Origin of the sequence: Shewanella sp. Choline-02u-19, from assembly GCF_002836205.1 — a bacterium.
Lineage (GTDB): Bacteria > Pseudomonadota > Gammaproteobacteria > Enterobacterales > Shewanellaceae > Shewanella.
In genome coordinates this window covers 115,343-346,028 of record NZ_PJBE01000013.1, presented here as the reverse complement: position 1 = coordinate 346,028, position 230,686 = coordinate 115,343, and the positions used below count along the sequence as shown (strand labels likewise).

Genomic DNA, 230,686 nt, shown 5'->3' with positions numbered 1-230,686 from the left:
TTTTAACGAATGTCGAAATGGGTAGGTGACATCACTTCAACAAGTGATAAAATGGCGCCCATTCAACTCAATTTCGGACACTCGGTAATGCGCGTAAGCAAGTACCTGCTATCAACTCAAAAAGAAACACCGGCTAATGCAGAAGTAGTTAGTCACCAGTTAATGTTACGTGCGGGCATGGTCCGTCGTAATGCATCAGGCTTATACAGCTGGTTGCCGACAGGTTTACGTGTACTGCGTAAAATTGAAGCTATCGTTCGCGAAGAGATGAACAAGGCCGGTTCGGTTGAGATCCTTATGCCTATGGTTCAACCTGCGGATCTTTGGGTTGAATCTGGTCGCTTAGAAAAGTTTGGCCCCGAGCTACTGCGCTTCCAAGACCGTCATAACCGTGACTTCGTTTTGGGCCCAACTCACGAAGAAGTGATCACTGATATCGTGCGTAAAGAGGTTAACTCTTACAAGCAACTGCCCCTGAACTTGTTCCAAATTCAGACTAAATTCCGTGACGAAGTTCGTCCACGCTTTGGTGTGATGCGTTCACGCGAATTCTTGATGAAAGACGCTTATTCTTTCCATTTAGATCAAGAAACCATGGACGAGACTTATGAGTCTATGTTCCAAGCGTATAGCAACATATTGACCCGCTTAGGCTTAGCTTTCCGCCCTGTAATGGCTGACACTGGCGCCATCGGTGGCAGCACATCACATGAGTTCCATGTTTTGGCTAATAGTGGTGAAGACTTAATCGCATACTCAACTGAGAGCGATTACGCAGCCAACGTTGAAAAATGTGAAACACCAATGCCAACAGACACTCGTCAAGTAGCCACCAATGAGATGACGCTTGTAGACACTCCGAATGCTAAAACCATTACCGAGCTCGTTGAACAACACGGTATTGCGATTGAGAAAACAGTTAAAACACTTATCGTTAAAGGCGCAACAGAAGAAGCGCCGTTAGTGGCGGTTGTTGTTCGTGGCGATCATGATTTAAACGAAGTCAAAGCTGAAAAGATTGATGCGGTACTGGCTCCATTTGAATTTGCCGATGAAGCTGATATCCGTAAAGCGATTGGCGCAGGTCCTGGTTCTATTGGGCCTGTAGGTCTTAATATTCCAGTATTTATCGACCACAGCGTCGCAGTAATGAGTGACTTTGGCGCCGGTGCTAACCAAGATAATAAGCATTACTTTGGTATCAACTGGGAACGTGATCTACCAGAGGCACCAGCATTTGATCTGCGTAATATCATCGAAGGTGAACCTAGCCCATGTGGTAAAGGCACTATTGCCCTGCTTCGTGGTATCGAAGTCGGCCATATCTTCCAGTTGGGCAACAACTACTCTGAAGCGATGCACGCTAACGTACTCGACCACAATGGTAAGTCTAAGACCTTACTAATGGGTTGTTACGGTGTTGGCGTGAGCCGCATGGTTGCAGCAGCTATTGAGCAAAACCACGATGATCGCGGTATTATTTGGCCAGAAGCTATTGCACCGTTCTCCGTCGGTATTTTACCAATGAACATGCACAAATCTCACCGTGTTAAAGATAGCGCTGAAAAGCTTTATCAAGACTTAACCGACGCAGGTATAGAAGTCTTGTTTGATGACCGTAAAGAGCGTGCGGGTGTGATGTTTGCTGATATGGAACTGATTGGCTTGCCAAATGTGGTTGTTATCGGCGACCGTAACATTGATAACGGTGTATTCGAGTATAAAAATCGTCGTACTGGTGAGAAGCAAGAAGTGCCATTCGAGCAAATTGTTGAGTTCTTAAAAGCGCAACAAGCTTAAGCTTTCTCTCATTAAGTTAGGGTCATTTAGCTTATGTTCATTTAGCTACCTCAATTTGAAATAGCTAAACTAGCGACAGTAGAACGCCGATGATGATTCATCGGCGTTTTTGTTTCTGCAGTGCCTTCAAACCATTAACGTTGATCTTCAATCACAATACCGTCGTCCAGCATACTGCCTATAGCGACTAAGCTAACGTCGCTAGAGAGTTGTGTCACCGCGCGAATCGATTGTTGAATCGCCACAATGTCAATGTTAAGCCGTACATTATCATCCACTTCGCACAGCAGGCACATCTTGTCATTGTCATTTTCACTGCAGACCACCAGTCTCACACGCTGGATGGCACTATGATAAAGCCGGACTCGTTCAACCTGCTCAGGATGTATAAACAAGCCTTTGACTTTAGTGGTTTGGTCGGCGCGCCCAAGCCAGCCCTTGATCCGCATATTGGTGCGACCACAGTCACTTGGGCTGTCTAACTGCGCACTTAGATCGCCAGTCGCAAAACGAATTAATGGATAGTTTGGGTTAAAACTGGTTATCACCACCTCTCCCACTTCACCTCGTTTGACTGGCGCTAAACTGCCCGGCCTGACAATTTCCAAAATAATATCTTCAGCCACGACTAAACCCGCATCAGCAACACTCTCAAAGGCAATTAAGCCAATATCTGCGGTGGCATACGCCTGTTTAACCTCAATATCAGCCTCGTCAAAAACGGCTTTAAGCGCGGGAGTCAGCGCCTCCCCAGTCACTAACGCTTTACTAAAAGGCAATGGTCCTTGCTGCTGAAGCTTAGCTTTATCTAGCAATATTTTAAGAAATGAAGGCGTGCCGCAGTAACTGTTAGGTTGTAAATTATGAATGATATCGAGCTGCATTTCGGTCTGCCCAGGGCCTGCGGGGATCACACTACAACCGCAGGCTTTAGCACCAGAGTCCATAATAAACCCACCGGGTGTAAGATGATAAGACAAACAGTTTTGTACCAAATCACCCGCCCTAAACCCTGCAGCAAAAAATGCTTGCCCCATGCGCCACCAATCGTGGCCATCGGCTTCCGGCTCATAGATTGGCCCTGGCGACTGAAAGACCCTCCCCACGCCACTCATATTCGGTACCATACCCGCAAACGGCATATTTGCCGCTTGAAGCTTAATCAAATCTGACTTTCGAGTGATCGGCAGCGCAGCCAGTGCTGAGCGAGAGTTGATTTGGCTTAGGTCGATATTAGCTAACACGCGGTGGTAATAATCAGATGACTCCTGAGCAAAACATAAAAAATCGCTCAAGCGAGACATTAACGTCGCTTCTCTTAGCGTCGCAGCTTGTTGTTCTTGTGCACTAAAAAATGACATGGGTATCGCTCCTTATTACAACCAGCGTTTACGGCGCTTATAAGATTTCAAGTTTTTAAAACTCTTACGCTTTTCTTTGCCGCCACCAAGATAAAACTCTTTCACATCTTCATTATTCAATAGCTGCTCATTGGATCCATCTAGCACTATTTTTCCTGACTCCATGATGTAGCCATAATTTGCCGCCTTTAGCGCATAGTTAGCATTTTGCTCCACCAGCAACATGGTGATCCCTTGGTCACGGTTAATCTTCTCAATAATGCCAAATACCTCTTTAACCAGTAGCGGTGACAACCCCATAGACGGTTCGTCTAAACAGATCATCTTAGGTCGTGCCATTAATGCGCGCCCAATCGCTAACATTTGCTGTTCACCGCCAGACAAATATCCCGCTAACCCAGTGCGCTCTTTAAGACGAGGGAAATAGTTATACACCATGTCTATATCTTGATTCACCTGACCATCGTTTCGGGTATATGCGCCAAGCTTTAGATTTTCAATAACACTCATGTCCTCGATGATCCGGCGCCCTTCCATCACTTGGAAAAGTCCGGAACGTACAACATCCTCAGCATTTTTGACATCAATACGCTCACCCATAAAATGGATATCACCGCGTGACACTTCACCATTTTCGGTCTTGAGTAGGCCAGAAATCGCTTTCAAGGTTGTCGATTTCCCCGCACCATTAGGCCCTAATAGGGTCACAATCTCGCCTTGAGGAACATCGATGCTAACGCCACGTAGTACTTGAATAACATCGTCATAAACCACTTCAATGTTATTAATCGATAAAAGAGGACTTTCAGGCTTTAACTGCACAGCTTGTGTCATAACAACTCCAACTTTCAATGTTATTGCCTAGCAAGAAAATACTGACTTACTAGGCAGATAAACGGACTTCAACGAGCAAGTAAGGCTTAGTAACCTAACCAGTCAACACGACGCTCTAGCGTTATCTGATCCACTTTATCAACTCGTACATCACCACCATTAAAGTTACCTTTGTAGATGTTAACTTGGTTAACACCGCGGTGATCCTCCGGGGTCCATGTTGCCGCTAAGCACACACCTTCGAGCCCTTTCGGTACCCAATTATTACGCACATACATGCCCTTTTTAACATTCTCACCAGTGACACCACCGTTGGCTTTAGCCCACTCCATAGACTCTTTCATAAAATAAACTGAACAGACTCCGCGGATATAGTGATGTAGTCGCTCTTTATTCCCTTCACTGTCGGACATCTTTGAGATCTCACGTACCAGTTTCATCCCCGGGACATCATCAGTCCAAAATGGCGTCATGGTGGGGAATATATAGTTTTTAACGCCCTCACCAGCCGCCTTAAAGACCAATTTGTCGCCGCCCCAGATATTCGACATAAACTGAATATCGGTGCCAACGGTGTTACACGACTTAATCAGTGATTGCACTGAACCGCCTAAGTTACCGATATAGCCGTAGTTTGTTTTCGAGCTTTTAAGACTTAAACACTGAGCCTTAAAGTCACCCGGTTTCATTGAAATAACCACCGAAGGCAGAACATCAAAACCTAGCTCTGCTGCATATTCAGCGCAGGCCGCTTTGGGGGCGTTAGGAAATGGATGGTTAGCCCCAATATGGGTGAACTTGGGTTTACCTTCGCCACCTTTTGTTTTCCAGTCATCGGCAGCCCACTGTACTAGTCCACGACAAGAATCTGAGTAAGATGCACCATAGAAAAAGTTATAAGGTGCCGGCTTTTTAGTGTTGGGGTTCTTGCCCTGAGGATCAGTTAAGTGACCAGAATAGGATGCTGAAAAAATAGGGGTTTTATCTTTCGCCGCAAAAGAGATCAGCGCCTCGGTATCTGCCGTGCCCCAGCCTTGCATGGCCACCATATTTTTACGTGACTGCCACTTTTTATAAGAGGCTATCGCTTGAGGCACTTTGTAGCCGTAATCAATGGTTTCATACTCAAGCTTGGTGCCATCAATACCGCCATGGGCATTAATATAAGCAAGTGAATCTCGCACACCGTCGGCATAGGGCTTACCCACAAACGCGGTAGGACCTGACATATCAGCTAGGTGGCCAACAAAAATAGCCTCTTCTGCGTGAGCTAAACCACTGGCTGTTGTGGCTAAACAAGCAAGGCTTGAGCCCAGCGCCCACTTTAAGTATTTCACTTTATTCAAACCGTTATTATTAGTATGGTTATACATAGTTATGATCCTTCAAATGTTCAGTCAAAGTTGAAAGCTGTATACCGCTGCTGTTACAGCTCGAAAAAAATCAGTAAGCAAACGGGTAAAATTTCCAATAGTTCTTAATCTGCGCCCAGCGATGAGCAAGCCCCTCTGGTTCGAAAATCAAAAACAGAATGATGACCAATCCAATCGCCATCTCTTTGATATACGCTAAGCCGTCGGTCACCATGGGAATATTGCCCCAGTCGGTGTACTTCATCAGACTGACCATGGTTTCAAGCACTTCAGGCAGTAACACCATAAATACCACGCCCATTAAGGTGCCCTTTATCGAGCCCAGCCCACCAATAATCACCATGGCTAGAAACTGAATCGACATTAAGATAGTGAAGCCCTCTGCAGACACATAGCCCAAGTAGTGCCCGTATAATGCGCCGCCAATACCGGCATAAAACGAGGAAATACCAAAAGATAACAAGCGATACTTGTTGAGCTTAACCCCCATTATTTCGGCTGAAAGGTAGTGATCACGTACCGCAACAAAAGCGCGCCCGTCTCGGCTACGCATCAGATTGCAGCCCCAGGTGTACATAAACACCAAGGCAAATAGTGCGATGTAGAAAAAGCTCTGATCGGTATCAAACTCAAACCCAAACAGATTGACCGGTGCAGCCATCGAGCCTGAAGAACCGCCAGAGAACCAATCTGCTCGAGCAAAAAAGTCTTCAATGATAAACTGAGCCGCTAAGGTGGCTATCGCCAAATACAGCCCCTTAATCCGCGCAGCTGGCATACCAAACATCATGCCAACGGCCATGGTCAGAAAGCCCGCTAAAGGGATACAAAGCACCACTGGGATTTGAAAACTGGTATTTAACCAGGCTGAGGCAAATGCACCAAAGCCAAAAAATGCGCCATGGCCCAGTGAGATCTGCCCAGTAAAACCGACCAGTATATTGAGCCCTAACGCCGCAATACCAAGATAAGATATTTGGATAAACAGGGTTAAAAAGTAACCATCAAGCACCAAGGGGGCACCACAGGCAATGGCGATGACTGCAATCATCAGCAGCCGAACGGTTTTGGTTTCAAATATTGTATTGTCGGCTTTATAGCTTGTGCGGAAATCACCACACGGTCGCATCGCTAAGCTAGACATAAAAACTCCTTAAAAAATCTGATAAACATAACTTAGTGAATAATCTAAATGCGCTCGATATTACGGGTACCAAACAGGCCGTAGGGTTTAAACCAGAGAATGATCAACAGCACATAAAATGGAGCAATGTCATACATATTGCCGATATGCAGATACTGACTGTCGAAAAACTCGGCCACGTTCTCAAGTACGCCAATCATGATCCCCCCCACAATGGCCCCAACAATCGAATCGAGACCGCCCAAAATGACGGCTGGAAATACTTTGATACCAATAGAGGAGAGTGAATCTGAGACACCGTTGACCATGCCGATCACAACACCTGCGGTAGCAGACACCGTGGCTGCTATTCCCCAACTCATGGCAAAGACTTGTTTAACGGATATACCTAAGCTCTGGGCCACTTGCTGGTCAAACGCCGTAGCCCGCATGGCTAAACCGTGCTTAGAATATTTAAAAAACAAGAAAAAACTGACCATGATAATGAGTGCAATCACGGTACTCATTAGGTAAGCCAGCTCGACATTAAGCCCAAATATAGCAATAGATTGGGTATCAAAAACTTTTGGATAACTCTGTGGTGACACACCAAAGATCCACTTAGTTAGCGACTGGAAGAAGATGGATAAACCTATGGTCACCATGATCACCGAGATAATAGGTTCACCAATCATCGGACGCAGGACAATCATCTGCAAAAACACACCGAACACCCCCATAAAGCAGAGCGTGAGGAAAAAGCCTAAAAAGAAAGGCAGTTCCAAATAGACTAATAATGCCCAACATACCCACGCCCCTATCAGCAAGAACTCGCCTTGAGCGAAGTTAACTATCTGCGTCGATTTATACACCAGCACAAAACACATCCCCACCACACCGTATAACAAACCGACAATCAGTCCATTGATGATTAGCTGCAGTAACAGTTCAAAATTCATGAGGCTCTCCTTTGAGAAAGATCAGTGTCTAACGTCGCACCAGCTTCAATAACGGTAGCTACCTTTAGCTGCGTTTGAATACGAGATTTGCTGCCATCTTGGAAGGTAATCACAGTATCAATATCGACATGGGACTTATCGCTATAGATGGACTCGATAATGTCAGCGTATTTTTCAGCAATAACGCCACGACGAACTTTACGAGTACGAGTAAGTTCGCCATCATCGGCATCAAGTTCTTTATACAGTAATATGAATTTATTGATTTTTTGTGCATCTGGCAGCGACTGGTTAACAATTTCAATCTCTTTAGTGAGCTGCTCATACACCTCAGGTAAACTCGATAAATTGGTATAGTTGGTAAATGCCAGCCCTTGCTGTTCTGCCCATTTTGAAACGATGCTAAATCGGATACACAAGATGGCAGAAAGGAAGGGTTTGTCTTTACCAAGAATGACCGCTTCACCGATAAATGAAGAGAATTTTAATTTGTTTTCAATGTATTGCGGGGAGTACTGGATCCCTTGACTGGTTTTGGCCAAATCTTTGATCCGGTCAATCACCACCAAATGCCCAGAAGGTTTGAAATAACCAGCGTCTCCGGTGTGCATCCAACCCTCTTTAACATCTTCGTCATAGGCGGCTTGGTCGCCCAAATAGCCATTGAACATACCCACCGTCTTGGCGATAACTTCACCCACACCTTCGCTATCGGTATTGATCACCTGCAATTGCGCGGTATCGAATGCTACGCCTACGCTGTCATAATCGACATCATCCTGATGATGAATGGTATATGCACCGCACATCTCAGTTTGGCCATATAGCTGGCGCAGTGGCACGCCAATACTCTGGAAGAATTTAAAGGTATCGGGTCCCATTGCTGCGCCACCCGTTGCCGCAGACTTTAGAAATGAGAAGCCTAATCTATCGCGCAATGCTTTCATTAAAATAAGATCAGCGAAGGTCGAGCGCTTCCCCTTAGCAAGTGCCGCTTCGGCGCGTTTGAGCGCAAATTCAAATAGCTTCTTTTTCAGCGGAGTGGAATCCATCATCCGCGCTTGAACGTCGGCTAAGATCCCTTCCCAAACTCGCGGTGCTAGCAGCACAAAGCTGGGACCTATCTCGCGTAGATCTGCCATCATGGTTTCCTGCTCTTCGACAAAATTAACGATTTGTCGTGCAATTAACGCCTGCCCAACCGCATAAACCTGCTCCATGATCCAAGGCAGAGGCAGTACCGACACATAGTTATCACCTGGTTTTCTAGGATCAGCGCGTAAATATGAGCAGCAATGCTCGATAAACTTACTGCCTTGCAGCAATACTATTTTGGGCTTTGAAGTGGTACCTGATGTGGTGCAATAGATAGCAATATTCTCAGGTTTCCCAGCATCGACTAGCTTGTCGTAACCTTGTGGGTTTTGCTTATCTAGCTTTCGCCCTGTCTTATATATGTCTTCGATGCTGATTAATCGTGGGTCGTTATATTTGCGCATCCCTCTTGGGTCGCAATAAACAATATATTTTACCGTCGGAATTTGATCGCCAAGCTCAAGTAATTTGTCGCATTGCTCTTCATCTTCAGCGATCACGACTTGCGCATTGCTGCGATTAAGTAGGTATGCCACCTCTTCATGCATTGAGTCTTGATAGATCCCCAGCGAATAACAACTCAGTGCATGGGCTGCAACTTCTCCCCATACCCATTCAGGTCTGTTATCACCGAGTAACGCAATCGTCGCTTCAGCTTCAATACCTAAATGGCGAATGGTCAGTGACAGCCACTTCACGCGGTTGTGATAATCGAGCCAGCTAAATTCGCTCCAAATACCAAACTCTTTCTCGCGCATGGCAATATCATCACCCCACAAAGTGGCGTTATGGCGTAATATCTTTGGAAAGGTATCCATATCCCCCATATCGAAGCGATTTGCCGATGATTTATTGTCCGTTTTCATTAGCCCACCTCTTGTAATTGCTCGTTATCATCTAAGCCTAAATAAGCCTGTCTAACGTGCTCATTAGCCATCACTTCATCGGGTAAACCACTCACGAGTTTCTTACCAAAGTCGAGTACCATCACTTGATGTGAAATATCCATAACCACCCCCATGTCATGCTCAATCATCACAACGGTAATGCCGAACTCCTCGTTGAGATCCAAGATATAGCGCGCCATATCCTCTTTCTCTTCTAGGTTCATGCCCGCCATGGGCTCGTCTAATAAAATAAGCTTGGGATTAAGGGCTATTGCACGAGCTAATTCGACGCGCTTGCGCAGGCCATAAGACAAGGTTCCAGCAACGGATTTACGCACGTGGGAGATATCAAGAAAATCAATTATTTCTTCCACTTGACGGCGATGTTTGAGTTCCTCTTTTTGAGCGGGTGAAGCCCAATAAAGTGGCCCAGTTAACCAGTTATTTTTCATCTGGTGATGTCGGCCAACCATAATGTTATCGAGTACCGACATATGGCCAAATAGCGCGAGATTTTGAAAGGTACGGCCTATTCCCAAATCGGCGCGATCATTTGGGCGTAAATGGGTCACTTCTTGGTGATCAAATTGAATGCTGCCCTGATAAGGACGGTATCGACCTGAGATGCAGTTAAGCATTGAGGTCTTGCCAGCACCATTAGGACCAATAATTGAGAATACAGCCCCTTTCTCAACTTCGAAGCTAACGTCGGTTAATGCTTTAACACCACCAAACGCCAGAGAGATTTGATCAACTTTTAATATTTTATCTGTCACACCCATACTCCTTTAAACTGCACATATCGCTTTTTAGCTATGCTCAAACCAGGTTGAGCATTAGCGTTAAACGACTGTCATGGGTAACCAATCACGGGATTTACAAGCGATGCTATGCAAAAAAACGACGGCAGAAGCGTTATCTCTACTGCCATCAAAGGTTAAAGTGCGTAGCGGAATGAAAGCTGAGCGTAGTCAGAGTCGACATCTTGGTCGCCAATTTCAAAATTACCGACTTCAAAACCAATGGCCAAATGAGGAGTCAAGTTTTGGAATAAATTGATGCTCCACTGACTGCGCTCCGCATTGCCTATGTCAGTTTCAACACGGCCATATAGCGCAGTACTTCTTAAGGTATCGGTCCAGTAATGGCGGTATGCCGCCAAATAAGAGGTGGTATTTTCAACCTCTTCTCCGACTAAATCTCTGGCAACACCAATACCTACATAACGACCAACTTCACCTTGATGGAATTGAAAACGCAGGTCATCTTTACCGAATGTTTTGATCCGCCCGGCGATAGAGCCACCGAGGGCTGTTTCACTATTTCCTAAGTCGGTATTGAGACTGCGGCCGAGGGCCGATATCGAGATGTCCCCCCAATCACCTTTAAGGTTATAACGCGCAACAACATCGGGTAGATCATCATTAGTGGTATCGCCACCAACGCTTTCTGGGTTTTCTATAGAAAATTGGAAATTACCAATGTCGTAACGGATCTGCCCTTGACGAATAAAGGCTAGGCCCACAGTTGCACCGGCAAAATCGGCAGACTCAGGAATGGCACTGGTGTTCATAAAGGTGGTCCAAGTCTGGCCCGCTGTTATCCCTTCATATTTAATAAATGCGTGACGTATTCTTGGGTTTGCGGAGTTAGATACCACCTGATTACCACCACCACCGAGAAAGTCCATTTCAATAAAGCCCATCACGTCGCCATGAACATATTTGGTGTTAAAACGTGTTTCGTTGGCAAAGATGCGAAATTGAGATGCACTCTCTTCAAGTGGGGCACCGGTACCAATCCAAAAGTCACGATAAGCAACATCACCACTGACATAACGAGCATCAACTTTGATGTAGCCACCGAAGGTTAATTTGCCATCGTCACCGACGTCAAATTCATAACTTGCTGCGGCAGAACCCGCCAATAAACACAGTGAACCGGCTAACGTAATTTTTTTTATTTTTGAAATAAGCATCTTTTATCCCCTTTAATGTCTGCACTTAAGATGAAGAAATAAAAGGGTTTGCTCAATTGTGAAATGGTATTAGTGCAGGAGTCTTAATACGTTAGCTGTAATACGGGCGGATTAACCCGTGGGGATTAATACCGATAGATTAAGACTTAAGTCGATAGTCTTTGCCGACCTAATAGAGTCAAAATATGATATGTTAATTCCCATAACAATTAAGGGATTAAATAGCTATAAAGCTAACATTTCCCAATAAGAAGGTGTGGCTACAGCATGTTTCCTAATTGGCTATTGGTTACGATTAGTATTAGCTATATTGGTTTGCTTTTTTTGATGGCATTTCTGGGCGATAGGTACCGAGAAAAACTTTTTAAGCAGCAACATACCATCATTTATTCACTCTCTCTTGGTGTCTATTGTACCTCCTGGGGCTTTCTTGGCACTGCGGGTCAAGCCGCGAGTAATTCGTTCTCATATCTACCGGTTTATATCGCTCCCATTTTACTGTTTATGTTCGCTTGGCCTTTCATTCAGCGCATTATCAGAGTGTGTCTCAAATTAAATATTACCTCTATCGCGGATCTATTAGCGGCACGATTTGGTAAGTCGCAACTGTTAGCGATAGTTGTCACCTTTGTCGCCCTATTTGGCACCTTGCCCTATATCGCCTTACAGCTAAAAGCGATTGTGAACTCCTATGAAATTTTAAGACAAGATCACCTATTATCGTCTTGGCAACTCGGCCTGGTTGTTAGCTTAATTCTGGCGGGGTTTACCATTATATTTGGCGTTAGGGCCATTGATGTCACCGAGCGTCACCCCGGAATGATGCTGGCTATCGCCTTTGAATCTTTCGTCAAGTTAATCGCCTATCTCACCATCGGTATTTTCGTGTCTTTCTTTCTATTTGATTCACCGCTGGACATTTGGCGTCAAGCCAATGAGGCTTCACCGGTATCAACTGAGTTTACCTACCCCAATATGGTGTCGATGTTTGGGTTACTCTTTATCGTTATGTCAGCTTTTCTGTGTCTTCCGCGACAATTCCAAGTATTGATTGTTGAACTCAAAGAGCAAAAACATGCCATTTGGAGCCGCTGGACGTTTCCACTCTATATCTTAGTGTTTGCTTTCTTTGCCACTCCGTTAGGCCAAGCGGGCAATATCCTCTATGGTGACTCGCTGCAAAGTGATGCTTATGTATTGTTTCTCCCCGCCTTTAGTGGCCAAGCATGGCTCGGATTATTTAGTTTTCTAGGGGCAATATCAGCAGCAAGTTCTATGGTTATCATCTCAACCATTGCGTTGAGCACCATGCTGAGTAATGAGGTGGTTTTTCCGACACTTTTTAAAGTAAGTAATATACAGAGTACCGATTTTAATAAATTTAGATCCCACTTGCTTAACATTCGCAAAGGATTAATTCTATTAGTAATATTTTTAAGTTATGGCATGTTTCTGCTAGCACCACCCGATACGCTAGCATCATTGGGGGAGGTTGCATTTGGTGCTATCGCACAGATTGGCCCAGCCCTCTTCGCTGCCTTTTTATGGCGCAGAGTGACCCTTATTGGTGTACTTGCAGGCATCATCAGTGGTTTTTCACTCTGGTTAACACTCAATCTATTGCCACAACTGGGCCTCTACAACCATCCTTTTGCGGCAAGTGAATACTCCATGACGACAATGGCCACGTTGGTGGGGCTATTTGTCAATATCATTATGATATGGATAGTTTCTTCGTTTACTCGACAAAGTGTTCATGAGCAGATGCAAATAGCTCACTTTATTGAACGACCAGATCTGGGTAAGCTGCAATCCGCAGTCCCTAAGTATATCAACCCAACGGAGTTAGAGTTATTGGTCGCCCGCTTTGTCGGTAAAGATAAAGCCGCCCATGGTTTTCAAGCTTTTTACTCAAGCCAAGAGCAGCCTGTAATTGATAAAGCGGCTCACAACCAAACACTGATCTTCTATACCGAAAATATGCTCGCCAGTGTCATGGGATCGGCCTCTGCGCGCTTGGTGATCTCCTGTGCTCTCAATGGTCGCGGGATCGCGATTGAAGATGTGGCACAACTAGTTGAAGAGGCCTCTAGTCACCGCACAGAATTTAGTCGCTCAGTGCTGCACAGCGCAATAGAAAATGCCAGTGAAGGGATCTCTGTGATAGACAGAGAGCTCAACTTAGTCGCTTGGAATCAGCACTATTTAAAGCTCTTTAATTATCCAGAGGATCTCGTCTATATCGGCTGTCCAGTCAAACAGCTTATTAAATATAACCTGAGTCATGGCCAGCATTTTAAGCATGATTTAACGCAGCAAGTTGAACGTCGTTTGGCTTATCTACGTCAAGGGAGCCGCCACAGTACAGAGCGACTACAACCCGATGGTAAAACCATCAGGATTGAAGGAAACCCGATACCTGACGGCGGCTTTGTGATGATATTTTCCGATATCACCATGTATCGAGAAGCGGAGAAATTACTAAAAGAAAAGAACTTAGATCTTGAAGCCCGGGTCTATGAACGCACCAAAAAACTGGAGCAAGCAAATCTTAGTCTTGAGCATTCTAATCAAGAGCTAGCAGTCGCACTGCAAAAGGTTGAACAAGCACACCAAAAGAAAAGCCAATACCTCAAGGCATGTAGTCACGATCTACTGCAACCATTATCAGCCGCAAGATTATTTTCCTCTGCGTTTGTTCAGAATGGTCAACTGTCGAATAAACAAAAACAACAAATGGGTTATATCGACAACTCATTACAGGTTGCCAATGAGCTGCTGCTGGACTTAAACGAAATTTCCCGTATAGAAAGTGGCATCATAGTCCCCGAAATTACCGAGTTTGCCTTGCAAGAGGTGATCGATTCGCTCGTCGATGAGTTTGGTGCTATTGCCGCAACGGAAGATGTAAAATTCAAGCATATTAACACCCAGATTTGGGTCAGCAGTGACAAGGTGCTGCTTAGGCGTATTTTGCAGAACCTCATCAGCAATGCATTTCGGTATGCGGGTAAAGGTAAAATTTTGCTTGGATATCGACGCATCGGAGACTGTATCTCGATTCAAGTCGTTGATGATGGGCCGGGGATCCCTGCAGAAAAACAAGCGGTCATTTTTGAACAGTTTACTCGATTGCAGCACTCAGGACATGAAGGTGTTAATGGTCTCGGCTTAGGTCTAAATATTGCGCAGGGTTTAGCCTCTTTGCTATCGCATCAATTAGCACTGTCTTCGACAGTTAATCGCGGTAGCATATTCAGTCTTCAGTTAAAAACCGTTTTAGCAAAAGCAGAGTCCATCGTTAAAGCCCCTGCTGATATCCTTACTCTTAATGGCGTTCATGTACTGTGTGTCGATAATGACCCTAATGTATTAGCGGGGATGGTGGAGTTACTCCAAGGTTGGAAATGCCACGTTTATCAAGCGGCATCAGCGCTACAAGCAAAAGCACAATTTTCAAAACACGCTCATAAAATTGACATTGTATTGATGGACTATCAGCTTGAAGATAATCAAAATGGGTTAGATTTAATGGTCGAGTTGCAACATCAATCAGACTTACCTATTGCCGCTATTTTGATCACAGCGACGATTGATGAAGCAGTGGTCAATAGAGCCAAGGAGCAAGGCTATGGTTATCTACGCAAGATAATTAAACCTATCGCTCTGCGTGCAGTGATGAGTGCCACGTTAGCAACAAGCTTACGGACAAACTATGCAGCATCCGCAACCACTCATTACAGCAGCGAAGAAGACAATTAAGCCGACATAGGTATGCCGGCTTAATTTGTAATAGAAGATCTTTCCAGCTTAATCTATTAAGCGGTTAGTGAGGTTTTATCGAGTTGCAGTTGACTCATGGCAATCACAGCTTGAGTGCGTGTATGCACCCCTAATTTTAAAAATATTGCACTGGCATGAGCTTTAATGGTGGCTTCTGAAAGCCCCAATTCATAAGCTATTTGTTTATTGAGTAGACCATCAGCAAACATCATTAATATACGATGTTGTCTCGGTGATAAGCTGATGATTTTACTTGTCATACTATCGGCTTCTATTGCTTCAACGTTACTGCAACCCGCAGGCATCCATTGTTGGCCTGCGAGTACTGCTTTAATGGCTTTGACCATCTGTTCAACTGAAGTCGATTTAGGAATAAACCCCGCCGCTCCAAATGACATGCTCTTACCTACCGTGACTTTATCTTCTTGCCCGGAAATCACAACGACCCCCATTTGGGAGTGACAATTACGGATATTGACTAAGGTATTAAAGCCATGAGCTTTTGGAATATTAAGATCGAGTAACAGTAGATCTGCATCTTGTTGCTTTAATAATTCATCGAGCTCTACAATCGTCTCAGCTTCAAATAATCTTACATTATCAAAGTGTGTGGTTAATATGTTGACCAGTGCTTGTCTAAATAATGGATGGTCATCAGCTATTATTATTTTTAGTGGCTGTAACATGTTTGATCCCTCATATGTTCATTTTTTCAGTCTACTCCATTGCCTTTTATTATCAACTTGCCACTATTCCTTTACGCTACCAACAATTCTTGATTTAACACTTTAATTACAATTAGATAGTCTGATAAGCATATTTAAATCTCATCATTACACCGCAACAACATAGACTTATTAACTAGGTTAACGGCTAAATATTTATGCTAGATACCCTTTAAAAGCTGACTCATACCCTCATTGAAGTAGCTAAATGCACTCTTAATCACATAACAACAATGCTGTAATTCACCGTAGAGAAGTCAATGGCGGTGCTTTCACCTCTAGATAATGCTAAGAAACACCCATCAAACTTACGGCCAAAAAGAAGGTAAAAAGTCGCCGTAACACCTGACTAAGAGGGACCGACGCATCACGACTAAAAGAAACTGGCAGACTAATTTACGGGTAAAGCTTGTACATAAAGCGACTCTCACATATTCTAAATTCAGGGACCGTTTTTGAATAAGTTTTGTTTTTCAATTGATAGGGATCGCCAATTTGTCAGATAAAATTGCATTAGTATTAGGTGGTGGTGGCGCGAGAGCTGCGTATCAAATTGGTGTCCTCAAAGCTATCGTACAGTTTTACCCTCGTAATCACGGGATCCCCTTTAAAATTATCTGCGGTACATCGGCGGGCGCTATAAATGCCACCTCCATGGCTACTCATGCATCCTGTTTTCATTTGGGCGTTCGCAAACTCGAATGGGTTTGGCGTCATATTCATGCAGAGAAAGTCTATCAAGCTTCTATCGGCAGTGTATTAAGTCATTTGGGTAAAATGGCACTTAAAGGCGTACAAAGTGATGGCGCCTCTCGTAGTGCTGGCAGCCTGTTTAACAGTGAACCACTGCGTGGCTTGCTTAGCGACCTGATTAGTTTTGAGCGTATTGGTCGCAATATTAGTAGCGGAGCACTCGATGCCGTTAGCTTAGATACCTCTTGCTACGACACCTCTCGTTCGGTCACATTTTTTCAAGGTAATCCTCTTATAGAGGATTGGCAGCGGGCACGCCGCTGTGGTCAACGCACCCGTTTAAATACGGATCATCTATTGGCAAGTTCCGCTATTCCCTTAGTTTTCCCATCCGTAAGGCTCAACCAAGAATATTATGGCGATGGCTCAGTTCACCAGCTAGCCCCCTTGAGCAGTCCGATTCATTTAGGGGCTAACAAAATTATGGTGATCAACTTAGAAAGCCCACATAAAGTGCAACCAAGAGAGCTTGAACACCACCCTAAAACAGCCACCATTGCCGGCCACCTGCTTGATACTATATTTTCAGATACATTGAACAGCGATTTGGAGCGGTTAGAACGGATCAATAGTACTTTGTCACTCATTCCGGAGGAAAGCCGTAAAGGTTTGCCCTTAAAACAGATCGAAACGCTAGTGATTAAACCGAGTGAGGACTTAAGCGCAATTGCCTCTCGTTATTTTCACGATATGCCCTTTGCTATCAAGATGATGATGAAGGCGTTAGGGATCAATGAGCACTCAGATTCAAGTATTGGATCTTATCTGTTATTTGAGCAGAGTTATTGTAGCGCGCTAATTGAACTGGGCTATGAAGATGCAATGTGCCAAATTGACGATATCAAAACGTTTTTTGATATTAAATAGCTTTAGCACTGTCATCTGATTTAGCAACCAACCGCTCGACATTCCCCTATGCTTCACAAAACGGTCCTAGGGGCTATATTAACTTTGAGACTAAACTGACATTTGATGCTTAAGCAAGATAGTGTCTACGACACTTTGGCCCCAATGTTGGTAAATTTGAACCCCGGGATGAAACCCGTCGACAGCCATCAACTCGGGTTGAAGTTCAGCGCCAAAATCGAGCAATATGAACGGCGCCGTCGTTGCCAACTGAGTTAATTGTTGATTGAACTCATCACAACGCTTACCTAAAAACCAACGTAAAGGTTGCGGCAATGCAGGAAAACCGCCCATAGGCGGAACCTGCGTGAGTATTAATTGACGACACTTCACTGCAACGGTCAGGAACTCAACCAGTTCTAATTGTTTCCGCCGCCACTGCCGAGCAGAAATAGGACTAAGTACATCATTCACCCCGAGTGAGACCACCACAATGTCAAAATCCAAAGCATGTTCATCATGCTTCTTTTTAAGCATTTTTAGCGTCTGTTCAGTGTTAGCCCCCGACTTTGCCAAGAGCTGCCAAGACACCTTAAAGTGAGCCGATAATCCAGAGGTCACAGTGCCACTGAGCGCTTGCCGCTGCTTGCTAACACCAACGCCGGCAGCTGCAGAATCACCCAAGAGCAATAACGAAACCTCTGGTCCAGAGCCAAGTTCGCCAACGCGCGTCCCTGCAGCCTCCGGTAGTTTAGGGGTGTTTTTTTTAACTAACCGACCTTGAATAAACATAAGCGGCAATAACAGAATAAATATAATGTTGTGCAAAAGTCATCTCCCAGACCGGTGCCTTAAAATCAGCCCTGCAGTAAATAGGCTTCGGCTTTCTCTATTCGTCTTGGTTTTCCAAGCAAAATAAGAATATCACCGGATTTTATCTGCCAGTCTAGCTCAGGGTTTTCCACTTCAGCACCTGCACGCCTAACGGCGCGGAGCTCAACTCGTAGTTTCTCCCATGGGATATCAGCTAATGTTTGCCCAACGGCATTCGCGCCTTTAGGTAATGCCACAGCATGCAGTAACTCCAGTGTAAAGTCTGTTTCTGCTCCTGAGAAAAAGCCATGCAAATATTGATAATGGTTACGACGTTCAGATTCCAAGCGCTTTAAAATTCGGGCTAGCGGCACGCCACATTGATACAGTACCTGTGAGACCAACATTAAGCTCCCTTCCAAGGTCTCAGGAATGACTTGGCTAGCACCTGCTTTTTCAAGCTCTTCCATGCCAGAATCATCACGAGTACGCACTAGAATTTTGGCCTCTGGTGCCAACTGACGACACAGCGGTAATACCTCTTCTAGAATACGTCCACTACTAAAGGTAATAACAATGAGTTTGGCGTGCCGTACATGTGCTTGTTTAAGGATACTGCGCTTACAGACATCACCAAAGTAGACGGGCTCGCCTGCGGTTCTGGCCTCCGAGACTCGTTTGGGATCTAAATCTAGTACGATATAAGGGATAGCTTCGGTTTTCATAAATCTAGCGATCGTTTGCCCAACACGCCCATAGCCTAGGATCAAAACAAGATCGTCAGCCGGATCAACATTAACCACAATAGGTTCACTTTTTTCAGGCTTAGGTTTAAGCCCTTGCAGTACTCTGGCAATATCGACACTGTGACGAACCAACCAAGGAGCAAGCGCCATAGATAACACGGCCACCATCACTAAAGTGGTACTCGTTTTAACGTCAAGTAACTGATAATTAACCGCTAATGCCAATACAACAAAACTAAACTCACCTACTTGCGCTAGACTCAGCGCGGTCGACACTGAGACTCGAAATGACTCTTTAGCGAGCTTTAACAGTGCAAAGACGACTAAGGCTTTGCCTAAAATCACAGTAATAAGCAATAAAATGATCTGCCACCAAAACTGCGCCACAAGCTGGAAGTCGAGTAACATACCGATTGAGATAAAAAACAGTCCCATCAGCAGATCTCTAAAAGGGCGAATATCGGCTTCTAGCTGCCGACGGTACTGGCTTTCACCCAACAACATACCGGCCATAAAGGCGCCTAGTGCCATCGATAAACCTAACCACTGGGTAATGGCGCCAGTAACTAATGCCACTACAAGAGTAGATAACACAAACAATTCGTTTGAACGAGAGCGCGCCACTTCATCAAATAGTCTTGGCAAAGCCCATTTGCCAAAGGCCATTAAAGCAATAAAGGCCAAAATACCTTTTAACAACGCGTAGGCGACATCAGTCAACAGTAATGGCGCACCATCGCTGGCTAAGAGCGGCAATAAAATCAACAAAGGTACTACGGCGATATCTTGAAACAACAGCACACTGACAGAAAGCTCACCATGACGGCGCCGCAGCCACCCTTGCTCATTGAGCAGTTTCAATACTATCGCAGTTGAAGATAACGCAATAGCAGAGCCTACGACTATAGATTCGGTCACACTCAAATTACACAATAAAGCAATGACTATACTCAATGCTGCCGTCACTATAACTTGAGCGCTACCCAAGCCAAATACGGTTCTACGCATCGCCCATAGTCGAGGGACTGAAAACTCCAGACCTAAACTAAACATCAATAACACCACACCGAGTTCTGCCACTGATTGCATTTGATGTTGTGAAAACCAATGAAACCCGCTTGGACCACTAATAATCCCCGTCACCAAATAGGCCAAAATGGCAGGCAACCCAGCACGCCTAAGGATGGCGATAGAGACAATTGCTACAACCAGCATAAGCAATATTTGGATCAAAAAGCTGTGTTCCATACGTGTAATTCGCTCCTAGGGGGCTGTGATACTTTCGAGCTTTGTTTTTGTTCGGTTATTTATCATAAAGAATAATAGTTGTAGTACAAGGTAAAGCGTTAATAACAGTTCACTTGTGTCAAAGAAGAGAAGCATTAAAGCAACCCGAGGGCCGAGCTTGTTGGCTATTTTATGATGTCATGGCGAACAGTATTGAATAGTTAAACCGCCTTACTCAAATAGCCTATAAACGGCACCAAAAACAACCATGAAGGATGAGTAACCTCTTGTCAAAATACTGTCACTGCAAAAAAGCTCTGCTAACAAAGAGAGTAACTTAATGACAACTAAAGATAAATAAAGACAAATATTATTAACGAATGTTTCGGCACAATTATTGCTTTATCTAAAATAGCTGATGCTGTTAATTAATTTGGAGTCGAGAACATGGAATTTGGCCTAGCGACCGAGTTTTTTCCTAACGAATATCGTGTACAAGCTGATGTTGAATCAGCCTACGCGTTAGATCTTGATCTCGTCAATATTATCCAGCAACTACACCAACACTTAGATCCGCGGACAGTCTTTGCCTGCTTCGGCAAAATCATGGGGCAATACTTGCCGCTTCACGGCGTGCAGCTCACTTATAAGCAATACCATTTTCATTGGGGACGTCAAGGTGGCTATTCAATTGAACAGCACCTCACGCTAGCTGACACCAGTGTGAAAGTTAACTATAACCTAAAAGCCACTTTGGTGCCGTCGCAGGCTCAGCGCTTAAACCAGCTACAAGGCTTGGTATTACAGCCGTTATTTAATGCTATTCAGTTCCAAGAAATATCCAAGCAAGCCATGTTTGATGCACTAACCAATTTAGGTAATCGCCACTATTACCTTGAGCAGATAAAGAAAGAGATCGCCCGTGCTCAGCGAACCCAGAGCGCTTTTTCTTTAGTGACCTTGGACCTTGATAACTTCAAACGGCTCAATGACCGCTACGGCCATCAACTTGGTGATGAGGCTCTTGTTGCCTTTGCAAAAATGCTAACAAATGTCATTAGAGATACTGACCAAGCCTTTCGAATTGGCGGTGATGAATTTACTATATTGGTTCAAGGGGATGCACAAGCCGCGGCAATTCTTTGTCAGAGAATTCTAATAGCACTAGAAGAGCATGCTGATTTAGCAGGCTACCAAGTCAAAACGAGCTTAGGTATTGCACAGTGGCGGCACAACGATACAGAGCAGAGTTTGTATCAAAAGTCTGATAGCGCTTTATATCAGGCAAAAGCGGCGGGGAGACAATGTTATAGTGTTTTTCAGCCCCAAGACTCATAAATTGCATCACTACAGCAACAATGAGCATTAGCTTACCTCAGGGAGTATTTAGCAAGTTAACCTTTAAAGTTGATGCCTGTTTCATTTTCAGCACAAAGAAAAGCTTTCTCATTCCAATAGCCTATCGCACAGACCAATTTTCCGTTATAACACAATAATGGGACATGAGATCTTGTCCACGGTGGCACTTCAAATTCTTGCCAAAGTTTCTTTAGCTCTCTACCTTTACTGCGATATTGTGGTTGGCAACGTGTGCTTCCCGGCAAGGAAAACTCAATAGTCACCTTTTCGTCAGCACGGGGGAAACGCACTCCGGCATTAATGGCTAAGGTTGCTTGAATAAGCTTATTATGACCATAGTTCAGCCCCACTTCTAACAGCTCATCGAGTGAAGATACTGCGATATTGGCCGAGTGTGCTGACGCCGTCATCGGCAAAAAGTATCCAGTGCCTTTAAAGCGTTTTATCAACACATCGGTTAATTTTATCTCAATATTTGCGTCGACTTTAGCATCAAGTAACTGTGCAATAATTTGCTCGGCTTGTACTTTTGACGGCGGAGCAAACCCCAAAAAACCCATGTGACCACGCAGCAGTAATGCTTGCCACGCTTTGGAGTATTGCGCTAAAGCGGCAAGGTTTATAACACATTCGCCGCCCAGCTTTGTTTGAATTCGCGGTAATCGCGCAGCCAGCTCTTCATCAATAACGCTTTGCTGCATTGCGCACAGTTCAGCACTACGGCTCGCTGTGGCAGCAATGGCGCTCCAGCGCTGCTTTAACGTGGGAATGATTGATTGACGCAAAAAGTTTCTGTCATACTTTTCATCAAAATTACTCTCATCTTGAATATGACGAATGTCCCGTGTTTTAGCATACGCTTCAACATCACTTTTACTTAAATCGAGCAACGGCCGAATAAGCCACTTATCGTTATCGAGAGATTGTACTTTCCCCATCGCCGACAAACCTTTAGGGCCGAGTCCTCGCTTTAACGCTAATAAAATAGTTTCGAGTTGGTCATCTTGGTGATGCGCTGTCATCAAGATATCTGCTGCACACATCTGCGCTAATAAAGCCTCATAACGCACAGAGCGAGCTTCGGCCTCGACACTGGTTCTTGGCGCAAGCTTGACCTTTACGCGCGCTATAGTACACGGAAGTTGATATATCTCAGCTTGTGCTTGGCAATGTAAAACCCATTCATCTGCATTGACACTCAGTCCATGATGCACATGCACTAACTGACAATCGAACTGAGGATGCAGCTTGGCAAACTCAGCTAATCCATGGGCTAAAATTTCTGAATCTACGCCGCCACTATAAGCAAGTACCAGTTTGCGCGGCGCAGCTGACGCCGCGATAACAGGCAAGGCATCTACACAATGATCAATGAGCTGAGCAATATTCATGACTAAAAAACAATCCTGACTTTGTCTGAGCCTGTTAATGACTCAAGCGCTAGCATCAAATCATCCGTTGGATTCACGCGCCACTCATCACCCAGCGTAAACTGCGCTTTAGTTTCTGGCTGAGCATAATTAATCAGCACCGGCACAGCGCCATTTTTCCAAGGCTCGACGGCTAATTGGAAACGGTTCAACCATTCGGCGTTAATATCCTCTGACTGTAGGTCAACTTCTACCGCATTGGCAAAATGACTACGAGCTTCACCGATATCGATAATATTACGCGCCGTCATACGGTTGCCACCGGCAAAATCATCAAAGCTAACTTCACCTTCAATGATCAGAATCCGGTCTTTCTCAAGCAGATGATTATACTTCTCAAACGCCTCAGTAAACAGCATGACCTCTAGACGGGCACTCTTATCATCGAGGGTCACTAAGCCCATTTTAGAGCCACGCTTGGTCATCATCACTCGCGTTGCAACGACCAGACCTGCGGCCTTCATTGTTTTACCACGTTCCGTTGGATGTACGTCTTTCAAACGTCCAGAAGTGTAATGCTTAAGCTCTTTAAGGTATTGATTAATCGGGTGCCCGGTTAAATACAAGCCCAATGTGTCGCGCTCACCCTCCAACCACACTTTTTCAGGCCATGGGGTGCATGCAACAAATTTCTGCTTGTCATCTTCAGGTTCACTATTGAGCAATCCAAACATATCATGCTGGCCTAATGCTTCAGCTTTTGCATGTTGGTCAGCTGCCCGTATTGCCTCTGGCAACGTTGCGACTAATGAGGCCCTGTGCGCCCCTAAATTATCGAGCGCACCTGCACAAATCAGCTTTTCGATGACGCGGCGATTGAGTTTTTTGAGATCTATTCGCGCACAAAAATCAAATAGGTCGGTAAATGGGCCGTCTTTTCGCGCAGCTAAAATAGAATCAACAGGGCCTTCACCCACCCCTTTAACTGCGCCGATACCGTAAACAATATTGAGGTCATCATCGACGGTAAATTTAAATAAGCCCTTATTCACATCAGGTGGAATAAGCGGTATGCCCATTCGCTCACATTCATCAACCAAAATCACAATCTTGTCGGTGTTATCCATATCTGCTGACATTACCGCCGCTAAAAACTGCGCTGGGTAATGGGTCTTCAGCCAAAGCGTTTGATAGGATACTAATGCGTAAGCGGCTGAGTGTGATTTGTTGAAACCGTAACCGGCGAACTTTTCCACCAAGTCGAAGATCTTCATCGATAGCGGACCATCGACACCGTTATTAATCGAACCCTCTTCGAATGTTCCGCGCTGCTTGGCCATCTCTTCAGGCTTTTTCTTACCCATCGCACGACGCAACATATCCGCGCCGCCGAGGGTGTAGCCTGCAAGCACCTGTGCTATCTGCATCACCTGCTCTTGATACAAAATAATACCGTAGGTTGGCGATAGCAGCTCTCTTAACGATTCATGCTGATACTCAGCATCTGGATAAGAAACCTCTTCTCGGCCGTGCTTACGTTCAATAAAGTTGTCTACCATGCCTGATTGCAAAGGTCCGGGTCTAAACAGCGCTACCAGTGCAATCATGTCTTCAAAACAATCAGGTTGAAGACGTTTGATCAAATCTTTCATACCACGAGATTCCAACTGGAAAACCGCTGTGGTTTCATACTTTTGCAGTAACTTAAAACATTTAGGGTCGGTGAGCGGTATTGACTCAATGCGAATGTGTTCTTCACCGGTTTTATCTTTAACGCTGTTCACCATCTTTAACGCCCAATCAATAATGGTGAGCGTTCTTAAACCCAAGAAATCAAATTTAACCAGACCAGCGGTTTCAACATCATTTTTATCGAATTGGGTAACTGGGTTAAGGCCTTCTGAATCACAATAGATAGGCGAGAAATCAGTAATTTTGGTGGGTGCGATAACCACACCACCGGCGTGCTTACCGGCGTTACGTGTCACGCCCTCTAGAATACGGCACATATCGATGAGATCTTTGACCTCTTCACTGCCGTCATACGACTCTTGCAACGCAGGTTCAACTTCAAATGCTTTAGCCAGTGTCATACCTGGTTCTGCAGGCACCATTTTAGAAATACGATCGACAAATCCATAGGGATGACCCAATACACGACCCACATCTCGAATAACCGCTTTTGCCGCCATAGTACCGAACGTAATAATCTGCGACACAGCGTCACGACCATAAAGTTCGGCCACATGGTCTATCACTTCATCACGTCTATCCATACAGAAATCGACGTCGAAATCTGGCATTGAGACACGTTCAGGGTTAAGGAATCGCTCAAACAGCAAATCGTATTCAAGCGGATCCAAATCGGTAATTTTAAGCGCGTAAGCCACTAATGACCCGGCACCAGAACCACGGCCAGGACCAATTGGGATGTCCTGATCTTTTCCCCATTGGATAAACTCCATAACAATAAGGAAGTAACCCGGAAAGCCCATTTCGTTAATCACTTTAAGTTCGATTTCTAAACGTTCATCGTACTCGGGACGCTTTTCAGCTCTGACTTCAGGGTCTGGAAATAAAAACGCCAAGCGGGCTTCTAAACCTTTTTCTGAAACATCAACCAAAAAGGCTTCAATCGACAAATCACCAGTGGGGAAGTTAGGCAAAAAGTACTCATTTAAACGTACCGTTACGCTACAACGCTTAGCTATCTCAACGGTATTTTGTATCGCTTCAGGGATATCGTCGAACAGTTCACACATCTCCTCACTACTTTTAAAATACTGTTGGTCACTGTATTTTTTCGGTCGTCTAGGATCGGCTAGCGTGAAACCATCAGAAATAGCGACGCGAATTTCATGTGCTTCAAACTGTTCAGGTTTATTAAAAACCACTTGGTTAGTGGCAACCACTGGCAGGTCTTTTTCTTGCGCAAGTTGAACCGCCAGATGCAAGTAACGCTCTTCATCTGGGCGTCCAGTACGCAATAACTCAAGGTAATAACGGTCTGGGAAATGTGTTTGATAAAACTCAACTGATGACGCTACCTGGCCAGGATTCTCTTTTAAAAGGGCACGACCCACATCCCCCTGACGTCCACCAGACAGTAAAATAAGGCCATCATTATATTTAGCTAACCACTCTTGGTCGATAACGGCTTTATCTTTAATATGGCCGCGAAGATAAGCATCGCTGATCAGCAAGGTTAAGCTGGAGTAGCCTTCGTTATTCATCGCTATCGCGGTAATAGAACAGAGTTCATCAAAACCGGGGACTTGTACCCAAAAATCGGTACCGATAATGGGTTTGATGCCAGCACCATGACAACCGCCATAGAACTTAACCAACCCACACATGTTGGTCTGATCGGTTAACGCGACCGCAGGCATTCCCAACTCGCTTGCTTTAGCAAGAATAGGCTTAACCTTAGACAGCCCATCAGACATTGAATAGTCACTGTGGACGCGCAAATGCACAAAACGAGGATCAGACATAGTGGGAGTATCTTTCTTTTAGGTAGATGACAACAAATAATGAATCTAACAGAGTAGAACAAGGGCTAGCAGCAAACAAGTTAAACTACCAACCCAGTAAGCAGATGGACGACTTTTTAACTATTTATTACATTGCTTCACGAACAGGTCGGAAACTCTTACGGTGTTCCGCTAACACGCCATGTTTGGCTAAAGCCTCAAAATGCACCTTCGTTGGATAACCTTTGTGCTTTTCAAAGCCATATTCTGGATGTTGAGCAGCGAGCACTTCCATCTCTCGATCGCGCACAACTTTTGCAATGATAGATGCTGCACTTATTGCATCAATAAGGCCATCACCCTTGATGATGGCGTGGCTCTGCACACCAAAATCTGGCGTACGATTACCATCGACTAACACTGAAGAGGGTTTAATCGTTAGCCCTGCTACAGCACGCTGCATTGCCAACATGGTTGCGTGTAAGATATTAAGCTCATCTATCTCAACAGGTGATGCTGAACCGATAGAGATACTTAACGCTTTTTGCTGGATCTCAACGAACAACAACTCACGCTTTTTCTCTGATAACTTTTTAGAATCGTTAAGCCCTGTGATTGGGTTATTAGGATCGAGTATTACAGCCGCAGTCACAACATTACCCACTAATGGACCACGACCCACTTCATCGACCCCAGCGTACTGTCCAATACAGAGTTGGGTGATCTGCTCAGGGGTAATATCTTTTATAACAGCCATTATTTTGACTCCTCAACTAATTCAACTGTCTCAATTAATTTAATCACCGCATCAGCTGCGCGAGCGCTAGCATCGCGTCTTATCGACTTGTGCATCGCCATAAATCGATCATGTAATGGGGTAAAATCGCTATCAAGTTGCAAAGACACGGCATCTGCAATTTTTTCGGGAGTACAATCAGCTTGAATAAGCTCTTCAACGACATCTTCATCAGCGAGTAAATTAGGCAGCGAATAACGCTTTGTTAGCATCATTCCTTTGGCGATTTTATAGGTAATAGGGCTGACACGATAAGCGACAACCATAGGCCTTTTAACTAACATAGCTTCGAGTGTTGCAGTGCCAGAAGCCAGTAAAATACAATCTGCTGCTGCCATGACCTCTCGAGAATGACCTTCAATTAAATCGATCTCTAGATCCGGCGCATGAATGCTCAATGCTAATTCAAACTGCTCTCGTCGCTTTTGGTTGACAAGAGGTGTGACAAATTTAAGATCCGGATAACGCTGCTTAATTAAATTTGCAGCTTTAACAAAAGGTTCAGCAAGTTGTTTAAGCTCTCCGCCACGACTGCCTGGTAATACCGCTAAGTATTCTGCGGTCTGATCCAACCCAAGCAAGGTTCTTGCCTCAGTTTTACTGCTTTCTAGTGCAATATCATCAGCAAGTGTATGACCCACAAACGTACAAGGAACGTCATGTTGATCATAGAAGGCTTTTTCAAATGGCAGCAATGACAACACCATATCGGTGGCCTTGGCGATTTTGAAAATCCGTTTTGGTCGCCACGCCCATACAGACGGGCTGACATAATGAACGGTTTTAAGACCACGCTGTTTAAGCTTTAACTCAAGGCCGATATTAAAATCCGGGGCATCGATACCAATAAAACAGTCAGGTTGGATCTGCATCAACTCATCAATTAACGTCGCCCGCACTTTAAGAAGCCTGGGTAGACGTGACAGCACTTCAACAATCCCCATGACCGCTAACTCTTCATAAGAAAAAAGAGATTCAAAGCCTAATGCATCCATACGCGGACCACCGATCCCGACAAATCGTGCATCTGGATAGCATTTTTGAAGCGCCTTAATCAAGCCGGCACCAAGGATATCACCCGAGATTTCTCCGGCGACCATGGCAAATATACGAGGAGTGTTTATGCTCATAAAGAAGAGTCTATTTTATGATTAATGATAAAGAAAAAACCCGTTGGATAACGGGTTCTTATTTAGTGCTATCGAACAATGCCTCGTGTCGAGGATGCGATAAAGTCAACCAACAGCTTAACTTGTTCATCGTCAACTGCGGCCTCCTTTAGTTGTTCTACCGCTTCTTCAACGGTTAAACCATTGCGATACAGCATTTTATATGCACGGCGAACAGCAAGTTGAGATTCTTTAGCGAACCCACGGCGTTTAAGCCCTTCACTATTCAACCCTCTTGGTACAGCGGGTTGACCTGAAGCCATCACAAAAGGCGGCACATCATTAAGAACCAATGAGTAACCCGCCGTAAATGCATGATCACCAATATGCACAAACTGATGCACACCCGTCATGCCACCAAGAATAACCCAGTCACCGACATGTACATGCCCAGCAATTGAAGCATTATTAGCCATAATTACATTATTACCTACCACACAGTCGTGCGCGATGTGCACATAAGCCATGAACAGGTTATTTGAACCAATACGTGTTTCCCAATTATCTTGAGTCGTACCACGATGTATCGTTACTGATTCACGAATAACGTTGTTATCGCCAATGATAAGACGGGTTGCTTCACCCGCAAATTTCTTATCTTGGCAATCTTCACCCACGGAGGCAAATTGATAAAATTTGTTACCTTTGCCAATAACTGTTGGGCCTTTCACCACAACGTGCGAACTAAACCAACAGTCGTCACCGACTTCAACGTCTGCGCCAATATAGGTCCAAGGACCTATGGTGACATTGTTGCCAATCTTGGCATCTGGATGGATATAAGCTAATTTATCGATCACTTAGAAATCTCTCTACGAGCACACATAATTTCGGCTGAACAAACAACCACGCCATCCACTTTGGCTTCACCGGTAAATACGCCGATCCCGCGACGCTCTTTAATCATTTTCACTTCAAAATGCAGCTGATCGCCTGGCTCAACAACACGTTTGAAACGCGCTTTGTCAATACCCGCAAAATAGTATAGTGCATTAGAAGAAGGTTCATCACTCATCGTCTTGAATGCTAAGAGCCCTGTGGCTTGCGCCATGGCTTCTAAAATCAATACACCTGGCATCACTGGCTGAACCGGGAAATGTCCCTGAAAAAATGGCTCATTAATAGTGACGTTTTTGATAGCATGCAAGGATTCACCCGGAGTGTAATCCAATACTCTATCAATCAATAAAAACGGATATCTATGAGGCAAAAACTTTAGGATCTCTTTGATATCCATTGTATTCAATTGATTTGACACGAAACTTATTCCTTAACCTGCACACGGCAGCTATTCATTTACTTTACGTTTTTCTCTAGCATCTTAACGCGCTGAAAAAGCCCATCAAGCTGTCTAAAGCGAACTGTGTTTTTACGCCACACCTTGTTATCCATGGCGACGGTCGCTGAAGAATAGACTCCACGCTCACGGATAATACTGGTGATATTGGTGCTGCCAGTAATATGGACACCATCACAAATACTCAAATGACCTGAAATTGCACAATTACCACCAATAATACAATGTTTACCAATAGTGACACTACCTGCAACAACGGTACACCCCGCAATAGCGGTATTAGCACCAATAATATCATTGTGTGCAATTTGGACTTGGTTATCTAAAATAACCCCGTCGTGAATTTCTGTATGGTCTATTGCACCACGGTCAACGGTCGTATTAGCACCGATCTCAACTCGATCGCCAATGCGTACTCCGCCCGTTTGTGGAATTTTAATCCACTGGCCTCGCTCATTAGCATAACCAAATCCATCAGAGCCTAATATAGCCCCCGAATGAATGATGCAGTCTTGGCCTACATGCACATTATGGTAAACAGTTACGTTAGCCCATAATAAGGTGTTAGAGCCAATAATACTGTCTTGACCAATCACGCTTCCGGCGCCAACTTGCACATTATTCCCAAGAACAACATTGTCACCAATAACCGCATTAGCACCAATCGCAACGTTATCTCCTAGCATAGCAGAAGCTGCTATTTGTGCTGAAGGATGGATATTTTCAGCCGCCTTTGGAGTGGTATCGAGCAGTTGTGCAATGCGCGCAAAACCAACATAAGGGTCTTTAAGTAAGATGGCATTGCCGTTAAAACCTTCGGCATCTGCAGGCGTCATCAAGATCGCCGACGCAGCTGTTGTTTCCAGCTGCGAGCGATATTTTGCATTCGCCAAAAAAGAGATTTGACCTAAACCTGCACCGGCCAAAGTGCCGACAGTTGAAATCTCAACTGAATCGTCACCTTGAACATCTGCATTTAAATGGTCAGCCAGTACTCTTAAAGTATAGCTTTTCATCTATTTACTTGCCTTTACCGAGTGCTTCAACAACCTTGTTGCTGATATCAGCAGATGGCTTAACGTAGATAACTGCGCCACGTTGTAACACCATGTCATACTGTTCTTTTTCAGCAATGGTGTTGATTGTCTTTTGAACTTCAAGCAACAACTTATTTTGCTCTTCACCGTTACGACGACGCATATCTTCGTCCAACGCTTTACCTTTAAGTTGTAGCTCAGCTTTTATTGATTCCATTTTACGAACCATATCAGTCTTCTGAGAGTCACTCATTAATGCTGCATCACGTTGTTGCTTTTCAAGCAAACCACGTAACTCTTCTTGCATCTTTTGTACTGCGGCAACACGGTCACCAAATTCAGCTTTCAAGGTCTCGTTAACCTGTTCGCGCTGAGGTAGCTGCTCAAATACAGCTTGCATATCAACTACTGCAATTTTTTCAGCGTGCGCTGCTAGTGGTGCACCTAAAAGAACCAATACCATCATTGCGCGATTTAACATCTTATTCAAAACATACTCCTTTATCTCAGCAAAACTTGCCGATTACATTTAAATTATTTTTAGAAAGTTTTACCAATATTGAATGAGAAGATCTCTGTTTCATCATCCTCATACTCCTTGATTGGCCATGCAAGACTAAACACCATAGGACCCATCGGTGATAACCATTGCACACTCATACCCCAAGAGGCACGAATACGATTCGGATCGCTATAATCTTCAAGTTTATCAAACTCTTCAACAGGAAGATAACGATACGACTCATAGTCAAACTCAGTATCCCATACGTTACCCGCATCCACAAAGAAGCTTGTGCGTACCGAGTTGGTATACGCTTCATCTAAGAATGGCGTAGGGACAATTAATTCTAAACTGGCTGTCGCAATCGCATTACCACCGATTGAGCGACCCGAGCTAACTTGAATTTGATTTGGATCACCGGGTAATGAGCAACCACTACCAGATGGATCTGGCGAGCAAGGCTCACTGCCACGGTAAAGGTAGAAAGAACGAGGGCCTACCGAATTCGATTTAAAGCCACGTAATGAACTACTTCCGCCTGAGTAATAGTTTTCCCAGAACGGCAGGATTTGGTCGTTATTATTAAACTGACCATAACCGTTACCATAACCTAAACGACCACGTGCCAACACGACGAAACTCTGGCTTCGATTAATTGGAAAGTAGAAGTTAGTATCAAAATCGGCTTTAAAATATTGTAGATCAGAACCAGGAACCGTCATTTTACCATTTAGACGTTGCGATGAACCGTCTGATGGAAAAGTACCACGGTTCAAGTTACTACGTGACCAACCTAGGTTCATCTCAAAGTTATCGAAACTCAATCCAGCATTTGGATCGTCCGAGTCCCGGTAAATATCATAGAAACGAATGGCTTGCTCGTATGCAGAAATCTCTGAAATTTCGTTATGACGATAACCAATACCACCGTTTATGCGGTTATATTCATTAATAGGGAAGCCTGAGTTTAATGAAATACCATAGGAGCTGTTTTTATAGGCTTCAAGGTTAGCTTCATCGGCATCAAACTCACTCCAATAAATACTTCCACCGAGGCTGACACCATCTTTAGTAAAGTAAGGATCGGTAAATGACAGGTTAACGTTCTTAGAATACTTGTTGGTATTCAAGTTAATACCCGCTTGATTACCTGTACCTAAGAAGTTGCTCTGTTGCACACCAAACTGCAAGCTAAGACCCGATTCAGTACCGTAACCAACACCGGCGTTAAACGAGCCTGATGGCTGTTCTTTAACGTTAAATGCGACATCGACTAAATCGTCAGTACCTGGGACCTGCACAGTTTCTGTATCTACGGTCTCAAAGTAGCCCAAACGGTTAAGGTTAGACTTTGATAACTCTACCTGAGCGGAGTTTAACCAAGCACCTTCCATTTGACGCAATTGACGACGCATCACTTCATCTTTAGTAACAGTATTACCAGAGAAGTTTATATTACGCACGTAAACACGTTTACCCGGTTTAACATTGATGTTTAACGTCACTTCTTTTGTTTCGTCATCAATCTCAGGGTAAGTCTTCACTTCTGGATAAGCGTAACCATAACGGCCAAGATATTTACCGTACATCTCTTCGGTAAATGTCACATCGCCGCCGTTATACATATCGCCTTCTTTGATAGGTAAAATGCCTTGAAGTAACTTCTCGCGCCCCATCAAATCACCAGTTAAGTTAACGTCTTTAACTTTATACTGTTCGCCTTCATCAACATTAATAGTGATATAAAGACCTTTACGGTCTGGCGTCATGGCGACCTGAGTTGAAGTCACATCAAATCGAATATAACCACGGTTCTGATAATAGGTTTTAATGGTTTCTAAATCGGCTTGTAGTTTCTGCTTCTGATAGCGACGTTCGCCAAACAGATCCCACCACGCAACGTAATCTTTAAGCTCAAGCATACCAATAAGCTCTTCATCGCTAAATTCGCTATTACCAACAACGTTGATCTGACGAATTTCGGCGGCAAGCCCTTCGGTAAACGTAAACTTAAGTTCGACGCGATTACGCGGTAGATTTACAATTTCCGCTTTGACTTTAGCGCCGTACTTACCGACGCCATAATAAAAGTCTTGTAGACCTTTTTCGATGCCAGATAGCATGGTGCGGTCGAGTGACTCACCAATCTTAACACCGGAACCGTCAAGGCTTTCTTGCAACTGTTCATCTTTAATATCTTTGTTACCTTCAAAGGTAACAGAGCTAATTGTCGGTCTTTCAGTGACTTTCACCACCAAAACATTACCGTCGCGTAACACTTCAATTTTTTCAAAGTTAGTTGACGCGTACAAGCTCTTAATCGCTTGCTGCAATTTTAATTGATCAACAGTGTCACCTACCTTAACAGGTAGATTTAGCAGAGCTGCACCCAGTGCGACTCGCTGTAAACCTTCAACTTGGATATCAGTTACTTCAAAAGGTTGGAATGTATCTGCCCAACCGTTCCCTGAAAAAGACGCTCCGACTAATAACATCGAGGCAAAAATTTTATTCAATCTCATAGAGCACTTCTAATTATTTGTCTGTCCTTGATCAGAGTCGGGAAAAGTCATTGAAGAGCGCTACACTCATCAACGTCAACAGCATAGCTGCCCCAATTCTGAATCCAATTTCCTGAACCTTTTCAGGTACAGGCCTGCCTGTAATCACTTCAACGAAGTAATACAAAAGGTGTCCTCCATCTAGCACTGGCAAAGGCAAAAGATTAATAATGCCTAAGTTCACGCTAATCAAAGCAAGAAAACCTAAAAAGTAAACCAATCCGACATTAGCACTATTTCCTGCACCTTGTGCAATAGAAATAGGCCCACTCAGATTTTTAACCGAAATATCACCAGTTAATAACTTGCCGATCATCTTAATGCTGACGGAGACAAGTTGCCATGTTTTATCCACTGCAATTGGAAAAGAGTCTATAAACCCATATTCTAGTTGTAACTTCATGTTTTCTGGCCAAGGTTCAGATGTCGGAGCAACCCCAATCACACCTTCAATTTGACCAGCAGCGTTTTCACGTGACTTAGGTGTCACCTTTAGTGTTAGCTGCTCGCCATCTCTTCTCACCGTGAGATCGACACTTTTATTTGCTGATTGCTGAATTAGGTTAACAAATTGTGTCCACTCGGTATACCGCTCACCATCAACAGCTACTAATATATCACCCACTTCAATGCCGGCAAGCCCTGCGGCTCCATCTTCACTGACTAACGCCAGTGTAGGCAAAATTTGTGGACGGTACATCCCCAAACCAATAGCCGTTATCGGTAATTCTTTTTCTGGATCGAATTTCCACTCACTCGTGTCTAAAGTGTATGTTTGCTCCCCTGAAAGAGTGCCTTCTAGGCGACTTAGCGGTGCAACAGAAATGTTGACTTGCTTATCACCTATGTGACCAGCAAGTGCGAGATTAACTTCTTCCCAGTCCTTAACTTTTTGTCCGCCGACAGACAGCACTTGTAATGGCTCTTTTACAATTATTTGTGCTGCTGGAGAGCCAACTATCGTAGAGTCAATAATCGGTTTAATTGCTGGTACGCCAATAAGATACATGGCATAGAGCGCGATAATGGCGAAAATGAAGTTTGCTATTGGGCCGGCACTGACAATAGCAATGCGTTGCCAAACATTTTTGCGGTTAAAGGCTTGATCTTTTAACGCTTCTGGCACGTCATCGACACGCTCATCAAGCATTTTTACGTAGCCACCAAGAGGGATCATTGCTAACACATATTCAGTGCCATCTTTACCCGTTCGGCGAAAAATCGCTTTACCAAAACCAATTGAAAAGCGCTCTACCTTAACACCACATTTTCTAGCCACCCAAAAATGACCATACTCATGCGCGGCGATTAAAATACCGAGTGCAACAATAAAAGAACCTAGGTTCCAAAAAAAATCTATCATTCCCTTCCTTTGAACTAATTGAGCTTGCTAACCGCTTCGAATGCATATCGACGAGACTGACTATCGAGCGCCATAATATCGTCAATATTGGTTAATGAATCAGCTGTTACTTGCTTTAAGCTCTGTTCATTGATGATTGCTATATCGGTAAAACGTATCTTGCCATCTAAAAACGCTTGCACTGCAATTTCATTGGCAGCATTTATCACTGTGGTCGCTTCTTGTCCTTGGTGACAAGCCTCTATCGCTAACGCCAAACAAGGGAAACGATTAAAATCAGGTTCTAAGAAGCTTAACTGTCCGACTTTGAAAAAGTCTAAAGGTTCAACTCCTGAGTTAATTCTCTGTGGAAAAGACATACAATGAGCAATCGGAGTACGCATATCTGGGTTACCCAATTGCGCGATAACTGAGCCATCACGGTACTGCACCATAGAGTGAATCAGGCTTTGTGGATGAATAACCACTTTTATCTGGTCAGCACGAGCATTAAATAGCCAACGTGCTTCTATATATTCCAAGCCTTTATTCATCATGCTCGCTGAGTCAACAGAAATCTTCCGCCCCATCGACCAATTAGGATGTTTACAAGCTTGCGCCGGAGTCATCGATGAGAGTGTTGAAAGTTCAGATGTCAAAAAAGGTCCACCGGACCCTGTTAGCAAGATGTGTGACACACCAGCATCATTTAAATCACATCGACCAATCTCAAGCTGAGTGCGTTCAGATAAACATTGAAAAATGGCATTGTGCTCACTATCGACAGGTAAGACTTGTGCGCCAGATGTTTGCATCGCGTTAATAAAGAGTTCACCAGACATCACCAGTGACTCTTTATTCGCCAGTAACACTCGCTTACCGGCTTTAACCGCTGCGAGGGTTGACGGCAATCCTGCCGCGCCGACAATCGCCGCCATGACAGTATCAACTTCAGCGCTGCTCACAAGAGAAAAAAGTGAATCTTCGCCTGTTGTCACTTCAACGGCTAAATGGCTAGGTAGCTGCTGTTTAAGCTCACTAGCCGCTTTGGCATCAACCATATGGGCAACCTTAGGGCGATGCTTAATACAAATCTCGAGCATTTTTTCGACATTGGTATTGGCCACTAATGCAAATACACAATATTGCTCTGGATTCGCCTCTACAACGCTTAACGTGCTAGCACCAATAGAACCTGTCGCGCCTAAAATCACCATATTTTGCATACAGTTACATCCAAAAAGCTATATAAATTAAGGTGAATACTGGTAACGCGGCAGTTAAGCTATCAATGCGATCTAATATGCCACCATGACCCGGTAAAATCGTACCTGAGTCCTTGATGTTAGCGACTCGCTTAAACATGCTTTCAGATAGGTCACCAACGGCTGAGGCAATCGCTGTAAATAAAGTCACTGCGATCAATAGGCCTAGCTCTTGTTCAGGCGAGAAATACATTACGCCTGCCACAATCACCATGGTTGTTGCGAGTCCTCCTAATAACCCTTCAATGGTTTTAGCTGGACTAACATTGGGCATCAGTTTTCGCTTACCGAAGGCCTTACCCGCAAAATAAGCACCAGAATCAGTAGCCCAAACAACTAACATCACCAGAAACACAAGCGTGCCGCCGTAGTATGGCGATGCTTCAGTGCTTAACGCTTTAAGAGACAGTAAAGAAACAAAACAGGGGATTAAGGTAAGCTGACCGAACATTGATTTAAGCATGTGGCTCTTTTTCCAGAACCCAGCACCTCGCGGATAGGTAATCACCATCATAAATGAGATAAGCCACCATAGGCCGCCCATCGCTATCACCCCTAAAAATATCGGGTGCATCATGCCTCTAACCCATATTTCGTCAGCGGGCACCATAATATTAAGCGCGATAAGCAACACGCCAATGGTGATGGTAAAGCTCCATTGAGTCATTTCACACTGACTATCAATGATGCGGCCCCATTCCTTACCGGCAATGAGAAAAACGCCCAATAGTGCCCACGAAAAGTACTCAGTTGGCAAACCAAATATGGCGCCAAAAACCAAGGGGATTAACCATAATGCTGTTATTATTCGTTGTTTTAGCAAAAAACTTCCCTCATTTTATTATTACAAAGCGCGAATAGTATCAATTTGATTTCCAGTCAAACCAAAACGGCGCTGTCGGCTAGCAAACTTAACGACGGCATCTTTGAAAGCATCCTCGTCAAAATCTGGCCATAGCGTGTCAGTAAAGACTAACTCTGCGTATGCTGCCTGCCAAAGGACAAAATTACTGATTCGATAATCGCCACCAGTGCGGATCATTAAATCAACTTCAGATTGGTTATGCATGCATAGCTGCTCATTTAACGCTTCTTCGGTGAACTGCTCACTGCTCATTTCACCCGCTTCAACTTTCATCGCTAGCTTTTGTGCTGCTTGCATAATATCCCAGCGACCACCATAGTTAGCCGCTACATTTAACACTAAATCACTATTTCCAGCGGTTCTTTCTTGGGCTGTTGCGATTTGCTTTTGCAGCCGCGCTGAAAAGCGACTTATGTCACCGATAATATTGAGTCGCACGCCATTGTTATCGAGTAACTTCAGCTCTCGTTGCAATACCGTAAAAAACAGCTCCATTAACAAGCTGACCTCTTTATCCGGTCGACGCCAGTTCTCACTGGAGAAGGCAAACAAAGTTAATGACTCAACTCCTAAGGCTCGTGCTGTACTCACCGCACGTCTAACCGCCTTAACACCCGCCTTATGACCAAAGACTCGTGGCTTCCCTTGCGCCTGTGCCCAACGCCCATTGCCATCCATTATGATGGCAACATGCTTAGGTATAGACTGTTTTACCAAAGCAGAAAGCGCTCCTGGTAATGCCTCTGACAAATCAGTGTCAGATTGGGAATCGAATGACATCTATTACAACCCTTAAAATAGACAAACGCCGTGTAGTATAACTCTACACGGCGTCTGAACTCTATAGCCTGTTTCTGTTTCACGCTCAATATTCAATCAACCATTAAGCTTTTAGCCTAAGGCGTGAGCGATAACGTACTACACGTTTTAAGAAAGCGCTATAAACTCTGATGGCGCTCAAAATTAGAACTCCATCAGTTCCTTTTCTTTTGCCGCTAGAATTTCATCTATTTTCTTGATATGTGCATCAGTAAACTTCTGCACTTCATCTTCTGAACGACGAACGTCGTCTTCTGTACATTCTTTATCTTTCTCTAGTGCTTTAACATCAGAGTTTGCATCACGGCGTACATTTCGAACCGCGATACGGCTGTTCTCAGCTTCTGCGCGAACAACTTTAATGAGGTCTTTACGACGCTCTTCTGTCAATGCAGGCAGAGGAATACGGATAGTGGCACCGGCAGACATTGGATTCAAACCAAGACCTGAGCTCATGATCGCTTTTTCTACAGCAGCAATCATAGTACGGTCAAATACCGATACGTTGAGTGTGCGAGCATCACCAATAGAAACGCTTGCAACCTGCTTTAGCGGCGTAAGAGAGCCATAATAAGGTACTTTAATAGTATCGAGTAAGCTTGGGTGGGCACGGCCTGTGCGCACTTTAGCCATTTGAGTTATTGTAGACTCGATACATTTGTCCATGCGTGTTTTTGCATCTGTTTTAATTTCATTTATCACGTTATATGTCCTTTTTAGTCACTAGGAGCTAATTGCCTTTTGAGGCCTATTAGACTCGTTTCTTTGCGCCAGACGAGTAAAAATCTGTAAAGCATATAATCAAAACACATCAAGTGTATGATTAAATTACTACACATGCCTTGTCGCGTGTGACAATGTTACCTAGGCTAGCATCTGCTAATGCAGAGTAGCACTCAACCTAGAGTCACATTGTCGAAACCTGTTTACTTACAGCTTGAATACCCACTATGGGCTATAATCACTGCGCTAATTAACCAGCGTTAATGAGTGTGCCTTCTTGCTCGCCCATGATCACGCGACGCAATGCGCCAGGTTTATTCATGTTGAAAACAAGTATTGGCATATTGTGATCTCTGGCCAATGTAAATGCGGCCAAATCCATCACTTTTAATTCTTTGTCGAGTACTTCGTTGTATACCATTTGATCATACTTAACCGCGTCAGGGTTTTTCACTGGGTCATCGGAATAAACGCCATCAACCTTGGTTCCTTTAATCACAATCTCTGCTTCAATTTCAATACCGCGTAAACATGCAGCAGAATCTGTAGTACAGAATGGATTACCGGTACCCGCAGCAAAAATAACGACTCGACCTGACTTTAGCAAACTAATTGCTTCAGCCCAGTTGTAATCATCACAAACACCTTTCAATGGAATTGCTGACATCAAACGTGCATTTACATAAGCACGATGCAATGAATCACGCATCGCCAAACCATTCATAACCGTAGCCAGCATACCCATATGGTCGCCGACAACACGATTCATTCCAGCTTGTGCTAGACCTTCGCCACGAAACAAGTTACCACCACCAATGACAACACCGACTTGAATACCTAATTCGACAAGTTCTTTAATCTCCTGTCCCATGCGATCAAGCACTTTAGGGTCGATGCCGAAGCCTTCTTCACCCATTAGCGCTTCACCACTTAGTTTTAAAAGAACACGGCGATAAGCAGGTTTAGGATTGGTACTCATATTTATTAGTCCTGATAATGGCTTTAGGGAATTGTATACTCAAATAGCCTCACAATGCAGTATTCATCTCTTACATCATAAAGTTATTTCAGTAAATACAATAAGACCGCAGCAGTTGCTACGGTCTTATGTTGACTACAAAAGGAGATTAACCTTTTGTAGAAGCAAGAGTTGCAGCTACTTCAGCAGCAAAATCTTCTACTTTCTTCGCGATACCTTCGCCAACTTCTAAACGAACGAAGTTTGAAACAGAAGCGCCTTTCTCTTTAAGAATAGTGCCAACTGTTTTCTTAGGTTCCATGATGTAAGCTTGGCCAGTAAGAGATATCTCACCAGTAAACTTCTTCATACGACCTAGAACCATTTTCTTAGCAATCTCTTCAGGCTTGCCTTCGTTCATAGCGATTTCGATCTGAAGTGCTTCTTCTTTTGCAACAAGAGCAGCAGGAACATCTTCAGGGTTAACGAATTCAGGCTTTGAAGCAGCAACGTGCATTGCAATGTGCTTTAGAGTCTCTTCGTCAGCTTCACCAGCAACAACAACACCGATGCGCTCACCGTGACGGTAAGTAGCAAGGTTTGCACCATCAATGTACTCGATACGACGTACATTGATGTTTTCACCGATCTTAGTCACAAGTGCAACACGCGTTTCTTCAAACTGTGCTTTCAATTCTTCGATAGTCACTTTAGATGCAACAGCAACTTCTAGAGCGGCGTTAGCAAATGCTAGGAAGCTTGCGTCTTTTGCAACGAAGTCAGTTTGACAGTTAACTTCTAAAAGTGCAGCGAAACCTTCGCCATTCTTAATAAGAATTGTACCTTCAGCAGCGATGTTACCCGCTTTTTTAGCAGCCTTTGCAGCACCGCTCTTACGCATTGCATCAATCGCAAGCTCGATGTCACCATCAGTTTCAGTCAATGCTTTCTTACAGTCCATCATGCCAGCGCCAGTGCGGTCACGAAGTTCTTTAACTTGGGCAGCAGTAATTGCCATTGTTAAATCCTCTACAGATAATTCGTCAAATTCAATAGATATAAAACAGGGGCCAGAGGCCCCTGTTTACCAATCAAGTATCTTGGTTAATAAGGGGAGATGAAAATCATCGACCTTATTATTCAGCTTCTACGAAACCGTCTTGCTCAGCTTGAACAGCTAGGTCTTGGTTACGGCCAGCTTTAGCAGCGGTAGCAACAGACTCAGTGTATAAACGGATCGAACGCATAGCATCATCATTACCAGGAATGATGTAGTTGATACCGTCTGGAGAAGAGTTTGTATCAACAACAGCAACAACTGGAATACCTAAGTTGTTAGCTTCTTTAATCGCAATATGCTCATGGTCAGCACCGATTACGAAGATCACGTCTGGAAGACCAGCCATGTTCTTAATACCACCAAGAGATTTTTCTAGCTTCTCAAGTTCACGAGTACGCATAAGCGCTTCTTTCTTAGTAAGCTTGTCGAAAGTACCATCAATAGCCTGGCTTTCAAGATCTTTAAGACGCTTAATTGATTGACGAACTGTTTTCCAGTTAGTCAACATACCACCTAACCAACGGTGATCGACGTAGAACTGGTCACAAGAAACAGCAGATTCTTTGATAGCTTCGCTCGCAGCACGCTTAGTACCAACGAAAAGAACCTTACCTTTTTTAGAAGCGATGTTGCTAATGAACGCTAATGCTTCATTGAACATAGGCACTGTGTGCTCTAAGTTAATGATATGAACGCCGTTACGTGCGCCAAAGATGAAAGGCTTCATCTTTGGGTTCCAGTAACGTGTTTGGTGACCGAAGTGAACACCGGCTTGAAGCATGTCGCGCATTGAAACTGTAGTCATTTTATTTACCTTTAAATAATTTGGGGGTTAGACCTCCACATATCCCATATCTTCGACCCGGTTAAGGGCACCCCGAAGAACGTGTCGATATGTGTGTGATTTAGTATTTAGCATTAGCCATGTATAATGGCGGCCAGATTAACGCTTAGCTTCCCACATGAAGTGGAACGTCAAGAGTCAACCATAACGGCGCGCTTTATACCATATTTAGAAAAAAAGCACAAATATTTGCGGATTTTTTGCGGTATAATACTTCCAAAGCAAGACGACCAATCAAAAGACATAAGAGACATAAGAATGAGCATAGTAATCAAGACAGCTGAAGAAATTGACAAAATGCGCGTCGCAGGGAAACTTGCAGCCCAAGTACTCGAAATGATTGCACCGCATATTAAAGCAGGTGTGACAACCAACGAACTAAATGAAATTTGCGCAACCTTTACTGAAGATAACGGCGCTATTTCGGCACCACTTGATTACCATGGTTTTCCGAAATCTATATGTACATCAGTGAATAGTGTTATTTGCCACGGTATTCCCAATGACACCGCTCTTGCTGACGGTGACATCCTCAATATCGACATTACTGTGATAGTTGATGGTTACCATGGTGATACTTCAAAGATGTTTTTAATCGGTGATGTTAGCCCTAAAAATGCTCGTCTTTGCCGTATAGCTCAAGAAAGCCTTTATGCTAGTATTAAAAAAGTCCGCCCAGGTATGAAGTTAGGTGAGATTGGCACTTTAATAGAAAAGTTCATTAAATCTAAAAAAACGGGGCTAGAAAAATACAGCATAGTGACCGATTATTGTGGTCACGGTATCGGTGCAGTATTCCATGAAGAACCACAAGTCATGCATTATAAGAATAATGACAAAACTGTGCTTCGCCCAGGTATGTGCTTTACCATCGAGCCAATGATCAATGCTGGACGTCACACCAGTGTCCTCGACAAGAGTGACAACTGGACAGTAACCACATCAGATGGCAAAAACTCTGCACAGTGGGAGCACACATTGCTTGTCACTAAAACCGGTGTCGAAGTGCTTACTTTACGCGAAGAAGAAAAAGATTTACCTCGCATAATTAATCACTAAGCAACTGAATAGAATAAGTTTAATAGGCGTGATTCATCACGCCTACTTTTGTATTAATGAACACCATCGCCAAGCTATCTACTAAGTAAGTTGCCCTTAAGACCTCACTCTTCACAATCCCGATATGATTTATAGTCATAAAGCCCTTCAAATTTAGTTTTTTTGCATAGATAATCACACTAATAAAGTCACGCATTAAAGAAAATAATAATGAATAGTGCCCAAACAGCAAAAAGTGTTCTTATCGATTTAAACTGCACATTATTAGATTCGTTTAATGATAAATCAGATATTCGTGCGATCGTGAGTGAGCGCAGCCAGCATGTCGATGCTCTATTACAGAAAGAGTGGCTTACGCATGGTTTACAAGCATTTCCTATTTCACTCATTGCAGTTGGTGGCTATGGGCGCGGCGAATTACACCCTCAATCCGATGTCGATTTGCTGTTTCTTACCGACGGTGAGTTAACCGTCGATGCTGAACAAGCCTTGAGTGCTTTTATCGCCTTCCTTTGGGATGCGGGTCTAGAAGTCGGTCACAGTGTGCGCTCCATAGATGAAACCCTTTCGCAAGGTCGCTCTGATATTACTATCGCAACCAATCTACTTGAATCTCGCCTACTATGCGGTCCGCAAACACTATTTAACACTCTTTATTATAATATTCGCCAAGATGATTTTTGGTCCAGTAGCGACTTTTATGTCGCTAAACGTGACGAACAAATAGCCCGTCACACTAAAGCCAACGCATTTGATTTGGAGCCCAATTTAAAGAGTTGCCCAGGCGGGTTACGCGATATTCAAACCGTAGCCTGGGTCGCGATGCGGCATTTTAATGCTAACAAGCTAGAAGATCTTGTCGTATATGACTTTCTAGAGCCTCATGAGTTAGCAGAGTTACTCGAATGCCAAGATTTTTTGTGGCAACTGCGCTGCTGCTTACACTTAATATCAGGCAGAGATGAAAACCGACTATTATTTGACTTGCAACGACAAGTTGCAGATTTAATGGGATATGAAGACCAAACCCAACTCGCTGTAGAGCAGATGATGAAGCGCTATTACCGCACCGTCAGGCGGGTAATGGAACTTAACCAAATGCTATTGCAACTGTTTAAACGCGCAACGTTAGGCCATATTAAAGCATTAGAAGTCATACCGATTGATAAACAATTCCAGCGACGAGGAGCATTCATAGAAAGTCTTCATCCTGACTTGTTTGATACGCCAGAAAACATTCTTCGATTGTTCCTATGCGTTGCCAAAAATTCTAACGTGAAGTCTATTTACGCGGTGACTTTACGCAGCCTAAGACTGGCCAGAAGAACCCTAACACAACCACTAATCTGCGATGAACGATGCCGTGAACTCTTTATGGAAATATTGCGTCATCCACGCGGTATTGTATCGCTATCACTCATGCATAATCATGGTATTTTGTCTGCTTACCTACCCGCTTGGAAACGTATCGAAGGACAGATGCAGTTCGATCTTTTTCATGCGTATACCGTAGATGAACACACCCACAGACTGCTACTTAATATCGATCGATTTTCTCAACAAGAGCAGAGAGAAGAGTTTCCGCTTGGTTCGGTACTCATCAACCAGCTGCCTAAAAAAGGTTTACTGGTATTAGCGGCTATTTTTCATGATATTGGTAAAGGTCGTGGTGGCGACCATAGTAAGTTAGGCGCCGTTGATGCTCTGGAGTTTTGTAAACAGCATGGGCTCAACGACCATGATGGACGACTGGTCAGCTGGCTAGTAGAGAACCATCTTGTTATGTCATTCATCGCACAAAGACGCGATATATCAGATCCTGATGTCGTCGGTGATTTTGCCGAAAAAGTCCGTGACACCGTTCACCTCAGCTATCTTTACTGCCTAACAGTGGCGGATATATGTGCCACTAATGAAAAAACCTGGAATAGCTGGAAAGGTTCACTATTACGTGATCTCTATTTTTCAACACAACGGGTATTAGCAAGAGGCAAAGAAAAACCCGTTGATATCAGGGCGCGTGTGCGTGAACACCAAGCTAAAGCTAAAAAGGACCTAATACGCCGTGGTATTAAAGAGAAAGATTTAGATACATTATGGCAACGCTTTAAAGCTGATTACTTCTTGCGTCACCAGCCGAACCAAATAGCATGGCACGCCGAATCAATCATTAAGCACAAAAATGATGAAACCTTAGTATTGATCTCTAAACATACTACCCGAGGCGGCACTGAACTGTTTGTTTATGGTAAAGATAAACCCAAACTATTCGCCACTGTTATGGCAATTTTGGACAATAAAAATATTAATGTGCATGACGCTACAGTCATGATCTCAAAAGATAAGTATGCACTAGACTCTTTTGTTATTTTAGAACAAGATGGCAAGCCAGTTTCGCAGCTATCGCGGATCCAAGGTATTAAGAAAACGTTAATTAAAGCCTTAAGCAGTGATACACCAAAGTTGCCAAAATTCAGAAATCTGTCAAGAAAGATGAAACCTTTTAAAGTTGCGACTCAAGTCAGTTTCCCTCCTACCCGTCGTCATGGTACAAGTATGATGGAACTCATTGCATTAGATTCACCAGGCCTACTGGCAAGAGTTGGCGAAGTCTTGTATCGCTGTGAAACTCGATTATTAGCCGCGAAAATATCTACCATAGGTGAGAGAGCAGAAGATTTTTTTCTATTGCAAACTGCCGAAGGCGAGCAGTTAAATGAAGCGCAGCAGATAAGATTACGAGAAGCACTCACCAGTGCACTTTAAACATATTGATAAACAATAATACCGGGAGAAGTAAATGGAGGCTTTACGCCAACGTATAGAGGCGGCTTTTGAAGCTCGCGCTGAAATAACCCCAGCATCAGTAGAACCCAGTGTTCGCGAAGATGTTGAGAAAGTCATTGCAATGCTAGATAAAGGCGAAGCAAGAGTCGCAGAAAAAATTGATGGCGAATGGCATGTTCACCAATGGCTAAAAAAAGCCGTGTTACTTTCATTCCGTATCTTTGATAACGCTGTTATCGATGGCGGCGAAACAAAGTACTACGATAAAGTTCCAATGAAATTTGCCGACTATGATGAAGATCGCTTCAGAGCAGAAGCTATTCGAGTAGTGCCGCCTGCTGCGGTTCGTAAAGGCTCGTTCATTGGTCGTAACACGGTATTGATGCCTTCTTATGTAAACCTAGGCGCCTATGTTGATGAAGGTTCTATGGTAGATACATGGGCGACTGTAGGTTCTTGTGCCCAAATTGGTAAGAATGTACATCTATCAGGTGGTGTCGGAATTGGCGGCGTTTTGGAGCCACTACAAGCCGGTCCTACAATTATTGAAGACAACTGTTTCATTGGCGCACGTTCAGAAATTGTAGAAGGCGTGGTTGTTGAAGAAGGCAGCGTTATCTCAATGGGTGTTTACATCGGCCAGAGTACGCGTATTTTTGATCGTGAGACGGGTGAAGTTCATTATGGTCGAGTTCCTGCAGGCTCTGTCGTAGTTTCTGGTAATCTCCCCTCTAAATGTGGCACATACAGCTTGTATGCCGCTATCATTGTAAAAAAAGTTGATGCTAAGACACGCAGTAAAGTTGGCATTAACGAGCTATTACGCATCGTTGATTAACGTGTTCGATTACGCCATAAAAAACCCACTTTTTAGTGGGTTTTTTTATGCATTGCTAAAATCACTGCTCGAATGAAACATTTTGTTACCCAGAGTCATACAATGATCCAGACTCCACACCTTGATACAGTTCGCTACACAATGGTAACAATATTCTACACGCAATGAGCTTTACTCAATGGATACCCCAAAAATAGAAGAGTAGGAGCAGGACATGATTAAGTTCTTCGCGATAGCAGGCACCGCGCTAGTAATGACTTTTAGCGCCAATGCAGCAATGACACCTCAAATGGAAACCGCACTCGTATCGGTCTGTAAAGCAGGTGCTAGCAACAGTAACTATCAATTTAACAGCACAATGAAGAGTTACCGCATAAATAAAAGCCGAATATTCCCAAAACTGGTTTGTAATGGTGAATCATTTTATAACTTTGCGCTTAATGCAGGTGCTGATAAAACAGCAGCAAAAATTGTGCCCTATGCTAGAGGTACTGTAACAATTAAGGATATTGCACAAACGGAGCAAGATGACGATCTTTACGTTGTTAATTTTTAAATTATTTTCTCGGCATAAAAAAGAGACAAAAGTCTCTTTTTTATTGACCACGAACACTAAAAAACCACCGTTTTATTCCCGTATACCACCACATCTTCGTTAATGACCAGTTGCAATGCCTTACTGAGTACACTTTTTTCGACATCGCGGCCACATTTCGACAGTGCCTCCACGCTATAACTGTGATCAACAGGGATAACATCTTGCTTAATAATGGGACCTTCATCCAAAGAGTTCGTCACAAAGTGAGCCGTAGCACCGATAATTTTAACGCCTCGCTCCCACGCCTGTCTATACGGTGACGCACCAATAAAAGCGGGCAAAAATGAGTGATGAATATTAATAATCTTATCGGGATATTGGCCCACAAATTCCGGCGTCAATACCCGCATGAATTTAGCGAGTACGACGTAATCGGGTTTATAACCATTGATAACGTCCAACATCGCTTGCTCATGCTCGTTACGACTCATATCTTGATGGCTAATATAATGAAATGGCACATCAAACTTCTCAGTCAAAGGGGCTAACAGATCGTAGTTACCGACAACGGCAACAATCTCAGCATCTAGCGCACCGGAATACGATTTAATCAGCAAGTCACCAATGCAATGTGCCTCTTTAGTCACCATCACCACAATACGTTTTTTGCCGACATCAACCAACTTAGTATGATTTATTGTTGGTAACACGCTCTGCAATTCAGCTACCAAACTAACGGGTTCAAACAGCCCTTCTAGTTCGGTTCGCATAAAAAAACGCCCCTGAGCGTTATCTACGAATTCACTGTTCTTAACGATATTGAGGCCATGGGAAAAGCACACACCCGTGATCTTAGTGATAAGTCCTGGCGCATCGGCACAGTCAATAATCAGTACCTTACGTTCCATAGGTTTTCTCGCGGTCAGATTGCGCATATCTTAAGTGACATGAGCCAAGTTTAATTTAAATGGCTTGATTGATGAAAACAACCTTGGCTAAATAATAAACCGACAAATAGCAAATCGATTATTAAAGTATTAGTTATTTGGCCACTTTAATGAATAACCATCAATCTATAGCGCGAATTGACTCATCAGCGATTGCTACGCCGTTTAATCACTCAATATTGGCACCAAAAATATCGCTATAATCCCGGCAGATATAAGGTAAGTAAGCTGTTCTAGAAAATGTTAAATAATAGAAAATGAGGTGAAATTGGCCTATATAATCGATTGAGTGAAAGTGAATATTTATACATCTAGAATGTAATGCAACTGACATTTGATGACATCTGTATTTGATGCTCAGTGATCACAGAAGCGTGATCAAGTATTATTTTAGTGACCCGTCGCCAAAGGGTGTCCCTATTTGGCGACGGGTAAAAAAGTTAAGCCGCTAGATCTTTATCAATGAGCTCATTCCAACTAGGCAACCATGCTAACGCCTCGACTTCTGGCTCCATGGTTTCTCCGGCGTCAATCTTTAAGAAATCACCTAAACGTGTTGCGCCAAGCTCTTCGAATAGCGCTGCTAGTTGCTCAGCTGCACCGCAAAAGGTTTCATAACTTGAATCCCCTAATCCTATTACGCCAAACTTGAGTTCCGGCAGATATGGGGCTTTAGACTGCATATCGTAAAACCATGACTGGATCTCATCAGGAAGATCGCCCTGGCCTGTTGTCGAGCATATCAGCAATAGCAATTCATCTTGAGGCGGAACAAAACCTACAAGTTCGTCGCTTTGATACAAAACAGCCTCACGCCCTAAGTCTGTTAATGCCTGTTGTAAAGTTTCTGCGACATATTGTGCACCACCGTAAACTGTTCCAAAAACTAGATTCACTTTTTTCATGTTTTACTTCGCCTAAAAGCCATTTAGTTATATCCTTAACATACTGTATCGATGAACATTGCTGCAAGCAATGCAGCAATTAAAAGTGAATGTGTACGAGGACCAGCCGTAATGAGACACTCTTGCAGACAAAAACACCGTAAACACCTCAATCGTTCAGCACATATTAGAAGAATGTGCTATTTCCATACCGTAAAACAACTAGAATATTTGAAAGCCTCGTATAATAATGAACAAACTTCAACTAATGAGTTAAAAGACAGCTGTAAGCCTACCTCTTAATTATCTGCGACTTGTATGGCATTGTTAGCATTAGACAATGCCTCTTCTTGCCATCCTAGCCCTTCAAACAAGTCTAGCCATTCCTGCTCGAGCTCGGTTTCAATATTAACTCGCTCGCCCGTTCTTGGATGGTTAAAACTGAGTTTTTTAGCTATGAGCCACAATCGATTTACTCCAAAATGATCTCTAAAAAATTTATTCTGCTTACCATCACCATGCGTTGTATCCCCAAGTATAGGGTGGCGTAAATGTGCCATATGACGGCGCAATTGATGTTTACGCCCAGTGTGTGGAGAAAGATGGACCAGTGCGTATCGACTCGTTGCATAACGACCTGAGGCAAAAGGGATCTCGCTATTGAGTATAGGCCGATATGAAGTCACCGCATTTTGCGCGGCTTTATTGGGGTCCACATCTTTATCACCTAAATCGTCCAACTCCACTTTTAGCGCATAGTCTAGGGTTGCAGCGTCATACATATTACCGCGAACAATGGCTAAATATTCTTTATCAATCGTATGAGAGGCAAACTGTTCACACAATGCCTTAGCCATTTCACTGCTTTTAGCAAATAACAATATACCCGATGTGGGCCTGTCTAAGCGATGCACAGGAAAAACATGACACCCCACTTTATCCCGCGTTAGCTGCATAGCAAAAAACCGTTCTCGCCTCGCTAAATAACTGCGGTGAACCAATAAGCCAGCAGGCTTATGAATAGCGACAACATCATCATCTTCAAATAAAATCTCGATATAAGGTGCAGGCTCATCTTCTAGGCCTAACTCTTCAAGCTCAGTAAGCTCTTGCGCCTCATCTATCTCATCTGGTTGGGTTAATTCAGCTTTAGTTTGTTTCACTTAATAGCTCATCTAATTCTGTAATAGTTTTAATTATGCGACAAAATTCAGGTTTGCCAGCCCATACATGTTCCGCCATGGGGGCAATCGCTATCGCTTTTGGTAGCGGCATCGCACTATCGAGTAAATAATGCATTTTAGGGATTAGAATAAATTGCAGCCACTGTTCAAATGCCATGGTATCACAGGCAAACGGCGCGCTACTTTGCATCGCGCTTTCAGACGGTAGAGTGGCACTCCATAATGCAGCAATGACGAGTTCATCATGCAATTTAATAAGCTGTTGTCGGGTCAAATAGGTTAACACTCCTGTTGCATGAATAGGACTGCCAAATGGCCTGTACCACTTAGCTTTCTTTCCTTTAGAACATTTTCTGCTGGTTAACTTAGGCTTATAATAAGTACAGATTCACAGGGGGAATTGAGAATGAATAGTACAATTAGAAAGAGCATTTATTAGGCCGTGCTAGCGTAATCTCGTCTTTAGCACCTTCACTTCCAGTGCAATAAACGACTGCCAACTAGAATTTAAACTACTAAATGAAATTTAGCATCAGATCATACCATCTAGCCGCAGTTATCCCTATAATGTGGGTTAATTAATACTGACTCGATAGCGATATGACTGAAATAACGACCCTTAGCCAATTTCTTAAAACGGCCAAAACCCAATTCCAAGTTTATGATATGGGCCGTAGAGTTCAACATATCGATATGGTGGCGTTTCAGCAAATTGAAGCGTTACTCACGCCTTATCCCTCTCCAATTCAGGGACATGCTCAGTTTGCGATTGTCTTTTGGGATGTAAGCCAACAACACTATATTTGGTTTATAAAATTAGCGCTCGATGAACGTGGCTTGCTTTCGCCAGCGCCGCGCACTCAATTCATCAAGATGATAATTGAAGCTTTAGGCAGAGACCCGACCCAACCTTTAACCGATCAGCAGCAAGAGCAACTCGCTAACCACCCTTTTAACTTTAAGCCTTCTCAAGAAAAGTTAGCCGTATTTAACGCGTTAGTGCGAAAACAACTCGGTGAAAAAGCCTCTAGCCAGTATGAATTTGCTCATCAATATTTATCTGGACAACATCCAGCTGAAAACTGGCAAAGCATCGGAATGCAGGGCATTGCAGATGTTTGTGTTAGAGCGGCTGAACTTGATCATCAACAGCATATTAATGCCAGTTTCGATCGCGCGGCAGTAGAAGTACAAATTGCTATGTGCCAGTGCCTAGAGCACCTAACTATCGACGATGCACTCGCAACACAACTTTTCGAAAAGTTTGCTGCAGCTTCCACAGAAAGCCAAGCTTACCTTTTAAGGGCATTAGCATCTCACCCTGAGCAAAGTCAGCAAGCGATCGCTTATTTAGCCAGCTGTAATGGTTTATCCGCAGATATGTTGATTACCATTGCTGCTCGAAATTGGTCAGCGTTAAAAGATGAACCAACTCTCAGTATCTACTTAGAAGCACTTGCCAAACAAGAACAACACTTCTTTAACCAGATTTTTGCTGATATTGTGGCTATTCCATTAATTCGCACACAACTGTTAACTCAATTACGAAACCCTAACCGAAGTGCAGCGCTTTCTGCAGCTATTGGCGGCTTATTTAAGGTAATTAAAGCATGATGACAGATTTCTTATTAATCGTAGCGGTAGTTGTTATCGCCGCCTTTTTTTGGCAATTAAGGCAAATGGCGGAAATGAGCCGTACTTTTGCAACCAAAGAGTGCCAAAAACAAAAGGTACAACTGCTTGCCATCGCTCAGGAAACAGCAAAGCCAAGCTTCGGTGGCAGTACTGGTTTCACTTGGAAAGTAAAATACCTATTTGAATTTAGTACCGATGGCATTAATCAATATAGCGGAAGCTTGTGGATGCACGGTAAAAAAATCCACAAAGTACAGTGGCCTATTTTTCCGGAACCTGAATGGCATGATGCACCAGAATCTCGTGGGTCTGTCGGCGGAAGCTGTGGTGGTCGCTCTAAAAGCAATTGTAGTTCTGGTGGGTGTAAGTAACTAGGCTGAGAGTATTCCCAGTCTAGGTTAAACAGGACCCATTGCCCCCAATTTGCGCTAAAGCACAAATTGGGGGCAAAGAAAAAGCGCGGCTCCATAGGAGACGCGCTTTCGCTATTTCTTTGTAAGCTCATCCTGCTATTTTAATGCTCCTTGCACCATCCATGCGTAACTGTGCTCCCTGCGTCGTCCATGTTCCTTTTCTTTCCTTGTATCTTTCGATACTCATCCCTGTTACTCAGTAATCCTTTTACTAAGCTTGCTCATCCTAAGCGTGTCCAATATCATCCTTGAGAATCCATTCATTCACTATCCGTAGCATCCTACCTTCCTAGGCAGTAAAACTTTCCATCCTGGAATGTTTAACCACTCCTTGGTCGCTCTGGCAATCATTCCTTGAAAGCCTCGTCCTTGATAGTTATCCATATTAAGTGCGGATCCTTCCGTCACTCTTAGATCATCCTAATCTGTAAATCCTTTCTGTCATGCTTCCTTGCACAATCAAATAATAAACTAAAATCCCATAAAAATTGGCTCAATAAGTAACATTTAACATGCAGTCACATTTTAGCCATACAACAATAATCACATAAGCCACTGTTTAAAAACTAGTTTAAATAAAAACCTACTCGTTACCAGCAAGTGATCAGCCTTATTTCGCACGAAGCTGTAAGAGATCTCTCACATAAATCCGAGCAATTTATCAAAGATAAAAGAAAGGGCGTACCTTTCGGTACGCCCTGATCTAGCTTCTTTTTAGCTTTCCCGCTATATATGTGCTCCCTGCATCATCCTTGCTTAACGTGCATCCTGCATCTTCCTTGTAAATCCATTTATTAGCTTGTCCTAAGCCAAAATCCTCATCCTGAGGTTGTCCTAGTTGCATCCTGCAAATACCTAACTATTTAATAAGGTTAGCCTTAACTACTAAACATAATTTTAGATATGACTAAAATATCTATATCCAATGGCTGCTAACTTATCCTTAAACTAGCAGCTGGCCTATCCACTCACTAAATATTTAAACTTGAGAATCAAAATGGTAATGATGATTTACAGCGAACTCTATCGCTAACAAGGCTTACCAATTGATTGCTTGAGTTAACTTTATACGCTTATCAGTCCAGTGCGACGGTCTTTTAGCAAACACTCAAGATCGTAACATTTACGCAACTTATAGAGGTTTTCATAACGTACTGATTATAAACAACTAAGACTATCTATAGTGACTATATCAACAGTATTACCATTTGATGTCCCACATAAAAGTAAGAGATCTCTTACGCCAAGGACATCCGAATCCGATATTTTTATCTCTTCTTGCCTGAAAAGGCTTCAAATAACATCACCCAATCAGCCATTAAACTATAAATGGGATATTTAAATGTCGCCGGTTTGTTCTTTTCAAATACAAAGTGCCCAATCCAAGCAAAACTATAACCAATGACGGGTAACAAACATAACAGTAACCATTGCCCTGAATAGAGCGCGAAAATAGTCACTAAGATCACCAGAGAGCTACCAATATAGTGTAGCGCTCTGCACGTTATATTTTGATGTTGCGACAGGTAAAAGGGATAGAATTCAGCGAAATTATTAAAACGTTTAGTCATTAGTCTGGCCTCGATAAAACATCAATTCCCCCGTCACCTTGCCTATTTCTAGATCCTCCAATTTGTCGAAACCATGATTCGAAAATAATGCAATATGTGCTGGATCGCTAACAAACACACCAACGCCATCAAGCTGCAACTGTTCATCACACCAACTCAATACTGTTTTAACTAATTGACTACCGTAACCTTTGCCTTGCTCATTTGTTGATATAGCAATGAACTGCAAAATACCGCAACGACTATTGGGCAGGTTTTCTATAATTTGGTGTTCTTTTTTGATCCAAGCTTGGGTCGATTGCCAGCCAGCACTTATCAACATTTTCAAACGCCAATGCCAGTAACGGGCTTCACCAAGCGGGACTTGTTGAGTGGCAATACAGGCAACCCCTATCAGTCGTTCTCCAGAAAACATGCCGATTAACCCTTGTTCCTGTTGCCACAGCGCATTTAACTCTTCACGAATAGCGCCACGCAGTTTTTGCTCATATTGCACCTTGTCATCATCATAGAGTGCATCCATAAAAAATGGATCATCGTGATAAGCATTGTAAAGAATTGAGGCGGCAATACGTAAATCTTCAGCCGTTAGATAGACCGCTCGACACTCTTCCATGATTTGATTTTCCATTGTTATTTTCCTTGACCTAGATCACATAAATACCAATGTAACAAGCCCATAGAAAAGTGCAATTAATAATCAACATTCACTTTGTCAGAAATTTAATGTTGTTATAAAACGAGCATCTGATGAGTCATTGGGTGTCAAAAAGTATCGATACTAAACTTGGAGGATTAGGTCGTTTTCTACCATACTGGAAGCAACACGATAGCAACGGAGCGTTAATCATGGACACCACCCCTTTGGATCTAGAACATCTATTTCAACAGCTCGGTTTACCAAGTGATGCTAAAGCAATTGAACTGTTTATACGAAAACATACGATTACTAAAGGGCTGCTTATTCATCAAGCGGGATTTTGGACAATATCACAGCAACATTTTCTAGCAGAGGCATTAGCGGAAGATGCCCAATGGTCGGATTTAATTGACCATTTAGACACCCTATTAAGAAAGTAACTTCACCATATTAAAGAAATATAGAAAGATAATTATATTTTGGTGTAGGCCTTTTCGCCCCATCCAACAACGGCATTATTGCTAATAACTACGGGAGTACACTCATCTTTGGTTGTCTTGCCGTCGCCCTTAACTCGTTGTGTGCGATAAAACAGCACATGCACTTCTTTATCTTGTTGGATATAGGCTTCATTAAAATCAGCAGTACCCATTAGCGTTGTCACCTGCTCTTTTGACATCCCCAGTGAGATCCTCGATAGGCCGTCACGGTTACTTTCTTGGATTTTCTCCCAAGCTCCATTGTTATCCCAATCAGATTCACCATCACCTACATTGATAACGCAACCAGTTAACCCTATGCTTGCTATCCCAAAAAACGCTAAACTTAGTAGATTATTCTTCACATTAACTTCCTGTATTTATATTGATTTTATAAATATCATTAAAGCAAACTACATGCCACATGTTAAAGCATTGTTTAATAATGATTTAATCTTAATTAATTACTGTTAATGAACTAAATATACTAATGAGTAAGGAATTTAACCAACGATGAGCCCTCTAGACCAAGTACTCTGCGCCGCCAAACAGCTCAGCGATGAAGGTAAAAAACCCACTCTTGCATTAATTAAAACTAAGCTAGGTGTCAGTGTTGCAATGCTGACTTTGATCCAAGGCTTACAACAGTACAAATCGATGAATGCTGTAGACAAAGCCGCAATCCCGACTAAGGCGCAGTTAACCGCATCAGCGCAAGCACCTCTGCAACTTCCAACCAACACTCAACAACAGCAAAGAATTACGCAACTTGAGCAGGAGCTGTTAACCCTTAAAACCAACTATCAAGCCGTAATCAACAGATTAACAGCGCTTGAATCAGCATCGCTTAATGCTAGTGGAGCCAAGAAATAATGCATGTTGTTGAATTAAGATTTGAATGCTTCGATAACACGACAATCACTGCCGCCGAAAAAGCCATTAATGGCTTGTTAGAAGCTTATCGCGCCAATGGTCAAATACTCGGTCGAGAATTTGCTGTCGCTTTCAATGACGGTGAGTTTAGAGCTCGCTTGTTGATGCCAGAAAAAAGTAGCCTTGCCAAGCGATTTAATAGCCCTTGGGTCGAGAAAACCTTAATTGAATTAACAGACGCTAAACTACTTGCTCCTCGCGAGAAGTATATTGGCCAAGATATCAATTCAGAAGTGTCTAGCCAAGAGACACCAAGTTGGCAGCTGCTTTATACCAGTTATGTGCATATGTGCTCGCCACTAAGAAATGGTGATACGCTGCAGCCAATTCCACTTTACCAAGTACCAGCGACAGCCAATGGCGATCATAAACGGCTGATCCGCTGGCAAACCGAATGGCAAGCTTGTGATGAAATACAAATGGCCGCGGGGACTAAAGCCGAGTTTGCAGCACTTGAGCAGCTAACCAGCCACAAAAGTGACCTCTTTAGACGCGGCTGGGACTTGCGTGGCCGAGTTGAATTCCTGACAAAAATCCCAACCTATTACTATCTTTATCGCGTTGGTGGAGAAAGCCTAGCCAATGAGAAAAAACGTTGCTGTCCAAAATGTGGTAGTGACCACTGGCTATTAGATGAGCCGCTATTGGATATGTTTCACTTCCGCTGCGAACCATGCCGTATCGTGTCGAATATCTCTTGGGATCATCTCTAAAAGAGACAAAAAAGGTCTAAATTGCAGTGCAATTTAGACCTCTTCTTTCAAGCTAATAGTTTAAGCTTCTAGCGTTAAATTTTACCCGCTATTTCCCACGTAAGTTCTGCCACATTATTTTCATACGCTGCCAAATACCTGGGTGATCGAGTACTGGCATATCTTCTTCCACCAGCTTAACCGGTGGCGTCACTCGCGCCGTAAGCTCAGCGATAAAACCATTTAACGAATCTGCTAACTTTTTACTCTGATTTTCCCCAGGGATTTCAATCCAAACGCTGCCATCGGTATTGTTAATAGTGATCATCTTATCTTCATCATCAAACACACCAATAAACCAGGTAGGCTCTTGTTTGAGCTTCTTTTTCATCATCAAATGTCCGATGATATTCTGCTGTAGATACTCAAAATCAGTCTGGCTCCACGCCTGCAATAACTCTCCCGTTCCCCAAGGTGAGTCAAACATCAATGGCGCTGCAAAATGTGCCCCATAAAATGCACTAAGATCGGCATGTAAAGATAGCTCTAGTGCATGTTCGACATTATCAAAAACACCCGGCACGTCACGCGAGACTGATTTCCATTGCAATGCTTCTTCAGAACCAACGTCAACATCGCCCAAAATACACTCTGACGCTTGTTGCTGCGCATAATATCGAGGGTACTCTCCCAACGCATCTAAGTAGGCTTGTTGGTAGTCGTTTAAAAAAATATCCAGAGCAGGTAAAGAAGACACTTAAGCCGATCCCAAAATCAGTTATAATAAGAGTCTATTTTGACATGGAAACCGTATTGATGACACAACATCATGATCCCTATAGTGACGCACCCGAACTTTCAGAGCTTACATTAGGAAAGTCCACAGGCTACCAAGAACATTATGATGCGTCTTTACTGCAGGGCGTGCCGCGTAAGTTGAACCGTGACGCAATAGGCCTTACTACCGAACTGCCGTTTCACGGCTGTGATATTTGGACCGGATATGAGCTTTCATGGCTAAATGCCAAAGGTAAGCCAATGGTCGCCATCGCGGAGTTTAGCCTAGACTTTCAAAGTGCCAACCTAATTGAGTCTAAGTCGTTTAAGTTATATTTGAACAGCTTTAACCAAACTCAATTTGATGATGTTGAAGCGGTTCAATCTACCTTGACCAAAGATCTATGCCAATGTGCACAAGGTGATGTTAGCGTTAAAGTAATTGAACCGAAAAACTTTAGCCATCAACGTATTGTAGAACTACCAGGCACTTGTATCGATGATTTGGATATTGAAGTCAGCGACTACAACTTTAACCCAGACTACCTTGTCGACAGTGTTGATGACAAAGTGATGGTTGCCGAGACGCTAACCTCTAATCTACTTAAATCAAATTGCTTAATTACCTCTCAGCCTGATTGGGGTACGGTAATGATCCGCTATCAAGGCCCTAAAATTGATCGCGAAAAACTGCTTAGATACTTGATCTCATTTAGACAGCACAATGAGTTTCACGAGCAATGTGTCGAGCGTATTTTTGTCGACTTAAAACGTTTCTGCCAATGTGCAAAATTAACGGTTTATGCGCGTTACACTCGACGTGGCGGGTTAGATATCAACCCCTATCGTAGCGATTTTGAAAACCCAGCTGAGAACCAACGCTTAGCAAGACAATAAGACATAACGAAACCGAGTATTAATGCTCGGTTTTATTTTTTAAGTCTCTAGCGCCTGCATTTGTAAAGCTATCATCTCTCTTAGCCAAGCATTGGCGCTATTGCTCTGCAACTTTTTACTCCAAATCATATGGTACTCAATTGGCCTTGTATCAAAAGGCAATGGGTATTGCGTCAGATTAAACAGCTCAGCATACTCTTTAAGATAATGAGTGGAAGCGATGGCAATAGCATCGCTTTTTGATGCTGTGGCTAACATGGTCAGTAGCGACGATTGCTCACTATAGGTTTTACGTTGCGGCATGACGGCTTCGCTATAAAGTTCCGCGATGGCTAGATTTGAGCGCCGCATTTTGAAGATGACATGCTTTTCAGCAAAATAGGCATTAACGTTAAGTGTATCTTGGATCCTTGGATGATCTTTTCTCGCCACACAGACCAACTTATCGCGCATCAACAGGGCTGCATTTAATGCCACTGGTATTTGGCTCATTATGTCAACGGCAAGATCTATACGCTCAAACTGCAAGTCAGACTGTAACTGCTCCTCATTGGATGGCGGCTCCTTAAAGATAATATCAACCGCCAAGTCAGCCGTCAGCTTATCTATTGGCGCTTGCAATAGTTGCATTATCACTTCATTGGCATACACGTAGAATTCACGCTGATGTATTTTAGGGTCAAACTTCTCCAAACCCGCAACAACACCATCAATAGCATTGAAATGCTGCTCCAACTGTTGATATAAATCATGTCCGGCAGCTGTAGGTTCAACACCGCGTCCAACACGATTAAACAACTCTTCATCTACCTGTTTTTTAAGGCGGTTAATCGCATTACTGACTGAAGATTGGGTTAAATCAAGTTGTTCTGCGGCGCGGCTAAATGAGCGGCAGCGATACACGGCAAGAAATACCGGAAATAGATTAAGGTCAAACTGTTTTGTCTGCGGCATATGACTCAATACTATTTACACTGTGAATATTAATTAGCAATCTAGCGATAATTACTAAATAACACAAGCACTCTACACTAGCCTCAATTCAATTTGTATTGACTCGGTTCAGGCTCCCCTACTCTGCTAAGAGCCTGCTATGAACCTTCTATGAACGACCTTTGAGGAATCACAATGAAAATATCTCCGCTTACAATCGCGATCATCAGTAGCGTAACACTGGGCCTGTCTTCAACTGCAAATGCTGCACAACATGAACACGACCATATAACCGTGCACTATGAGGGCAAGGCCGCGACTGCAGATACGATTAAGCATAACCAAGCCATTGCCCAAACGCTCAACTTTGCAGATACCACCGCATTTGAGCAATCATCTAAGAATCTTATCGCAAAATTTGATAAAGCGACTGCAGACATTCTGCGCGCTGAATTTGCCTTTATTGGTGAGCAAACCCCCGATTCGGTCAACCCATCACTTTATCGTCAAGCTCAACTTAATATGGTGCCTAATGGCTTATATAAAGTGAGCGACGGGATCTATCAAGTACGCGGGACAGACTTATCAAACCTAACTCTCATTAAGGGCGATTCTGGTTGGATTGCTTACGATGTATTACTGACTAAAGAAGCGGCTAAGGCGTCACTGACCTTCGCACTAAAACACTTGCCAGAAGGCAGTGATCTTCCTGTGGTAGCCATGATCTATTCTCATAGTCATGCTGACCACTTTGGTGGTGCTCGCGGCGTTCAAGAGATGTTTCCTGACGTGAAAGTCTATGGATCACACAACATCACCAAAGAGATTGTTGATGAAAACGTACTGGCTGGAAACGCGATGAGTCGCCGCGCAGCTTATCAATATGGGGCCACTTTAGGTAAGGATAACCACGGTATTGTCGATGCCGCGTTGGGCAAAGGTTTATCAAAAGGTGAAATCACCTATGTCGCACCAGACTACACCTTAAATGGCAAAGGCAAATGGGAAACGCTTAAGATAGATGGGCTTGAAATGGTGTTTATGGATGCATCAGGTACTGAAGCAGAATCTGAGATGATAACTTTTATTCCTTCAAAGAATGCACTTTGGAGCGGCGAACTGACCTACCAAGGTATGCATAACATCTACACCTTACGCGGGGCAAAAGTGCGTGACGCACTAAAATGGTCAAAAGATATCAACGAAATGATCACTGCCTTTGGCAGCAAAGTTGAGGTACTGTTTTCTGCACATTCGGCGCCAGTTTGGGGCAATGAAGAGGTCAATCAATTCTTGCGCCTACAACGTGATAATTATGGTCTGGTACATAACCAAACTTTAAGGCTGGCCAATAATGGCGTAGGCATTCAAGATATTGGCGATGCAATACAAGCGACTATTCCTGAGACTGTCTATAAAACCTGGCACACCAACGGTTATCACGGCACCTATAGCCATAATGCCAAAGCGGTTTACAATAAGTACTTAGGTTACTTTGATATGAACCCTGCCAACTTAAACCCATTAACAACAAAGTTAGAATCTGCCAAGTTTGTAGAGTATATGGGGGGCGCGGAAGCAACGGTTAAACGAGCCCAAAGTGACTACATCCAAGGGGAGTATCGCTTTGTTGCTACAGCATTAAACAAAGTCATTATGGCCGATCCTAATAATGATACAGCAAGACAACTTTTAGCCGATACCTATGAGCAATTAGGTTATCAATCTGAAGGTGCAGGCTGGAGAAACATCTACTTAACTGGCGCCCAAGAGCTGCGTGTAGGCATTCAAAAAGGGGCTCCTAAAACAGCATCAGCAGATGTGATTAGTGAGATGGATATGCCAACCTTATTCGATTTTTTAGCCGTGAAAATCGATAGCCAAAAAGCAGCGAAACACGGTCTAGTGAAGATGAACATCATCACGCCAGATACCAAAAGTATTCTCTACATTGAGCTTAGCAACGGTAACTTGAGTAACAATGTGGTGGATGATGAACAAACAGCAGATGCTAACCTCATCGTCAATAAATCAGACGTGACCCAAATCCTACTTGGCAAGACAACCCTCAAAGCACTACTGGCATCGGGTGATGCTAAAATTACAGGCGACAAAACAGCCTTTAGTAAAATAGCGGGCAGCATGGTGGAATTCAATCCAGAATTTGAAATTGTGCCAACACCTAAGAAATAACAAGCCAAGAAAGCTAACACATCACAAGGGACGCATATCGCGTCCCTTCTCTATCAGCCATATTGACACCGCTTCCCCAGCGCTAAGCCATCGCTTTAACGACATCATTAATTGAGGCTATTTCTGCGTCATACTCGATGGGTTTGTGTTGGCAACTTAGCCCTTTAACACTAATAGCAAAGCGATAATCGTCATCCAAATGTCCCAAAGCACAATGCCAATTGGCCGCTTCCTCCACCAGCGTGTCATTTGTAGCAGCAACCATCACCTCTGTTTTGCTGCTAAAGAGCTGTAAAGCAACCCCCTGCTTGAACACCATCTGCTGACTAAATCCCGATTTTAACTGTCCAAATTTAGTGTGTTCGCTCGATTTAAGTGCCAATATACGCTGCTCCATTGTGCTTAAATCAAAGCCAAACGATTTAAGCGACAACGCTAAACCCAACCCTTTAGCCTTAATATAAGACTCTTTCAATGCCCATAAATCAAAGAAGCGATCACGCTGTAACTCATTGGGTAAAGCAAGTAACGCGGCGGTTTCTGGCTCAGAGAAGTAGTGATTTAATATTGAATGGATATTGGTACTTGTGCGGCAGCGCTCAATATCGACTCCCAGCTCCAGTGTCGATGGAACCTTGTCCTCTACAGGCTGTTGATGGATAGCTAACAGCAACCAATCGCCACTATGGCTAAGATTAAAATCTATTCCTGTTCGCTCAAACTGAGCTTGCGTTAACCGCGGTTTACCTTTTTCACCATATTCAAATTGCCACTCATCAGGCTGTAATTTTCCATGGTGAGACAACAATGCGCGTAAATATCCGCGAACCATCAAACCTTGTACTTTGGCGGTTTGCTGAATATAACGATCGACCTTGTCAATTTCATCTTGTGGTAACCACGAGCGGACCGTCGCCGCTATTTCACTCTTAATCAATGAAGATGATAACGGGCAGAAATACAAGTTTACGCAGGGAGGATTAGAGTTAGACAACGACAGCTCAATAACGGTGATTTATAGGATCATTGTGGCCTCTTTTACCGCAAAACAACAGAGGGGCATACCGCAAAATAGCGTGCAGCCCCACAAGATGTTACATAACATACTGATTATTCAATTAACGCCAAAGCCTTAAATGCTTTATCAGGAATAATGCCATAGCGACTAAAACTCATCGAAAAGACACCATCGCCACCCGTCATCGATTTGAGCCTGGTGGAGTAATCGCCAACATTCGCCAGTGGTGCTTCAACGCTCACGACAACAATGCCACTAGCCTTGGCTTGAGTGCCACAAATAATGCCCCTAGAAGCGTTCATGTCACCCGTGATTTCACCGACATGACTTTGCTCTACCGAGATCTGCATATCAACAATAGGCTCTAAAATCACAGGTTGTGCCAGTGCAACTGCATCAATGAAGGCTTTCTTACCCGCCATAACAAACGCTATCTCTTTCGAATCAACATTATGATGTTTGCCGTCTAATACCGTGACTTTGATATCCTGCATAGGGAACCCGCCAAGCGCGCCAGCTAACATGGCTTCGCGAACGCCTTTTTCAACTGCGGGTATATATTGACTCGGTACAGTCCCTCCCACCACCTTACTGACAAATTCAAACCCTTGCCCCCGCGGCAGTGGTTCAACCTTAAGTTCAACTTCGCCAAACTGCCCCGAACCACCTGATTGTTTTTTATGCCTAAAACGGGCTGCAGCCTCTGCCAATATCGTTTCTCGATAAGCGACGGCTGGTGTATCTGTGTCCATATCGACATTAAACAAGGTTTGCGCTTTTTCTAATGCTATTTGCAGATGGAGATCCCCCAGCCCTTGTAAAATAGTTTGTCCCAGTGCTTCACTGCGTCTAATCTGAAGGCTGGGATCTTCCGCCACTAATTTATGCAGCACTTCGGAGATTTTTTGCTCATCCCCGCGCCGCTTTGGTGATACGGCTAAACCAAAAATGGGCTGAGGCAGCTTAATTTCAGGTAAATGAAACTCGTCTTCATCGTGGCTATCATGTAACACTGCGCCCACTTCTAGTTCATCAATTTTGGCTATCACGCAGATATCACCTGGAATGGCTTGGCTAACATCAATCAGTTTATCCCCCTGTAGCTTAGCCAAATGGCTCACTTTAAAGGGCTTGCGTCCGTGACCAACAAACAATTTCATTCCAATATTTAACGTGCCTTGGTAAAGCCTAAATACACCCATTCGGCCGAAGAATGGATCAATTGACACCCTAAAAACATGTGCTAATACGTGATCATTTGGACTTTGGCTGACATCGATCGGCACAGCATCTTTGCCAAACCCTTTAACAAATAGCGGCGGATTGGCTTCAAGTGGATTTGGCAGTAATTTCACTAACAGTTCTAACAACGAACCTATGCCGATATCTTGTTCTGCACTGGTAAAACAAACGGGCACTAGATGCCCCATACGCAATGCAGTCTCAAGCGGAGCATGCAGCTGCTCTGGCGTTAACGACTCGCCCTGATCCAAATACAGCTCCATAAGCTGCTCATCTTCTTCAAGCACTGTATCGACTAACTCATCATGGGCGGCCTGTGCCCCGATAAAGGCGGTTTCAGCTTGTTCATCACAATGAAGATAGCAATCAACGACTTGGTCGGCTGCGGCATTGGGCAAGTTAATGGGCAGACAACGATGGCCAAATTGTTGCTGAATATTACCCAATAACTCCGCTAATCCAGCTTCATTACCATCAATATGGTTAATCGCAATGAGTACGACTTTGCCTTGGCTACGCGCTGCTTCAAATGCACGTTTTGTAACGGTTTCAATACCAACACCCGCATGGATCACCAATAGCACCGACTCAACACCCGGTAGCGGCAACAGTGCACGGCCGAAAAAGTCGGGTAAACCGGGAGTATCGATAAGGTTGATGTGGTGGTTGGCGTAATCAAGATTGAGAAATGAAGGTTCTAAGCTGTGGCGATGGGATTTTTCTTGGGCAGTGAAATCAGCATGATTTGTGCCCTTATCGACCCTGCCTTTTAAGGTTATCGCATTCGCACGAAACAGCAATGCTTCTAATAACGAGGACTTTCCTGATCCTGTGTGTCCGAGCACAGCCAAATTGCGGATCTGCTCAGTGTTGAACTCAGCCATAACGGCCTCCTTTGTCACATTATTAAACTTAGGTGTTTTCAATAAGACAATATTCCGGAGTTGTTAACACCAAGTATAAACGTGTAACAAAGTACAATATTTGACCTAGGTCACTCTTTAACCCATTTACGTTACTTGGTACACAAAATAACACTTTAACTTACAAGTGTTCGCTGAATCTGGTCGTATCTGTAATTATTAAGTCCCAGGTGATTGTATTGCCCTGAAACCTGATGTAGTCTGCTCATCCAGTAGTCAAATTATACCGATTAAATTACGATGTACGGTGAACTCTCGCGAAGTTTACTCGTCACAAAAACGTAATCAAGTCCCAGTAGATTATTAACGGATACCGCTAAATTGATGGCTGAGCAAGTTAATGAAAGTGTAAGTTCGGAAAGCACTAATTCGAATAAGCGTACGCAAAGTACCACTGAAACTCGGCACAGCAATGCCACCACGACACCAGAGATGCGTCGATTCATCCAAGAGTCAGACCTCAGTGTCAGTCAACTTTCAAAAGTGTTGAATATCAGTGAAGCTACAGTTCGAAAGTGGCGTAAGCGTGATTCAATAGAAAACACGCCTAATACACCGCACCATCTCAACACGACGCTAACGCCGCTACAGGAATATGTTGTTGTTGGATTAAGATATCAGCTGAAAATGCCACTCGATAGATTACTGACAGCCACGCAGAAATTTATTAACCCTAATGTTTCTCGCTCAGGACTGGCGCGCTGCTTAAAGCGCTACGGGGTCTCCCGTGTGGGCGATATAAAAAGCCCGCATGTACCGATGCGCTATTTTAATCAGCTGCCGATCACCCAAGGCAGTGATGTAAAAACCTATACCTTGCATTATGAAACGCTAGCGCAGACTTTAGCGTTGCCAAGCCCTGATGCAGATAATGTGGTGCAAGTGGTCTCTTTGACTATCCCACCACAATTAACCGAACAACAACCCAGCTCAATCTTGCTTGGCGTCGATCCTCATAGTGACTGGATCTACCTCGACATCTACCAAGATGGTAATACCCAAGCAACCAACAGATACATGGCCTATGTGCTTAAACATGGGCCGTTCCATTTACGAAAGTTACTTGTCAGTAACTATCAAAGTTTTATACAGCGCTTTCCTGGTGCGACGCCAAATCGCCGCACCTCAAAAGACAAGCCCAAAACAAACAATAAGATGCCTGAAAAACAAGCATCCACTGGAGACTCATAATGAGCCAGACCTCTAAACCTGAACAATCATCAGCTACACCAGAGCAAGCACAAGACTCGCAAGCTGATATTCGCTTAAATAAACGTTTAAAAGACATGCCAGTGGCAATTGTTGGTATGGCGAGCATTTTTGCTAACTCGCGTTATCTCAACAAGTTTTGGGATCTTATCAGCGAAAAAATTGATGCTATCACCGAGTTGCCAGACACCCACTGGAAGAAAGAAGATTACTTCGATAGCAATAAAAGCACGCCAGATAAAAGCTACTGTAAGCGCGGTGGCTTTTTACCCGATGTCGACTTCAACCCTATGGAGTTTGGCCTGCCGCCAAATATCCTAGAACTGACTGACTCATCACAGCTACTGTCTTTGATTGTCGCAAAAGAGGTCCTTGCCGATGCTAACCTGCCTGAAGGTTACGACAGAGACAAAATAGGTATTACGCTAGGCGTGGGTGGCGGACAAAAAATCAGCCACAGCTTAACAGCGCGTCTGCAATATCCTGTGCTTAAGAAAGTATTTGCCAACAGTGGCATTAGCGACGAAGACAGCGAAATGCTGATCAAAAAGTTCCAAGACCAATATGTACATTGGGAAGAGAATTCATTCCCGGGTTCACTCGGTAACGTAATTGCCGGTCGTATTGCTAACCGCTTTGATTTTGGCGGCATGAACTGCGTGGTTGACGCTGCATGTGCAGGCTCTTTAGCCGCTATGCGTATGGCGCTTAGTGAACTTGTTGAAGGTCGCTCAGAGATGATGATCACTGGCGGCGTCTGTACCGACAACTCGCCTTCTATGTACATGAGTTTTTCAAAGACGCCTGCATTCACCACTAACGAAACGATTCAGCCATTTGATATTGATTCAAAAGGGATGATGATTGGTGAAGGTATCGGCATGATCGCGTTGAAGCGTCTTGAAGATGCTGAGCGCGATGGCGACCGAATTTACTCGGTCATTAAAGGCATGGGGTCTTCATCAGATGGTAAGTTTAAATCTATCTATGCACCACGCCCTGAAGGTCAAGCAAAAGCGCTTAACCGCGCTTATGACGATGCTGGTTTTGCACCGCACACGTTAGGGCTTATCGAAGCGCACGGAACAGGTACTGCCGCAGGTGACGCCGCAGAATTTGCCGGTCTGTGTTCAGTCTTCAGTGAAGGCGATGACACCAAGCAGCACATTGCTCTTGGCTCAGTGAAATCACAGATTGGCCACACTAAATCAACCGCGGGTACCGCTGGACTGATTAAAGCGGCTTTAGCACTACACCATAAAGTATTGCCAGCAACGATTAACGTTAGCCAGCCGAGTCCAAAGCTTGATATCGAAAACTCGCCTTTCTATCTCAATACTGAAACACGCCCTTGGTTACCACGTGTCGATGGTACGCCGCGCCGTGCGGGTATTAGCTCATTTGGTTTTGGTGGTACTAACTTCCACTTTGTATTAGAAGAGTACAAACCAGAACATAGCCGTATCGACAGCGAAAAAGCAAAATATCGCCAACGCCAAGTGGCGCAAAGCTTCCTAGTCAGTGCTCAAAGCAAAGATGCACTCATCAAAGAACTGAATGCATTAGCAGCCTCAAGCGCTGAATCTGCCTTTAACCTTAAAGATGCTGCTGAAAACTTCACAGTACGTGAGCTCGCCGCCAACGCACCGCGTATCGGCCTTGTCGCCAATAACGCTGCAGAATTAACCACCTTTATTAAGCAAACCGTCGCTAAGCTATCAAATAGTGATGACACTCAATGGCAACTACCGGGTGGCATCAGCTACCGTGCTAGCGCCATTGTCGATGCTGCAAACAAAGCCTCAGGCAAAGTCGCTGCATTGTTCGCTGGTCAAGGTTCGCAGTACCTCAACATGGGACGCGACCTTGCTTGTTACTACCCAGAGATGCGTCAGCAATTAGTCACTGCAGATAAAGTGTTTGCCGCCAACGACAAAACACCTCTATCGCAAATCTTGTATCCAAAACCTGTCTTTAATAAAGATGATGTGAAGACACAAGAAGCGGTATTGACTAATACCGCTAATGCGCAAAGCGCTATCGGCGCTGTTTCAATGGGTCAATACGCACTATTTACTGCAGCTGGTTTTAATGCCGATATGGTTGCGGGTCACAGCTTTGGAGAGCTAAGCGCATTATGTGCTGCTGGCGTTATTTCAGCTGACGACTATTACAAACTGGCCTTTGCCCGTGGCGATGCCATGGCAACTAAAGCCGCGGCTAAAGACGGTGTTGAAGCTGACACTGGTGCCATGTTTGCCATCATTCATAAAGCGGATGATTTAGCCACGCTTGAAAGTACTATCGCTAAGTTCGATGGTGTTAAAGTGGCTAACTATAACGCGCCGACACAATCAGTCATTGCCGGCCCTACAGCCACAACAGGCGACGCTGCAAAAGCACTAAGTGAGTTAGGTTACAAAGCGATTAACTTGCCAGTGTCAGGTGCTTTCCACACCGAGCTTGTCGGTCACGCTCAAGCGCCTTTCGCTAAAGCAATTGATACTGCCAAGTTTACCAAGCCAAGCCGCGCGTTATATTCAAACGCAACGGGTGCACTCTACGACAATACAGCTCCCAAGGTTAAGGCGTCGTTCAAGAAACATATGCTTCAATCAGTGCGTTTCACTACGCAACTAGAAGCTATGTATGATGCTGGCGCGCGAGTATTTGTTGAGTTTGGTCCGAAGAACATTTTGCAAAAGCTAGTACAGGGTACGTTGAGCGACAAGTTAAACGAACTTTGCATCATCTCTGTTAACCCAAGCCCTAAGGGCGACAGTGACCTACAGCTTAAACAAGCTGCAGTGCAACTTGCCGTTGCGGGTGTGCAACTTGATAATATTGATCCATACCAGGCTGATATTGCCGCGCCAGCTAAACGCTCACCGATGAATATCACACTGAACGCTGCTAACCATATTAGCCCAGCGACTCGCGCTAAAATGGCTAAGTCGCTTGAGACTGGAACAGTGACAAGCACAATCATCATCGAAGAGAAAATCGTCGAAAAGATTGTTGAAGTTGAAAAAATCGTCGAAGTGCAAACTGTTATTGAAAAAGAAGTAGAGAAGATCGTGGAGATTGCAGTACCAATGTCTAATGAGCATGTAGCGCCTAATGGCCAAATCGTTCCAAGTGCAGCCGCACAACCTGCCAAAGTTCAGGCAGCAAGAGTTCAGCCAGCAACCGTCAGTGTTAGCACTGATGCATTGTCGCAGTTCTTTGCCGCGCAGCAACAAGCAGCGGAGCTGCATCAGCAATTCCTTAGTATTCCACAGCAATATGGTGAGACGTTTACCACCTTAATGACTGAGCAAACTAAACTGGCTGGCGCAGGTGTTGCTTTACCTGAAAGCTTGCAACGTTCGATGGAGCAGTTCCATCAGCTACAAGCACAAACAGTACAAAGCCATACTCAATTCTTAGAGATGCAAGCAGGCAACAATAATGCCGCGCTTAACATGCTTAACGGCACTGCGATTGTCAGCCCAGTTTATGCGCCTGTTACTCAAAATCTTGCACCTGCACTAGCAGCACCTGTTGTTGCAACAATCGTTGCGCCAAGAGTAGTTGCTCCAGTAGTGAATGCGCCACACGTTACAGCGACGCAAGTTCAGCGCCAAGCTGCACCCGCAGCGCGTATCGAACCTGTTGCCGCGCCAGTTGTCGCTGCACCAGTATCTCCTACAGTCAGCGCGACTCTGTCTGCAGAGAAGGTACAAGCGACCATGCTTGAAGTTGTGGCAGAAAAGACTGGTTACCCAACCGAGATGCTTGAACTTGAAATGGATATGGAAGCCGATTTAGGTATCGACTCTATCAAACGTGTTGAGATTTTAGGTACTGTGCAGGATGAGCTACCAGGCTTACCAGAGCTAAGCCCAGAAGATTTAGCCGAGTGTCGTACACTGGGTGAAATCGTTAGCTACATGAACAGCAAACTCTCAACAAGTGCCGCTGAAGGCTCTCAACTTTCTTCAAATGTTGCTCCTCAAGTAAACGTAGCTCCAGTAACTAATGGCCTATCAGCAGAAAAAGTACAGGCGACCATGATGTCTGTTGTTGCTGAAAAGACCGGTTACCCTACCGAGATGCTCGAGCTTGAAATGGATATGGAAGCCGATTTAGGTATCGATTCTATCAAGCGCGTTGAGATCTTGGGCACAGTGCAAGATGAGCTACCTGGTCTGCCTGAGCTTAACCCTGAAGATTTAGCTGAGTGTCGTACACTTGGCGAAATCGTTAGCTACATGAACAGCAAGTTGCCTGCAGGAAACTCTAAAGCACCAAGCACAAGCGCTGCAGACTCTTTACCTTTACAAGCCGCTGAGGGCTCACTCTCTGCAGAAAAAGTACAGGCGACCATGATGTCTGTTGTCGCTGAAAAGACCGGTTACCCTACCGAAATGCTCGAACTTGAAATGGATATGGAAGCCGATTTAGGTATCGACTCTATCAAGCGTGTAGAAATTCTAGGTACAGTGCAGGATGAGCTACCAGCTCTGCCTGAGCTTAACCCTGAAGATTTAGCTGAGTGTCGTACTCTTGGCGAAATCGTTAGCTACATGAACAGCAAGCTTTCACCAGCAGCAAGTGTTAACGAAGCGCCAGTGACTGCAGTTTCATCTAACGACCTATCTGCTGAGAAAGTACAAGCGACCATGATGTCAGTGGTTGCAGACAAGACCGGTTACCCAACTGAAATGCTTGAACTGAGCATGGATATGGAAGCTGATCTTGGTATCGACTCTATCAAACGCGTTGAAATTCTCGGTACGGTACAAGATGAGCTTCCTGGTCTGCCTGAGCTTAACCCTGAAGATTTAGCAGAGTGTCGTACTCTTGGCGAAATTGTTAGCTACATGAACAGCAAGCTTTCTACATCTGCAACACCCGTTATTAATGAAGCACCTGCTGCTTCAACAGCAACTAGCGGTTTGAGCGCAGAGAAAGTACAAGCCACCATGATGTCAGTGGTTGCAGACAAGACCGGTTACCCAACTGAAATGCTTGAACTGAGCATGGATATGGAAGCTGATCTTGGTATCGACTCTATCAAACGTGTTGAAATTCTCGGAACGGTACAAGATGAGCTTCCAGGTTTACCTGAACTCAACCCTGAAGATCTAGCAGAGTGTCGTACTCTTGGCGAAATCGTTAGCTACATGAACTCTAAGCTGTCTGCTGAAAATTCTACAGCACCAAGCACAAGCGTTGCAGACACTTTACCTTTACAAGCCGCTGAGGGCTCGCTCTCTGCAGAGAAAGTACAAGCCACCATGATGTCAGTAGTTGCCGACAAGACTGGCTACCCAACTGAAATGCTTGAATTGAGCATGGATATGGAAGCTGACCTTGGTATCGACTCTATCAAGCGCGTTGAGATTTTAGGGACTGTACAAGATGAGCTTCCGAGCTTGCCTGAACTCAATCCTGAAGATCTAGCCGAGTGTCGCACCTTAGGCGAAATCGTTAGCTATATGAACTCTAAGCTGGCTGATGGTTCTTCAAGTGCAACAGCAACTCAAACAATTGCAGTCTCTGCAGAGCCAAGTGTTGAACTACCACCTCATAGCGAGGTGGCGCTAAAAAAGCTTAGTGCGGCGGACAAATTAGAAAACTGTTTCGCCGCAGACACAAACGTTGTGATCACAGATGATGGCCACAACGCAGGTGTACTAGCAGAGAAACTGGTTAAACAAGGGCTAAAAGTGGCTGTTGTTCGACTACCTGAAGGCAATGCTCATTCACCGCTTTCAAGCGATGTAGCAAGCTTTCAAGCAACATCAGCAGACGAAGCTGGTATTAACGCTGTCATTGCACAAATCGAGCAACAGCTCGGTGCAATCGGTGGATTCATTCACCTACAGCCAGAAGGCAGTGATAGTAATCAAGGCGACGCAGTAAACTTAAATGAGCAAAGCTTTAACCACCTGAGCCAAGCGTTCTTATGGGCTAAACTGCTGCAACCAAAGTTGACTGTCGATAACAATGCACGTCGTTGTTTCGTGACAGTCAGTCGTATTGATGGCGGCTTTGGCTACCTCAATACTCAAGCATTACAAACTGCAGAGCTTAACCAAGCGGCGTTAGCAGGATTAACTAAAACACTCGGTCACGAATGGCCAACTGTTTTTTGCCGCGCATTAGATATCGCCACCGATGTTGATGCAACGCACTTCGCAGATGCTATTACCAACGAGCTTTTTGATGCCAATACCCAATTACCTGAAGTGGGTATTGCAACCGATAAGCACGGCGATATTAGCCGCGTAACCTTAATTGCAGGCGAAGCGAGCAATAAATCGGCGAAAGCAGAGCTAAACAGTTCAGATAAAATACTGGTGACCGGGGGAGCTAAAGGCGTCACGTTCGAATGTGCACTAGCCCTAGCCCGTCGCACTCAGTCTCACTTTATCTTAGCGGGTCGTAGTGAATTACAAGCATTGCCAAGTTGGGCTGCGGGTAAGCAAACCAGCGAGCTTAAATCTGCCGCTATTGCGCATATTATCGCAACGGGTCAAAAGCCAACGCCAAAGCAAGTTGATGCCCTAGTGTGGCCAGTGCAGAGCAGCATTGAAATCAATACTGCATTAAACGCCTTTGCTAGCGTCGGCGCATCAGCTGAATACGTCAGCATGGATGTCACCGATACCACTGCTATTAGCGCTGCACTACAAGGTCGTTCAAGCGAAATAACCGGCCTAATACATGGTGCTGGCGTACTTGCTGATAAGCATATTCAAGACAAAACACTGGCAGAGCTAGCACGAGTTTACGGCACTAAGGTTAATGGCCTTAAAGCGCTGCTTGCTGCACTTGAGCCAAGTAACATCAAACTGCTAGCGATGTTCTCATCGGCTGCAGGTTTTTACGGCAACACTGGCCAAAGTGATTACGCCATGTCTAACGACATCCTTAACAAGGCGGCGCTGCAGTTCACTGCTCGCAACCCACAAGCTAAAGTCATGAGCTTTAACTGGGGCCCTTGGGATGGCGGCATGGTTACCGCGGCATTGAAGAAGATGTTCACCGACCGCGGTGTATACGTCATTCCTTTGCAAGCCGGCGCTGAACTATTTGCGACTCAGCTACTCAGTGAGACGGGGGCACAGTTGTTAGTTGGTACCTCTATGCAAGGCGCTGACGCTTCGACTGGAGCAGCATCTGTAAAAAAGCTTAATGCGGGTGAGGTGCAAACTGCATCGCGCTCGCAGCATGATGCAAAAAAAATCGGCCACGGTCAGCTAACCGCAGTCACACTCACTCGCCGCCTTAACCCCAATGCATTGGTCTTTATTCAAGACCACCGCATTGGCGGTAACCCTGTGCTTCCCACAGTGTGTGCTATCCAATGGATGCGCGAAGCGGCAAGTAAAATGTTAGGTACTTGCGTAAAAGTGATTGATTACAAATTACTGAAAGGCATTGTATTTGACGACTTAGCGCCGCAAGAGATGACGCTAGCGTTAACCCCATCAGATGATGGCAAAACGCTTAGCGCACTCATCAGTAGCCAAGGTCGCCCGCAATATAAAGCGACATTAATCGCCAGCAGTGATAGCGACTTTGACAATGCATCTGTCCGTACACAACCGCTAACACCGGCGATGTATGCGCTAGATGCAAGCCAAGCGGTAACCACTGCAGCAACCCTGTATGCCAACGGAACCTTGTTTCATGGTCCACGTTTGCAGGGCATTGACACAGTGACGCAATTTGATGACCACAGTTTAATCACCACAGTGAAACTCGCTGAGGTTGATGCTAATGACTGCGCTCAGTTTGTTGCACAATCACATGTCGGTGGTTGTCAGCCCTTTGCTGAAGATTTGTTACTGCAAGCGATGTTAGTCTGGGCCAGACTTAAACATGGCGCGGCTAGCCTGCCCTCATCAATTGGTGAGTTTGTGGTCAACAGCCCAATGGCATTTGGTGAGCGCGGCTTTATTAAGTTAGACGTGGTTAAAACCAGCGCGCGTTCGCTAGCGGCTAACGTGGCTCTGTACCATGAAAATGGTGAGCTAAGCGCCAAGATGACCGCAGCCAAAGTGACTATTAGTAAGAGTTTGAATGATGCGTTTATCGCTCACTCAGCTGTGGCTCATGACAGCACGCTAGGCGAGGCTAAAGAGTGACCACTAAACCACTAAGCCCAGCGACTGAGCCAGCCTCAAACAAAATTGCGATGCCACTGCGCATCGCACTTTTGGTGTTGCCATCAATAGAGTTAAACAGTGACGAACTGGCAGCATTGCTGCCAGAACTTAACCGCCCTGACTTTAGCGGGGAGCAGGCTTCCGCACAAAATCTATCGTTAGTCGACAGCATTGTGAAAATCACTGTCGATGACTTTAAAGACGCTAGTTTTGAAAAACAGTTAGACCGCACAATTAGCGCCATTGAAGATGGTAAATTAGTACAGCTAAACACAACCGAGCATGCGTTATTAATGATGCCTGCGTTGAAAGCGGCCCAGCTTAGAATACATCCACACGCACAGCTTACTGCCATGCAGCGAGCTAATACCAACAGCAGCAACAGTGCAGATAGTAGCTTGACGAGTGCACTCGCGCAGGCAAAGCGTGACGGTGCACATTTAAGTAAGCTTGAGCAACATAATGACCTTGATAGCAAAGCGCAGTTCGCTGCCGTGCATCAACTTATTAGCCAACTTGCCAGTCGCACTCACTATCGAGATGAGCTTAATAACGGCGTAGCATTAAGCCCAAAGCAAGCCAGAAGCCATTATTGGTTTACCGAGTATCATCAAGCCCGCGTTGCAGCTATTAGCTTTAACAATGGTCCGCAATCGGTGAGCTTTGTGATAGCTCAAGGCACTGGTTTTATCGCGGCTAAATCTTTACTTAATCATCAGCGTTTACAGTTTATCGTGTGCGGTGACAACCAAGCAGAGCTTAGCCTTGCGATTACCACGTTAGCGGCAGAACTTGAAGCCCTAACGACTGAACACTCTGGGCACACTGCTCACAGTGATACCAGCGTGTTGCAAGCCATGGTCAATAATTTAAAGCAGTACAAAGCAAATAGCGCTAAAACAGAGACAAAAGCTCAGCTTTGTGCCGTACTCAATGCTACTTCAGTTGCCGCTATGCAGCTTGAACTAAGTGCATTAAAGGCAGCAGTGGCTAAAACCATTGCCGAGCAGACACAGTACAAAACCCCAAGCGGCAGCTACTTCACCGCTCATGCGCTGGGTAATCAAGCTGAGGCAGGCCTTGCCTTTGTCTATCCTGGTGTTGGTACGGTTTACGCCGACATGTTAAGTGAACTGCATCAATACTTTCCAGCGCTATATGCCAAACTTGAACGTGAAGGCGATCTAAAATCTATGCTGCAAGCTGAGCAGATCTATCACTTAGATCCCAAGCATGCAGCCGCGATGGACTTAGGTGACTTAGCCATTGCGGGTGTTGGCAGCAGTTATATCCTGACGCAGTTATTAACCGATGAATTTAAGGTTCGTCCAGACTTTGCATTGGGTTACTCTATGGGTGAAGCGTCGATGTGGGCCAGTCTTGGGGTGTGGAAAAATCCCCATGAGTTGATTAGCAAAACCCAAACAGATGCTCTCTTTACCTCGGTGATTTCAGGAAAATTGACCGCCGTTAGACAAGCGTGGCAACTGGGCAATAATGAGCCCGATATTGTCTGGAATAGTTTTGTGGTTCGCAGCCCAGCAGCGCCTATCAAAGCTTTGCTAGTCGATTACCCGCGCGCCTATATTGCGATCATCCAAGGCGATACTTGCGTCATCGCAGGCTGCGAAAGCCAATGTAGAGCGTTACTGTCTGCACTGGGTAAACGTGGCATTGCGGCTAATCGAGTCACCGCCATGCATACTCCCCCAGCAATGGTGGAGCATCACAATGTGGTTAGCTTTTATCAGCAACCGCTTCGAGACGAACTGCCCAATGAGATTAAATTCATTAGCGCAGCAAACCTCTGTGGTAGTGAGCCACGCCATCAAGCAATTAACCAAGCGAGTCAACTCAATAGCCAGCTTGTCGCCCAATCGATTGCCGACACCTTTTGTCATACCTTGGACTTTACCGCGCTTATCCATAGCGCCCAACGTCAAGGCGCGAAGCTATTTGTTGAGCTTGGGGCTGACAGACAAAACTGCACCTTAATCGACAAGATTGCGAAGCAAGATAGTCAGGATGCAAACGCAGCCGCGCTACTTGAAAACGCACCTTGCTGCACTGTGCCAATGAATGCAAAAGGCAGCAGCGATGCCGTCAATTTAATTAAAGCGCTAGGCCAGCTCATTAGCCATGGTGTGCCCATGTCAGTCACACCGCTTATTGATGGACTTGTGCGCGAGATAGCCCGCACCACCTTATTGAGCAAGCAACGACCGAATAGCACTGGCCAAGGCCAACAAGATAGCAGCAATGCTGTCGCTTCGTCCTATGACACTACATCACTCAAAGGGGAAGTCTAATGTCTGTAACAGACAACACTTCTAACCACGTTTCGAGCAAGCAAAGCAAGATTGCCATCGTCGGTTTAGCCACTCTGTACCCAGATGCTAATAGCCCGCAGCAGTTTTGGCAGAACTTACTCGATAAGCGAGATTCTCGCAGCACCTTGACCGATAAAAAGTTAGGTGCAAACAGCGCTGACTACCAAGGTGTGCAAGGCCAGTCAGACCGTTTTTATTGTGATAAAGGCGGCTACATTGAGAACTTCAGCTTTGACTCAGCCGGCTACAAACTCTCTGCTGATAGCTTAGACGGTTTAGACCATAGCTTTTTATGGGCACTCGACACCAGTCGTAAAGCCCTTGAAGATGCTGGTATTTCACTTGATAACAATGAATTACTCAGCCGCACTGGCGTTATCATGGGCGCATTGTCATTTCCGACAGAGCGCTCAAACGACCTGTTTTTGCCGATTTATCACAGCGCAGTAGAAAAAGCGCTACAAGATAAATTAGCCAGCAACAACTTTAAGCTCAGCCCGACCAATGCAGACACTGCCAGAGCCAATAACGAAGCAACCCTTGAAAGTGCTAACGGCGCAATTGCCCACAACACTTCTAAAGTGGTTGCCGATGCATTAGGCCTTGGCAGCACCCAGCTCAGTCTTGATGCCGCTTGTGCCAGCTCAGTTTACTCACTCAAACTTGCCTGTGATTACTTAAGCACGGGCAAAGCAGATGTGATGCTCGCGGGCGCAGTTTCCGGCGCAGATCCCTTCTTCATCAATATGGGATTCTCAATCTTCCATGCTTACCCAGATCATGGCGTATCAGTGCCATTTGACGGTGATAGTAAAGGCTTGTTCGCCGGTGAAGGTGCTGGCGTATTAGTGCTTAAGCGTCTTGAAGATGCCGAGCGTGACAACGATAAAATCTACGCCGTAGTCAGTGGTGTCGGTTTATCGAATGACGGTAAAGGCCAGTTTGTACTGAGCCCGAACCCTAAAGGTCAGGTAAAAGCGTTCGAGCGTGCCTTTGCTGCCAGTGATATAGAACCAAAAGACATTGAAGTGATTGAATGTCATGCCACCGGAACGCCGCTTGGGGACAAAATAGAGCTCACCTCAATGGAGACCTTTTTTGGAGACAAGCTGCAAGGGTCGAGCGCGCCGCTTATCGGTTCAGCAAAATCCAACCTAGGCCATTTGCTCACCGCGGCAGGAATGCCAGGGATCATGAAGATGATCTTTGCCATGAAAGAGGGTTTATTGCCGCCAAGCATTAACATTAGCGATGCGATTGCATCACCTAATAAGTTATTTGGTAAAGCCACACTGCCAAGCTTAGTCCAAGGTTGGCCAGATAAAGCCAGCAATACGATAGCAGGGGTTAAAACCCGTCATGCTGGTGTGTCGGTATTTGGTTTTGGTGGTTGCAACGCGCACCTGTTACTTGAATCTTATACGCCAACCTCCGCTGATGCTCCCAAGCTAAAAGCGGTTGTTGCACCTGCGGCACCAGCGCCGCTTAAAATTGTCGGGCTAAGCTCGCACTTTGGTCCACTGAGCAATATTAATCAGCTGGATACCGCCATTGCAACTAATAGCGATGCCTTTATTGCCCTGCCAACCAAGCGTTGGAAGGGCTTAGAAAAGCATCCTGAATTATTGGCTCAGTTTGGCCTCAACGGCGCGCCAAAAGGCGCTTATGTTGATAATTTCGAACTGGATTTCTTACGCTTTAAACTGCCACCGAATGAAGACGATCGCTTGATCTCACAGCAACTGATGTTGATGCGAGTCACCGATGAAGCCATTCGTGATGCCAAGCTACAACCGGGCCAGAAGGTGGCTGTGTTAGTGGCGATGGAAACCGAGCTAGAACTGCATCAGTTCCGTGGCCGCGTTAACTTGCACACTCAGTTGCAGCAAAGCCTTGCGGCGATTGGCGTGAACTTAACGGCAGATGAATATCAAGCACTCGAAGCGATTGCAATGGACAGCGTCCTTGATGCCGCAAAACTGAATCAGTACACCAGTTTTATTGGTAACATCATGGCGTCTCGCGTGTCATCGCTGTGGGACTTTAATGGTCCAGCCTTTACCATCTCTGCAGCAGAGCAGTCAGTCAGCCGCTGTATTGATGTGGCGCAAAACCTGATGACTGAAGACAACCTTGATGCCGTCGTTATTGCTGCAGTGGACTTGTCTGGCAGTTTTGAGCAGGTGATCTTAAAGAACAGTATTGCTCCAGTGGCCATGACGCCTAATACTAATACAAGTACTAATACTGGTAACAGTTGGAATGTGGGTGAAGGTGCAGGTGCGGTTGTCTTGGTTAAAGATGAAAGTACCTCTGGCCGTGCCTACGGTCAAATTGATGCACTGGCATTTGGTCATACGCAGCAACTATCAAGTGTTACCGCTACCCTTTTAAGCCAAGCTGCAACCAATAGCGCCTGTGTTAGTGTGCTAGAAACCAACATCGCGCCAGGCAGCTTAACGACCACAACAGCAAGCCACTCGCTTAGCGCAGCGTTTCCTAACGCGATGACCACCAGCGCAGATAGCCGTGTTGGCCACTGCTTTGCCGCCGCCGGTATGGCAAGTTTGCTGCACGGGTTATTAACGGTTTCGCGCACGAAAGTGTCTAATAGCAAAGCGATAGTGACCAACGTGAGCGAGAATCAAGTTTCTCAGCTGCTGCTAAGCCAGAGCGATATCGAGCAACAAGCGCTGCGTGCACGTTTAGCCAGCGAGCTAAAATCTGACGCCAAACATCAGCTAATAAAACAAGTGACCTTGGGGGGTCGTGACATTTATCAGCATATTTATGATGCGCCGTTAGCTGCTCTAAGCTCGATTCAGAACAAATTTGCCAATGGTAGCGCTTCTAGCGTACGCCCGCTGCCAAGCAAACCTATTATTGCCAGAGCGCAACAGACAGCTCAGCAATCTACCTTACCTATGAGTACAGCAACTGCCCCCGTTCCAGTAACGGCTGCAGTTTCGGCTCAAGCATTAGGCACTTTATCTATGACGACTCAAGTTAAACCGACTCAAGTAAGCAATACAGCCACTGCGATTGATGTATCAGCAGGTGACTTAGCTGCGTTCCAACAGAATCAGCAATTAGCGCAGCAAGCTCATCATGCTTTTCTAAAAAGCCGCTCTGCAGGAATGCAGGTTGCCGATGCACTATTAAAGCAACAATTGGCACAAGTTACCGGCCAAGCAATCGTATCAGCACCGGCACCCGTGTTAACTGCACCGGCCACTATACAGGCTGTGCCAGCAAGCGCTGCTAACGTCGCTGTCATTACGCCGGATCATGCCAACGTCGCGCCTTATATTGCACCGAATCCTGCGCTTAAACCTTGTATCTGGAACTACGCCGACCTTGTGGAATATGCAGAAGGTGATATTGGCAATGTATTTGGTAGTGATTACGCCATCATCGACAGTTATTCGCGTCGCGTTCGCCTACCCACCACAGATTACCTATTGGTATCACGTGTCACCAAACTTGACGCCACTATGAACGAGTACAAGCCTTGTTCAATGACCACTGAATACGACATCCCTGTGGATGCACCTTACTTAGTTGATGGCCAGATCCCATGGGCGGTTGCGGTAGAGTCTGGTCAATGTGACTTAATGTTGATCAGCTATTTGGGTATCGACTTTGAGAACAAAGGTGAGCGTGTTTATCGCCTACTCGATTGTACCCTGACCTTCCTTGGCGATTTGCCACGTGGCGGCGACACCTTGCGTTATGATATTAAGATCAACAACTATGCCCGTAACGGCGAAACACTGTTGTTCTTCTTCTCTTACGAGTGTTTTGTTGGCGACACCATGATCCTTAAAATGGACGGCGGTTGTGCTGGTTTCTTCACTGATGAAGAGCTGGCTGACGGCAAAGGTGTTATTCGCACTGAAGACGAAGTTAAAGCCCGTAGCTTAGTGGTAAAGAAAACCTTTAACCCACTGCTAGATTGTCCTAAAACCAGCTTTAGCTACCCTGAGATCCATAAACTTCTCAGCGCAGATATCGAAGGCTGTTTTGGTCCTAGTCATCAAGGGGCAGCTCAACCGTCACTTTGCTTCGCATCAGAGAAGTTCTTGATGATCGAACAAGTGAGCAAGATTGACCGCAATGGCGGCACTTGGGGTTTAGGGCTTATTGAAGGCCATAAGCAACTAGAGGCAAACCATTGGTACTTCCCTTGTCACTTCCAAGGTGACCAAGTGATGGCAGGCTCTCTTATGGCTGAAGGTTGTGGTCAACTATTGCAGTTCTATATGCTGCACCTAGGTATGCACACTCAAACGCAAAACGGTCGTTTCCAACCGCTTGAAAATGCATCGCAACAAGTGCGTTGTCGCGGACAGGTATTGCCACAATCTGGCGTACTGACTTACCGCATGGAAATCACTGAAATCGGTTTTAGTCCTCGCCCGTATGCCAAAGCCAATATCGACATCTTGCTTAACGGCAAAGCCGTGGTTGATTTCCAAAACCTAGGCGTGATGATAAAAGAGGAAGACGAATGTGTTCGCTATCCTCTTTTAGAGCGCACAGCAGAGAAACAAGCACCGAGTGCATCAACTAAGCAAGGCTACCAACCAGCATCAGTTAACGCCCCGCTAATGGCGCAAATCCCTGATTTGAGCAAAGCACCGAACAAAGGCGTTATCCCAATTTCACACGTCGAAGCGCCTATCACGCCAGACTATCCAAATCGAGTGCCTGATACCGTGCCGTTTACGCCGTATCACATGTTTGAGTTTGCTACGGGTAACATTGAAAACTGCTTCGGCCCAGAGTTTTCAATCTACCGCGGCATGATCCCACCACGTACTCCGTGTGGCGATTTGCAAGTCACCACGCGTGTTATTGAAGTTAACGGTAAACGCGGCGAATTTAAAAAGCCTTCATCGTGTATCGCTGAGTATGAAGTGCCAAGCGACGCGTGGTATTTCGACAAGAATAACCACGCATCCACCATGCCATACTCGATATTGATGGAAATTTCACTGCAACCTAACGGCTTTATTTCAGGTTACATGGGCACCACATTAGGTTTTCCAGGACTTGAACTGTTTTTCCGTAACCTCGATGGCGCAGGTGAATTGCTACGAGAAGTGGATTTACGCGGTAAAACTATTCGCAATGACTCACGCTTACTTTCTACGGTAATGGCCGGCACCAACATTATCCAAAGCTTCAGCTTCGAACTCAGTACCGACGGTGAACCTTTCTATCGCGGCACCGCGGTATTTGGTTACTTTAAAGGTGAAGCACTGAAAGATCAGCTCGGTCTGGATAACGGTAAAGTGACTCAACCTTGGCATGTTGCTAAAGGCATTGCTGCAGACATCACAGTCAACTTACTGGACAAAGGTGCTCGTCACTTTAATGCACCAGCAAGCCAACCGCATTACCGTTTGGCCGGTGGCCAGCTTAACTTTATCGACAGTGTTGAGATTGTTGATAACGGCGGCACTGCAGGTTTAGGTTATCTGTATGCTGAACGTACGATTGACCCAAGCGATTGGTTCTTCCAGTTCCACTTCCATCAAGATCCAGTGATGCCTGGCTCACTAGGTGTTGAAGCAATTATCGAAACCATGCAAACTTATGCGATTAGCAAGGATTTGGGTGCGGGCTTTAAAAATCCAAAGTTCGGCCAAATTTTGTCGAACATCAAATGGAAGTATCGTGGTCAGATCAACCCATTAAACAAGCAGATGTCTATGGATGTCAGCATCACTTCAGTCGAAGATGACAAAGATGGCAAGAAGGTCATCACTGGTAATGCCAGCCTAAGTAAAGATGGTCTGCGTATTTATGAAGTGTTTGATATTGCCATCAGTATCGAAGAAGCCCTTTAATGGCTGATTAGCTTGCTATTGTCGCCATGCTTCCTTGTCGAAGGTGCTCACCTATAAATATAGGCTGCGCGCCTTCTCCTAGAAGCAAGACGAACTAGCATCGCCCTCAGCCATTAAAATATCGCGCGATAAGAAAAAATTTAGAAAGAGCTTAAATAGAACAAGTAGCTCAAAACAAATAATTAAGGGTCTTAAATATAATGAATCCTACGACAACAAACGAAATGCTATCTCCGTGGCCTTGGGCTGTAAATGAGTCCAACATCAGCTTTGATGCCACCGTGATGGAGCAACAGCTAAAAGACTTCAGCCGTGGCTGCTACGTGGTCAATCATAGTGATAAAGGCTTTGGTATAGCGCAGACTGCCGATCTAGTCTCTGAGCAAGCGGCTAACAACAACGCCCTGCCTGTCGCAGCATTCACTCCCGCCCTTGGCACTGAAAGCTTAGGTGATAGCAATTTCCGCCGCGTTCACGGGGTAAAGTATGCTTATTACGCCGGTGCAATGGCTAATGGCATTTCGTCTGAAGAGCTCGTTATCGCACTCGGTCAAGCGGGTATTCTTTGCTCATTTGGCGCAGCAGGCCTGATCCCGAACCGCGTAGAAGCGGCCATTAACCGCATTCAAAAAGCACTGCCGAACGGCCCTTACATGTTTAACCTTATTCATAGCCCAAGTGAGCCAGCGTTAGAGCGTGGCAGCGTTGAGCTATTTTTAAAGCATAAAGTGCGCACCGTTGAAGCGTCGGCCTTTTTAGGCCTGACACCACAAATCGTCTATTACCGCGCTGCGGGTCTCAGCCGTGATGCACAAGGCAATGTGGTTATCGCTAACAAGGTAATTGCCAAAGTGAGCCGTACTGAAGTGGCTGAAAAATTCATGATGCCAGCGCCAGCTAAAATGCTGCAAAAATTGGTCGATGATGGTTCAATCACTCGTGAGCAGATGGAACTGGCACTCACTGTGCCTATGGCAGATGACATCACTGCCGAAGCTGACTCCGGCGGTCATACCGATAACCGTCCATTAGTGACACTGTTACCTACTATTTTGGCGCTTAAAGAAGAAATTCAAGATAAGTACCAGTACCCAATACCCATTCGCGTCGGCTGTGGCGGCGGCGTTGGAACACCCGATGCGGCACTCGCAACCTTTAACATGGGCGCGGCGTACATTGTTACTGGTTCAGTCAACCAAGCTTGCGTTGAAGCAGGCGCCAGTGAGCATACGCGTAAGTTGCTTTCGACCACCGAAATGGCCGATGTGACTATGGCACCTGCTGCAGATATGTTCGAGATGGGCGTAAAACTGCAAGTGGTTAAGCGCGGTACCTTGTTCCCAATGCGAGCCAACAAGCTGTATGAGCTCTACACCCGTTATGACTCTATCGAAGCAATTCCAGCCGCTGAGCGTGAGAAGCTTGAAAAGCAAGTTTTCCGCTCAAGCTTAGATGAGATCTGGGCCGGTACTGTTGCACACTTTAATGAACGTGACCCTAAGCAAATTGAACGCGCTGAAGGCAACCCTAAACGTAAAATGGCACTCATCTTCCGCTGGTACTTGGGGCTTTCTAGCCGCTGGTCAAATTCAGGTGAAGTCGGCCGTGAAATGGACTACCAAATATGGGCGGGTCCTGCATTAGGCGCTTTCAACCAATGGGCTAAAGGCAGCTATTTAGATAACTACCAACACCGAAATGCCGTCGATGTGGCTAAGCACCTGATGTATGGCGCAGCGTACCTTAACCGCGTTAATAGCTTAACCTCACAAGGCGTTAAGTTACCGACTCAGTTACTACGCTGGAAACCAACACAGCGCATGGCTTAGGAGCTTAAGGACATTACTAGAAAGCGCTACAGAACTTCGACCCCTTAAAACTTAAGCTTTAAGGGGTCTCATCAATAGACCAAAACTAGAATCCTAATGCCAATACAAACGAGCGAAACTCCCATACTATCGTCGTTGCAGTATCGGTAATAAGTGATGTGGGCCACCTTGGGGGTTTGGCTTGCTAAACAACAGTTTCAGCTAAGAACTATCGACATTTAAGATAGAAATGCTGAGTAGCACATTGCTTTGATGACAATTTAGTGTCTTTAACCCTTACGTTACTACTGAATCGTCAGTTTAGACTGGCTATCTTTACCACCATAACTGCAAGTAATCGTCGTATTCCCTGCAATGCTCAAGGCAGTAATTGTTTGATACGTACCGTTATTGCTACCAATAACCGCTAATCTAGTATCGCTTGAACTATAACTTGCGAGGCCCGTAACAAACTTTTCAGCTTGTTCAATCCCATTAATTGCAGTTCTTGCAGAGCAGAGATAGCTAAGTGACCCGCCTTTAGCCAATATTGCCGATGGAGCAGGCTGGATACTGACTGACAACACTTCCTCATTAGTCACAGTGACATTGACCGACGTCGCCGTTAAGCTTTGGTAATTGGCATTTATTTTAGTCGCTCCCACTTTTTTAGCTAAAGCGATACCATTCTTTTTCCCGATAGCAACAAGCTTGTTATCACTACTTGACCAATTACCCGCATTGTTTTGTGTAAGCTCTGCGGTGCAGCCATTAAACCAGAGCCCGAAAAGGGTGTACTGCATTTCGGTATTTAAGCTGATTATTGCATTCTCTGGTCGAATATAGATGGTATCTGGCTTCTTATTACCACAACTTGCACCAACGGTAAGGCTAGTAGAGGTACTGACACCTTTAAATGTTGCCTGGATTGTTGTGCTCCCTGTCGATACTCCAGTTGCGATACCGGCGTTGCTGTAATTTTGTATTGAGGCGATGCTAGTATTCATGCTTTTCCAGCTGGTATCTTTGGTGATATTAACTTCACTACCATCGCTATATAGAGCCTTGGCTTGATACTGTAGAGTCGAACCCAACGAAATGGTTTCGTCTAACGGTGTGATACTAATAGAGTCCAAAGTCGCTGGGATTATCACCAAGTTGGCATTAGCGCTGAGATTATCATAATCCGCTTTGACGATGGCATTACCTGTTGTGATCCCCTCAACAGTAACAAACAGCTCTTCTTGGTCAATAATTTCAATGTCGGCAGTCCCAGAACTGCTCTTAATGACATCATTAGTTACGTTCTCGGTTGTGCCGTCTGACAGACGAGCTATAACGGTAAAATCTAAGGTCGTATGTACAGCCATTTCATAGTAACTAGGAGTAATTGCTAACGCGGTAGCGACTGCATTAGTGACGGTGAGTCCTTGGCTATTCTCTTTGCCTCCGAAATAGATATTCACATTAGTAGTGCCGATATTCACACCATATACTAAGCCTTTGATCACGACGGCTACCGCAGTATCATCGATTTTCCATGTAGCATCTCGAGTAATATCGACAACACTTTCATCATTATAGGTCGCGAAGGCCGTAAAGTGTTTGGTCGTTCCTTTCGGAAATATCGCATCATCTTCGACCACGATTTCGATTGAAACCAACTCTTTCTCTTTAACGCTAATGGTCGCAGTATTACTTGTTAACCCCTCAAAATCAGCACTAATCGTCGTCATACCGATACCAACAGCCCTAGCAAAACCAGCATTTTCGCCCGTGGGCAGGATATTAATAATACTTGTATCTGCAGAAGACCAAGCCACTAGCTGAGTGATGTTTTTGATCGTATTATCCGCATAATACAAGGTGGCAGTATAGCGACCTAATGTTCCTTGCGGCACATCAATACTTACAGGAGTAATCTCAATGGTTGGCGAGATTGGTGAGGGAGCTGAAACATGTAAGAACTCTCTTTCACTGGTCACCCCTTGATAAACGGTCGTAAGCTCAGCAGTCCCACTCCCTACCGCCGTCATCATGTTATTTGCATCGAAAGTGGCAACATTTGGACTTAAGCTCTGTATTTGAGAATAAGCGGTGACATCTTTAAGGGACAAATCATCATAGACAGCACTGACTTTATACTGCTCAGTTTGGCCCATTTTATAACTTTTATTATTAGGCGTAATTTGGACATTATCGAGAGTTTTACTGGCCACTGTAATTTGAGCACGATTGCTAATAACAGTATTCAATACAGCAGTAATATTCGCTATGCCGGCGCTTATAGCATGAGCAAAGCCACCATTATCACCAATGGGAGTAATATTCACGATATCAGTGTTATCAGAAAGCCAAGTAGCCTGCGTGGTAACATCTCCACTTGATCCGTTTGAATAATAGGCCGTTGCAATAAACTGTTGTTGAGCGTCAATCGCAACATTTGCTATTGCGGGTGTGACTTGAATAGCGGTTAGTGTTAGCGGTGTAACATTTAGTACAGCTTCATTACTCACAATATCGCCAACACGAGCAGTTATAATTGTTGTACCTTCACCAATCGCAGTCGCTAAGGCATTGGTAACCCCTGTAACCTGAATGGTGGCAACATCTATATTTGAACTTTGCCACAATCCATTACTTGGCAAATTATGAAATGAACCATCGCTAAATTTACAGATGGCTTGGTAGTTAATCCTATCACCTATATCTGTTGAGCTAATAACAGGGTTTATATAAATATTGCTCAATACGGCTGCCGTTACCCTAGCATTCGTTTTGGCTGATAACCCATCAATTGTTGCGGTTATTTCACTCACCCCAACCTTATCAGCACTAGCAGTACCTCCGCTCGCTCCACTAGCGGTTATCTGTACGATATCAGTATTGCTTGAGGTCCAAGTTGCACTCTGAGTCACATTTGCAGCATAGCCATCGGTGTAATAAACCGTAGCAACAAATTGACTCACTGTGCCTAGCGGCTTACTTGGATTAACCGGGGTGACCTGTAAACGGCTTGGCGTGGCATCTGTGATGGTTAGTGACGCACTAGCACTTAACCCTTGATAAGTTCCCGTGATAACGGTTTGCCACTCTTGATAGGTCGTCGCAAGTCCTTGTGGATCTATCGTAGCCGCTACGGGATCTCCTGACAGCCAATCACTTATATTAGTCACTTCACGACTAGTACGGTCAGAAAATAGGGCGAATAACCGATACTGTTGGGTCAAACCTGCTGCGACGGTTTTAGATACTGGTGTGATGCTTACACTTTCTAATACAGCTGCCGTAACGGTAGTGATATTAGTCGCGATTTCACCTTTAAAGCTGGCTGTGACAGTATCAACACCTTCACTAATTCCCAGCACGACCCCTGCATTTTCATTGGTATTATCTACCGAGGCAATATCGCCATTTTCAACACTCCAAGCTGCCTGCTGGCTTACATCATTACTTAAGCCATCGGTATAAAATGCAAATGCTTGTAACTGCCCCTTATGACCAACTGATATGTTTTGCTTAGCCGGTATCACCGTAATAAATTCAAGTACACCATCAGACACCGATAGAGATGCCGTTGCTTGCATGCCGATATATGATGCTGTAATGGTCACCAAATTTTCAGACTTAATATGGGCACTTGCCAATGCTGAGCTATCAATAGATGCCACATGGGGTTCGCTACTCTGATAACTAGCAAATGTGGTTAAATCGTGGTTTGTACCATCAGTGAACACACCAAACACTTGATACTGCTGCGTAGTGCCTGCAGGTACAGATACTTGAGGTGGGCTTAACGATAATGACTCAAGTACAGCCGCTGTGACAGTCACTCTGGTAGTGACACTTTGGCCATCAAAGCTCGCCGTAAGTAGAGCTGAACCTTGAGCTAGCGCTTCAGCGTAACCTCCTAATTCGCCAGTAGGCACTACAGTCACCACAGAATAGTCGTCAACGACCCAATATGCCGTATCGGTGACATCTGAAGTGGTATGATCAGAATAATAGGCTATGGCACGAAATTGCCCTTCTATACCCACCGGCACCTCTGGTGATAGCGGTGATATTTGTAGCTTAGTAACCACAGCATCACTAACAGTAAGTGAGGTCGATTGGGTTATATCCTGATAAGTGACAGATATGTCAGTAACGCCAACATTAAATGCATTCGCTTGACCCGACTTACCTCCACGAAACCCGACAGCGGCAATACTCGGATCACTACTTGACCACGCGCTAAGTTCGGTAATATTTCGCTTACTACCATCAGAATAAAAGGCATATGCTTGGTAGTTAATAACCGTACCAACTGGCGTTTTTTCATCATGTGGGCTAAGGCTAATCGCTCTGATTTCCGCCGCGGTGACTTCAACATTAGTACTCGCAGTCACCGATAAAAATGTCGCACTCACAGTGGTTTTACCAGGAGTGAGCGCAATGCTATCGCCACCAAAAACCCCTGAACCGACGATACTTCCAATTTTACTGTCGGCAATACTCCATGAGACTTCACGAGTAACATTGATAACATTACCATCGGAAAAGTAAGCCTCTGCATGGTAAACACCCATTTTACCCACGGGGAATTTGCCATTATTGGGACTGATGACTAAATTGCTAAGAGTCGCTTGGTTAACGGTTAATGCAGCACTATCACTGAGCGTTACGCCATCATGCACTATTGTTGCTTGAACTTGCGTATCCCCTATAGCCACAGCGGTTAGCCAAGCACTCGCATCTATACTGGCAATATCCGTATCAGATACAAGCCAAGTTGCCCAGGAGGTAACATCAATCACTTCATTGTTTACCGTGGTCAAATAGGCACTATATTGCGTTGCCGCTCCAACCGACATCACCAAACTGGCAGGAGTAATGACTAATGTTTCTGGGACTGAATTGATAACGGTGAGCTGGGCGACAATACTGGCGCCATTATACTCCGCAGAAATAACAGCAAGGCCATGAGTAAGCCCAGTGGCAACAACATTAGCACCATCGACACTCATAGTCGCAATACTGGGACTGTCTGATGTCCAGTTAACACGCTCAGTGATATTCAACTGAACGCCATTGGGTAATATGGCAAACGCTTGGTAGGGCTGCACCATTCCGGTAAGAATACTGGCTTGACTCGGGCTAATACCAAAAGTGACAGCACCAACAGAGAGCGCAGCGGTATCATTAAGCCCTCGATAAGTTGCAGCTATAATCGTTACGCCGTTAGCTAATCCAGTGGCGACAACTAAGCTATCATCTTGATCAATAACCGCAATAGCAGTGTCTTCAACACTCCATGAGACGAGCTCTGTGATATCTGTTTCACTGCCATCAGTTAACGTCGCTAACGCCTGATATGTTTGTGTATCACCAAGGAGTATGGCGGATTTGTTTGGGGTAATGGTAAAAGCACTAACACACGGGTCATCGCTACCGCCGCAATCAGCGGTAGGAAAGCCTGAGTTACTACCGTCACCACAAGCCGATAGCAAGATAAGTAACAGTGATGCAATATATAATTTAGTCACAGATAATCGTTTCATTATTATTGCTCCTGCTGTGGCATGACTTCTGGAAGAGTGAGTTGTGGTAGCAATATTTGAACGTGGCGATTCAAATGCCTATGCTCTTCGGTCAAGTTATCTGTGACGGGGTTTTGATCACCAAAATACTCACTAACAATCTGTTTATCATTGACGCCTTGAGCAATCAAATATTGATAAACACTCGTGGTTCGTCGCTTCGAGAGAGCTAAGTTATATGCACTACTTCCTCTGGAATCAGAGTATCCGCGTAAAATAACCTGTGCTTGTGAATATCTTGTTAAACGCTCAACGATGACTTGCAATGGTTCGCTCGAGTGTAATTCACTGCTATCAAAGTCAAACAGATAAGGGAACGTTATCTGTTCCAATACTATCGGAGGCGTGGCTACCACGGCGGCTGTGACTTTTGTTTCATTGATGCTGATTTCAGTCACTGGGGACTCTGTCATTGGTGCCGCTCTCGTTCGGCCAAACTGATAACTTATTCCGATAGCCGTAACATGGGCATTGGTGCCACCTAAGATGTCATTACCTAACTGATGAAAATATTGATATTCAAACCGGGCTTGCCATGAATCCGTTAGCTGATAACTCATTCCTGCACCTAAGCTAGGCGCCCAGTCATTTTCAGATACGGTTGAGAATGGCCCTGAGTTTTCACCATGCCAGTTAAACGCACCCACCTTCGCAAAAATAGATAAGTCCTCGTTCAGTTCAATAGATCCCAGTACTGACAAATTCAACCCTTGCATGGTTCCTTGATACTTTTGTGCTATACCCCCCTCTAAATAAGTGGCATTTGCTTCTCCTAAATCAAGATAAGCAGCTTCAAAAGCAAAATGGTTATTTATCTGGTAACCCGCAAAAAAACCAGCCGCGTTGCTGTTTCTATCACAATCTAGGCTCCAAGATTCACAACCATGCTGATAATAGTTAACCCCTAACTCTGCACCTAGATAAAAATATGCAGGAGATAACTCAGTTTTAAGTGAGGGGTTGTTTTCGACTGATGAATGTACGCTGCGATCTTCAGAAGCCGCGGCGAAACTGCTAACAAAAAGCGCCACAGACACAAAGAGTGTCAACAAACAGTGAGAGCATCTCTTAAGAATTGTAAGCATTGCGTTGCACCTTTGGGAACATCGAAGCGGTCATTTAACATAGAGTATACACAGGAAGTGTATAAAAAAAAGTCAGATTAGGTAACTAGTCTCATTGATAATAGTTAACTTAAAAAGGAGGTAAAACAGTAATAAACACTGCTTAGTATAAAAGTACTAGCTGGTATTTCCCCCTTCACCTTTCAGAAAATAACCCATCTGCACTCCCTGAACACGAACCCCACTTTCATTCAGCAACCAGCAACGGTAAGAGTAGTCACTCGTGATACGAACGGCATAGCCACCGAGAACGACTTAAAGTTGTATATTGACCCGATTAGTGCAAACAAACTGTCACCCTTTATGACTCTATCAAAGCGATTCCAACTGATGAGAGTGCAAGCTTAAAAACAACAGGTATTCCGTTCAAACCTAGATGATATTAAGGTTGTTGGAACAGAGTTGGCTTATTAGGTTGAGCAGAGTATAAATGCTTGTAAGTAAAAAAGTATAAAGCAGCTTTACTATGCTCTCGGTCAGGTAATATTAAATTCATTTGGAGTCATTGTGTTTACTATTCTCGTTTCAACCTGGGGATTGTTGATGATGTGTTCTGTCATTGCAGAGTATCAATATTATAATGCAGTTAAAACTCTTGAACCGCAGGTCTGACAGGAGCTTGGAACTCCCAAACACTTAAGCATTACTTTTGCTTTTATCCACCAAAATCTTGATTTTACTACAAAAAATTACCCATAAAACCATTTATCTGAAAGCCAAAAAACATCGTCAAGCTCGAATGCAACTTTTGGTTTATGTGGTGCAGGTGCTAGTGATAAGCACCTTGTATTTCAAATTAGCTTAATGGTTATCTATACTCAAACGAGAACGCTCTTTACGCAATTTCACGACTCGCATAGTTAAAGCCTCTTTCCAAAAGGCTGATTAATGGCAATACATTTACAACAACTTACCTCACCAAAGACCAAGCGAATTATCTAGCCACTGCTACAATTAACTCAAATTCTCGCCAGTACACGCCACTAAAAGTACTGTTTATAGAGGCACCTAAGAGATTTTGAGAACTCTAAGTTTCAACCAACTTCAAGTTAGGGTATTTACGCTCATCGTCGTGTTATTCACTGCGGTGATCCTCAGCTATCGCATTTTCATTCAGATCCCACAACTTGAAGCCACCATGCTCAAGCTGTCTGAACGAGAGTTAAATAGCTTGGTTTTTGCTATTAATCGAATTAATAAACCCATGGTTACCCTAAATTACGATTATGCCGTTTGGGATGAGACCTATGAATTTGTACAGCAACCTAATTCGCCGCACAGCCAGCGTTACTTAATTGAAAACTATCTCAATGATACATTCATCAGATTAGAAATTGACGGTGTATTTATTTTCAACAACCAATCCAAGCTCTTATACTCAAAAGGTTACCACCATAAAAACAAACACGATCTCAGTTTTAACTTGCATAACTTTGAGGATTCTCCTGAAAATAGGGTGTTAATCGACACTCCCTATAATGGCAAAAAAGTCATCCCTAAAACGGGCGTTATCTCCACCCAATCAGGGGCGGCATTCTACAGTTCTACCCCTATTTTACTTTCTGACAAAAGTTTAGCCTCTAATGGTTTTCTGGTATTTATCCGCCTCATTAACCAAGAGCTAATCGATGAGCTATCACTGTTTACAGCAACGCCAGTACTTATAACGCCAGTCAACAGTAATATAGATATTGACGGGCTCAAAGATTGGAACGCTGCAGTGAAACTGACCCAAATAACCCCTTTCACCCGCAGGTTAATCCGCAATACTAACGGAGAACCGATCCTCAAAATCACCTTATATCATACCAATAGCCAGACTCCCTCCATTTGGGGCCTTGGTATGCTCAGCTTGGTACTTGCGATGATAGTGCTGGTCATCACCGTCTATCTGCTGCTTGCTGGGTTCATTATTGGCCCAATTCAACGCCTTGCAAAACATGTTAAAGCCATGGACAAAAAGCAACGTTACAAAGAACTGCCAAAAAACTACATTATTACCGAGTTAAGAAAGATATCATTTCACTTCAACGCACTTATGAGCACAGTGCAGAGGCAAAATACATTATTGAGTCAGCAAGTCTATGTCGATGAGTTAACCCAAATTTCTAATCGCCGTGCATTTGAATTGCACTTAGAAGCTCAAATTCAATTATTAAGGCGGCAGAACATTGGCTTCACACTGATATTGGCTGATATCGATTATTTTAAAAGATATAACGACACATTAGGACACATTGCGGGCGATGAAGCACTTAAAACCGTGGCCGCTTTATTGGACCAACATTTTCAACGTGCTGAGGATATGTGTGCACGCTTTGGCGGGGAAGAATTTATAATGCTCTACAGTGATATTCCATTCGCTCCGCTTGAACGTAAGCTAGCAAGCATTTTAGAATCACTGCAAACCTTAGCCTTACCTCATCCAAGCTCTGATGTGGCAGATTTTGTCACTGTGAGTTTTGGGGTATGCCAAGTCTTACCTGCGCCAGTAGAGACATACTGTGCAGAGACCTTTATTAGCGGAAAACAGATCACTGAAATCGCGGATAAAGCGCTTTACCAAGCCAAGAAAAGTGGAAGGAACCAGTATTATAAAGTGACCATTACGGCTAATAATGATAACTAATACTGGCCGCGCCATAGTTAGTATTGGGTATCTGCCCTTCATATTGCTGACTCCCTCGAAGCGTAGAGAATAAAATCCCCCAACTTCCCCAGCGCATGGCAAACCCCATACTAAGCTGACCTTGTTCATGAATGAGTTCCACAGAGTGGCTATCTTTAAAAGTATTACCATCCATAGTGATGTCATTCAGCACGTAACGACCGTAAGCTGACATAAATAACATCCAGTTAAACCCTCGATCAGACATATAGGCATAAGGATTGGCGCTATGAGATGCGGTCGGGTTAATACTGGCATAGGTTTCATCAAGCCCACTGCCGACTCTAAACGTTAATCCAAAGCCCGCATCGCTAAGTAAATTACCGATTCCGGCCTGAGTGTAAAAGCTCACGTCAGTTGCCACACGGTGTGATAGTGCTAATTGAGCAAAACGATATAAATACTCAGATTGGACACGAAAAACAGGCTCATTATCAATTTGATAGTCCCACCCTTGTGGATCTTTAGCACCAATCATACCGTGGATGATACTTTGCGTTTGTTCCGCGAATGAAGCGGGGCCAACCACACCGACATCAAGTATTAAACTGGTTGCAATATCATCCTCAAATTGGCGTAATTTGACCTGCCAAAGTAGTACTCCAGCGTACGGTCTATCATCAGGGATGAGTTGGCGATCTTCTAAGTCTGATGGGGTAAACATCCCCTGTAAAATGGCATAGCTTAAAGTGTATTGACCTCTATCAGCTTGGTTAATATAGGTCCAATCGCTAGCCCATCGCACCCAATCTGGCATATCAATATCGTCAAAGTTAGCGATAGGCGCCTTTCCCCATGCATAACCAACACCATTGCTGTAGCCATCATCAGTGGGTTCTAGCACACCGAAAGCATCATTTTCAAAGATGAATTGTCCCCAGCTGTTTTGACGAAGGTCATCTTCTGCAGCCATAGCTGAACAGGTAAAAAAGGAAAGAGTCAGAACAATAAATGAGATAATAGGTTTTAGCACACACTTTACAGATTGAATGGGGACGTAAAAGGATTATAGATGACGATGGTTAAAGCTGGAAATGAATAAAACAGCATTGCATGTTATTAATCTCAAAAATGGAAAAGTTGATATATTTATAAATAGATATATTGAGAGGCAAATTAGAGTAGAGTCAATTCCTCATCTTTTTTAAATCGAATGCCTCCATTTGCAAGCTCAACATCAATCTCGCAATCAAGCGGCGATTGGTCCAGTTTTTCACACCGATTGAGTGTTAATTTGTACTGTTTATTTCTCAGTGCCGAAAGTACTTCATCGCAACCAAATGACTTTTGATTAATTTCTTTAAAACACAAACCTTGCCTGCTGGCTTGATCGCCATCTTTGCCTATTAAGTAATCCCAGTCATCTCCCCATGACTTTATCTTCATGGTGTACTGTTCATTGTCGGTAAAAATAGTCAACTCTGGGGCAATTTTAACCCCAAAGTCCATTTCATTAATGGCATAGATACCAATATCACATGCAACAGACTCTTGTTGTGTATCTTCACTATAACGGGTTGTTTCAGCTGCGAGGGCGATCTCAAAAGTCAGGCCTTTTTGACATGCTGATAAACTGAGTAGCCCTAAGACAACACCAATATATTTAGCCGTAATCATTGAGTTTTCATTCAGATGTAATTATTTGTATCGCATATTAACAAATACCAAACATTATGTTTAGTATTAAACCTGACGTCAAAAATAAGAGATTAGATATAACGCAATGAAATAGATGTTTATTTTGGCACAATGATACAACTAAGAGCATATATGCCACCACATGTGCTGTTAGCGAGTAAATAGTCAGCGTTATATCTTCACCTTTTATTTATCACCAATTTATCGAACTCATATTGATAACCGCTGAGCAGAAGATAAAGGCACCAAAGTACCTTTATTGAATGAGCCTAATGCATCAATTAATACTTACCTCTTTTGCATTAATCTCTATTCGATGCAGTCGCCTGCTTGGCAATAAAGGCGTCTGTTGCTGAGCAGCATACTCGGTAAAACCAGCCCTATAAAAATCTGATAATGGGTGGCCAGACTGCCCCCCTGGAATCGCTAATACTCCATTAGCTTCATCACCTGGCTGAACAATAAAACGCTGAGATGCACCGAATGAGGCTCCTTGAACAGCCGGCATATAGCTATCACCAAATCCGGTGACGGTAGGCATATCTAACAGCGTGCTTAATATCGGGATCTGTTTCGAAAATGGGTGCTGTATCTTTAGCTCGTTAACACTTCCCCATGCTAAGTCATCCATATTGTCGTCTTGACTATGTTTGGCCAACAGTTGTTGTTTACTCTCTTGATATACATTGAGCATATACTCTGACCAACTTGTGTATTTTGTCGGCAACCAAAATTTTGGTTGTGCGTTGATTAATTGCCACATGGCAGGCTCTAGGTCGCGTTTAACTGGCGATAAACTTAGCGAAGAAAGCGCCAACTGAGTTTCGAGAGGGGCAAAGGTAGTATCTATAAGCTGTTGTCTATATTGCCTGACTAAGGTGTAACCCACTGAGTCACTACAAGCACATGCTTTCCAATTGTTTAGATAAACAATATCTTTAGCGAAACGCTGGGGCTTAGTACTTAACACCGTGATTAGCTGTTGCTGCCAAGGCTGTAAGAATCGTGCTTCATTATCCAATTGTAGTTGGTAAAAATCATCGACAGTAAAATCTTTTCCAGCAAAAAGTCGGTCTCGAATTTGCGTACTACGAGCACCAAGAGCGTAACCTCCATTGCCTAACTCTTTGTGTTGCTTGGTCGACACCACACGCGAGTTTCCAGACCACAACCGATGAGTATCAGGATTAATAACCTCAGGTAAAGCCACTTGATCGATAAGCCAGTTATCAGCTTGATAGTCAGACTCGGCTATTGCAACCTCACTGGGATTAGTTCTTGATGGAAAAGCGCCAGCTGGCTTCCATGCTGCGTTACCAGCGGTATCAACTAGCATCATATTTTGCACTGGAATGCCCATATTACTAGCAATGGCGATGCCTTGTTGCACATCTTTGATGCTATCGAGCTCGACGAGTGACATATCGACAGCGTAATCCTGATGCCCTACCCAAGAGAGTGCATAACGCTTTTCAGACACCTGCTTTACCGGGCCAAATCGAGACATAGGGATCTTATAATCAACCGCTGAATCAGGCAGTCTTATCTCTTCATCTTCAAAGGTCAGTTCGGTATCATCATCAATTTCAATCCAGTCTGCGGTATCAATATAGGCATTGGTAAAACCCCATGCCACATGGCCATTACTGCCAACCACAATCGCTGGAGCGCCTGGAAGTGAAACACCGGTAATACTAATATCTTCACCGTTATGCTGATAATTAAGCTGAGCACGATACCAAATGATAGGCACAGCAAAAGACAGGTGCATATCATCGGATAACATGGCATTGCCATTTTGGGTCAACTCACCTGTTACTGCCCAGTTGTTACTGCCGATATCCAGCGGTTCAGCAATCTCTTTTGGCAGTGCCTGACTGATATATAATGGCGAAAGCTGAGGGATAGACGGTGGTGCTAAGCTGATTAAGCTGCCATCTAGTGGCGCCTGATATTGGCTGGGTTGAATAATAAACGCCACCATTTCAGCGCCAAACATCGACTGTATATGAGTAAGCGTCAAATCTCGTTTAATCGTATTTCCTTGCAAATCAAGGTACATACTGTAGATCACCAGTAAACTATCCGCAGGTTCCCATGGACGAGGATTCGCGCCTGTCACAAGATACTCGAAAGCATTCATAGATTGAGCAGCAACGGCGTCATTCACGCCTCGAGCATAAGTGGTTAAGGTCTTGATGTGCGCTTCTGGCAACGTTTTTAAAATGTTATTGGCGCGCTTTCTTAATTGGTGAAAACGGTGACGTTTGTCTAACTCAAGTGCCTTTTCCCCAAAGATTTCTGATAGTTCTCCAGCAGAATTACGTCTTAAGAGGTCCATTTGAAAAAAGCGATCTTGCCCATGAGCATATCCTAAGCCGTAGGCTGCATCTTGGCGATGGCTGGCCGTGACCACTGCGGTGCCTAACCGGTCTCTTTCAATACTGACATTATCACTTACGGCATCACTTTCTATGGATGCATCCAGCTTTGGTAAGCTCATAAAGAGTAATAGATAAACGCCTACGGCGGCGATAAACACGATAGAAAGCAAACTAACTGCTGTTATTTTTATTATTTTTTTCATTACGTTCCTGTAGTGATAGCACTCCTGTATATGGATCATCATAAACTGGGTTACAGATTTGTTAAACACCCATTTGAAATTAGTCTAACCTTCTATTAAAAACCGAATAAGTAGCTGCATTTATCGCTCGATATGGCAGAATTGTCTACAAGGGCAAACTGTAAAGATGACTAATGGCAAAACCAAATAAAAAAGGACCGACACAAACCGTTGAGATATTCTGCGCTAAGTGTCGAGTGCTACTATATAAGTACCGAAAAGGGGGCAAAGGTGCATTAGTCAAATGCTTCAAAGAGCGTATTGTGACCGATTATACCAACGCACCCTGTACATGCCCTCAATGCGGGCAAGTGTTTGCCAGAGACACCCTCGTCCGCGGCGCCCCGGCCTATAAATTTGTTGGCGGTAAGGTCACCATGAAATAGCCGATGTTGAGATAACAATATCACCCGATAGTCGCGACATGCTGTTATAATAAAAGATGGTGGCAGTGCCATCACGCCGCCTTTAACTGCAATAAGCAACATCACAATAGATAACTGAGACTCACCATGCCGTTTTCAAAGCTTGGATTAAGCAATCCAATCGTTACCGCTGTAGCCGAACAAGGTTACACCACCCCAACCCCAATCCAAGCTAAGAGTATTCCGGTGATCTTAAGCGGCCGAAATCTGATTGCAGCCGCGCAAACTGGTACCGGTAAAACCGCAAGCTTCGTACTGCCGATATTGCAAATACTCAGCCAATCGCAAACTCAGCGCAAAAAACGTATTAGAGCGTTAATCCTCACTCCGACCCGCGAGCTGGCAGTGCAGGTTGAAGCGAATATAGCTCAGTACGGTAAACACTTAGACCTTACTTCAATGGCTATGTATGGCGGCGTAGATGCCGAACCACAACGACAGGGCCTGCTAGAAGGCGTGGACATACTGGTCGCTACACCTGGTCGCTTACTTGATATGTATACCCAACGGGCAATTCATTTTGATGAACTAGAAATTTTAGTACTCGATGAAGCCGATAGAATGCTCGATATGGGCTTTATCGAAGACATCGACAAGATCATGGATAAGTTGCCAACAGACAGACAAAGTCTGCTGTTCTCAGCCACGCTGTCGCATCAAGTTAAGGCACTGGCAAAAACCACTGTCGACAGACCCGTTGAAATATCTGTCATCGCCAATACAGATTCCAAGCCCAAAATAGAACAATGGCTCATCACTGTTGATAAAGATAAAAAATCAGCATTATTAAGCCACTTAATTAAAGAAAATGATTGGCAGCAAGCGCTGATCTTTATCGAAACCAAGCAAGGCGCTGCAAAACTCGTTAGCCAACTCGAAAAGCGAGGCATTACTGCCGAGTGTATTCATGGCGGCAGAAGCCAAGAGGTTCGAGAAAAAATATTGGCCGACTTTAAAGCCGGCAACATTGGATTACTGGTCGCCACTGGCGTTGCAGCCCGTGGTCTGGACATTGATGAATTACCTTTGGTGATTAACTATGACCTGCCCTATCCAGCCGATGACTACATTCACCGTATTGGTCGTACAGGTCGTGCTGGGGCCAATGGCCAAGCAGTATCTTTGGTTTCAAGAGATGATTTCAAAAACTTATGCATGATTGAAAGTCGACTGGGTAAACTAATAGAGCGCAGAGAGATTGACGGCTTTACTCCTCAAAAAGACGTGCCAATATCGGTATTGAATTTCAAACCGAAGTTCAAAACAATGACAGAAAAAAGTCAAGATATGGCAAAACGAGAACCTAAACGTAGTGCAAATACTGCAGCAGATAAAAAGCGTAACGGCCAACAGGATTCAAAAAGCAAAGCGAATAAAGACGCTAATAAGTTACCGCTGAACCCTTGGAACGTTTAAAATTTACTATCGGGATAGTTGATCTTTAAAAGGTTGACTATCCTGCTGTATCTTAAACGCAGCTAACGGGTTGCTTACTACACTTAAAATATAACCATTATTAAATAATAAAATAGATACACAGTCTTTCGAGTTTATTTAGCTCAGATTGCCTTAATACTTTAACTGCTGCGTTACAGGCCCCATTGCGCTAATAGTATTCACTCAAATAAAATAGAAAGACTCATCCCACTAATATTGTTACGCTAGTTATCAATAAGTTAATGAATCAATCCATTAACGAGTTCAACTTAAAGAGAAGGCTCTTGATAGGATCAAGTTAGCTCCCTTTATTAAAGTCATTGTTTTAACAACTGACACGTTATACTTAAGTGATAAAATCAATAAAAGGCATTTATGATTGTAAATCCAGAACCACTAAAACAACGCAAGTTAGCTATCCCATTATTAATGGCGGCTTTGGCAATTATAGTACTTTTAAGCTTCATTTATTATCCACACGATGAGCAAGTGGCTTTAGACAATGGCGCCATTATTATACTCCCAGTAAAAATAACTCAGAGTGCCACCAACCCTCTTTGGCAACAATATGCCCATCAAGAAAGTCTCATTGCTCAACTCCATAATTCTAATGCCTTTCCTGTTCTACAAGTTGAAGATGTCATCAACTTTGTACTTCAAAGCTCAAGCTTTATTGAAGACAGCCGCCCTTTGCAGGTAACCAAGTTACTCACCTTATCGGGTGCCTCTTTAGTGGTGGAATCCACCATTACTGAACACAATAACCGTTACCAGCTAGAGTTCAATTTATATGGTCCTAGCCAGCATCAGAATGGCAACATACAAGCCGACGATATTGAATCGCTGTATCTTGATTTAGCTAAGCTTATTAATAATAAAACCCAGGCTAAAGCCAATACAAACAGCATTAAAAGCCGAGCATATTTTAATAATCCGCTGCTTATTTTAGCCCTTAAACAACTGCAATACAGTGAAACTACTGCTGCGAGTGAAACTCTTTATACTTTATTAAGTTCGGATCCTGGCAATCTCATCGCCCAAAGACAAATAGCAGAAATACTGCTCAAGCAGCAAGAATTTGTAGCCGCAAACAACATCGTATCGGCAGCGTTAACACATGCTGAATCAACCGATAACCGCCGTGAGTCAGCTCGATTAGGGTTAACATTGGCAAAAGGCTATATTGAGCAAGGGGAGCTAGCCCGCGCACTATCCACCCTATCTCAGAGCCGGAGGAGTGCGGCAAATTCACAAGACTGGCTTTACCTTGCTTATGTCGCTGCTTGGGCCGGGCATGTAAATCAACGACTGGGCCGCTATGCCGCCGCTAAACAGCAATATCAGCTGTCAGTTGATTACCATCAAATGGTCGGTTATCAACCAGGCCAAGTTATTGGTTTGAATAACTTGGCCCAACTGGCACTGCTACAGCATAACTACTCACAAGCCTATAAAAGTATTCAACGTTCAGTAGCGATTGTGACTCAAAAAGACCTTATTGATTTAAAACCTGAAACAATGGCATTACTGACTAAAGTAGAGAACAAACGACAAGGTACTAGGTAACTCTTTAGCTCAATGATGATTAAAAAGGTTCATCGCACTGCGGCTCATGGCGCGAACGCCGGTATTGATCGTAAGTGGGTAATCGGGTGCAAATTGACTCGAATGCAATGAAGGTAATGTGGATCCATTGTCCAAACTTATTTGGTACGAGTCTGGATCCACAGCGCCTAGCCAGAAGATGGTGATGGGGCGCTTTTCAGCGGTAAGACCATATAAGCCAAAATCTTCTCCGGCCATTACAGGCTCAGACTTGAGCACATTTTCAACGCCAAGTTCTTGCTCAATACTCGCCTGTACATTGGCAGCCAGTGTGGGGTCATTATAGGTAGAGGGAATTCTTTCCTCTTCATGGACATACACTTCAGGCATTAGCTCATCTGGTAAGCCCGCACTGATAGCAATCCCTCTAGTAAGGCGTTTAAGCGCTTCAATTTGTTGCAAGCGCACATCTGGATTATATGACCGCAGTGTTAACTGCAGCTTCACTTCGTCTGAAATAATATTGTGTTTCGAGCCACCATGAATAGAACCCACGGTGATCACATTGGGCTCAAGCGGTGAGATCTCTCGACTCGAAATGGTTTGCAGTGCCAGCACCATTCGAGAGGCTAACACAACAGGATCTTTGGTTGCATGCGGATAAGCGCCGTGTCCACCCTTGCCTTTTACTTTTATATCCACTGAATCAACATTAGCCAAAGCATACCCTGGAGCAATACCCACCTTTCCGGCAGGGATCCCCGCGCTAACATGCAAACCGATGATGTAATCAGGTGTGGGAAATTGAGTAAAAAGGCCCTGTTTAAGCATCGCTTTTGCGCCACCACCCACCTCTTCTGCGGGTTGTGCCACCATCATTAAGGTGCCTTTCCAGTCAGCTTTATTGGCCACTAGCTGCTCCGCGGTGCCAATCAGACTGGTCATATGAATATCGTGCCCACAGCCGTGCATAATGCCTACCATGTTATTACTCGCATCTTTAGTCGTCACTGTAGAAGCGTATGGTTTACCCGTCTCTTCAATGATGGGCAGTCCGTCGGTATCAGCCCTTATCATGACCGTCGGCCCATCGCCATTTCTATATATCCCAACAACGCCATATCCACCGAATTGCTCAGTCACTTCAAACCCCAGCGTGGCGAGTTCTTTTGCCATGCGGGCACTTGTGGCTTTTTCTTGGAAGGACAGCTCTGGATGTTGATGTAGATGCAGATACAACGCCTCAAGTTTCGGCATCGCTTTATCAACAGAGTCACTCAAGCTGGCAGCTACGGCGTTACCACTTAATGCCACTGTGAACAAAAAGCATAAGCTAAGTGCAATGGGTGTTTTCGAAGAGATTGTCATAACGATGCTATCCATTTCAAACGGTTATTTAAAGGTTAAGCTAACATAGGAATTATTAAAGTGCGAAATCAAAACAGAGCGAATACTAATCCCAATATAAAACACACCGCACAACTCATTTAGGCAGATGAAAACAAAAGGGTAAGGAATTTGACTAAAATAATAACGCTCGTAGCCTTTTAATTAATAAAAATGCAGCCATAAGGCTGCATTTTTATAGGGTTAATTTACGGCTACAAACGGTAAGTTAACGACAACTTGGCGTTACGTTCTTCTCCGGGCATACCGCCTAGGAACATCGCTTTATTGTAATACTCTTCGTTAAAGAGGTTGTTAACATTGAGCTGTATTTTCCATTGTTCTACATCATAGCTAATTGCAGAATCAAGTACGGTGTAGCTCGGCACATAACCATCAGGGATCCCAAATGAATCGGAGTTAGTACTGCGATCATCGACGTATTTAGCACCTAAACTGATGTTGACTGGGCTTTCGAGTGTGAACCAATCTGCACCATAGGTCACCCATGCACTTGCAGTGACATAAGGAACACCTTTCTGGCGTGTATCATAGCTACTTCTGTAAGGATCTTTTTTATCACGTGCATCTTGATAAACACCGTTAACGTTAACCATCCATTGCTCATTGATATGCGCATTTAAATCAAGTTCTACACCGGTTGTTTCCTCTTTACCGTCATAGAAGTTTTCGACAACATTAGGGGCTGAAATACCAGCTTCATAGTCAGGATTACTGTACTGTAAATTAGTACGCGCACTCTTAAAGAAAACTAATGACGCTAACATTTGATCTTCAAAGGCTTTATACCTAATACCTAAGTCATCACTAACAGATTCAGAATCTTTTCGATCAGTAACCTCACCAGTAAGGCTTCCTAATATGCTATATGCAGTACGACCTTTTGAATGATTATAGAAAAAAGAGATATCATCTGTAGGCATGTAAGTCACACCCAGGTTATAAGTAATTCCGTCATCATTAGTATCAGCTTTATCTTTCGGTTCAGCTCTACTTGATGAATATCTAGAATCAACTCCTAAATGCTGATAAGTTTGCTTAATATCATTAAATGCCACACCAATACGAGTGGTAAAGCCATAATCAAAATATCCTACATGTTGCAGACCTACGCCCCAAGCATTAACCTTTTTAGTATAGTTACTCGTCAACAACGGGTCATGATCTTCAAAGCTCCCTTTCGCCCAATTGGGATTACGAATATCATAAATATAAGGCAGAGCACCCTGATAAATAGTGTCACCTGCTTTGTTCTTAATCACTTTATCAGCATCATATATTGAATATTGCTTAACTCTGATATCTCTATCTTCAAAGTTAGCATTGACTAATAATTCATTTTCCATGTTGCCAATTTCAAAATCATAACGAAGATCGGCAAAATACTGCCATGACGTTTCATCGGCTTCTACTTTACGATATTCCTGGCGACGCCCTGCAAATGGATATAACACGCCATTTTCGACTAATGGTGCCCGTGGATCTTCATTTATCTTGCCGCGTCGGTCCCAATAAACATAGTTATAAGCACCTGTTTGACGAGCAAAGCCTGAGGTATAGTCACGGTATTGTAATTGTTGATTTAGAAAGAGATTATCGTTTAAATAGATATTATGGGTTAACTTAAAGCGTAGCTCTTCGCCTTCATTATCTTTTGCCATTGGAGAGATAATCCCCGCATGACCAAAAGCATATGGTGTTTGGCCGTCACTACTTGAAAGCGATCCTGCTAGCTGTTGCCGCTGCGCATCAGTTAATTGAAGCCCTGCGTTATTCGGGTCATTAATTAGATCTTCCCAACTAACGTCTCCAGCTCCTTTGCCGCCTACAGAATCAGAATTAAAAATCCGGATAGGATGACCAATTGAATCAACGGCAATAGCATCTTTAATATAAGTTGCTGATAACATAAGATCTTGGCTATCACTCATGATATATTTTAAAGAAGTGTAAACCTCATCTCTATCAGTACCAATCTCACGGAAACCATCACTACGAGCACTTTTCGCTACAACTCGGTAAGCTAGATTGTCTGTGATCCCGCCCGTGCTATCGACAGAAAATGAATAGGTGTCCCATTGACCGATTTCAGCAGTAAACTCATTTGAAGACTCAAATTGTGGCTTTTTCTCTATAAGGTTAATCACACCACCCGCGCTGCCCATGCCATAAAGCCCAGTCGCAGGCCCTTTTAAGACCTCTACAGATTCAACATTGGTCAATGAGCGAGTAGGGTTAAATGAATTACCCAATCCAGCACCACCATACATACCATCATAGGTGTAATTAGCACCTAGACCACGAATAACTAAATTATCACCGATGCCATAGTTATTACCTGCTTGAGTAACACCACTAATATTACGTATCAAATCCTGTAGATTATCGACACCTTGTGCTTGAATCAGTTCTTCATCAACAATAACCACTGCCGCAGGCGTTTCCATGAGTGACATATTAGACTTGGTTGCTAATCCCGAGTTCATCACCACTTGGTTTTGTCTACCATAAACCGTTATCCGCTCAATGTTACTTTTCGCTTCAGCGGTTTCTGCTGCATAAATTGTTGTCGGTAAAAATGTCGATGCACACGCAATTGCTAATATGGAATAATGAAAACCTTTCATCTCAAACCCTACTTAAGTATTATGCGCCGAGATGATAACCATTATCATTAACATTGCAACCAGCATTTAAACAACTAATACAAAGGAGATTTGTTTGTAATTGTTTTTACTCGACTTTATATAAAAAGCTTACAATGTAAATTGCAAAAAAATCTTTATACAGCAATAAGATAGGTGACTTGAGTCACACATTTAAAATGTAACCAGTCAAAACTATTTTCACTCCACATAAGTAGAATGAACAATAATCAAGCAGAATAGTTAGTTGCCGCGAACATATAATGCTTATGTTCAATGCAGCAGTTAGTGATTAATAAGGAAACACCTGCATAGTTTAGTAAAAAAATTAACAAGCATTTGATACCTAAGCCACTTAAAAGTATGTATTTCATTGCCTTGTAGCGGAAGGAGATATGTCAGGTTTTGCGGCGTGATGAACTCTTGCATTAGCTATTACAAATAAATAGATAGATAGAGTATTAACAGACTTAAATAGTCAACATCACTGCCTCATATTGCTAGAAAACCTCGCTAAATGTTCGGTTAACAGCTCATTATTTCGGTTATAACATTGATAGTCAGTCCACAAATCAACTATCAATGTTTATGGTTAGAGGGCCTATCTCCAAACACACTATTTATCGTTATTGTCGTATCGCGTCCTGCGCATAAGAACAACTAACGATATAACAAGCAGTGCCCACCAAGATGTGCTTCCCGCATAATCGCTATCATCCTCAATATAGTCATTATCCCAATCGGTACTTTCCAGCGGTAAGGCGTAGAGACTATCAAAATCATTTGAGCTTACTGTCGCCACAATATCACCGTAGCCGACTTCATAGAGATCGATAAGCACGTCGTAATGATCTGGAGTAAATCCCACATCCAACGTGGTTAAGACCTCAAAGTCATCATCGGTGACATCACCAACAATACTGAATATGTCAGTGGTGTAATAATGCTCCCAAGGACCTCCATTGCGGCTAAGATAAAGCTCCGCAAACACATCCGCTCTTTCATTGAGGTATACCCCACTAACGTCCGCATCAAAGGTCACACTAAAGGTCTGATAAAAACCATCAACGTCATTATCAACAAACAAGCGGCTGTAAGCATCGTAAATATAGAAATCTCGATAGATACCATTGGCAAATAAAACGGGTGATGCTGTGGCTTGGCGCTTGATGATAGCCTTCTGCGCTTTATCGATATGCGTTTGGATCACTTGCTCCCTGCTCATTGGGCTTAGTAAACTTGGGCTCACCTGCAAGCGTTGCGCTGATAATAACTCTCGCTGAGCTGCTGATAATTGATGGCTCTGACCTGAGGAGATTGTGAATGCCTTATCCTGCATATATCCCGCAGAGATACTACTAGCTTGGTTATGTTCTTGTGCTACTGCGCCCATCGGCAATAAACACGTACTCAGAAAAAATGGCAATAGCTTGGTTAGGGTTTTTAATTGTTTCATCATCACCTCTAGCGATTCATTTGGTTGAGATCATTAGAGGCCAACTCAAATGAACACAAGCTGAACGTCAAAATCAGCGACTTAACGGATCCCCATTGGGCAATTCAGGTTGGGTTCATCTTAAAAACGGTATATCTAACAAGCTAAACACGCTCTCGATGCAGGAATGATGACTAATCTAGCGGGATCTTTTAAACTGGTAACATCTCAACCCTTTGGTGCTCTTAATGAAAGCTGTTCTACTGTTGATATTAATACCGCTACTGACGCTAGGCTCCTTACCAGCCTATGCTGGCGGGCATTACGCCACTATTTCGTTAGCCTCCATGGCGATGGCAACGAATAGTGATGCCAAGTCACTTAAAGTGAAAAGTTCACAACAAGCAGCCCAATTAGTTAAAAGCCAGTATCCAGGAAAGATCCTCAAAGTTCAGTCTGCTCGTGTTAATGGTAATCCAGGTTATCGAGTCAAATTACTTTCAAAAGATGGGGTGGTTTTTTACGTCACTGTTGATGCCAAAACAGGCCGCGTGCGCCGTAACTAACTGCAACCAAAAGGAACAAATATGAGACTGTTACTCGTTGAAGATGATCTCGCACTGCAGAGCAATCTTAAGCAGCACTTGATAGCCGCTAACTATACTGTCGATACAGCCGATGATGGCGAGATAGGTCTTTTTCAAGGGCAGGAGTACAACTACGATGCCGCGATTATTGACGTAGGACTTCCCAAACTTGACGGTATTGCGCTTATCACTCAACTCAGAGCGCTAGCGATTGAATTTCCTATTTTAATTTTAACGGCTCGTGATAGCTGGCAAGATAAAGTCGAAGGTTTAGACGCCGGAGCGGACGATTACCTCACTAAACCTTTTCACCCGCAGGAGTTGATAGCAAGACTAAAAGCTTTGATACGTCGCTGCGCAGGAAAAGCCAGTCCAGTGATTAACAACGGCCCTTTATCTCTCAATACCAGTAGCTTAGAACTCACTAAAAATGGTGAACTGATTAATCTTAGTGGCTCGGAATACAAGCTATTTGAATACTTTATGCTGCATATTGGTGAAGTTAAATCTAAAACGGTACTCACCGAGCATATTTATGACCAAGACTTTGATCTCGACTCCAATGTTATTGAGGTGTTTATTCGGCGTCTACGGAAAAAGCTCGATCCTGACAATCAACTTGGAATGATCGAAACTTTACGGGGGCAAGGATACCGACTAACAAAACTAGAACCGCTCCCTGAGCCTAAGAAGTCATCATAACCATGCTCTCAGTAAGGCGGTTACCCAAAGTCATGCACTCGCTCAAAGCTAGGCTAATTGTGAGTGCGCTGCTGCTTATTTTAATATTGATGCCCTTGATTGGTTTCACCCTCAATGATGCCTTTAAACAACAAGTAAAAAGCGCATCAATGAATGAGCTGAAAGCCTATGTTTACGCTATTTTAGCCGTTACAGAAGTGAGCAGTGACGGCGTATTGATGCCTGAAGTACTACTCGAAAACCAATTCAACGTTATTCAATCAGGCCTATATGCCGCCATTAGCACTCCAAATACATCAGTGCTTAAGAGCAAGAGTCGTACAGCCTTTAATGCAAAAATTATTGAAACATCGCCATCAGCAACACCATTAAACGGCACCAATATCACTTCAAAAGACACTCAAACAATCGCTTGGCGCTCAGACTCATTACTGGGTATAGAACTGCCAAATCAGCTGCCTATACCGAATAAAGGGCAAGGCCAATTCAGTGAAATAGAGCTCAATGGCCAACCACACCTGATATACAGCTTTAGTGTCAGTTTCGAACTACCAACTGCAATAAACAGTGAAAGTCAGCACTTAAATAGTCGATTCCCGATCACCATTCATATCATTAAAGATCAAACAGAGTTTCAACAACAGGTAGATCAATTTACTCAGCAACTTTGGCGCTGGTTAATGATCCTTATGGGCTTATTGCTTGCCATACAGATGACTTGGCTATGGTGGACGTTAAAGCCGCTTTCAAGTTTAGAAACCGAGCTCAGTGCCATCGAAAATGGCAAAGCAAATCAGCTTTCTGATCGTTACCCAACGGAACTTCAAGCTGTTGCACTGCAATTAAACACCTTGCTAAGCACCGAACAAAATCAACGTAAACGTTACCGAAATGCATTAGCAGACCTTGCTCATAGCCTTAAAACGCCGCTAGCCGTTATTCAAAGTCAGACCGATTTAAGCCCTGAGTCATTTGAGCAAGTCACTCACATAAACCGTATTATTGGCCACCAACTGAAACGTGCTCAATCGGCTGCCGGCAGTGCTTGGCATCTTGGAATCCCCGTGGTTAACATTTCAGATAAACTGGTCCGAAACCTACCCAAAATATACTGCCAACCACTCATCACCATTAAGCAAAACGTTGACCGTGAGGCCATTTTTAAGGGTGATGAAGCTGATCTTTCTGAGATTTTGGGTAATGTACTGGACAATGCCTGTAAAGCAGCGGCGAGCACTGTACTGCTCAGCATCACTCAGAATGGGGCGGCGCTAGTGCTGCAAGTGGAAGATGACGGAAGTGGCGTAAATGAAACCCTACAAGCGCAAATATTTGAGCGCGGGATTCGGGCCGACTCTTACAAAATGGGCCACGGGATCGGATTAGCCATAGTGCGTGATTTGGTCGATAGCTACCATGGTCAGCTATCCATTAGTCAATCTCAACGGTTAGGAGGCGCCTCTTTTACCATTATTTTCAAACACTAAATATAACAACACCAGCCTATAACCGCTGTTTTTCTACTTTCAGCTTATGTTCATCTTAGCCTTCCTATAATAACCACATCGTCAATTATCGATAGGAAAGCATATGAACATTTTCAAACAATGCTGTGGCTTGTCTCTGGTTATCCTGTTGCAATGGATAACGCCGACGAGCGTCTGCGCACAAGATTATGATAGTACGATACAGACTCAACTGAGCGAGGGCGAGTTGGCACAAATGCTAGCCCCCATTGCACTCTATCCAGACAGTTTACTGACCCATATTTTGATTGCGGCAACCTACCCTTTAGAAGTGGTAGAAGCGCAGCGATGGCAGCAGAAAAATCAACAACTCAGTACTGAAAATCAAGTAAACAACGCAGAAGCAATGCAATGGGATCCGAGTGTGACAGCCTTAGTCGCTTTCCCTACCGTGTTACAAAAGTTGAGTGATGATCTGCAGTGGACTCAATCACTAGGCGAAGCGTTTTTACAGAATGAAGCCCAAGTGCTGGCCAGTATTCAAGCCTTACGCCTGCAAGCGGATAATGCCAATAACCTTGATGATATGCAAAATATGCAGGTGACTCGCGTCAATAACCAAATCGTTATTGAGCCGGTTAGAAAGGAAGTTGTTTACGTCCCCTATTATGATCCAAGAGTCGTCTATGGCGCTTGGTCTTGGTATAACTATCCACCCGTTTATTGGGCAATGTATCCTGGTTATATAAGGCCTAGCTATGGCCATTTCTACTGGCATAGTGGCGTGCATATTAGTTTCAACTACTATTTCAGTGCGTTTCAATGGAGCAGACACCAGGTCGTAGTGGTGCATCATAAGAACTCACGCCACTACCGCCATCATGGTCGTATTGTAACCAGTCACGGTGCAAAGCGTTGGGCACATAAGCCGCAACATCGACGCGGCGTCGCCTATAGTAATAATGCATTGAAACACAAGTACAACAGGCATAGTCCGAGCCGTGCACACAGTAAGGTAATTAGAGGTCAAAAAACGCATCATGTGAACAAAAGCCGTGAGATGCAGTTTGCTAACAAATTAAAACAGCAACCCACTCAGCGTAATACTCACTATGCAAATGGCAGACCGGTTAAAAGCCATCAACAGGTTAAGAGCCATCAACAAACTAAGAGCCATCAGCCTGTTAAAAGTCATCAACAAGTTAAGAGCCGTCAGCCTGTTAAAAGTCATCAACAAGCTAAGAGCCGTCAGCCAGCAACAAACCAGCGAAGCGGCCACCACAAACAGGGTAATAACAACTCAAAGGCGAATCATCATCAGCAGAAAAGAGATAGGAATTAAGACCGAAACAACTCCATAGACCATCACCCGTCTATGGAGTAGAGATTTTGACTTTAGCTAACCATTGCTGCAGTGAGCTTATTTTGGAGGGCGTTAAGCGATGCTAGCATATCACTAAAACGTGGGCGTAATGCCAAATCCATCTGTAGACAATCTTCACTCATTTGCTTCAATCCGGCAACTAAATCAAGTTGTTCCGCTCTTGGTTGTAGTCTGTTTTCAACGAGATCATCGATTAAACATCCCAACGCTCTAATTTCGATACTCTCCATCGCTTCTTTTTGTAATTCTGGCAACAAATTCAAATTTGACGATGCACCGAAATCACCAAATAGCATTGAGCCTTCAAGATTAATCATCGTATTATGCGCATACACATCACCATGACTTACGCCATTTTGATGTAGATGGGTCATGGTGTCAGCCATTTGAGTCAGCACTAATAACACCTGCTGCAATCCAAGCTCTTCGCCGTTAACAAAAGTGTCTCTGGTGCACGTATCTAGCGATGGCGGTAAACCTAAGTTAGCAAATGAGCTCGGAATGAGTTCCATCACCAGTCCAAGTTGGTCAGCTTGATTGATTTGAGCGACAACCTTAATAAGATTGTGATGGGTCCCAGATTGTAAACAACACGCAAGCTCATCACTTGGGTAACCATCGCTTGTTACCTCACCTTTAAAGAGCTTCACTGCAATATTGAGATCGCAACCATAGAGTGACTCTGGTTGCTTTAACCATTTGGCACTATAAATGACACCTGAGGCTCCTTGACCAATCACTTGACCCAATTGGATATCGGTTAATGCGACGGTTTGCATCGGCTGCGATTGCAGCTTAGCGCTTATAGGTGCACCCTCACCCTCTTTGGTCAGCGGATTTCCTGATAACGCTAACCAAGCAAGCTTTGGTAATTGAAACAACCAATCAGGAAACTGCGTGAAATGATTCGCAGATATTCGCGCTAACGCTAAATGGCTGCAATTAGCCATACTGGCCGGTAAAGCACTTAACTTATTGCCCGCAAGTGCTAATTTTTGTAATTGATGTAACGACCCCATATCGTCAGGTAACGATGTTATTTGATTGTCAGTCAATATCAACCAGCGAGTTTGCAAAGGCAATGCACCTTGCGCTACGGCTCTTAGTTTATTAGATTTAAAGCTTATCATCTCTAAACGAGGACAAGCCGCTATCACTGTAGGGATCTGTTCAAACTTATTATTGGTGAGGAACAACCGTTTCAATTGCTGTAATCGAGCAAAATCATTGGGAAGTTCAGTTAACTGATTATCAGAGAGATCTAACACCTCTAAGGTATCTGCGAGCGAAAAAATAGCCTCAGGAAATACGGTCAAATTCTCTGAAAGGGTTAATCGTTTAATGCCTTTTAACTCGCCTGATGTTAACTGTGCCAATGTCTGCAAAATCTACTGCCCTACCGAATGTCCAAAATGGCGGCAATGGTAATACATCCGAGAAAAATGAGAAAGCGACGATTAACAGGATTATAAATTACCCCCTCTCGAGCTGATCCATATTTACTTTCTAACGTATTGCTTTAGCATCAAATAATATTAACGACCTCACTAACGCTATCACTACTATCTGCTTACTGTCAGAGACTAAGGTTAAGTACAATGAAGCATAAACAAACAGCTAAAGTCCCTACCAGTCGCTTATCCCGATTATCCTCCTTAGGAGGGCTAGCATCTCGCCTTGCTGGTAACGTATTAGTAGAGGGGGCTAAAAGGCTTAGCCAAGGTCAGAAGCCGTCGTTAAATGAATTAGTGATGACCCCCAGTAACATTACTCATATGGCAGACAAACTTGCCGAACTTCGTGGCGCTGCGATGAAGGTAGGTCAAATGCTGTCGATGGACTCTGGTGAGCTATTACCAAAAGAGTTGAGTGATATTCTGTCACGACTGCGCTCTGACGCTAAGGCGATGCCGCACAAACAATTGGTCACTTTATTAAAAACAAACTGGGGGAACGATTGGCTAGACCCTTTCGCCCATTTTGAACTTAACCCTTTTGCAGCGGCATCAATTGGTCAAGTGCATTTAGCCACGTTAGCATCAGGCGAAAAACTGGCAGTCAAACTGCAATATCCAGGGATCCGTAATAGTATTGACAGTGATATCGACAATGTTGCTGCGATACTTAAATTGTCTAAGCTTATCCCGAGTAACGTTCAGTTTGACCAACTGTTAGCTGAAGCAAAAAAACAACTTCATGTCGAAGCCGACTATCAAAATGAACTCTCCATGTTGCAGCGTTTTCAATCTCATATTGCCAACAATGAGATAAATGCGGATGAATTTATTGTTCCTACTACCTATCCAGTACTTTGTAATCAAAATATTTTAGTGATGGAGTTTATCGATGGACAAAGTATTGAGTCCATCAATACGCTAGAGCAAGTGACCAGAAACAATATCGCCACAAGACTACTGAAACTATTCTTTAAAGAGCTATTTGCTTTCAAGCTCATGCAAACAGATCCCAATTTTGCCAACTACCAATACCAAGCTGAGTCTGACAAATTAGTACTGCTTGATTTTGGTGCTACCCGTGCAATTCCAAGCGCGCTATCTGATCAATATAAGCAGCTTATGGCTGCCAGTATTATTAACGACAGAAAAACGATGGAAAATGCGGCTCAAAATATCGGTTTTTTCCAAGACGCGATAACTAAAGAGCAAAAGTCTCTGGTGTTAGATATCTTCTATCTAGCTTGTGAGCCATTACGCTTTGAAGGGGATTATGATTTTAGTGACAATACATTAGCGAAAAGAATAAAGCAGGCAGGCATGGCAATGAGCATGGATCGTAACGAATGGCATAGCCCACCAGCAGATGCGATATTTATTCACAGAAAGCTAGCAGGCTTGTATTTACTAGCATCAAAAATAGGCGCTAAGGTCAACGTAAAGCAGTTGTTCGAAGCACAGTTACAGGCATCCCCTTTTACGATTGATACTTAATCTGACGCTCCGCTTTGAGCAACTCTTGGCCTTCGGTAATCGCCAATACGGCTTTTGATTTGAATTCACGTCGGTACAAAGTCACCACCACAAATATGCTAGCGGCAATAAACAGTAACGGGTGAAAAAACCAGCACAGCGCTGCCATTGAAAAATAGTAACAGCGTAAGCCGTAATTATATGAGTGAGCGGCTTGGTCTTGCACCACTGCCATCTGTTTTGCATAGCGACGTAGGTTTTCATTACGCCCCTCTTTATCATAAGGCGCGGCGCCAATCATCACATTGAGAAATCCATATTGGCGCATCGACCAAGTAAATTGGAAAAAGGCCATGATAAAGATAAAGGTTAACACCCCCAACTTGACTTGCACCAGTGCATGATTAGGATCTGCTGCATAAGGGATCGTTGCAATAATCACTTCCAACCGCTCAACCTGAGCAAAGAGGGTTAATACACCCGCAAGCACTAACATCGTCGTAGAAGCAAAAAAAGAGATATTACGCTCTAGGTTGGCTAGCAGTGCAGCCTCACCGACTCGGATCTCTCGACTGATCAACTCATACATCCAATGAATACGATGTTGATGCAAACAACGGGCAATACAATTAGTGGTTTTAGCCTTACTTTTAGCAAAGTGGGCATAGCCGACCCAACTAAAAATAAAGGTCATAATTGCAATAACATCTAATACAGAAATAGTCATAACACTCTCATGAGCACTGAATGAAAAATAGAGAACGCCCCTCACTAAACAGAGACATGCGTAGCAGCAAGATTAAGCCGTTAGCTTACTTTCTAGATCTGCACTCACTATTTTTAGCGCTGCAAGTGCAACTTCAGGTGCAATATTATTTGATTCTAAAAGGAAAATAAGGTCCACCGCCAATTTAACTTCAGCTGGCGCAGCTGCCAACCCTGATTCATTATTACCATCACTCACACGTTAGCCTCTGTCATTCTATACCTAGCTTAAGGTGTTCTATTCTATCGTGATTAAGATCAAAAAACAGATTTGATGAAAATGAAATACGTAATATAAATCACGCTGACAGTTACATCTTGCAGACATTCATCATCCCAAAACTAGATGAACGAAGCTAGATGGATTAGAAAGCCTTTTTATTCCAGACAAGACAAGTAACATCTCTAAGATAGCAGCAAAGCTGCCTGCACGCTTAGCGGATATTATCATGCTTGTAAGGCATTCATTCTTGCCAGCATGAGCATCCAGCGCCCTAGAACATTCAAATAAGGCTTTAGTATGTTGACTGCAATAAAAAGCATAATCAAGCGGCCCAATTTCAGGGGCGATGGCAGCCGCTATTTTGTACAAAGACTAAACTCCACGACCTAAAACGTAAAATTAACAGCTAAATTTCTGTTTAATCGTGTAAAAGATTAATCGCTCATAAATATAGGCACCGAGCGCGCACAGAGATAGTATCTTTCGCTTCCACATTACTTGTTGCCTAGATATACTCATTACTAATAAGCACTATCAATCAACAATACCAACAAAATACTTAAGGTGACGCCCGATGGCAAAGATGGATTTCTCAGTAATAAATGACACCACAGCTAAATCTTTTAATGAGCAAAAGAATCTTATTAAGCGAGTGTTCAAGGGAAATACCGTACTTTGTCAGACTTGCAAGCAAGTACTAGAGATGAAGTTACCGGTTAAAGGCCAAGACAAAACCGTTTCAGGGATCCGTTGCAAGAAGGGTTGTACTGATATCGAACTTGATATGGAAATCATTCTATAAAGGGTCAACATCGGCTGAATGAATAAATAGTTAGGCTGCTCTGATCCACGGTTCAATTTGGATTATTAAGCAGCCTAGTTAAACCAACATTTGGTTTAGGTTTCTATCTCTTAAAGCTCTAAAACTGGTAAGTGATCCCCAAGCCAAAACCACTAGATGCCATATCAAATATAAAATCGTTATCATCATAATCAACGTCTATATACCTAAAGCTATATTTCAGCGCCCAATTTTCTGATAAATCTTGATTCATGGTTAAGTTTAATGACCAAGAGAAATCAGAACCAACGCCAAAACCTGCTACATCTGCACGGCTTATAAGATAGAATCCGTCACTAAAGCTCCACTTATTTTTAATACCAATAAGCGGATCATACCAATCATCACCAAAACTTGGCTCACGACGCTGTTCAAAAAAACTGACTTCCAACTTATTACTGATATCGATAACCCGAGCACCAGCAAAAGCATACCACTCGATATTAGCTTGCTTTGAAAAACGGTAAGCAACCACTATATCGAGCATTTTTTGCTTCGCTGTCAGTTCAGCTGAAGCAAAATCAGTCTTGGTATCATATTTAAGTTTCATGTAAACCAAGTCAATCCCAAACTGCCAATTACCTTTGTTCGCTTGAAAATTCAATAACACTGCACCGTCTAGATTTTCAAATATCTCACTAAATGACATATCCATATCAACGATGATAGGGATGCCATTTTCATCGACATAACCGGTTTGACCTTGCTGATTAACAAGCCATAAATAGGGGGTAACTTCAAATGCCCAAGTTTCGGCTTTTGCATTATGACTCGCTAACAAAAGTGACATTAATAGGCATGACATGAGTGATTTAAATATAAGCGACTTAAACATAGACATTCCATTTCCATTCAGTCTGTAATCAAAGATAGCCAATATCACTAAGTCAATAACGGTTTATGAATAGCCTAACCTACTATTCTTAAGATTATGAATTAACGCTGTATTAGCTAGTAACAAGCCTAGTAGAATTTTTAGATATTACCCATATCGCCAGCATTTATTTACGAAAAAATGTCGTTGCCCATGTTTTCCTATTGCCAATCGTTGTTAAAGATCTTAAGTATTAGCATTCAAGACTGCCTTACTCGCCCATTAATGGTGATGGCGGTTTTAATACTCAATAATAGTGAGCTCGATACCGATACCGTCAAGGTGACAAAGATAGCCACTAAAATAACGATTTGGTACTTAATGGCAATAAGAGGATCTACGCCACCTAAAATCTGCCCAGTCATCATCCCTGGTAGTGTCACTAAGCCTGTAGTTGCCATTGACGCAAGTATCGGCGCAAAAGATTGTTGCATTGCTGATTGGATAAAAGGTAGCGCGGCTTGGTAGGCCGTAGCCCCTAATGCTAATGCTCCCTCATATTCAGTTTTTCTATCTTCAAAAGCACCAAACAAACGCTGCAAAGCAACGATATTGCCGCTCAAGCAGTTACCTAACAGCATACCCGCTGCCGGGATCAGGTATTGCGCGCTATAAAGAGGTTCAGGTGCTAGCAAATAAACAATCATCAACCAAAGCACTGGAAATAAGCCTAATGATAAACCGGCTAGAACAGGGAGATAGAGTAACTTACGCGACAACTTTGCCTTGCTCACGATGGCACTGGCACCAATGAGTAGCATCAATAATAACCATAATAGATTGACCGACAAACTATTAAGTTCAAACAGGTATTGCAGATAAACCCCCACTAGGACGAGTTGCACCAGCATACGCGCCACTGCACTTAGCATTTCTTTGCTTAGCCCCAGCTTGAAATAACGTTCGATACCAACAGGGACGACCAAAATAATCATAAAACTTGCCAATTGCCACCAGCTAATATCCATACAGCTCTTCTATTAAGTTTTGAAACAGCAATAAGGCAATATAATCGCAATGGACAGTTATAGGTAACTAATTCGATAAAATCATCTAAAAATAATGACTAGGTTTAATATGGGATAATGGCGACGCTTCAACGCTATACTCACTAACAAAAACAACAAACTAGCGGCAAATTAAACACGCATTAACACCATCCCAGTCACATTTTTAACATCGTCAATTTGTATAATTAGTTTTGAATTCAAAAAAACTTGATCAATATCTAATGAATTCGTTTTGCGCCTTGGTAGACTCTGGCCACTTTTCGATATTAAAAAACTTGAATATGAAACAACATCTACGTGAGCGTTTCCTCAAATATGTCAGTTTTAACACTCAATCTGACGGCCAACACTATAGTGTTCCAAGTACTCATAACCAATTTGTATTTGCCCAATTTCTACGTCAGGAGTTAGTCAGTTTAGGCTTTGATGAAGTGCAACTTTCAGATAAGGGATACTTAACGGCCACGGTACCGGCAACGATTGATAACGTCCCCTGTATTGGGTTTATCGCTCATTTAGATACCGCACCAGATTACTCTGGTGATGCAGTTTCTCCACAAATCATCGAAAACTATAATGGTAAAGACATTGATCTAGGCTTAGAGGAAGTTCTTTCTCCAAGCCAGTTTGATAGTCTTAATCAATATGTTGGCCAGACACTCATTACGACCGATGGCACAACATTGCTCGGCGCTGATGATAAAGCCGGAATTGCCGAAATTATCACTGCGCTACATCACCTCATCACTCACCCTGACATCCCTCACGGCAGAATAAGACTTTGTTTTACCCCAGATGAAGAGATTGGGCGTGGTGCAGACCATTTTGACGTCGAAGGTTTTGGCGCTGAATGGGCCTATACCGTAGATGGCGGTCAAGTTGGCGAACTAGAATATGAAAACTTTAATGCCGCAACCGCAGTCATTACCGCTACAGGTAACAATTGTCACCCAGGCACCGCATTTGGTGTAATGATCAATGCCCAAACGATGGCCGCTCGCTTCCATGCTAAAATGCCATTAAAAGACACGCCTGAATATAGTTGCGATTACGATGGTTTTTTCCACCTTATCGGCATGGAAGGTGTCACCGAAAAAGCAACACTTACGTATATCATCCGAGACTTTGATTTAGCCCTTTTTGAGCAGAGAAAACGCTGGTTGGTCGACTTAGTTGAGAAATATAACCAAAACCTCTCCATTGGCCAGCTATCTATTGAGTTACAAGACTCTTATCTCAACATGAAGCAGCAGATCTTACCTCATCCACATATTATCGATATTGCTAAACAAGCAATGAACAACCTTGATATTGAGCCCATCATTAAGCCCATTCGCGGCGGTACCGATGGTGCTCGCCTTTCATATATGGGATTACCCTGCCCCAATATTTTTACCGGCGGGCACAACTTCCACGGCAAGCATGAATATGTCTGTCTCGAATCAATGGAAAAAGCCAGTCGAACGCTCATTGAAATAGCGAGATTGACGGCACTAGAGCAAATGCTAAATTAAAACACCTGCAAGGTGATTTAACACTGTCACGATCAAAACCTAAATGTGGATTAACTCAAGCTTAATCCACATTTAGGTGCTGTATTATCAAACCTCACGATCGCTATCTATACCCGTTCTACCTGAAGATGCAGAATTCAGTGGGGGTTTAATCAAAGCATTGATTACAAGGAATGGTCGCTCCATTGGTAAAATCATTAATGTAGAGTAAACCCCACTCTTAATATAAAAAGCATACCCATCGGAGAAGGCGTTGTGCAAGCCCACTTCGTTGTTGCACTCACTTAAAAGGGAATAAGCCATTGACAATAAGTCAGGCAACTACTCCTGGACACGCATTTAGCGCTACCGTAGTGCAAGTCAATGATATCTTTGCCCAAGGTGCAGTCATGCCATCGGGCATCTAATAAAGCCGGAACAAAATGCTCAAGCAGGGCATAGCTAGTTAAAGTCGAGCTAAATCAGCCAGAGTTAATTGCTGATATGCCTTTATCTGCTGGTACCGATGCACATGTGGCTGTCTACTCGCCTAACTGGAAAGCATTTTCAATTATCCGAAAGTCATTTTGCGTATGCAAAGCTGGCAAGGTTGGTTGTTTGAAGGCTAGCCTAAATTCTACAACACTCAAAGTGCAGTGATCTCATCAGGTCTATTCCAATACAAAACTCGTTATTAATTTAATGAGTTTTGTATGGTTGTAGTGACTGATGCATAAGCGTAATCATGCAGACAAGATTAAGGGATTCAAATCCAGCTCGTTTGCCCTTAGACTGCAAGCTAACCATTTACGATAGAGACGTTATTTAATGAATGCTGCAATCATTGGCGCAACAGGTTTAATTGGTCGGCTACTTCTGCAAAAGCTGATCGATTCAGCGGCCTACAACAAAATTTTAGTCTTTGGTCGCCGTGAAGCTACGTTTGCAGCATCATTAGCAACTGAAGTCATATTCATCTCCTGCCAATTATCACAATTACCCACTGTCACTGTCGGCGAAAAAATAGACCATGCTTTTTGCTGTTTAGGCACCACGATCAAACAAGCAGGAAGCCAGCAAGCATTTATCGCCGTAGATAAAACGGCTGTTATCGACTTTGTGCAATTATGCCATGGCAGCACTAACCTCGTAGTGACGGCACTGGGTGCTGACGCCCAATCAAGTACCTTTTATAACAGAATTAAAGGTGAAACCGAATTAGCCTTAGCGTCTACGCTAGCCACTAACGAGCAAGCCAAAGGCGCTATCGCCAAGCTTATTTTATTTCAACCGAGCCTACTTTTAGGGGAGCGCTCTCAACACCGACCGCTTGAATCATTGGGGCAATCTGTTTTCAACCTCGTTTCTCCGCTGTTTATCGGGCCTTTAAAACGTTATCAACCCATCTCTGCCAACAGTGTGGCAAGTGCCATGTTAACGATGGCGCTCAACCCTAAAAAGTTATATCCAGTTAATTCAACTAATTCAACGATGGCTGAACGACAGGTGATAAGAGTTCACAACGAAACCATGCTGTGAATATCTATATTTACAGATTTTATGGAGCTGATAGGGTTTAAATCAGTACAAGATAGATTAGAATGCTTTCCCATTCTCAAACCTAACATCACACATGCAAATGAAAATAAGCCAGCGACTTAGAAAGATAGCCACCATGGTGCACAAGCACTATGACCACATCTGGGATTGTTGCTGCGATCATGGCTTGTTAGGCGCTAAATTATTGGATAACAACTGTGCTGACACCGTCCATTTTGTCGATGTGGTGCCTGATTTAATGCAGGAGGTTTCAGCAAAGTTAGAGCGCTTCTATCCAGTAACTGACGGCAAAGAAAAGCGCTGGCAAGTTCACTGCATCGATGTCGCTTTGTTGCCAATAGCTGATAAAAAGCAATCCCAACTGATCATTATTGCCGGCGTAGGTGGCCAGCTTTTAATTGAGCTAGTACAGGCCATTTTGGCAAAGTATCCGCAGCATTCGCTTGAGTTTATCCTTTGCCCTGTGCATCACATCTTTGAGGTTCGCAAGGCATTAGCCAAACTTAACCTTGGGTTAATCGACGAACATCTTATTGAAGAGAACCAACGCTTCTACGAAATTTTGCATGTATCGACGCAATCTCAACAAGCGGTTTCGCTGGTTGGCAATAAAATGTGGGATTTAACTCGCCTAATTGATCAACGTTATTTACAAAAAACTTTAGCCCATTATCAACGTACTCAAGTGGGCTTATTAAAAAAACCAAGCCTAGATGAAGTCCAAAAAAATGAGATAACGCAGATCATCAACGCTTATCAAGCATTACAACCTCAAAGCTGAAATGAGCAATATAACGACCATCATTAAGGTCATAATTGATAGTGCATTAGGCTATCATCTGCACTCTTTTGTAATGGTAAGACTCACAACACAGTAGCTGTACATCTTAACCATTAAGCATGACCTGATAATTAATATTATCGGTATTAGCAACCTAACCCTAAGTGAACTATGCGCCTATTAAAATCCACCATTCACCCCGAACTCGCCTCACTTGAGGGCAAGCGATTCCATCGCCAGGCTGCACGCGGCATTATTCTTGATGGCGAAAATATTCTCATGCTATACACCGAGCGCTATCATGATTACAGCATCCCTGGGGGTGGTGTCGATGAGGGTGAAGATCTGCGCCAAGGGCTAGTGAGAGAGCTTGAAGAGGAGACCGGTGCACAACATATCGATATTTTAAGTGAATTTGGCTGCTATGAAGAGTTTCGACCTTGGTACAAAGATGACTTTGATTTAGTGCATATGGAGTCATATTGCTATGTTTGCACCATTCATCCAGAACTGGGTGAAACTCGACTTGAGCAGCATGAGATCCAAAATGGCATGCGCCCTCTATGGATTAATATTCACCAAGCCATAGCTCACAATGAACATACCATTGCCAACAGTCCTAAAAAAGGCATGTCGATAGAACGTGAGACATACCTGTTAAAACTCATTGTAGAAGAATTGCTTTAGGCTTTGAATAACGGTTCTAAATAGCAATGAAGAACCGTCACCTTAACAGTAAGCGCTTAACTTAAGTCAATTTAGCCTTGATCCCATTTTTCAATCGCCACTTCAAGGCGCTTTATTTCCCGCTGAATGGCGTTACGGTTCATTTCATTGAAGGTCCACATCTTTATCGCTATCTGCATCATACTGCTCAATAACAGTGTCACGCCCCACTTAATTAACGCAGCTTCGCTCTCTACAACGAAAAAGAATTGATAGCCCGACCACAACATTAACCCACTGAGTAACACGGCGATAAAACTCATTAATATCATCCAGCCGCCGAGCCGTCCCTTGTAAGCATCTCCTAGCATCCCAAACAGTGTTGGGTCCTGGCTGCGTGTTGCATTAACTTGCTGTTGTTCTCTTGCCAATTCTTGACGAATTTTTTTGTCGATATTCATATTAGTTCTCCTGCTCTATCTGTTGTTTGAGCATTTTTCTAGCCCGAAATAAACGAGACTTAACGGTGCCTATTGGGACCTCTAGTATTCTTGCAATATCAGTGATGCTAAATTCCTGTAAATAAAACAGGTATAGCACCTGACCTTCTACCTGTGGGATCTGTGCTAATAATGCTTTAAAGCCATCGGTACTATTATTAGCGTTAACCTCATCGCTATCATTCGAAATCGGCGCTACGACCTCAATATTTTCAATGTTTTGATAATGCTTTTGCTGTTTAATTAAATCCAGAACTTGCCAACGTACTAACTTGAACACCCAAGCATTAATCGTGGCTGGGTCCTGAAGTTTATGGATAGTTCTCGACAGCTTTAACAGAGCCTCCTGCACCGCATCTTCAGCCAAATTAACATCCCCTGCCACTTTGACTGCAAAGCCTATCGCGCTCGGATAGAAGTGATGACATAAGGCAGAGAATGACTGCTGACTACCCGCTTGAGTTTCAAGTACCCACAACTCAATTTGCGCTTGCTGCATCGTGTGATCATCTCTCCATTAGCCCATTTGTATTAAAGACGATAGATATTGATAAAAGGTTCATTTAGAAGTTGAGAATAGTCTTTCTAGCTGAACAAGATGAAAAGGTATGACAGGGCTGGTTCTTTGATAACCAGCCAGTGAATAAGAAGCTGTAGGTCTGAAAATAAAAAAGGGAGCAAAAGCTCCCTAATCACATAGCATCAGCTTAGAAATAGACAAATAGATTAATAATCATTGCGTTAATAATGTCGATAAAGAAACCACACACCAACGGTACAATAATAAATGCCCTGTGCGCCGCGCCGTACTGTTGCGTTACCGCCGTCATATTCACAATTGCGGTCGCGGTTGAACCCAAAGTCACCCCGCCAAAACCAGAGCAGATCACTGCGGCCTCGTAGTCTTTGCCCATAAAACGAAACACTACAAAGATAGTAAACACCACCGAGAGGAACACTTGCAGCGTCATAATCACCGAAATGTATAATAAACTTCCCTCAAGTTCCCAGATCTTCAGACTCATCAGCGCCATGGTTAAAAACATACCAAGACAAATATCTTGAATTAACGATAACCCTCGCGAAGCATCTTCAATATAAGTTATGTCTTTGTTCTTACGTCGATTCAATATCACTCGACCTAAATTACCGATGATAATACCTGCAAGAAGACAAGCGACGAACATCGGCAGTTTCAGACCCGCTTCTTGCATCGCAAGATCAATAAAGTAACCGATAATAAGCGTCACGTTTAGCCATAACCAAGCACGTAACACACCAAAATAATCGACCTTCATATGTGCAGTATTATTTTGATGGCTGGCACCAATATCGAGTTCATCGTTATTATTAGCTTTAACTTGATGGCGCTTCATTAAGTAAGCAGCAATCGGACCACCAATAACACACGCTGAAATAAGCCCTAATGTATTTGATGCAATACCGAGTTCACTGGCGTTAACAATCCCTAATTCTTCAACAAACGTCGGCGTCCAAGCCATAGCGGTACCGACACCCCCTATCAATGCGATAGAACCTGACATCAAGCCCGCTTTAGGATCTAAACCAAACAAGGTCGCAACACCAACACCGGTAAAGTTCTGCAGAAATATAAACACGCTAGCTAAGACGATTAAGATGAGTAAGGGTTTTCCGCCCTTTAACAGCGTCGCAAAATCGGCTTTCAGACCAATTCCGGCAAAGAAGTAGAGCAATAAGGTATCTCTAACGGCTAGGTTAAATTCAATCTGAATATCAAATGCGTAATACAGTATCCCCACCGTAGCAGCACAAGCAAAGCCGCCAACGACAGGCTCAGGAATACTGTACTTACGTAATAATTCATAACGAGAGATAATTGCCTTACCAATAAATAAAGCAATAATCGCTAATGTGAAAGACACAAAGTCCTTTATTTCAACTAGTTGTGGTTCCATAAAACAGGTTTCCTCCCAACAAACATTCAAATTCTAGACTATAGATACATCGACTCTCAGGCGAGATAAAGTGCTTTAACAAATGGCTCCTCTAAAAAAGGCGCTTAATACCAAACCTAACACGTTTCAACTTGATAACAATAGCAACCCGCAACAAACCAGTAACACTGACCACTAAATGCAACTTTGACGATTAACCTATCCACTGCTATCCCAAAAAAGACCAAAAAAAACGGCCTTGCGGCCGTTTGTTATTGAGTCTTTTATTTCTCAGGTTGAGGTGGATAGTTTTGCAATAACGCACCAATGGCGATATTAACGACTTCCACTCTCTCTTCTGGCGTATCTTTATCGCGCATAGTGTCAGCCACTGAACCACGCCACACCAACTTGCCTGATTTTGTATCAACGAAGTCTAGAATCAGGGTTCCGACTTCATATTCACGGACCGTAGTTTGAGTATGCCCAACTCCGCCCATTCCACCCCGACCCCAACCAGCGCCATAATAAGGGTTGTAGCCATAATTAGTATTGAAGGTGTCGACATTAATCTTCTTGTCGACTTTAGTGAGGTAGTTCACCAACACATCCGCTTTATCAGCACTAACCATGCTCAGCCCTTTTAGCTGCAGCTGATCATTAACCGCAGCGCGCACACGCTGATCCATTAACCCATCGAGGTGATATGTCGCATCAGCGGTCTTTTTCTCAACCCAAGCATAAGTTTTAACATCAGTAAAATTTACGGCTGGATCATAGTCAGAGCTCGTTTTAAGGGAGCTACAAGCACTCAGTGCTAATGCAACGATAATTACCAATAACTTGTTCATGTTTTCTCCATCCACGCTTAAAGGCGTTCAACATTGTTTAAAGAAGCTTACATAGCAATCTATTAATCTACAACTCAATTTTAGAAAATACTCCGCTTGTTCAGCTTGACTTAAGCCTTCAACTTAATGATAATGATTATCAATTACTTTCTTGGGTTTTATTATGCTTTGGTTTATTGTTGCACTCACGGTTGCGAGTATTATGTTTCTGTTAACCCCAGAAAAAGTGGTTGAGCGGACTGAAAGCACCACCTCATTCTTGGATAAGTTCAGTCAGCATTCACTGCTCGTTTTGCCCGTCACCATATTAACCTGGATGGTAGTGGCCATAATGAGTGCTCCTGTGACACCTTTTGCAGGAACAGCCATCGGCTTTGTACTGACCTCATGCGCCGTAGCGCTACCACAACTGCATAAATATCTGGCCGTCATTGCCAGTTTAACCTTTGGCGCATTACTGATAGAACTGGCGTTATATTTGTAGCTGTCAGTAAGTAAACTCTCTTAGTCGATAACGCGTTTTTTGTACTCGTTATCCGCTGAGATAGATATCCTCTTTTTATCACTCCCGCTTCAACGTCATCTTTGTTAAACTAGCTCAATCAGTAAATCACTAATCATACTTATGAAATCCGATCCTAATGTCTCATTAGTTTATAGCACCGATTGCGGTAGAATCACTGCAGATAAAGCCCCTCAAAGCGCACCTCAGGGTGACGGTATTGTCAGGATCCATAAAGACAGTAAGGGCCGAAAAGGCAAAGGCGTTTCAGTGATTAAAGGGCTAGGCCTGTCAGAGAAAGATCTTAAAGCACTCGCACAAAAATTAAAGAAGCAATGCGGTTGTGGCGGCACGGTTAAAGACTTTTGTGTTGAAGTTCAAACTGATAATAGAGAACAACTTAAAACACTTATCGAAAAGCTAGGTTACACAGTCAAGCTAGCTGGCGGCTAGTCGCTTCTGTACAAAGGATGTTTTATGGATAGCTTACAAAACAATTTACTTATCGCGATGCCTTCTTTAACTGACACTTTTTTCGAGCGCTCACTGATCTACATCTGCGAGCATGATGAAAAAGGTGCCATGGGCATTATGATTAATCGACCGAGCGGCATTGTCGTCGATGAACTTCTGCTGCAGATGGAATTAACCGAAGAGCCACAGCCTGTGACATCGCTAGGGAAAGAGGTTCTCGTCGGTGGGCCCGTTAACCCTGAACGCGGCTTTGTTTTGCATACCCATCAAGATTGTTGGAGCAACAGTGAGCAAATTACGGATTCGTTGATGTTAACGACCTCACAAGATGTTCTCAGCTGTTTAGGTTCCGATAAAGCACCTGAAAAGTTTGTTATCGCACTGGGTTATGCCGGCTGGACACGAGGTCAATTAGAGCAAGAGCTCGCCGACAACGTGTGGTTATCGGTTCCTGCAACACCCGCTCTTTTGTTTGATGTTGAACATGAACTCCGCTGGCAGCAAGCAGCAGAATCTTTAGGTTTTGATATCTGGCAACTGTCTAATTTAGCAGGACACGCTTAAGCTGTAACCACAGTAATGGAATGTAATATGAGTTATCAGAGTGTATTAGGGTTTGATTACGGTACAAAAAGTATCGGCATTGCTATTGGGCAAGAGATCACAGCAAGCGCACGTCCGTTAATGTCAATAAAAGCCGTTGACGGTATTCCTAAGTGGGAAGAAATTGGCAAGATTATCACCGAATGGCAACCAGACCTTATCGTCGTAGGCTTGCCACTCAATATGGACGGTACAGAGCAAGAAATCACACTTAGAGCCAAGAAATTTGGCAATCGACTCAATGGTCGTTTCGGTATAAAAGTAGTGACTCAAGATGAGCGATTAACAACAGCCGATGCCAAAGCAAGGCTGTTCGAGATGGGTGGCTATAAAGCGTTAACTAAAGGACAAGTCGATGCGATGTCTGCTGTGCTCATTATCGAAAGTTATTTTGAGAACCAGCATGGCTAGAGTCATTCATCGCTAGCCACCGAATTAACAGTCATCAAACTCAAATTAATCAAAGTAAAAAGCAGCTCATTAGCTGCTTTTTTCATGGGATAACCGGTATTAAACACACATTACAGTTACTCTTTTGTGTTAGGTTCTTTGTCTTTTTGGCTCTCTTCTTGCTGCTTCAGCAACAACTCAAGCTTTTCTTTTTCCTGCTGCGCCTTTATCTGTTCCTGAGTTACTTTATTTTCCCACTCTGGCTCCCCTTCCAATGGTGCTTTGGCATTAACAGACATAGACAGGACTAACAGACATGAGGCGCTGATAACATGACTCAAGAATATGACATTTTTCATTATTACTTCCCTGTAGTTTAGAGCGACGTCCTGAAGCTCTTTATTCTGACTTGCCTTATAAACATATCAGGCTTTGCAAGAAAATCAATAACTCCAACTACACCATTTCTTATCGTGCATTCGATTTATCGCCTATGGTTGATGTAGACTCGATAAGGCATAAAAAATGCCGAGATAGTTAACTATCTCGGCATTATTATTCAGGGTTAATCACTAGCCAGCTTTTTTATACTCAGTATAAGCTTCACCTTCGGTTAACCATTTTGGCGCGGGCTTACCCTTTAGGTAGTGATCAAAATATTCCATCATGCGAATACTATAATCGAGCTTATTTGGGTATTTTTTAAGATGATGTGGTTCATCTTGGTATTGAAGCAACACCACATCTTTTCCGGCACGGCGCATCGCCAGATACATTTCAATCCCTTGCTCCCAAGGTACCGCATCATCTTTATCACCAAACATAATCATCATCGGCGTTTTAATGCGCTCAACGTAAAATACCGGTGAATTTTCAATATACTTCTGTGGCGACTTAAATAAACTCTCACCAATTCGGCTTTGGCCAGTTTCATACTGGAACTGTCTCGCTAAACCACTACCATGACGAATACCACTATAAGCACTTGTCATATTCGTCACTGGAGCACCGGCTACCGCCGCTTTAAAGATATTGGTTTTAGTCACTGCAAATGCGGTTTGATACCCCCCCCATGAGTGACCTTGGATCCCGACAGCTTGCGGATCCGCAACGCCCATATCAATCAGATGCTGTACGCCTGAGGTTAATGCTTGCACTGAAGAATCACCTGGATAACCCACTTCAAAACGGATATCAGGTAGGAAAATGGCATAACCATTATCAGCAAACCAAGCAAAGTTAGGGCGATGGTTAATTTTCATTTGTGGGAACGCATGCAATCTATCACTCATAAAGCGATAGAAATAAACGAGCACAGGATAACGTTGCCCTTCGACATAGTTGGTTGGCTTAATCAGCACACCATCTAACGGTTTTCCATCGCCATTGGTCCAATGAACCAACTCCGATTTACCCCAGTTAAATGCACGCTTCTGTTTATCAAGATCAGTTTGACGAGTCGCCTTTTGTGGCGATTCGTACTGTGCAGTATAAAGATCAGGGAACAGATCATATCTCTCTTTAGAGAATACAATCGTCTTGGCATCTTCACTGCGTGCAAGCACCTTCAACTTATAATCGCCAGCGATCAGCTTCGTCACACCCGCAGTGCCAACCTGAGCTTGATAAAAGCCATCACCTTTACTGATTTCACTGTAACCTTGCAGCAGCACTTGTGCATTATTAGCTAGAACGCTTGGGTAACCTTTATCATCAACTAAGCCCTCTAGACGATATTGGATCCCCGCTTTACGCCCTTTGCCCGCCGTTAAATTAAAGGCCTCATAAGAGAGCGTGTTCAACTGCCAGATATCATATTTATCATAGATTAACAGGCCTGAATCATCTGCAATCCAAGGACCAAAACCATAACCGGGTGCATTAGATGGATAATCGTGATCTTCATCAGCAAAAGAAACGTCTAAGTTTTTAGTGATATTGATGCGTCTGTCATTGGCGACTTCATACAGGAAAACATTTCCTTGCTGGTAGTAAGCAACAAACTTTTCGTTTGGTGATAATTCAGGTTCCGCATCGCTGCTTTGCTGGGTTAACACCGGGATTTTATGCCCCGTATTTAAATCTACCAGATAAAAGTCTCGATAAAATCCCGCCCAGGTGATCATCTTTCGATATGGCAGGTCTGAGCTTGCGAGTACAAAACGAGTCTGTTGTTCAACTTCCATGTCGGGTACTTGAAGATCGGCAAGCTGAACCAAATTGTTCCCAGCCACGTGTAACACGGCAAGATACGTGCGTTTCAGCTCTTTCTTATACTGTTTTACTTCATGAGGTTTTATACGTGGGTCATCACCGTGCCAAACACGTAATTCTCTCTCGCCAGTAATGATATCTTGATTATACAGGTCAGCTTCTTTTTCAACTTTTGCCAATTCAATTTGTTGACTAACTTGTGGCACGCGGCCAAAAAACAAGCGCTGACTATCATCCGAGAAACGCAGTGTTGCGTATCGATTCAAAGTCCATTCTTTCGACGTTGGTGTTGGCGTGACTTTTCCAGACGCGATATTGAATAGAGATAATCGATATTCTCGTCCAAAAGGCGCTTGTCGAGCATCACCCGCTGTGAAACCTAAATACTGTCCATCATCACTCAATGCCACTGAGCCCAGCTGTTGCTGTTTCAAACGGTGTACTATTTTGGCGGTATTGTCAGCCAATGACACCAGTCTCAGTTCGTGCTTATCAACAGCGAAATTATTAATGGCTAATGCAAAGTGTTTACCTGACTTATCAAAATTGAACGCGGTTACATCTTTAAACGTTATGGATTTCAAATTACTAAGCGACACAAGCTCAACAGTGGTGCCTTTATCATAGTCATCGACTTTGCTGTCTTTTTTACTCGTTTTAGGCTTATCTTTTGCTTTAGCGTCTTTTTTCTTATCTTCCGCTTCATACCAAATGGCAATATGTGAGCCCGTTTCGTTGAATTTAAACGATTTAACACGTTCATAACGAAGCTCAACGCCAGTGCTAGTATCAACTAACACCATTCCTGACTTTAATTTCTTCTTCTCTTTCGCTGACGCCATTTCAGACGCGAGTAAAGGCACTTTATCAACAAAGGCGACGTAACGACCGTCATGACTCACCTTTGGCTTAGTGCCGCCTTTTACACTAAACTCTTTTTTAGTGCTGAGGTTTTTAACGAGGCCACGGCTATCGCCTCTATCCGGAGAGACTTCTACTGCCAGTGTTTTCCCCGTATCAGAGATAACCGGTTTACTAAGCGATTCAAATCGCATTATATCATCGGGAGTAATAGGAGAGGCAGCAGCAAGCAAACTTGCAGGCAATAAACTCGCTGTAAATAACAGCAATGATTTACTCGGTAATAACGTCAAGGTCTTCCTCATTATTATATTGATATTGGGAGCGATTACTCTTTCGAGTTTAGTTTTTGTTCGTCTCTTTATGATAAAAAATAATGGTTTTAGTACATCATTCACTACCCATTTCTGTCATAAAAGAATAACGGCGTTGAAACGAGCCCGTAGGGCCGCACTTCTTGTTAATTTTCGTGGTGTTGTGGGCCATTGTGGAAAACGACGAAACGACCTAGCCTTCGCCTTGCCAAAATAGCCAATAAACAGCGATAAAGACAACCATGAAAGGTAAACAGCCCTTAGACTAAAGTAGACTTTTTTAACCTTTAACGATCAATCATCCTCATAAGCAGTGATTTATGCAAGTTACCCTACAGAAAAAAACGTGAGATTGCTCACTAAATCCTGTGAAAAGTGTTTAAAAGTGTTTAAAATACGTCGCACATAAAGAAAATAATACTAAGGCATGTTGTTCTTCCTTTTTAGGAAGCTGTTGCCCTTGAATAAATGCTGGAGCTATATAGAGGTTATTGAGTCCAAATGGGCCTCAATCGCTGATAAAGCCAGCATTTCTTCAAGTGCAGCATTTACAAACAACACGCTTTAATTCACTTACTGTGTCTTACGACATGGTCAGACAATTGCAGTAACGCCGCAGCGCGGTAGGACTATCCATGACAAAAAGAACTATAACCGTAATCCCAGGTGATGGGATTGGCCCAAGCATTATCGATGCAGCGATTAAAATTCTCGATAAAGCGGGTTGTAACTTTGAGTATGAATTTGCTGATGCAGGTTTAGTTGCTCTCGAAAAGCACGGTGAGCTATTACCTCAACGCACGTTAGATTTGATTGAGAAAAACCGTATTACGTTAAAAGGCCCTCTAACAACGCCAGTGGGTGAAGGCTTTACCTCTATTAACGTCAGCCTACGTAAGCAATTTAGCTTATATGCCAACGTTCGCCCTGTACTGTCTTTTAAAGGTACTCAAGCACGTTATGACAACATCGATATCATTACTGTTCGTGAAAATACCGAAGGTATGTATTCAGGTTTAGGCCAAACTGTTTCTGATGATGGTGCAACAGCTGAAGCCACAAGTATTATTACCCGTAAAGGTGCTGAGCAAATTAGCACTTTCGCTTATGAACTCGCACGTAAAGAGAACCGTAAAAAGGTCACTATCGTTCATAAAGCTAATATTATGAAATCGACTTCAGGTCTATTCTTGAAAGTGGCACGTGAAGTTAGCTTGCGTTACCCAGACATCACCACTGAAGAGATGATTGTCGATGCAACTTGCATGAAACTCGTGATGAACCCAGAGATCTTTGACGTTATTGTTACCACTAACTTGTTTGGTGATATCTTGTCAGATCTTTGTGCAGGTCTTGTGGGTGGTCTAGGTATGGCTCCTGGCGCAAACATTGGTAAAGATGCCGCTATCTTTGAAGCTGTACATGGCAGTGCGCCGGATATTGCTGGTAAGAACCTAGCAAACCCAACATCGGTGGTCCTAGCGTCTATCCAAATGCTTGAGTACTTAGGCATGTCAGATAAAGCAGAGCTTATCCGTAGCGCAATCACTGCTGTAATTGCAGAAGGCGACCGTACGACTCGCGATCTCGGTGGTACTCACGGTACAACTGACTTCACACAAGCGGTTATCGAACGTCTTTCATAAATAGACTTTTCATGCGCACCGCGCACTAAAAAGGCCCCAAGTGTTAAACACTTGGGGCCTTTTTTATTAAGCAAACTAAACAAAATTAGTTACGAAGGTTGGGCCGGCTTTAGGCACAAATGCACGGTGACTTCGTCACGGTCATGATAAAGATGCTTAGCTGCAATACTAAAATCTTTAATACCATTCTCTTTCAAAATATCTGCCATCGTTGCCAATATCGTCGACACTTCTTTATAACGCGTCTTCATTGGCAACTTTAAGTTAAATATTGCTTCCTTAAACCAACCGTTAATCGCCCAAGCTTCAACGAGCTCTGCAACACGTGCTGGCTTTTCAATCATATCGCAAACCAACCAAGAGATGTTCTTTCTCGGAGGTTCAAAACGGAAACCATCGGCTTGATAATGCTTTACCTGGCCTGTTTCCATTAATTTTTCATCCATTGCGCCGTTATCAACAGCAGCAACGAACATACCACGCCTGACAAGTTGATAAGTCCAGCCACCAGGGCAAGCACCTAAATCAACCGCTCTCATACCACTACTAAGACGAGTCTCATGCTCTTCTTTAGGAATAAAGTGAATAAAGGCTTCATCTAGCTTTAAGGTAGAACGGCTTGGCGCATCGGCTGCTACCTTAAGACGCGGGATCCCCATAAAATAAGGAGAACTATTATTACTTAACGACAAACCAACATAGGCTTGTCCTGGTCCGACAAAACAGACATGGATTATAGGCCGTTTAGGATTTTCTTTGTCCAGTAAGGTACCCGACTTTCTCAGCGCCTGTCTTAATGGCACCGTAAACTTACGGCAGAAATTAGACAGCTCTTTTGCTTCGTTAGTATCAGGCGTTTCAACGCGTAGTTCACCCGCGTACTGGATGCCAGCTAAGGCCTCAACAATCGGCGAGATACGGTCTTGCTCTGGTAATCCCTTCAACAGTGCTTTGGCGGCAAACATCTGTCTTGCAAAAATCAATGAATCCAAACTGATCTTCTTCGCCAGTATTTCAGCATCGCCCGCTTGGAAGCACTGAAAAATAACATAGGCATCATTGGTGTTGGTTTTAACAAATCCACCAATATCGTGCTCTGCAGCACGCACTTGGATCTCTGCCGCGCAATCTTTCTCATAACCAGCACGGCAAAATAAAAATAGGTTTATCATTGAATTTCCTGAAGATAACAAATAAAAATAGCGGCCAACAAAGTTGCTGCCCGCTATTTTACACTTTTACGGCCCACTAGTGTACTGCCAGTGTGCTAATGCTTAACGGCCGTCGATTTTTCAGTGCTGTTTGTGCCACTGTTTACGGGCTATTTGGGTAAGGCGATACTATACAGCTTAGTGATTCTGCCCACTAATTCTACAACACAGCAAAAATAGTCAAGTAATGCGGTTCGGAGGCTTGGTTTAAATGCTGCTCATATTTTGCAACCACAATACGTTATGAATGCTTCGATTAAGCCGCTAAGCGAAGCATTCATATTTTTGTACTAAATCATTATTGTCTCTATGAAAACAATCGAATCGAACTCGGTTCGAAAGACCAGCCCCCCTCGCTTAGTCGAGCTCTTTTACTCTGTTACGCCACACGGCCACAGCAATAAGTAACCAGCCCAGTAGCAAGCACACTCCGCCTAATGGGGTAATGGGACCGGTCCATTTAGCCCCTAACAACGCATAGAGGTATAGTGAACCGGAAAACAGCATGGTGCCTACAATAAATAGGTAACCTGCCCAATCAAGCAAACGAGATTTAAGCCAATGACCCGCAAAAGCCACTGCGATTAACGCAAACGTATGGTAGAACTGATACTCCACACCAAGGTTAAAAATCGCAATCATCTCTGCCGTCGTCACATTCTTAAGGCCGTGAGCAGCAAAAGCCCCCAGCGCTACCGACATAAAACCACTCAACGCTGCCAACAATAAAAAACCATTACGCATTTAGCCTCCTAAATATCATCGGCATACAAGCCGAGAGAAAGATTAAGTTTACTGCCATCTCAAAGCATTACGGTTTAATGAATGCCTGAATAAGTGAGATAGCTTGATCTAGGTTAGCGGTTAGCGTGGTGCCTGACGACTTCCTTGGTTTAAAACTATGATCGCCATCCGTTAACCAATGCAATTGTACTTTGTCCATCACCGGCCAAGTCTCAACCAAGCCCTTATGACCAAATTTATCTCGCTCACCTTGAATAACTAATATAGGCGCACTGCACTTCTCGATGGGCTCTAAACGGGGCTCACCGCCTTTTAACGGAATAAATGGGTAACCTAAGCAAACAACGCCATCAACAGCGAGACTCTCAGCCAGGATGGCCGACATGCGGCCTCCCATCGACTTACCGACTAAATAGATTTTTCGAGGCTTAAATTGGTGCTTTAAAATGCTCAGTTGTAACGCATAGTCAGCAATCAGTTTCGGAGCTCTATCTGGCGGACGGCGTTTACCGTCAATAGCATTGGCGCGCATATAAGGGAAATTGAAGCGGGCAATACGTAAATTACCGCCATCACCAAGCGCTAGACCGTTCGCCATGGTGGTCATAAACTCATGATGCATATTGGCGCCAGCACCGTGGATCAAAATCACTAGCGTATCGCAATCACTTAGTTTTTCGGTGCTACAATCAGGCTCAAGCAGATATTGGCTAGCATCAAATGCCAGCTCCTCAATACCTATCTCAGCCACCGCGGTTGTCAGTCTGCCATCTAAGTAAGCTTGCTTTAAATTATCATGTAAGGAGCTCACTGCGGGTCTCCTCTTCAAACATGTCTAACATCCACTCTCTAAAAGCAGCAACCTTACCTATCTCGGCATGATTCTGTTGGCTGACTAGGTAATATGCATTTTTACTGACTAGAACCTCAGGGAACGGACATACTAGACGACCGGCTTTAATATCTGGCCTTGCCAGTACACTGAAGCCTAGCGCTACACCTTGACCATGAGCAGCAGCTTGCAACACCAAAGAAGAATGACTAAATATGGGACCTTGGTTCACATTAATATCAGTAATTCCACATTGTCTAAACCATGCCTGCCAAGATTCGCGGCTAGAGTCGTGTAACAAGGTATGATTTTTCAGATCGCAGGGCTTTTCTAACGGCTTAGGACCATTCAATAACATCGGTGAGCAAACCGGAATAAGCACCTCATTACGTAGCTTATCAGCACGCATTCCGGGCCAGTTCCCTAAGCCATAATAGATGGCCACATCAACGTCATCAGTTAAAGAACCGTCTTCATTATCAACCGCTTTAATTCGCACATCGATATCAGGATTTTTCTCGGTGAATTTTGCTAAACGAGGTACTAGCCATTGAATGGCAAAACTCGGCGAAGTCGCTACAGTCAAGGAACCGATGGCACTTCTGGCAAGTAAACGGTCAGTCGCATCGGCAAGCTGTGTAAAGATATCTTTGATATCAAGAAAGTATCCTTGCCCCTCTTCTGTTAACAGCAGCGAGCGGTTTTTACGTCTAAATAACTTGAGCCCTAAATATTCTTCTAATGCCTTAATTTGATGACTTACTGCCGCCTGAGTAACAAACAGTTCCTCCGCCGCGCGTGTAAAGCTCAAATGCCTTGCTGCTGCCTCAAATGCTTTGACAGCATTAAGGGGGGGTAGTCGTCTAGCCATAGTGATCAATATCTCATTTTTGGATTAGTTTTTCTAATGCTCATTGTTACATTTTATCGTTTGTAAAGACCAGTGATTTTGGTTAAATTCTGCGCCAACGAAATGACACTCGTTGGACAACCTCTACGACGTAATTGGGGAATGTCTAACAACCCAAATTTTAAGCCTGGAGGCTACCGAACATGTTAAACCTAAAATCTGTATTTGTTATCGCTCTTCTGTCAGCTTCTGCCACTGTTAGCGCAGATGAGATCACTATCGATACCACTGGCCTTGAAGCTACATTAACGGCTAACCTCGCAGAAAGCATGGAATTAATGCAAACACAGTTAACGACTGAGTTAAACACTATGCTGGTTGCTGATGAGCAAAAGCAAGAAGATAAAGAAACTGCTTCGATTCAGTTAGCTGATTAATACACTTATTACGCCTAAACATCTGACTTGATATAGTCAGATGTTACACTGTAATAAGCGCAGCATGCGGCTCTCTGGCGCTTTAATTGCACATTAAAGTTAGCGCCATAGATGGAGCCTAGTCTCAGTCTTGCTGTTATCACATATAAAAACCACCGCTTAAGGTGGTTTTTTTGTGTCTATCGAAATACTTTCAGATTTTATTCCATAAAAAAAGCGACTTTAAAAGTCGCTTTTTGATCGGGAAAACTAATGACTATGACTAAGGGCGATAAACTTTTACATTACTGTAACCTTGATCCTGTAGATACAGAGCTTGTAGCTTGCTCATTACTCCACGGTCGCAATACAATAAATAAGTCTTCTCTTTATCAAGATCGGCAAATTGTGTCGACAGCTTATAAAAAGGAATCGCTTTAATTTCTATCCCCTCTATTACAAGCGGATCTTTCTCTTCCTCTTCCGGTGCACGCACATCAATGATGATTTCATCAGCATTGATTGCAGCAACCGTTTCAGCTGCGGTTATTTTAGTGTCCATTTGAGCGGCAATATCTCTAATGTCCATAATAACTGCGTCGTCAATCACTCTATCAAGCAGATCGTCTGAAAACTTAGCTTCTTCAGCTTCAATTTTTGCCAATACAGCTTTCACTGTCGGTTTTTTCGAAATCACGCCACAATATTCAGGGATAGTTTTAGCAAAGTCTTCGGTACCGATTCTGCGACAGGTATCAATAATATCTTGTTTATCCATCGCGATAAGCGGACGCAATATTAATAGCTCTGTGCAACGGTCAATAACATTAAGATTGGTCAACGTCTGGCTAGAAACCTGCCCCATCGCTTCCCCTGTCACTAATGCTTGAATACCCATTTTATCAGCAACACGGGCTGCTGCGCGCATCATCATACGCTTAAGCACAACGCCCATTTGCCCATTATCGACGCGTTCTAAAATTTCTTGTACAACGGGATCGAACGGCACAGAGATAAACTTAACTCGATGTGATTCACCGTATTTCTGCCACAAATGGTAAGCCACCTGCTTAACACCAATTTCGTGTTGATCGCCACCTAAGTTAAAGAAACAATAATGGGTACGAGAACCACGCTTTATGAATTGATAACTCGACACACCAGAGTCAAAACCACCTGAGATTAATGACAACACATCTTCTTGAGTGGCCATGGGGTAACCACCAAGGCCTGGAATACGCTTATCAACAAGGTAAAGTTGCTCGTTATCAATTTCGAGATTTACCGTTATATCTGGATTTTTCAAGCGAACGCCAGCAGCTTCAGTAAATTGGTTTAGCCCACCACCAACATAACGTTCAACTTCAATTGAGTTAAAGTCATGTTTACCAACACGCTTAACACGCACGCAGAACGTCTTACCTGCGAGTTCTTCTTTATAGACTGCCAATGTTTGCTGATAGATATCATCCATAGATTCAAAGGTGCTCACTTCGACTTGCAGCACATGCGCAATACCAGGAATACAAGCGAGGCGTTCAGCAAAGGCTTCAACCAAATCGGGTCTATCATCTGGCACCATAACCATGATTTTGTCCCATTGGCGCTGTACTTTCGCAGACTCATCTACTTTTTTAAGTACATTACGAATATTGGTTTCAAGCATTTTGGTAAAGCGCATTCTTACCGGCTTGCTTTTCATCATGATTTCAGGAAACAGTTTTACGATAAATTTCATTGGTCTTCCGCGGGAACAAGTTTAAACAGCAATGGCGAGATTATAACAATATCCAAGCACAATTGCGTATATCAGATCAGACATTATCCACGATATATTGCAAACTGAGACCATGAATATCGCACTTATGCTCAATAAGGATATAAAGCTGACGATTAATGGGGTAGGAAAGTAGCCACTCTGTGTACAGCGCAAACAATAACAGCCATAAAGTGAGCGCTCACTCTTGATGATAAGAGCCCGAACGTTCACAGCCTGCTAAAATCCAACAATGGGCAAAACTACGATTGTTGCCATCGATGTAATAGCAACAATTTATCGAGGATCAGATTGAGTATTACGGGGAAACTTGGATTTCGTCTGACTCTTTAGGCTTACCTTGTTCGATAGCAATTTCAACACGGCGATTACGTGCTCTATTGGCCTGAGAGTTGTTTTCAACTAACGGCGCAGTCGAAGCCATCCCCACCACTTTTAGCCGCTGCTGATCAAAACCTGCTACTTTAATCATTTCATGGGTGACTGCGACGGCACGTTTACTGGATAGATCCCAATTTGAGCTATACAACTCATTTGAGATATTTAAATCATCTGTGTGTCCTGACACCGTTACAATACCGGGAACATCTTTTAGTAACTCGCCAACACGCCTAACAATCGGCTTAAAGCGTGGCTGCAAAAAGCCTGAGCCTGACGCAAATGCGCCTTTCTCACGGATCCGAATAATAATCTGTTGGCCTAGCGACTCAATTTCAATGGCACCATCAACAATCTCTTTGTTGAGCTCTTGAGCCATCTTCTTAACTTGTTGATTGATTTTATCCTGCGCAGCAGCTTCTGCTTTTTTCGCTTCGCTTTCAGAATCTGCGGTTGATTTAGCTAACGCTTTTGCATCTTCTTGCTCTTGCGCTGTCAACGATGATTCACCGCCTCGCTGTTGACCGCGTTGCTGCTGTACACCGCCGGCACTATCATCTTCACCCGCTTGAAACTCTAGCATGGGCTCGGTCATTTCATTGGTTTGCTGATTAATAATTTCAATTGGAGTCGATTCTGGGCGGCCCGGTCTAAACTCTAATGCAATCACCGATGTCCCTTTGGGAATATCTTTCACTTCGACTTTATTCTGTACCCCAAATGCATACTTCATTGAACCCGCAATCTGCTTGAACTTCATCACGTCCATTTCAGAAAAAGCCAACAGCAACACGAAGAAACACATTAGCAGAGACATTAAATCAGCAAACGTGGCTAACCAAAGCGGCGCACCAGCAGGTGGACATTCACATTTGGCTTTTTTAGCCATCGCGCTATGCTCCGTCCATGGTATTGATGGTACGAGACTTTTCAGAGAGATAATTTTTGAGGAAACCTTCAATGACTCGAGGGTTTTGACCATCTTGAATAGCCAATACGGCATCCATAATCAAATTACGGTTTAGCATCTCTTCGTTCATTCGAAGCGATAATTTATCGGCAATGGGGATCGCCACCATGTTAGCGACCACGGCGCCATACAGCGTCGTCAGCAGTGCAACCGCCATTGCTGGACCAATCGATTTAGGATCATCCATGTTTGACAACATGCCCACGAGTCCAATTAGCGTACCAATCATGCCCATTGCTGGCGCAACATCGCCTATCGATTTAAAAATACCAATCCCGGTTTTATGGCGTTCTTCGGTGAGCGCGATATCTTTTTCAAGTGCGTCTCTGACAACATCGCCATCATGACCGTCGACTAACATATCAATTGCTTTTTGCATAAAGCTGTTGCTAATCTCAGCCTCTTCCAACGCTAAAAAACCACCTTTTCGTGCGGCATCAGCCATCGTAATAGACTGTTCAATCAGTTCTTCAGGTTTATCGATTTTAAAAATAAATGCTTTGGCTGCAATTTTAGCAGAGCCTAAAAATTGCTTGAGGTTATATTTCATCATTACGACAAATAACGAACCAATCATCACAATTAAGATAGAAGGTACATTGATGAAAATACCGATCCCGCCGCCACTTGCCATCGCCATGATAACAAACCCAAACGCGCCAATCAGTCCTATTAGGGTTGCTAAATCCAAAACCGCTCCTCAAATACCAATCTATTCGCTATACAACTTCAATCGAATGCTAACAACATTCAAAACTCACACGCAAGCGTCTACTCAAAAACAATAGCGACAATATTACGCCTTCACTGTGACAGCAAGCACCAACTAAACAAACGGCTAAATAGCGTACAAATTTTCAATATTGCACCTTATATAGCGACCGAAGTTAAGATCTCTTGAGTGATATTTCCCGCAATTGTTGCGCTATTTCCGTTAAAATAGATCCCAACTACATAAACAACGTATTGCAGTAACAAGCCGATAGCGGAATTTATGCACGAAAGCGTGCTTTCACGCAAATACTCAACGGCTTAGTTTGACCCTTGTGCCCTGCTGATATACTTTGTGTATCGCTTAATTCTAGGAATCATCATCGTGGCAAAAAAACCTGAAAATCTCTCTTTTGAAGAATCGCTTTCCGAATTAGAAAAAATCGTTGCGGACTTAGAACACGGCGATGTGTCCCTCGATGATGCGTTAAAACAGTTCGAACGTGGAATTAAACTGGTAAGAAATAGTCAGAGTAAGCTTGAAAATGCACAGCAAAAAGTAGCGGTGTTAATGACGGATGAAGGTGTCGACACCTTAAAGCCTTATGAAATAGAGGGTGAGTAATTGTTAGCAGAGGCACTTGGTAAATACCAACAACGCATTAATCTTCAGCTGTCATCTCGTATAGATGCACTTGCCGATACCGATCCTCGTCTAAAAGCGGCCATGAAACATGGCGCATTAATTGGCGGGAAACGTATTAGGCCATTTCTCGTCTATGCTATTGGCGATATGCTAAAAGTTAAGCTTGAGACCTTGGATGAATGCGCTGCGGCAATCGAATGTGTTCACGCCTACTCTCTCATCCATGACGACCTACCCGCTATGGATAATGATGCACTTCGTCGTGGCCAGCCAACAGTGCATATTGCCTATGATGAAGCGACGGCTATTTTAGCAGGTGATGCTTTACAGGCACTTGCATTTGAAATCATCAGTGAGCCCATCAAAAACATCACCCCATCACAGAATTTAGCGATGGTTAAAGCCTTAGCGAATGCCTCTGGGTATAATGGCATGTGTGGTGGCCAAGCGATGGATTTAAGGGCGACAAATAAACAGATAGAGCTTGCAACACTGATTCAGCTGCATCAGCTTAAAACAGGTGCATTGATCCGTTGCGCAGTCGAATTTGCCATTATTGCCGCTCAAGTTAATGATGAAGAGCGACAAGCTTTACTTGATTTCGCCGATGCCATTGGTCTCGCGTTTCAAGTACAAGACGATGTATTAGATATTATTGCCAGTACCGAAGAGCTTGGAAAACCTCAAGGTTCTGACACAGATTCAAATAAGAGCACTTATCCAAAGTTGCTTGGTTTAGAGGGCGCCCAAAAAACTGCTACAAGTTTGATTGAGGACGCACTATCAGCGCTGGCTAAATTACCATACAATAGCCAGTTAATTGCCGAATTCGCCCGTTATATCATTGAGCGAAGAGTTTAATAAAAGACAAAGAATCTCGTTATGAGTTTTGATATTTCTCAATTCCCTGTGCTTGCACAGGCAAACACCCCTGATGAGCTAAGACAGCTCCCTCAAGCCGTTCTGCCACAACTGGCTGACGAACTTCGAGGTTTCCTTTTGAAGTCAGTGGCTAAATCAAGTGGCCATTTTGCCTCAGGACTTGGCACAGTTGAACTGACTGTGGCCATTCATTACGTCTATAACACACCATTCGATCGATTAATTTGGGATGTAGGCCACCAAGCTTACCCGCATAAAATCTTAACGGGTCGTCGTGAAAGAATGCACACCATCCGTCAAAAAGGTGGGATCCACCCTTTTCCTTGGCGTGAAGAAAGTGAGTACGATACCTTCAGCGTAGGCCATTCTGGTACCTCTGTAAGTGCTGCGCTCGCGATGGCAATTACTGCGGAAAAAGAGCAAGCCGGACGCAAAGTAGTCTCCGTTATCGGTGACGGTGCGATGACTGGCGGCATGGTATTTGAAGCCATGAACCATGCAGGCGATCTTCACAACGATATGCTGGTGATCCTCAACGACAATGAGATGTCTATCTCTGAAAATGTGGGTGCGCTCAATAATCACCTTGCCCAGCTAATGTCGGGGCGTTTCTACACCACGATTCGTGAAAGCAGCAAGAAAGTCCTTAAGGGCATGCCTGTTATCAAAGAGATGGCAAAACGCACTGAAGAACACCTTAAAGGCATGGTCGTTCCTGGCACCATGTTTGAAGAGCTAGGCTTTAACTATATTGGTCCCATTGACGGCCATGATGTTGATGCGTTAGTTGAGACATTGCGTAATATGCGTAACCTCAAAGGGCCACAGATTTTACATATCATGACTAAAAAAGGTCGTGGTTACGAGCCCGCTGAAAAAGATCCTATTGGTTGGCATGCAGTGCCTAAATTTGATCCCTCTACATTTGAAAAACCGGTAAGTAAACCGAGTAACCCAACCTTCTCACAGGTGTTCGGTAAGTGGCTTTGTGATGTTGCCGAGAAAGATGAAAAGCTACTCGCTATCACCCCTGCCATGCGTGAAGGCTCTGGTATGGTTGAGTTTTCACAGCGTTTTCCAGGGCAGTATTTCGATGCTGCCATCGCCGAGCAACATGCAGTGACCTTAGCAGCAGGCTTTGCGTGTGAGGGTTACTCACCGGTTATTGCTATCTATTCAACGTTTTTACAACGTGGATACGATCAACTCATTCATGATGTTGCACTGCAAAAACTACCGGTGTTGTTCGCGATTGATCGCGGCGGGATTGTGGGTGCCGATGGCCCTACTCACCAAGGCGCGTTCGACTTAAGCTTTATGCGAACGGTGCCTAACATGGTGATCATGACGCCGTCTGACGAGAACGAATGTCGACAAATGCTCTATACTGGCTATCGCTATAAAGCAGGGCCGACAGCAGTGCGTTACCCTCGTGGCAGCGCGACAGGTGCTAAACAGGTTGAAACCATGACCGAGGTACCTATCGGTAAAGGCTTGATCAAGCGCCGTGGCCAGAAAGTCGCTATCCTAAACTTTGGCACAACACTCGCCAACAGCTTACAGGCAGCCGAAACGCTTGATGCCACTGTTGCTGATATGCGTTTTGTTAAACCACTTGATGTCGATCTGGTCAAAGCGTTAGCTGAAAGCCATGATGTATTAGTGACCGTTGAAGAAAATGCCATTATGGGCGGCGCAGGTTCAGCGGTGCTCGAGTTACTGCAAACGCTTAAATTGCCAAAGGCGGTATTGCAGATTGGTCTGCCCGATGAGTTTATTAAGCATGGCGCGCCAGATGAGATTATTAGTGAGATTGGATTGGACGCTGCAGGTATTCAAAAGCAAATTGAAGACTATCTAGCCTAAGATTAACGTCACTAAGACGATGAGCTTAACCGCATAAAAAAGGACTGCATTTGCAGTCCTTTTTAGTTTCAAAATATGACTCTTAAGATGTTAATTTCGAAATGTTATTGTCGAAATACTAGCGTCGAATGAATCGCTCTGACTCATTGAGACTGAGCGATTGCCTCTGAGCTATTTACCCAGAATGAATTAACCTTGAGAAACCATTACCATTGCCGGGCGCAATAGACGCTCGTTAAGGGTATAACCTTTCTGCATTACCATCATTACCGTATTGGCAGGAAAGTCAGTGCTAGGTTGCATACCGATAGCCTGATGAAGTTCAGGATTAAAGGTATCACCTTGTGGATCAACTTGAGTCAGTCCAAATTTCTCAACGGCATTCACAAAGCTCTTTGCGGTGAGTTCAACACCTTCGTAAATAGCTTTAGTTGCTTCAGCTTCAGCGTCTGTACCTTGAAGCGCGCGCTCCATATTATCTAATACAGGAAGTAGCTCGTTAGCAAATTTCTCAAGTGCAAACTTACGTGCCTTCTCTACATCAATGGCGGCGCGGCGACGAATATTATCGACTTCTGCAGCTGCACGGATCACAGAATCTTTTTGTGAGTCCACAGTTGATTGTGCTTCTTGCAAAGATTTCTCTAACTCTTCAACGCGAAAGTTCGCTTGAGTCAGTTCGTCCATTAAAGAAGCTTCACCGCTACCTTCGTTCAGTAACTCACCTTCTATAATTGATTCAACTTGCTCGTCAATTTGGTTATCTTGTGCTTTATTTGTTTCGTTGCTCATTTTTGCTCCAGCTAAAAATGCTTTGTTTCTGCATGCTCTGGGCATATTATGGGGATCAATTCTGAGGTTTCAAGCCCTAATGCCGGATCTGACACAAATATGAGCAATCCCTTTCACACTATCGGACTTATTGGTAAACCTAACCATGAAGGAACCAATCTCACCCTAAAGAGATTGCATCACTGGTTAACAATGCAAGGCTATAGCGTTTTGGTTGAGGAGCGAGTTGCCGCCGATGTTGGCTCACATACTCATTCGGTTGATTTACTAGAAATTGGCGCTCAATGTGATTTAGCCATTGTGGTCGGTGGTGACGGTAATATGCTGGGCGCAGCACGAGTACTGGCGAGGTTCGATATCGCGGTCATCGGCGTCAACCGCGGTAACTTGGGTTTCCTTACCGATTTACCCCCTGACTCTTTTGAAGAAGCGTTATCCAAAGTACTTGAGGGGGAGTTTGACACTGAGCAGCGTTTTTTACTTGAAGCGGAAGTTCACCGTCACGGCGAGTTAAAATCGAGCAACACCGCGGTAAATGAAGCGGTTCTCCACCCTGGTAAAATCGCTCATATGATAGAATTTGAAGTCTATATTGACGAAAAGTTCATGTACAGCCAACGTGCAGATGGAATGATTGTATCAACGCCAACAGGATCTACAGCATATTCGTTATCAGCAGGCGGGGCTATTCTCACCCCCAACTTAGAAGCGATGATCTTAGTGCCAATGTTTCCACACACACTGTCTTGCAGACCCATTGTTGTCGATGCGGGTTGTATAATCAAGTTAGTGGTCTCTCCTCATAATGGAGATAATTTGGAGGTCAGTTGTGATGGCCACGTCAACCTACCCGTTCTACCTGGTGATGAGATTATCATCCAACGCAGCCAAGATACCTTAAGATTGATACACCCTAAGGGGCATAACTACTTCCATGTGTTACGTTCTAAATTAGGCTGGGGCAGCAAGCTCTTTTAAAACCAAGAAGCAAGGTCTGCAACATCGCTGACCTTGCTCTGCTTCATTCCTATCCGTCCAATAAAATCAAAGTGACATACAACAGTATTCATGGATGTTGAATATCGTTAAAGCAAATTTAAGCCGTCATTTAAGTGCTAAATTGTCTTATAGCAACAGACTAAATGCGAATGATTACCCACACCAACTTTACCTCCAAAGCCACCATCAAAACTAAAACTCTTAAATAACATAGCATTACAAGCAAACTAACGATGAGAGAAAACACAGCATGAAAAAATACGTGATCATGCTCACAATACCAGTTTGTAACTCCAATTCAAGCTAACAATCGAAACCGAAAAACCCAGATCAAAACAAGGCATTTTATTCAAAAAATCAGCTCCCACATCAGTTGCGTTACCTATAATTAGCAGTATTCAGCTTTTTATATAACTTTAATTACATTTAACAAACAAATGCTCGCGATCTAGATCACACTCGGAAATAAAGTAAGCGGCGATACATCCCGCTACGAGTATTATCAGTCACAATTCAGGTACAAACTGATCTAGATCATATTAGGGTTAGCCTAATTAACGTCTAGTACGCATCTCAGCCCGCCATAATCAATAATTAACCATTAGTCGGGTAACAACAATTGAAGTTAGCAACCCATATAACACGAGGCAAGCATGACCTTTATTCAACTACTCGCAAGCTTAACGCCGATTATCAGCGTAATGCTATTTTTAGTACTTTTACGGATGCCAGCATCAAGGGCCATGCCTATTTCGATGGTTTTCACCGGATTGGCAGCCGTCTTTGTCTGGCAAATGGACACTACTTTCCTTGCCGCATCAGTCGTTGAAGGCCTTCTTTCAGCACTAACACCGTTAACGATTATCTTTGGCGCTGTGTTCCTACTCAACACACTGAAGTATTCAGGTGCCATGGACACCATTCGTGCTGGCTTCACTAATATTAGTGCAGATGCCCGAGTGCAAGTCATTATCATTTGTTGGTTATTTGGTTCATTTATCGAAGGCTCAGCAGGCTTTGGTACTCCTGCAGCCATTGGTGCACCGTTACTGGTACTTTTAGGTATTCCACCGATTGCATCGGCTGTTGTCGCACTCATTGCTGACTCAACGTCCGTATCGTTTGGTGCTATTGGTTTACCGGTTTTATTCGGTATGGAACAGGGTTTGACTACCGGTGGCGTGAATATGGCTGCTGAGCAGATAGCGCAACACGGTGGTAGTTTTGCTGATTTCGCGCAATTTATTGCGATGCACATGATCACTATCGATCTGGTGACTGGTACCTTAATCCCATTGACGATGGTGGCGATTCTTACTGGTTTCTTCGGTCGTAATAAATCATTTAGAGAAGGGTTAGCCATTTGGAAGTTTGCCCTTTTTGCAGGTCTTTCTTTCACTATACCAGCGTGGTTAATTAACTACTTTGCCGGCCCTGAGTTCCCATCCGTTATTGGTGCACTCGTAGGTATGGCACTTGTTATTCCTGTCGCAAAGAAAGGCTACCTGTTGCCGAAAGAACCTTGGAATGATTTTGCCGAAAATGATGGGCAAGAGCGTAAAGAGATCGCAACGAAAGCACAATTCTCGCAAATTGCCGCATGGTCTCCCTACATAATAATGGCAGCACTGCTTGTTCTATCTCGCATTGTGACTCCGTTAAAAGTCTGGCTCACTAGCTTTAACATCAGTTGGACCGGTTTGTTGGGGACTGAACTGAAAGCGGGCTTTGCCACATTTTATGCTCCAGGTGCATTCTTTATATTGGTGTGTATTTTAGGTTTCTTCCTCTTTAAAATGAAATCACCTGCGATTAAAGAGTCTATTACCGTTTCTTGTAAGTCTATGGTACCCACGATTATCTCACTTGGCGCATCAGTGCCAATGGTGAAAATTTTCCTCAACTCTGGTGAGAACACATCTGGCTTAGCCTCTATGCCAGTCGCGCTTGCTGATACTTTGGCAAATAGCATGGGCTCAGTATGGGCTTGGGTTTCCCCAATCGTCGGTATTTTTGGCGCCTTCCTATCGGGCTCTGCCACCTTCTCAAATATGATGTTTTCCGGTCTTCAGTACAGCGTTGCTGACAATATTGGTGCCAACCATGCGCTTATATTAGCCATGCAGGGTATTGGTGCTAACGCCGGTAACATGATGTGTGTAATGAACGTTGTTGCTGCTGCAACCGTAGTGGGAATGGCTGGACGAGAGTCTGAAATTATCCGTAAGACGATGCCTGTGGCACTGGGCTATGCTTTAGTAGCAGGCACCATCGCCGCGGTTTGGGGTGGATTTTAATCCCAGCGCTATAAAAATAGAATAATAATATCGAAAGCCGCATTGTCTGCGGCTTTATTCACTTTAAGTACGAGTGTAGAGATAAATCAATGTCGATTAATTATGAAGCTGTATTAACAGATTTACGTAGCCAAATTGGTGAAGATGCAGCCACTAACGATCCTGTGCGCCGCTTCGCTTGGTCTACTGACGCAAGTTATTTTCGTATCGTGCCAGAAATAGTGGTTCATGCAGATACACTAGAGCAAGCTAAACGCACGCTTGCCATCGCGCGCAACTACGGTGCTCCAGTCACATTCAGAGCCGCTGGCACCAGTCTTTCTGGGCAAGCGATTGGTGAAGGCATTCTCCTTATCTTAGGCCATGATGGTTTTAGAACGCTAGTCGTAAGCGACGACGCTAGCCAAATCACTTTAGGTACAGCCGTCATTGGTTCTGATGCAAACGCTGCATTGAAACCGCTAAATAAGAAAATAGGTCCAGATCCAGCCACCTTAGCATCAGCAATGATTGGTGGCATAGTGTCGAACAACGCCTCAGGTATGTGCTGTGGTACTGCGCAAAACAGTTATCAGACGATTGCCTCAGCCAAACTGCTGTTTGCCGATGGAACTGAACTTGACACTGGGTGTGAAACATCAAAAGCCGCCTTTGCGAAATCTCATCCAGAACTTATCAAGTCGTTGCTCGACTTGGTCGACATGACACTGAGTAATCAAACGCTGGCCGATAGAATTCGCAAGAAATTTTCAATCAAAAACACCACTGGCTATAGCCTTAATGCATTGGTCGACTTTAGCGATCCATTTGAGCTTATCAACCACCTTATCGTAGGCGCAGAAGGTACATTGGCCTTTGTTGAAGAAGTGACCTACAACACCGTTGACGAAGCGCTCTTTAAAGCCTCGGCCATGGCGGTATTTTTCAATATGGAAGATGCGGCAAAGTCCATCCCACCTTTAGTCGGCGACAGTGTTGCCGCGGCAGAATTACTCGATTGGGCATCAATCAAAGCCGTAACGGGTAAAACGGGGATGCCATTATGGTTATCAGAGCTTCCTGAAGGCGCTTCAATACTGCTGATTGAATCTCGCGCTAATGATAAAGACACTCTTGAAAGGCATACTCTAGACGTTATTGCTAAGCTAGCTCATATTGAAACTGAACGTCCGATTACTTTCAGCGACGACCCCGTCGTGTTTGGTCAATACTGGGCAATGCGCTCGGGACTCTTCCCCATTATTGGTGGTGAGCGTCCTAAAGGCACCTCGGTTATTATTGAAGATGTCGCCTTTGAGCTTGAACATCTTGCCGCTGCCGCTAACGATCTGACGGAGTTATTCCATAAGCATAACTACCCAGAAGGCGTTATTTATGGCCATGCTTTAGCGGGTAACTTCCACTTCATTATCACACCAACGTTCAACTCTCAGGCTGATATTGAGCGCTTCCAGGCATTTATGCAGGATGTCGCTGAGATGGTTATCAACAAGTACGATGGATCAATGAAAGCCGAGCACGGCACGGGACGTGCTGTAGCACCGTTTGTTGAGATGGAATGGGGCAGCGATGCTTACACCTTAATGAAGCGCATTAAGCAAATATTTGACCCTGAAGGCTTGTTAAACCCTGGGGTCATTCTGAACGACGACAATCTAGTTCACGTTAAGAACATTAAGCCATGCCCGGTAGTTGATGACTTCATCGACAAATGCATTGAATGTGGTTTCTGCGAAAAGACCTGCCCAACATCTGCGCTAACGATGTCACCACGCCAACGTATAGCGACACTGCGTGAAATTGAACGTCTAGAGCAATCAGGTAATAAGCAAGGCGCAAGCGAAATGCGTGCTGCAGCAAAATACGATGTAGTCGATACTTGCGCGGCTTGTCAGCTTTGTACCATTGCTTGCCCAGTAGACAATAGTATGGGGAATCTTGTGCGTAAGCTTAGAACCCCCTACATAACGACTACTGAACAAAAAGTACTCGATTTCCAAGCCAAGCACTTTGGCGCTGTGAACCAAGTTATCAGCACTGGATTCAGTGTCCTTGGCACCATTCATAAAATTACTGGTAGCGGCATCACTGGCGCCATTATGAAAGCGGGTCGAGTGGTGAGTAAAGAGGTCCCTTATTGGAATCCAGATTTCCCTAAAGGCGGTAAGTTACCTAAGCTTTCTGCGCCAATACCAGGACAAGAAACCGTCGTCTACTTCCCCGCTTGTGGTGGACGTACCTTTGGTCCAACACCGAAAGATCCTGACAATCGAACCTTGCCAGAGGTGGTGGTTACTTTACTTGAACGTGCAGGCTATAACGTCATTACTCCAGAGAAAACACGCGACTTATGTTGCGGTCAAATGTGGGAGTCTAAAGGTGATTTTAAGAATGCAGACGCAAAACGTAAAGAGTTAATTGAGGCCGTTTCTGCCATGACTCAAGGCGGTAAGCTGCCAGTCATTATTGATGCATTGTCTTGCACCTACCGTACCCTTGCAGGCGACACATCGTTAGCTGATAAGGTCGAGATTGTTGATATGGTTGATTTCATCCATGATAAATTACTCGAAAAGTTAACCATTAACCGCAAAAAACCCGCGGTAGCACTTCACTTAGGCTGTAGTGCTCGTAAGATGAAGATTGAACCTAAGATGGAAGCGATTGTAGATGCGTGTAGCAACAAAGTCATTCGCCCTGCTGGGATTACTTGCTGTGGTTATGCCGGTGAGAAAGGGCTTTATAAGCCTGAGATTAACGCCAGTGCACTGCGTAACATCAAAAAGCTTATTCCAGTTGATGTCAATGAAGGGTATTACGCTAACCGCATGTGTGAAGTGGGCTTAACCCAACATAGTGGTATGTCATATCGTCACCTTGCCTACCTGCTCGAAGAGTGTACGCGTTAGAACTCTGAAACGTGATGAACATTAACCGGCTAAATTGCCGTTTTAATCGAGTCCTTTTAATCGGCAGCTTTTAATCAGGCTATAGAAAGTTAGGGGCGATGTTTGCCCTTAATTCTTTTCACTTTCATCAAGTTGGAATTCACTGACTCCCAAAAATTCATTTTTAACAACTTTCCACTTTTAACAACTGCTCATTTTTAATTAGAGTTTTAACTCGATATTTCTTTAATATACAACCACCTAGCTTATTTTCATTTTTGCAAAAATACTCACTCTTATTTGCTAAATTAGCACTACTTTTTACAAGGTTATGGGCCTATATTGAACAGGTGATAAAAACCTAAAGCGAATACCGGGTCTATATTAAAGTCCGCTTCTTGCAGACTTTTTACGGCTCTAAATTGCTAACAATGTCTGCAAATAGAAGAGAAAGCAAAATGAAGATAGCACTTTTCATTCCGTGTCTAGTGAATCAGATGGTCCCAGAAGTCGGGATCGCAACACTTGAACTACTAGAGAAACTCGGTCATCAAGTCATCTTGCCTTCAGGTCAAACCTGCTGTGGTCAACCAATGACTAACTCAGGTTGTTTTAACGAAGCCAAGAAAACCACATTAAAACTACTCAATGCCTTTAAAGGTGTTGAATGCGATGCCATCGTCTGCCCTGCCGCCTCATGCTTAGTGGCTGCTAAAGAAAATTTCCACGAGTTCGACGATAGCCCAGAAGCACAAGCCGTGATTGCAAAGCTATATGAATTGACTGAGTTTTTACACGACGTCGCGCCGATCCCTGCTTTTAGTAAATCATTTCCACACAAAATTAGTCTTCAGATGAGTTGCCATGGTATTCGTATGCTTGATTTGGCCACCCCAAGCGAGCAAATGGGCCCCCGCAAGAACAAGTTTGAAGCCGTACTTGCCGCGATCCCTGAAATCGAAATTGTGTATCCAGATAAGCTAGATGAATGCTGTGGATTCGGGGGGACGTTTGCCGTTGATGAAGGCGCGGTATCAGCCAAAATGGGCAAAGATAAGGCGCAAGCGCACGCGGCAACCGGAGCCAAATATGCTGTTGGATTCGATCCATCTTGCCTCCTTCATATCGACGGTATGGTTAGACGCCAAAAATTGCCTATCGAAACACGCCACATCGCTCAAATTCTTAACGCAGTGCTATAGGAGCAGACATGTCGACTTCAAAATCTAACGTTCATGCCCATAAAGCGGAGATATTCTGCAAAGACGAATCTCGCGTTGATTGGCACTCTAAAGCATTGTGGACACTGCGCGAAAAGCGCGATCGTGCTGCCGGAAGCATTCCAGAATGGGAACAGTTACGTCAAATCGGCTCAGAGATGAAACTGCATACACTGACCCATTTGACAGAGTATTTAGAAGAGTTTGAACAAAACTGTATTAAGAATAATATAAAGGTGCACTGGGCTAAAGATGGCGCAGAACACAACCGTATTGTGCATGAGATCTTGGCCAAGCATCACGTAAAGAAGGTAGTCAAATCTAAATCGATGCTCACCGAAGAGTGCCACATGAATCCATATTTGGAAGAGCGTGGCATTGAAGTTATCGATACTGATTTAGGTGAACGTATTATTCAGCTAGCTGAAATGCCACCGTCACATATTGTGGTACCGGCTATCCATATGAAAAAAGAGGAAGTGGGTGATCTATTCCATGAGAAGCTCGGCACTAATGCTGGTGCCTCTGACCCACTTTACTTAACGCGTGCAGCTCGCCAACACCTACGTGAGAAATTTCTGTCTGCCGATGCCGCAATGACCGGCGTTAATATGGCGATTGCAGACCAAGGCGCCGTGGTGGTATGTACCAACGAAGGTAACGCTGATATGGGAGCTAACTTACCCAAATTGCAGTTACACTCTATGGGAATTGACAAGGTTGTACCCAACCTAGAGAGTGCCGCGGTAATACTGCGTACCTTAGCGAGAAACGCCACAGGTCAACCAATCACCACTTACAGCTCTTTCTATCGTGGTCCACAGGACGGCGGTGAAATGCATGTCATTATTGTCGATAATGGCCGTACTGATATGCTCAAAGATAAGATCCTCGCGGAAGCGCTAAAATGTATTCGCTGTGGTGGTTGTCTAAATACGTGTCCTGTTTATCGTCGTTCTGGTGGACACAGTTACAACTACACCATCCCAGGTCCTATCGGTATCGCTGTGGGTGCTCAGCATGATGATACTAACTCTATCGCGTGGGCATGTACCTTGTGTGGCAGCTGCTCCTATGTATGCCCAACAAAAGTGCCGTTAGACAAGATTATTCACCACCATCGAAGACTTAAAGCTGAAGCCGGTAAATTGCCTTACGGTAAATCCAATTACATGCCATTAGTCGGTAAGTTTATGGCCAGTGAAACCGCGCTCAACTGTTCAATGGGTATTGCCCGTATGGCGTTAAAAATACTCCCCGGCAGTTTACTAAAACCTTTCTCAGGCGCATGGGGCAAATATCGCGAGCTCCCAGTGGCACCGAACTCAAGCTTCGAAGCTTGGTTTAAGAAAAATAGAGGCTAATAACATGTCTAGCAAACAACATATTTTAAATGCATTAAAAAGTGCCGCTATGGCACCACACGCTATGCCGACTATTGATGTTGCACCACGTATTGACGATTTAGTTGGCCAGTTCGAAGCTAACTTAATAACGGTTGCAGGTACTCTTCATCGCGAAGGTGGCTTAGTTAATTTGCAAACCACTGTCGATGAGCACATTGCTCAAGGTATGCAAGTTATCTCTATGGTTGAGGGCATTAGTGGTAACCGTGAGGTCAGCGCTACGGCTCATGAACTAAGAGATATCGACTATGCGGTGATCCCTGGGGATTGTGGTGTAGCAGAAAATGGTGCTATCTGGGTAAATACCAAGAATCTGGGCCACCGGGTGACGCCGTTCATTTGTGAAAATCTATTGCTAGTGATAGAAGCTAAAAGCATTGTTGCCAATATGCATCAAGCCACTAGTTTAATGACATTAGCACCAGGGGAGTTTGGCACGTTTATCGCTGGACCTTCTAAAACGGCAGATATTGAGCAAGCACTGGTTGTGGGCGCGCATGGCGCCTGTAGTTTAAACGTGTATTTAACCTAGTCATACATAATGACACTGAGGTGCTCACTTTTGAGTCACCTCAGCTTTTTATACCGTTTAATAATGTAGTTTGTAATTACTGTATTTTATAATCTAACTGTACCGTCGAATTTGCAGCAACCGCTTTACCATCTACAAATTTAGGCGCATAACGCCATTTCTTTAATGCCTTAAGTGTGCTTTTATTAAAAGCTGAACCCCCTTTAGAATCCATAATAACCGGATCAACCACAAAACCCATTTCATTAACAGTAAAGCTGACTTGGCTCCAGCCCTCCTGTCTTCTTTTCAAGGATGACATAGGGTACTTAGGCGGCACTCTAAACAGCGGTGTTTGCTCCTGCTCTGTACTCCAAGGCTTCATACTGCCAATAGCAATACAATGCTGAGTGGACTTATCACTTTCGCCTTGGATTTCATAAATCTCAACTAACTTAGCATGTGCAGCCAATTCATACGGATGATCAAAGTCCAAAGCTTCAAACTGCTTAATCACATAGAGTAATGCTACCTCAGCGGCATCATAATGTTTCTCCGCATATTCAATCGAGCCAACGGTAAAAGCGGCTAAAACTCGTTTCATTGAATTTTCAGGAAGTACTTCTTTATAGCCTGCATAGGCCTCTATTGCGTAATCACGTACTTTACGGCTGTAATAGCGAGTGTTTTTTAGCACTTTAAAGTAGGCCATTTGGGTATCGGCTAGCAGCAATACGTCATCAGAATCTTCTGCAATATCCAATGCATCATCTAAATACTCACGAGCATCTTTTTTACTACTGGAGTCAGCTAATCCCATCAAAGGATCTATAAGTTCAACCGCTTCATCACCGTAGCTTTTGGTGTAGTTAACCAGTGCAACCTTATAAAGCTCAAATGCCTGCTGCTTGAGCTTCTTGGCCTTTGCGGCATTTTCTTCGGCATAAGTACTTTTCGGTACATTTAGGATTAATGCATCCGCAGCATTGAGGGCAAGCATGGCAATATCAAGGCTATCTGATGCAAACTTTTGTTTACCAAGTTGATAAGCCTTAAGCGCATAGGTCTCAATATCAGCACTGTTCTCTGCTGCCACTGCCTCATTGTAGGCCTTATAGGTATCGCCAAACTCTGAGGCTGATAGTGGGCTAGCGGCAAACATTGTCACGGATAATGCTGTGGCCAATATCGTTTTAGAGAATAATTTCATTTCTAACATCCTGTTTTATAAAACTTCATATCATAAACTTGCCATTGCTTAAAAAAGTCAGCAGCCTATCGATAATAACGATTCCTTTATAACACTCTACTTTTTTACCGCTTACTTTCACAGCTAATTATTAATAAGTTAATAAGTTAATCCCTGTTTAGCCCTCGCTAATCATAACGTCTACGCGGACGACTTTACCTTAAACTGTTGTACTCAGTGAAAATGTATATCAACAGTCCTCAAATAGACGTTTATTATCCGAGTCGCGAACAAACCGATAAGAGTGCACCTTCGATAAGCTCACGGTCTATTTTTGACATAGACAGCAACTCAATTCTCGAGTCCATCGCATCGTCAAGTTCAACGATAGATAACTCAGAGTCCACACTATTAAACCCAGCAATCCCCTCTTCGGTGATCATCACGGCTTTAAGACGAATAACCTCTAGGCTTTTAATTAAGTGCAATAACTTATCAAAATCAAATTCATAACTTAAATCGAATACCCAGCCACAACTGTAAAACCCATCAGCATGTTTGGTTTTACACATGATGCCTTGTCCGTCAAACTCAACATCTTGTGGTTTAGCTTCTTTAGAGAACAACGGGCTGTAATTAACATCTAAAAGCCGTGCTGGTTGCTGTATCACAAAAGATGAACCGTTTAATTGTTGTATTTCGCACTGATTAACTATCTGCTCATGTGGCTGATTGAGTCGTGCGATTATTGATGGCATTAACAACTCAACCTGCTTAGTACTCCAGGGTTCAATAGCACGGTGTTTCCACGCGTTGGTATAACTTGAGTTACTATTTGAGTCGCTATTAGAACCACGAGTAACAGCACCATTATTTACGGCCGTAATATAGTCAGATAATTGTTCTATAAGAGGTGTTTCATAACAATCGGCCTTACTCGCTAATACCAGATCCGCCACTTGTAACTGCTGATTAAAAATATCATGCTGAGTATATCGACTGTCGCTGAGCTTTCTTGCATCCACTAAAGTGATACATGTTTTCATCGCTAGCACTTGCTGATAATGAGCTTGAGTTAATACCTTAAGCACCTCTTGAGGGTGACCCAAACCAGTGGGTTCGATAAGTAATCTATCCGGTTTAGCTTTAGCGATTAACTGGTTAATAGCCACTTGCATCGGTAAACCTGCAGCACAGCACATACAGCCACCCGCCACCTCTTTAATTTGTATCTGCTCCGTTTCTCCGCCTAGCAGGCCAGCATCAATACCGACCTCGCCAAATTCATTGACCAACACAGCCCACACTTCATCTGCAGGCTTTTGGCTTAGCAGGCTCCTAATAAATGACGTTTTACCAACGCCAAGAAAGCCGGTAATGACGTTAGTAGGAATTATTTTTTGGATCATAAAAGTGGCTCATAAGCACTAGTTGCTCGAGATTCTAATCGGGATCTTGGGTCGATGTCACTGCTTAACCCATAAATAGTAATGCTAAATCCACACTGCTGATGATCAAATCCGGCATTATACGAGGCTAAAATATCGGCAAAATCTGTCACTTATGCTATTTTCAATAATGAGAAATAAGAATACTGCAGCTGGAGTACGACTCTTATATGTTGCGAAAACAGATGCTAAATAAACTGCTTTTTTGCGCCCTAGTACTCGCACCATTTGACCTTCTGGCTAATTGGTCTACTTTTGATACTCCAGAATTGACAGATAAGAGCAAGGCAATTTCGACCCAAGTCAATGCCCTACCCGAGCAACACCTCGCCGATAATCGCGATCAAAATCGCGCAACCAATATATTAATCAATACATTTGAACAGCAGCAATCTCATGCCAAGCAACTGAATCAACAGTTACGTCAGTTTCGAACCTCCAAAGACCCTAATGACTGGCCTGCAATTGAGCAAACCAAGTTATCGCTCGATAGCCTAAGCCAGAACAAAGCAAAACTATTAACCTACGTATCGGTCAATATTAATGAGCAGTTTACAGGTTTTGGCCCAGACGGCGTTAGGCAGCTTTTGCTCGAGGCACAAGTCACCGAAGCGATCATCAATTATCAGCTGATCTCCCAGTTTAGACATCTAGTCAGATTCACCACAGATCTAAAGGTCTCACCCTTTCCTTTATTAGTGCTTATTTTCAAACTCAGTTTAATCGGCATACTGTTATCTTGGTGGCTTAAAACAGCACCAAAACTCATTGTTTCTCAATTAAAAAACACTAAGAGAAAGCCACTATCTGGCGAGCCTATTAGCCACGTAATTTGGCGTTACCTCAATAAAGTACAAGCACCTTTAGCTTGGTTTACAGCCCTAAGCATTATGATTAACACCTTAATGACCTTGCCCGGCCTCGATAGTATTAACTATTTGAGTGTGGTCATTAATTGGAGTTTTGCGGCAGCCATTATCATTCGACTGCTCACTGAATTCACCTCACACCACAGCCATTACAACAATCAATCTGAGATAGTAGAGCTGCGCGTTAGTACCGTAAAACATTGGGTTTGGACACTAATGGCAGCCGGTATTATTCTTAAAGCAACCGAGATGAGTGTCTATCAAGGAACGATATACACTTGGGTCAAAACCTTAATGCTGCTGGTATTACTCATACTATTAATTAAAACATTAACCAATTGGCGTAGTGTGGTGTTTAAACAGTTAAGCCATTCTGACGAGCACCCCGCTTATATTGACTGGGCAATAAAAAGACAAGCCGTGACTCTTTTAGCCCCTATAGCTACGCTCATTGGCGTATATAGACTCTTTTCGCAGCGCCTATTTCAAGAACTCTTTAATAAGCTATCTAAGTACCAAACATTTAAGCATGCTATCGCCTATTTTTTTCGAGTTGAAGTGGCGAAGCAGAGCCAAGCTGATAAACAGAATGCCAATATGGTGCGAATAAAAGGTGAAGAGACTTTTTCCTACGTAAAGCCAGGGCACGAAGATAGCGAACTTATCGAAAATTACGCCAGCACTGAGCTCAATGAGATTGCTCGCTATGTACTTGCCCCCACTCCCGCCATGGCGCTAATTTATAGTGAGCGAGGCTTAGGCCTAACAACACTACTAAAAAGAGTAATCTACCGAGCAAACTCCGAAAATGCTATTTACATAAGCTGCCCTTATGGTGGTTATCAACCACTCGTGCAACAAATCAATACTGCACTGGGTTTAGCTAAAGACGCCGATGAGACTGAACTGCTGCAACTGCTAAGAAGTACAGAGAAACGATTTGTGTTCTGCATCGATGATTGCCAGCGAATTATTAGCCCTAAGGTCGGTGGCTTAATTGACTTAATGAAGCTATCTAAGTTATTACGTCGAGGCCGTAATCAACACGGTGTACTCCTAGGAGTAGAACAATCAGCTTGGCGCTTTGTTGACCGAGCAAGAGGGGAAAGGCTGTTGTTTGATAAAGTGGTAGCAATGCCCCGCTGGAGTGAAACTCAAATTGCAGCGCTATTAAGCAGCCGTATTGATATGGATGGCGAGCATGCGCTCAGCTTTGCTGGATTAAAACTGCCTAAGCAGTGGGATGAACACGAGCTAACAGAAAAGCAACGAGCAGAACAGGGGTTTTATCGTATTCTATGGGACTACTCAGACGGTAATCCAAGTGTTGCATTGCGCTTTTTTAGACAATCTCTGCACCAAGATAAGATCAGTGGTGAAGTCTTTGTGAGGATCTTTAAAGCACCCGATGCCAAGGAGCTTGAGAATATGCCAAAACCTATGTTGGCAGTGCTGCGAGCGATAGTCCAGCTAGAGGTAGCGTCAGCGGAAGAGCTGTCCGCTTGTACCCAGCTAGGTTTTGCAGAAGTGCTAAATACCCTGCGCTATTTTCAAAATCGGGGCTTTATCGAGCTAATTGACGATAAAGCCAAAATATCCTCACATTGGTTTAGGTACATCACAAATACACTGCATAACCAACACTTGCTGGTAAAGTAGATGATGCTAAAACGATACTCAAAGCTGCTTCTGCTGACGCTATTCATAAGCTTTCAACCATTAGCAGAAGATCTATCGCCCAATCTGGATAGCCTAACTGACATTGCCAGTCTTATTCGATGGAGCGGTGTTTTCATTTCAGGATTAGTGCTTTTTGTTGCTTGGTTGATGTTGAAATTCACCCAGAACATTGTCAACTCAATAAGTAGTCAATTTGCACAAAGGCGTATGTTAGCGCAAAAGCTACAGTCATTTTTCCAGTTTTTTGTCTACATGACCGCTGGGATCTCGGTGTTCATGCTCAGCTTTAGAGTCGATGACAGAGTACTCACGCTTATTGGCGGCACACTAGCAGTGTCAGTCGGCTTTGCGATGAAAGACCTCGCAGCCTCCTTTATTGCAGGGTTAACCGTAATGATAGACAGGCCATTTCAAGTCGGTGATAGAGTCACGTTTGAGGGACATTATGGCGATATCATCACGATTGGGCTTCGCTCGGTCAGAATGTGCACCTTAACTGATGACATTATTACCATTCCTAACAGTAAGTTTCTAAGCGATGTGGTGGTCAGTGGTAACTATGGCGCATTAGACATGCAAGTGGTTATCCCCTTCTATGTCGCGCTGGATCAAGACTTGTCACTCGCGACCGACATCATCAGAGAAGCCGCTGCATCGAGTCGCTATATCCACTTACCTAAACCGATTGTCGTTTTGGTCAAACAAGATATTAGTGACAGTTACTTTGCTATCAAACTGACACTAAAAGCCTACGTTCTCGACACTAAATACGAAAAGCTGTTTGAAACTGATATTACACTTAAAGTGATGCAAGAATTTAAAAAACAACAGATTTGCCCTCCCACTATTATGCAGAGCACTAAGCTCTCTCGCTAACCTTGCATAGCGCTATACTTTACTGTCACTAACATTCTCGATGAATAAGTGTTTCGAGTTGAGTACAAAACTGATTAAAACGCTAAATACTGATGACTCTATTCAACACCGGCCTTTTTGATAAAATGCTCATCGATATAGTGACACCACAAATCAGAGCTTATTTCCGGCAACCACTCATCTCCTCGTACGCCTAACTTAAACTCCACCACAGAACGCCACTCAAGCGAGCCTAAATCTGGCCCATGGCCATTGTCATCGCCTGTTAATATCTGCATTTCAACTTTTTTAAACCAAGTTAGATCACAGTCTTGTGCTTGCTGTAGTTGCGAAACTTGGCTCAATTGCGGCTCGCTCGTTGAGCTGCAACCACAAAACAACAATATAGCGCTCCCTATAGCCATTGCTAAACGCACACTCATTATCATCTCCATCCACACATTAACAAAACAGCATTATGATCTGAGCCATGAGTAAAAGAAACTGTGATCCACACGTTCCAATCCCACCGGCTCATCGCACAGCCCTCTCATGGCCACCAATACGGAGCCCAACATCACACACTCAAGTGCAACATTAACAACCAAACCCAGTTACCAACAAACAACAAAAGCTCATTAAAACAACACTTAAACACCAAGTTAACCGAGATTCATTTTCATCAAATCTACAGCTGTATAGAATACCTGCGAAGCTCAAAAAATTGAGCGTTTTATAATAACTATTATTGATGGGTCAAAACATGAAATTACTAAAAACAGCAGCTGCCGCTGCAATTACTGTCGCACTGCTAGCTGGATGTAGCGATGAAACCAACAACTACTATCCAACAGATCCAACTCCAGACACAACGAATGTTCGTATAGCTACTTATAACTTATCTTTCGACAGAAATACCTACGCCGATCTCGTTACCGAAATGAAGCTCACTCAAACTGAGCAACAAGACTTAATGGACAAATGGTTTGATGGTTCACTAACCGATGCTGAAAAAGCGGTCGCTGAGAAAGTGATTCAAATTCGTAACATCGCTGCCATTATCCAAACTGAACGTCCAGCTGTACTGTTAATGGCTGAATTCAACAACGATGGCACCGGTGAAGATCAACAAGCCATTCAAGGTTTTCGTTTAAACTACCTTGCAGTACCACAGAATGCGTTAGGGTCTACTTCCGACGACGTCACATTACTTGAGCCAATCCAATTTGGTTACGCTGAGAGCTTTGCCACTAATACAGGTTTACTCAGTGATTTCGATTTAGACCGTAACGGCAGCGTTGCCCTACCTGGCGATGCTTGGGGCTTTGGTTTCTACCACGGTCAATATGCATTCGGTCTATTATCACAATACCCAATTGATACTGACAACGTACGTACTTTCCAAAACTTTAAGTGGAAAGATATGCCAGGTGGAGCAAACCCAACAATCACCAATTGTGAAGATGCTAATAACCCAATTCCAGCCGGCATGGCATGTGGTGACGAGTGGTACAGTAAAGAAGCATGGGCAGCAAAGCCATTGTCTTCTAAAAACCACGTTGATGCCCCTATCATCATCCCAACTGAAAATGGCGACAAAGTGGTTCACTTATTGTTATCACACCCAACACCGCCTATTTTCGATACCATAACCGAAAATAATAAGCTGCTTAACCGCGCTGAAATTAAATTCTGGGATGACTACATCTCTGGTGAAGGCAGCTACATCTATGATGATGCTGGCAACAAAGGTGGCATTACTGCTGATGCATCATTCGTTATTTTAGGCGACTTAAATGCCGATCCAGAAAGTGGTGACGGTTATTTAGATAGCATCAAAGGCTTAATATACAGTGACCAAGTTAACCAGTTAGCAACTCATGGTGTTTATGCACCAACGAGTTTAGGCGGCCCTGAATGTTTAGCCACTGGCGAATGTCGCGCTGAAAACTGGGGCACTAAGTACCCAGACATGGTGACCAGTACCTCAGGACTACGTTTAGACCACGTCATTCCATCAAGTGACTTAAATGTGACTGACTCAGGTGTATTCTGGCCAGCGACTTTTGAAGATGGTCGCCTAATGATGAACGACGCTCGTGTTGGCAAGTATGGCGGCGGCGGAAAGTCAGTCTCTTCAGATCACCGTTTAGTATGGATCAACGTTGAACTGTAATTAACGATGAATAAAGATGATAAGCGCAGTTAAACATCACTGCGCTTTATCGTTAAAGTTAAAAGTCAGACATAAAAAAAGTGAACTTAGCGTTCACTTTTTTTTATTCTAAAAACGATATTATTCGCGCTTTAATAAACGTTTATTTGCTCACTTTGGTATTGGTGCGACCATAACGATTTTTTTCGCTATCACCTTGTCGTGGCTTTGCATCATTGCGTCTTTTTTCTTGGTATTTACGCTTATTATGACTCTTCTCTTTCACAGCCTTTGTGGTGACATCGCGATAGCGTGCAGGTAAAGGCGCGCCCTCTTCATAACCGGGAAGTGTAATACACGGCAGTGTCAGCTCAATGATTTGCTCAATCTCTTGCAACATCTCTTTGTCTTGTGGAGATACAAATGATATTGCACGGCCAGATAAACCCGCTCGACCAGTACGACCCACTCGATGCACGTAATCTTCAGCGGCAAAAGGCAGCTCAAAGTTAATCACTAATGGCAGTGCTTCAATGTCCAAACCACGGGCTGCAACGTCAGTTGCTACCATGACTCTTAGTTTGCCCGTTTTAAACTCTTCTAACGCTCGGTTTCTAGAACCTTGAGTTTTATCACCGTGAAATACAGCACTTTTTACGCCATCGAGTTTAAGCTCTGTGTGTAAATGTTCAGCGCCTTCTTTGGTGCTGACAAACACCAAAACCTGCTGCCAGTTATTACGACCCACAAGCTCAGACAATAACTCAGATTTACGGCGCTTATCGACTAAGTAAACCTCTTGAGTGATGCTACTCGCTGTTGGCGCAGTGGCAACATTAATCCACTCAGGGGCTATAAGCATCTTCTGCGCTAACGTTTTAATATCTTCGCTGTACGTTGCCGAGAAAAAGAGTGTCTGATGCTCACGGGCCACCAGCTTTTTGACTTTTTCAATATCTCTAACAAACCCCATGTCTAACATACGGTCTGCTTCATCAACCACTAAATGACTGACATTGGACAGGTCCAAGCCAAACTGACCGATAAGATCAAACAGGCGACCAGGAGTAGCCACTAGAATATCAACGCCACCTTGCACCGCTTTACGTTGCGGATTCATATTGGCGCCGCCATAAACCGCCGCGGTTTTAAAAGGCAAAAACTTTGAATAGGCTTGAATATTTTCAGCAACCTGGATAGCGAGTTCGCGAGTCGGCGTTAACACTAAGACTCTCAACTCAGCCTTATACTCACTTGGGGTAGCCGTTTCTGCTTCATTGCTTTGCTGAAGCTCCATTTGCTTCGATAAGGTATTCAGTAACGGTAGCGCAAATGCTGCCGTTTTGCCGGTGCCAGTTTGGGCACATGCCATGATATCTTTACCCTGCATTGCCACAGGTAATACTTGTACCTGTACTTCCGTTAACGCTTGGTAACCGCGCGCAGAGACAGCATCTAAAATGTGGGGATGTAAATCGAATGCATCAAAGTTCATGGTTGGCTCAGTACAGGGAATAAAAGTGAGCGCGGAGTCTACCAAAAACCCAGCGCAGTTAATATAGCCAAACGTAGTGAAGCCACGACAAGGCACATTTTCTCTATGCTGTTATTAACGACTCAAGGAAAAACGATAACAGTAAGCTAACATCACTTATTTTTAGTATAAGCTTCAACTGCACTTTGCTTACGCTCTTGTGGTTCCTCAACGGTCACCTTTTGGGTCGCGGGAATAATACAGTTCGTTTCAAATTGCTCCGCAGGCACAGGCCTTGAGAACAAGTATCCTTGACCATAGTCACAACCCGCATCCAATAACACTTGTCGTTGGTAATCTGTCTCAACACCTTCTGCAATCACTTTCATTCCTAGCTTATGTGCCATCACAATAATCGCTTCACACAAGGTAGAGTCATCACTGTTGCTGTCCAAATTCTGGGTGAAAGACTGATCGATTTTTAAAAAATCAATGTCGAATTTTTTAAGATAGGCTAAAGAGGAGTAGCCAGTGCCAAAATCATCAAGTGAGATCTGCATCCCAGCAGCACGGTACTGTGCGAGTTTATGGTATATCGTCTCATTACTATCAAGTAACAAGCCTTCGGTAATCTCGATGCAAATAGAGTTCCGGCTAAGATTAAGAGTTTTAAGCAGTGCAATCCAAGATTCAAAGCTCTCACCTTCATCCCTAAATTGTACTGGCGATTTGTTGATACTGATCTGTACTTCAATTCCAAATCGATCGCGCCACAGAGCACATTGACGCGCGGCTTGTTGAAAGACCCAATCACCAATCTCAATAATCAGTCCTGTCTCTTCGGCGACAGAGATAAACTCTATCGGTGACACTAATCCACGCTTCGGGTGATTCCAACGAATGAGCGCTTCCGCTTTGATCGCATGATTATCAGCTAAACCGACTATCGGTTGATAATATAATTCAAACTCTTGGTTTGAAATCGCCAACCTGAGATCTTGAATTAAGCGCATACGGTATTTAGCGTTCCGTTGCATTGACGGGGTGAAGTAATGGAATCGGTTCCGACCTTGATCTTTAGCGGCGTACATCGCTTGATCGGCGTGTTTCAATAACCCTTCGATACTTGCGGCATCATCAGGATAAAGGGTAATACCAATACTGGCACTTATATACGCGCTCTCTTCGCCAAGGTTAAAGGGCTCTGCAATACGGTTAAGAATGTTTTGAGCGACTTTATCCACCCCTTTTATATCAGTGATGCCAGAAAGTACCACCGTGAATTCATCACCGCCTAGTCGTGCAACAACATCGCTATCTCGAATACAGCTCTTCAAGCGCTTTGCGGCTTCGGTTAACAGTAAGTCCCCCATGTCATGCCCTAATGTATCGTTAACCTCTTTAAAGTAATCAAGATCAAGAAACATCAATGCAAAGTGTTTTTCTCGCCTATCTGACTTTAAAATCTCAGCGCCAAGATAGTCGAGCAACATTCGACGATTGGGCAATCCGGTCAGAGGATCATAATTAGCTTGCTTCCAGATTATCTGTTCAGCCTGTTTTTTATCGGTAATATCGGAAAACAGCGCCACTCGACGTTCAGTTTGTGCTTCAGCATCAAACAGTGTGTTAAGGGTTAACCACACCACAAACTCTTCACCATTTTTGCGCCTTAACCATGTCTCCCCCTGCCAGCGACCTGTTTCTTCTACTGACAATTCCATCTGCTCATATGTACTGCGATTATTTCGATTACATTGCAAAATCTGAATATTCTGCTGCTTAATTTCAACGTCGCTATAGCCGGTAATATCAGTAAACGCGGCATTTATATTGATGATAGTGCCAGCTTCATCTTGCACACTCATCGCTTCGCTACTGTTGTTATAAACCGATGCCGCTAACTTTAATGACTCTTCAACCCGCTTACGGTCGGTAATATCCGTATGCACACCGCACATACGTAACGGTTTATTATTTTCGTCTCGACTCACTATTTTTCCTGAATCCAAGATCCAGCGGATCTCGCCAGTATGAGAGTACATTCGATATTCAATTTTATGCTGTTCACTCACACCACTAATATGTTCATCTATCGAGCTAAGCACTCCTACTCTGTCTTTCGGGTGAATTGCCCGCATCCAAAGCTTGGGGTTATTATTGAGCGTAGTGACATCGCAGCCAAGCAAGTTGGCACTATGTTCGTTGCGCTCGACCTTATCATTAACAATATCCCAGTCCCAAAAACCTAGCTCACTGCTATCTAACACCAAACCCAATTGCTCTTGGCTGGCTAACATTGCCATTTCGGCTTGTTTTTGCGAACTTCGATTTAATAAACCAATAATGACTAATTCGACTTTGCCTTGATTTCTTTGGCAAGCCACTGTCATGTGGGTATACACAATAGAATCATCGTTAGCGATAAATCGAATATCAAGCTCGAACTCGTTGTTATCCCCCGCCAACATCTCTGAGAAGTAATGCTGATAAAGGTTAAAGTCATTGTGATGGATCAAGTCTGACCACAAGAGTTCAAGTAGCTCGGGTTCGCTGTATTGCAACATATGGCATAAATTTGGGTTTACTTTTATCCACTGATGCTGATTATCGGTAATCGCAATGCCCATGCTGCCCGCTTGAAAATGAGACTTAAACAACAGGTGATCTTGCAATTTTATTTTTTGGTCTCTTTCTATTTCAATCCGTCGGGATAACAACATTCCCAAGAACGCAGTAGTGATTGGAAAGATTATTAAAACAGGTAACGTTATCTGTCTAAGCATTGAAATAGCCGCATCTAACGGCATCACTAGCCCCCACAACAGCACTAATGTATTAAGGCTAAAACCGAATATGAGTAGCTCTCTAAAGCGAATGTCACTGATATCGCCTTTACGATATTTCCCCCACAAGTAGCCCACTAATGCCGATGTCATTATCGACCCAATACCAGACCATACGCCAACCCCGCCCTCGCTTAAACGGAACAGACCACTAATAAGTACGGCAACCAATGTCGGTATACCACCAAAAAACATGCCAGAAATACCGAGAATAACCGTTCTTGAATCGAAGAAAGCGCCTTCACTATATTGCCAAGGACTCAACATAACTGAAACAGCAATAACCCCAACCAGGGCGCCGATCCCAATTCTCCAGAGCACATCAAGTTCTCGTTTATGACTGCGAGGAAACGCGTCGTAAACAAACACCATTGCTAACAACAATGCCGCATTTTGAATAAGCGAAAAAATTAAACTTTGATCCATAAAGTACGATTCATCCATGCAAAAAATTTAATAGGGGTTACTAAGATTCTAGCAGAATAGAGGTGAAATAATATCCCCCAGCGCCTGTCCATTTTTCATTCAAGCCATTCAGCCCCAGTTATTCAATATACTATTTGTTTTTACACATTTTTATAAAGGCTTAAAGCACAGGGTTTTGATGACAAACAGCATCAAATCACCCAATCATTCAGGCATATTTAATCGATAAATATATTATGAAATTAGGGTCACTGAAGATTGGGCATTAACGCCGATTTGAATGAGGGGGAATAACTTATTTACGTGGCATTAGTTTTTATATGACATAGCTTTACGCTAGTAAGCTGCCCCGTCGCGCTTTCGACAACAGGGCGGTCTAAACTAACATAGGCTATAGCTAAGCAACTGCGTGTGTTACCAAGGTTGGATTCAGCAAATTATCGTGAACCGGACAGCGGTGGCAAACAGTGTCTAAAAAAGTACTTTTTTGCTCATCAGTGAGTTGAATATCATCTTTCATCGCATCCATTGTGGCGATAATATCGATCACTTTGAAACCGACCGGATCATCTGAAGGTTTGCCCAGTAGTCCAGCACTATTAAGTTGAGCTTTCATCGACATATCAAACTGCTGCAGATCAATTTTTTGCTCTCTCGCCACCATTTTTGCAATGGTGGAGATACATCCGGCCAGCGAGAAAACAAAAGTTTCCAGTGGGTTAGCACCTTCATTTCCAGCGGTAGGTTGATCAATCACCAGTAGATGCTCTCGGATCTGCGCGCTGACTTTCCAGCCCTCTCCCATTTGAGTGTTTACTGCTACAATTTTGTCCGCCATATCTATCCAACTCCATTAGATTTATTTCAATGAGAACATTCTAATGAATATATAGGTGAAAACTCAAATTAATCTCACACTTTTTGGCATTAATTAAAATATCGCTCTGGCATAGGATTTAAGCCGTTAACGCTTCCTATGCTAAGCTAGTGTCACTTTGATACGATTCATGACTAGACCACAACCAATATGCCCTCGACTAAGTCAGTACAACACAGTAAAACCTTTAATTTTCCGGTACAAATTTACTATGAAGACACCGATTTTTCCGGTGTTGTGTACCATCCTAATTTTTTAAAATATTTTGAACGGGCTCGTGAACATGTAATTGGTGCAAAAAACCTGGCAAGCTTATGGGATGAGCACGATTTAGGTTTTGCCGTTTATCGTAGCGATATGTTGTGCCACGATGGCGTTGAATTTGCTGATATTATCGATATTAGGACGCGTTTCTACTTCGAAAGTAAGTATCGCACAGTCTGGTTACAGGAGATTTGGCGTCCAAATGCTAAAAAAGCAGCGGTAACAGCGTTAATTGAGATGGTGTGTATGAATAAAAACCGTCAGCTGAGCCCAATGCCACAAATATTGATAAACCGACTTGGAGAAGCTTTTTCTCAGCCGGTCACTTTCTAGCGAGTGGCTCCGGGCGATATCCCACTAAGCTGTGGCCACCTCATTTCAAGGTCAGTCGAAGTCAATGGTTTAGCAAATATATCGCCCTGAATTTTATCGACCCCCATCGGAATAATGATCTGCCGTACCGATTCAGTTTCCACGCCTTCAACCGTGACTTTAAAGCCTAAGCCTTTGGCTAATCGGATACTGGTATCCATGATATGTCTGGCATGCTCATCGGTATCTAAGCCTTCAATAAAGGCTTTATCTATCTTGACCTCATCGACAGGTAAGTACTTGAGGTACGCTAAAGAAGAGTGACCAGTGCCAAAGTCGTCAATCGCAATATCAACACCAATATTACGCAACTTATTGATTGCAATCACTGCGTTATCGATATCTTCCATTAATTTGCTTTCAGTTAGCTCGATAGATAATGCATTGGCAGGTAATTGATACTTGGTCAGCCTCGCTTCTATCTCTTCAAGCAACGATTGATTCTTTAAGTCTTGGGTTGATAGGTTGACCGCCACTTGCACAACGATGCCCATTTGTCGCCATTTTGATTGTTGTAGCACCACTTGATCTAACACCCACTGGCTCACCATATCAATCATACCGGCATACTCCGCGAGCGGGATAAACTCTGCTGGGGAAATAACGCCTAATGTTTTATGCTTCCAGCGCATTAACGCTTCGACTTGAGTACAACTATTAGCGACACAATTTTGCTTAGGCTGATACACCATATAAAGCTCACCGTCTTGTAACGCTTTAGCCAAGCTATTAATAATCGACACATCCCTTAGCTGCACGGCGTCATCGCCGGCGGAGTAATGTGCAATGCCAATATCCAATGCTTTCGCTTTTTTAAGCGCCAAATCGAGGCGACGTAGCATGGTACTAATGTCAGCATGAAAACGTTCAAGTTCGAGGTGTCCTAGCTGAATACGCACACTAATTGGACTGTCGAACACGCTGTAAGGTTGTTGTAAATACGCAGTTAGCGTTGTTAAATCTGCGTCTACAAAACCTGAGGGGGAATAGATGATAAATTCATCTTCATTCATTCTTGCGATAGTCGCGGATTCGAGAAAATTAGCTTCAATCCTGCTCGAGATTTGTTTGAGCAGTTCATCACCAAAGCTAAAGCCGAAAAGATCGTTTACATAGCGAAAGCGATAGATGTCCACCAGCACTAAACTGCCTTTTTCCAATGGCATCTGTTCAGCCAGCTTTCGCTTCATGCTTAAGCGGTTACCCAATCCCGTTAATTTATCGTGTCCTGCTTGATGTAACTGCTGTTGTAACTGCGACACCATTTGCTCACTTTGCAGCAACGCTTGGGACATGCTGGATACGATTAAACCACTTTCATTGGGTTGTTCGGGTTTATGATTAGTCGATAAACGCAATTTAATTAATTGGCGACGGCAAATTAAAAAACGCCAAAATACTGCAGCTAGCAGCAGTATAAGCACAATACACGTTATCGAGAGCAATCCAAATCTATCCATTAATGATGACTTTTACCGTTTCAATCTGAGGTGTTTTAAGCTGTTGTAGCAAACTGTATATAGTGAGTTCATTGGGAGGCAATAAAAAGCAATTTGCTTCCCAATACTCAACCTCTTTGACTATAGCCTAATCTCTATCGCAAAGGTTATTCATAACTATCTTTAATCGAGTGATAGGTATCCAAAAAGCCATCACTGGCCAATACCTCTGGTGATACTGGTAATCCCCTCGCGCTGAATGCAGCCAGCCTTTCTTGTAACTCATTACCTGAGCGCAACTCACCGCTATACAGTGCCGCGGCTCGAATGAAATCAAGATAGCCAACATGCTCTGAGGTATAGGACAGATCAGCCCAACGTTCAACGACTTCCATAACACTGGGCGAAAAAGCCCAATTTTTAAGCACTGCCCGACCGATAGGCCCTTGCAACTTACGCACTAAAGCACGTAATTGGTCAATGCCATTGACTAATTCTGAATCGGATTCAACTTCGGTAAGCACCGGTAAAGCACCAATATTGTGCACCAGACCGGCTAGCGTCATGGTATCGGCATTTAAGCCACTATTGGGGTGAGAGCGATTATAAATTTGTAACATTGCCACCGCTGCAGAGGTCACATTAATGGAGGACTGCCATACTTCATCCATCACTTCCCATACCATCTCATTGGTTGATATGAACAGCTGCTCCATCGCAATAGAGGTTACAATTGTTTTAATCTGAGTGAGTCCAATACGGCTAATGGCAGCATTAACATTTGAGGCTGGCACACCTCGGCTATAAATAGCGCTATTGGCGACGCGAATGATCCGGGCAGAGATGGCGGGATCTTGGCCAATAATATTAGCGACATCTTTTAGGCTAGTGTCTTCTCGGCCAACGACTTCTTGAACGCGCATAGCCACTTCCGGCAGCGTTGGCAGCACTAATGAATCTGCCTTTAATTTTCTCAACAAACCCACTAATACTTGATGCTCTTTTGACATCCTTACTCCCTATATTACTCGTATTAATTTGCAGCTCGCCGAGTATATCAGCTCAATGCATACGGGCACGTGCAAAATAGTAATATAGGGTTAATACTTAGATAATTGCTTTAATAAAACCTAAATTAAGCCAAAAATGATACCAGCGTCACAAGAACCCAAGATAAACGACTCAGAACGCCTCTATAGCCCTTATCATGTGCGGCTGACTGCCTTGCATTAGCCTTTCAGCATTTAGTAGAATGTGCGGCCGTTTGCCTAATCCTTACCCGTTAACAGAGAAGTTATTATGTTTAAACCTGAATTACTGTCCCCAGCCGGAACCCTTAAAAATATGCGTTACGCCTTTGCCTATGGCGCTGATGCTGTTTACGCTGGTCAGCCAAGATACAGTCTTCGTGTACGTAATAACGACTTTAAAATGGAAAACCTTGCCGCAGGAATTAAGGAAGCCCATAGCCTAAATAAAAAGCTATATGTGGTCAGTAACATTGCGCCGCATAACGCCAAGCTAAAAACCTATATCAAAGATATGGAGCCCGTAGTAGCAATGCAGCCTGATGCGCTAATCATGTCTGATCCAGGGCTAATCATGATGGTTCGAGAAGCATTCCCCGATCAAGTCGTGCATCTATCAGTACAGGCAAACGCAATTAACTGGGCGTCGGTTAAGTTTTGGGAGTCTCAAGGCATTAAACGGGTTATTTTGTCGCGTGAATTATCACTTGATGAAATTGAAGAGATCCGTCAGCGTTGCCCAGATATCGAATTAGAAGTGTTTGTTCACGGTGCATTATGCATGGCCTACTCAGGGCGTTGCTTGCTCTCTGGCTATATCAACAAACGCGATCCCAACCAAGGGACTTGTACCAACTCTTGTCGTTGGAAATACGATGTACATGAAGCTAAGCAAACAGAGACTGGCGATATAGTTGCCGTCAACCCAGAGGTGCAAATCGCAACGCCAACACTCGGCGCTGGCGAACCTTCAGACCAAGTCGTATTATTGCAAGAAGCCGGACGCCCTGGCGAATACATGCCAGCATTTGAAGATGAACATGGTACTTATATCATGAACTCTAAAGATCTTCGTGCCATTCAGCATGTGGATCGCTTAACAAAAATGGGGATCAATTCACTCAAAATTGAAGGACGTACTAAGTCTTTCTATTATGTCGCCCGTACCGCTCAGCTGTACCGTCAAGCGATTGAAGATGCCGCCTCAGGTAAAGATTTTGATAGAACCCTTATGCACAATTTAGAAGGGCTAGCACACCGAGGTTACACCGAAGGTTTCTTGCGTCGTCATGTGCATGATGAATACCAGAACTATGATTATGGTTATTCAATTAGCGATACTCAGCAATTTGTCGGTGAATTTACCGGTGAATGCAATGAAGCAGGCCAAGCTGAGATTGATGTAAAGAACAAATTTAGTGTGGGCGACAGCGTTGAAATCATGACGCCACAGGGCAATTTAACCCTCAATATTGATTCATTGGTTAATCGTAAAGGCGAGAGTGTTGAAGCCGGCCTAGGTTCTGGTCACTTTGTCTTTTTAGATGTGCCAGCTGGCGTAGAGCTAGACAAAGCCGTATTACTGCGTAACCTGCCCCAAGGGCAAAATACCCGTAATCCGCATCAAGCCGCTGACGTTGCAGCGAAATAGACTGAACAAACAAAAGGCGCTTTATAATGCGCCTTGAAAAAGGTATTAAGTAAACGATGGCATTATTAATCGACGACAGCTGTATCAACTGCGACATGTGTGAGCCTGAGTGCCCTAACGAGGCCATCACCATGGGCGAAGAGATCTATGAGATTGAACCGCTGCTTTGCACTGAATGCAAAGGTCACTACGATAAACCGACCTGTATTTCGGTCTGCCCAATTGATTGTATTGCCGTTGACCCAGACCACAAAGAGTCGGATGATGAACTGCTGGTGAAATACCATGTTATTACAGGTAAATAGGTTTAATCATTGGTTATTACTCTAATGTAACCGGTCATTGATTCAAAAAAAGGTGCTTAACAGCACCTTTTTTTATGTCTTACTAAGCCATTTTCGGCTCAGCCTTTCTCTGCAAAGACTGCAGTGCTTCGGCAAGCTTAGTGATTGCGGTACTGATCACGGTGGGCATAGAATCAAATTCAACCCCCAGCAGTAGGTTTTTAATCTCAAGCCCGAGCTCGGTATCGCCCTCGATACTGAGTTTACGTTGGAAGAACAGCGTATCGGGATCTTCTTTAGCAGCGGCAATTAACAGCAGCGCCTTAGAGTTACTTTTAAAGGTCACTTCAGCACTTTGCAACGGACGGACTAACCAATGACCGTCGTAGCTCACCTCAAAGGTTAACCCTAAGTCTTCAATATTGATCGCCACCCAGCGGTCGAGCAAAAAATCTAACTCATCATCTGCTGCCTGCTCGGCAAGCATCAAACCCAAAATACGTTTCAATAAGTCCGCTTTAAGCGAAAACGGAATAAGCGCTAAGGGCTGTGATAAGACTTTAGGGCCGATGCGCAGAATTTTTTCCGCCAAAATATTAGGAAGTACACCTTGCATTTAAAAATGCTCCAGCATTGATACAAAGAAACCGATCTTACCTAGGTTTTATGATCACAAACCTGTTTTACATCAAAAGTTTGATCTTCATTCCCTTTTAAACTCCTGTTTCCTTATAAATGGAGCCGACCTATGGAACTGCTGTGCCCCGCGGGTAACCTCGCATCATTAAAAATCGCCCTCAATGCTGGCGCTGATGCGGTCTACCTAGGATTAAAAGATGATACCAATGCTCGTTCGTTTGCAGGGCTGAACTTTACGCCTAAAAAACTGCAACAAGCCGTTGAGTATACAAAGAGATGCGGCAAGAAAGTGTTCTTAACCATTAATACTTTCCCCAAACCAGGCGAAGAAAGCCGTTGGTACCAAGCCATTGATTTAGCGGCAGCCTCTGGCGTTGACGCATTGATCATGGCTGATATTTCCTTATTAGATTATGCCCACAGCCGTTACCCGCATCTGCCGCTGCACTTATCGGTACAAGCCAGTGCAACCAATCTGGGGGCGCTCACGCTTTACAAAGAAGCTTTTAATATCGAACGCGCCGTATTACCGCGTGTATTGTCGATGAAGCAGGTCAGAGATTTGTCAAAAGTGACCCCTGTCGATTTAGAAGTTTTTGCTTTTGGTAGCTTGTGCATCATGGCCGAAGGGCGCTGTCATCTATCATCTTACGTGACAGGGCAATCACCCAACACTGGCGGCTCATGCTCCCCTGCTAAACATGTACGCTGGCAAGAAGATGGCGGTAGCCGCCTGACGTGGTTAAACGACGTGCTCATTGATAAGTCTGGTGTCGATGAACAGATGGGCTATCCCGTGGTCTGTAAAGGCCGTTACACCACCGATGAGAATAGCAACGCCAGCCATATCCTTGAGGCGCCGACCAGCTTAAACACTTTAAGTTTACTGCCCGAGCTTGCCAAAGCTAATGTTGTGTCACTCAAAATTGAGGGGCGTCAGCGCAGTCCAGCATATGTCGAACAAGTGACTCGCGTATGGCGTACTGCAATCGATAGCTATCTCTCGTCTCCTGAGAAATACCAAACTCAGCAAGAGTGGAATGTCGCCTTGGCAAAAGTGTCTGAAGGGCAAACTACAACACTCGGCGCTTACGAACGAACCTGGCAATAGGCCATTTGCTTATCAACAAGGAAAGCCAATGAAAACATCTCTCGGGCCATTACAGTATTGCTGGTCAAAAGAAAAAGTGAATCAATTTTATCAGCAGGTGGCTGAAAGTAGCATTCCCGTGGTCTATCTTGGCGAAACGGTGTGCAGCAGAAGAAGACAACTCAAGTTTGCCGATTATCTTGCGCTGGCGCATATGCTACGAGAGTCGGGCAAAGAGGTTATCTTGTCGACCTTAGCGCTATTAGAAGCGCCATCTGAGTATACCGAGCTAAAAAAGCAGGTGAATAATGGCGAATTTATCATTGAAGCCAATGATATGGGCGCTGTGCAAGCTGCTAAAGAGCTTGAGCTACCTTTTGTTTGCGGCCCAACCATCAATAACTACAACTTAGCGACACTAAAAAAACTGCATCAGTGGGGAATGCAACGCTTTGTGATGCCAATAGAGTTGTCAAAATCTTGGTTAAACCATGTTATCGAAGCTGAGGTTACCGCCACCGGTGCCCCACTGCCGTTTGAGATTGAAGTCTTTGCTCATGGGTACATACCATTAGCACATTCAGCTCGCTGCTTTACCGCCAAGCAGCAGAATCTGCCCAAAGATAACTGCCAAACAGTGTGTCTATCGCATCCAAAAGGCTTGCTTGCGCAAACCCAAGATCAGCAACCGTTATTAAGGCTCAATGGTATTCAAACTCAATCTGCAAGCCAGATAGATTTATCCAGTGAAATCGAGCAAATGAAGCAGATGGGGGTGAACTACTTTAGAGTCTCGCCAAGTAGTTTAAAGAGTGTTGCGCTGGCAGAGAGTATCCTAACCTGCAAACCCAAAACTGAGCCGCTAACCTGTAATGGCTATTGGCACCAAACCGCGGGTTTGGCGCACATATAATGTTAGCTGACTCTAGGTCGTAAACTTAACATCACGCTAGCACTCCAGGCCACAAAACTGGCGATGCCAACCCATTCAAAAATAGCGGGCCACCAAATGGCAGGGCGATGCATCTCGACCAGCAGTTCATGATAGAAAGCTCTACCGCCCTCTGTTAGCTCCAAGCCTAACAGAGGGACCAACAAGAAAGCTGACATATTCACAAACGCGATAATGGCTAAAACACTGGTCGAGCGCGAAAATAAGCGCCCTCTACCTACGAATAAATACAGTCCATAAAACATTGAACTGACACTGCCGAAGATAAAGAAATACTTAATCGCCACAATATGTAAATGATAAACATTGATGGGGAACAAACCAACCGCCGCTAAACAGAAGAATGTCAGCCCTAAGCAAGCAAAAAAGGGATAAGACCAAGATGAGTCCGCTATTTGCAATGAAAAAAGACAAAATAGTACCGCGCTCAAGCTCCCGAAAAATAGACCACCATTAATAATCACCGCAAAGTCGGAGTGTCCATAATGACCCAACTCACTCAGCGTGTGGTTCAAAAAACTAAAGCCTTCACCGTCATACATCTTAAATGTCAGTACCGATAACATCAAACCTAGCAATAGCCCGAAAATCCCGAGCATACCAAATCTAAATGCGAGTGTAGAAACCTTATTGTTCGTCCGAGCTACCATATATTCCTATTTTTATATTATCTAATGGCATCGTCTAATATATATCGAATTAGCCTTCGTTAAAGAGGTCTAGCTCAGATTTTTAACAACCATTACTAACACAAGATACGTAACATCCACGTTACTTTTATAGTCTACCGTTATTTTTTTTCAAGTTAAAACTCTAAAACAACCCAAACATTACCGCAAAAAAAGATAATAAAGCCAAAAAGTTAGCTAAAAATAGCGACCTGTATTTCTTGCTAATATTTCGTTAAACAAATTAGCTAAATCTGAATAATAATGAGTGTATTAATGCTATATTCCACACATAATGTGTTGGTATATTTCCAACATATCTAGTAATACACTTTGCAGTCAAATGGAATAATAATGACAAGAAACAATGCAAACATAGTCAACCGGGAAGTTAGACTAACCTCTTCAGATCAATTGATATCAAGCACTGATAAACGAGGGATTATCACCTACGTTAATCAGCGATTTATCGAAATATCAGGCTATACAGAGAATGAACTGCTTGGCCAACATCATAATCTTGTACGACATCCTGACATGCCTAAAGCAGCCTTTAAAGAGATGTGGGCAAAACTCGAAGCCGGACAATCATGGCGCGGTATTGTTAAAAACCGCTGTAAAAACGGCCATTTTTACTGGGTTGATGCTTTTGTGTCGCCACTATTTGAACAGAGCGAGCTGGTTGGTTATCAATCTGTACGCGTTGCGCCTAAGATCGAATACATCAATAAGGCGCAAAAGATCTATCAACGACTCAATTTAGGTAAACGTGTTAGCGACCCTATTAGCTTAGCCAATAAACGCCTGCTATCTGCATTTTGTGCCAGCCTCGGTTTAGCAGCTGCTGGTTATATTTGGGGTTGGGGCGTAATTTTAGCCGGTATCGTGTTAATGGGCGTAAACCTTGTCATCTTTTATGACGAAGCCTTTCGTATTCCCGCTCGATTAATACAGATGAAACAGCAGCATGACTCTGTCAGTCGTTTTATCTATTGCGGTCGAGATACCTCTTCGTTGCTTGATTTTCAGTTGATGATGAAAGACGCCAAACTGCAAGGTGTGCTGGGACGCTCACAAGATAATGCCGAACATATTGATGCCATATCCACTCAATTAATGACTGCCGCCCAACAAGCCCATGCTGGATTGAATATTGAAAACCAACAAATAGAACAAATCGCCAGTGCCACTGAGGAGATGGCCGCCACCATTACAGAGGTCGCTTCGAATATTCAATCAACCTCTAATCGCATTCAAGACACTTACCAGCTTTGCCATGAAAGCCGTGACAAAATGCAAAGAAGTGCAGCAAGCATTAGTGAGTTAACTGATTCAGTGACAGAAGCAGCGGCGAATGCACAATTGCTAAACAAAGAAGCAGAGCGAGTAGCCAGTGCAATGTCTGAGATTGATGCCATTGCCGAACAAACCAATTTACTCGCGCTTAACGCTGCTATCGAAGCCGCAAGAGCCGGTGAGCAAGGGCGAGGATTTGCAGTTGTTGCAGATGAAGTTCGCGCACTATCTAGCCGCACACAACAGTCAACAGAAAGTATCTCTAAGAGTGTCGATAAGATGTTTACCATGCTGACTCAATGGTCAAAACAGATGGATGAAAGTAAGTCACAAGCATTGTTATGCACTGACGATGCCGAGATTTCAGCGCAAAAAGTCGACACTATTTTTGAAGCAGTAAAAAATATTCACGATTTAGCGCAACAAAATGCCGTTGCCGCAGAGCAACAAACCTTAGTTGTCGGTGAAATAAACCAAAATATTAGTCACATTAGCCAAGCATCAAATGAAAATTTGAATGCTATTGATGTGGTTGAAACATCGGTTAAAGAGTTAAAAATTAATGCTGAAAAAGCAAAATCTTTGAGAAAAACATTTAGTTAGTTTGCCCTCCGTAATATGTGTTGTCGTTACCACTAGTGGGTAGCGACAACATCCGCCGCACCAAACAATCAACAACTAAGAAACATAAACAAACCATTGTTTTAAATGAATATAAACAAAAAATATTTTTGTGCTTTTGCTGCTTATTCCGATACAATATAAATAGTCATTTAGAGTTAATAACTATTCGCTAGTCTTGATATATTCTATATAACAAGAGAATCGTTTTACTTAGATGTTTTAAGGCGGTAACCTCGCCTGCTAGCGGTTGAATGAATATTCAATACATTATTTGCTTAAGTACCAATTCAGCTTTAACGCTGTAAAGCAAAACTCGATATTTAGGGTAATAAAAAGTGTCAGAAAAACAAACCCATAACATTAAAACCATACTTACGTTTATTGTGCCATCACTGATCGGTCTACTGTTATTCATGACCCCCATCAGTTATCAAGACGCAATCACCATTCCAATTGCAATTATCTCTAAAGGTCTACAGAGCCTGCTGGGTGACGCTCTCATCGGTATTGTCACTGCGATTGTTATCTTTACTGCTTTGGCATCATTAGTCGTTAAAGTCGCACAGCCTAAATTTGTGATTAAAAGCGTTTTTTTAAACTCCTTGTTTAATGTCACCCCTATTTGGTTAGTGATCCGCATACTCGGTGCCATCTTTATCAGCTTAACCTTCTTCGAAGTCGGTCCTGAAGCTATTCGCTCTGGTAGTACTGGTGCACTGGTTCTCAACGACCTATTGCCGGTACTGTTTTCAGTCTTCTTATTTGCAGGGATGTTACTGCCGCTATTACTAAACTTTGGTTTACTGGAGCTATTAGGCACACTGCTGACTAAAGTCATGCGTCCTATCTTCAATCTACCGGGTCGAAGTGCCATTGATTGTATGGCATCTTGGTTAGGAGATGGCAGTGTCGGTATTTTGATGACCAGCAAGCAATACGAAGCACGCTTCTATACTCAACGTGAAGCTGCTGTGATTGGTACAACATTCTCAGCAGTATCGATAACCTTTTCACTGGTGGTTATCTCGCAAGTTCAGCTAGAACACCTATTTGTTCCTTTCTATCTCACGGTATGTTTTGCCGGTTTTGTCGCAGCGATAATTGTGCCTAAACTGCCTCCCCTATCGTGGAAAAAAGACCTCTATATTGATGAAACACCCCGCCATAAAGATGATGAAGTCATCCCAGCCGGCCATGGCGTATTCTCTTGGGGTTTAGATCTAGCACTGACCAAAGCCTCTCGCGCTGGCGGCATCAAACATACATTGACCGACGGTGTTAAAAACGTAGTTGATATGATTTTTGGTGTGATCCCAGTGGTGATGGGTATTGGTACCATCGCCTTGATGGTTGCCGAATTCACGCCAATATTTAACTATCTTGGTATGCCGTTTATCCCGCTACTGGAACTATTACAAGTACCAGAAGCTGCTGAAGCCTCTAAAACAATTGTGGTGGGTTTTGCGGATATGTTTATTCCGGCCATTCTTGCCAGCTCTATTGAGTCAGACATGACCCGCTTTATTATTGCGGCATTGTCAGTCACGCAGCTTATCTATATGAGTGAAGTTGGCGCACTATTGATGGGCAGTAAAATTCCTGTCAATTTCCTTGAGCTTGCAGTGGTCTTTATCTTAAGAACACTGGTGACTCTGCCTGTTATAGCAGGGATCGCCCACCTGATTTTCTAGTTTTTATAGAGAAACAGTCAAGGTCAATAATCGGAGCGCATAAGCGCTCCTTTTTTTTGCCTCGTCATCAACATGCCACAAATAGTTCATCTGCTAGTCAACTGCCGCTTTTACTCTATTGTCATATCCCCGCTTTCACTGGCAGGACAATGGAAAACAAACAGCAAGGAATTGCCGCAACAGAACTCGAAAACAGCCTTGGAGACCGCAGCCTACCGCCGCAGAATGACACGGTTAAGCCCATAAATAGTGCCCGATTAAATCAAGCGCAACACTATAATGCCATTTGGCTTTCAGATGTTCACCTTGGCAGTAAAGACTGCAAAGCAGAGTATCTACTACAACTGTTAAATTCACTGCAAACAGACATCCTGTTTCTGGTTGGCGATATCTTTGACATATGGGCGCTAAAACGTAAATTCCTTTGGCCTCAATCACATAACCTAGTTCTACAAAAATTGCTCAAAATGGCACGAGAAGGCACACGTATTGTGTATATTCCGGGTAATCACGATGAAGCCCTAAAGCCCTACGATGGTTTTTGTCTGTTGGACCTCACCATTACCAAAGAGCATATTCACACCACAGTGTCAGGGCGTAAAGTGTTGGTATTACATGGCGACCAATTTGACTCTGAAGTGTGTATTGGCCGCGCCTACGCCAAATTGGGCGATCACCTTTATGACTTGCTGTTATTCCTAAATCGCCAACTGCATAAAGTGCGCAGCCAATTGGGTTATCCGTACTGGTCACTCGCCAGTTACGTCAAACTCAGGGTCAGCAAAGCGCAACAAGCCATTAAAAATTATCGCAACGCCGTCACCCGCTATGCAAAGCGCATGGAAGTGGATGTTGTCGTTTGTGGTCATATCCACCAGCCAGAACTCACGGTTACCGACAATATGGTTTACGCCAACGACGGAGATTGGGTGGAAAACTGCACCTTTATAGCCGAGTCCGATTCGGGTGATATCCAACTGCTGAAATGGCAAGAAGCTACAGCCTGCGCCCGACTTATCAGCGCAATTCAATTTAGCCAGCACTCAGGTTCACCAATGATAAAGCGCGTAGCTTAGCTCATATCTGTTCATAGCAGCTCGTCAGTCCTCATCAATAGGGTTTTATTATGATTTTCAATGTCGACAATGTTGTAGAACAAAACTTACCGATGCTCGATAAAACCCCTTGGCTAGCCACGCCCACCAAGGCGATGCTGCGTTACCTGCTCAAGGAGAAAGAGTGTAATGACATTGCTAATCAATTCTCCTATTTAAAAGGGGTAGATTTTGTCGAGCAGGTACTCAATAGTTTCAATTTCAACTACAGCGTGCCCAATAGCGAGATAGAAAACATCCCTATTGAAGGGCGAGTGGTCATCTACGCCAACCATCCTATCGGCTCTCTTGACGCCTTAGCCATGATAAAACTTATCAGCAAGGTGAGACCCGACATAAAAGTGGTCGCCAATGAACTGCTGATGGCACTTGAACCGCTGCATTCAATACTGCTGCCGGTTCGTAATATGACGGGGGGCACGCCAAAACAACACCTCAATAATATCCATCAGCATCTACGAGATGAAGGTACGCTATTGATTTTCCCCAGTGGCGAGGTGTCACGGCTTCGACCAACAGGTGTGGTTGACTTGCACTGGCATTCTGGTTTTTTAAAGATAGCGAAAGCGTGTAATGCCCCACTGCTGCCCATGCACGCTGATGCTAAAAACTCAGCAGCGTTTTATGGCGCCTCAATGCTGTATAAACCACTGGCCAGTTTGATGCTCGTAACGGAGATGTTTAAGCAAGCCAAAAAAACCATGCCCGTACGCATTGGGGAGTTAATTCCTAAAGAGGTGGTTAATAGCTCAGATTTCCCGCTGAAAACAAAAGTTAAGCTATTAAAAAATCATCTCTACCGCATAGGTAAAAATCGCAGCCCACTGTTTACCACCCAAAGTGCCATTGCTCATCCTGAGTCTCGCAGTGAGTTACAAACGGCGCTTTTAAAGTGTGAATTACTTGGCGAAACAAGCGATAAAAAGAAGATTTACCTCTATCAACACCAAGCAAGTAACCCGATTATGCGCGAAATAGGACGACTAAGAGAGATAGCTTTTCGAGCAGTGGGTGAAGGCACTGGCAATCGCAGAGATACCGACAAATACGACTCCTACTATCAGCACTTAGTGTTATGGGACCCCGTAGATATGGAAATCGTCGGTTCATACCGTTTTGCCGGTGCTAAAGAGGTTCATAAACAATATGGTAATGATGCACTTTACAGCCAATCATTATTTAAATACCACAGCGCCTTTGCCCCCTACTTTGAACAAGGCTTAGAGCTTGGGCGTAGCTTTGTACAACCCAAATATTGGGGCAAACGCAGTTTAGATTACCTCTGGATTGGCATCGGCGCCTTTTTGGTTAAAAACCCACAATATCGTTACCTGTTTGGTCCCGTATCGTTAAGTGACCAACTGCCAGAACCCGCCAAAGAGCGCTTAATCCACTTTTATAAAATGCAGTTCGCCAGCGAGCAACCACTGGCGCACTCTTTTAGTCCGTTTATTTTTAATGAAGATAAACTGCAATTACTTAATCGCCAATATGGCCAGCTTGAATATGCCGAAGGCTTTAAATTACTCAAACAAACGATGGCAAGTATGGGCGCGGCGGTGCCTGCACTCTACAAACAATATGGCGAGCTTTGTAATGACGATGGTGTCAGCTTTCTTGATTTTGGCATTGATGCTGAGTTTGGGGATTGCATCGATGGCTTGGTATTGGTTGATACGCATAAATTGAAACACAAAAAACGCAGTCGCTACTTTGATTGTCACCGACCAGAACTTGGGGCGGTAAACTAATCGTTAGTCGGTACTCACACTGCCAACAAAAAGGCCAGCCTCACGGGCTGGCCTCAATATTCAGTCGTAAACGGATTAAATCGCCCAGCCGCCCAGATAGAAAGTCACTAAACCAAGCGTAATGGCGATAACGCCAAGCCGCAGTTTGCGCCACTCGCCACTGCATATACGGCCAATCACCAAGGTGACAAACCCAAGCATTATCCCTGTCACAATATTACAGCTTAAGATAATAAACACAGCGCAAGTCAGACCCGCCATCGCATCCACTTTATCGTCAAAATCAAGCTTAGTCACGTTGCTTAGCATCAGTAGTCCAACATACATAAGCGCTGGCGCCGTTGCATAAGCCGGCACTAGAAAGCTTAATGGCGCCAAGAACATCATCATTAAAAACAGCAAGCCAACAATGGTCGCCGTCAGGCCCGTTTTACCACCCGCAGCGGTTCCGGCTGCAGATTCAATATAAACGGCAGCGGGAGCGCCGCCGACAACACCAGCAACAATACTGCTGACAGAATCTGACGTCAGTGCTTTACCACCACCCACTATATTGTCGTTCTCATCCAGCAGTTCAGCTTGCCCAGCAACAGCACGGATAGTACCAGTAGCATCAAAAATTGCCGTCATCACCAACGCCAACACAATCGGCAGTACCACAGGGTTCAGCGCGCCCATAATATCGAGCTGGCCGATCATTGATGTTTCAGACATCAAGTCAGGCAGGGCAAATAAGCCTTGGTAAGTCACGCTAGGATCAAATATTAAACCAAAGATTGATAAACCGACAATCACCAGCAATATGCCACCAGGCATACCACGTCGCTCAAGCCCTATCGTCGCCGCAAGACCAACAATAGTGGCAATAACCGGCAAGCTATTAATATCACCCAGCTTGACGGGTAAGCCAGCATCGTTCGATACAATCAATTGCACGCTATTGGTCGCAATAAGCAGTAAAAACAGACCAATACCAATACCCGTACCGTGAGCAATACCTTTTGGTAAATTAGTCAGTACCCACTGACGTATACCGGTGACACTCACAAGGGTAAATACGATACCCATAAGGAAAATAGCGCCAAGCGTGACAGGGATCGATATCCCCTGCCCCAGCACCATACTAAAGGCTGTAAATGCCGTGAGTGATATTGCACAACCAATGGCCATCGGCAAGTTAGCCCATAACCCCATGAGTAACGACCCAAACGCGGCAATTAAGCAGGTAGCAATAAATACCGATGCAGGATCAAACCCCGCAGTACCCAGCATGTTAGGCACCACAATCACCGAGTAAACCATCGCCAAAAACGTCGTTAAGCCGGCAATGACTTCGCGTTTTAAGGTACTTCCACGGGCAGTAATATTGAAATAGCGATCCAAAAATGAATCGGTGGCAGACACAGCGGCAGAGTTAGAGCTAGAGAGAGTCTGTTCAGACTTCATAGTAGTTATACCTTTTGATCTCTTAAATATCAGTAAACCAATGGTTATTCATTGGCGATATGGCTATGGCAGGTAGAGCCCCAAACGAGATTGACTTGGGTGAGAGATCCACTTGGCGCTGATAGCGCTAGTGACCTGCGAGTATTGGTGTAAACACATTTGTGGTACACAATGTCTGGTAAAATTTACTCTTACCAACATAGCCTTTGTTGGCGCGGAGTTTACAACAATCGACAATCAGTAAACAGGAAGCAGCTAACATATTTGTGCTACAAATGTAAAAAATAGCTTCAAAATGAAACAGCGTGTTCTGTATATAACACAATAAAAAGGTCCTGCTGTAAGTGACAACGCTAACTGTTAATTATGGTGCTACTGCTATTGAAGCGTATTAGTCGAGAATAGATATGTTAGTTTTAAAGCTAAACACGTTTTTGGGCAGAAATGAGATAGCTTAGCAGAACAACTTGGGAATAATTGGGAGTCATCCCGGCAAGGCTTCTGGGCCGGGATCTAGTGCCATTACCTAAAACATCTACTTATGATGGAAAGCAGCTCATCCACTATGTTCCTTTGCAAGCCGCCGTGAATACCTCCATGTAGGCTCTGCTGAAAAATCCCTTTTTCAGAAGCTTGCACGTTCCACAGCAGATGCTCTGCCAGCGAGTTCAGAGTAGCGTGTGTTCACACGAGTTCAGAGTAGTGTCTAGCTCATTTCTGGACAGAAATGAGATAGCTTAGCAGAACAACTTGGAAATAATTGGGAGTCATCCCGGCAAGGCTTCTGGGCCGGGTTCTAGTGCCATGACCTAAAACATCTACTTATGATGGAAAGCAGCTCATCCACTATGTTCCTTTGCAAGCCGCCGTGAATACCTCCATGTAGGCTCTGCTGAAAAATCCCTTTTTCAGAAGCTTGCACGTTCCACAGCAGATGTTCTGCCAGCGAGTTCAGAGTAGCGTCTAGCTCATTTCTGGACAGAACCGAGTTAATGCAAAAGGTCTAAAAGTGAGCTGTGAGATTAGGAGATGTACGGTAATAAATTAAAGTTTACACTGACCCCACATATTCACCAGAACCTTCCATACCAAGTGTGAAAGGCGGTGTTGGTAAACCTGGAAAGGCCCCTTTTCGAATATAAGTATCCGCGAGGTTAACACCGCTATACACTACCTTTATAAGAACTTGAGTGGGTGTAATTGATGGCTTTTCAACTTCATTGACAACTAATTTATCGATATCACCAAACGACTGAACCTGTACTGCTTTCATTTTGAAATTCCTCTCTAAACTATTCATTATTGCTAAAATTAAAAACCATATGGATTGTCGATAACGTAAACCCAGCCACCGTCCACGTAATGCATAACCTCTAAAGCAGTGCCATGCATAGCATTTGGTACTTCCCATTCTGAGAGGATCATGGCTACGTCACCATTTACATGAATAGAAACACTTTTTGTGACCATCTTTACATCACCTTGCATAAAGCCCTGTAATACCTGTTTAATCGCTTCATGCCCCTTAGCTTGGTTGCCTTCTTCATCTAAAATAAATACTGCATCTTCATGAAAAAGCGTACTTAATCCTTCTATATCTTTCTGTGCAAAGTATTGCCCAAATAATACATGTAACTCAGCAGGCGTTTGTGGTTTCGAGTAATGAGTTCCTGCCAGCAGACAGAATGAAAACAGAGTGGTTAAAAGTAAAATGTAACGCATAACTTAGTCCTGTTAATTGTTGGCTCAGATACAACCAATATCTTTGCCTTGTCGTTGTAAGTTATAATAATGAACTTGGTTACTATTTGAAAGTAGCTTCCAAAAAGTAACTAGTTACCCCTATGTAACTAGTAAGCTGTGATATCGATCGATATTAAACTGTAGATTAAAGAAGAACGAATGAGGGAAGAGTGATGCCAATAGAAGTGAATCATCAAGTAAAGCCAGCCAACTATTGTAGTGTGGACAAATACTTAACATTGATATCAACTAAATGGACTGCACATATAGTATGGTTGCTAGGCCAACAGGAAGAGATGCGATTTGGTCAAATACGTAAGCAGTTGGCATTAGTCTCAAGTAAGGTACTCACTGAGCGTTTAAAGTTGTTACGAGAGCATGGATTTGTTTGGCGAAAACAAGAAGACACTATCCCGGTCACGGTGAATTACGGTTTAACCCCTAAAGGTATAGAGCTTGCTAATGTGGTCGATATTATTGTACAAAAAGCCGAACTATGGGATGCGATGTAGTTCATGTACCCACGACTCAGAATGGTCGGATAAGCGGCACTGGTTACCAAGTTCCGCTCTCCTAAGAACCTACGTGCAACTTTCACTGCATACGACTCAAGCCTCCACCAAGGCGTACTATGTTACCCGGTAACCACAGGGGTTACCTTTGCAATACTCACTTGAAGCTTTGATACTTTCTGCTCTATGACTTTCCAATCTTTGGATTATCGTTGAGCAAAGCAAGGAGAGTCACTAACTTCAATCGAAGTCAACATTTGCGTTTCTCCATTAACAAAGTTCTTCTAATTGTATTGCAACGGGAGACCAGCTGGAAGTGGGATCACTTTCGTGGCAAACACAAGGTCTGTATCTGCATAATTACAATGCAGCATTGGCTTTCTCCAGTCTCCTTTACCGGCACCACTATCGGCTATCTTCACAGATAACTTTCCCAATGGGAGCGATTCAGGCTTACCGTGTTCCGTATGAAGCGTAATGTCAGTTTAGATGCCCACTCTAGTGCGAAGAGCTATATGACCACGAAAGAGCATTTCTCAATATCTTTCCAGCTCTCGTTGCCTTTTGGCCACAGCGTATAAACCACTTCCGCTGCTTCTCATATAACGCACCTTACGTGAATTCACATATGTTCATCATACTCACTCCCTAGCACTTACCCGACTTGTGGTTATCAGGAAGAACATCCTCTCACGATTCTGTTCCCATCCGGCTATAAACCGAATTTCGTTACATTGTCAGACTCGCTGCTTTATTCAGAGTCTTAGGGTCATCTGGTGATAAAGATGGTTCACTCTTATCGTGGTGAACAACGCTTCATACGACTTCACGTCGCACGGCAGGAATGAGTTACTTTCAAGCTGAAATGGTTCCAATGACCTGCGGTCGGCGTATGACAGACGCTACTGAGACTCACCGTGAACACATCTGACCTCCAAGGACGGAGGAAATGCCAAATTCTGTATGGAACAGAATTGGCCTGTTTTCGAAGGCCTCAGCCGTATCTACATTGGGTTATGGAAGCGCAATACTTCGCCATTTGAGTTTTCAATTTAAAGACACAAGCCTTAAATTAAACGATATTATCAAACAGAATAAACTGTGATCACAGAATCAAATCTCCCCCGTTGGAAATTTTGCTTTTTAAATTTCGCCGGGGCGCTGAGGGATTGCCAAGGGGCGCAAGCGCTTTGACCCTTGGCTCTGGTGTGGGCGAAGCAACACGACCTTTGCTGTTATTAAACCGTTCCGTCGCAGCTTAAAAAACAAAAGACAATAACCAGTAATAGGGAATTATTGTTCAACCCTGTATTATCAAATCTTTAGCTGATGCTCTAAAGATACAAGCGGGTAGTTTTAATGTGGTTAAATGAAAAACAGCTAATCGATTCAAGGATAGTTGCATATCGAGAGTCTTTATTGAGCTCTTGTCCCAATCATATCGTGATTGATAACTTATTTGATAAAGACAGACTCGATGACGTAATAAAGGTGTTGCAGCAACCGCATGACTGGCAAACTCAAAAACATACTTATTCTGCTTTATATGTCGATAACCTCCAATGGGAAAATACGACCACAGAGCAACGCTTTGTACAGCGAGATGTTTGGCAACGTGCAGCGGCGAGTTCCAACAACGACTCTACCAATATAGCTCAGGCTTTTTTGTCATTTTTGCGCGGGGATGAATTTATGTCGCTGTTATCACGTATTTTTAATGTGACGATAACGGATATGAATGTGGCTGATCCTCTAATCAATACCAATTATTTTCGCTTAGGCGCTGCCGACTTTGTTGAACTGCACGCGGATGACTCTCCCGGAAGAGAGATCTGTATGTTGGTGTATTTAAATAAAGAGTGGCACAACAATGCAGGAGGTGAACTTACTTTTATAGGTAAGAATAATCAGCCTATTAGTATTGCGCCTTTATATAACCGCTGTATTTTGTTTGACCCCTCTTCAAAGGGCTCTGAACACTGGGTGGAAAAGCTGAATGCTGAATATACCGATGAATATCGCTATAATGTGACCAGTTGGTATTGGTCTGAATAATGTACTCTTCTATAAAATGCTCAGACTTTAAATAACACACTGTGCCAACAGATAACCATCATCCACATCGAGGTTACCTAAGTCCGTTAAGACTCCTTGTAAAGCAACGTCCGTATGCTCACTCGGCGTGGGCATCGCTTTCAAGAGATAAGCCGTTCGCTGACATCTGACCCATAAGGCTTATGATATTTCAGATATCACTCAAGCATTCCCCATGTCCGTGTCGGTCAGATAGGAAATGTCACTATAATGTCAGAAATATCACTGAACGGTCATCACCACCGCAAATAAATGAAACTTTAACGTCCGCGCTTGCTACCCGCTAATGCGCGCTTTTTGGCGCGCTGCCTTTGTGCCGATTTACTGTTTTTGCGTGTTACAGGTTCAACCTTGGTAAGATCAGGCTCAAAGCCCGCTAACCACTGCTGCGGCAGACGTTTATCCAATAACGATTCAAGCTCCTCAAGTAACAGCGCATCATCTTCACTGTACAGCGTTATTGCTTTGCCCTTATTACCTGCGCGGCCTGTACGACCAATACGGTGAATATAGTCTTCTGCAATAAAGGGCAGTTCATAATTAATCACATAATCAAGCGCTATAATATCCAGCCCACGAGCGGCAACATCAGTGGCCACCAGCGCCTTGATTTTTCCCATCTTAAAATCGTTGAGCACTTGCTCTCTAGCACCTTGGCTCAAATCGCCATGCAGTGCTTTGGCTTCAACGCCTGCTACAATCAGCTTTTGGCTAATCGTATCGACGGTCTGCTTCTTACGACTAAATATCAACACCTGTTGCCATTGACCTTTGTTAATCAGGTGGCTTATCAGCTCAGGTTTTCTATCGCTATCTACCGCATAAACAATCTGTTCAACATTATCCGCGGTGCTGTTGGCTTGATTGGCTTCAACCCTGATCGGTTGCTGCAACAATCTTTTACTCAGCTCAAAAATAACTTTCGAAAACGTTGCTGAAAAAAGCAGTGTCTGCCGCTGTGGTGGCAACTGTTTTAATATGGCATTAATTTCATCCATAAACCCCATATCCAGCATTCTATCGGCTTCGTCAAACACCAATGTTTCTATTGCAGATAGCGACAAAGAACCTCGACGCAGGTGATCAAGTAAACGCCCAGGCGTTGCCACCACAATATCGACGCCATCGGCTAACTTTTGAGCCTGAGCATCAATGCTGACACCACCATAAATCACCGTACTCTTGACTGCGGTGTTGGCACCATATTCAGCAATACTCTTATTAACCTGTAACGCAAGTTCTCTTGTTGGCACCAGCACTAATACCCGTAGTACCTTTTGCTGGCAAGTTTCAGTTTTCTCGATTAACTTTTGCAGCAAGGGTAAGGTAAATGCAGCCGTTTTTCCGGTGCCAGTCTGAGCACTGGCCATCAGATCCTGACCCGCTAAAATGACTGGAATCGCAGCCAATTGGATTGGCGTTGGTTCGATATAGCCTTTTTGCGTGAGTACGCTAAGTAAAGTATCGCTTAATAATAGGGATGAAAAAGACACCAGCATATTCCTTAAAGTCGTTCTATTCAGCACCAGATGGCTTGCGCGCATATTAGCAGAAAATAGCCGTTTTGTTTTACCAACTCTCTTGACTACCAATCCGACCCAACTCAAACAACTTATTGGAACATTTTTGCACTCTCCCCCTATAACCATCATTGGTCAATGAGGGATCAAATAACCTGATGAACAGTAAAATAATTGCGCTATTACTTACTACACTATCGATTTATTTGGCCCGATTGATGACTATTTTGATGCCGGGAATGCCACGCAGGAGACAGTAGTCTTTTATAGGCAAGCTAAGACAGTGGTGAGAGTGAGGTAACGATGAGCAAAATGCTAATGCTGTTGGCTTTAGATACACCATTGCCCAGCGTTATGGCTTACATATGGGAATGGATGTTGCCAAGGGTCCAGAAGACGTTGCGTGGAACGTTAACTTAGGCCCTGGTTTTTAACAGACCCGAAAACGTGACCCAGATCACAAGTTAGAGCGAAGTATGATAAAGCAAATGCTAAAGTGACGATGAGGTCACAATTTGAACGGCTAAAAAAACGACAATAGCTGCCGGTTTAATGTTGTCGTTATTGTTGGTCATTTAGTGTTCGAGTTATCACATCAAGCTTTACTTTGGGTTCAGGCATTAGGCTTTGTGTCGATGACCATTGGTTGGTGGGCAAATGCCCAGTTATGCGACCGAAAATTATTATCAGGTAATCTTTTAGCATCCGGCTTAACCGCTATTCACTTAGGCCTGCTTGGCAGTACCTTAGGGATGATGAATCAGCTACTTAATATTGGCCGCTTTGCGACTTGCCGTAGCGAAAAAGCACGCTGCGGTTGGCGTATCACACTATTGCCCTTAGTGTTTTCAGCGTTAGCAGTGACACAAGGTCTTATTTGGGCTGAACATTGGTCTGAATGGGCGGCGGTTGCTGCTGCAGTCTTAATGAGCTACGCGCTTTTTTATTGCAGTTCAACCCGACTACGTTATGCCTTGCTGATCAGTAATCTGTTAAACCTCACATTATCGGTACACCTGCATTCTTGGTCAGGTATCGCTTATCAGCTCGTCACCATCGCCATTATTTTAAAAGGGTTACCTGCCATTAAGCAGCAATCTTACGTGTTAGAACGCACCACTTAAATAACATGTTATGCACTTTATAATGAAGTTACGCCTAAATAGGAGTAATTCCTTTCTCTAACGTTGAGTTGAGTTAACTTATAATATATAAAAGCACTTTAGAAATAATCTAAAACACTATTCAAGTGCAAAATGGAAGATTTAGAAGGGAGTCACTATGGATGAAAGACGACAGTTTTCACGGGTTTCATTTGCCAATCAAGCCCAGGTGAAATGCAAAGATAAAGTATGGCAAACAACGCTATTTAATATCAGTCTCAATGGTGCCCTCATTGAATTACCACCGCAGTTTGCACCAAGCAGCCAACAACTCCAGCTGAGTTTTTTTATTGCTGATTCCGACATTCAGGTGCATATGGATACCCAGCTTGTGCATCAAAAAGACAATCTATTAGGCTTGGCTTGCAGCCATATTGATGTTGAAAGTATTAGCCACCTGAGAAGATTGATAGAGCTCAATGTCGGTGATCCTAGCTTACTCGACCGAGAACTTGCCTTATTTATTGATACACACAACCAAGGGAAATAACCACTTTTCAGGGTGGTACTTCCCATGGATGCATTTCTCATAAATGCATCACTAATTGATAAGTTCAATGAGCTCATGAATGGTTTTAACAGAGTGAATTGTTGCCCCTAGCCCTTCCATCGATTTATGGTAGTTCCTAAAGGGGATATAGATTTCGGTAAAGCCATGCTGCACCGCTTCTTTCACTCTAGGCACGCCACTGTCTATCGGCCTAACGTCACCATTAAGACTCAGCTCGCCCATGATGCAAGTCGTTCTCGGCACAATAAAATCGTTTAAACTACTCAGTAAAGCCGCAACCAACGCAAGATCGATGCAGGTTTCAGACTCATCAATTTTTAAGCCACCGACTAAGTTAAAGTAAGTGTCGTGGAAAATCTTGGTTTTGGTATGCTTACGTAAAATCCCAGTTAACATCTTAATCCGATTCATATTGAGCCCGACGCAGACTCGCTGCGGAAACTCACCCTCGGTTTCAGTGGTTAGACACTGGATTTCAAGCAACAAATTGCGATTGCCCTTTCGAATACAGGTAATAGCGGCACCTGCGGAATCGGTACTCGAACCAGAAAGGAATATTTCACTCGGGTTATCGACACTCAACATGCCGCGCTCAGTCATGCGAAAAATACCCACGGTATCGACATCACCAAAACGGTTTTTGTTAGCTCTAAGCGTACGAATTTGGCCATCGTTACACTCAATATGCGTTAAACAGTCAACAATGTGGATCAGGGTTTGTGGCCCTGCCGTTTCATTATTCTTGTTCACGTGAGCGACCAAAAACATGGTGACATTGTTTTGTTTACAATACTGCGTCAGTGCCTGTGCGCTGCCCTTCACTTGTGAAGGGGAACCAGGGCTACCGTTAGCCATTTCAGTGACTACGGCTTGAATAGAGTCAATCACCGCAAACTTCACCTGCTTCGCTTCTAACTCAGCAATAATCGCTTCAACACTGGTTTCAGCCATAAGGTAAAGGTTGTCTTCATTACAATTGAGCTTTAAACGGTTCACGCGATTCTTAAACTGCGACAATGATTCTTCTGCGGTACAATAAAGCGACGGCATTGATTGCGACATACGCGAGACTAAATCAGAGAGCAAGGTCGTTTTACCCGCACCCGGATCGCCAGAGATAATATTGACTGAACCTGTTGTTAGGCCACCGCACAACACCCGGTCTAGCTCGCCAATGCCAGTCAATCTCTTTTCCGCATCGACCTCTTCTATCTCGTTCAGCTTTTTAGAACCGCCGCCCACAGAGCCTGCGTAACCTAAACGGGTTGCAGTGGTGGGTTTTGCGGTAGAGATCTTTATTTCACTAATGGTATTCCACTCTTGGCAAGCGCTACATTGGCCCTGCCAGCGAGGAAAGTCTTGACCACATTCATTACATACGTAAGCTGTTTTATTCTTTGCCATGATTCTTTCTAGGTAGTATAAAGTCGATAAAGTATCGGCGTTTTCAGCCGATAGCTAAGGGTACAAGGAAGATAGTACTGTAAATTGGGTTTATTCCACAAAAACTTGCCAATGAGCCTATCAGCCATTGGTCCAATAAGCATCCAAAAAGAAGTAATAGATGAGTTTAGATCTGCATAATGCGCTAATAGAACAACTGACGCCTTTGCTAATGGAACCCAATTTCCATGCCCTGTTTGAGCAACTAACAGCAGAAGAGTCAAATTCGACTCGATTTCTCCTCAAGATGGAGCTTAATAGGCTTGCATCCAGCTGTGCTCGAGTCATCGACTTACGCAACAAAACAGATCTTGAATGCGAAACTTTCGAGTTTGGTACGCAAACCCATTTTATTGATCAAGCTACAAAAGCCAATTTTTTAGAGGCATTAGCCCTTTATCGAGAGCAATATACCCTAGGGGTTTATGAGCAAGTGATTGCCGCCCATAAAGCCCGCGTACTAAAAGCACGCACCAATGCAGATATTGAGGTAAGCCCTGTCGATGCCCCTTATATCGCGCAAGGCATTGTATTGGGCAGCTACTTTGCACGTTGCGAAGAGCGCATGAATTACAGCATGAAAATTGAAGTATCCCAAACGATGCAGCAATATCTGGGGATCACCGTTGATCTATCGGTCGGCGGCGCAAGAATTCGTCTGCCAGCCAAGCAGACACTCAATGTAAAACAGCCTATAAAAATCAAACTACTCGAGCTTAGCGATGATTATTACCACCAAGATCTACAACAAGGTGTTGAATATGAGATTGTCGATATTGAAGGTAATCAAGAATATAGCTGGCTAAGGCTCAAACGAATATCAGGCAGTGACGCCTTGGCTGACATGCTCAGAAAGCTCATCAGAGGCCATAAGTATCGCTATAAAGTCGATGTTAATGATGTGCTGGTCACGACTAGAGGCTTAGGTTTTGAACGGCACTACTTACCGCACATACCTCATCTTGCGCTATTTATCGAAGATAAAAAGCTTGAGTCATCCGCTGATGATGCCCCTCTATATCAACCAACACATATGTTGTTGGGGCGAGATAATCAGGCGATTTCACAGTACTTTAAAGATGAATCTGGCATTAGCCAAATAAACGCGCTGTTAACGCCATCAAGACTGCACGCTATCATCGGCGCCGATGAAACCAGTCCGCATAGCCAGCTATTTTGTTTTACCTTTCAAGCACAAGGGGGCAAATACTTTTATTCAGCCACTCTCGCAGAGTTGCAAGATAAACAGCTACAAGCACTCTTTTTCAGCTTTGGCGCGACAAAACCCAGTTGGCGGATATTTCATGTTGCGCGCCAAACAATCGATCACAGCCAAGCTTACAGAGCTAGCCTATTGCCGGGCGATGACGCCAGTTATAATGCATTGACCGAAGCTCAACTGGCCGCATTTACGCATGTTATTCAGTTGATTGATGTCACCAACCATGCTGCTAATGGGCAGTATCAAATCTGGAAATCCCTTAACAACTGCAACGTTAATGAGCTCAAAGTGTTTGGTCAGCAAAAATTAACATTACCGGGTTTGAAACAAGTCTCTATGGAGTTTAGCGAACGCCGTAATGAAGCGCGTTTTGCCTTTAGGACACCAGTGGTATTGAGTCAAGGAAATATCAGTACTAGCGCCTACACCCAAGATATCTCCAGTAAAGGGCTGCAGATCACCACTGATACTGCCGTTGAGTTTAATCAGGCTCTGCCTATCGGGCTCAGCTTTCCGAAACTGCAAACCATTGCAGGTAAAGTCGTACTGCAACAATTACCCTATCGACTTATCCGCACTCGAAAAAATGGCGTCACCTTGCACCTTGCGGCGCAAGTCGGCCATACACCACACGTTGGCGTTGAGTTTCTTAACCGTTTAATTGAACACAATAAAAGCAAGTTTCAGAAACTCACAGAAAACAACCATGATGTAAAAGAGCTTGCCGATGGTATGAAAAATCTGCTGATGCGCAAGTTGGTGTCAGTGCCTTTCTATCTAGAAAAAACCGTAAAATCGGCCTATATTTCTACGGTTGGGATTGGTGTTGAACAAAACCCTATCGCCAATATATTTGCTACCAACAGTAAAAAACCGTTGGAATATGACTTAGCACCGCTGTTCCAAGACGGAAAGCTTAAGCGCGATATCATAGTGCCGATCCGTACAATGAAGCCGCAAAATGGGCTAGCGTTTTATGAAGTTTATGTGCAAATTTCTCGGCTGTCGCAAGGCAAGGTAGACGTTCTGTGTATTACGGATTCAGATTTTAAAGATACCGCTCAGTTATTACACTTTATCCAGCAGAGTCGACAGTTAGGTGAGTTTATGGCATTGCGGGTTTATCGCGGCGCTACCGGAAAACCGGACTTAGATTATATCCGTCGTGAACGGGAATACATAAAGATGCACGCACTGCACAAGGGCAAAAAACTAGAAGAACAACTCTGGCGCGTTATTGGTGTGGGTGAGCTACTCGATATCAGTCGCGAGGTAATACTGCGTTTCCCTGAATTAATCACTAGTGCAGTCAAAAACTTATCGTAATCTTCTACCTTAGTAAGTTAATTTACATCATAAAAAGCCCAAGCATAGCTTGGGCTTTTTGTTTCAGTCACCGTGCCAGTTGAAACGATGTCTCCCCGTCAACTGACATCGACTACCGATTAACTGATATAACTTTGTCCGGCGTAGACCACAAAGTGTCTAAGCGCGAGTACCCCTAAAATAGTACTACAAGAAACTGTAATCAAAAATCCCTTGGTATGGCGCCAAGACTTAGGTGCAAATATGCTCGACAGTACCGGCACCAGCAAACCAAGTCCTACCACTCCAATCCAAAATACACTCGCCCATACTCCTTGAGTAATCGCACCTAAAGCACCTTGAGCTGCAGGACCTGAAAAGTTTAATCCAACAAATAGCAACACTAAACAGAGGGCTTCGTTAAAAGCGACTGGATATTCAATACGATGAACTTGGTCAATACAGTCAGACTTCTCTTTACTAAAGAACAGAGTTGCCACTAACACGTTACCTGCTGAACCTGCTGACAATGCCGAGGTTAAAAATAGCGCTGGCAATATTGCAGTGTTCAAAATCGGATAGCTAATGAGTGCCGATAATAAGAAGCCAGTGTACGCACCTACTCCAATTGCCAAAACAAAAATCAGTTTATGGATACTATTTTCAAGCTGACGACAGACTTTTAGGATCCCAGCCAGCCATGGTGCATATTTCAGAACCTGCTTCTCAAACACTAACGCGGCAAACACAAACACCAGTGGAATATAGACCAATAACGCCAGTACCCCCCAAGCCATCACCGAGGTTAAGTTGTAGTTAAGCAGGATATGATAAAACTCGAACGGCTTAGTCAAATCCAAAACTAACAGCGCCATACCTAAACTGATAGATACCGGTGCCACTATTGCGGCCGCTTTTATCACCGGCAAACCTTCTGTCGGCAAGCCTCGGCTTTTCTTGTACCATTTTAGCCCGATAGCGACCAACATTGAGCCTGCAGAGAGCCCGGCCATGAATAGGTATACTGCGATGATCCAGTTCCAAACGACGGGATCATATTGCTCCATTGAGCCCCATATATTGTTCATGCTTTGATCCCTCCTCTACGACTTGGAATTCGATAAACTCTTGGCTCTGTACCAAGATTTACCTTCTGTTGGTAACTAGGCTTAGTGTCTAACACCTTGCGCACTTCAGAGGTCAAGTCATTAGCATCACCAAAGGTGAGCGCTTGAGTTGGACACACTGTGACGCAAGCAGGTTGTTCACCCCGGGCTAAACGACTTTCTTTACAGAAATCGCATTTATCTGGCACCCGGGTTTCAGGGTTGATAAAGCGCACTTTATAAGGACACGCTGCGACACAATATAGGCAACCTACACACTTGTTTTCATTAATAGACACTATGCCATCGTCGTTGACATAGGCTGCGCCCGTAGGGCAAACCTTAACGCAAGGGGCATTTTCGCATTGCTCACACGAAACACGGTTGTACTTAAAATGTAAATGGGGGAAGTTGCCATATGGCCCTTCAATTCGAACCTGCAGCCGGGTCACCGACTCAGGAACATTATTTTCACTGCGGCAAGCCACGTTGCAAGCTTGGCAGCCAATGCACTTATTTTCATCGTGCACAAGAACATAACGCTTAGTCATAATGATCTCCGATTAAATCTTGGCAATTTTGACGCCGGTAGTATGCAGGTTCATACCTGTCACCGGAGACGTAACGTGGGGAAGTAAGTTACCGCAATGCACACCTTTACCGGTCGCTCGCGCAAGCTCTTTGTTCTTTGAACCGCAACCCATATAGGCAAAGACAGTGTCAGGACGAATACCAGGGGTGATTAAGGCATGACCCTCTTCGCTGCCGGTATCGTTGTAGATTCTGATTTTGTCACCACTGGAAATATTGAGTAGTCCAGCCGTAATAGGATGGATCCACACCGCATTATCAGACATCAAACTCGCCAACATCGGCACGTTTTGAGTCGCCGCGTTGGTATGTACCGCAACCTTGCCCTGAATGAAGAACAACTCGTCCGCCTTTTTCATGGTCACTTCACGGTATTTGATCACCCCGCGACCCGGCGCCATCTTTTCGACTTTGTTAGAGCTGAGCTCAATCTTTCCTGAAGGTGTTTTAAAAGAGAGGTGACTTGCGTACGTGTCATCAGCATCAGTTGCGATAGCATTTGGATACGTATTGGCAAACTGCTTCACCATTTCTGGTTCACGCAACAACAGTGGTTCGCCATAACTTACCCAGCCATCACTCTTGATTTTATTGAGTAGCGGCACATTCTTGTCGACTTGAAACAGTTGCAGCGTTTCCATGTTCTCCCAAGGGAAGAATTGACCTTGACCCAACGAGTTAGCAAGCTCCTTCCATATAAGCCAGCTAGGCTTAGTGTTGCCTATCGTTTCAACGACTTTTTGGCGCACGTAGTAAGCTGGGTTTTTACCCGACTTATCAACTATCTCTTCGTCGCGCTCTAGGTAAGTTGATTCTGGTAGGAAAATATCAGCATAAGCTGCACTTTCACTAATATAAATGTCACAAGCGACGACAAAGTCGAGCTTCTGCATCGTTTTAACGACCCTAGCTCTGTCTGTCATGGTCTGCATTGGATTGGTACGACTCATTACCCAAGCGTGCAGTTGATAAGGCTGAGCTTCTAACGTGGCATCGAGAATGGTTTGATACACCCCACCAGATGACCAAATAAGCGCGTATTGTTCATCGACCATGTCGATTCTTTTGGCCTTAGGTTTAGGCATACCTTCGACACCTGGCTTTGCCAGTGTGGGGGCGACTTTATCTCCAGCAAACTTATTATACTTAGAGGCTTTCTTACCAAAGTACAAACCACCTTTGCGCTCGATATTACCCACCAACACATTGGCAGCATATAGCGCCCGGCGCATCTCAAACTCTTCGGTAGTAAATGATGAACGGTGGCCAAAATCGACGAGTGCGTGCGGCGCTGCAGCAGCGTACTCATGAGTGATACGGCGAATATCTTCAGCGGGAACATCACTGATTGATTCGGCCCACTCTGGGGTATAGGCTTTGACTTCTTTAGCAAATTCAGCAAAACCTGACACAAACTCAGCGACAAACGCTTTGTCGTATAAGTCGTCTTCGATCAGAGTGTGACAAATGGCTAATGCTACCGCAACGTCGGTACCTGGTTTAATCGGATACCATTCGTCAGCCTTATCAGCCACAATCGAAAAGCGCGGTTCAAACACCACAAGCTTGGCGCCTTTTTCCATTTGCGCATTCATCATGCCTCTCGTTTCAGACATGTTTATGCCTTCATAGAGGTTATGACCAAAGTTGATGATGTACTTTGAATTGCCTAAGTCACGCTTTACTTTACCGCCAAATATCGCTTTGGCTGCAACCACATAACCCGCAGGGCAAGTCGATGCGTGAGTAAAAGTATTGGGACTACCAAATGCCTTAGCAAGGTGAAATAGATGACCTGAGAGTGAACCCGATTTAGAGGAGAACGCAACCGATTCGGCGCCGTGTTTAGCTTTAATTTTATTGAGGTTTTCAGCAATTGTAGCGTAGGCTTCTTCCCACTCAATCTCGGCCCATTTGCCCTCGCCTCTTTCGCCAACGCGTTTTAATGGCTTAACAATGCGTTGCTTATCATATAACTGGCTATGCCCTGCTCCGCCACGAGCACATACAGCGCCGCCGTAAGATTTAGCATTTTTATTACCCAGAATTGAGACGTTCTTGCCATTAACGACCCGAGCCGAAATCGGGCAGCGAGTTGAGCACATTTCACAAATACTGGCGACAGACTCTGCACTGCCCTTCAATGTGGAATGCCCTAGAGCAGCTAAAGAACCAGGCAGTGTTGCGAGTGCGCAACCAGCGGTACCCGCTCCAGCCCCTTTGATAAAGGTTCGCCGATCTAATTTCATGATTATTCTCCCAGTAGACAATGGTACTAAGTGCGTTGAAGGGGGAGGTTCTAGCCACGTTAATCAACCTTAAATTAGCTTGATTAAATAGCTATCCGCCCTAAACTTTTCACTATTGTCTGCTAGGTGTTAAACGTTGAATATTGTGGTAAACCACATATCAACACTAACGATGTAAGCTTTGTGAAGCGGTTCACAGTTCGAAAAACAACCGCCACAAAGGAGGTTCACTTGTCTATTGTGGTAAACCACATATCGTTATATTTCAGTTATCAAATACAGTTAGACATATAAAATCAACTTTCAACCTTTCGCTCACAACCCCTCTTTTTTAAGCTAATTTTGGCAATACAGCCGGCCTGCTTGTCGTCCCGAGTTTTTAACGAGAATGCGCCATCGTGCTCACTGACCACCTCATTACAAATAGCCAGCCCCAGGCCTAATCCATCCTCTTTGGTGGTAAAAAAAGTAGCCATTACAGAATCAGAGTTCTGCGATAAGCCGGTACCATTATCAATAACTAAGACATCGACTTGATATTCTTTAAATATCAGTTCAATAGTCACCTCACCTCTGCCTGATGCTTGGGTTTCGGCAATGGCGTCGATACTGTTTTTAGTTAAGTTAATTAATACCTGTAGCAAGCCTACACGATCGGCGGTAATGAAGAATGGCTCACCTTTAATACGCTTATTAATTTGAATATCTCTGCGTTGTAATTCCAGCTTCAACAGTGAAATACACTCATCCACAAGACTCAGAATATTGACGTCAGCCATGACTGACTCTCGGCGCTTAAGTAAACTACGGATCCGGTGCACCACCTCTCCAGCTCGAGTGGACTGTCGATGAATTTTTTCCAACAGTTCGATACTCGCGGCGACATCGCCAGTTTGATTTCCCTGAAGACGCATAATACCGCCTTCGCTATAACTGGTAATGGCAGCAATCGGCTGATTAATCTCATGCGCTAAACCGGCACCAATCTCACCAATAATAGAGGCGCTTTGTAATCTTTCAAGCGTTATAGCTTGTTGCTTTAGCTGCCTTTCTGTCTCAATTAACGACTCACTCTTTTGGTGGAACCGATATTCAATCCATAAATGATAGATGGTTGCCACCACAAAAATAAAAATGGCGAAGATGCCCCAATGCCGATTATCTTTAAGCCAGTTCTGCACACTCTCCCAACGGCTACTATCAGTGCCTTTAATATGTAAATCACTGAAAAGTTGGATCACTGCGAGCTGACTAATGGGTGATGTCCAGCCCATCAACTGGGCCTTTATCGCTGCAGGGTGTTCAGTTGGCAGCTCCATTAAAGCTTGGGTGATCTGCTTACTCAAACGAATACCGACACTTTCATTCGCAGCAAAGGACCAATTGGGATAAAGATGAGTGCTGCATTGGCAATCAAACCCATCTGGTCGACTCGGATTAAGAATACGGAAGTCAGCAGCGTTAATGAGGCCGCGAGAGACCATATCTTCAAAGGTACATAGCGGTGTAATAGCGGCGTCAACGTTGCCATCTCGGACTTGATATAATAAAGGGTCCAACGGAAACCCTAAAAACTTAACCTCTTTAAAATAGTCTTCAGCGTCCATACCCAACTTGTGCATTAAGCCGACGGTGGCCTGATACCCGCCCAATGCATGAGGATCACTCGCAGCGATGACTTTGTCTTTCAAGTCATATAAAGTGCGATAATTACTTTCAGCTTTAACGATAATGGCTGAACCAATGGCCGATGTAGCCCCCTTGTGACGCCGAGAACGCATGGTTGCCAGCCAAGATAATGGGTATTGGTTGGAAAGATAAAGATATTGACCAGGATTAGTAATAATAAACTGGATCTGCCCTAACTCCATTGCGAGGTTAAGCGCTTCAAAATTACCGGGATAAACATGAAACTGCGTTCCGGGGACCTGCTCATCTAAATACTGCATCATTGGCGTCCAGCGCTCGAGAGCTTGCTGGTTTCCCCAATTAGATAATACGCCAACATATAGCGCTTGAGGCTGTGCCCAAGCATTCGAAGTGCTACACAAAAGCAATAAACAAAATAAAACCCGATACACACAGTTCGCCTCACATGAATTATCAAGCTTAAGCTTACGATAGCCCGATGTAAGCTCAACGTGATGAGAATCATGCTTTGTAAAAAAGATGTTCGCATTAAGTGGTGAACTGAGATACTTATCTTACTAACGCCGTAAACGTGAAAAAGGATCGCTAATGCCACTGTTAATCAATGGGCCTGTCTACCTTGTGGATGATGATGACGCTATCGTTGACGCCATCACTTTCCTAATGGATGGCTATGGCTACAAAATGATGAGTTTCAACACTGGAAATGACTTTCTAGCCACAGTTGATCTCAGTCAACCGGGTTGTGTCATTTTAGATGCGCGTATGCCGGGTCTCAGCGGCCCACAGGTACAGCAACTGCTGAGCGAAGCTAAGAGCCCATTATCGGTGATTTTTTTAACGGGGCACGGTGATGTGCCAATGGCAGTAGATGCGTTCAAGAATGGAGCTTTCGATTTTTTCCAGAAACCCGTGCAAGGCCAACGACTATCGCAATCGATTGCCAAAGGGCTACAACATAGTGTGCATCTGCATTGGCAGCTCAGTAATCAGCAGATGATTAATCACTTATCTGAACGTGAAACCCAGATTTTTGAATTGATTATTGCAGGAAACACCAACAAACAGATGTCAAACTCGCTGTGTGTTGCGCTTAGAACCATTGAAGTGCATAGATCAAAGCTGATGAACAAACTCGGGGCAGCCAACTTAGCAGAATTACTTAAGCTGGCGCCATTGATGAGCTCAGAAGACTAGCGGCTGTTGATCAGCTAAACAAAAATATTAACCGTTTAAGTGGCTGTACCAATCTCGCACTCTGGGAAAGTGATCTTGCACCGCGTCTTTATGGGTCAACATTCCCGCATGATCGTAATCATGCTTAAAACCATGTTTACGGCATAAAAGCGTATAATCGACCTGTTGCATTTGGCATTCGTTGATCATGCGTTTCACGTCGCTTGGGTTGCCCAAAACGGTATCCCCTTGGCCTGCAATAAACCAAGACTTTGGCCACTTAGCATTTTTTGCCGCTTGGCTATAATCAAAGCCATCGTCATGATCAATCCAATGTCCCCGAACCCAATCTATACTTTGCAATAAAGAAGCTCTAGATTCATTATCCATGCCCATTTTTAACTTATCAGCGGGCAGGTAACCACGATGCCAAGCAATAAAGGGCGCGAGTTTGTTCCATACCAAGTCCACTTGCAACCACTTACTTAAAGACTTAACTTCGATCCGGCGCTTACTGCCAAAAGTGACGAGCGAGGCCACGGACGCTTGTAAAGAGTCGTATCGTGCAATAGCGCTTGCCATCAACACCCCGCCCCATGAATGACCACACCAATGGACAACATCTGTTTTAGGATGTAAAGCGAGAATATATTGCTGAATAAGCGGTAACTGCTCCCGAATAACCTCCCCCTGCCCGGCACTAAATCCTGGACCAAGTTTAGGGGTACTGCGGCCGCGACCTAACGTATCAAGCACGTAAACAACCACCCCAGACTCCGCCAAGTAGCAACCAAGACCTTTACCCGAATCACTGTAAAAAACCCGACCATTAGACATAGCGCCATGCAACATTAACAAGGGCGGCTTACTCATATCAGCATTAACGGGGATCAATTGTCTTAAGTGAAGATAACCATGATTGTATGGCACATAGAGGGATTTTTGCTGGATATTCACGCTTTAGTACTCGCTTTTTTAACCACTAAACTACTGAGGTCAAAACAAAAAAACAAGAGTAATAACTCTAACTTAACCATTTAAACAAGTGATGATAGAAAGCTTATGGCTAATCAAGTTGATAGCTATAGATTAAAACACCGATAAAACAAAAAAGCCTACCAAGTATTTTTGGCAGGCTAGTCTATGACAGTTTATCGGTGAAATACCGCTTTAACTCGCTTACTTAAGCTGAAATAAGTAGGGTAAAGCCTTAAGGTTAAGTTTGCTGATATTAGCATCAGCCACTGCTGCGAGTTTTGGCTTAGCGTGATATGCGATGCCAAAATCTGCAATATTGATCATAGGTATATCATTGGCACCATCACCAATCGCCACTTTCTGGCCTGAGCCGATGTCCCACGTCTGTGCACAGTTAACCACACAATCGGCTTTAAACTGAGCATCGACAACTTGGCCAGAGACGGTGCCGTTGAGTTTTCCGTCAGCAATATCTAACTCATTGGCAAAGGCGGCATCGAGATCCAACAGCTGCTGCAGATGATTAACAAAAGGCCTAAAACCACCCGACGCCACAACAGTACGCCATTGGTGCTGTTTAAGCTCGGTTATCGTTTCCGTTAATCCTGGCATCAAGGGCAGCTGAGCGCATAATTTATCAATAATGCTCGCATCGGCATTCGTCAGTTTAGCCACTCGGGCGCGCAGGCTCTCTTCAAAATCGAGTTCTCCTTGCATCGCTTGCTCGGTAACCGCGGCGACGGCTGCACCAACACCCGCCATTTCAGCAAGTTCATCAATACACTCAATCTCAATCGCCGTAGAATCCATGTCCATGACCAATAAACCCGGCTGATTTAATACCGGCGCATCAGCTTTCATCTCAAATACTTCAAGCTGCGACAAGGATGCTAAAGTCACAAACACTAAGGGTTCAAGAGCGCAAACCTCAATACAATTCAGCCCTGTTGTTCGCGAGATCATCGCCAAGCTTAATTCTGCTGTATTTGACAACAACCAACTCTGTATCAGACTTAGATGTTGGCTATCGGAAAATAGGATCCGATAACGATGATGACGAGCTGGAAAATAAGCCTCAACATGGCGAGTAAATCTTTGTTCCCCAGCGTTAAAAGACATGCTACTTTCACTGCTTAACCATTCAAAAACAGTAGATTGACTCGAATTGTCCATTAGTTATGATTCTCCAACTACCGAGTACCGACATAATCAATTATGATTAAGTGAGTACACTATAAATTAAGGGTTTCAGTGTTTTATTTAAAAGGCCTAAAAAAGAGCCATAGAATAAGCAGGATATTACAGATCCTTGTCGCTATCGCATTATTCATTGGTCTGGATCAGCTGTGGGAAACTAGCCTACTACAAGGGCAACAGCTTCTAAAGTCCCAAACCGAAAAGATGGCAAGATTATTAGTGCAGCAAACAGCCTACGGCGCGGCCCCTGCACTTCAATTAGAGAATGATGAACAGCTGCAGTGGCTGGCAACCGCCTTAGTACTTGACCCTAAAGTGATGTCTGCCAGTATTTTTAGCGAAGATGGCGTAAGGCTGTCCTTCGCACAAAGCGTGACCCAAGAAGACTACGAAGCTGATTCAGAGGAGATGGCACTGCTGCTTGAGCAATATCCACCGTATGTGGAGTCCGTGTCTCAGGACGGTCAAAACTTGGGATATGTGGAAGTGAGACTAGAACCAAAGTACTTTTTTAACGAAATTAAAGAAGCGCATCAAATCAACATGGAACAACAGCAGATGATGCTTATCATTGCTGGGCTCATAGGCATGTTGCTATCACGAGCACTGTCGTTCAAACGTGCTGATTTTGATAGACGTAAAGCGAAAGTAAAACTGCGGCAGTTACTCAGTCAACGAAATGCTAAACATAGACAGCTAGAAGCAGATAACCAAGATAATGAAACGTCAACGTCAGCAGCAAGCGAACAAAAAAAGGAATAGAGCCCTGATAGTCAGTGAACTATAGATACAAAAAACGGACATTAATATGTCCGTTTTTTATGACTAATAGATTAGTCAAACCAATCTATTCACGTTACAGCATCACAAATTAAAGCGTGATTGCAGCTTCAAGTGTCATTTCAATCATTTCGTTGAAAGTAGTTTGACGCTCTTCAGAAGAGGTCTTTTCACCGGTACGGATATGATCAGATACAGTACAAACGCACAACGCTTTAGCACCGAACTCAGCAGCTACACCGTAAAGACCAGCAGCTTCCATTTCGACACCCAAGATGTTCATCTTTTCCATAACATCGAACATTTCTGGATCTGGCGTATAGAAAAGATCAGCAGAAAAAATGTTACCAACGCGGAATTTAGTACCTTTAGCTTCAGCAGCTTTAACCACGGCGCTAAGTAGGCTGTAATCAGCGATAGCGGCAAAGTCTTGACCTTTAAAACGTAGACGGTTCACTTGAGAATCGGTACAAGCTCCCATTCCGATTAACACGTCACGTACTTTTACGTCAGTGCTAACAGCACCACAAGTACCAACACGGATTAGGTTTTTAACACCGTAATCTCTAATAAGTTCAGTTGCATAGATTGAACAAGATGGGATACCCATACCTGAACCCATCACTGAAATGCGAGTACCTTTATAAGTACCAGTAAAGCCTAGCATGTTACGAACATCAGTAACTTGCACAACGTCTTCTAGAAACGTTTCAGCAATATATTTAGCGCGTAATGGATCGCCAGGAAATAGAACTGTATCGCCAAATGCACCGTCTACGGCATTAATGTGTGGTGTAGCCATCAGAAAACCCCTATTTATATTTTTCAGACTGTCGTTAATACTTGAGTCTATGTTTGCGAGCGGCCCAAAGTGAGCCGCCAAATTTAAAATTTAGTTCGTTTATGAACGAATAAAAGATTCGCCATATTCCATTGGTTCAAGCTTAAAGTAACTCGCAATTGATTGGCCCATATCAGCAAAACTATTACGTAGTCCAAGCGACCCAGGTGCTAAACCTGCGCCATAAGCAAGAACAGGTACTCTTTCACGAGTATGATCACTACCAGGCCATGTTGGATCACAACCGTGATCTGCAGTTAGCAGTAAGAAATCATCTTCATCTAGCAAGGCTAGAATTTCAGGTAAACGTGAATCAAAATACTCTAGGCTGCGTGCGTAGCCCGCAACATCACGGCGATGGCCGAAATGTGAGTCAAAGTCGACAAAGTTAGTGAATACAATCGTATTGTCACCCGCTTGTTTAACTTGCTCTAAAGTCGCGTCAAACAGTGCTTCAAGCCCTGTAGCCTTTACTTTTTTAGTAATGCCACAATGCGCATAAATGTCAGCAATTTTACCCACACTAACCACTTCGCCACCGGCATCTTTTAGCTTATCCAACACTGTCGGTGCTGGTGGCTTAACCGCATAGTCACGACGATTACCAGTACGCTCAAAGTTACTTGCATCAGTGCCTACAAATGGACGAGCAATAACGCGGCCAATATTGTAATCGGCAAGTTCTTCACGAGCAATGATACAAAGCTCATACAGCTTCTCAAGACCAAAACTTTCTTCATGACAAGCAATTTGGAACACCGAATCAGCAGAGGTATAGAAAATTGGCTTACCCGTGCGCATATGCTCTTCACCAAGCTGCTCTAAAATCACAGTACCTGAAGAGTGGCAGTTGCCCATAAACTCAGTCAAACCTGCTCGCGCAAGAATTTTGTCTGTAAGTTCCTGCGGAAAAGAGTTGCTTAAATCGCTAAAGTAGCCCCATTCATACAACACAGGGACACCCGCCATTTCCCAATGTCCACTTGGGGTATCTTTGCCTGAACTTAATTCATCTGCGTGGCCATAAGCCCCAATGATCTCAACGTCATCACCAAATCCAGCCGGAAACTCGCCCGTGCTCTCTTTAGATGCATGACCTAAGCCTAGACGAGCCAAGTTAGGTAGTTTTAGTGGCCCTTCACGACCTTCATTTGCTTTACCTTCCGCGCATGCTTGTGCAATATGCCCGAAAGTATCTGCTCCGACATCGCCAAATGCTTCAGCATCTTTTGCTGCACCAACGCCAAATGAATCTAGCATCATGATTATAGTACGTTTCATAAACTGTGCTCCGTTACAGATCTGACTCACGGATATAGCGATATATCTCAGGAGTTTTCTCTGGCTTGGTATCGCCAATATGAATCGCTTTTTTCACTGCAGCTTGTGCTTCAGCAAAGGCGTCTTCAGATTGAGCGTGTATAAATGCAATAGGCTTATCGGCGCTAATTTCATCGCCAAGTGCGCACACTTTAGTAAGTCCTACGCTGTAATCAAGCGTGTCACCAGGTTTGCGACGTCCGCCACCTAAAGTGACAACGGCAAGACCGAGTTCACGTGTATCCATGCCCGTAGCAAAACCTACTTGGTCAGCATAAATAGGACGAATAATCTTTGAATCTGGCAGGTATTTACCGTAGTTTTCTACAAAGTCTGTTGGTCCGCCAAGACCCGATACCATACGGCCAAATATTTCCGCTGCTTTACCGTTATCCAATACTTGGTTAAGTTTAGCGCGAGCTTCAGCTTCATTACTTGCAATACCACCAAGGATCAGCATTTCAGCACAAAGGCCCATAGTGACTTCGTAAAGACGTGGGTTGCGGTATGCACCTGTCATAAAGTCGACGGCTTCTTTGACTTCTACAGCGTTACCCGCACACGATGCCAATACTTGGTTCATGTCAGTTAGTAGTGCTGTCGTCTTAGTGCCTGCGCCGTTAGCTACCGCAGTAATACTGCGTGCTAGCTCTTCAGAGGCTTCATACGTTGGCATAAAGGCGCCAGTACCGACTTTGACGTCCATAGCAAGAGCATCGAGACCCGCAGCAAGCTTTTTAGACAAGATAGAGGCTGTAATAAGCGAGATAGATTCAACGGTAGCGGTGTTATCACGAATAGAGTAAAAGCGTTTATCGGCAGGAACAAGATCGCCTGTTTGACCAATAATGGCTACACCCGCTTCTTTTACGACTTTGCGGAATAGTGCACTATCGGGTTCGGTGTTGTAGCCAGGAATAGCATCAAACTTATCGAGTGTGCCACCCGTATGACCCAGTCCACGACCTGAAATCATCGGTACATAACCACCACAAGCTGCCGCCATTGGGCCTAACATCAAACTAATGACATCCCCCACACCGCCAGTTGAGTGCTTATCGATAATAGGACCATTAAGGTCTAGTGATTTCCAATCGAGAACCGTACCAGAATCACGCATTGAAGTGGTCAGCGCGATACGCTCATCCATATTCATATCGTTGAAGTAAACAGCCATGCCAAGCGCCGCTATTTGACCTTCTGAAACGGTGTTATTAGTGATGCCTTTAACAAAAAATTGGATCTCTTCTGTTGAAAGGACTTCAGCATTACGTTTTTTACGAATAATTTCTTGAGCTAAAAACATGTACTACCTCCAAGAATGTAACTAAATTCCCATCTGATGGTATTTTTAGTTAACAACCTGCTAAAGTGAAATCAAAAGCTGTAATATAGTTACATACTAACGAACTTTTGATACACCTAATTAGATTTAGATCACACTTAACAACAAGCTTAATCAGTAAAGATTAGTAACCTTGTGGTCCTTTGGCTACATCACCTAACTCAAGCGTATGCAGTAGGTTAGTCAGTAAGCTAGAAGCGCCAAATCGGAATGTAGCTGAAGTAGCCCAGTCATCACCAAGAAGACGTGCAGCAACACCTAAAAACTCTGCAGCAGCTGCAGCATCTTTTACGCCACCAGCAGGCTTAAAGCCAACCTTAGTATTCTTTTCGCTGATCACTGTCATCATGATCTCTGCGGCTTCAAGAGTTGCGTTAACAGCAACTTTACCCGTAGAGGTCTTAATGAAATCAGCACCAGCGTCGATAGCGAGTTCAGAAGCTTTGCGGATTAGCGCAGGATCTTGTAATACACCAGACTCGATGATGACTTTTAAGATTGCATCGTCGCCACAAGCTTCTTTACATGCTTTAACGAGTTCAAATCCGACGGTCTCATTACCTGCCATTAGGGCGCGGTATGGGAAAACAACATCAACTTCGTCTGCGCCGTAAGCGACTGCAGCACGGGTTTCCAATACTGCGATAGCAATATCATCATTACCGTGTGGGAAGTTTGTCACAGTTGCAATCTTAATGTCGTCGCCACCAATTTCATTCAGCGTTTTACGAGCAATAGGAATGAAGCGAGGAAAAATACAGATGGCAGCGGTATCACCAGCTGGTGTCTTTGCTTTATGACAAAGCTCAATGACCTTTTGATCAGTATCATCATCATTAAGCGTGGTTAGATCCATTAAACTAATGGCTTGTTGTGCTGCTTTTTTTAAGTCGCTCATAATAGCTCTCCGAGACATATTCAAATAGTAAAATTTTTGATAGAAATTTGTCGTAAGGCTGTGCTTAGAAGTGGCTTTTTTTTTGATTATTTTTATGGGCCGGGCCTTCGAGCATTGCCAGACCTTAAATGATGAATAGTGGTGAACCATATTCAACTTAAGGTCAATATTCAGGTATCCAACATTGCAACGTCTTGAGCTGCAATAATCTTGACACTAGTGTCACGACTTGAATCCATGAAGACCGGGAAGGGAGATTGGTACTGCTTATGTCTGCCTTTCCGCGAAAAGTCCCTTTTAGCGCGTAATAAATCTTATATCACTTTCAATTAATACTTACCTAAACAAGTTCATTAAATATAGTTCATGCTTAAGTAAAAATTAAGACGTTTACCTTATCAATTCAGCAAAAGTTGTATTATAAATTTAATCGTCAACGTTACAGTGTGTAAACGTTAGTTAGAGCCGCGAAACTACGCGGCTCTGACATATACTTAACTATGTTTTAAGCGATTGCTTAGAACTTGTAAGTAGCCGTTAGATAATGTGCGAAACCAGTTGCTTCTAGATCTAGTGCGCCAACACCATCTTCAACTAGGTAAACATCTTGGTATGCTTTTAGACCATAACCAAGAGCATAGTTGTCTGAATGCCAATGCACACCGAAGTATGCAGCACCACCACTAGATGTAGTAGGTACGAAAGCAGTTGAATTTGAGTCAGCACCAAACTGGTAATCAACATAACCTTGGAAAGACACAAAGCTACCATTGTCGAAGTTCATGAAAGGCTTGAACCAGTTCATAGAGAACTGATAACCGTTCCACTCTTTAGCATTCATGTCGTAGAAAGCGTATACGTTCATGCCAGTTTTACCTAACCATGGAACCATTACGTCAGCACCGATACCCCAGAAAGATGAGTTAACATCTTCGCCGATAACACCGCCACCCCAGTTGAATAGAGTTGAGATGTAAACTTCTTGGATAGGACCAGCAGAAAGATCCCAACCAGTCATCGCATCGATAGAGAAACGAGGAGCGAACTTCATGAACATCTTGCTTTTGCCAGTGCCTGTAGCTTTATCGCCAGAATCACCAGTTGCAAGGTTGAAAACATCGACATAACCGTATAGGTCAACAACACCAGCGCGGCCGCCGAATTCCATTTCTAGATAGTCATGTCCGCCGTCATCAGCGTCAGAACGTGGAAGCTCGTTGAACGCATACATTGCGTTGAACTGCATCCAGCTGTAATCGCCAGAACGGATATCATCGCCGCGATCTGCTGCGAATGTTGGTGCAGACATTGCTGCTGTTGCTGCGAGTGCTGTAGCTAGTGCTATAGTTTTAACGTTTTTCATCATCAACCCCATTTATTTATGGTTTTACCGCTCTACTTTATGAAGAGTCAGCGTTTCTTTTTTATGGCGTCGCATTTTACTTAATTTATGCCAAACTTCAACAGTATTTATGTAAAAATGCGAACACTAAGTTTTAACATTCGAACAAAGTCATGATTTATCGACAGATTAAGCTGCCATATCATTGTTATTGTCGTTTTTATGCCGAAAGGAACCCTAACCTTAGTTATTGATCATTTCGTAAAAAATTCTTAATTGGAAAACGATTGACTTAATAGTGGCTCTGCTCAACAAGAGCAGAGCCTAGATTGGGCGACGATTGCCTACCCAATCTCAAAGTGCTTACAATGCTAAGAAAAGACCCGCAATTGTGGCACTCATTAGGTTCGCTAGCGACGCAGCTATAACGGCACGAACACCTAACTTAGCAAGGTCATGACGACGGCTTGGAGCCATAGCGCCTAGACCACCAAGTAGAATTGCGATTGAAGATAAGTTAGCAAATCCACAGAGTGCGAATGAGATGATAGCTTTAGTTCTATCAGTCATAGCAAGACCAGTTTCAGCAACTACCATACCGCCATCAGCAATATCTTTTAGGTAAGGTGCGAAGTTTAGGTAAGCGACGAATTCGTTAACAATGATCTTCTGACCAATGAAAGAACCTGCAACCATTGCTTCATTCCAAGGCACACCGATAAGGAATGCTAGAGGCATGAACAAGTAACCTAAGATAAGCTCTAGAGTTAAGTTCTCAAAACCAACTAATCCACCAAGACCACCTAACAAACCGTTAAGCATCGCGATAAGACCAACGAAAGCAAGAAGCATTGCACCAACGTTTAGTGCTAAATGCATACCAGAAGCAGCACCGGCAGCAGCAGCGTCGATGACGTTAGCTGGCTTATCAGTGTCTTCAGGCAGATCGTCCATGTCGTTTTTAGTTGCTTCAGTCTCTGGATGGATAAGCTTAGCCATCATAAGACCACCAGGAGCAGCCATGAAAGAGGCAGCAACCAAGTATTCTATTTTAACGCCCATACCTGCATAACCAGCAAGTACCGCACCCGCGATTGATGCTAAACCACCAACCATGATTGCGAATAGCTCAGAGTTCGTCATAGTCGCAATGAAAGGACGTACAACAAGCGGCGCTTCTGTTTGACCAACGAAGATGTTTGCAGTAGCAGCCATAGATTCTGTACGGCTTGTACCTAGTGCCTTCTGTAGACCACCACCGATGAACTTAATAACCATCTGCATGATGCCAAGGTAATAAAGTACAGCAATCAAAGAAGAGAAGAAGATAATAACGGGTAGAACGCGGATAGCGAAGACGAAGCCAACACCGTTTGCGAACATAGCGTCAGTACCTAGACCACCAAATAGGAAGTCGATACCAGCTTGAGAATAACCAATAACATTGGCAACACCCATTGAAACACCGCCAAGCACTTCTTGCCCAACTGGTACATACAATACGAAACCACCAAAAATGGCCTGAATTGCTAATGCACCAAAAACGGTACGTTTGTTAATTGCTTTTTTATTATTTGAAAGCCCGAAAGCGATCGCAAGTAAGGTGACCACCCCTACTAAACTCATTAAAATATCCATTAACCATCACCCTATATGTTAATACTTTTTAATTATGTTGTTAACCAACCTTTTTCCGCGGTCGATTATACCCGAGCGGAAGCCTAAAAGCGTCGTATTGATCAAATTTTTGAAGTTTTATTTCAATGATTTCGTTGGTTATTCTGATGCGAGTTACATCTGTTTAATCAAAAAAAACTAAAGGTCAAAGAGTTGCGTTGCATTAAAATACAACTGTTCTGATATAAGAACATTCGTTTTCTTTTGTAAACTTGCTATTTTTTTGAGTAATAAAGGCAAAATCAACGGAGTATTTCGATCATTCTCGCTACTTATAGGGCTCATAGCAGGAGAATCTGTTTCTAATACAAATGCACTGAGGGGCAATTGTGCTACCGTTTGTTGGAGTTTTTTAGCGCTATCATTTAATAGCAAACCACCTATCCCTAATTTGTAACCTAAATTAACATAACGCAAAGCAAGCTCTGGCCCGCCGTAAAAGCCATGGATCACTCCTTTTTTAGCATTTTTTGCGCTTTTCAGTAGACCTAGCATCTCTTCATGGCTTTTAACACAGTGAATAATGAGAGGTAGATCGAATTCTTGAGCCAGTAAAATGTGCGCTCTGAACACTGACAATTGCGTAGTGAAATTACTTTTATGTAACTTATCTAAACCACACTCGCCAATTGCAACAAGTTTTCGCTGTTGATGCAGACTCAACAGTAACTGTCTGAGATTAAGTAACGTTTGCTCTGTCATTGAATCACAAAACCATGGGTGCACCCCTAAAGCAAAAGCGCAATTATAGGTGCTAGCAATGTGAAGTTGGTTAAGCCATTTGTCTTCTGAAACCCCCGGGATCACGACTTGAGTGATCCCTTGTGCCTTCATCTTTTCAAACAGCTCAGCTCTATCATGATCAAACTCAGCAAAGTCTAAATGCGCATGGCTGTCGATTAAAGGGCTCATTTTAGGCTGCTGTTCGGGGCTGGAATTCATCTCTACTATCGCCATTTATGCTCGAGCTCCCTATTTATGTTACTTATAAGTGCCGTTACTTATCAGTATTATCTCGCTAACGGCCGCACTGCATTGTTAATCTTTACAGTAAGTCATCACGCACTTCAAATATAGAACCCAGCATAGTCACTAACGCTGATGAAATGAAGCTCGTTATATTTCTATTAGCCCAATAAAAAACCCAAGCATTTGCTTGGGTTTCATTATTGAACATCATCAGCTGAGATTAGTTCTCACGCGTCTTAGCGAATTCAATATCTGGATAACGTTCCATCGACAAGTTTAAGTTAATCATCGTTGGAGCGATATAAGTCAGATTATCGCCGCCATCGAGTGCTAAGTTCATGCTGCATTTACGGCTAAACTCATCAAGTTTTTTGTGATCGTCACAATAAACCCAACGTGCAGTCGCAACACTGATTGCTTCATAAATAGCTTCAACTTTATATTCAGTCTTTAGTCGACCAACAACCACTTCAAACTGCAACACACCGACCGCACCAACAATGAGGTCATTGCTATCTATGGGTCTAAATACCTGTACAGCACCCTCTTCAGATAGCTGCACTAACCCTTTAAGCAATTGCTTTTGCTTTAGTGGATCTCTTAGACGAATACGACGGAACATTTCCGGTGCAAAGTTAGGAATACCGGTAAAACGCAGCTTTTCACCTTGAGTAAAGGTATCGCCAATACGAATAGTACCGTGATTATGCAAACCAATAATATCGCCAGGATAAGCGGCCTCGGCACGGTTACGATCACCAGCCATAAAGGTCAGAGCATCGCTCACGTTGACATCTTTACCTAAACGCACATGATGCATCTTCATGCCCTGCTCATAACGACCAGAACAGACACGCATAAAGGCAACGCGATCACGATGTTTAGGATCCATATTTGCTTGGATCTTAAATATAAAGCCACTGAACTTAGATTCGCTAGGCTCGATAACTCGTGTTTCGGTTTCACGGGCCTGCGGAGTAGGCGCCCACTCAACAATACCATCAAGAATATGATCAACACCAAAGTTACCCAACGCGGTACCAAAGTAAACGGGTGTCAGTTCGCCTTTTAAAAACAGCTCATGATCAAATTCATGTGAAGCGCCAACAACAAGCTCCATCTCTTCACGCACTTCGTCAGCATAGGTGCCAATAGCGTCGTCAAGTTCAGGGTTATCTAAACCCTTGATGATTTTTGAATCTTGTATTGTATGCCCCATACCACCTTGATAAAGAATAACCTCATCACGCAATAGGTGATAAACACCTTTAAACTCTTTACCTGCACCAATGGGCCAAGTGATAGGTGCACATTTAATATTAAGCACCTCTTCAACTTCATCCATCAGTTCGACGGGGTCGCGAATATCACGATCGAGTTTGTTCATGAAGGTAACGATTGGCGTATCACGTAGACGGGTCACTTCCATCAACTTAATAGTACGTTGCTCAACACCTTTAGCGGAATCGATAACCATCAAACATGAGTCGACAGCCGTTAAGGTACGATAAGTATCTTCAGAGAAGTCTTCATGACCAGGCGTATCAAGCAAGTTAATTAAGGTATCACTGTACGGAAATTGCATCACAGATGTCGTAATTGAAATTCCACGATCTTTTTCCATCTCCATCCAGTCAGATTTAGCATGCTGACCTGATTTTTTGCCTTTTACTGTTCCCGCTTTTTGCAAAGCGTTTCCGAACAAAAGAACTTTTTCAGTAATGGTGGTTTTACCCGCATCTGGGTGAGAGATGATGGCAAAAGTACGACGCTTGTCGACCTCAACTTTATTGCCTGACATGTTTACCTGTAATTCTGGGAGTGCACAAAGGCGGCAATTATAGCTGCTCACCTATATTTTGGCTACCAGTGCCGTCGCTTAAATCAATATTGAAACTGATTTGAAATAGCAACAGCTCAATAAAAAAGCCTCCAAAAAGGAGGCTTGCTTCAAAAATAATTCGTAGCCAAACTTAATTGACGACAGTAGCCATTGCTGCATTCACTCGGGCAAGCTCTAAACGTGCATATCTGTGCTCTACAAAATCATAGATGTTGGTCGCTAGCGCAAGTCTAAAATAATTAGCTGCTTCGGCATTATCACCACGTTGCTGGGCTATCTTAGCCATATAGAAATAGGCTTCACATAAACGTTCAGCATACTCATTTGGATGCTTTAAGCCCTCTTTTGCTAAAGCGAAAACAGCTTCTTTATCTTTAGTGCCGAGATAGTAATCCACTAACGCCGTTGACCAAGCATCTGGGTTTAATTTCGCGCGGTTAGCTGTCATTCTCAACGTTGCGCTTTGTGCGTCGACTTCTCTTTCTGCTATATATAGCCATAGTACGCGGTAACCGTCCGAGGTGTCCTTGCTATAGAATGCATCCATGTCCGAGACTGCAAGTTCTGAACGCTCACCATAATACAATGAAATACCGCGATTAAGATAAGCGTAATCATATTCTGGAGACAGTTCTAACACAGCATCAAACGCTTCATAGGCACTTTCGAACTCATTTTCTTGAGTGTAATAAATGCCAAGGAAGTTATAAGCATCAGCTAGATTGGGCTGTAATTTAAGGGCTTGATGAAAATCAATACGGCTAAGAATCCGTAAACCGACTCGATCATAGATCACGCCACGATCATAGTGAAAACGCGCACGCTGCTCTTGCGTCAACTCCATACTCGATAATATTTCATTGAGCTTAGCTAAGGTTATCTCTAATTTATAGTCTGGGGAAACTGGCGCGACTTTGATGGAGGCTTGTTGGTTGCTACCTGATTGAGTTGAGACACACCCGGTCAGCAACATACTGATCCCGGCAATCACCACAACCACGCTGGTACGCATCTTTTGATTCATCCATTTAACCTTTTGAGTTCAGCAATAGCCCCAATAATAGCAATCCCCTGTTACTACTGCTATCAAGGAATTGAAAAATAATCTCATTTACGCTAATTATTACCCAACGACTGCCTCTTTTCTGTCCATCTTAGGTCATTTTGCTGATCACAAAAATGGTTGAAATAAATCACAGGCACAAAAAAGGAGGCCGTATGGCCTCCTTTTAAACAAACCGTTATGGTTTATTCTGCAACAGGAGCTTCAACTTTAGGCGCTGCTTCTTTCATAGAAAGACGCACACGACCTTGGCGGTCAACTTCCATTACTTTAACTTTAACTTCTTGGCCAACTTCTAAGTAGTCAGACACATTCGCAACACGCTCTTCAGCGATTTGAGAAATATGAACTAGACCATCTTTACCAGGAAGAATCGTTACGAAGGCACCGAAGTCAACGATACGAACAACTTTACCGTTGTAGACAGTACCGACTTCAACTTCAGCAGTGATCTCTTCGATACGACGGATAGCTTCTTTAGTTGCTTCGCCGTTTGAAGAAGCAATCTTCACTGTTCCATCATCTTCAAGCTCGATTGTAGTACCAGTTTCTTCAGTAAGTGCACGAATTGTTGCACCACCTTTACCGATAACATCACGAATTTTCTCAGGGTTAATCTTAAGAGTCGTGATACGTGGAGCGTGATCAGAGATATCGTCACGATGTGTACCAATTGCTTGGTCCATTACGTTTAGGATATGAACACGTGCACCGTAAGCTTGTTGCAGTGCAATTTCCATGATGTCTTTAGTGATACCTTCAATCTTGATATCCATCTGCAGAGCAGTAATACCGTCACGAGTACCAGCAACTTTAAAGTCCATGTCACCAAGATGATCTTCATCACCTAGGATGTCAGAAAGAACAACGAAATCGTCGCCTTCTTTAACTAGACCCATTGCAATACCTGCAACAGAAGTCTTAATTGGAACACCTGCATCCATAAGCGCAAGAGACGTACCACATACAGAAGCCATTGAGCTTGAACCGTTAGATTCAGTGATCTCTGATACAACACGAATGCTGTATGGGAAATCTTCAGGCGAAGGCATAACCGCTTGCATACCACGCCATGCTAGCTTGCCGTGACCGATTTCGCGGCGCTTAGGCGAACCAACAAAACCTGTTTCACCAACAGAGTATGGAGGGAAGTTATAGTGCAGCATAAAGCGATTTGTGTATTCGCCCATGATGCTGTCAACTTTCTGAGCGTCACGCTCAGTACCCAGTGTACAAGTCACAAGTGCTTGAGTTTCGCCACGAGTAAACAGTGAACTACCGTGAGTACGTGGAAGAACACCAGCCATAACGTTAAGTGCACGAACCATATCTGGCTCACGACCATCGATACGTGGGTTGCCAGCAATAATACGGCTACGAACGACTTTCTTCTCTAAGCTACCAAGAAGGCCGTCGATTTCGCGCAAGTTAGCTTCTGGGTTTTCAGCTAATAATGCTTCTTTAGCAGCAGATTTTACAACGCCAACTTGAGTGTAACGATCTTGCTTAACTTCGATTTGGTAAGCAGCGGCCATGTCGGCCTCAGCCAAATCTTTAATCTTAGCAACAAGGTCTGCGTCTTGAACTGGAGCTGTCCAGTCCCATGCAGGCTTGCCAGCTTCAGCTTTAAGCTCGCTAATAGCATTAATCACTACTTGCTGCTGGTCATGGCCATAAACCACACCACCCAACATAACTTCTTCAGGTAGAGAAGCTGCTTCTGATTCAACCATTAGAACAGCAGCATCAGTACCCGCAACAACTAAATCAAGATCACTCTCAACAAGTTGACTTACATTTGGGTTAAGCACATATTCGCCACCGATATAACCAACACGTGCCACACCTAGTGGACCATTGAACGGCAGACCAGAGATAGCCAATGCTGCCGAAGTACCAATCATCGAAATAACATCAGGATTGATTTCAGGATCGACAGAAACTACTGTGATAATTACCTGAACTTCATTCTTGAAGCCATTTGGGAATAATGGACGGATTGGACGGTCAATTAGACGTGCAATCAGTGTTTCGCTTTCAGATGGACGACCTTCACGCTTGAAGAATCCGCCTGGGATTTTACCGGCTGCGTATGTTCTTTCCTGGTAATTAACTGTAAGCGGGAAAAAGTCACGGCCTGGCTCTTCAGCTTTCTTTCCAACAACAGTCACTAATACTGTTGTATCACCCATACTTGCTAAAACAGCGGCGTCTGCTTGACGTGCGATAACACCCGTTTCTAATGTAACGGTGTGCTGACCATATTCAAAACTCTTTACGATTGGATTCACGTGAACCATTCCTTAAATTTAATTACCTTAATTACGCGCGTAAGTATACTTCAAGTTTATTCAATAGATAAAGGGAATGATTAATGACAAAGCCGATTCTTTTCTCTAAAGTGAGCAGATTACTAATAGTATGTTTCCTGGAATACAATCACCCGCCGTTCTAAGCAAGCATAAGGCATTGAAATAAAGGAAAATAATTGACAAAGGAAAATTTTAAATCACTGACTTGGAAGCAAACAATACTTGTTGTTTCTTCAACGTTATTTTTTGCTGTTGCTATTTTTCTTGTTGAAATATCGTTAGCTTTTGTCAACGCACGCCAGCAACTTATTGCAACGCAGCAGGAATTACTCGATTCGGTAGAACAACCTGCGGCTAATGCGGTCTGGGCAATGGACGAAACTTTAGCCGCTCAAACGATTCAAGGTTTGTTGAAGGTCGATAATATTGATTCAGCTACCATAGAGTTAGATGATGGCAGTCGCTTTGTTGCCGTCAACAGCACTCCGTCAGCAAAAACATCGACGTTATTCCAAGGTATCAGTGATGAACTGTTTGGTGATCTCAATCAAATATCTCGCTCGCTTTACCGCCCTTTTTTCACCAGTAGTCGTTATAAGAAAGAGATCATTGGTAAACTCACTCTCAACTACGATGTTCAAGAGTTGACCAGTTCGCTATTCTCAACGTTACGTTATAGCCTCTGGGCCACCCTCGCTCGCGCGTTCTTACTCACATTGGTACTGTCAATTGTCTTTCACCGTTTCTTAACTCAACCTATCGCTAGAATAAGCGAAGCCATTGATAGAATAGATCCTGAATCACCGGGTGATAATCTGCTGCCAAATTCTCGGCCGCACATGGATGATGAGCTTGGGCTTGTCACCAGTAAATTCAATCAAATCCTGGTTCAATTTGCCAAAACACAGAATAAACTGCGTAAAATGGCCACCAGAGATTCATTGACAGGCTTGCCTAATCGGGCCCTTTTACTTGAGACCATCGCGGTGACAATTCAACGAGCTAGAGTAAATAAAGCTCAGTTTGTGCTGCTATTCATTGACTTAGATAGGTTTAAAAATATTAACGATTCGCTCGGCCATGCATTGGGTGATCAGTTTCTAGTGCGGATAGCACGGGTCCTCGAGAGTGCAGTCGGAGAGCGAGGGACTGTGGCTCGTTTAGGCGGAGATGAATTTGTCATTTTGGCCGATGGATTAACCTCGCCGACCCTCGCCGCCGAGTTCGTCGAGAAACTTCTGCTGCAGCTCAATACACCAATGCATCTCAATGAGTATGCAATTCATCCTGCCGCGTCCGTTGGGATATCTCTCTATCCTGACGACGGGTTAGCCGCTGAAGATCTTATTCGCCACGCCGATATTGCAATGTACAGTGCAAAAGCGGCTGGTTCTAATCAATGGGCATTCTTCAAGCAGCAGATGACCGAGAGAGCAGCCGTGCGGCTAAGAACCGAAGCATCCTTACATGACGCACTGATAAATGAAGAGTTTGTCCTGCATTTTCAACCTAAGCTTGATATAAAAACCGGTGAACTCGTCGGTTGCGAAGCCTTGATCCGATGGAAAAAAGATGGCCGGCTTATCAGTCCGATGTCGTTTATACCGGTCGCCGAAGAGACAGGCATTATCATTCCGCTCGGGCGCTGGGTGATAGAGGAGAGTTGCCGAACCATTCAGAAATGGCAACAACAATACAATGTCTCGCTGCCTATTGCTGTCAATGTCGCCTCACAACAGTTTGAACATACGAGTCTCGTACCTGACATAAAACAAGCAGTATTGCGCTACCAGATTGCAGCTGAACTATTAGAGATTGAGATCACTGAAACGTCACTCATTGATGACGTGCAACTCGCGATTAAAAAACTTGAACAGTTACGCGCTGCAGGGTTTAGCATTGCCATTGATGATTTCGGTACTGGTTACTCTTCGCTGTCATACCTGCGTCAACTTCCAATCACTACCATGAAAATTGACCGATGTTTTGTCAGTGATTTACCGCAAGAGAGTGCCATTGCTTCAACCATTTTAATGCTAGGAAAACAATTAAATTTAAAGATTGTTGCAGAAGGAATTGAAAACGAAGCACAGCTTAAATGGCTGCAAGAGCGTGATTGCTCAATAGGTCAAGGGTATTTCTTTAGCAAGCCTTTGGCATTAGAAGCCTTCGAAGATAAATACATTAAACGCTATCATCAAGCGACTAAATCTTTGGGATAACTCGAGCCGCAACCCAATCTAATCCCCTTGCAGTTCTATCAATGGCCACACGAATTGTAAATATTATCCAGCTTATTACAGGCACAAAAAAGGAGGCTAAGCCTCCTTTTAATAGGTCAAACGTAATCTAATAAAAGATTAACGACGTAGACCTAACTTCTTGATTAGCTCTTGGTAGCGAACGTTTTCAGTACGCTTAAGATATGCAAGAAGTTTACGACGTGTGTTAACCATACGTAGTAGACCACGACGTGAATGGTGATCGTGGATGTGCTCTTTAAAGTGACCTTGAAGGTGGTTAATCTGTGCAGTTAGCAGAGCTACCTGAACTTCAGAAGAACCTGTATCGTTTTCACAACGACCGAATTCAGCCAGAATAGTAGCAGTTTGTTCAGCATTTAGTGACATGTTGTCTCTCCAAATAATGCGTTAATAAATCTTTAGCCGATCACTAACTCAGCTAAAGTGAGCGCGTATTCTACCTATTAAGCGAAGGAGTAGCAACTAGATTCCCCTACCGCACGATAAAACAAGGCTATTCGTCAGATTCAGTTCTCAAAACGATAAGGCGCTTAGGCGCAAGCAGGCCGTCATCATTCATTTGGCCTACACCAACAAACTTACGTTCATCACCTAAAGTGATCCGCACAAGCTCATCAACGGGCAAATTAGCAATCTGTATTGGGTTGCCATTCATTAAGAATGGCGCCATGTCATCAGAGACGTTAATCTCTTTAAAGCCACTCACTGCTGTATCCATCGGCAATAGAAGGGGATCCAATACCTCTGCTAAGGTTAAAGACTCCTCTTCAACCTGAGTAACAAGCGCTTCAAGCTGTGCTAGTGACACCATATTATCGTATGGGTAACCCGCAACTTGAGTGCGACGCAGCATAATGACATGTGCACCACAACCTAGCATTTCACCTAAATCATCGGTAATCGTGCGGATGTAAGTCCCTTTAGAACAATGTATATCTAGAGTTAACTCATTGCCTTCTAGGCTAATAAAGTTAAGCTCAAACACATTGATCTGCCGCGCTTCACGCGGAACCTCAATGCCTTCACGGGCGTACTTATACAAAGGTTGCCCTTTATATTTAAGCGCTGAGAACATTGAAGGAACTTGCATGGTTTTGCCACGAAAATATTCAAGAGCGGTATCTAACTGCGCTTGAGTAAAATCCATTTCTCGGGTCTGAACCACTTCACCATCGGAATCGCTAGTATCAGTGCGCTCACCAAGTTTAGCCGTGACTAAGTAACGTTTATCAGCATCGAGTAGGTGCTGGGAAAACTTAGTCGCTTCGCCTAAACAGATAGGCAGCATGCCAGTCGCTAATGGATCAAGCGCGCCAGTATGGCCAGCCTTGTTTGCATCAAAAAATCGCTTTACTCTTTGCAAAGCAAAATTTGAGCTCATGCCAGTATCTTTGTCTAGCAGTAACACGCCATCAACGTGACGGCCACGAGAACGACGACCCATTACTTGTCGTCCTCAGCCTTGTTACTGTCTTGCTCAATGTCTTCTTCAGTGCCGTGCTCTTGCTGCTTAGCTGCATCATTACTGATCACGCGGCTAACAAGGTTTGACATACGCATACCTTCAACCAATGAACTGTCATAGATAAAACGCAGTTCAGGCATCACACGCAATTTCATGCGCCCAGCGACAAGTGAGCGGATATAGCCCGCTGCATCATCTAATGCTTTGACCTTTTCTTTAACAAGACTTTCGTCTTCTTCAAAGAAAGTCACATAAACTTTTGCATAGCTTAAGTCACGCGAAACATCGACATCATTAACGGTGACAAAACCGATACGAGGGTCTTTCATGTCACGCTGTAGCACCTGCGCCAACTCTTGTTGTAGCTGTTGTGCTATGCGGCGTGTACGACTAAATTCTTTTGCCATGATATATTTGCCCTAAATAGTAAGGGCGGCTAACGCCGCCCCTATAAGTAAGTTACAAGATGCGTTACAGAGTACGCGCTATCTCAACGGTTTCGAAGACTTCAATCTGATCGCCAACTCTGACGTCATTATAGTTCTTCACACCGATACCACATTCCATGCCGTTACGAACGTCAGCAACATCGTCTTTAAAGCGACGAAGAGATTCAAGCTCACCTTCGTAGATAACAATGTTCTCACGCAGAACGCGGATTGGAGCGCTACGCTTGATAGTACCTTCGGTCACCATACAACCAGCAATTGAGCCAATCTTAGGAGACTTAAATACGTCACGAACTTGAGCAAGACCAATAATTTCTTGTCTAAATTCTGGCGCTAGCATGCCGCTCATCGCGTCTCTAACTTCATCAATCAACTGATAGATGATGCTGTAGTAACGAAGATCTACACTTTCGCTGTCAACCACTTTACGCGCTTGTGCATCTGCACGAACGTTAAAGCCGATCATAATAGCGTTAGATGCTGCCGCTAGAGTAGCATCTGTTTCAGTGAGTCCACCTACGCCACGAGCGATGATGTTAACTTTAACTTCATCAGTAGAAAGCTTGTTCAGTGAATCAGCAATCGCTTCAAGAGAACCTTGAACATCAGCTTTAAGCACTAAGTTCAACTCTTCAACTTCACCTTCAACCATATTGGCGAACATGTTTTCAAGCTTAGACTTCTGCTGGCGAGCCAACTTAATATCACGGAACTTGCCTTGACGGTACAATGCAACTTCACGCGCTTTACGCTCATCACGTACAACAGTCGCTTCATCACCAGCAGATGGCACACCTGAAAGACCTAAGATCTCAACAGGAATCGACGGACCCGCTTCAGTGATTGTTTTACCGTTTTCGTCGCGCATAGCACGGACTTTACCGTACTCAAGGCCACAAAGAACGATATCGCCCTGCTTCAAGGTACCTTCTTGTACAAGTACTGTTGCAACTGGACCACGGCCTTTATCAAGCTTAGATTCAACAACAACACCTGCAGCCATACCTTCACGAACCGCTTTAAGTTCTAGTACTTCAGATTCTAGAAGGATACCTTCAAGAAGATCATCAATACCTTCACCGCTCTTAGCTGAAACGTGAACAAACATGTTGTTTCCGCCCCAATCTTCTGACATTACGCCATGTTGAGACAGTTCAGATTTAACGCGCTCAGGATCTGCTTCTGGCTTATCCATTTTGTTAACGGCAACAATCAGTGGCACACCGCCTGCTTTAGCATGCTGGATAGCTTCGATTGTTTGTGGCATAACGCCATCATCTGCAGCAACAACTAGAATAACGATATCAGTCGCTTTAGCACCACGTGCACGCATTGCGGTAAACGCAGCGTGACCAGGTGTATCTAGGAAAGTGATCATACCGTTGTCAGTTTCAACGTGGTAAGCACCAATATGCTGAGTAATACCACCGGCTTCGCCAGAGGCTACTTTTGCACGACGAATGTAATCAAGTAGTGATGTCTTACCATGGTCGACGTGACCCATGATAGTAACCACTGGAGCACGTGATTCAAGTTTAACTTCGCCATTACGGTCAGCAAGTACTTGATGCTCAAGCTCGTTTTCGCGAGTTAGGATAACTTTATGTCCCATCTCTTCGGCAACAAGCTGGGCAGTTTCTTGATCGAGGACTTGGTTAATAGTAACCATAGAGCCCATCTTCATCATCTGCTTAATGATTTCTGTCGCTTTAATTGACATCTTTGAAGCTAGTTCAGAAACTGAAACTGTTTCACCGATGCTAACTTCTGCCTTTACAACAACAGCTGACTTGTTGAACGCGTGATCCATTGATTCAGGTGCTACGCTGCGCGTATTACGTGAATTACGTGAATTACGGCTATCGCGACGGTTGTCTTTACCGCGCTTACCTTTACCACCTGGGCGACCAGAACCGGCATTAGCATTAGCGTTAGCATTAGGAGCTGCATTGTTACCAGCATTTGCAGAAGGTTTACGTGGACGACGTCCACTCTTTTCTGCTTTTGCATCGGCTGTATCTTCAGCAGCACGTGCTTCTGTCGAGGTGGTCACATGGTGATCACCCGTCTTTTCAGCTTCTTTACGTGCTTTTTCTTCATCAGCCCAACGCTTAGCGTTTTCTTCAGCAAGACGACGCGCTTCTTCTGTCGCGGCAACTGATTCAACATCAGCCTTAGCGATAGCAACTTCATCTTTAGCAGCTTGAAGCTTATCAGCTTCATCTGTAGCGGCTTTTTCATCTGCAGTTTGCACTGGAGCAGCTTCTTTCTTTGCTACTTTAGCAGTCGCTTTCGCGGCTTTTGCTTCTTCATCAGCTTTGTTCTTCGCTTCAGTTTCAGCTTTTGCTGTCGCAGCTTTAGCGTCTTCTTCAGCTTTTGCTGCTGCAGCAAGCTCTGCTTCTTGCGCTTCATCACGCTTAACAAAAGTACGCTTTTTACGCACTTCTACTTTAACGTCTTTTGATTGACCGCCACTGCCTGCAACGCTCAAAGTCGACACTGACTTGCGTTGAAGTGTCATTTTAGTTGGTGCAGCTTCGCCACCGTGTTGCTTCTTAAGAAAATCAAGCAACTGCTGTTTTTCAGATTCTGAAACCGTATCATTTGTCGATTTCTTAATGCCAGCCTGAGAAAACTGTTCGACGAGTCGATCAGCGCTTTTCCCAACTTCTGCGGCTAGTTTGTCTACTGTAGTATCTGCCATGTATAAATTCCCCTCTGTTGATCGACTTATGCTTCTTCGCCAAACCAACAGATATTACGGGCAGCCATAATGAGCTCACCTGCTTTTGCTTCTGTTAATTCTACAATTTCGATCAAATCATCAATGCCTTGTTCGGCTAAATCTTCTAGCGTGATTACGCCTTTGCTTGCCATTACGAATGCCGAGTGTTTATCCAAACCTTCTAACGCTAGAAGGTCATCACTTGGTGAAACACCGTCAAGTGCTTCCTCAGTCGCAAGTGCGCGAGTCGAGATCGCCGCTTTTGCACGTTCTCTTAAAGACTCGACGGTATCTTCGTCAAATCCATCTATTTCTAATAGTTCTGATGTTGGTACGTAAGCAATCTCTTCTAAAGAGGTAAAGCCTTCGTCAGCCAGAACTTGAGCAAACTGTTCATCAACGTCTAGCGCCTGAATCAGTAAATTAACCACTTTAGCGCTTTCCGCTTGGTGCTTAACTTTCATGTCATTAACCGTCATGACGTTTAGTTCCCAACCAGACAGTTGAGTCGCTAGACGAATATTCTGACCATTACGACCAATTGCTTGCGCTAGGCTATCAGCCTCTACAGCGATATCCATTGAGTGGTTGTCTTCATCTACGATGATTGACGCCACGTCAGCAGGTGCCATACAGTTAATAACATATTGCGCTGGGTTATCGTCCCAAAGAACGATATCAACACGCTCACCGCCAAGCTCGTTTGAAACGGCTTGAACACGTGCGCCACGCATACCAACACACGCACCGATAGGATCGATACGACGGTCGTTAGATTTTACTGCAATCTTTGCACGTGAACCTGGATCACGAGCTGCGCCCATGATTTCGATCATCTCATCGGCAATTTCAGGTACTTCAACACGGAAAAGCTCAATCAGCATTTCAGACTTAGTGCGTGTTAGAAATAACTGAGCGCCACGCGCTTCTGGACGTACAGAGTAAAGCAATGCACGTACACGATCACCTGGTCGGAAAGACTCACGAGTGAGCAAGTCTTCTTTGAACAATACGCCATCGGCATTACCGCCCAAATCAACAACAACACTTTCGCGATTACTTTTCTTAACCACACCGACAATTAACTCACCTTCGCGATCGCGAAATTGGTCAACAATCTGAGCGCGTTCAGCTTCACGTACTTTTTGTACGATAACTTGCTTTGCCGTTTGCGTCGTAACACGGTCGAATGCTACTGAATCGATTTCATCTTCAATAAAGCCGCCAAGCTCAATTTCAGGTTCATCATATACTGCCGCTTCGAGAGTAATTTCACGGAAAGGGTTTTCTAATGGCTCGCCAGTGTCTTCAACAACCATCCAACGACGGAATGTTTCATAGGCACCAGTTTTGCGATCAATAGCAACACGAACTTCGATGTCACCTTCATATTTTTTCTTGGTTGCTGTGGCTAGTGCAACTTCCAACGCTTCAAAAATCTTTTCGCGTGGTACACCTTTTTCATTCGAAACAGCCTCAGCGACTAGCAGGATCTCTTTATTCATTCTCTTGCCTCGTTCACCTTGAATTCATCAAAACTTAGCGATTAAATTGCCTTTACGGATGTTATCCAAAGCAACTATCAGTTCATTACCCTCTACTGACAGAGTGAGCATTTGCCCCTCGACGCCAATAACGGTACCTTTCAAATTACGACCGCCTGCGACAGGCATCGTTAATTGTACTTTTACAGTTTCGCCGGTATAGAGCAGATATTGTTCAGCAGTGAACAATGGCCGATCGACACCAGGCGAAGAAACTTCTAGCGTGTACTCAGTTGAAATTGGGTCTTCAACATCCATAACAGCACTAACTTGACGACTGGTATCGGCACAGTCATCAACAAAAATACCTTTTTCATTGTCTATATATAGACGCAAGATAGAGTGCTTACCTGCTTGAATATATTCCAAGCCCCAGAGCTCGTGACCTAATGCTTCAACTGGCGCTTTGAGCATCTCTACCAGTTTGCGTTCTAATGTAGCCAAGGTTACCCCTCAGAAAAACAAAAAAGGGCCTAATTAGCCCCAGTAAAAAGTCACTTTCATGACCGTTTTGTAACTCCCAGATAACAAAAAACCCCGTAATGACGAGGTTGATATATCCAGAAACCTGTAACAGTATAGGATCTAAATCCTTTACTGGGAAGCTGGTTGCGGGGGCCGGATTTGAACCGACGACCTTCGGGTTATGAGCCCGACGAGCTACCATACTGCTCCACCCCGCGACAACTTGTGCAAGTATATTGAGAATTACCTCGACTTGCAATAATAAAGCGCTTTATATACCACTTTATTATCTTTGACTTGGTCATTAAACAAAATCAAAGATTTGGTGCGGATGGGGGGACTTGAACCCCCACGAGCTTGCGCTCACCAGCCCCTCAAGCTGGCGTGTCTACCAATTCCACCACATCCGCATAATTTGTACATCGATTGTTTTTACTAATGACTACGTTAAGAGGTTAATAGTCATTTAAACAATCTCTATTAATCAATCGATTAATAGTCCCCATAAAAATCTATGGGTTAGTCAGGGATTTTATCTTCTGACTTTGCAGCTTCTTGCTGAACTTGCTCAACAGCTTGTGCTGCATCGCTACCTAAATCGTTCCAAGCGTCTTCAGATTGTGTGTGATTTGCACTTAAGTTACCAATGGTTAAACTTAGAGCAAAAAAACCAATTGCTAAAACAGCTGTTGAACGAGTCAAGAAGTTACCAGAACCTGATGAACCAAACAGAGTATTTGATGCGCCGGCGCCAAAAGAGGCTCCCATATCTGCACCCTTACCTTGCTGGATTAAAATAAGTCCTACTAGACCTATAGCAACCAACAAGTATATAACCATTAGAACTTCATACATATTTATGCGCTCATCGCTATCGTACATAGACTGAGAAATTCAGTAGCATTGAGGCTTACACCGCCAATCAAGCCACCGTCTACATCAGGCTGCGCAAATAAATCCGCAGCATTACTCGGTGTTACGCTACCACCGTACAAAATCCTGATATTTTCTCCGATAAAGGGAGAAACTTCAGACAGGCGTTTGCGAATAAACGCATGAACTTCTTGTGCCTGCTCTGGTGTAGCACTCTTACCTGTTCCTACAGCCCAAAGCGGCTCATAGGCGATAATAGCGTTGTCAAAAGCCATGGTGCCATTTTTTTCAATGACAATATCTAACTCTTCGGCAATAACTTCAAAAGTTCTTCTTGCTTCACGAGCTGGACCTGACTCACCAACACATAATATTGGCGTCAAACCATGTTTTTGAGCAGCAGCAAATTTCTCTGCTACGATGTCACTCGTCTCTCCGTACATACGGCGACGTTCTGAATGTCCGATAATAACATACCGGCATCCTGAATCTTTTAACATCTGCCCAGATATTTCACCAGTATAAGCTCCGAAGTCATGTTGACTGACATTCTGCGAACCCATTCTGACAAGACAACCGTTTAAGGCTTCTTTATTTTCATCTAGCAGCTGTCGAACACTTTCTAAGTAAATAGAAGGCGGACACAATACCACTTCAGCTGAATCATTTTGGAGCTTGGTAGCGAATTTTTTGAATAGCTCTTGTGCAAGTTGCGCACTGCCATTCATTTTCCAATTACCAGCAACCATCGGACGTCTAAGTGCCATCACGGTCTCCTCTGAAAGCGGCGTGAATAATATCGAACCACTTGTTAAGTTACAATAGCTAAAAGCGTAATTTTTAATAAACTAGGCGAGAACGCATATTTTTTACGCGACTAAGGAGTTATATTCACAATGCAACTCCTTTAAACAGCTTTATCAACGTTTATGCGCTCAAACTCAGTTGAACATTTAGACTAAGTTGCGAACTGCATCAGCAATTTCATTAGCAAATTTGGTCACATCATTTTCATCATCACCTTCAACCATCACTCGAAGCAAAGGTTCAGTGCCTGATTTACGCAATAATACTCGACCTCTAGCGCCAAGCTTTCGTTCAACTTCAACTTTAGCGGCTAACACTTCAGCGGACGTTAATGGGTCATCAGCACCCTCAAAGCGCACATTGACCAACACTTGAGGCAGCATGGTAATACCGACGGTTAAGTCCTCTAGGTTGGCATTTTGACGACGCATGGCAGCAAGGACCAAGATCCCCGCTACAATACCATCACCCGTTGTACCATGATCTAAGTTTAAAATATGGCCAGAATTCTCCCCCCCGATACGCCAATCGTGCTCTTTGAGCAGTTCCATTACGTAGCGGTCGCCCACTTTTGAACGAACAAACGGAATATCGAGCGCTTGAAGAGCAAGATCTAAGCCTAAGTTAGACATCAATGTTCCGACAACTCCCCCCCGTAGTACACCGCGCTTTTGCGCATCACAAGCCAAGATGTAGAGAATTTCATCGCCATCAATCACTCGTCCATGGCGGTTAACCATCATGATCCGGTCACCGTCACCATCGAGTGCAATACCAAGGTCGGCATTTTCTGCCAGTACAGTTTCGCAAATTTTAGCCGTTGAGGTTGCGCCCACATTATCATTAATGTTCAAGCCATTTGGCTTATCACCAATGGCGACAACTTCAGCACCGAGTTCTTTAAATACACTAGGGGCGATGTGGTACGTTGCGCCATGAGCACAATCGACAACAATTTTTAAGCCACTTAATGTTTGTTCTGCTGGGAAATGACTTTTACAATATTCGATATAACGACCCGCGGCGTCATCGATACGAGAAACTTTGCCTAAAAGGTGTGACTCTACACAGGTTAATGGCTTTTCCAATTCTGCTTCGATTTCGAGTTCTACCGCATCATCAAGTTTGCTGCCATCGGTATAGAAAAACTTAATACCATTATCATAATAAGGATTATGTGATGCACTAATCACAATGCCAGCTTCTGCACGGAATGTTCGCGTCAAATAAGCAACGGCAGGTGTTGGCATTGGACCTATCAGCATGACATCAAGGCCTGCGGCTGACAGCCCAGCCTCGAGTGCTGATTCAAATAGATAACCAGAAATGCGGGTGTCTTTACCTATAATCACTTTATGCGTACCCGTTCGGGATAACACTCTTCCTGCAGCCCAGCCCAGCTTAAGCGCTAACTCAGGGGTCATTTTGCCCGCACCTACTTTACCGCGAATACCGTCAGTACCAAAAAATTGTCTTTGTTTCACGAAAACTCCAAAATTAATAACGGTGGGTAGAAAGGAATGCCCAGATCCTACCCAATCATACTTCATTTAGGCTAAGCGAGTGCTCAGCCTAAATCCTTGTAATTTTTTGTTGCACTTAACACAGCCATCATGTCGGCGGTTTCTTGTACATCATGCACTCGCACAATACTTGCGCCCGCCTGTACTGCCAACATATTAGCAGCAAGGGAGGCACTTAGTCTTTGTGACACTTCACGATTAAGTAGTTGCCCAAACATGCTTTTTCGAGACATTCCAGCCAAAATTGGCAGCTCAAATGTACTCAATTCAGCTAAACGCTGCAGTATTTCGTAATTATGCGCTAATGACTTGCCAAAACCAAATCCTGGATCGAGCACAATATTCGCTCGTTTGACTCCCGCTTGAAGACAAGCCTCAATACGCCACTCAAAAAACTGAGCGATATCCTTAACAACGTCTTCAT

176 protein-coding genes and 2 tRNA genes (1 of these 178 only partly in view) are annotated in these 230,686 nt (G+C 43.8%); 69 read left to right on the top strand and 109 right to left on the bottom strand.

Annotated elements, in window-relative coordinates:
• Positions 1-87 precede the first annotated feature (87 nt).
• On the top strand, positions 88-1,800 hold the full coding sequence (locus tag CXF83_RS08245) for a proline--tRNA ligase (RefSeq protein ID WP_101092777.1): 1,713 nt from the start codon (positions 88-90) through the stop codon (positions 1,798-1,800).
• A gap of 134 nt (positions 1,801-1,934) precedes the next feature.
• On the opposite strand, the gene CXF83_RS08240 is transcribed toward CXF83_RS08245, so the two are convergent.
• From CXF83_RS08240 to CXF83_RS08205, 8 genes are all read right to left on the bottom strand, one after another.
• On the bottom strand, positions 1,935-3,161 hold the full coding sequence (locus CXF83_RS08240; protein WP_101092775.1) for a phenylacetate--CoA ligase family protein: 1,227 nt from the start codon (positions 3,159-3,161) through the stop codon (positions 1,935-1,937).
• 15 nt (positions 3,162-3,176) lie between these two features.
• Positions 3,177-3,995: an ABC transporter ATP-binding protein gene (locus tag CXF83_RS08235; protein ID WP_101092773.1), complete on the bottom strand. Its 819-nt coding sequence runs from the start codon at positions 3,993-3,995 to the stop codon at positions 3,177-3,179.
• Between the two features lie 86 nt (positions 3,996-4,081).
• Positions 4,082-5,368 carry an ABC transporter substrate-binding protein gene (locus CXF83_RS08230; protein ID WP_101092771.1) on the bottom strand — a complete coding sequence of 429 codons (1,287 nt, stop codon included), beginning with the start codon at positions 5,366-5,368 and terminating at the stop codon, positions 4,082-4,084.
• A 70-nt stretch (positions 5,369-5,438) separates the two neighbouring features.
• Complete coding sequence (locus CXF83_RS08225) at positions 5,439-6,512, bottom strand: branched-chain amino acid ABC transporter permease (RefSeq protein ID WP_101092769.1); 1,074 nt, start codon at positions 6,510-6,512, stop codon at positions 5,439-5,441.
• A 44-nt stretch (positions 6,513-6,556) separates the two neighbouring features.
• Positions 6,557-7,450, bottom strand: a complete 894-nt coding sequence (locus CXF83_RS08220; RefSeq protein WP_101092767.1) for a branched-chain amino acid ABC transporter permease — start codon at positions 7,448-7,450, stop codon at positions 6,557-6,559.
• Complete coding sequence (locus CXF83_RS08215; protein WP_101092765.1) at positions 7,447-9,411, bottom strand: long-chain fatty acid--CoA ligase; 1,965 nt, start codon at positions 9,409-9,411, stop codon at positions 7,447-7,449. Before CXF83_RS08215 ends, CXF83_RS08220 begins: the two co-directional genes overlap by 4 nt.
• Complete coding sequence (locus CXF83_RS08210; protein WP_101092877.1) at positions 9,411-10,208, bottom strand: ABC transporter ATP-binding protein; 798 nt, start codon at positions 10,206-10,208, stop codon at positions 9,411-9,413. The genes CXF83_RS08215 and CXF83_RS08210 overlap by 1 nt, the downstream gene beginning before the upstream one ends.
• 161 nt (positions 10,209-10,369) lie before the next feature.
• Positions 10,370-11,410 (bottom strand): DcaP family trimeric outer membrane transporter, encoded by a 1,041-nt coding sequence (locus tag CXF83_RS08205; RefSeq protein ID WP_101092763.1) that lies wholly within the window; start codon positions 11,408-11,410, stop codon positions 10,370-10,372.
• Between the two features lie 267 nt (positions 11,411-11,677).
• Here CXF83_RS08205 and CXF83_RS08200 point away from each other — a divergent pair, with 267 nt between their 5' ends.
• Entirely contained in the window at positions 11,678-15,172 is a 3,495-nt protein-coding gene (locus CXF83_RS08200; RefSeq protein ID WP_101092761.1) for a hybrid sensor histidine kinase/response regulator, read from the top strand.
• A 56-nt stretch (positions 15,173-15,228) separates the two neighbouring features.
• Here the strand turns inward: CXF83_RS08200 and CXF83_RS08195 are convergent, their stop codons facing one another.
• Positions 15,229-15,879 carry a response regulator gene (locus CXF83_RS08195; protein ID WP_101092760.1) on the bottom strand — a complete coding sequence of 217 codons (651 nt, stop codon included), beginning with the start codon at positions 15,877-15,879 and terminating at the stop codon, positions 15,229-15,231.
• Between the two features lie 534 nt (positions 15,880-16,413).
• Between CXF83_RS08195 and CXF83_RS08190 the strand changes: the two genes are divergently transcribed.
• Positions 16,414-17,538: a patatin-like phospholipase family protein gene (locus tag CXF83_RS08190; protein WP_101092758.1), complete on the top strand. Its 1,125-nt coding sequence runs from the start codon at positions 16,414-16,416 to the stop codon at positions 17,536-17,538.
• 90 nt (positions 17,539-17,628) lie between these two features.
• Here the strand turns inward: CXF83_RS08190 and CXF83_RS08185 are convergent, their stop codons facing one another.
• Entirely contained in the window at positions 17,629-18,345 is a 717-nt protein-coding gene (locus CXF83_RS08185) for an SGNH/GDSL hydrolase family protein (protein ID WP_232775072.1), read from the bottom strand.
• Between the two features lie 29 nt (positions 18,346-18,374).
• On the bottom strand, positions 18,375-20,324 hold the full coding sequence (locus CXF83_RS08180) for a monovalent cation:proton antiporter family protein (RefSeq protein ID WP_101092756.1): 1,950 nt from the start codon (positions 20,322-20,324) through the stop codon (positions 18,375-18,377).
• A 426-nt stretch (positions 20,325-20,750) separates the two neighbouring features.
• On the opposite strand from CXF83_RS08180, the gene dgcS reads away from it, so the two are divergent.
• Positions 20,751-21,641, top strand: a complete 891-nt coding sequence (gene dgcS / locus CXF83_RS08175; RefSeq protein ID WP_101092754.1) for a diguanylate cyclase DgcS — start codon at positions 20,751-20,753, stop codon at positions 21,639-21,641.
• Positions 21,642-21,697: 56 nt separating this feature from the next.
• Here the strand turns inward: dgcS and tilS are convergent, their stop codons facing one another.
• The 17 genes from tilS to rpsB all read right to left on the bottom strand — a co-directional run bounded on the left by tilS (position 21,698) and on the right by rpsB (position 41,704).
• Positions 21,698-23,053, bottom strand: coding sequence for a tRNA lysidine(34) synthetase TilS (gene tilS, locus CXF83_RS08170; protein ID WP_101092752.1), 1,356 nt, complete (start codon positions 23,051-23,053; stop codon positions 21,698-21,700).
• A gap of 2 nt (positions 23,054-23,055) precedes the next feature.
• Complete coding sequence (gene dnaE, locus CXF83_RS08165) at positions 23,056-26,526, bottom strand: DNA polymerase III subunit alpha (protein ID WP_101092750.1); 3,471 nt, start codon at positions 26,524-26,526, stop codon at positions 23,056-23,058.
• Between the two features lie 127 nt (positions 26,527-26,653).
• Positions 26,654-27,262: a ribonuclease HII gene (gene rnhB / locus CXF83_RS08160; protein ID WP_101092748.1), complete on the bottom strand. Its 609-nt coding sequence runs from the start codon at positions 27,260-27,262 to the stop codon at positions 26,654-26,656.
• The gene (lpxB, locus tag CXF83_RS08155; protein WP_101092746.1) at positions 27,262-28,431 is read right to left on the bottom strand and encodes a lipid-A-disaccharide synthase; all 1,170 of its coding nucleotides are present in this window, start codon (positions 28,429-28,431) and stop codon (positions 27,262-27,264) included. The genes rnhB and lpxB overlap by 1 nt, the downstream gene beginning before the upstream one ends.
• A 68-nt stretch (positions 28,432-28,499) precedes the next feature.
• Positions 28,500-29,270 (bottom strand): acyl-ACP--UDP-N-acetylglucosamine O-acyltransferase, encoded by a 771-nt coding sequence (gene lpxA / locus CXF83_RS08150; RefSeq protein WP_101092744.1) that lies wholly within the window; start codon positions 29,268-29,270, stop codon positions 28,500-28,502.
• Positions 29,267-29,728, bottom strand: coding sequence for a 3-hydroxyacyl-ACP dehydratase FabZ (gene fabZ, locus CXF83_RS08145; RefSeq protein ID WP_101092742.1), 462 nt, complete (start codon positions 29,726-29,728; stop codon positions 29,267-29,269). The genes lpxA and fabZ overlap by 4 nt, the downstream gene beginning before the upstream one ends.
• A 38-nt stretch (positions 29,729-29,766) precedes the next feature.
• The gene (gene lpxD / locus CXF83_RS08140; RefSeq protein WP_101092740.1) at positions 29,767-30,783 is read right to left on the bottom strand and encodes a UDP-3-O-(3-hydroxymyristoyl)glucosamine N-acyltransferase; all 1,017 of its coding nucleotides are present in this window, start codon (positions 30,781-30,783) and stop codon (positions 29,767-29,769) included.
• Positions 30,784-30,787: 4 nt separating this feature from the next.
• Positions 30,788-31,285, bottom strand: coding sequence for an OmpH family outer membrane protein (locus tag CXF83_RS08135; RefSeq protein WP_101092873.1), 498 nt, complete (start codon positions 31,283-31,285; stop codon positions 30,788-30,790).
• Positions 31,286-31,344: 59 nt separating this feature from the next.
• Positions 31,345-33,828 carry an outer membrane protein assembly factor BamA gene (gene bamA, locus CXF83_RS08130; RefSeq protein WP_101092738.1) on the bottom strand — a complete coding sequence of 828 codons (2,484 nt, stop codon included), beginning with the start codon at positions 33,826-33,828 and terminating at the stop codon, positions 31,345-31,347.
• Positions 33,829-33,859: 31 nt separating this feature from the next.
• Positions 33,860-35,230 carry a sigma E protease regulator RseP gene (rseP, locus tag CXF83_RS08125; RefSeq protein ID WP_101092736.1) on the bottom strand — a complete coding sequence of 457 codons (1,371 nt, stop codon included), beginning with the start codon at positions 35,228-35,230 and terminating at the stop codon, positions 33,860-33,862.
• A 14-nt stretch (positions 35,231-35,244) separates the two neighbouring features.
• Positions 35,245-36,435, bottom strand: coding sequence for a 1-deoxy-D-xylulose-5-phosphate reductoisomerase (gene ispC, locus CXF83_RS08120; RefSeq protein ID WP_101092734.1), 1,191 nt, complete (start codon positions 36,433-36,435; stop codon positions 35,245-35,247).
• A gap of 4 nt (positions 36,436-36,439) precedes the next feature.
• Positions 36,440-37,297, bottom strand: coding sequence for a phosphatidate cytidylyltransferase (locus tag CXF83_RS08115; RefSeq protein ID WP_101092732.1), 858 nt, complete (start codon positions 37,295-37,297; stop codon positions 36,440-36,442).
• Positions 37,298-37,318: 21 nt separating this feature from the next.
• The gene (gene uppS, locus CXF83_RS08110) at positions 37,319-38,119 is read right to left on the bottom strand and encodes a polyprenyl diphosphate synthase (protein ID WP_101092730.1); all 801 of its coding nucleotides are present in this window, start codon (positions 38,117-38,119) and stop codon (positions 37,319-37,321) included.
• A gap of 183 nt (positions 38,120-38,302) precedes the next feature.
• Positions 38,303-38,860 carry a ribosome recycling factor gene (frr, locus tag CXF83_RS08105; RefSeq protein WP_101092728.1) on the bottom strand — a complete coding sequence of 186 codons (558 nt, stop codon included), beginning with the start codon at positions 38,858-38,860 and terminating at the stop codon, positions 38,303-38,305.
• Positions 38,861-39,131: 271 nt separating this feature from the next.
• Complete coding sequence (pyrH, locus tag CXF83_RS08100; RefSeq protein ID WP_101092725.1) at positions 39,132-39,860, bottom strand: UMP kinase; 729 nt, start codon at positions 39,858-39,860, stop codon at positions 39,132-39,134.
• Between the two features lie 148 nt (positions 39,861-40,008).
• The gene (gene tsf / locus CXF83_RS08095) at positions 40,009-40,857 is read right to left on the bottom strand and encodes a translation elongation factor Ts (RefSeq protein WP_101092724.1); all 849 of its coding nucleotides are present in this window, start codon (positions 40,855-40,857) and stop codon (positions 40,009-40,011) included.
• A gap of 118 nt (positions 40,858-40,975) precedes the next feature.
• A complete protein-coding gene (gene rpsB / locus CXF83_RS08090; protein ID WP_101092723.1) occupies positions 40,976-41,704 on the bottom strand; it encodes a 30S ribosomal protein S2 in 729 nt (242 codons plus the stop codon).
• Positions 41,705-41,830: 126 nt separating this feature from the next.
• Between rpsB and map the strand changes: the two genes are divergently transcribed.
• From map to CXF83_RS08070, 4 genes are all read left to right on the top strand, one after another.
• Positions 41,831-42,802 carry a type I methionyl aminopeptidase gene (map, locus tag CXF83_RS08085; protein WP_374702363.1) on the top strand — a complete coding sequence of 324 codons (972 nt, stop codon included), beginning with the start codon at positions 41,831-41,833 and terminating at the stop codon, positions 42,800-42,802.
• A 210-nt stretch (positions 42,803-43,012) separates the two neighbouring features.
• On the top strand, positions 43,013-45,568 hold the full coding sequence (glnD, locus tag CXF83_RS08080) for a bifunctional uridylyltransferase/uridylyl-removing protein GlnD (protein ID WP_101092721.1): 2,556 nt from the start codon (positions 43,013-43,015) through the stop codon (positions 45,566-45,568).
• A 34-nt stretch (positions 45,569-45,602) separates the two neighbouring features.
• Entirely contained in the window at positions 45,603-46,427 is an 825-nt protein-coding gene (dapD, locus tag CXF83_RS08075; RefSeq protein ID WP_101092720.1) for a 2,3,4,5-tetrahydropyridine-2,6-dicarboxylate N-succinyltransferase, read from the top strand.
• A 214-nt stretch (positions 46,428-46,641) separates the two neighbouring features.
• On the top strand, positions 46,642-46,983 hold the full coding sequence (locus tag CXF83_RS08070; protein WP_101092719.1) for a DUF3718 domain-containing protein: 342 nt from the start codon (positions 46,642-46,644) through the stop codon (positions 46,981-46,983).
• Positions 46,984-47,039: 56 nt separating this feature from the next.
• Here CXF83_RS08070 and purU read toward each other — a convergent pair whose 3' ends face one another.
• From purU to CXF83_RS08050, 4 genes are all read right to left on the bottom strand, one after another.
• Positions 47,040-47,873, bottom strand: a complete 834-nt coding sequence (purU, locus tag CXF83_RS08065; RefSeq protein WP_101092718.1) for a formyltetrahydrofolate deformylase — start codon at positions 47,871-47,873, stop codon at positions 47,040-47,042.
• 479 nt (positions 47,874-48,352) lie between these two features.
• Positions 48,353-48,817 (bottom strand): flavodoxin, encoded by a 465-nt coding sequence (locus CXF83_RS08060; RefSeq protein WP_101092717.1) that lies wholly within the window; start codon positions 48,815-48,817, stop codon positions 48,353-48,355.
• Positions 48,818-49,095: 278 nt separating this feature from the next.
• A complete protein-coding gene (truC, locus tag CXF83_RS08055; protein WP_101092871.1) occupies positions 49,096-49,920 on the bottom strand; it encodes a tRNA pseudouridine(65) synthase TruC in 825 nt (274 codons plus the stop codon).
• Positions 49,921-49,945: 25 nt separating this feature from the next.
• Positions 49,946-50,254 carry a YqcC family protein gene (locus CXF83_RS08050; RefSeq protein ID WP_232775071.1) on the bottom strand — a complete coding sequence of 103 codons (309 nt, stop codon included), beginning with the start codon at positions 50,252-50,254 and terminating at the stop codon, positions 49,946-49,948.
• 326 nt (positions 50,255-50,580) lie between these two features.
• Here CXF83_RS08050 and CXF83_RS08045 point away from each other — a divergent pair, with 326 nt between their 5' ends.
• Together CXF83_RS08045 and CXF83_RS08040 are read left to right on the top strand one after the other, a co-directional pair.
• Complete coding sequence (locus tag CXF83_RS08045; RefSeq protein WP_101092715.1) at positions 50,581-51,594, top strand: DUF3549 family protein; 1,014 nt, start codon at positions 50,581-50,583, stop codon at positions 51,592-51,594.
• On the top strand, positions 51,591-51,986 hold the full coding sequence (locus tag CXF83_RS08040; protein WP_101092714.1) for a DUF3301 domain-containing protein: 396 nt from the start codon (positions 51,591-51,593) through the stop codon (positions 51,984-51,986). Before CXF83_RS08045 ends, CXF83_RS08040 begins: the two co-directional genes overlap by 4 nt.
• A 1,310-nt stretch (positions 51,987-53,296) precedes the next feature.
• Here the strand turns inward: CXF83_RS08040 and CXF83_RS08035 are convergent.
• Both CXF83_RS08035 and CXF83_RS08030 read right to left on the bottom strand, forming a co-directional pair.
• Complete coding sequence (locus CXF83_RS08035) at positions 53,297-53,599, bottom strand: DUF962 domain-containing protein (protein WP_101092713.1); 303 nt, start codon at positions 53,597-53,599, stop codon at positions 53,297-53,299.
• Positions 53,592-54,230: a GNAT family N-acetyltransferase gene (locus CXF83_RS08030; RefSeq protein ID WP_101092712.1), complete on the bottom strand. Its 639-nt coding sequence runs from the start codon at positions 54,228-54,230 to the stop codon at positions 53,592-53,594. Before CXF83_RS08030 ends, CXF83_RS08035 begins: the two co-directional genes overlap by 8 nt.
• A gap of 119 nt (positions 54,231-54,349) precedes the next feature.
• Here CXF83_RS08030 and CXF83_RS08025 point away from each other — a divergent pair, with 119 nt between their 5' ends.
• Positions 54,350-54,679: a DUF2789 domain-containing protein gene (locus tag CXF83_RS08025; protein ID WP_308304388.1), complete on the top strand. Its 330-nt coding sequence runs from the start codon at positions 54,350-54,352 to the stop codon at positions 54,677-54,679.
• Between the two features lie 32 nt (positions 54,680-54,711).
• On the opposite strand, the gene CXF83_RS08020 is transcribed toward CXF83_RS08025, so the two are convergent.
• Positions 54,712-55,083: a DUF3192 domain-containing protein gene (locus tag CXF83_RS08020; protein ID WP_101092711.1), complete on the bottom strand. Its 372-nt coding sequence runs from the start codon at positions 55,081-55,083 to the stop codon at positions 54,712-54,714.
• 148 nt (positions 55,084-55,231) lie between these two features.
• On the opposite strand from CXF83_RS08020, the gene CXF83_RS08015 reads away from it, so the two are divergent.
• Both CXF83_RS08015 and CXF83_RS08010 read left to right on the top strand, forming a co-directional pair.
• Complete coding sequence (locus CXF83_RS08015) at positions 55,232-55,591, top strand: hypothetical protein (protein WP_101092710.1); 360 nt, start codon at positions 55,232-55,234, stop codon at positions 55,589-55,591.
• Entirely contained in the window at positions 55,591-56,364 is a 774-nt protein-coding gene (locus tag CXF83_RS08010; protein WP_101092709.1) for a Zn-ribbon-containing protein, read from the top strand. Before CXF83_RS08015 ends, CXF83_RS08010 begins: the two co-directional genes overlap by 1 nt.
• Before the next feature lie 88 nt (positions 56,365-56,452).
• On the opposite strand, the gene syd is transcribed toward CXF83_RS08010, so the two are convergent.
• Positions 56,453-57,100, bottom strand: coding sequence for a SecY-interacting protein (syd, locus tag CXF83_RS08005; protein WP_101092708.1), 648 nt, complete (start codon positions 57,098-57,100; stop codon positions 56,453-56,455).
• A 59-nt stretch (positions 57,101-57,159) separates the two neighbouring features.
• Here syd and queF point away from each other — a divergent pair, with 59 nt between their 5' ends.
• Entirely contained in the window at positions 57,160-58,017 is an 858-nt protein-coding gene (gene queF / locus CXF83_RS08000) for an NADPH-dependent 7-cyano-7-deazaguanine reductase QueF (RefSeq protein WP_180961077.1), read from the top strand.
• A 39-nt stretch (positions 58,018-58,056) separates the two neighbouring features.
• Here the strand turns inward: queF and CXF83_RS07995 are convergent, their stop codons facing one another.
• A complete protein-coding gene (locus CXF83_RS07995; RefSeq protein ID WP_101092706.1) occupies positions 58,057-58,971 on the bottom strand; it encodes a LysR family transcriptional regulator in 915 nt (304 codons plus the stop codon).
• Positions 58,972-59,145: 174 nt separating this feature from the next.
• On the opposite strand from CXF83_RS07995, the gene CXF83_RS07990 reads away from it, so the two are divergent.
• Complete coding sequence (locus tag CXF83_RS07990; protein ID WP_101092705.1) at positions 59,146-61,143, top strand: alkyl/aryl-sulfatase; 1,998 nt, start codon at positions 59,146-59,148, stop codon at positions 61,141-61,143.
• Positions 61,144-61,225: 82 nt separating this feature from the next.
• Here CXF83_RS07990 and CXF83_RS07985 read toward each other — a convergent pair whose 3' ends face one another.
• Both CXF83_RS07985 and fusA read right to left on the bottom strand, forming a co-directional pair.
• Positions 61,226-62,137 carry a 4'-phosphopantetheinyl transferase family protein gene (locus tag CXF83_RS07985; protein ID WP_101092704.1) on the bottom strand — a complete coding sequence of 304 codons (912 nt, stop codon included), beginning with the start codon at positions 62,135-62,137 and terminating at the stop codon, positions 61,226-61,228.
• A 116-nt stretch (positions 62,138-62,253) separates the two neighbouring features.
• Positions 62,254-64,287: an elongation factor G gene (fusA, locus tag CXF83_RS07980; RefSeq protein ID WP_101092703.1), complete on the bottom strand. Its 2,034-nt coding sequence runs from the start codon at positions 64,285-64,287 to the stop codon at positions 62,254-62,256.
• A 363-nt stretch (positions 64,288-64,650) separates the two neighbouring features.
• Here fusA and CXF83_RS07975 point away from each other — a divergent pair, with 363 nt between their 5' ends.
• The 5 genes from CXF83_RS07975 to pfaD all read left to right on the top strand — a co-directional run bounded on the left by CXF83_RS07975 (position 64,651) and on the right by pfaD (position 83,711).
• Complete coding sequence (locus CXF83_RS07975) at positions 64,651-65,517, top strand: helix-turn-helix domain-containing protein (RefSeq protein WP_101092702.1); 867 nt, start codon at positions 64,651-64,653, stop codon at positions 65,515-65,517.
• Positions 65,517-73,676, top strand: coding sequence for a type I polyketide synthase (locus CXF83_RS07970; protein WP_101092701.1), 8,160 nt, complete (start codon positions 65,517-65,519; stop codon positions 73,674-73,676). Before CXF83_RS07975 ends, CXF83_RS07970 begins: the two co-directional genes overlap by 1 nt.
• Positions 73,673-76,006 carry a PfaB family protein gene (locus CXF83_RS07965; RefSeq protein WP_332871141.1) on the top strand — a complete coding sequence of 778 codons (2,334 nt, stop codon included), beginning with the start codon at positions 73,673-73,675 and terminating at the stop codon, positions 76,004-76,006. The genes CXF83_RS07970 and CXF83_RS07965 overlap by 4 nt, the downstream gene beginning before the upstream one ends.
• Positions 76,006-81,882 carry an eicosapentaenoate synthase subunit PfaC gene (gene pfaC / locus CXF83_RS07960; protein ID WP_101092700.1) on the top strand — a complete coding sequence of 1,959 codons (5,877 nt, stop codon included), beginning with the start codon at positions 76,006-76,008 and terminating at the stop codon, positions 81,880-81,882. The genes CXF83_RS07965 and pfaC overlap by 1 nt, the downstream gene beginning before the upstream one ends.
• Before the next feature lie 200 nt (positions 81,883-82,082).
• Positions 82,083-83,711 carry an eicosapentaenoate synthase subunit PfaD gene (pfaD, locus tag CXF83_RS07955; RefSeq protein WP_101092699.1) on the top strand — a complete coding sequence of 543 codons (1,629 nt, stop codon included), beginning with the start codon at positions 82,083-82,085 and terminating at the stop codon, positions 83,709-83,711.
• A 284-nt stretch (positions 83,712-83,995) separates the two neighbouring features.
• On the opposite strand, the gene CXF83_RS07950 is transcribed toward pfaD, so the two are convergent.
• Entirely contained in the window at positions 83,996-89,233 is a 5,238-nt protein-coding gene (locus tag CXF83_RS07950) for an Ig-like domain-containing protein (protein ID WP_101092698.1), read from the bottom strand.
• A gap of 2 nt (positions 89,234-89,235) precedes the next feature.
• On the bottom strand, positions 89,236-90,357 hold the full coding sequence (locus CXF83_RS07945; protein WP_101092697.1) for an OmpA family protein: 1,122 nt from the start codon (positions 90,355-90,357) through the stop codon (positions 89,236-89,238).
• A 1,057-nt stretch (positions 90,358-91,414) separates the two neighbouring features.
• On the opposite strand from CXF83_RS07945, the gene CXF83_RS07940 reads away from it, so the two are divergent.
• On the top strand, positions 91,415-93,025 hold the full coding sequence (locus tag CXF83_RS07940; RefSeq protein WP_145991699.1) for a sensor domain-containing diguanylate cyclase: 1,611 nt from the start codon (positions 91,415-91,417) through the stop codon (positions 93,023-93,025).
• Here CXF83_RS07940 and CXF83_RS07935 read toward each other — a convergent pair.
• The 3 genes from CXF83_RS07935 to CXF83_RS07925 all read right to left on the bottom strand — a co-directional run bounded on the left by CXF83_RS07935 (position 93,009) and on the right by CXF83_RS07925 (position 97,289).
• Positions 93,009-93,977: a lipid A deacylase LpxR family protein gene (locus CXF83_RS07935; protein ID WP_101092695.1), complete on the bottom strand. Its 969-nt coding sequence runs from the start codon at positions 93,975-93,977 to the stop codon at positions 93,009-93,011. The two genes, CXF83_RS07940 and CXF83_RS07935, sit on opposite strands and share 17 nt — an antisense overlap.
• Before the next feature lie 203 nt (positions 93,978-94,180).
• Entirely contained in the window at positions 94,181-94,681 is a 501-nt protein-coding gene (locus tag CXF83_RS07930; RefSeq protein WP_101092694.1) for a hypothetical protein, read from the bottom strand.
• A 298-nt stretch (positions 94,682-94,979) separates the two neighbouring features.
• Positions 94,980-97,289, bottom strand: a complete 2,310-nt coding sequence (locus CXF83_RS07925) for a penicillin acylase family protein (RefSeq protein WP_101092693.1) — start codon at positions 97,287-97,289, stop codon at positions 94,980-94,982.
• A 173-nt stretch (positions 97,290-97,462) separates the two neighbouring features.
• Between CXF83_RS07925 and CXF83_RS07920 the strand changes: the two genes are divergently transcribed.
• The 3 genes from CXF83_RS07920 to CXF83_RS07910 all read left to right on the top strand — a co-directional run bounded on the left by CXF83_RS07920 (position 97,463) and on the right by CXF83_RS07910 (position 100,756).
• On the top strand, positions 97,463-97,714 hold the full coding sequence (locus CXF83_RS07920) for a hypothetical protein (protein ID WP_101092692.1): 252 nt from the start codon (positions 97,463-97,465) through the stop codon (positions 97,712-97,714).
• Between the two features lie 126 nt (positions 97,715-97,840).
• Positions 97,841-99,169, top strand: coding sequence for a DEAD/DEAH box helicase (locus CXF83_RS07915; protein WP_101092691.1), 1,329 nt, complete (start codon positions 97,841-97,843; stop codon positions 99,167-99,169).
• Between the two features lie 396 nt (positions 99,170-99,565).
• Positions 99,566-100,756 (top strand): tetratricopeptide repeat protein, encoded by a 1,191-nt coding sequence (locus CXF83_RS07910; RefSeq protein WP_101092690.1) that lies wholly within the window; start codon positions 99,566-99,568, stop codon positions 100,754-100,756.
• 9 nt (positions 100,757-100,765) lie between these two features.
• On the opposite strand, the gene CXF83_RS07905 is transcribed toward CXF83_RS07910, so the two are convergent.
• From CXF83_RS07905 to CXF83_RS07895, 3 genes are all read right to left on the bottom strand, one after another.
• The gene (locus tag CXF83_RS07905; RefSeq protein ID WP_101092689.1) at positions 100,766-102,103 is read right to left on the bottom strand and encodes a M20 metallopeptidase family protein; all 1,338 of its coding nucleotides are present in this window, start codon (positions 102,101-102,103) and stop codon (positions 100,766-100,768) included.
• 233 nt (positions 102,104-102,336) lie between these two features.
• Positions 102,337-104,769, bottom strand: coding sequence for a TonB-dependent receptor (locus CXF83_RS07900; RefSeq protein ID WP_101092688.1), 2,433 nt, complete (start codon positions 104,767-104,769; stop codon positions 102,337-102,339).
• A gap of 634 nt (positions 104,770-105,403) precedes the next feature.
• A complete protein-coding gene (locus CXF83_RS07895; protein WP_232775070.1) occupies positions 105,404-106,243 on the bottom strand; it encodes a choice-of-anchor H family protein in 840 nt (279 codons plus the stop codon).
• A gap of 227 nt (positions 106,244-106,470) precedes the next feature.
• Between CXF83_RS07895 and CXF83_RS07890 the strand changes: the two genes are divergently transcribed.
• The 4 genes from CXF83_RS07890 (at position 106,471) to CXF83_RS07875 (ending at position 110,319) form a co-directional block, all read left to right on the top strand.
• Positions 106,471-106,788, top strand: coding sequence for a PepSY domain-containing protein (locus tag CXF83_RS07890; protein WP_101092687.1), 318 nt, complete (start codon positions 106,471-106,473; stop codon positions 106,786-106,788).
• A gap of 21 nt (positions 106,789-106,809) precedes the next feature.
• A complete protein-coding gene (locus CXF83_RS07885; protein ID WP_101092686.1) occupies positions 106,810-107,511 on the top strand; it encodes a response regulator transcription factor in 702 nt (233 codons plus the stop codon).
• A 32-nt stretch (positions 107,512-107,543) separates the two neighbouring features.
• Entirely contained in the window at positions 107,544-108,998 is a 1,455-nt protein-coding gene (locus CXF83_RS07880; protein ID WP_232775069.1) for an ATP-binding protein, read from the top strand.
• 103 nt (positions 108,999-109,101) lie between these two features.
• A complete protein-coding gene (locus CXF83_RS07875) occupies positions 109,102-110,319 on the top strand; it encodes a DUF3300 domain-containing protein (protein ID WP_101092684.1) in 1,218 nt (405 codons plus the stop codon).
• 53 nt (positions 110,320-110,372) lie between these two features.
• Here CXF83_RS07875 and CXF83_RS07870 read toward each other — a convergent pair whose 3' ends face one another.
• Positions 110,373-111,746, bottom strand: coding sequence for a leucine-rich repeat-containing protein kinase family protein (locus tag CXF83_RS07870; RefSeq protein WP_101092683.1), 1,374 nt, complete (start codon positions 111,744-111,746; stop codon positions 110,373-110,375).
• 213 nt (positions 111,747-111,959) lie between these two features.
• Here CXF83_RS07870 and CXF83_RS07865 point away from each other — a divergent pair, with 213 nt between their 5' ends.
• Positions 111,960-113,309 carry an ABC1 kinase family protein gene (locus CXF83_RS07865; protein ID WP_101092682.1) on the top strand — a complete coding sequence of 450 codons (1,350 nt, stop codon included), beginning with the start codon at positions 111,960-111,962 and terminating at the stop codon, positions 113,307-113,309.
• Here CXF83_RS07865 and CXF83_RS07860 read toward each other — a convergent pair.
• Both CXF83_RS07860 and rsmS read right to left on the bottom strand, forming a co-directional pair.
• Entirely contained in the window at positions 113,293-114,015 is a 723-nt protein-coding gene (locus tag CXF83_RS07860; RefSeq protein ID WP_101092681.1) for a DUF599 domain-containing protein, read from the bottom strand. The genes CXF83_RS07865 and CXF83_RS07860 overlap by 17 nt on opposite strands.
• 72 nt (positions 114,016-114,087) lie before the next feature.
• Entirely contained in the window at positions 114,088-114,252 is a 165-nt protein-coding gene (gene rsmS, locus CXF83_RS07855; RefSeq protein WP_101092680.1) for a pleiotropic regulatory protein RsmS, read from the bottom strand.
• Between the two features lie 598 nt (positions 114,253-114,850).
• Between rsmS and CXF83_RS07845 the strand changes: the two genes are divergently transcribed.
• Complete coding sequence (locus tag CXF83_RS07845; RefSeq protein ID WP_101092678.1) at positions 114,851-115,078, top strand: hypothetical protein; 228 nt, start codon at positions 114,851-114,853, stop codon at positions 115,076-115,078.
• Between the two features lie 118 nt (positions 115,079-115,196).
• Here the strand turns inward: CXF83_RS07845 and CXF83_RS07840 are convergent, their stop codons facing one another.
• Positions 115,197-115,952: an outer membrane beta-barrel protein gene (locus CXF83_RS07840; RefSeq protein WP_101092677.1), complete on the bottom strand. Its 756-nt coding sequence runs from the start codon at positions 115,950-115,952 to the stop codon at positions 115,197-115,199.
• Positions 115,953-116,191: 239 nt separating this feature from the next.
• A complete protein-coding gene (locus tag CXF83_RS07835) occupies positions 116,192-116,959 on the bottom strand; it encodes an ABC transporter permease (protein ID WP_101092676.1) in 768 nt (255 codons plus the stop codon).
• A gap of 323 nt (positions 116,960-117,282) precedes the next feature.
• On the opposite strand from CXF83_RS07835, the gene pepT reads away from it, so the two are divergent.
• The 4 genes from pepT (at position 117,283) to CXF83_RS07815 (ending at position 121,522) form a co-directional block, all read left to right on the top strand.
• Positions 117,283-118,515 carry a peptidase T gene (pepT, locus tag CXF83_RS07830; RefSeq protein ID WP_101092865.1) on the top strand — a complete coding sequence of 411 codons (1,233 nt, stop codon included), beginning with the start codon at positions 117,283-117,285 and terminating at the stop codon, positions 118,513-118,515.
• 807 nt (positions 118,516-119,322) lie between these two features.
• The gene (locus CXF83_RS07825; protein ID WP_101092675.1) at positions 119,323-120,033 is read left to right on the top strand and encodes a nucleoside-diphosphate sugar epimerase; all 711 of its coding nucleotides are present in this window, start codon (positions 119,323-119,325) and stop codon (positions 120,031-120,033) included.
• A gap of 100 nt (positions 120,034-120,133) precedes the next feature.
• Positions 120,134-120,835: a tRNA (adenine(22)-N(1))-methyltransferase gene (locus tag CXF83_RS07820; RefSeq protein ID WP_101092863.1), complete on the top strand. Its 702-nt coding sequence runs from the start codon at positions 120,134-120,136 to the stop codon at positions 120,833-120,835.
• 171 nt (positions 120,836-121,006) lie between these two features.
• Entirely contained in the window at positions 121,007-121,522 is a 516-nt protein-coding gene (locus CXF83_RS07815) for an NUDIX hydrolase (protein ID WP_101092674.1), read from the top strand.
• Between the two features lie 71 nt (positions 121,523-121,593).
• Here CXF83_RS07815 and CXF83_RS07810 read toward each other — a convergent pair whose 3' ends face one another.
• The 4 genes from CXF83_RS07810 to CXF83_RS07795 form a co-directional block, all read right to left on the bottom strand.
• Positions 121,594-121,962 carry a DUF6768 family protein gene (locus CXF83_RS07810; protein WP_101092673.1) on the bottom strand — a complete coding sequence of 123 codons (369 nt, stop codon included), beginning with the start codon at positions 121,960-121,962 and terminating at the stop codon, positions 121,594-121,596.
• A 1-nt stretch (position 121,963) separates the two neighbouring features.
• Positions 121,964-122,500: an RNA polymerase sigma factor gene (locus CXF83_RS07805; RefSeq protein WP_101092672.1), complete on the bottom strand. Its 537-nt coding sequence runs from the start codon at positions 122,498-122,500 to the stop codon at positions 121,964-121,966.
• A 208-nt stretch (positions 122,501-122,708) separates the two neighbouring features.
• Complete coding sequence (gene gltS, locus CXF83_RS07800) at positions 122,709-123,938, bottom strand: sodium/glutamate symporter (RefSeq protein WP_101092671.1); 1,230 nt, start codon at positions 123,936-123,938, stop codon at positions 122,709-122,711.
• 263 nt (positions 123,939-124,201) lie between these two features.
• Entirely contained in the window at positions 124,202-124,768 is a 567-nt protein-coding gene (locus CXF83_RS07795) for a DUF4136 domain-containing protein (RefSeq protein WP_101092670.1), read from the bottom strand.
• 163 nt (positions 124,769-124,931) lie between these two features.
• Between CXF83_RS07795 and CXF83_RS07790 the strand changes: the two genes are divergently transcribed.
• From CXF83_RS07790 to ruvX, 4 genes are all read left to right on the top strand, one after another.
• Positions 124,932-125,252, top strand: coding sequence for a hypothetical protein (locus CXF83_RS07790; RefSeq protein ID WP_101092669.1), 321 nt, complete (start codon positions 124,932-124,934; stop codon positions 125,250-125,252).
• A gap of 141 nt (positions 125,253-125,393) precedes the next feature.
• Positions 125,394-125,723, top strand: coding sequence for a stress response translation initiation inhibitor YciH (gene yciH / locus CXF83_RS07785; RefSeq protein ID WP_101092668.1), 330 nt, complete (start codon positions 125,394-125,396; stop codon positions 125,721-125,723).
• A gap of 24 nt (positions 125,724-125,747) precedes the next feature.
• Positions 125,748-126,308, top strand: coding sequence for a YqgE/AlgH family protein (locus CXF83_RS07780; RefSeq protein WP_101092667.1), 561 nt, complete (start codon positions 125,748-125,750; stop codon positions 126,306-126,308).
• A 27-nt stretch (positions 126,309-126,335) separates the two neighbouring features.
• Positions 126,336-126,758, top strand: coding sequence for a Holliday junction resolvase RuvX (ruvX, locus tag CXF83_RS07775; protein ID WP_101092666.1), 423 nt, complete (start codon positions 126,336-126,338; stop codon positions 126,756-126,758).
• Positions 126,759-126,874: 116 nt separating this feature from the next.
• Here the strand turns inward: ruvX and CXF83_RS07770 are convergent, their stop codons facing one another.
• Together CXF83_RS07770 and CXF83_RS07765 are read right to left on the bottom strand one after the other, a co-directional pair.
• Positions 126,875-127,096, bottom strand: a complete 222-nt coding sequence (locus CXF83_RS07770; RefSeq protein WP_101092665.1) for a hypothetical protein — start codon at positions 127,094-127,096, stop codon at positions 126,875-126,877.
• A gap of 213 nt (positions 127,097-127,309) precedes the next feature.
• On the bottom strand, positions 127,310-130,105 hold the full coding sequence (locus CXF83_RS07765) for a S9 family peptidase (protein WP_198553527.1): 2,796 nt from the start codon (positions 130,103-130,105) through the stop codon (positions 127,310-127,312).
• A 656-nt stretch (positions 130,106-130,761) separates the two neighbouring features.
• On the opposite strand from CXF83_RS07765, the gene CXF83_RS07760 reads away from it, so the two are divergent.
• On the top strand, positions 130,762-131,772 hold the full coding sequence (locus CXF83_RS07760; RefSeq protein ID WP_101092663.1) for an isocitrate dehydrogenase: 1,011 nt from the start codon (positions 130,762-130,764) through the stop codon (positions 131,770-131,772).
• Between the two features lie 89 nt (positions 131,773-131,861).
• Here CXF83_RS07760 and rlmM read toward each other — a convergent pair whose 3' ends face one another.
• From rlmM to CXF83_RS07740, 4 genes are all read right to left on the bottom strand, one after another.
• Positions 131,862-132,944, bottom strand: coding sequence for a 23S rRNA (cytidine(2498)-2'-O)-methyltransferase RlmM (gene rlmM, locus CXF83_RS07755; protein ID WP_101092662.1), 1,083 nt, complete (start codon positions 132,942-132,944; stop codon positions 131,862-131,864).
• A 396-nt stretch (positions 132,945-133,340) separates the two neighbouring features.
• Entirely contained in the window at positions 133,341-133,727 is a 387-nt protein-coding gene (locus CXF83_RS07750) for a DUF423 domain-containing protein (protein WP_101092661.1), read from the bottom strand.
• Between the two features lie 67 nt (positions 133,728-133,794).
• Entirely contained in the window at positions 133,795-134,430 is a 636-nt protein-coding gene (locus tag CXF83_RS07745; RefSeq protein ID WP_232775181.1) for an alpha/beta family hydrolase, read from the bottom strand.
• A gap of 91 nt (positions 134,431-134,521) precedes the next feature.
• On the bottom strand, positions 134,522-135,430 hold the full coding sequence (locus tag CXF83_RS07740) for a transcriptional regulator GcvA (protein ID WP_101092660.1): 909 nt from the start codon (positions 135,428-135,430) through the stop codon (positions 134,522-134,524).
• 182 nt (positions 135,431-135,612) lie between these two features.
• On the opposite strand from CXF83_RS07740, the gene CXF83_RS07735 reads away from it, so the two are divergent.
• On the top strand, positions 135,613-135,846 hold the full coding sequence (locus tag CXF83_RS07735; protein WP_101092659.1) for a hypothetical protein: 234 nt from the start codon (positions 135,613-135,615) through the stop codon (positions 135,844-135,846).
• Between the two features lie 262 nt (positions 135,847-136,108).
• Here CXF83_RS07735 and thiI read toward each other — a convergent pair whose 3' ends face one another.
• From thiI to pomA, 3 genes are all read right to left on the bottom strand, one after another.
• A complete protein-coding gene (gene thiI, locus CXF83_RS07730; protein WP_101092658.1) occupies positions 136,109-137,563 on the bottom strand; it encodes a tRNA uracil 4-sulfurtransferase ThiI in 1,455 nt (484 codons plus the stop codon).
• Between the two features lie 337 nt (positions 137,564-137,900).
• Positions 137,901-138,869 (bottom strand): flagellar motor protein MotB, encoded by a 969-nt coding sequence (locus CXF83_RS07725; protein WP_101092657.1) that lies wholly within the window; start codon positions 138,867-138,869, stop codon positions 137,901-137,903.
• Between the two features lie 4 nt (positions 138,870-138,873).
• Positions 138,874-139,641, bottom strand: a complete 768-nt coding sequence (gene pomA / locus CXF83_RS07720; RefSeq protein WP_101092656.1) for a flagellar motor protein PomA — start codon at positions 139,639-139,641, stop codon at positions 138,874-138,876.
• 405 nt (positions 139,642-140,046) lie between these two features.
• Between pomA and xseB the strand changes: the two genes are divergently transcribed.
• The 3 genes from xseB to dxs are packed head-to-tail and all read left to right on the top strand — an operon-like array spanning position 140,047 to position 143,055.
• On the top strand, positions 140,047-140,286 hold the full coding sequence (gene xseB, locus CXF83_RS07715; RefSeq protein WP_101092655.1) for an exodeoxyribonuclease VII small subunit: 240 nt from the start codon (positions 140,047-140,049) through the stop codon (positions 140,284-140,286).
• Entirely contained in the window at positions 140,287-141,168 is an 882-nt protein-coding gene (gene ispA / locus CXF83_RS07710) for a (2E,6E)-farnesyl diphosphate synthase (RefSeq protein WP_101092654.1), read from the top strand.
• Between the two features lie 21 nt (positions 141,169-141,189).
• The gene (dxs, locus tag CXF83_RS07705; protein WP_101092653.1) at positions 141,190-143,055 is read left to right on the top strand and encodes a 1-deoxy-D-xylulose-5-phosphate synthase; all 1,866 of its coding nucleotides are present in this window, start codon (positions 141,190-141,192) and stop codon (positions 143,053-143,055) included.
• 189 nt (positions 143,056-143,244) lie between these two features.
• Here the strand turns inward: dxs and grpE are convergent, their stop codons facing one another.
• Positions 143,245-143,847 carry a nucleotide exchange factor GrpE gene (grpE, locus tag CXF83_RS07700; protein WP_101092652.1) on the bottom strand — a complete coding sequence of 201 codons (603 nt, stop codon included), beginning with the start codon at positions 143,845-143,847 and terminating at the stop codon, positions 143,245-143,247.
• A 99-nt stretch (positions 143,848-143,946) separates the two neighbouring features.
• Here grpE and nadK point away from each other — a divergent pair, with 99 nt between their 5' ends.
• The 6 genes from nadK (at position 143,947) to CXF83_RS07670 (ending at position 153,189) form a co-directional block, all read left to right on the top strand.
• A complete protein-coding gene (gene nadK, locus CXF83_RS07695) occupies positions 143,947-144,825 on the top strand; it encodes an NAD(+) kinase (RefSeq protein WP_101092859.1) in 879 nt (292 codons plus the stop codon).
• Positions 144,826-145,499: 674 nt separating this feature from the next.
• Positions 145,500-147,143: an L-lactate permease gene (locus CXF83_RS07690; protein ID WP_101092651.1), complete on the top strand. Its 1,644-nt coding sequence runs from the start codon at positions 145,500-145,502 to the stop codon at positions 147,141-147,143.
• 89 nt (positions 147,144-147,232) lie between these two features.
• A complete protein-coding gene (locus CXF83_RS07685; RefSeq protein ID WP_101092650.1) occupies positions 147,233-150,052 on the top strand; it encodes an FAD-binding and (Fe-S)-binding domain-containing protein in 2,820 nt (939 codons plus the stop codon).
• A 437-nt stretch (positions 150,053-150,489) separates the two neighbouring features.
• Positions 150,490-151,233, top strand: a complete 744-nt coding sequence (locus CXF83_RS07680; protein ID WP_101092649.1) for a (Fe-S)-binding protein — start codon at positions 150,490-150,492, stop codon at positions 151,231-151,233.
• Between the two features lie 8 nt (positions 151,234-151,241).
• Positions 151,242-152,615 carry a lactate utilization protein B gene (locus CXF83_RS07675; protein WP_101092648.1) on the top strand — a complete coding sequence of 458 codons (1,374 nt, stop codon included), beginning with the start codon at positions 151,242-151,244 and terminating at the stop codon, positions 152,613-152,615.
• Between the two features lie 4 nt (positions 152,616-152,619).
• On the top strand, positions 152,620-153,189 hold the full coding sequence (locus CXF83_RS07670) for a LutC/YkgG family protein (RefSeq protein ID WP_101092647.1): 570 nt from the start codon (positions 152,620-152,622) through the stop codon (positions 153,187-153,189).
• Positions 153,190-153,265: 76 nt separating this feature from the next.
• Here the strand turns inward: CXF83_RS07670 and CXF83_RS07665 are convergent, their stop codons facing one another.
• Both CXF83_RS07665 and CXF83_RS07660 read right to left on the bottom strand, forming a co-directional pair.
• The gene (locus CXF83_RS07665; RefSeq protein WP_232775068.1) at positions 153,266-154,378 is read right to left on the bottom strand and encodes an energy transducer TonB; all 1,113 of its coding nucleotides are present in this window, start codon (positions 154,376-154,378) and stop codon (positions 153,266-153,268) included.
• A gap of 254 nt (positions 154,379-154,632) precedes the next feature.
• Positions 154,633-155,766: a CobW family GTP-binding protein gene (locus tag CXF83_RS07660; protein WP_101092645.1), complete on the bottom strand. Its 1,134-nt coding sequence runs from the start codon at positions 155,764-155,766 to the stop codon at positions 154,633-154,635.
• Positions 155,767-155,990: 224 nt separating this feature from the next.
• On the opposite strand from CXF83_RS07660, the gene CXF83_RS07655 reads away from it, so the two are divergent.
• Positions 155,991-158,333: an ATP-binding protein gene (locus CXF83_RS07655; protein ID WP_145991672.1), complete on the top strand. Its 2,343-nt coding sequence runs from the start codon at positions 155,991-155,993 to the stop codon at positions 158,331-158,333.
• Positions 158,334-159,230 carry a mechanosensitive ion channel family protein gene (locus tag CXF83_RS07650; protein WP_198553526.1) on the top strand — a complete coding sequence of 299 codons (897 nt, stop codon included), beginning with the start codon at positions 158,334-158,336 and terminating at the stop codon, positions 159,228-159,230.
• A 98-nt stretch (positions 159,231-159,328) separates the two neighbouring features.
• Here CXF83_RS07650 and CXF83_RS07645 read toward each other — a convergent pair whose 3' ends face one another.
• Positions 159,329-159,652, bottom strand: a complete 324-nt coding sequence (locus tag CXF83_RS07645) for a hypothetical protein (protein WP_232775067.1) — start codon at positions 159,650-159,652, stop codon at positions 159,329-159,331.
• Between the two features lie 320 nt (positions 159,653-159,972).
• Here CXF83_RS07645 and CXF83_RS07640 point away from each other — a divergent pair, with 320 nt between their 5' ends.
• Positions 159,973-161,385 carry an endonuclease/exonuclease/phosphatase family protein gene (locus CXF83_RS07640; RefSeq protein ID WP_101092642.1) on the top strand — a complete coding sequence of 471 codons (1,413 nt, stop codon included), beginning with the start codon at positions 159,973-159,975 and terminating at the stop codon, positions 161,383-161,385.
• Between the two features lie 142 nt (positions 161,386-161,527).
• Here the strand turns inward: CXF83_RS07640 and CXF83_RS07635 are convergent, their stop codons facing one another.
• The 3 genes from CXF83_RS07635 to CXF83_RS07625 all read right to left on the bottom strand — a co-directional run bounded on the left by CXF83_RS07635 (position 161,528) and on the right by CXF83_RS07625 (position 166,948).
• Positions 161,528-162,859 carry a DEAD/DEAH box helicase gene (locus CXF83_RS07635; protein WP_101092855.1) on the bottom strand — a complete coding sequence of 444 codons (1,332 nt, stop codon included), beginning with the start codon at positions 162,857-162,859 and terminating at the stop codon, positions 161,528-161,530.
• Positions 162,860-163,011: 152 nt separating this feature from the next.
• Positions 163,012-166,110 (bottom strand): EAL domain-containing protein, encoded by a 3,099-nt coding sequence (locus CXF83_RS07630; protein ID WP_101092641.1) that lies wholly within the window; start codon positions 166,108-166,110, stop codon positions 163,012-163,014.
• Positions 166,111-166,507: 397 nt separating this feature from the next.
• Complete coding sequence (locus CXF83_RS07625) at positions 166,508-166,948, bottom strand: OsmC family protein (RefSeq protein WP_101092640.1); 441 nt, start codon at positions 166,946-166,948, stop codon at positions 166,508-166,510.
• A 189-nt stretch (positions 166,949-167,137) separates the two neighbouring features.
• Here CXF83_RS07625 and CXF83_RS07620 point away from each other — a divergent pair, with 189 nt between their 5' ends.
• On the top strand, positions 167,138-167,584 hold the full coding sequence (locus CXF83_RS07620) for a thioesterase family protein (protein ID WP_101092639.1): 447 nt from the start codon (positions 167,138-167,140) through the stop codon (positions 167,582-167,584).
• Here CXF83_RS07620 and CXF83_RS07615 read toward each other — a convergent pair.
• Together CXF83_RS07615 and CXF83_RS07610 are read right to left on the bottom strand one after the other, a co-directional pair.
• Positions 167,581-169,083: a putative bifunctional diguanylate cyclase/phosphodiesterase gene (locus tag CXF83_RS07615; protein WP_101092638.1), complete on the bottom strand. Its 1,503-nt coding sequence runs from the start codon at positions 169,081-169,083 to the stop codon at positions 167,581-167,583. The genes CXF83_RS07620 and CXF83_RS07615 overlap by 4 nt on opposite strands.
• 146 nt (positions 169,084-169,229) lie before the next feature.
• A complete protein-coding gene (locus CXF83_RS07610; RefSeq protein WP_101092637.1) occupies positions 169,230-170,072 on the bottom strand; it encodes an HDOD domain-containing protein in 843 nt (280 codons plus the stop codon).
• Between the two features lie 289 nt (positions 170,073-170,361).
• On the opposite strand from CXF83_RS07610, the gene trhP reads away from it, so the two are divergent.
• Together trhP and CXF83_RS07600 are read left to right on the top strand one after the other, a co-directional pair.
• Complete coding sequence (gene trhP, locus CXF83_RS07605) at positions 170,362-171,741, top strand: prephenate-dependent tRNA uridine(34) hydroxylase TrhP (protein ID WP_101092636.1); 1,380 nt, start codon at positions 170,362-170,364, stop codon at positions 171,739-171,741.
• A 56-nt stretch (positions 171,742-171,797) separates the two neighbouring features.
• Positions 171,798-172,046, top strand: a complete 249-nt coding sequence (locus CXF83_RS07600; RefSeq protein ID WP_101092635.1) for a YfhL family 4Fe-4S dicluster ferredoxin — start codon at positions 171,798-171,800, stop codon at positions 172,044-172,046.
• A gap of 82 nt (positions 172,047-172,128) precedes the next feature.
• On the opposite strand, the gene ubiT is transcribed toward CXF83_RS07600, so the two are convergent.
• Positions 172,129-172,641, bottom strand: coding sequence for a ubiquinone anaerobic biosynthesis accessory factor UbiT (gene ubiT / locus CXF83_RS07595; RefSeq protein ID WP_101092634.1), 513 nt, complete (start codon positions 172,639-172,641; stop codon positions 172,129-172,131).
• A gap of 132 nt (positions 172,642-172,773) precedes the next feature.
• Here ubiT and ubiU point away from each other — a divergent pair, with 132 nt between their 5' ends.
• Together ubiU and CXF83_RS07585 are read left to right on the top strand one after the other, a co-directional pair.
• Positions 172,774-173,775: a ubiquinone anaerobic biosynthesis protein UbiU gene (gene ubiU, locus CXF83_RS07590; protein WP_101092633.1), complete on the top strand. Its 1,002-nt coding sequence runs from the start codon at positions 172,774-172,776 to the stop codon at positions 173,773-173,775.
• 28 nt (positions 173,776-173,803) lie between these two features.
• Positions 173,804-174,667: a U32 family peptidase gene (locus tag CXF83_RS07585; protein ID WP_101092632.1), complete on the top strand. Its 864-nt coding sequence runs from the start codon at positions 173,804-173,806 to the stop codon at positions 174,665-174,667.
• Between the two features lie 2 nt (positions 174,668-174,669).
• On the opposite strand, the gene CXF83_RS07580 is transcribed toward CXF83_RS07585, so the two are convergent.
• A complete protein-coding gene (locus CXF83_RS07580) occupies positions 174,670-175,356 on the bottom strand; it encodes a DUF998 domain-containing protein (protein WP_101092631.1) in 687 nt (228 codons plus the stop codon).
• 372 nt (positions 175,357-175,728) lie between these two features.
• On the opposite strand from CXF83_RS07580, the gene CXF83_RS07575 reads away from it, so the two are divergent.
• From CXF83_RS07575 to CXF83_RS07560, 4 genes are all read left to right on the top strand, one after another.
• Positions 175,729-177,273 carry a methyl-accepting chemotaxis protein gene (locus tag CXF83_RS07575; RefSeq protein WP_101092630.1) on the top strand — a complete coding sequence of 515 codons (1,545 nt, stop codon included), beginning with the start codon at positions 175,729-175,731 and terminating at the stop codon, positions 177,271-177,273.
• A 356-nt stretch (positions 177,274-177,629) separates the two neighbouring features.
• The gene (locus CXF83_RS07570) at positions 177,630-178,985 is read left to right on the top strand and encodes a YjiH family protein (protein WP_101092629.1); all 1,356 of its coding nucleotides are present in this window, start codon (positions 177,630-177,632) and stop codon (positions 178,983-178,985) included.
• 149 nt (positions 178,986-179,134) lie between these two features.
• Positions 179,135-180,061, top strand: coding sequence for a UDP-2,3-diacylglucosamine diphosphatase (locus CXF83_RS07565; RefSeq protein WP_101092628.1), 927 nt, complete (start codon positions 179,135-179,137; stop codon positions 180,059-180,061).
• A 50-nt stretch (positions 180,062-180,111) separates the two neighbouring features.
• Positions 180,112-181,851: a GNAT family N-acyltransferase gene (locus CXF83_RS07560; protein ID WP_101092627.1), complete on the top strand. Its 1,740-nt coding sequence runs from the start codon at positions 180,112-180,114 to the stop codon at positions 181,849-181,851.
• 75 nt (positions 181,852-181,926) lie between these two features.
• Here CXF83_RS07560 and CXF83_RS07555 read toward each other — a convergent pair whose 3' ends face one another.
• From CXF83_RS07555 to CXF83_RS07545, 3 genes are all read right to left on the bottom strand, one after another.
• Positions 181,927-183,297: an NCS2 family permease gene (locus tag CXF83_RS07555; protein ID WP_101092626.1), complete on the bottom strand. Its 1,371-nt coding sequence runs from the start codon at positions 183,295-183,297 to the stop codon at positions 181,927-181,929.
• A 1,051-nt stretch (positions 183,298-184,348) separates the two neighbouring features.
• Entirely contained in the window at positions 184,349-184,570 is a 222-nt protein-coding gene (locus tag CXF83_RS07550) for an alcohol dehydrogenase catalytic domain-containing protein (RefSeq protein ID WP_198553525.1), read from the bottom strand.
• Positions 184,571-184,608: 38 nt separating this feature from the next.
• On the bottom strand, positions 184,609-185,019 hold the full coding sequence (locus CXF83_RS07545) for a YybH family protein (protein WP_101090027.1): 411 nt from the start codon (positions 185,017-185,019) through the stop codon (positions 184,609-184,611).
• A 194-nt stretch (positions 185,020-185,213) separates the two neighbouring features.
• Between CXF83_RS07545 and CXF83_RS07540 the strand changes: the two genes are divergently transcribed.
• Positions 185,214-185,552: a winged helix-turn-helix transcriptional regulator gene (locus tag CXF83_RS07540; protein ID WP_101090026.1), complete on the top strand. Its 339-nt coding sequence runs from the start codon at positions 185,214-185,216 to the stop codon at positions 185,550-185,552.
• A 1,359-nt stretch (positions 185,553-186,911) separates the two neighbouring features.
• Complete coding sequence (locus tag CXF83_RS07535) at positions 186,912-187,607, top strand: 2OG-Fe(II) oxygenase (RefSeq protein WP_101090025.1); 696 nt, start codon at positions 186,912-186,914, stop codon at positions 187,605-187,607.
• Positions 187,608-187,906: 299 nt separating this feature from the next.
• Here CXF83_RS07535 and CXF83_RS07530 read toward each other — a convergent pair whose 3' ends face one another.
• Entirely contained in the window at positions 187,907-189,139 is a 1,233-nt protein-coding gene (locus CXF83_RS07530; protein ID WP_198553524.1) for a DEAD/DEAH box helicase, read from the bottom strand.
• A gap of 605 nt (positions 189,140-189,744) precedes the next feature.
• Here CXF83_RS07530 and CXF83_RS07525 point away from each other — a divergent pair.
• Positions 189,745-190,290, top strand: coding sequence for a YgjV family protein (locus tag CXF83_RS07525; RefSeq protein WP_101090023.1), 546 nt, complete (start codon positions 189,745-189,747; stop codon positions 190,288-190,290).
• Between the two features lie 157 nt (positions 190,291-190,447).
• Positions 190,448-190,819, top strand: coding sequence for a PilZ domain-containing protein (locus CXF83_RS07520; protein ID WP_101090022.1), 372 nt, complete (start codon positions 190,448-190,450; stop codon positions 190,817-190,819).
• 51 nt (positions 190,820-190,870) lie between these two features.
• Here the strand turns inward: CXF83_RS07520 and radA are convergent, their stop codons facing one another.
• Complete coding sequence (radA, locus tag CXF83_RS07515) at positions 190,871-192,244, bottom strand: DNA repair protein RadA (RefSeq protein WP_101090021.1); 1,374 nt, start codon at positions 192,242-192,244, stop codon at positions 190,871-190,873.
• 160 nt (positions 192,245-192,404) lie between these two features.
• Here radA and CXF83_RS07510 point away from each other — a divergent pair, with 160 nt between their 5' ends.
• The gene (locus tag CXF83_RS07510) at positions 192,405-194,831 is read left to right on the top strand and encodes a PilZ domain-containing protein (protein WP_101090020.1); all 2,427 of its coding nucleotides are present in this window, start codon (positions 192,405-192,407) and stop codon (positions 194,829-194,831) included.
• 119 nt (positions 194,832-194,950) lie between these two features.
• Here the strand turns inward: CXF83_RS07510 and nrfD are convergent, their stop codons facing one another.
• The 4 genes from nrfD to CXF83_RS07490 form a co-directional block, all read right to left on the bottom strand.
• Entirely contained in the window at positions 194,951-195,898 is a 948-nt protein-coding gene (gene nrfD, locus CXF83_RS07505) for an NrfD/PsrC family molybdoenzyme membrane anchor subunit (protein ID WP_101090019.1), read from the bottom strand.
• Entirely contained in the window at positions 195,895-196,467 is a 573-nt protein-coding gene (locus CXF83_RS07500) for a 4Fe-4S dicluster domain-containing protein (protein WP_101090018.1), read from the bottom strand. The genes nrfD and CXF83_RS07500 overlap by 4 nt, the downstream gene beginning before the upstream one ends.
• Positions 196,468-196,479: 12 nt before the next feature.
• Entirely contained in the window at positions 196,480-198,756 is a 2,277-nt protein-coding gene (phsA, locus tag CXF83_RS07495) for a thiosulfate reductase PhsA (RefSeq protein WP_198553523.1), read from the bottom strand.
• Between the two features lie 296 nt (positions 198,757-199,052).
• On the bottom strand, positions 199,053-200,837 hold the full coding sequence (locus tag CXF83_RS07490; RefSeq protein ID WP_101090017.1) for a sensor histidine kinase: 1,785 nt from the start codon (positions 200,835-200,837) through the stop codon (positions 199,053-199,055).
• Positions 200,838-200,994: 157 nt separating this feature from the next.
• Between CXF83_RS07490 and CXF83_RS07485 the strand changes: the two genes are divergently transcribed.
• Positions 200,995-201,603: a response regulator transcription factor gene (locus tag CXF83_RS07485; protein ID WP_101090016.1), complete on the top strand. Its 609-nt coding sequence runs from the start codon at positions 200,995-200,997 to the stop codon at positions 201,601-201,603.
• A gap of 27 nt (positions 201,604-201,630) precedes the next feature.
• On the opposite strand, the gene CXF83_RS07480 is transcribed toward CXF83_RS07485, so the two are convergent.
• Positions 201,631-202,539 (bottom strand): alpha/beta fold hydrolase, encoded by a 909-nt coding sequence (locus CXF83_RS07480; RefSeq protein ID WP_101090015.1) that lies wholly within the window; start codon positions 202,537-202,539, stop codon positions 201,631-201,633.
• A 222-nt stretch (positions 202,540-202,761) separates the two neighbouring features.
• On the bottom strand, positions 202,762-203,733 hold the full coding sequence (serB, locus tag CXF83_RS07475) for a phosphoserine phosphatase SerB (protein WP_101090014.1): 972 nt from the start codon (positions 203,731-203,733) through the stop codon (positions 202,762-202,764).
• 78 nt (positions 203,734-203,811) lie between these two features.
• Here serB and CXF83_RS07470 point away from each other — a divergent pair, with 78 nt between their 5' ends.
• Complete coding sequence (locus CXF83_RS07470; protein ID WP_101090013.1) at positions 203,812-204,519, top strand: YtjB family periplasmic protein; 708 nt, start codon at positions 203,812-203,814, stop codon at positions 204,517-204,519.
• A 109-nt stretch (positions 204,520-204,628) separates the two neighbouring features.
• Here CXF83_RS07470 and deoD read toward each other — a convergent pair whose 3' ends face one another.
• From deoD to pnp, 10 genes are all read right to left on the bottom strand, one after another.
• Complete coding sequence (gene deoD, locus CXF83_RS07465) at positions 204,629-205,339, bottom strand: purine-nucleoside phosphorylase (protein ID WP_101090012.1); 711 nt, start codon at positions 205,337-205,339, stop codon at positions 204,629-204,631.
• A 99-nt stretch (positions 205,340-205,438) separates the two neighbouring features.
• Entirely contained in the window at positions 205,439-206,659 is a 1,221-nt protein-coding gene (locus CXF83_RS07460; protein ID WP_101090011.1) for a phosphopentomutase, read from the bottom strand.
• A gap of 13 nt (positions 206,660-206,672) precedes the next feature.
• On the bottom strand, positions 206,673-208,004 hold the full coding sequence (gene deoA / locus CXF83_RS07455) for a thymidine phosphorylase (protein ID WP_101090010.1): 1,332 nt from the start codon (positions 208,002-208,004) through the stop codon (positions 206,673-206,675).
• Positions 208,005-208,167: 163 nt separating this feature from the next.
• Positions 208,168-208,941: a deoxyribose-phosphate aldolase gene (deoC, locus tag CXF83_RS07450; protein WP_101090009.1), complete on the bottom strand. Its 774-nt coding sequence runs from the start codon at positions 208,939-208,941 to the stop codon at positions 208,168-208,170.
• 517 nt (positions 208,942-209,458) lie between these two features.
• Positions 209,459-210,304, bottom strand: coding sequence for a nucleoside-specific channel-forming Tsx family protein (locus CXF83_RS07445; RefSeq protein WP_101090008.1), 846 nt, complete (start codon positions 210,302-210,304; stop codon positions 209,459-209,461).
• Between the two features lie 342 nt (positions 210,305-210,646).
• Positions 210,647-211,921, bottom strand: a complete 1,275-nt coding sequence (locus CXF83_RS07440; protein ID WP_101090007.1) for a NupC/NupG family nucleoside CNT transporter — start codon at positions 211,919-211,921, stop codon at positions 210,647-210,649.
• Between the two features lie 177 nt (positions 211,922-212,098).
• Complete coding sequence (locus CXF83_RS07435; protein ID WP_232775066.1) at positions 212,099-212,917, bottom strand: TatD family hydrolase; 819 nt, start codon at positions 212,915-212,917, stop codon at positions 212,099-212,101.
• Between the two features lie 232 nt (positions 212,918-213,149).
• Entirely contained in the window at positions 213,150-214,730 is a 1,581-nt protein-coding gene (prfC, locus tag CXF83_RS07430; protein ID WP_101090006.1) for a peptide chain release factor 3, read from the bottom strand.
• Between the two features lie 172 nt (positions 214,731-214,902).
• Positions 214,903-215,796 carry a lipoprotein NlpI gene (gene nlpI, locus CXF83_RS07425; protein WP_101090005.1) on the bottom strand — a complete coding sequence of 298 codons (894 nt, stop codon included), beginning with the start codon at positions 215,794-215,796 and terminating at the stop codon, positions 214,903-214,905.
• Between the two features lie 224 nt (positions 215,797-216,020).
• Positions 216,021-218,126 (bottom strand): polyribonucleotide nucleotidyltransferase, encoded by a 2,106-nt coding sequence (gene pnp, locus CXF83_RS07420; protein ID WP_101090004.1) that lies wholly within the window; start codon positions 218,124-218,126, stop codon positions 216,021-216,023.
• A 197-nt stretch (positions 218,127-218,323) separates the two neighbouring features.
• Here pnp and CXF83_RS07415 point away from each other — a divergent pair, with 197 nt between their 5' ends.
• The gene (locus tag CXF83_RS07415) at positions 218,324-220,369 is read left to right on the top strand and encodes a putative bifunctional diguanylate cyclase/phosphodiesterase (RefSeq protein ID WP_101090003.1); all 2,046 of its coding nucleotides are present in this window, start codon (positions 218,324-218,326) and stop codon (positions 220,367-220,369) included.
• A 138-nt stretch (positions 220,370-220,507) separates the two neighbouring features.
• Here CXF83_RS07415 and rpsO read toward each other — a convergent pair whose 3' ends face one another.
• From rpsO to folP, 12 genes are all read right to left on the bottom strand, one after another.
• Entirely contained in the window at positions 220,508-220,777 is a 270-nt protein-coding gene (gene rpsO, locus CXF83_RS07410) for a 30S ribosomal protein S15 (RefSeq protein ID WP_101090002.1), read from the bottom strand.
• Between the two features lie 127 nt (positions 220,778-220,904).
• Positions 220,905-221,855 (bottom strand): tRNA pseudouridine(55) synthase TruB, encoded by a 951-nt coding sequence (truB, locus tag CXF83_RS07405; RefSeq protein WP_101090001.1) that lies wholly within the window; start codon positions 221,853-221,855, stop codon positions 220,905-220,907.
• Complete coding sequence (rbfA, locus tag CXF83_RS07400; protein ID WP_101090000.1) at positions 221,855-222,283, bottom strand: 30S ribosome-binding factor RbfA; 429 nt, start codon at positions 222,281-222,283, stop codon at positions 221,855-221,857. Before rbfA ends, truB begins: the two co-directional genes overlap by 1 nt.
• Before the next feature lie 64 nt (positions 222,284-222,347).
• Positions 222,348-225,029, bottom strand: a complete 2,682-nt coding sequence (infB, locus tag CXF83_RS07395) for a translation initiation factor IF-2 (RefSeq protein WP_101089999.1) — start codon at positions 225,027-225,029, stop codon at positions 222,348-222,350.
• A gap of 26 nt (positions 225,030-225,055) precedes the next feature.
• Complete coding sequence (gene nusA / locus CXF83_RS07390) at positions 225,056-226,555, bottom strand: transcription termination factor NusA (protein WP_101089998.1); 1,500 nt, start codon at positions 226,553-226,555, stop codon at positions 225,056-225,058.
• Positions 226,556-226,582: 27 nt separating this feature from the next.
• Entirely contained in the window at positions 226,583-227,038 is a 456-nt protein-coding gene (gene rimP, locus CXF83_RS07385; protein WP_101089997.1) for a ribosome maturation factor RimP, read from the bottom strand.
• A 162-nt stretch (positions 227,039-227,200) separates the two neighbouring features.
• A tRNA-Met gene (locus CXF83_RS07380) sits at positions 227,201-227,277 on the bottom strand.
• Between the two features lie 105 nt (positions 227,278-227,382).
• Positions 227,383-227,469: transfer RNA gene (locus tag CXF83_RS07375), tRNA-Leu, on the bottom strand.
• Between the two features lie 109 nt (positions 227,470-227,578).
• Positions 227,579-227,914, bottom strand: coding sequence for a preprotein translocase subunit SecG (gene secG, locus CXF83_RS07370; protein WP_101089996.1), 336 nt, complete (start codon positions 227,912-227,914; stop codon positions 227,579-227,581).
• Positions 227,915-227,916: 2 nt separating this feature from the next.
• Positions 227,917-228,699, bottom strand: a complete 783-nt coding sequence (gene tpiA, locus CXF83_RS07365; RefSeq protein ID WP_101089995.1) for a triose-phosphate isomerase — start codon at positions 228,697-228,699, stop codon at positions 227,917-227,919.
• Between the two features lie 186 nt (positions 228,700-228,885).
• Entirely contained in the window at positions 228,886-230,223 is a 1,338-nt protein-coding gene (gene glmM, locus CXF83_RS07360) for a phosphoglucosamine mutase (protein ID WP_101089994.1), read from the bottom strand.
• Positions 230,224-230,306: 83 nt separating this feature from the next.
• On the bottom strand, positions 230,307-230,686 hold the 3' end of the coding sequence (gene folP / locus CXF83_RS07355) for a dihydropteroate synthase (protein ID WP_374702382.1). Its footprint extends 409 nt past the window's final position; 380 of the gene's 789 nt are visible here — the last part of the coding sequence; its start codon lies beyond the right edge, outside the window — the gene reads right to left on this strand; it ends in the stop codon at positions 230,307-230,309.

Bases quoted from the DNA above. Each gene is read 5' to 3' on its own strand.
- CXF83_RS08245 (WP_101092777.1), top strand. From the start codon at position 88: ATGCGCGTAAGCAAGTACCTGCTATCAACTCAAAAAGAAACACCGGCT.
- CXF83_RS08240 (WP_101092775.1), bottom strand. From the start codon at position 3,161: ATGTCATTTTTTAGTGCACAAGAACAACAAGCTGCGACGCTAAGAGAA.
- CXF83_RS08235 (WP_101092773.1), bottom strand. From the start codon at position 3,995: ATGACACAAGCTGTGCAGTTAAAGCCTGAAAGTCCTCTTTTATCGATT.
- CXF83_RS08230 (WP_101092771.1), bottom strand. From the start codon at position 5,368: ATGTATAACCATACTAATAATAACGGTTTGAATAAAGTGAAATACTTA.
- CXF83_RS08225 (WP_101092769.1), bottom strand. From the start codon at position 6,512: ATGTCTAGCTTAGCGATGCGACCGTGTGGTGATTTCCGCACAAGCTAT.
- CXF83_RS08220 (WP_101092767.1), bottom strand. From the start codon at position 7,450: ATGAATTTTGAACTGTTACTGCAGCTAATCATCAATGGACTGATTGTC.
- CXF83_RS08215 (WP_101092765.1), bottom strand. From the start codon at position 9,411: ATGAAAACGGACAATAAATCATCGGCAAATCGCTTCGATATGGGGGAT.
- CXF83_RS08205 (WP_101092763.1), bottom strand. From the start codon at position 11,410: ATGCTTATTTCAAAAATAAAAAAAATTACGTTAGCCGGTTCACTGTGT.
- CXF83_RS08200 (WP_101092761.1), top strand. From the start codon at position 11,678: ATGTTTCCTAATTGGCTATTGGTTACGATTAGTATTAGCTATATTGGT.
- CXF83_RS08195 (WP_101092760.1), bottom strand. From the start codon at position 15,879: ATGTTACAGCCACTAAAAATAATAATAGCTGATGACCATCCATTATTT.
- CXF83_RS08180 (WP_101092756.1), bottom strand. From the start codon at position 20,324: ATGGAACACAGCTTTTTGATCCAAATATTGCTTATGCTGGTTGTAGCA.
- dgcS (WP_101092754.1), top strand. From the start codon at position 20,751: ATGGAATTTGGCCTAGCGACCGAGTTTTTTCCTAACGAATATCGTGTA.
- tilS (WP_101092752.1), bottom strand. From the start codon at position 23,053: ATGAATATTGCTCAGCTCATTGATCATTGTGTAGATGCCTTGCCTGTT.
- dnaE (WP_101092750.1), bottom strand. From the start codon at position 26,526: ATGTCTGATCCTCGTTTTGTGCATTTGCGCGTCCACAGTGACTATTCA.
- rnhB (WP_101092748.1), bottom strand. From the start codon at position 27,262: ATGGCTGTTATAAAAGATATTACCCCTGAGCAGATCACCCAACTCTGT.
- lpxB (WP_101092746.1), bottom strand. From the start codon at position 28,431: ATGAGCATAAACACTCCTCGTATATTTGCCATGGTCGCCGGAGAAATC.
- lpxD (WP_101092740.1), bottom strand. From the start codon at position 30,783: ATGAAAAGCTATACTTTAAGAGTACTGGCTGACCATTTAAATGCAGAT.
- CXF83_RS08135 (WP_101092873.1), bottom strand. From the start codon at position 31,285: ATGTTAAATCGCGCAATGATGGTATTGGTTCTTTTAGGTGCACCACTA.
- bamA (WP_101092738.1), bottom strand. From the start codon at position 33,828: ATGAGATTGAATAAAATTTTTGCCTCGATGTTATTAGTCGGAGCGTCT.
- rseP (WP_101092736.1), bottom strand. From the start codon at position 35,230: ATGATAGATTTTTTTTGGAACCTAGGTTCTTTTATTGTTGCACTCGGT.
- ispC (WP_101092734.1), bottom strand. From the start codon at position 36,435: ATGCAAAATATGGTGATTTTAGGCGCGACAGGTTCTATTGGTGCTAGC.
- uppS (WP_101092730.1), bottom strand. From the start codon at position 38,119: ATGTCATTCGATTCCCAATCTGACACTGATTTGTCAGAGGCATTACCA.
- pyrH (WP_101092725.1), bottom strand. From the start codon at position 39,860: ATGAGTACCAATCCTAAACCTGCTTATCGCCGTGTTCTTTTAAAACTA.
- tsf (WP_101092724.1), bottom strand. From the start codon at position 40,857: ATGGCAATTACTGCTGCCCAAGTTAAAGAACTTCGTGACCGCACTGGC.
- rpsB (WP_101092723.1), bottom strand. From the start codon at position 41,704: ATGACTACAGTTTCAATGCGCGACATGCTTCAAGCCGGTGTTCACTTC.
- map (WP_374702363.1), top strand. From the start codon at position 41,831: ATGGCGGCCAGATTAACGCTTAGCTTCCCACATGAAGTGGAACGTCAA.
- glnD (WP_101092721.1), top strand. From the start codon at position 43,013: ATGAATAGTGCCCAAACAGCAAAAAGTGTTCTTATCGATTTAAACTGC.
- dapD (WP_101092720.1), top strand. From the start codon at position 45,603: ATGGAGGCTTTACGCCAACGTATAGAGGCGGCTTTTGAAGCTCGCGCT.
- CXF83_RS08070 (WP_101092719.1), top strand. From the start codon at position 46,642: ATGATTAAGTTCTTCGCGATAGCAGGCACCGCGCTAGTAATGACTTTT.
- purU (WP_101092718.1), bottom strand. From the start codon at position 47,873: ATGGAACGTAAGGTACTGATTATTGACTGTGCCGATGCGCCAGGACTT.
- CXF83_RS08060 (WP_101092717.1), bottom strand. From the start codon at position 48,817: ATGAAAAAAGTGAATCTAGTTTTTGGAACAGTTTACGGTGGTGCACAA.
- CXF83_RS08045 (WP_101092715.1), top strand. From the start codon at position 50,581: ATGACTGAAATAACGACCCTTAGCCAATTTCTTAAAACGGCCAAAACC.
- CXF83_RS08040 (WP_101092714.1), top strand. From the start codon at position 51,591: ATGATGACAGATTTCTTATTAATCGTAGCGGTAGTTGTTATCGCCGCC.
- CXF83_RS08035 (WP_101092713.1), bottom strand. From the start codon at position 53,599: ATGACTAAACGTTTTAATAATTTCGCTGAATTCTATCCCTTTTACCTG.
- CXF83_RS08030 (WP_101092712.1), bottom strand. From the start codon at position 54,230: ATGGAAAATCAAATCATGGAAGAGTGTCGAGCGGTCTATCTAACGGCT.
- CXF83_RS08025 (WP_308304388.1), top strand. From the start codon at position 54,350: ATGAGTCATTGGGTGTCAAAAAGTATCGATACTAAACTTGGAGGATTA.
- CXF83_RS08015 (WP_101092710.1), top strand. From the start codon at position 55,232: ATGAGCCCTCTAGACCAAGTACTCTGCGCCGCCAAACAGCTCAGCGAT.
- CXF83_RS08010 (WP_101092709.1), top strand. From the start codon at position 55,591: ATGCATGTTGTTGAATTAAGATTTGAATGCTTCGATAACACGACAATC.
- queF (WP_180961077.1), top strand. From the start codon at position 57,160: ATGACACAACATCATGATCCCTATAGTGACGCACCCGAACTTTCAGAG.
- CXF83_RS07995 (WP_101092706.1), bottom strand. From the start codon at position 58,971: ATGCCGCAGACAAAACAGTTTGACCTTAATCTATTTCCGGTATTTCTT.
- CXF83_RS07990 (WP_101092705.1), top strand. From the start codon at position 59,146: ATGAAAATATCTCCGCTTACAATCGCGATCATCAGTAGCGTAACACTG.
- fusA (WP_101092703.1), bottom strand. From the start codon at position 64,287: ATGGCTGAGTTCAACACTGAGCAGATCCGCAATTTGGCTGTGCTCGGA.
- CXF83_RS07975 (WP_101092702.1), top strand. From the start codon at position 64,651: ATGGCTGAGCAAGTTAATGAAAGTGTAAGTTCGGAAAGCACTAATTCG.
- CXF83_RS07970 (WP_101092701.1), top strand. From the start codon at position 65,517: ATGAGCCAGACCTCTAAACCTGAACAATCATCAGCTACACCAGAGCAA.
- pfaC (WP_101092700.1), top strand. From the start codon at position 76,006: ATGTCTGTAACAGACAACACTTCTAACCACGTTTCGAGCAAGCAAAGC.
- pfaD (WP_101092699.1), top strand. From the start codon at position 82,083: ATGAATCCTACGACAACAAACGAAATGCTATCTCCGTGGCCTTGGGCT.
- CXF83_RS07950 (WP_101092698.1), bottom strand. From the start codon at position 89,233: ATGAAACGATTATCTGTGACTAAATTATATATTGCATCACTGTTACTT.
- CXF83_RS07945 (WP_101092697.1), bottom strand. From the start codon at position 90,357: ATGCTTACAATTCTTAAGAGATGCTCTCACTGTTTGTTGACACTCTTT.
- CXF83_RS07935 (WP_101092695.1), bottom strand. From the start codon at position 93,977: ATGGCTGCAGAAGATGACCTTCGTCAAAACAGCTGGGGACAATTCATC.
- CXF83_RS07930 (WP_101092694.1), bottom strand. From the start codon at position 94,681: ATGATTACGGCTAAATATATTGGTGTTGTCTTAGGGCTACTCAGTTTA.
- CXF83_RS07925 (WP_101092693.1), bottom strand. From the start codon at position 97,289: ATGAAAAAAATAATAAAAATAACAGCAGTTAGTTTGCTTTCTATCGTG.
- CXF83_RS07920 (WP_101092692.1), top strand. From the start codon at position 97,463: ATGGCAAAACCAAATAAAAAAGGACCGACACAAACCGTTGAGATATTC.
- CXF83_RS07915 (WP_101092691.1), top strand. From the start codon at position 97,841: ATGCCGTTTTCAAAGCTTGGATTAAGCAATCCAATCGTTACCGCTGTA.
- CXF83_RS07910 (WP_101092690.1), top strand. From the start codon at position 99,566: ATGATTGTAAATCCAGAACCACTAAAACAACGCAAGTTAGCTATCCCA.
- CXF83_RS07905 (WP_101092689.1), bottom strand. From the start codon at position 102,103: ATGACAATCTCTTCGAAAACACCCATTGCACTTAGCTTATGCTTTTTG.
- CXF83_RS07900 (WP_101092688.1), bottom strand. From the start codon at position 104,769: ATGAAAGGTTTTCATTATTCCATATTAGCAATTGCGTGTGCATCGACA.
- CXF83_RS07895 (WP_232775070.1), bottom strand. From the start codon at position 106,243: ATGAAACAATTAAAAACCCTAACCAAGCTATTGCCATTTTTTCTGAGT.
- CXF83_RS07890 (WP_101092687.1), top strand. From the start codon at position 106,471: ATGAAAGCTGTTCTACTGTTGATATTAATACCGCTACTGACGCTAGGC.
- CXF83_RS07885 (WP_101092686.1), top strand. From the start codon at position 106,810: ATGAGACTGTTACTCGTTGAAGATGATCTCGCACTGCAGAGCAATCTT.
- CXF83_RS07880 (WP_232775069.1), top strand. From the start codon at position 107,544: ATGCACTCGCTCAAAGCTAGGCTAATTGTGAGTGCGCTGCTGCTTATT.
- CXF83_RS07875 (WP_101092684.1), top strand. From the start codon at position 109,102: ATGAACATTTTCAAACAATGCTGTGGCTTGTCTCTGGTTATCCTGTTG.
- CXF83_RS07865 (WP_101092682.1), top strand. From the start codon at position 111,960: ATGAAGCATAAACAAACAGCTAAAGTCCCTACCAGTCGCTTATCCCGA.
- CXF83_RS07860 (WP_101092681.1), bottom strand. From the start codon at position 114,015: ATGACTATTTCTGTATTAGATGTTATTGCAATTATGACCTTTATTTTT.
- CXF83_RS07845 (WP_101092678.1), top strand. From the start codon at position 114,851: ATGGCAAAGATGGATTTCTCAGTAATAAATGACACCACAGCTAAATCT.
- CXF83_RS07840 (WP_101092677.1), bottom strand. From the start codon at position 115,952: ATGTTTAAGTCGCTTATATTTAAATCACTCATGTCATGCCTATTAATG.
- CXF83_RS07835 (WP_101092676.1), bottom strand. From the start codon at position 116,959: ATGGATATTAGCTGGTGGCAATTGGCAAGTTTTATGATTATTTTGGTC.
- pepT (WP_101092865.1), top strand. From the start codon at position 117,283: ATGAAACAACATCTACGTGAGCGTTTCCTCAAATATGTCAGTTTTAAC.
- CXF83_RS07825 (WP_101092675.1), top strand. From the start codon at position 119,323: ATGAATGCTGCAATCATTGGCGCAACAGGTTTAATTGGTCGGCTACTT.
- CXF83_RS07820 (WP_101092863.1), top strand. From the start codon at position 120,134: ATGAAAATAAGCCAGCGACTTAGAAAGATAGCCACCATGGTGCACAAG.
- CXF83_RS07815 (WP_101092674.1), top strand. From the start codon at position 121,007: ATGCGCCTATTAAAATCCACCATTCACCCCGAACTCGCCTCACTTGAG.
- CXF83_RS07810 (WP_101092673.1), bottom strand. From the start codon at position 121,962: ATGAATATCGACAAAAAAATTCGTCAAGAATTGGCAAGAGAACAACAG.
- CXF83_RS07805 (WP_101092672.1), bottom strand. From the start codon at position 122,500: ATGCAGCAAGCGCAAATTGAGTTGTGGGTACTTGAAACTCAAGCGGGT.
- gltS (WP_101092671.1), bottom strand. From the start codon at position 123,938: ATGGAACCACAACTAGTTGAAATAAAGGACTTTGTGTCTTTCACATTA.
- CXF83_RS07795 (WP_101092670.1), bottom strand. From the start codon at position 124,768: ATGAACAAGTTATTGGTAATTATCGTTGCATTAGCACTGAGTGCTTGT.
- CXF83_RS07790 (WP_101092669.1), top strand. From the start codon at position 124,932: ATGCTTTGGTTTATTGTTGCACTCACGGTTGCGAGTATTATGTTTCTG.
- yciH (WP_101092668.1), top strand. From the start codon at position 125,394: ATGAAATCCGATCCTAATGTCTCATTAGTTTATAGCACCGATTGCGGT.
- CXF83_RS07780 (WP_101092667.1), top strand. From the start codon at position 125,748: ATGGATAGCTTACAAAACAATTTACTTATCGCGATGCCTTCTTTAACT.
- ruvX (WP_101092666.1), top strand. From the start codon at position 126,336: ATGAGTTATCAGAGTGTATTAGGGTTTGATTACGGTACAAAAAGTATC.
- CXF83_RS07770 (WP_101092665.1), bottom strand. From the start codon at position 127,096: ATGAAAAATGTCATATTCTTGAGTCATGTTATCAGCGCCTCATGTCTG.
- CXF83_RS07760 (WP_101092663.1), top strand. From the start codon at position 130,762: ATGACAAAAAGAACTATAACCGTAATCCCAGGTGATGGGATTGGCCCA.
- rlmM (WP_101092662.1), bottom strand. From the start codon at position 132,944: ATGATAAACCTATTTTTATTTTGCCGTGCTGGTTATGAGAAAGATTGC.
- CXF83_RS07750 (WP_101092661.1), bottom strand. From the start codon at position 133,727: ATGCGTAATGGTTTTTTATTGTTGGCAGCGTTGAGTGGTTTTATGTCG.
- CXF83_RS07740 (WP_101092660.1), bottom strand. From the start codon at position 135,430: ATGGCTAGACGACTACCCCCCCTTAATGCTGTCAAAGCATTTGAGGCA.
- CXF83_RS07735 (WP_101092659.1), top strand. From the start codon at position 135,613: ATGTTAAACCTAAAATCTGTATTTGTTATCGCTCTTCTGTCAGCTTCT.
- thiI (WP_101092658.1), bottom strand. From the start codon at position 137,563: ATGAAATTTATCGTAAAACTGTTTCCTGAAATCATGATGAAAAGCAAG.
- CXF83_RS07725 (WP_101092657.1), bottom strand. From the start codon at position 138,869: ATGGCTAAAAAAGCCAAATGTGAATGTCCACCTGCTGGTGCGCCGCTT.
- dxs (WP_101092653.1), top strand. From the start codon at position 141,190: ATGAGTTTTGATATTTCTCAATTCCCTGTGCTTGCACAGGCAAACACC.
- grpE (WP_101092652.1), bottom strand. From the start codon at position 143,847: ATGAGCAACGAAACAAATAAAGCACAAGATAACCAAATTGACGAGCAA.
- nadK (WP_101092859.1), top strand. From the start codon at position 143,947: ATGAGCAATCCCTTTCACACTATCGGACTTATTGGTAAACCTAACCAT.
- CXF83_RS07690 (WP_101092651.1), top strand. From the start codon at position 145,500: ATGACCTTTATTCAACTACTCGCAAGCTTAACGCCGATTATCAGCGTA.
- CXF83_RS07685 (WP_101092650.1), top strand. From the start codon at position 147,233: ATGTCGATTAATTATGAAGCTGTATTAACAGATTTACGTAGCCAAATT.
- CXF83_RS07680 (WP_101092649.1), top strand. From the start codon at position 150,490: ATGAAGATAGCACTTTTCATTCCGTGTCTAGTGAATCAGATGGTCCCA.
- CXF83_RS07675 (WP_101092648.1), top strand. From the start codon at position 151,242: ATGTCGACTTCAAAATCTAACGTTCATGCCCATAAAGCGGAGATATTC.
- CXF83_RS07670 (WP_101092647.1), top strand. From the start codon at position 152,620: ATGTCTAGCAAACAACATATTTTAAATGCATTAAAAAGTGCCGCTATG.
- CXF83_RS07665 (WP_232775068.1), bottom strand. From the start codon at position 154,378: ATGAAATTATTCTCTAAAACGATATTGGCCACAGCATTATCCGTGACA.
- CXF83_RS07660 (WP_101092645.1), bottom strand. From the start codon at position 155,766: ATGATCCAAAAAATAATTCCTACTAACGTCATTACCGGCTTTCTTGGC.
- CXF83_RS07655 (WP_145991672.1), top strand. From the start codon at position 155,991: ATGCTAAATAAACTGCTTTTTTGCGCCCTAGTACTCGCACCATTTGAC.
- CXF83_RS07650 (WP_198553526.1), top strand. From the start codon at position 158,334: ATGATGCTAAAACGATACTCAAAGCTGCTTCTGCTGACGCTATTCATA.
- CXF83_RS07645 (WP_232775067.1), bottom strand. From the start codon at position 159,652: ATGAGTGTGCGTTTAGCAATGGCTATAGGGAGCGCTATATTGTTGTTT.
- CXF83_RS07640 (WP_101092642.1), top strand. From the start codon at position 159,973: ATGAAATTACTAAAAACAGCAGCTGCCGCTGCAATTACTGTCGCACTG.
- CXF83_RS07635 (WP_101092855.1), bottom strand. From the start codon at position 162,859: ATGAACTTTGATGCATTCGATTTACATCCCCACATTTTAGATGCTGTC.
- CXF83_RS07630 (WP_101092641.1), bottom strand. From the start codon at position 166,110: ATGGATCAAAGTTTAATTTTTTCGCTTATTCAAAATGCGGCATTGTTG.
- CXF83_RS07625 (WP_101092640.1), bottom strand. From the start codon at position 166,948: ATGGCGGACAAAATTGTAGCAGTAAACACTCAAATGGGAGAGGGCTGG.
- CXF83_RS07620 (WP_101092639.1), top strand. From the start codon at position 167,138: ATGCCCTCGACTAAGTCAGTACAACACAGTAAAACCTTTAATTTTCCG.
- CXF83_RS07615 (WP_101092638.1), bottom strand. From the start codon at position 169,083: ATGGATAGATTTGGATTGCTCTCGATAACGTGTATTGTGCTTATACTG.
- CXF83_RS07610 (WP_101092637.1), bottom strand. From the start codon at position 170,072: ATGTCAAAAGAGCATCAAGTATTAGTGGGTTTGTTGAGAAAATTAAAG.
- trhP (WP_101092636.1), top strand. From the start codon at position 170,362: ATGTTTAAACCTGAATTACTGTCCCCAGCCGGAACCCTTAAAAATATG.
- CXF83_RS07600 (WP_101092635.1), top strand. From the start codon at position 171,798: ATGGCATTATTAATCGACGACAGCTGTATCAACTGCGACATGTGTGAG.
- ubiT (WP_101092634.1), bottom strand. From the start codon at position 172,641: ATGCAAGGTGTACTTCCTAATATTTTGGCGGAAAAAATTCTGCGCATC.
- ubiU (WP_101092633.1), top strand. From the start codon at position 172,774: ATGGAACTGCTGTGCCCCGCGGGTAACCTCGCATCATTAAAAATCGCC.
- CXF83_RS07585 (WP_101092632.1), top strand. From the start codon at position 173,804: ATGAAAACATCTCTCGGGCCATTACAGTATTGCTGGTCAAAAGAAAAA.
- CXF83_RS07580 (WP_101092631.1), bottom strand. From the start codon at position 175,356: ATGGTAGCTCGGACGAACAATAAGGTTTCTACACTCGCATTTAGATTT.
- CXF83_RS07575 (WP_101092630.1), top strand. From the start codon at position 175,729: ATGACAAGAAACAATGCAAACATAGTCAACCGGGAAGTTAGACTAACC.
- CXF83_RS07565 (WP_101092628.1), top strand. From the start codon at position 179,135: ATGGAAAACAAACAGCAAGGAATTGCCGCAACAGAACTCGAAAACAGC.
- CXF83_RS07560 (WP_101092627.1), top strand. From the start codon at position 180,112: ATGATTTTCAATGTCGACAATGTTGTAGAACAAAACTTACCGATGCTC.
- CXF83_RS07555 (WP_101092626.1), bottom strand. From the start codon at position 183,297: ATGAAGTCTGAACAGACTCTCTCTAGCTCTAACTCTGCCGCTGTGTCT.
- CXF83_RS07550 (WP_198553525.1), bottom strand. From the start codon at position 184,570: ATGAAAGCAGTACAGGTTCAGTCGTTTGGTGATATCGATAAATTAGTT.
- CXF83_RS07545 (WP_101090027.1), bottom strand. From the start codon at position 185,019: ATGCGTTACATTTTACTTTTAACCACTCTGTTTTCATTCTGTCTGCTG.
- CXF83_RS07540 (WP_101090026.1), top strand. From the start codon at position 185,214: ATGCCAATAGAAGTGAATCATCAAGTAAAGCCAGCCAACTATTGTAGT.
- CXF83_RS07535 (WP_101090025.1), top strand. From the start codon at position 186,912: ATGTGGTTAAATGAAAAACAGCTAATCGATTCAAGGATAGTTGCATAT.
- CXF83_RS07520 (WP_101090022.1), top strand. From the start codon at position 190,448: ATGGATGAAAGACGACAGTTTTCACGGGTTTCATTTGCCAATCAAGCC.
- radA (WP_101090021.1), bottom strand. From the start codon at position 192,244: ATGGCAAAGAATAAAACAGCTTACGTATGTAATGAATGTGGTCAAGAC.
- CXF83_RS07510 (WP_101090020.1), top strand. From the start codon at position 192,405: ATGAGTTTAGATCTGCATAATGCGCTAATAGAACAACTGACGCCTTTG.
- nrfD (WP_101090019.1), bottom strand. From the start codon at position 195,898: ATGAACAATATATGGGGCTCAATGGAGCAATATGATCCCGTCGTTTGG.
- CXF83_RS07500 (WP_101090018.1), bottom strand. From the start codon at position 196,467: ATGACTAAGCGTTATGTTCTTGTGCACGATGAAAATAAGTGCATTGGC.
- phsA (WP_198553523.1), bottom strand. From the start codon at position 198,756: ATGAAATTAGATCGGCGAACCTTTATCAAAGGGGCTGGAGCGGGTACC.
- CXF83_RS07485 (WP_101090016.1), top strand. From the start codon at position 200,995: ATGCCACTGTTAATCAATGGGCCTGTCTACCTTGTGGATGATGATGAC.
- serB (WP_101090014.1), bottom strand. From the start codon at position 203,733: ATGGACAATTCGAGTCAATCTACTGTTTTTGAATGGTTAAGCAGTGAA.
- deoD (WP_101090012.1), bottom strand. From the start codon at position 205,339: ATGGCTACACCACACATTAATGCCGTAGACGGTGCATTTGGCGATACA.
- CXF83_RS07460 (WP_101090011.1), bottom strand. From the start codon at position 206,659: ATGAAACGTACTATAATCATGATGCTAGATTCATTTGGCGTTGGTGCA.
- deoA (WP_101090010.1), bottom strand. From the start codon at position 208,004: ATGTTTTTAGCTCAAGAAATTATTCGTAAAAAACGTAATGCTGAAGTC.
- deoC (WP_101090009.1), bottom strand. From the start codon at position 208,941: ATGAGCGACTTAAAAAAAGCAGCACAACAAGCCATTAGTTTAATGGAT.
- CXF83_RS07445 (WP_101090008.1), bottom strand. From the start codon at position 210,304: ATGAAAAACGTTAAAACTATAGCACTAGCTACAGCACTCGCAGCAACA.
- CXF83_RS07440 (WP_101090007.1), bottom strand. From the start codon at position 211,921: ATGGATATTTTAATGAGTTTAGTAGGGGTGGTCACCTTACTTGCGATC.
- CXF83_RS07435 (WP_232775066.1), bottom strand. From the start codon at position 212,917: ATGGCGATAGTAGAGATGAATTCCAGCCCCGAACAGCAGCCTAAAATG.
- prfC (WP_101090006.1), bottom strand. From the start codon at position 214,730: ATGTCAGGCAATAAAGTTGAGGTCGACAAGCGTCGTACTTTTGCCATC.
- nlpI (WP_101090005.1), bottom strand. From the start codon at position 215,796: ATGAATCAAAAGATGCGTACCAGCGTGGTTGTGGTGATTGCCGGGATC.
- rpsO (WP_101090002.1), bottom strand. From the start codon at position 220,777: ATGTCACTAAATGCTGAACAAACTGCTACTATTCTGGCTGAATTCGGT.
- truB (WP_101090001.1), bottom strand. From the start codon at position 221,855: ATGGGTCGTCGTTCTCGTGGCCGTCACGTTGATGGCGTGTTACTGCTA.
- rbfA (WP_101090000.1), bottom strand. From the start codon at position 222,283: ATGGCAAAAGAATTTAGTCGTACACGCCGCATAGCACAACAGCTACAA.
- infB (WP_101089999.1), bottom strand. From the start codon at position 225,029: ATGGCAGATACTACAGTAGACAAACTAGCCGCAGAAGTTGGGAAAAGC.
- nusA (WP_101089998.1), bottom strand. From the start codon at position 226,555: ATGAATAAAGAGATCCTGCTAGTCGCTGAGGCTGTTTCGAATGAAAAA.
- secG (WP_101089996.1), bottom strand. From the start codon at position 227,914: ATGTATGAAGTTCTAATGGTTATATACTTGTTGGTTGCTATAGGTCTA.
- tpiA (WP_101089995.1), bottom strand. From the start codon at position 228,699: ATGGCACTTAGACGTCCGATGGTTGCTGGTAATTGGAAAATGAATGGC.